Raw genomic sequence first — 225,154 nt, 5'->3', positions numbered from 1 at the left:
TGGAGCTCGCCTCGGCGGTGGTCGTCATGAACGGCAGCTCGAACACCTCGGCCTTGTTGAAGCGGCCGGGGGTGTAGCCCAGCACCGTCCAGGTCAGGTCCACCACGCCGTCCTTGGCCTGGTCAAACAGCTGGGGGGGCGTGCCACCGAGCTGCATGGCGTGAAACAGCTGCACCTTGATCTTGCCGCCCGACTCTTTTTCGACCTTCTGGGCCCAGGGGATCAGCGCACGGGCCGGGATGGTGGCTTGCGGCGGCAGCATCTGGTGCAGTCGCAGCGTGACCTGCTGGGCCATGGTGTAGCCGGAGGCGCACAGGGCGGCGGCCGCGACGGCGGTCTTGACGAAGGCTCTTTTGTTCATTGCAGTCTCCAGTAAGGGCGAATCAAAAAGAAAGATGCGGAACCAGCTACGTTGGCCAGTGCCTGCCAGGGACGCTGTGATTGTCGCCCTCCCCGCCAGTGAACGGAATGGGGGAACACGCTCTATCAGTTATCTGTTTTTGCTATACCAAGTGACGAGCTATCTCATGCGACGACGGAGTCAATCCGCCCGCCAGGCCGAATCCAGCGTCACGCTGCCCACCACGCGCGAGACGCAGGCGCAGATGCGGCGGTTGGCCTGCTTTTCATGCTCGCTGAGGAACACATCGCGGTGGTCGATGGTGCCGTCCACGGCCACCACGTCGACGGCGCACAGGCCGCACTCGCCGCGCTTGCAATCCGACAGGGTCTGCACGCCGGCGCTTTCCAGCGCGTCGAGCAGGCTGCAGTCGGCCGGCACGGTGATGTCGAGCCGATGCCGCGGAATCTGCACCCGGAACGCCTGGGGCGCGAGGTGGCCGCTGCTGCCAAAGGTCTCAAAGCGCAGGTCGGCCTGCGGCCGGCCCGCGTCGGCCCAGGCCTGGCGCGCCGCATCGAGCATGGGCGCGGGGCCACAGACGTACATTTGCGCGCCCGGTGCCAGGGCGGCCACCTCGGCCGCGAAGTCAATGCGTCGGCCGGTCACGGTTTGCAGGGCGTCGCCCAGGCAGGCGCCCAGTTCGTGGGCATACGCCAGCTCCGCCGCGTCACGGGCTGCGTAGCGCATGCGCACGCCGGCGCCACGCGCGGCCAGGGCTTGCGCCATGCCCACCAGCGGCGTGATGCCGATGCCGCCCGCCACCAGCAGGTAGGCCGGCGCATCCCAGGCCAGCGCAAAGTGGTTTTGCGGTTCGCTGATGCGCAGCCGGTCGCCCTGCGCGAGCTGCCACATGGCGCGCGAGCCGCCACGGCCTGCGTCCAGCCGCTTGACGGCAATGCGGTAGGCCTCGCCATCGGCGGGCCCGACCAGCGAGTACGAGCGCACCTGGGGCTGCCCGCCCACCAGCACCTCCAGCTGCAGGTGACTGCCCGGGGCATGCGGCACGGCGCCCTGCGTGGGGCGGATGGTGAATTCGCGCACCGTGGGCGTGAGGTCGCGGATCGACTGGATGTGGGCATCGGCCCAGGTCTGGCTGCTTTTCATGGGAATCGGGTTTCAGCTTCGTTTGCGGATCAGGCGCACACCGGGCATCTGGTCCAGGTCATGGCTTTTCACGGCCTCGCGCAGGTTGCGCTGGGCCATGCGGGAGTGCTCGCGCATCAGGGCGTCGGCGCGCGCGCCCTCGCGCCGCTCGATGGCGTCCAGCACCTGCCAGTGCTGGTCCTGCGCGACGATGAGCATGTCGCGCGCCTGCGGCGAATTGGCCTGCACCACCACAAAGCCCGAGGGCGACGCAAACGGCAGGCTGGCCACGCGCTCGAGCTCGCGCGCCATGAAGGCACTGCCCGACAGCTCGCCGAGCAGCCCATGGAAGCGGCCGTTCAGCCGCACGTAGGCTGAAAAATCCTCGTCGCTGAGCGCGGGCTGTTTCAGCACCTCGTCAATCGCACTCAGGCACTCGCGCGCCTCGTTCATCACCACGGGCGCCACACCGCGCTCGGCCGCCAGCCGCGCGGCCAGGCCTTCGATGGTGCCGCGCAGCTCGATGGCTTCGGACACGTCGCGCTCCGAAAAGGTCCGCACGGCATAGCCGCCGTTGGGCAGGGACTCGATCAGGCCTTCCTGCTCCAGCCGCATCAGCGCCGCGCGGATCGGCGTGCGCGACACGCCCAGCCGCTCGACGATGCTGAGCTCGGCAATCCGGGTGCCGCCGGGCAGTTCGCCGGCCAGGATCATCTCGCGCAGGCGCAATTGCGCCCGCACCTGGGCGCTTTCAGTGCCCAATGAGGCTGGAGTCCAGGCCCCTTGGGCACTGTCCGCTATCAAATCAGGAGCGTTCTTCATGCCGCGGGTCTCTCAGGCGGCGCGCCGGATCGGGATCACCGGGGCGCCGCCGCCCTGCCCGCGCTCCCGCGCCACCATGCCGTCGATCAGGCGGCGCGCCCACATGGAGCCGGCGTCAATGTTCAGGTTGTAGAACTGGTGGTCGGGGTGCTCGTCCATGGCTTTCTGCTGCGCCTCCAGCACCAGCTCGTCTTCACGGAAGATGCTGGCCACGCCCTCGCGCAGTTGGTGCGTGAGGCGCTGCTCATTCAGGCAGTAATTGCGCGCAAACGCCCAGAAGTAATGGCAGGTGCCGTCGGTCTCGGGCGTGATGGTGTTGAGCACATAGCCATTGACGCCGCGGCGGCGGTCGCTGTGCGCCGGGTCGCCCTGGTTGCCCCCGGGCGGGATGGCGCCCGTGCCCGCCTCGGCCACGCCCACGTCAATCACCACGGTGCACGGCGCCTCGAAGCGGATGATCTGCCAGCGGTCCACCTTGCCTTCATAGCCCAGGCCCTGCCTGATCTGGCTGGCCCAGAACGGCGGCGCGTCGATGTTCTCCATCCAGCGCGTCACCGTGGCCGTGCGGTCGCCATGGGTGGCTACAAACGGCGCCTCGGCCACCGCGCGCTGGCCAATGCTGGAGCCGTGCACGAAGGTCTCGTGCGTGAGGTCCATGAGGTTGTCCACCACCAGCCGGTAGTCGCACTTCACGGTGATCAGCTTGCCATCGCCCGCCCATTCGGGGTCGTGGTTCCAGTGCATGTCGGGCACCAGGGCCGGGTCGGCCTTGGCGGGGTCGCCGGGCCAGACCCAGACAAAGCGGTGCTTCTCCACCACCGGGTAGCTGCGCACACAGGCCGAGGGGTTGAGCGTCTCCTGGCTGGGCATGTGGGTGCAGCGGCCCTGGGCGTTGTAGACCAGGCCGTGGTAGCCACAGGTCAACTCGTCGCCGTCCAGCCGCCCCATGGACAGCGGCAGCAGCCGGTGCCAGCAGGCGTCTTCGAGCACGGCCACGGCGCCATCGGTCTTGCGGAACATCACCAGCTTCTGCTTGCACACGGTGCGGGCCATGAGCTGGCGGCCGACCTCCACGTCGTAGGCGGCGGCGTACCAGGCGTTCAAGGGAAAGGAAGGTTGAGCGGCTTTCATGGATACTCAATGTATACAGAAAATCGAAAAAATCAAGCATTTTTGCCAAAAATTGGGTTCTATCAGCTATTCATGTATTCAATAGCTGGTCAGAAGCATGATCTAACATCCCATGAAATTCATCCCCTCAGGAGACATCCATGACCCAGCTCCCCGCCCGCTATGACCATGTGGGCAGTTTTCTGCGCCCGCAATACCTACTGGAGGCGCGCGCCCAGAAGGCCGCCGGTGACATCAGCCCCGAACAGCTGCGGGACGTGGAAGACAAGGCCATCAGCGAGATCGTCAGGTTCCAGGAAGACATCGGCCTGAAGAGCATCACCGACGGCGAGTTCCGCCGCACCTATTTCCACATCGACTTCCTCGAGCAGATGGGTGGCGTCAAGACCGACATCCCGGTCACCATCCGCAAGCCCGACGGCACCGAAGAACTCGCCCCGCCGGTGATGCGCGTGATCGACAAGGTGCGCCACGTCAAGGACATCCAGCTGGCCGACTTCAACTACCTCAAAACGCAGGTCAGCGCCGGCCACACTCCCAAGGTGACCATCCCCTCGCCCACCATGCTGCACTTTCGCGGTGGCCGCGCCGGCATCAGCAAGGACGCCTACCCCGAGCTCGACCCGGTGTTCTACGACGACGTGGCCAGGGCCTATGGCGACGAGCTTCGTTCACTGGCCGCCGCCGGCTGCACCTATGTGCAGATGGACGACACCAACCTGGCCTACCTGTGCGACCCCAAGATGCGTGAGGCGGCCCGCCAGCGCGGCGACGACCCCGACGAGCTGCCGCACCGCTATGCCGGCTTCATCAACAAGGTGGTGGCGCAAAAGCCCGAGGGCATGCTGCTGGCCATGCACCTGTGCCGGGGCAACTTCAAGAGCACGCACGCCGCCGCCGGCAACTACGAACCCGTGGCCGAGGCGCTGCTCAAGGAAATGAACCTGGACGCCTACTTCATGGAGTACGACGACGACCGCAGCGGCGACTTCAAGCCCCTGCGCTACCTGCCCAAGGGCAAGACCGTGGTGCTGGGCCTGGTCACCACCAAGTTCGGCGCCATGGAAAGCAAGGACGCGCTGAAGCGCCGCATTGAGGAAGCCGCGAAATACGCGCCCATGGAACAACTGGCGCTGAGCCCGCAATGCGGCTTCTCCAGCACCGTGCACGGCAACAACATTGCCGTGGAAGACCAGCGCAACAAGCTGCGGCTGGTGGTGGAAACGGCGCAGGAGATGTGGGGCTGAATCAGCAGACGTTCGAGGGCGCGCCCACGCAACTGCCCGACGCCGGGTTGTACGCCTGGCAGCTGAACGGGCACTTGGGCAGGTTGGCCGGGTCCCAGGGGTTCTTGGGCAATGGCGTGATCGCCGTGGGGGCCGGCGCGGGCGACGGCGGCAGCACGGCCGTGATGTCCACCACCTTGGGCTGCCAGCGCGTGCCAATGTTCACGGCCTGGCAGGCTTCACCTGGAGGCGTGTTCAAGTTGGTCAGGCCGCCGACGCGCACGATCGGAAACTTGTAGATTTCGCCGAGCAGACAATTGGTGTTCCTGGCCGGGTGGGCCCGTCCGCCCACCGTGCCGCCGCTGCCGGGTGTGCAGCCGGCGCCATAGCAGTCACCACCACTGTTCCAGGCGCTGCCAGCCTTGCAGCCATTGCCGTAGCAATTGCCCCCCACGGTGTTGCCGTTGCCAGCCTGGCAGCCATCGCCGACACAGTCACCGCCGGTGTTGCCGGCATAGCCGGCGCCGCAATAGTGCCCAAAGCAGGATCCGCCCAGCGTGCCGGCGTCCTGAGCGCGGCACGAGACCGCATAGCAACTGGCCCCCACGGTCTGCGCCACGGCCGCCACCGCGACAAACATCGAAACGAAAAGCAGCAGTGCCGAAAGCAGCCTGCCGATTGAATACCTGGCCATACCATCCTCCTGAAACGGCCCGTTGGCGGGCCTGTTGACGTTGCGGGGATGGCAAGCAGCGGCGCCACGCGTTGCGCGTGAAGCCTTGTTTTCCTCCCCGTTTCCTGCCGCTGTGGCAGCGGTACCGGCAGTAGAGTGCAAGCCCTCCGGGAAGTCAAGGCCCGGGAAGAGCGCCTCGATGAAACCCGGCCTCAACGGGGCGGCTTGAACTTCCTGCGCGCGGCCAGCGCCGCCTCGCGCGTGGCGCAGCCCTCGTAGTGGTCGTTGACCAGGCCCATGGCCTGCATGAACGCATAGACCGTGGTGGGACCGACAAAACTCCAGCCGCGCTTTTTCAGGTCCTTGGAAATGGCCACGGATTCGGCCGAGGTGGTGATGGCGCGCAGGGCCTCGCGCGTGACACGCGCGGGCCGGGTCGCCGGGTCGGGCTCGTGCCGCCAGAAGTACGCCGCCAGCGAGCCGAATTCGTCGCGCAGCGCGATGGCCCGCCTGGCGTTGTTGATGGCCGAGACGATCTTGCCGCGATGGCGCACGATGGCGGCATCGGCCACCAGCCGCTGCACATCGCCATCGTCAAACCGGGCCATGGCCTCCACGTCAAAGTTGGCAAAGCCGGCGCGAAACCCCTCACGCTTGTTCAGGATGGTGAGCCAGCTCAGCCCGCTCTGAAAGCCCTCCAGGCAGATCTTTTCAAACAGGCGCCGGTCGTCCGCCACGGGGAAGCCCCATTCGCGGTCGTGGTACTGCTGGTAGAACGGCGTGGCCTGGCACCAGGTGCAGCGGCACACGCCGCTGTCATCGGCAAACAGGCCCTCGGCCAGCACGGGTGGGGATGCGACCTTTTTAACCACGCTGCGCCCTGTCCTTGGCGTTCTGCGCCTCGATGCGCTCGCGCGCGGCCAGCCAGTCCGGGTCGCTCCAGCTGCGCAGCTCATAGAAGTTGCCGCCCGTGGCCAGCGCGTTGCCGCCGTCCATCATGATGCTCTGGCCCGTGAGCCAGTCGCACTGGCCCGGTGCCATCAGGAAGGTGGACAGGTTCTGCAGCTCGCTCATGCGGCCCTCGCGCGCCATGGGGTTGGTGGCGCGGCTGCGCGCGCCGGGCTCCTCGCCCGGGTTCAGCCGCTTGCTCATGCCCTCGGTGGGGATCTCGCCGGGCCCCACGGCATTGAGGCGCACGCCAAACTTCGCCCACTCCACGGCCAGCGACTTGGTCATCACGTCGATGCCCGCCTTGCTCATGGCCGAGGGCACCACATAGGGGCTGCCGTTGTCCACCCAGGTGGTGATGATGCTCATCACGCTGCGGTAGGGTTGCGCCGGCGTCCACTCCCCGGCCTTGGCCTGCGCCACCCAGCGCTTGCCCACGGCCTGGGTCACATAGAAGGTGCCATGGAAGACGATGTTGGCCACCGCGTCAAAGCCGCGCGGTGAAAGGTGCTCGGTCGGCGAAATGAAATTGCCCGCGGCATTGTTGACCAGCCCACTCAGGCCGCCCGAGGCGAACAGCTCGCCCACCATGTCGTCCACGGCCTGCGCGACGCGGATGTCCACGCCAAAGGTGTCAATGCGCCGCTGCGGGAATTGCGCGCGCCAGGCCTGGGCCGTCTCGTCGCACACCGCCTTGCGGCGCCCGCAGATCGCCACGTCGGCGCCCAGCGCGAGAAACTGGGTGGCCATGGCCCGGCCCAGGCCGGTGCCGCCGCCGGTCACCAGAATGCGCTGGCCGGCCATGAGTTGGTTCTGGAACATGCGTGTCTCCTTGGGTGGGATGATGAGGCCGCCATCAGGCAATGCCTGCTGACAACCTCAGACCATCCCAATGCTAAGGTGTTTGGCATGAGCACGCAGACCGCCCCCAACCTCCCCCGCCCCGTCCTTTACTCGGGCCCGCTGAGCATGTTCGGCGCCAAGGTCCAGATCGCCGCGCTCGAAAAGGGCCTGGACTTTGAACTCGTCATGGTGGACTACGAATCCACGCGCGGCTACGAGCCCAGGCACCCCGAGGTGCTGCGCGTGAACCCCAAGCGCCAGGTGCCGGTGCTGGTGCATGGCACGCTGGACCTGTTTGATTCCACCCAGATCTTCGAGTACCTCGAAGACCTGCAGCCCAAGCCTGCCCTGTGGCCGCGCGAGCCGCAGGTCCGGGCCCGGGCGCGGCTGCTGGAGCACCAGTCCGACGAGGTGTATTTCCCGCACGTGATCCGCCTCATGGGCTTGCAAGACCAACTGCGGGGCGAGGCCGCCCTGGCCGCGATTGAGGCCGCCACCCGCTACTACGAAGCCATGGACAGGCAACTGGCGGGGCGCGACTGGCTGGCCGGCGACTATGGCTTTGCCGATATCGCGTTCTACATGGCCGCGTTGTTTGGCGAGCGTCAGGGCGCGCCCGTCACGGCCACCACGCCGCGTCTGCTGGACTGGCGCGAACGCATGGGCCAGCGGCCGCCGGTGCGCAGCGTGGCCGGCGCCATGGGCCGCTGGCTGGCCTCGGTGGGCCGGCCGGTGCCCGCCTTCATGCAAAGGCTGTAGGCCGGCCCGCGCTCAGCGGTTGCGCATGGTGCCGGGCAGCCACAGCGCAATCTGCGGCCAGATCATCACCAGCGCCATCACCACGATCATCAGCGCCACATAGGGCGCGGCGCCGCGCACGATGGGCCCCATCGGTGACCTGGTGATGGCCTTGATGGTGAACAGGTTCATGCCCACGGGCGGCGTGATCTGCGCCAGCTCCAGGTTGATGACCAGCAGCACGCCGTACCAGATCGGGTTGATGTGCAGCTGGGCCATGGCCGGCATGATCACAGGCGTGGTGATCAGGATGATGGAGATGGACTCCAGGAACATCCCCAGCACAAAGATCAGCGCCATCATCACGATCAGGAAGCCCGCAACGCCGATATCCGCGGCAATCACCGCCTGCACCACCTGCTGCGGAATGCGCAGCTTGGTCAGCACGTGGCCAAACACCGCGGCACCGGCCAGGATCATGAACAGCATGGCCGACACCTTGCACGCGTCCAGCGCCGAGCCCCAGATGGCGCGCACCCCCACCGTACGGTAGATCACCACCGACACGAACAGCGCCAGCCAGGCACCGGCGGCGGCCGCCTCGGTGGCCGTGAACAGGCCCGCGTACATGCCGCCCAGCACGAACACCGGCAGCGAGAATGCCCACAGCGACTTGCGGATGGCCACCAGCGCCTCGCGCAGCGTGGCGCGGGTCTCGCGCTCGATGTGGCGGTGCGCCACGGCGGTGCTGACCATGCTCCAGCCCACAAACACGCCGGCCATCAGCAGCCCGGGCAGGATGCCGGCCATGAACAGCCCGCCGATCGAGGTGTCGGTGGTCACGCCGTACAGCACCATGGGCCCCGAAGGCGGAATCAGGATGCCCAGCGTGCCGCCGGCCGCCACCAGGCCATAGGCGGCCTTGGGGTCGTAGCCGTAGCGGATCATCTGCGGAATGGCCACGGCGCCAATGGTCAGCGCGGTGGCCACGCTGGAGCCCGAAATGGCGGCAAAAATCGTGCAGGCCAGGATGGTCGCGATGCCCAGGCCACCGGGCAGGTGGCGTGTGAGCGTGTAGGCCGTGTTGTACAGGTCGTCAACGATCTTGCCGCGGATCATGATCTGCGCCATGAACGCAAACAGCGGGATCGCCACCAGCAGGTAGCGGTTGATCTCGCCAAAGATCACCTCGGTGACCGAGCCCAGCTCGCCCTGCGTGGCCAGCAGCAGGCCGCCGCCAAACAGCGCCAGGCCCGCAAAGATCGGCAGGCCCGTGAACAGCAGCAGCAACAGGCCCAGAAAAACCAGCGCAATGGTGGTCATCGGGCCTCCCGGTCCAGCGCATGCCCGCCGCCCAGCGGGGGCAACTCGGCCAGCGCGCGCCACAGCCCCTCGGCCGCCGCGAGCAGCAGCAGCGTGCCGCCCACGGGCATCAGCAGCATCAGCATCCAGGTGGGCCACTCGAGCGCGCCCTCGGTCAAGAGCCCGAGCCGGCGCGCCAGCATGGCCGTGCCCCAGCCGTTGGCCACCAGCACGCCGGCAATGGCCACCGTGGCCAGCGTGGCCCAGACCTGGGCCCAGCGCCGCGCGGGCGGCGACAGCCGCTCCACCAGCAGGTCCACGCCAATGTGCTCGCCGCTGCGCAGCGTCTGGGCCGCGGCCAGCATCACGATGGCCACCAGGCAAAAGCCCACAATGTCGTCGACCCACACCGGCGCTGCGTTGAAGACATAGCGCATCACCACGGCCCAGCCAATCAGGGCCAGCGAGGCCAGCAGCGCCAGCGCGGCCAGCGCCATGGCGGTGGCGCACAGCAGCGACACCACGCGGCTCAGGCCACGCAGCGCCGCCCCGCCCCCCGCGGCGGAAGAATCACGGTCCATGCTTTGCACCGGGCCGGGTTCAGAGCCGGTCAATCAGTTCAAGCAGCTTGACGCCGTCGGGCGCGGTGGCGCTGAGGAACTCCTTCTTGACGGCGGGCTGCATCGCATCGGCCACGGCCTTTTCCTGGGCCTTGGTCAGCGCGATGGTCTTCATGCCGTTGTCATTGAGCACCTTGACGTCCTCGGCCGGCACGCCATCCTTGGTCAGGATGGAGCGCTTGACGGCGGCGTCCGCGGCCTTCTGGATGGCGGCGCGCACGTCCGGCGGCAAGCCGTTCCACCAGGCCGGGTTCACAACGAGGTTGTCATAGGCCAGGATGATGTTGGAGGCCACGCCGAACTTCTGCACTTCATAGAACTTGCGGCTGTGCGCGGCCTTGACGCCGGTGAAGCCCGCGTCGAGCACGCCGGTCTGCAGCGCCTGGTAGACCTCGGAGCCCGGCATGGCCGAGGGCGCCGCGCCCATGGCCGACAGGCCCGCGTCGAACAGCTTGTTCAGGCCGCGGATCTTCAGGCCGGCAAAGTCCGCCGGGGTGACCAGCGGCTTGCTGTTGGAAGTGAAGATGCCGTCATTCGTGTCCACGATCCAGGCGATGTTCTTCACACCCTTGGCCTCCATCTTGGCGTCCAGCAGCTTGGACGCTTCGGACCCGATGAAGGCCTTCTGCTTGGCCACCGAGGTCATGAGGTAGGGAATGATGGTGACGCTCATCTCGGGGATGCTGCCGCCCCACTGGAAGCTCAGCATGGCCGCGGCCTCGATCTTGCCGCTGGCCACGGCCGGGTGGTTCTGGTTGGGCTTGAACAGCTGGGCGGCGCCAAAGTTCTGCACCTCGACGCGGCCCTTGGTGGCGGCCTTGACGTCCTTGGCGAACTGGTCAAGGTTCAGCGCCGTGTGGTGGGTCGGCGGGAACTGGTGGCTGATGCGCATGGTGAACTCGGCCGCCAGCGCGGGGCCGGTCAGGCCGAACGCGCCCAGGGCCGCCAGCAGCCAGCGGCGCGAGAGCTTGAAAGGCAAGGGAGTGGAATGGTTCATGGTCTTGTCTCCTGTGGTTATCAAAAAAATTCAGGCCACGGTGTGCGCGGCACGCAATCGCCCGATCTCGCCGGGACTGTAGCCCAGACCGGCCAGCAGTTCGTCGGTGTGCTCGCCGAGTGCCGGCGGATGCAGGCGCACGCCCAGGCGTTCGCCGCCCATGGTGATGGGGAACAGCGTGGTCTTGACGGTCTCGCCAGCCTTGGGGCCGTCGGGCAGGCGAACGTCGGCCAGGCCACCGGTGGCCAGCAGGTGTTCGTCGTCGTACAGGTCTTCGGGCCGGCGGATCGGGGCAAACGGCAGGCCGGCCTTTTCCATCAGGGCGGACAGCTGCGAAGCTGATCGGTGAACGATGCGCTCGCCAATGGTTTGCAGCAGCCGCGGGCGCTGGGCGACACGCAGGTTGTTGGTGGCCAGGCCGGGCTCGGCCTTGAGGTCGGCAAAGCCCAGCACATCGCAAAAGGTCATCCACTGCGCGTCGCTCACCGCGGCCAGGAATATCTGCTCGCCGTCCTTGACCGTGAACACGTCGTACACCGCCCAGGGGTTGTCGCGCGCGGGCATGGGCGCGGGGTGCTTGCCCGTCATGGCGAACTGCAGCATGTGCTGGCCCATGAGGAACACATTGTTCTCGTACAGCGCCGATTGCACCTCCATGCCCTTGCCGGTGATGCCGCGCTGGATCAGCGCGCCCAGCGCACCAATGGCGCCAAACAGGCCGCCCATGATGTCGTTGACGCTGGTGCCGGCGCGCAGCGGATCGCCGGGACGCCCCGTCATGTAGGCCAGCCCGCCCATCATCTGCACCACCTCGTCCAGCGCCGTGCGGTGGTCATAGGGCCCGGGCAGGAAGCCCTTGTGGCTCACGTGGATCAGGCGCGGGTTGGCGGCCGACAAGGCGGCGTAGTCCAGCCCGTACTTGCCCATGGTGCCGGGCTTGAAGTTCTCGGCCACCACGTCGGCGCTGGCGCACAGCTTGCGCGCGATGGCCGCACCCTCGGGGCTGTGCAGGTCGATGCCGATGCTCTTCTTGTTGCGGTTGAACATGGGGAAGAAGCCCGCGCCCGCGCCTAGCAGGCGGCGCGTGCGGTCGCCATCGACCGGTTCGACCTTGATGACCTCGGCCCCCATGTCGGCCAGCACCATGCCGCAGGTCGGCCCCATCACCATGTGGGTGAATTCGACCACGCGCAGGCCGGTCAGTGGCTGGGGAACGGGGGTGTCTTGCATCGTGTTGTCCGGGTTCGACGGCGTCATGCGCAGGAGGCTCCGGCTGTGGCACCCGTGGCCTGCAGGGTGCGCGGCAAGCCGGCGCGCCACAGCGTGCCATGCAGGGTTTCGCCGTCGAGCCACGATGCTACCCGCTGGCGCAGCGCCAGCAGCGCAGGAATGTCCTGCCCAGTGGCGATGCCCATGCTCGCCATCAGATACGCCAGGTCTTCGGTGGTCACGTTGCCGCTGGCCCCGGGCGCATGCGGGCAGCCGCCAATGCCGGCCAGACAGGCGTCAAACCGGGTCACGCCCAGCTGCAGCGCGGCAAACACATTGGCCAGGCCCAGGCCACGGGTGTCGTGGAAATGGCCGCAATTGAGCTTGTCGCCGGCCTCGGGCAGCAGCAGTGCAAACAGGTCCTGCACCATGGCCGGGTCGGCATAGCCCACGGTGTCGGCCAGGCTCACCCGGTCCGCCCCCGCGTCCAATACGGCGCGCACCAGGCGCTGCACCTCGGCGGGCTCCACCCGGCCCTGCAGCGTGCAGCCAAAGGCGGTGCTGATGCCCACCTCAATCAAGGTGCGCGACCCCGAGGCCTCGCGCGCTTCAACGATGCGCTCGATGTCGGCCACCACGTCGTCTGGCGTCTTGCGCAGGTTGGCCAGGCTGTGCGCATGGCTGGCCGACAGCGGCAGCAGCATGAGCTCGGCCTCGCATTCCATGGCCCGCTGCGCGCCCTTGAGGTTGGGCACCAGCACCGAGGCCACCAGGCCGGGCAGCGTCCGGGCAAAGGCCAGCACCTGTGCGGTGTCCGCCAGTTGCGGCAGCAGCCGGGCCGGCACAAAGGAGCCGACTTCGATCTCGCGCTGGCCGGCGTCGTAGGCGCCCTGGATCCAGGCCAGCTTCTGCTCGGTGGGCATGACGCGGGCGATGCTTTGCAGGCCATCGCGCAGGCCCGTTTCGCGGATCTGGACGTGGCGGGGCAGGCCCGCCGTGGCAGAGGGGGTGGGGATCAAGGCTTGTCTCCTTTTGAATGCCGGTTGGCGCGAGTCTAGATTTTCCAGATCAAGCCAGCAAATCACATTTGGAACGCTTAAAATTCCAAACCGGAATATCTAACCATGCGCGACCTGGACCTCACTACCCTGCGGCTGTTCGTCACGGTCTGCGAGACCGGCAATATCGCGCGCGCGGGCGAGCAGGCCCACATTGCCGGCTCCGCCATCAGCAAACGCCTGGCCCAGCTGGAAGACACCGTGGGCACACCGCTGCTGCTGCGCAAGCGCCATGGCGTGGCGCCCACCGCCGCCGGCGACACCTTGCTGGAGCACGCGCGCGCCATGTTGGCCAGTGCCGGGCGCATCGAGCGCGACATGGCCGCCTATGCGGCCGGCGTGCGCGGGCAGGTGCGCATCCTGGCCTCGGCGTCGGCCCTGGCCGAATCGCTGGCCGACGACGTGGCGGCCTTTTTGCAGGCCCCCGACCACCGCAACATCCAGGTCGACATGGAAGAGCGCGTGAGCCCAGAGATCGTCCGCGGCGTGAGCGATGGCACGGCCTCGGTCGGGGTCTGCTGGGACGCGGTGAACGCCGGCGCGCTCACCACGCGGCCCTATCGCAACGACCACCTCGCGGTGGTGGTGCCCGCGGACCACGCGCTGGCCAGGCGCAGGCGGGTGCGCTTTGCCGACACGCTGGACTACGAGCATGTGAGCCTGCCCGTGGCCAGCGCCGTGCATGTGATGATGCAGCGCGCCGCTGCCGCGCAGGGCCGCAGCCTGGGTCACCGCGTGGTGGTGGCCAACTTCGAGGCCGCCATGCGCGTGGTGCGCGCGCGGCTGGCCATCAGCGTGGTGCCGCGCGAAGTGGCGGAGATCTACGCCCAGGCCTACGGCGTGCGCATCCTCACGCTGGACGAGCCCTGGGCCCAGCGGCGCTTCATCATCTGCCACAGGGCCAATGTGTCACCCGCCGCGCAGCTGCTGGTGGACCATCTGGCCGCCCAGGCGGCTCCCGCCTGAGGTTTTCAAGCCAAACAGGGCTGGAGTCCATGACTGGCGGCCATCGTGCGCTACCAAATAGATAGCAAACGGAGCCGCCGGGCAGCGCAGTGTTCAGGCGTCCTGCGCCTGTGCCACGGGGTGATTGGCCATGAGTTCCAGCGCGCGCACCAGCGCTGAATGGTCCAGGTCCTGCAGGCCGTTGGCCGCGCACACCTGCATCAGCTGCGCCGCGCCCGCGGTCTGCGGCAGCGCCACGCCCAGCGTGCGCGCGCCCTGCAGCGCCAGGCCCAGGTCCTTCTGGTGCAGGCCAATGCGAAAGCCGGGGTTGAAGGTGCGCTTGATCATGCGTTCACCGTGGACCTCGAGGATGCGGCTGGCCGCAAAGCCGCCCATCAGCGCCTGGCGCACCTTGGCCGGGTCAGCGCCGGCCTTGCTGGCAAACAGCAGGGCCTCGCCCACGGCCGCGATGTTCAGCGCCACGATGATCTGGTTGGCCACCTTGCAGGTCTGGCCGTCGCCATTGCCGCCCACCAGCGTGATGTTCTTGCCCATGAGCCCGAACAGCGGCTTGACGCGCTCGAACGCGGCGTCGGGCCCGCCCACCATGATGGTCAGGCTGGCCGCCCTGGCGCCCACCTCGCCGCCGGACACGGGCGCGTCCAGGTAGTCGGCGCCCAGCGCGTTGATCTGGCGGGCAAATGCCTTGGTGTCCATGGGCGAGATGGAGCTCATGTCCACCACAGTCTTGCCCTTGCTGAGGCCGGCCGCCACGCCCTGCTCGCCAAACAGCACCTGTTGCACATCCGGTGTGTCGGGCAGCATCAGAAAGACGATGTCGGCGTTCTGCGCCACCTCCTGCGCAGTCTTGCAGACCACGGTCTTGCCTGTCTGCAGTGACTCAGGCACCTTGCTGCGCGTGGCCAGGAACACCTCGTGCCCCGCAGCGACCAGATGCCCGGCCATGGGCGCGCCCATGATGCCCAGGCCGATGAATCCGAGTTTGCTCATTGCTCTTTCCTTTTCGCTTGTGAAACTTCTCTTTTCGTTCCGCGGGCTGGCGGCGACGGTGCCCGCCTCCGCTCATGTCTCGGGTCCGAGGATTGCCGGCAGCGGGTGCCCGCCTCCGCTCGTGTCCCCCGGTCCGTGCTGCGCACGGCCCTCCTCCTTAACCTCGCTGCGGCAGGCACCCGCTGCCGGCAATCCTCTACACCTGTGCGGGGGTTGCGTCAAAACTCCTCACGCGCAACCAGGTTGGCAGGATCAGGTGGGCAGGGCGCTCTGCGCAGCGAGGTCAAGGAGGAGGATGGGCGCAGCCCATCCGGGGGACACGAGCGGAGCAGAGTACCCTGCCCGCCTGATCCCGAAGAAGCGCAGCCGCGACAGGGAGACACGAATGCCCAACCCCTTCGCAACAGGATTAGCCACGGTATTTGTCCAACAGCGCCTGGGAGGCAGAGCGAAACACGCCAAGATCGCTACCCACCCCCACAAAGGTGGCCCCCATGGCGATGTAGCGGCGCGCATCGGCTTCCACCGGCGCCAGGATGCCGGTGGGCTTGCCGCAGGCCTTGGCGTCGGCAAATACGGCGGCAATGGCTGCCTGCACGTCGGGGTGGCCGGCATTGCCCAGGTGGCCCAGGCCCGCGGCCAGGTCTGAGGGGCCGACAAAGATGCAGTCCACGCCGTCGAGCGCCGCAATGTCTCGCGCGGCCGCCACACCGGCGCGGCTTTCAATCTGCACCATCACGCAGATGTGGTCGTTGATCGACTTCAGGTAGTCAGGCACCGTGCCGTAGCGGTTGCCGCGCTGCGACACCGAGACGCCGCGAATGCCCTGGGGCGGGTAGCGCGTGGCCTGCACCGCGCTGCGGGCTTCTTCGGCGCTTTCCACAAACGGCACCAGGAAGTTGTAGAAGCCCGCGTCCAGCAGGCGCTTGATCTCGACCGCGTTGTTGCTGGATGGTCGGACCACGGGCGCGCTCGCGCTGTCCTTGAGCGCCATGAGCTGCGGGATGAAGGTGGTCACGTCGTTGGGCGAGTGCTCGCCGTCCAGCAGGATCCAGTCAAAGCCGGCCAGGCCCAGCACCTCGGTGGTGATGGCGTTGGACAACGACGACCAGCAGCCGATCAGCAGCTTGCCCGCGCGCAGGTCGCGCTTGAAACCGTTGGGAAAAGCCTGGTAGGGAATGGTGGAGGTCATGCGGTTCTCGGGGGAAATTCAGGTCACGGGCGCGGGGTTGAACAGCACCAGCGCGTTGTGCAGCTTCCAGTGCTCGGCCCAGGTTTTCTTGCGGCCACTGGCCACCTCCAGCATGAGGCGAAACAGCTCCCAGCCCAAGTCCTCGATGCTGGCCTCGCCATCGGCAATGCGCCCGGCGTTCACGTCCATCAAATCGTGCCAGCGGCGCGCCAGGTCGGTGCGCGTGGCCACCTTGATCACCGGCACGGCTGCCAGGCCATAGGGCGTGCCGCGGCCGGTGGTGAACACATGCAGGTTCATGCCCGCGGCCAGCTGCAGGGTGCCGCAGATGAAGTCGCTGGCCGGCGTGGCCGCGTAGATCAAGCCCTTTTGCCTGAGCTTCTCGCCCGGCGACAGCACGCCGCTGATCGGCGCGCTGCCCGACTTGACGATGGAGCCCATGGCCTTCTCGACAATGTTGGACAGCCCCCCCGCCTTGTTGCCCGGGGTGGTGTTGGCACTGCGGTCCACCATGCCCTTGTGCAGGTAGGCGTCGTACCAGGCCATCTCGCGGATCATGGCCTGCGCCACCTCGGGCGAGCTGGCGCGCGAGGTGAGCTGGTCGATGCCGTCGCGCACCTCGGTGGTCTCCGAGAACATCACCGTGGCGCCCGCGCGCACCAGCAAGTCGGTGCAAAAACCCACGGCCGGGTTGGCCGTGACGCCGCTGAACGCATCGCTGCCGCCGCACTGCACGCCCACCACCAGTTCGCTGGCGGGCACGGTCTCGCGCCGGCGCGCATTCAGCCGCGCGAGGTGCACGCGCGCCTGGGTGACGATGGAGTCGATCATGGACATGAAGCCCACGTGGCCGGCGTCCTGCAGGCACACCACGTCGAGCGCAGGCTGCTGCGCGTTGCGTTCATCGACAATCGCAAAGCTTCCCGGCGGCATCAGCCGCTCAGGCTGCAGCTTCTCGCAGCCCAGGCTGACCACCATGACCTCGCCGCCAAAGTTGGGGTTGAGGCTGATGTTGCGCAGCGTGCGAATCGGGATGTCGGCCCCCGGCGCGTCAATGGCCACGCCGCAGCCATAGGTGTGCTCCAGGCCCACCACGTCGTCCACGTGGGGGAACAGCGGCAGCAGCTCGGCCTTGATGCGCTGCACCGCAAAGTCCACCACCCCTGCCACGCATTGCACCGTGGTGGTGATGGCCAGGATGTTGCGCGTACCCACCGAGCCATCGGCATTGCGGTAGCCCTCGAAGGTGTAGCCGTCCAGCGCTGCAAACGGTGGCGGCTTGACGGTGGCGATGGGCAGCCCATCCAGCGAACGGGCGGCGGGCATGTCCAGCAGGCGCTCATGGACCCAGCTGCCGGCCGCAATGGGTTTGGCCGCGCGGCCGATCACCACGTTGTAGCGCCGCACGGCTTCGCCCTGGGCGATGTCGGTCAGCGCCACCTTGTGGCCTTGCGGCACCTTGTCGCGCAGCACCAGGCCATCGGCCATCACGGTGCCCGCGGGCAGGCCGCCGTCATTGGCCACGATGGCCACGTTGTCGGCCGCATGCATGCGGATGCTCAGGGGGGATCGGGGGCTTGGACTCATGTTGTATCGGCCGGGCAATTGACTTTCACAGACCCATGCTGCGCGGCAGCCACATGGACAGCGCGGGCACATAGGTCACGATGCCCAGCACGATCACCAGCAGGCCAAAGAAAGGCAGCAGCGCCTTCACCACCTGCTCGATCGGCAGCTTGCCCACCGCGCTGCCCACAAACAGCACCGAGCCCACGGGCGGCGTGATCAGCCCGATGCCCAGGTTGACGATCATGATCATGCCGAAATGCACGGGATCCACGCCCACGGCCTTGACCACGGGCAGCAGGATGGGCGTGAGGATGAGCAGCAGCGCCGCCATGTCCATCAGCGTGCCAAGCATCAGCAGCAGCGCGTTGATGGCCAGCAGGATCATGTAGCGGTTGTCGGTGAGCGAGGTCAGCGCCGTGGTGATCTTCAGCGGGATCTGCATCAGCGTCATGATGTAGCCAAAGCTCGCGGCAAAGCCGATCAGGATCATGACGATGGACACCGTCTTGACCGTGCGGTGCATGAGCTTGGGCATGTCGCGCCACTTGTAGTCCCGGTAGATGAACATCGTGACGAAAAAGGCCCACAGCACCGCGATCGACGCCGACTCGGTGGCGGTGAACACGCCACTGAGGATGCCGCCCAGGATGATGCCCATGGTGGCCAGGCCCCACAGCGCATCGCCAGCAATGCGCAGCGCCTGCCCGATCGGCATGGCCTGTCCCTTGGGAAAGTTGCGCTTGCGCGCGATGTACAGGCAATAGGTGGCCAGGGTCAGCCCCAGCAGCAGGCCCGGGAGCACGCCAGCCATGAACAGCGCCGCGATGGAGATCGAACCGCCCGCCGCCATGGAGTAGATCACCGCGTTGTGGCTGGGCGGGATCAGGGTGGCCTGAATGGACCCGCTCACGGTCAGCGCCGTGGCGAAGTCGCGCGGATAGCCCTTGCGCACCATCTCGGGCACCATCACCGAGCCGATGGAGGCCGTGTCGGCCACCGACGAGCCCGAAATCGCGCCAAAGAAAGTGGACGCCAGGATGTTCACCAATGACAGACCGCCGCGCACAAAGCCCACCAGCACGCTGGCGAACGCGACCAGCCGGCGCGACATGCCGCCCTCGGCCATGATGGCCCCGGCCAGCACGAAGAAGGGAATCGCCAGCAGCGAGAACTTGTTGACCCCGCTGGCGATCTGGATCATGACGGCGTCGACCGGCAACTCGATCCACAGCGCCCCCACCAGGGCGGCCAGGCCCAGCGAATAAGCCACCGGCATGCCGATCAGCACCAGCAAGGCAAAGCTGCCCAACAGCACAAAAGCGTCCATGCTCAGGCCCCCGCCTCTTCGACCTGGTGGTCGATGCACACCACCGCGCGATGGACCTGGGTGCCAAAGAGCATGGTTTCAACCACGAAGATCAGGGTGAACAGTCCACCCAGCGGCACGGGCGAGTAAGTCACCCCCACGGGCAGCCAGGGCAGGTCCGCCAGTGTCTGGCCCATGGTTTCCAGGCTCAGCTTGCCGCCGTAATAGATCATGAACAGGCTGATCACCACCATCAGCAGGCTGACCGCCAGCCGGCACACGCCTTGCAGCGCCGGCGGCATGCGGTCGGTCAGCATGGCCACGGCGATGTGCGCCCCCGCACGGTAGGCGGCGGCCGCGCCAAAAAAGGTGAAGCACACCATCAGCAGGATGGCGATGGGCTCGGGCCATTGCGCGCCAAAGCCCAGCACGTAGCGTGCAAAGACCCCCACCGGAATGATCAGGCTCATCAGCAGGATGGACAGGCCCGCGATCCAGATGCAGGCGAGGTACAGCTGGTCCAGGGCGCGGTGCAATGTGTTCGCCATGGCTCACTTGACGGCGGCGATGCGGGCCATCAGGTCGGTGAAGGCGGCGCCGTACTTGGCGCGCACGGGCGCGGTCGCGTCATAGAAGGGCTTCTGGTCCACGGCGATGAACTCCACGCCGGCGGCCTTGAGCTTGGCGGTGAACTCCACCACGCTCTTGTCCCACAGGACGCGCTGCTCCATCTGCGCTTCGCGCCCGAACTTCTTGACCAGGCCCTGCTCCGCCGGCGTGAGCTTGTCCCAGGTGACTCTGGACATGACCAGCAGTTCGGGAATGATCAGGTGGTGGGTCTGGGCGTAGTACTTGGCCCCCGTGGTGTAGTGGTTGGAGGTGAACATGCTGGGCGGGTTGTTCTCGGCCCCGTCGATCACGCCGGTCTGCAGCGCACTGTAGACCTCGCCGTAGCCCATCGCAATGCCATTGCCGCCCAGCGCGTTCATGGTGTCGACGAACAGCGGGTTGCCCATCATGCGGACCTTCTGGCCCTTGAGGTCAGCGGGGGTGTGCACCGGCTTCTTGGTGTAGATGCTGCGTGAGCCGCCGTCCATCCAGGCCAGTGCCACCAGGCGTGCGGGGCTGGCGCTGATCTTGTCCAGGATTTCCTGGCCGATCGGGCCATCAATCACCGCGCGCATGTGGGCCTCGTTGCGGAACACAAACGGCATGTTGAACACGTTCACGTCCGGCACCACGGCGCCGACCGGGCCCAGCGATGTGCGCAGGATCTGGATGGCCCCGATCTGCGTCTGTTCGATCATGGTCTTTTCGTCACCCAGCACGCTGCCGGGAAACATCTGCATCTTGTACTTGCCGTTGGTGGCGGCCTCGAGCTTCTTGCCCAAGCTCTCGGTGGCCACCACGGTGGGGTAGCCCGGTGGATGGACGTCGGCGGCCTTGAGCACGGTCTGCGCCAGCGTGCTCAATGGCACGCCCACGGCGAGCAAGCAGGCGGCCGCGGCCATCAGGTGTCTGCGAAAGTTCATGGATGTCTCCTCTGGATCTGCGTTGGTAAGGGAAATGGCACTGAAAAATCACACGGGGAAGGCGAACCCGGGCTCGGGCAAGCCGCGCACGCCGGGGCGCAGCGCAAACAGCCCGCCGGCCAGCGGCTGATCTGACAAGTCCACGCCGGCCGGGCGGATGGACGTCACGAAAAGCGTGTCCAGCCCCGCGCCGCCAAAGGCGCACATCGCGGGCTTCTTCACGGGCACGGCCAGCGAGCGGTCCAGTTGGCCCCGGGGCGTGAAGCGGTGCACCAGCCCGGCGTCGTTGGCGCAGATCCAGTAGCCGCCGTCCTCGTCCACGGCGGCGCCGTCGGGCCGGCCGGGGTGGGCGGTCATGTCCACCAACACGCGGCGGTTGGTGGGCGTGCCGGTGGCGGTGTCGTAGTCAAAGGCCCAGACCTTCTGCACCGAGGGGTGCGAGTCCGACAGGTACATGGTGCGGCCGTCAGGACTGAAGGCCAGGCCGTTGGGCGTGACCAGGCCGCCGAGCACCGGCACCAGGCCCTGTGCGTCGTGGCGGTACAGCGCGCCGGCGGACGACGCCAGCCCCATGTCCATCACCATGGTGCCGGCCCAGAAACGCCCCTGCCGGTCGCAGCGCCCATCGTTGAAGCGCATGCCTGGTTGCGCATGCCGCACGCCCGCCAGCCGCCGACTGGTCAACCGGCCATCGGCCAGGGGCTGCAGGGCAAACACCCCGGTTTCCAGCGCGGCCAGCCACTGCCCGGCCTGGCCGGTGCGCGCGATGCAGCCCAGCATCTCGGGCGCGAGCCAGGTGGTGACGGCGTCGGTGGCGGCCTGCCAGCGGCACAGCGCCCGCGCCGGGATGTCCACCCAGTACAGCGCCTGCTCGGCCTCCAGCCACACCGGGCTCTCGCCCACGGCGTTGCGCGCGTCCACCACCAGTTCAACGGCCAGCGTCATGGCATCAAAAGCCAAAAGGCCCGGCCTTGACGAAGCCGCCGCCCTGGTAGATGGCGGCGGGGTCGTTCAGGTCGGGAGCGCCCGTGCGCGCATGCACGGCATCGCGAAACGCGTCGGAGCTGTCTTGCGGCACATAGCCAATGTGGCGGGCGCAGCGGTTGTCCCACCAGGTCACGGCGTTGTCCGACATGCCAAAGATGATGCTGTGGCCCAGCACCGGCGTGGTGAGGCAAGCGGTGATCAGGCGATGCAGGTCGTCAAAGCTCAGCCAGGTGGCGAGCATGCGGCGGTCCTTGGGTTCGGGGAAGGAAGAGCCGATGCGCACGCAGGCGGTCTCGATGCCATGGCGGTCAAAGTAAAGGCGCGACAGGTCTTCGCCAAAGGCCTTGCTCAGGCCGTACATGCCGTCCGGGCGCGCTGGCGCGCTGGCGTCAATGGTTTCGTCCTGACGGTAGTAGCCGGTGACGTGGTTGGAACTGGCAAACACGATGCGCTTGACGCCATGCACACGCGCCGCCTCATACAGGTGGTACAGCCCCAGGATGTTGGCCTGAAGGATGGGGCCAAACGGCCCTTCCACCGACACGCCGCCCAAGTGAACGATGGCATCCACGCCCTGCACCATGGCGTTCACCGCGGCGGCGTCGGCCAGATCGGCCAGCACGATTTCCTCGTTGGCGCCGGCCTCGCCCAGCGGCGCGCGGTCCGACAGGCGCAGCACCGCGCAATTGGCCTTGAGCCGCCCGCGCAGCGCCTGGCCCAGGCCACCGGCGGCACCGGTCATCAGCAATGTGTTGTGGGAGGGAAGGCTCATGGGTGCTTGCAACATTCAAGGGCATCAATTAACATACAAGTCATACGTTGTCTGACAACTAGAAATTCTAGTAAGCTGGATTGCGTTGTCAAGCCTTTCCCGTGCCCTTGCCCCTGAGGTAAACCCTGAGCCGACCCCATGGACCCGCAACTGACCGCCCCACCCCCGCGTGAATCGCCCCGCACGCGGCGCCCGCGCGGGCTGGTGGGCGAGATCGTCGAGGCCCTGGCTGGCAGCATCCGCGACGGCCAGCTCACCCCTGGCGACAAGCTGCCAACCGAGGCCGAAATCATGGCCCGCTTTGATGTGAGCCGCACCGTGGTGCGCGAGTCGCTGTCCAAGCTGCAGGCCTCGGGCCTGGTGGAAACGCGTCACGGCATTGGCACCTTTGTGATCGCCAATGCCAACGCCGGCAACTTCCGCATTGCGCCGGCCGACTTTGCCACCGTGGCCGACGTGATCTCGGTGCTGGAGCTGCGCATCAGCCTGGAAACCGAGGCGGCAGGCCTGGCCGCCCAGCGGCGCAGCGCCGAGAACCTGGCCGCCATGGCGACCGCGCTGAGCACCTTTCAGGACTCCATCCAGGCCGACTCCGATGCCGTGCCGTCGGACTTCCAGTTCCACGTGGAAGTGGCCCGCGCCACCGGCAACCGGCACTTCGCCGACCTCATGACCTACCTGGGGACCATGATCATCCCGCGCACCCGGGTGAACACGCCGCAGAATGCACCTGAAGGCCGGCTGAACTACCTGCAGCGCGTGCATGGCGAGCACGAAAGCATCTACAACGCCATCCGTAACCAGGATGCCGAGGCCGCGCGGGCCGCCATGCGCACCCATCTGTCCAACAGCCGCGAACGGCTTCGCAAGAACCTCTGAGCGGCAGCATCAGGGAATTTCCTGAATCCTGGATTGCCCGTCATGTTGTACGATGACTGATCAATTTGCCAATTGTCAGACTCTACTCCGGACAACCGAGGTCGAAACATGGGCCCCAGTGATCAAGGCCAACGGCATCAAACCGCCACAACGCCCCTCGTGACCCGACCGCTCATGCGCGTGGCCGTGGTGGGTGCGGGCCAGGCCAGCGCACCCCATTTGCTGGCCCTGCACGAGCTGCGCGACCAGGTGGCCCTGGCCTGGGTCGTGGCCCGCACGCCGCAACGCCTGGCCGCGCTGGCGCTGCCACCCGGCACACGCCCCACCACCGAGCTGCAGGACGTGCTGCAAGACCGCTCGGTGGAAGCCGCGCTGGTGCTCACACCGCCCAACACCCACCTGGACATCGCGCAGCAGCTCGCGCAGGCCGGCAAGCATGTGCTGGTGGAAAAGCCGCTGGACACCACCCTGGCCCGGGCACAGGCGCTGGTGCAGGCCTGCGAGCACCACGGCGTGAAGCTGGCAGTGATGCTGCAGCACCGCATGCGCGAGGCCTCGCAGGCGCTGGCGCGCCTGGTGGCTGGCGGCACGCTGGGCAGCCTGACCGGCGCATCGGCCAGCATCCGCTGGTGGCGCCCGCAAAGCTATTACGACGAGCCGGGCCGCGGCACGCTGGCGCGCGACGGCGGCGGTGTGCTCATGACCCAGGCCATCCACACGCTGGACCTGCTGATGAGCCTGACCGGCCTGCCCGCGCAGGTCACGGCCCTGACCACCACCAGCCCGGTGCACCAGATGGCATGCGAAGACACCGTGACAGCCATGCTGCGCTACCCCAACGGCGCCCTGGGCAGCATTGACGCCACCACCGCCGCCTGGCCCGGCTTCAACGAGCGCATCGCGCTGAACTGCACCCTGGGCAGCGCCACGCTGGAGGCCGGTGAGCTCACTGTCCACATGCGCGACGGCAGCACCACGCGCGTGGGCGAAAAACAGGCCACCGGTTCGGGCGCCAACCTGATGGCGTTCGACCATGGCCCGCACCGCGCGGTGATTGAAGACTTTGTGTCGGCCATCCGCGCAGGCCGCGGGCCCGCGGTGTCGGGCCGCTCGGCGCTGGCGGTGCACCGGCTGATCGATGCCATGGTGGCGTCACAGGGGCGACCCGTCTCATTGGCGTGAGTGCGCGAGCCGGTTGGCCTGAATGCACGGCGTCGGCTACGCTAGGCGCCATGACCCCGCTGCATTTTTACTTTGACTTCATTTCCCCCTTTGGCTACTTTGCGTCCCTGCGCATCGAAGACATTGCCCGCCGCCATGGCCGCACGGTGCAGTGGCACGCCATGCTGCTGGGCGTGTCGGTTCTCAAGGTGATGGGCCTGAAGCCGCTGCTGGAGACACCGCTCAAGGGCGACTACATCCGCCGCGATGCACAGCGCTACATGCGCCGCCACGGCATCGTGCTCAAGCGCGACCTGGACGACCCGGTGATGGACCCGCGCGCCGCTGGCCGCGCCTTTCACTACGTCAAACACCACCGCCCTGCCCTGGCGGCGCCCTTGGCGCATGCGCTGTACAAGGCCTATTGGGCGGAAGGCCAGGACCTGTCCACGGCCGATGCGATTTCGGCGCTGCCACTGCCCGAAGGGCTGGATGCCGGCTGGCTGCGCGCCGGCATTGCCAGCGACGAAGCCGGCAGCCTGCTGCGCAGTGCCGTGGATGCATCGCTGAAGGCCGGTGTTTTTGGTTCACCCACCGTGGTGGTGGACGGGGAGCCGTTCTGGGGAGTGCAGACCTTCGAGCTTCTGGAGGAATGGCTGGAGCGCGGCGGGTGGTGAGTCAGAGATGATCAGGCCGGCCCTGCGGCGCAGGCGGTTTACCCCCGGTCTACCCGGCACTGGAAACAGTTGAACCTGGAACGGATGTGCACATAGGCCACCTCCGGATGGGCCAGGATCTTCTGGCACTCGGCGGTCAGGTTCTTGCCCGGGACGACGGCTCCGGTTTCGTACCTGATCCAGTCGTCGTGCCCGTAGCCGCGAATAATGGCGGGCTCCAGGTAGGCGAACCAATTGGGCAGTTGGTCAGAGACATAGCGCTCGCAGTTGTGGGTGTGCAGAAAGACGGGGCCGGTCTCGGCGTAGGGCTGCGCCGCGGCAAAGGGGCGGTACGAGAGGACCAGCTTCTCGTCTCCCTGCGCGATCAATTGCAGGCAATGCCGGCACGGATTGGCCGGGCCTTCGGCCGTGCGCCGCAAGGGCGGTTGCCCGTTGGCATCGATGCCGCCGGCCTGCAGCTGGCGCGCTGCTTCGCTGGGTATGCCTTGAACAGCAAGTTTCATGGACTCTCCTGGCAGGTTGTTGTGTTGGAACAGCCGCCATTGGACCGCTTGCCCGCGCCCGGCGCGCGCCAGAATCGGACACGCGGTTGGCTTCCCGCCGTCTCCTCGTCGGCGCGGTAACCTTGCGCCATGGAAGATTCCAACCAGATTGAAGTGCCGCCATCGTTCTGCGCACTGTTCAGCTCACCCGCGGGCCGTTTGACCGAGCCCATCGCCCTGGTGCGCGAGCGCTACGAGCTGTGCGAAGACCTGGCGCAGATGCTGGTGGAACAGGCCAGCGCCCTCCAGTTCAAGACTGGCAGGCCCCGGGGCGAGGTGCTTCAAACCATGGAAACCGGGCTGACCAGCGCGGACGCCGCGGTGAGTGGCGCTGAAGCATCCTGGGTGGTGACACGACTGGCGGAATTGCTCGGTCCCGGATAGCGACGGGCTTGCCGGCGCGCATCTGCGGACAGCAGGGCCCGGCCATGGGCAGACTCAAGCAAACACAAACGCCACCGGCACCGCAATCGCCGCCAGCCGTTCCCGTAATTGCTTCTGCAGCGCGGCATCGGGCGCACAAGCCAGCTGCACCACCGCCGACAGCGTGCCGCCGCGCTCCTCCCCCCGGACGGCCGTGCCCGGCACATCGGCCAGCATCTCGGCCAGCTTGGCCTCGATGGCGCGCAGGCGCAGCGTGGGTTTGTAGATCTTGCCGATGGCGGTAACGGGCATGGATTCAATGACCGTCACCCGCTTGGGCGTGGCGGGGCGCTCATACACATGGGGTGCCACCTCGGCCAGCAGCGTGGCGGCGTCACACACCGCGCCAGGCTTGAGCGTCACAAAGGCCACGGGTAACTCGCCCGCATAGGCATCGGGCTCGCCCACCACGGCGCACAGGGCCACGGCGGGATGGGCCAGGAAGGCCTCTTCCACCAGGCCCGGGTCGATGTTGTGCGAGCCGCGGATGATCACGTCCTTGGCCCGGCCTGTGATGTGCAGGTAGCCCTGCGCGTCCAGGTGGCCCAGGTCGCCCGAGACCAGCCAGCCGCCCTCGAACATGCCGGCGTTGCGGGCCGCGTCGGTGTAGCCCGGGCTCACATGCGGGCCACGCAGAATCACCACGCCGGTGGTGCCGGGCGCGCAGTCCTCAGCCAGTTGCGCTTTGCCGTCGCGCCAGGGCACCACGCGCACCTCGGTGTAAGGCAATCGCAGCCCCACCGAGCCTGGCACGCGCGGCGCGCCCGCGGGCTCAATGGACACCAGCCCCGCGCATTCCGTCATGCCCAGAATGTTGCGCACCGCAATGCCCAGGCGCGCCTCAAACTGCGCGGCCAGTTCGGTGGGCAGCGGCGAGCCGCCGGTGTAGGCCACCTTGATGCTGCTGATGTCGGCATCCACCGGCTGGTTGATCAGCGTGGCCATGATGGTGGGTACGCAGGCCAGCGCGCTCACCCGCTCACGCTCGCAGAACTTCCAGTAGTTCCTGACGAAGGCCGGGTTGCGCATGCCGGCCAGGGTGGGCAGCACCTGCATGGCGCCAATGGCCAGGAGTGACAGGCCATAGACAAACGCGCCCGCCACATGGAACAGCGGAAAGCCGTTGACCTCCACCGTGTTCTCGTCAAAGCCGTAATAGCGGTGGGCAAACCAGCTGGTGTGCGCCTCGTTGCCATGGGTGTGCTGGGCCAGCTTGGGGGCCCCCGTGGTGCCGCCAGTGTGAAAGCACGCGGCCACGCGGTCGGGCGTGAGCTGGGGGTCGAAGTTCAGCGTGCCGGGCTGCTGCGCCAATGCCTCCTGCAGCACCGGCACATGGGGTGCGGCGTGGTCGCCCACGGTGATCTGCAGCACCGGCAGCGGGTGCAGCGCCAGCACCTTCTGCACCGTGGGCCAAAGGTCCAGCTCGGGGTTGGGGCCCAGCGCCACCACCACCTTGGCGCCCGATGCCGCCAGCAGCGCCGCGATGTGGTCCGGCTGCAGCAGGTAGTTGATGGGGCAGGCCTTGCCCGCCAGCTGTGCGCCCCACAGCGCAAACTGGGTCTCGGGGATGTTGGGCGCGAGGATGGCCACCGCATCGTCGGGCCCCACGCCCATGGCGCGGAACACATTGGCCGCGCGCTGGATCTGGGCGGCCAGCTCGGCATAGCGCACATCGCGCGCGGCGCGCCGCAGGTCCGCATCGGGCAGGTAGCGCAGCGCAACGCGCTCCGGGTGGCGCTGCGCGGCCGCGGCAATCAGGCCCCAGGTGGTGGCCGCTGGCATGGCCTGCTCGCGCGGCAGGCGTTCCAGCGCCTGGATGTCGGCCAGGCTGCGCAGGGTCGCCCCGCTCACGCCGTCTCCGCGTCCAGCCCCAGAAGGCGCACCGCATTGCCCTTGAGGATGCCGGGCATCACCTCGGGCTTGAAGCCCGCGTCCTCAAAGTCCTTCATCCAGCGATCGGGCGTGATCAGCGGGTAATCGGAGCCGAACAGGATGCGGTCTTTCAGCAGGGTGTTGGCGTATTGCACGAGCTGCTTGGGAAAGTACTTGGGGCTCCAGCCACTCAGGTCGATCCACACATTGGGCTTGTGCGTGGCCACGCTCAGCGCCTCGTCCTGCCACGGGAAGCTGGGGTGGGCCATGACGATCTGCATGTCGGGGAAATCGATCGCCACGTCGTCCAGGTGCATGGGGTTGCTGTACTCCAGCCGCAGGCCGCCGCCGCAGCGCATGCCCGAGCCAATGCCGCTGTGGCCGGTATGGAAGATGGCCGGCAGCTTGTGCGCGTTGATCACTTCGTAGATGGGCCAGGCCATCTTGTCGTAGGGGTGGTAGCCCTGCACCGTGGGGTGGAACTTGAAGCCCTTGACGTTGTGCTCCCTGATCAGCCGCTCCGCCTCGCGCGCGCCCATCTTGCCCTTGTGCGGGTCGATACTGGCAAAGCACATCATCATGTCGCTGTTCTTGCTGGCGGCTTCGGCAATCTCCTCGTTGGGGATGCGGCGGCGGCCCAGCTTGGACTCGCTGTCCACCGTGAACATCACCAGCCCGATCTTGCGCTCGCGGTAATAAGCAATGGTTTCCTCGATGGTGGGGCGGCGGCTGTTGCGGAAATACTTGTCGGCGGCGCGGTCGTATTCCTCGCCGTAGTTGTCAAACGGGTTCCAGCAGCTGACCTCGGCGTGGGTGTGGATGTCGATGGCGACCAGGTTTTTGTAGTCCAAGAGGGTCTCCGGTAATCAGGGTAAACACCAAGCAATGAGTCGCTTGGACGGATTGAATTGATTATGATTCATAACAATAATCCATCCTGGACAGAAAGGCAATCATGAGTTCACCCCACATCAGCCTGGAGATCACCGGCGAGAACGGCAACATTGCCGTCGTCCGGCTGACCCGTGGCAGCAAGCGCAACGCCCTGAACGACGCGCTGATCCTGTCCCTGCGGGACATTTTCGAGCAAATGCCCGCCACCGTGCGCGCCGCGGTGATAGACGGCGAGGGCGAGCATTTCTGCGCCGGCCTGGACCTGTCGGAACTGCAGGAACGCGACGCGGGCCAGGGCATGCACCACTCACGCATGTGGCACGCCGCGCTGGAGCGCGTGCAGTACGGCCCGGTGCCTGTGATCGCGGCGCTGCATGGCGCGGTGGTGGGTGGCGGCCTGGAGCTGGCCAGCGCCTGCCACATCCGCGTGGCCGACGAATCCACGTTCTATGCGCTGCCCGAAGGCTCGCGCGGCATTTTTGTGGGTGGCGGCGGCTCGGTGCGCATCCCCAGGCTGATTGGTGTGGCCCGCATGACCGACATGATGCTCACCGGCCGCGTCTACAACGCCCAGGACGGCGAGCGCATCGGCATCGCGCAGTACTTGGTGCCCACCGGAACGGCCTTCGACAAGGCCTATGAGATCGCCAGCCGCGTGGCGCAGAACGCCCCGCTGACCAACTACGCGCTGATGCACGCCCTGCCCCGCATTGCCGAGCAGCCGGCCGACCAGGGCTTCTTCACCGAAGCCATGATGGCCGCCATCGTGCAAAGCGCGCCTGAAGCCAAGGACCGCGTGCGGGCCTTCCTCGACGGCCGCGCGGCCAAGGTGCAAAAGGCATGAGCAGCCCCAAATTCCGCCCCCTGACCTTTGGCGTAACCCGCGTGGCCCTGCGCGACGGCGCGCCCGGCGTGCGCTACCTGCGCGCCGACCAGGCGCTGGCCGCGCACCCCGCGCGCATGACCGACCGCCTCAAGCACTGGGCGCAGGCCGTGCCCGACCAGACCTTCATGGCGCGCCGCGCCCGGCTGGCCGACGGCAGCACCGGCGACTGGCAGCACCTGAGCTGGGCCGACGCCTGGCGCCAGGCCCGCAGCATCGCCCAGGGGCTGATCGACCGCGGCCTGAGCGCCGAGCGGCCCGTGGCCATCCTGTCCGAGAATGACCTGGAACACGCCCTGCTGGCCCTGGGCTGCCTGGTGGCCGGCGTGCCGTATGTGCCCGTGTCGCCGCCCTACTCGCTGGTGAGCCAGGACTTTGACAAGCTGCGCCATGTGCTCAAGACCACCACGCCGGGCCTGGTTTTCGCCGCCGATGGCGCGCGCTACGCCCGCGCCATCGCCGCCACCGTGGGTGCGGACACCGAAGTGGTGCTGACCCAGGGCAGCATTGATGGCCGGGCCAGCACGCGTTTCAGCGACCTCGCCGCCACGCCCGCCACCAGTGCGGTGGACACGGCCATGGCGGCCACGGGCCCCGACACCATCGTCAAATTCCTGTTCACCAGCGGCTCCACCAAGCTGCCCAAGGCCGTCATCAACACCCAGGGCATGTGGTGCGCCAACCAGCAGCAGATGGCCCAGTCCATGCCGGTGCTGGCCGAGGCGCCGCCCGTGCTGGTGGACTGGCTGCCCTGGAACCACACCTTTGGCGGCAACCACAACTTCGGCATGGTGGTGTTCCACGGCGGCACGCTGTACATCGACGACGGCAAGCCCACGCCGGCGCTGATGGCCGAGACCCTGCGCAACCTGCGCGAGATCGCCCCAACGGTGTATTTCAATGTGCCCACGGGCTTCGAGGCCATTGCCCTGGCCATGAAGACCGACGACGCGCTGCGCCGCAACCTGCTGTCGCGCGTGCGCATGTTTTTCTATGCCGGCGCGGCGCTGGCCCAGCCGGTGTGGGACAGCCTGTACGAGTCGCAGGAGCGCGAGATCGGCGAGCGCATCGTCATGGGCACCGGGCTGGGCATGACCGAGTCGTCGCCGTTTGCCATCTTCATCACCAACCCCAACGTGAACGCCGGCGACCTGGGCGTGCCCACGCCGGGTCTGGAGCTCAAGCTGGTGGACACCGACGGCAAGACCGAGGTCCGCTACAAGGGCCCCAACATCACCCCCGGCTACTGGCGCGCGCCCGAGGCCACGGCCGAAGCCTTTGACGAAGAAGGCTTCTTCTGCACTGGCGACGCGGTGAAGTGGATCGACGAGACCGACGTGCACCTGGGCCTGAAGTTTGACGGCCGCATTGCCGAGGACTTCAAGCTCGCCACCGGCACCTTCGTGAGCGTGGGCCCGATGCGCGCCAGGATCATCGCCGCCGGCGCGCCCTATGTGCAGGACGTGGTGCTCACCGGCATCAACATGAAGGAAGTCGGCGCCATGGTGTTCCCCAGCGCCGCGGTGCGCGCGCTCAGCGGGCTAGACGCCAGCGCGCCCATGGCCGACGTGCTGAACAGCCCGGCCGTGCTGGCGCGCTTCCAGCAGCTGGTGGACGACCTGGCCAAGACGGCCACCGGCAGCGCCAACCGCATCGCGCGGCTGTGCCTGCTGTCGGAGCCGCCCACCATCGACCGCGGCGAAGTCACCGACAAGGGCTCGATCAACCAGCGCGCGGTGCTCACGCACCGGGCCGACACGGTGGCCGCCCTGCACGACGGCACGCTGCACACCATCCTGAAGCCCTCGGCATGACGGTTTCAAGCCAAAAAGGCCTGGAGTCCAGGACCGGCGGCCACTTCATGCTCTACTTTTCATAGCAAAAAGGACCTCTCACCATGAACATCCAGGGACAAGCGGCACTCGTCACCGGCGGTGGCTCGGGCCTTGGCGAGGCCACCGCGCGCGAGCTGGCCCGGCTGGGCGCCAAAGTGGCCGTTCTCGACGTCAACCTTGCCAACGCCCAGAAGGTGGCGGCCGAGATCGGCGGCGCGGCCTTTGCGTGTGACATCACCAACACCGAGAGCCTGCAGGCCGCCATGGGCGCCGCCGCCGCGGCCCACGGCCCGGCCCGCATTCTCATGAACATCGCGGGCATCGGGACCGCCAGGCGCGTGGTCGCCAAGGACGGCAGCCCGGCGCCGCTGGAAGACTTCGCCAAGGTCATCAACGTCAACCTGGTCGGCACCTACAACGCCAGCCGCCTGTTTGCCGCCGAGTGCGCCAAACTGGCGCCCCTGGAGGACGGCGAGCGCGGCGTGATGATGTTCACGGCTTCGGTGGCCGCGTATGACGGCCAGGTGGGCCAGCAGGCCTACAGCGCCTCCAAGGGCGGGCTGGTCGGCATGACGCTGCCCATGGCGCGCGACCTGGCGCAGCACGGCATCCGCGTCTGCACCATCGCTCCCGGCCTGTTTGCCACGCCGCTGATGAAGCAGTTGCCCGAGCCGGTGCAGGCCTCCCTGGCCGCCAGCATCCCGTTCCCGCCGCGCCTGGGCAAGCCTGAGGAATTTGCCCAGCTGGCCGCCCACATCGTGACCAACACCCACCTCAATGGCGAGGTGATCCGGCTCGATGGCGCCCTGCGCATGGCGCCGCGCTGACCCCTTTTTCCCGCCGTTAGACCCCCCAAGACCCTAGGAGACATTCATGAAATTCAAGAAAACCCTGGTCGCCATGACCATCCTGCTGGCCGGCTCGGCCATGGCCGACGTCAACGTCGGCGTCAGCATCGCCCTCACCGGCCCCGGCTCGGGCCTGGGCATCCCGATGCAGAACCAGTTCAAGCTGTTCCCCAAGACCATCGCCGGCGAAAAAATCAACCTCATCATCCTGGACGATGCCACCGACCCGGGCAAGGGCGTGACCAATGCCCGCCGCTTCCTGACCGAAGACAAGGTGGACATCATCATCGGCTCGTGCATCACGGCCACCTCGGCCGCCATGGCCCCGGTGATCGCCGAAGGCAAGACGGTGCAGCTGTCGGCCGCGCCCGTGGGCGTGCCGCCCGGCCAGGACCACTGGCTGTTCCGCCTGCCCCAGGGCTTTGGCGTGATGGCGCACCCCATCATCGAGCACATGGTGAAGAGCGGCGTCAAGACCGTGGGCTTCCTGGGCTACACCGACGCCTACGGCGAACTCTGGCTCAAGGAACTTGAAGCCCGCGCCGCCAAGGCCGGCATCAAGGTGGTGGCCGTGGAGCGCTTCGCCCGCACCGACACCAGCGCCACGCCGCAGGCGCTCAAGCTGGTCTCGGCCAACCCCGACGCGATGCTGGTGGTGGCCTCGGGTTCCGGCGCCGCCATGCCGCACAAGGCGCTGATCGAGCGCGGCTACAAGGGCAAGGTCTACCAGACGCACGCCGCCGCCACGCCCGACCTGGTGCGCATCGGTGGCAAGGACGTGGAAGGCGCCTATGTGGTCTCCGGCCCGGCCGTGGTGGCCGAGCAGCTGCCCGACAGCCACCCGTCCAAGAAAGCCTCGATCGACTTCGTGACCAAGTACGAAGCGCTGATGGGTGCCGGCCAGCGCAACCAGTTTGCCGGCCACGCCTATGACGCCGCCATCGTGCTCGAGAAAGTGCTGCCCGGCGCGCTCAAGAAGGCCAAGCCCGGCACGCCCGAGTTCCGCGCCGCGCTGCGTGACGGCATCGAGACCATGGGCCGCACCATCTTCTCGCATGGCGTGATGAACTGGACCAAGGACGACCACTGGGGCTACACCGACGAAACCGGCGTGCTCATGAAGGTCGTGGGCGGCAAGTTCGTCGTCGAGAAGTAAAGCGCGGAGCCTCACGCAATGGACTTTTCGATTGCCAGCATCCTGGCGCTGGACGGCCTGACCAACGGCGCGATCTACGCGCTGCTGGCCCTGGCCACGGTGCTGGTGTTCGCCGTGACGCGGGTGATCTTCATCCCGCAAGGCGAGTTCGTTGCGTTTGGCGCGCTCACGCTGGCGCTGCTGCAGGCCGGCAAGGTGCCGGGCACCGTGTGGTTCCTGCTGGTGCTGGCGGGCGCGGTGGCTGTTTCCGATGTGTGGAACGGCGTTCGCCTGCAGCATGGCGCGGGGCGCATCGCGCGCACCGTGCTGCGCACGCTGGCCTACCCCGTGGCCATCTCCCTGGTGGCCTTCTGGGCCGCGCCGCGCGGCCTGCCCCTTGTGGCGCAGGCGCTGCTCACGCTGGCCCTGGTCACGCCGTTTGGCACGCTGATCTACCGGCTGGCCTATGAGTCGCTGGCCGACGCCACCGTGCTGGTGCTGCTGATCGTGTCGGTCGGTGTCCACTTTGCGCTGGTGGGCCTGGGCCTTTATTTTTTTGGCGCCGAGGGTTTCCGCAACCCGAGCTTCTGGGACGCGCGCTTTTCGATCGGCCCGGTCACGCTGAGCGGGCAGACGGTGATCATCTTCTTTGCGTCCATCGCGCTCATCATTGCGCTGTGGCTGTTCTTCGAGCGCTCGCTGTATGGCAAGGCCTTGCGCGCCACGGCGGTCAACCGCCTGGGCGCGCGGCTCATGGGCATCTCCACCATTGGCGCGGGGCGCCTGTCGTTCACCATGGCGGCCTTCATTGGCGCGCTGTCGGGCCTGCTGATCGGGCCCACCACCACGGTGTTCTATGACACCGGTTTCCTGATCGGGCTCAAGGGCTTTGTGGCGGCGGTGTTTGCCGGCCTGTCCAGCTACCCGCTGGCGCTGGTGGGCGCGCTGGGCGTGGGCCTGCTGGAGAGCTTTGGCTCGTTCTGGGCCAGCGCCTTCAAGGAAGTGATCGTGTTCAGCGCCATCCTGCCGGTGCTGCTGTGGCGCTCCCTGCGCGACCCGCACAGCGAGGAACACTGACATGGTGGTGCGCCGTTTTACCTTTCCCCTTTTCGCCCTGTTCATGCTGGTGCTGCCGGCATTGCCGGTGCCCGATTTCTGGATCACGCAGAGCAACTACATCGGCCTGTACGCCATGGTGGCGCTGGGCCTGGTGCTGCTCACGGGCGTGGGCGGGCTCACCTCGTTCGGTCAGGCGGCCTTTGTGGGCATTGGCGCCTACACCGCGGCCTTTCTGGCCACCAAGATGGGCGTGTCGCCATGGCTCACGCTGTTTGCCGGCGTGGGCATTGCGGTGGTCACGGCCCTGCTGCTGGGCCTGGTCACGCTGCGCATGTCGGGCCACTACCTGCCGCTGGCCACCATTGCCTGGGGCCTGGCACTGAACTACACCATGGCCAACATGGAGTGGCTGGGCAAATACGACGGCCTGCTGGGCATCCCGTCGCTGCACCTGTTCGGCCACGACCTGGGCACCGGCCGCGGCCTGCACGGCGTGATCTGGGTGCTGGCGCTGCTGGCCGCCCTGGCCGTGACGCACCTGCTCGATTCGCGGCCGGGCCGCGCCATCCGCTCGCTCAAGAGCGGCTCCACCATGGCCGAGGCCATGGGCATCTCCACGCTGCGCTACAAGCTCGTGGCCTTCATCACCGCGGCCGTGCTGGCGGCGGTGTCGGGCTGGCTGTTTGCGCATTTCCAGCGTACGGTCAACCCCACGCCGTTTTCCATCAGCAAGGGCATTGAGTACCTGTTCATCGCGGTGCTCGGCGGCATTGGCAATGTGTGGGGCGCGTTCCTGGGTTCGGCGGTGGTCCGCATCGTGGAAGACCAGCTGCAGGTGCTGCTGCCGCAGCTGATCGGCACCAGCGGCAACTTTGAAACCATCGTGTTTGGCATCGTGCTGGTGGTGGTGCTCAAGTACGCGCCCGATGGCCTGTGGACTTTCGTGGGCCGCTGGCTGCCCGCCGGCCCGCGCGTGCGCGACTGGGCCCATGCAGCGCCCCTGCCGCTGCGCGGCAAGCCGGCCCGCGGTGAAGCCCTGCTCGAGGTCGACCAGGTGCGCAAGGAGTTTGGGGGCCTGGTGGCCGTGAACGACGTGAGCTTTGGCATCAACGCGGGCGACATCGTGGGCCTGATCGGCCCCAATGGCGCGGGCAAGTCCACCACCTTCAACCTGATCACCGGCGTGCTCGGCCTCACCAGCGGGTCGGTGAAGTTTCGCGGCGCCCCCATCACGGGCCTGCCCTCGCGCGGCATTGCGCGCCGGGGCATCTCGCGCACCTTCCAGCACGTGAAGATGATCCCCGAGATGACGGTGCTCGAGAACGTGGCCCTGGGCGGGTACCTGCGCACGCGCTCGGGCACGCTGCGCGCCATGCTGCGGCTGGACCGCGCCGAGGAACGCCAGCTGTTCGCCGAGGCCGAGCGCCAGCTTGCGCGCATCGGCATGGCCGACCACATGCATGAACTGGCGGGCAACCTCGCGCTCGGCCCGCAGCGGCTCATGGAAATCGCGCGCGCCCTGTGCACCGACCCGGCCCTGCTGCTGCTCGACGAGCCGGCCGCCGGCCTGCGGCACAAGGAGAAGCAGGCGCTGGCCGACATCCTGCGCCAGCTCAAGGGCGAGGGCATGAGCATCCTGCTGGTGGAGCACGACATTGATTTCGTGATGGGCCTGACCGACCGCATCGTGGTCATGGAGTTCGGCACCCGCCTGATGGAAGGCACCCCGGCCGAAGTGCAGGCCAGCCCGGCCGTGCGCGCCGCCTACCTTGGCACGGAGCACTGAAACCATGATCAGCCCCCTCCTTGAAGTCAAAAGCCTGCACGCGGGCTATGGCAAGGCCGAAGTGCTCACCGGCCTGGACCTGTCGCTGCCACGCGGCAACGTCGTCACCGTCATCGGCCCCAATGGCGCGGGCAAGAGCACCCTGCTCAATGCGCTGATGGGCGTGCTGCCGGCGCGCGGCGAGATCCGCTTTGACGGCCAGCCCATCGCGCTGACCACCCTTGAGGAACGCGTGATGATGGGCCTGGCGCTGGTGCCCGAGAAGCGCGAGCTGTTCAGCACCATGCCCGTCGAGGACAACCTGGTGCTGGGCGGCTACCGCCGGATGCGGCTGGGCCAGCGCCAGTGGCGCCGCGGCCTGGAGAAGGTCTACGAGATTTTTCCCCGGCTCAAGGAACGCCGCGCGCAGCTGGCGGGCACCCTGTCGGGCGGCGAGCGGCAGATGCTGGCCGTGGGCCGCGCGCTCATGGGCGACCCCAAGGTGCTGATGCTCGACGAGCCCAGCCTGGGCCTGGCGCCGCTGGTGGTTCGCGAGATCTTCCACACCATCAGCCAGCTGCGCGAGACCGGCGTGAGCATCCTGCTGGTGGAGCAGAACGCGCGCGCCGCGCTCGAGGTGGCCGATCACGGCTATGTGCTGGAGACCGGCGAAATTGCCCTGCAGGGCCCGGCCCAGGAACTGGCCGGGGACCCGCGCGTGATCGAGACTTACCTGGGCGCCACCAAGGCCCCCCAGAAGGAGACCCCATGAACCGGCCCCTGAAATTCACCGCCTGCGCCGTTGCCGCGCTGCTGGCCAGCGCCTGCGGGACGCTGCCCTCTCCGACCGCAGCACCACCCGTTCTGCAGGCCGCCGTGCCCGGTCCATTGCGCGAATGCGCCACCCTGGCAGCCAGCTTCCGCTTTGATCAAACCCATCTTGATTCCGCCGTGCCGGTCGCCGCGGGCGCGCTCAAGCAGGGGGCAAGGCCCGTGCCCGGCCACTGCCTGGTCAAGGGCCGCATGCACGAGCGCAAGGGCTCCGACGGGCAGACCTATGCCATTGCCTTTGAGATGCGGTTGCCCGACGCCTGGAACGGCCGCTTCTACTACCAGGGCAACGGCGGACTGGACGGCAGCGTGCGCGAGGCGCTGGGCGCGCTGGGCGGCGGCCCGCTCGGTGGCGCGCTGATGCAGGGCTTTGCCGTGATCAGTTCCGATGCCGGCCACACGGGTCGGCAGACGACGGTCTTCGGCCTGGAGCCTGAAGCCCGCCTCGACTATGGCTACAAGGCCGTGGGCAAGCTCACCCCCATGGCCAAGAGCCTGATCCAGGCCGCCTATGGCAAGGGCCCTGACCGGTCCTACATCGGGGGATGTTCCAACGGCGGCCGGCATGCCATGGTGGCCGCCGCCCGCTACGGCGACCAGTACGACGGTTACCTCGTGGGCGCCCCCGGCTATCGCCTGCCCAATGCCGCGGTCGCCCAGCTGTGGGGAGCCCAGCAGTGGCACGCCGTGGCCACCGCGGGCGCGACCGTCAGGCACCCGATGAACCCCAATGCCACGCTGCCCGACCTGGGCAGCGGCTTCACGCCCGACGAGCGTCACCTGATGGCCAAGGCCATCGCCGACAAGTGCGACGCGCTGGACGGCCTGCGCGACGGCATGGTGCAGGCCACCCAGGCCTGCCAGGCGCGATTCAGCGTCGCGGCCGACGTGCCCACCTGCACGGGGAACCGCAACGGCAGCTGCCTGAGCGCTGCCCAGAAGCAGGTGATTGCCCGCGTGTTCGCTGGCGGCGCCACCTCGTCGGGTCAGCCGCTTTACGCGGCTTTTGCCTACGACACCGGTGTGGCCGGTGACAACTGGGCCACCTGGAAATTCATCAACTCGCTCGCGCTGGACCCGCTGTCAACGGGCACCGTGTTCAGCGTTCCGCCGGGCCCGGTCGATCCCTTGACCGACGATGTCAGCGCGCGGCTGCAACGGTTCTCGGCCACCAACAACACCTACACGGAATCCGGCCTGGCGCTGATGACCCCACCCGGCCAGGAGAACCCGGTCAATCTCGCGGGCCTGCGGGCTCGCGGCGGCAAGATGGTGATCTTTCACGGCGTGAGCGACCCGATTTTTTCCGCGGAAGACACCCGCCAATGGATGGAACGGCTCGACAAGGCGCAGGGCGGCCAGGCCGCCGGCTTCGCGCGTTACTTTCCGGTGCCCGGCATGAACCATTGCAGCGGCGGACCCGCCGCCGACCAGTTTGACCTGCTCACACCGCTGGTTGAATGGGTGGAGCACGGTGTGGCGCCCCAGGCCGTCACGGCCGCCGTGCGCGGCGCCGGTAACGCGGGCGGCGCGAACGCCGAGTTGCCCCGCGAATGGCCGGCCACCCGCACCAGGCCGCTGTGCGCCTACCCCACCGTCGCCACCTACCAGGGCCACGGCAATCCGGAAGACGCGGCCAGCTTTGCATGCCGCTGAAATCCATGGCTGATGACACGGCGCGTGCGGCTATGCTCACGCCCCTGACCGCCTGAACCCCGCAATGCCCGCCCCAACCATGACCCCACGCAAAGCCGCCCCCTGCGTCGAGCAAGTTGACGCGAGCTACCTCGAAAGCCTGATCGGCTACAACGCACGCCGCGCCGCGCTGTCGGTGATCGAGGTGTTTCTTGACCGCATGGCGGTGTATGGCCTGCGGCCGGTGGACTTCTCGGTGCTGTCGCTGATCACGCACAACGCCGGCATCACCTCGCGCCAGCTGTGCAACACGCTGGGCATGCTGCCGCCCAACCTGGTGGGCATGATCAACAACTTCGAGAAGCGCGATCTCGTGATGCGCCGCCCGCACCCGCACGACGGCCGGGCCATGGGCCTGCACCTGACCGCCGCCGGCCAGAAGCTCATGCGCGACGCTGAAATCACGGCGGCCGAACTCGAGCGCGAAGTGGGCGGGCGGCTGACCGCCGCCGAAAGCAAAACGCTGATCCGCCTGTTGCAAAAAATCTACCTGACAGGCCGCTGAACCGGGCATTTTTTCGCGCAATTTGCCCCGGAGCCCATGGCTGGCGGGCCTTGTCAGCTATGAAACCTGTAGCATCGGACAAACTGCGCTATAGTCGCGCCGCTATTGTTTGTGTAGCAAATCCTGCGTACACTGCCCTTCCCGCCCGAAGAAGAAGCCCCAGCGCTTAGAGGAGATCCCTGAATGAGTTCCAAGGAAAACGTTGCCGTCGGCCAGTTGCTGAGCCTGCTGGAGTCCCGCTACGCGATGCGCGTGCTGTGGGCCTTGAAAGACGGCCACGCGCAAACCTTCCGGCTGCTGCAGGACAGCGTGGGCAGCATCACCCCCAACACATTGAACACCCGCCTCAAGGAGCTGCGCGAAGCCGGCCTCGTGGGCCATGGCAGCGAAGGCTACAGCGTGACCGCCAGTGGCGTCGACCTGCTCAAGCGCCTGAGCGACCTGCAGGCCTTTGCCATCAAATGGACCGCCAGCCAGGGCAAGAAGAAATAAGCCGGCGGCGCCGGCCGTCACCCCCAAGGACAGGCGACCCTGTCCTTTTTTCTTGCCTGAGACCACCCCATGCACGAACATCTTGAACTGAACTCCGCCTTGCCCGATGACGCCGCACAGGCCCTGCTGGTCGGGCGGGTCTGGGTGGAGGGCCAGGGCCCGGTGCTGGTCCGCGCCACGCCCGAAGGGCTGCACGACCTGTCGCACATCGCGCCCACGGCCAGCGCCCTGCTGGAGCGGCCCGACGCGGCCGACGCGGTGCGTGAGGCGCACGGCCCCGTGCTGGCCTCCACGCGCGAGGTGCTGGCCAACTCCGCCCATGACCGGCGCGACCCGGCCCTGCCCTGGCTGCTGGCCCCCTGCGACCTGCAGGCCGTCAAGGCCGCGGGCGTGACCTTTGTGGCCTCGATGCTCGAGCGCGTGATCGAAGAGCAGGCGCGCGGCGACGCGAGCCACGCCGAGACCGTGCGGCGCGCGGTGGTCGAGGTGATTGGCGACAACCTCGCCAGCGTGCGGCCTGGCTCGCCCGAGGCCCTCAAGCTCAAGGAAGTGCTGATCGCGCAGGGCGTGTGGTCGCAGTACCTGGAGGTGGGCATCGGGCCCGACGCCGAGATCTTCACCAAGTCGCAGCCGCTGAGCGCTGTGGGCACGGGCGCCCAGGTGGGCATCCACCCGCGCAGTGAATGGAACAACCCCGAGCCCGAGATCGTGCTGGCCGTCAACAGCCGCGGCGAGGTGCGCGGCGCCACGCTTGGCAACGACGTCAACCTGCGCGACTTCGAAGGCCGCAGCGCGCTGCTGCTGGGCAAGGCCAAGGACAACAACGCGAGCTGCGCGATCGGCCCGTTCATCCGGTTGTTCGACGGGCACTTCGGCATTGACGATGTGCGCCGCTGCGACCTGGCCATGCAGGTCACGGGAGCCGACGGCTTTGTGATGCGCGGCGCCAGTTCGCTGGGTCAGATCAGCCGCGACCCGCTGGACCTGGCCACGCAGGCCATGGGCCGCTACCACCAGTACCCCGACGGCTTCATGCTGTTCCTGGGCACCATGTTCGCGCCCACGCAGGACCGCTTCGGGCCAGACCAGGGCTTCACGCACGCCGTGGGCGACGTGGTCACCGTGGCCACGCCGCGGCTGGGTACACTCGTCAACCGTGTCCACCACTGCGACGAAGTCGCCCCGTGGACCTATGGCGTCAGCGCCCTCATGCGCGACCTTGCGCGGCGCGGCCTGCTGACCTGACCCTCACCCCTGAACCCAAGGAATCCCCATGATCACCACCCCCTCCGGCCTGCAGTACGAAGACACCACCGTGGGCAGCGGCGCGCAAGCCACCGCTGGCCAGCATGTGCATGTGCACTACACGGGCTGGCTCTACAACGACGGCACGCAAGGCGCCAAGTTCGACTCCAGCCTGGACCGCAATGACCCGTTCGCTTTCTCGCTGGGCGCCGGCATGGTCATCAAGGGCTGGGACGAAGGCGTGGCCGGCATGAAGATCGGCGGCAAGCGCACGCTGATCATCCCGGCGGCGCTGGGCTATGGCGCGCGTGGCGCCGGTGGGGTGATCCCGCCCAACGCCACGCTCAAGTTCGACGTCGAACTGCTCGACGCGCACTGACGTGGCAGTGGTCACGGCTTGCGGGCCGTGACCTCGATCTCGATGCGCATGCGCTCGTCGGCCAGCCCGGCAGAGATCATCATGGCCGCGGGCCGCACCTCGCCCAGGTACTTGCGCATCACCGGCCAGCACTGCGGAAAGTCCTTGGCGTTGGGCAGCACGTAGGTCACGCGCACCACGTCACGCAGGCCCGAGCCCGCCTGCTCAAGCGCCGCCTCGATGTTCTTGAAGCACTGCTCGGTCTGGGCCACCACGTCGTCGGCGATGGTCATGGTGCTGTAGTCAAAGCCCGTGGTGCCGGACACAAACACCCATTCGCCATCCACCACCGCGCGTGAGTAGCCCATGTCCTGCTCGAAGGTGGAGCCCGAGCTGATCAGTTGTCTTGCCATTTGCTTTCTCCTTGGGTTCGGGAGAATACCGGGTTGCGGGCTCCTGCGTTTTTTTGCACGCGGGTTTGCGCGCGGCAAAGGCGTGTGCGCCCGGGCCGGGGCGCTTCACTGGCGCGGTCACCGCGTTGCGGTGACTGCCCTGCGTTGCTCGGGCTGGCGGCCCGTCGTGGAACTCGCTACGCGCGCCTTGCGCGCTGCGCTCAAACAACCACGACGAGTCAGAGGACGAAGCGCGCTGCGCGCGCGGCCACCAGCCCTGCGCTACTCGGCGCGCCAGAGGCGCACCCCAGCCCGGGCGCACACGCCTTTGCTGAGACGATGCAGGCACGCCCACAGCTGGCACGCCACTTCCCCGCTTCGCGGCAGGGGCTGGGCGGCGGAGGCGATCTCTGGGGCGGCGAGAAGCGCAGGCGCGGGGTCGGCGGGCAAAGCCCGCTTCGTCATCTGACTCACCGCAGCTGTCTGAGCGGAGTGCGCAAAGCGCACGCAGCGAGTTCTGCGGTGCGACCCTGCGGTGAGCATCGCAGCGAAGTGGGCGCACAGCGCCCACCGCCCCAGTGTGAGCCCCCGCCGCCCAGCCCCTGCCGCGAAGCGCGAGCGCCAGACGACAACCCCCTCACCACCGCGCCCCCCAGTCCTCCCGCGGCACCCGCAGCGCATTGCAGACGTAGCTGATCGCGTGGTACCAGCCCGCCAGCATCAGCAGTTCGATCAGCTGCGGTGGCGTCCAGAGCTCAGCCAGCGCCGACCACAGGGCATCGCCCACCGTGCCGCTGTCGTGCAACTCGTCCACCATCTGCACCAGCAGGCGGTCGCGCGGCGTGAGCGCGCTGTCGTCGGCGCCCGGGTCGGCAATGGCGCGGTTCTGCGCATCGTCAAAACCGGCGGCCTTGCCAAAGGCCGCCACATGCACGCCCCACTCGTACTCGGCGCCGCAGCGCGCACAGACGCGGTTGATCACCACCTCGCGGTCGCGCAACGCGAGCGCGGCCCGCTTGCCCAGCAGAAAGCCGCCCCAGCCAGCCATGCGCTCGGCCAGGTCAGGGTGGTGGGCCAGCGTGCGGAACAGCGCCAGGATGTTGGGCGCGGCCGGTGGGGTGATTTTGGTCAGCAGCGCCTGCATCTCGGGGGTGAACGGCGGCTCCAGCGGGGCCACGCGAGGGCCTTGCGCGGAATTTTTCGTATTTAACATGATGGTAGTCCTTGATGGATGGTCACTATGCGCTACGGAATCCGTAGCGACTCAACTCTAGCGCTACGCATTCCGTAGCACATGTCGCCCACTGGACATGGACTCCAACTACAATAAATTGATGAATTCGCCCCTTCCCCTGCCCGGCCGCCCGGTGCGCGGCTCCACCACCGGCCGCCCCGTGATGGCGCTGCTGGACCTGCTGGGCCGGCGCGGCGCGCTGCGCGTGCTCTGGGAGCTGCGTGACGGCCACCCCCAGAGCTTCCGGCTGCTGCGCGCCAGCTGCAGCGACATGTCGCCGTCGGTGCTGAACGGGCGTTTGCGCGAGCTGCGCGAGGCGCAGCTGCTGGCGCCCGGTGAGGACGGCTACACTCTGACCCCGCTGGGCGCCGACCTGCTGCGCCACCTCAAGCCCCTGAACCACTGGGCCACGGGGTGGGCCGCCAGCGCCGGCCACGCCGAAATCTGAAGCCCTTGTCTTGAAAAGGGCTTCTGGGCCCCAAGCTGCCCTGCAGCCTTACCAGACAAAAGTTATCCCGGAATGAGCGAGAACCAACCCCAAGACCCCCAACAGCCCGGCCAGATGGACCCGGGCACGCCCATGAGCCCCGAAGAACTCGAGGCCGCCGCTGCCGCCAACGAGGCCGAGGCCCTGAGCGCGGCCCAGGCCGAGCTGGCCCTGCTGCAGGCCAAGAACGCCGACCTCGCCGACCAGTTCCTGCGCGCCAAGGCCGAGGCCGAAAACGCCCGCCGCCGCGCCGAGGAAGAAATCACCAAGGCGCGCAAGTTTGCCGTGGAGTCGTTCGCCGACAGCCTGCTGCCGGTCACCGACAGCCTCGAGGCCGGCCTGGCCATCCAGGACGCCACGCTCGAGCAGATCCGCGAAGGGGCCGAGGCCACGCTGCGCCAGCTCAAGAGCGCGCTGGAGCGCAACAAGGTGCTGGAGATCAACCCCACCGCGGGCAGCAGGTTCGACCCGCACCAGCACCAGGCGATTTCCATGGTGCCGGCCGATCAGGAAGCCAACACCGTGGTCAGCGTGCTGCAAAAAGGCTACTCGATTGCCGAGCGCATCCTGCGGCCCGCGCTGGTCACCGTGGCCGCGCCCAAATGACGCGCCCCGGGCTTGAAACGATCTGACTTATCCACAAGTAACCCACATCTGAATCTGATACTGCAGGAGCAACCAAAATGGCAAGAATCATCGGCATTGACCTGGGCACCACCAACTCGTGCGTGTCCGTCATGGAAGGCAACACCCCCCGGGTGATCGAGAACTCCGAGGGCGCGCGCACCACCCCCTCCATCGTCGCCTACCAGGAAGATGGCGAGGTGCTGGTCGGTGCCTCGGCCAAGCGCCAGGCCGTGACCAACCCCAAGAACACCCTGTACGCGGTCAAGCGCCTGATCGGCCGCAAGTTTTCCGAGAAGGAAGTGCAGAAGGACATCGACCTGATGCCCTACAAGATCGTGGCCGCCGACAACGGTGACGCCTGGGTCGAAGTGCGCGGCAAGCAGATCTCGGCCCAGCAGGTGTCGGCCGACATCCTGCGCAAGATGAAGAAGACCGCGGAAGACTACCTGGGCGAGCCGGTCACCGAAGCCGTGATCACCGTGCCCGCGTACTTCAACGACGCCCAGCGCCAGGCCACCAAGGATGCTGGCCGCATCGCGGGCCTGGACGTCAAGCGCATCATCAACGAGCCGACCGCGGCAGCCCTGGCCTTTGGCCTGGACAAGCAGGAAAAGGGCGACCGCAAGATCGCCGTCTATGACCTGGGTGGCGGCACGTTCGACGTGTCCATCATCGAGATCGCTGATGTCGATGGCGAGAAGCAGTTCGAAGTGCTCTCCACCAACGGCGACACCTTCCTGGGCGGCGAAGACTTCGACCAGCGCATCATCGACTACATCATTGCCGAGTTCAAGAAGGAACAGGGCGTGGACCTGGGCAAGGACGTGCTGGCCCTGCAGCGCCTCAAGGAGGCCGCTGAAAAGGCCAAGATCGAGCTGTCCAACAGCGCCGCCACCGACATCAACCTGCCCTACGTAACCGCCGATGCCTCGGGCCCCAAGCACCTGAACATCAAGCTCAGCCGTGCCAAGCTCGAAGCCCTGGTCGAGGAACTGATCGAGCGCACCATCGCGCCCTGCCGCACCGCCATCAAGGATGCCGGCGTGAGCGTGAGCGACATCCATGACGTGATCCTGGTCGGTGGCATGACCCGCATGCCCAAGGTGCAGGACAAGGTCAAGGAATTCTTCGGCAAGGAACCGCGCAAGGACGTGAACCCCGACGAAGCCGTGGCCGTGGGCGCCGCCATCCAGGGCCAGGTGCTCAGCGGTGACCGCAAGGACGTGCTGCTGCTGGACGTGACGCCTCTGAGCCTGGGCATCGAAACCCTGGGCGGCGTGATGACCAAGATGATCACCAAGAACACGACCATCCCGACCAAGTTCGCGCAGACCTTCTCGACCGCCGACGACAACCAGCCGGCCGTGACCATCAAGGTGTTCCAGGGCGAGCGCGAGCTGGCCAACGCCAACAAGCTGCTGGGCGAGTTCAACCTCGAGGGCATTCCGCCGGCCGCGCGCGGCACGCCGCAGATCGAGGTGTCGTTCGACATCGACGCCAACGGCATCCTGCACGTGGGCGCCAAGGACAAGGGCACCGGCAAGGAAAACAAGATCACCATCAAGGCCAACTCGGGCCTGTCGGAAGAAGAAATCCAGAAGATGGTGAAAGACGCCGAGCTCAACGCGGCCGACGACAAGAAGAAGCTCGAGCTCGTGCAGGCCCGCAACCAGGGCGAGGCGCTGGTGCACAGCGTGAACAAGAGCCTGGGCGAGCATGGCGACAAGCTGGACGCCGGCGAGAAGGAAAAGATCGAGGCCTCGATCAAGGCCCTTGAGGAAGCACTCAAGGGCGAGGACAAGGCCGCGATCGACGAGAAAAGCAACGAGCTGATGACGGCAAGCCAGAAACTGGGCGAGAAGATGTACGCCGACATGCAGGCCGCCCAGGCTGCGGCCGGTCCGGACGGCGCGCAAGCCGCGTCTGCCGCGCCCGCGGACGACAACGTCGTCGACGCCGAAGTCAAGGAAGTCAAGAAGGGCTGATGACCGGCGCCAGGCGCCTCATTGCCCCGCCGCGCCGGTCCAGTCTCCCACACTGGCCCGCGCGGCTTTTTTGCACGATTGGCTGACGGAACAACATGGCTACCAAACGCGACTTTTACGAAATCCTCGGCGTCCCCAAGAACGCCAGCGAGGAAGAGATCAAGAAGGCCTATCGCAAGCTCGCGATGAAGCATCACCCTGACCGCAACCAGGGCGATGCGGGCAAGGATGCCGAGGTCCGGTTCAAGGAGGCCAAGGAAGCCTACGAGATGCTGTCCGACCCGGCCAAGCGCGCCGCGTACGACCAGTACGGCCACGCGGGCGTGGACCCGAACATGCGCGGCGGCCCAGGGGCCGAAGGCTTTGGCGGCTTTGCCGAGGCGTTTGGCGACATCTTTGGCGACGTGTTTGGTGGCGGCCGCGGGCGCGGCCAGGGTGGCCGACAGGTCTACCGGGGCAGCGACCTGAGCTACGCGATGGAAGTCACGCTCGAGGAAGCCGCCCACGGCAAGGAGGCGCAGATCCGCATCCCGAGCTGGGACGACTGCGACACCTGCCACGGCAGCGGCGCCAAGCCCGGCACCAAGGCCATCGTCTGCACCACCTGCCACGGCCAGGGCGCCGTCCAGATGCGCCAGGGCTTTTTCAGCGTGCAGCAGACCTGCCCGCAATGCCGCGGCACGGGCAAGATCATTCCCGAGCCCTGCACCACCTGCCACGGCCAGGGCAAGATCAAGAAGCAGAAGACGCTGGAAGTGAAAATCCCCGCCGGCATTGACGACGGCATGCGCATCCGCAGCGCCGGCAATGGCGAGCCGGGCACCAACGGCGGGCCCCCGGGCGACCTGTACATCGAGATCCGGCTCAAGAAGCACGACATCTTCGAGCGCGACGGCGACGACCTGCACTGCGCCGTGCCCATCAGCTTCACCACGGCCGCGCTGGGTGGCGAGATCGACGTGCCCACGCTGGCGGGCAAGGCCGCCATCGACATCCCCGAAGGCACGCAGGCCGGCAAGCAGTTCCGGCTGCGCGGGAAGGGCATCAAGGGCGTGCGCGCCAGCTACCCCGGCGACCTGTACTGCCACATCACGGTGGAGACACCGGTCAAGCTCACCGAGCACCAGCGCAAGCTGCTCAAGGAACTCGACGAGTCCATCCGCAAGGGGGGCGCCAAGCACTCGCCGGGCGGCGACAGCTGGACCGACAAGCTGAAGAATTTCTTCAACGCCTGAACGCCACAAACCCGCCCAAAGGGGTAGGAACGCACACAAAATCGGCGCACAATATTGCGCCATGGCGCTCAAACTGTTCCGCTCCACTGGCTACGCCTCGTTGTTCGAACCGGGCGAATCGCGGGTCTCCTTTCACCCGGGCTGGGTCATCCTGTTGACCAGCCTGTGGATCGGTCTGGCCTGCAACGCCCCGTTGTGGCTGGCCATTGCCGGGCGCGCCGGCATGTCGCACCTGATGGACAGCGCCGCGCTGGCCATCCTCGCGGGCGGGCTGGCCGCCTTGCTGCTGGGCCTGCTGGCCTGGGGCAACACGCTCAAGGCCATGGTGTTCCTGCTGCTGGTGGCCGCCGCCTGGGCCGCCGCCCAGGCCTGGTCGCGCGGGCTGATGCCCGACCCTTCGCTGGCCGACCGGGGGCTGACCCACCTCTGGCAGGGGCCCTGGCTGCCCTGGCAATTGATGGTGGCCCTGCCGGTGCTGGCGCTGCTGCCGCTGCTGTGGCTGCGCCAGGTGCCGGTCAAGCGCATGTCGGTGGTGCGGCAGTTGCGGGTCAATCTGGTCGCGCTGGTGCTGGGCGGCGCCGCCTGCCTGGCGGCCGCAAGCTGGCTGTTTCCCTCGCTGCTCAAGACCTGGCTCTGACTCGCCGACCGCGGGTCACCGTCAGAACAGGGCGGCCTGACCTTCGGGCGCCGGCCGCCGGAACGCCGTGGTGTCGAGCACGATGCGTTCGCGGTTGAAGCCCAGGCGGCGGCAGGCCCTGTCAAAGCGCTGTCGGATCAGGTCGGCCCAGAGCCCGCCGCCCCTCATGCGCGTGGCGAAGTCGGCGTCATAGTCCTTGCCGCCCCGCATCTCGTGGATGCGCGCCATCACCCGGGCCGCGCGCTGGGGGAAATGCAGGCCCAGCCATTCCCTGAACAGCGGCGCCACCTCCCAGGGCAGGCGCAGCACCGTGTAGAAGGCGCTGCGCGCCCCGGCCTCCCAGGCCGCTTCCAGCACCTGTTCCATGTCATCGTTGATGAACGGGATCTGCGGACCCACGCTCACGCCCACCGGCACCCCCTGCTGCGCCAGCGTGCGCACGGTGCGCAGCCGCCGGTGCGGCGCGGCGGCGCGCGGCTCCAGCGTGCGCGCCAGCTCACCGTCAAGCGTGGTGATGGTCACATAGACCGCCGCGAGGCCCCGCGCCGCCATGGGTGCGATCAGGTCCAGGTCGCGCTCAACGCCGCTGGACTTGGTGACCAGCCCGAACGGGTGATGGGTTTCGTTGAACAGCTCGATCACCGAGCGCGTCAGCCGCAGCTCCCGCTCGACGGGCTGGTAGCAGTCGGTGACCGTGCCAATGGCCAGGCTGGTGGGCCGGTAAGCCGGACGTCCCAGTTCGCGGCGCAGCACCGCCGCGATGTTGCGCTTGGCCACCAGCCGGGTTTCGAAGTCGAGCCCGGGCGACAGGCCCAGGTAGCTGTGCGTGGGCCGGGCGTAGCAATACACGCAGCCATGCTCACAGCCCCGGTAGGGGTTGATCGAATGATCGAAATAGATGTCGGGCGAGTCGTTGCCCGTGATGATGCTGCGGGCATCCTCAAAGCGGACCTGCGTGAGCGGCACCGGCACGCCGTCGGCATGGGCCTGCGCCAGCGTGTCCCAGCCATCGTCGAAGGCACCGCGGTCCAGGGGCTCGAAGCGGTGCGCCATGCGCGAGGCCGCGCCGCGCCCCTTGAGCGCGGACAGCGGAATGAGGGTATCGCCCATGGCTGGTCCTGCGGAACCGGAAACCGGAATACTGTTATTTTATACAGTCTTCCGGTTCAGCCAACCCCGGTTCAGGAAGCGACGGGCAACTCCCGTGGCGCGCTGGCTTGCGCCCCTGCCGCCGCGGGCAGCCAGGCCCGCAGCGGCCCGATGAGCGCCGCCAGCGATTCCTCGAACACCCTCAGACGGGTGATCACCTCGTCCAGTGCCAGGGACTGGCCCAGAGCCTGCTCCAGCGCGCCGGCGTCCTGCGCCACGCGCAGCGCCCCGATGTTGCCCGACACGCCCCGGTTGGTGTGGGCCAGCCGCAGCGCCAGCGGCATGTCGCTGGCGGCCAGGGCCTGGCGGATTTCGTGGGCGCAGTCTTTCTGCCCTTCGGTGTAGCGCCGCAGCATGTTGATGTACAGCGCGCGCTTGCCCATCATGCGGCGCAGCCCGTCGTCCACATCCAGCCCTGCCACATGGCGCGGCAGGTCGTCGGCGGCCGTTTCGCCCGCCACCGGATCGCGCGGCGCAACGGGGCCGCTCACGAGCGACATGTCCACAGCACGGGGCCGGACCCAGGCCAGCAACCGGGCCCAGAGTTCGTCGGGATCGATGGGTTTGGACAGGTAATCGTTCATGCCCGCCGCCAGGCAGCGCTCGCGGTCGGTCTGCATGGCATTGGCCGTCATGGCCACGATGGGCAGGTCGGCCAGGCCCTCGATCCGGCGGATCGCCTGCGTCGCGGCAAGGCCGTCCATCACCGGCATCTGCATGTCCATGAGCACCAGGTCGTAGCGGTCGCTCTGCACCCGTCCGAGCGCCACCAGGCCGTTCCCGGCCACGTCCACGATCAGGCCCGCCTCCTGCAGCAGTTCGCGGGCCACCTGCTGGTTGATGTCGTTGTCCTCCACCAGCAGGACGCGGGCGTTGCGCAGGGCCGCGAGGCTGCCTGGCACCTGGGGCAGCAGCGCCTCGGTGCGGACCGGATCGGCCTGCCGCAGGCCCAGCGCTCCCATGGTGGTGTCAAACAGCACCGAGGCCGTCACCGGCTTGATCAGGACATCGCGGATACCGGTGGCAGCGCTTTCGGCCAGCACTTCCTCGCGCCCGTGCGCGGTCACCAGGATGATCAATGGCGGGCGCGCAAGGCCCAGCGCACGGATGCGCCGGGCCGTGGCGGGCCCGTCAAGACCGGGCATCCGCCAGTCCAGGTAGACCACCTCGAAAGGCCGGTCCTCTTCCTGGGCCGCCTGCAGTTGCTGCAGGGCCAATTCGCCCGATGGCACCTGGCTCACGGAAAAGGCCATGGTGTCCAGCAGGTCGGCCAGCACCATGCGGGCCGGTGCGTTGTCATCCACCACCAGCACCCGGCGACCGCGCAAGTCCGGGCTGGGGCGCAGGGCCGGAGCCGACGCAGGAGCCAGCGCCACCCGCGCGGTGAACCAGAAGGTGCTGCCCTCGCCCTGGACGCTGTCGACCCCGACCTCGCCGCCCATGAGATGGGCCAGCTTCTTGGAGATCGCCAGGCCCAGTCCGGTGCCGCCAAACCTGCGGGTGGTGGAGCTGTCGGCCTGCTCGAAACTCTGGAACAAGCGACCCGATTGCTCGGGCGTGAGGCCAATGCCCGTGTCGCGCACGCCAAACCTCAGCAGCAACCCACCCGGGGAACGCTCCTGCACGCGGGCCGAAATCACGACCTCGCCGCGCTCGGTGAACTTGACCGCGTTGTTGGCGAAGTTCACCAACACCTGCCCCAGGCGCAGCGAATCGCCGACCACCCGGCGCGGCACGTCGGGGGCCATGTCAAACACGAGCTCCAGACCCTTGGCATGGCATTTCTCGGCGATCAGCGTGGCCACGTTGTCCAGCACTTTCTCGACGTCGAACGCCTCCTGCTCGATCTCCAGTTTCCCGGCCTCCACCTTGGAGAAGTCCAGCACGTCGTTGAGGATGCCCAGCAGGTGCTGGCCCGACTTCTGCACCTTGGTCAGGTAGTCCCGCTGTCGCGGGGTCAGTTCGGTCCTGAGCGCCAGGTGGGACATGCCCAGAATGGCATTCATGGGGGTACGGATCTCGTGGCTCATGTTGGCCAGGAATTCGGACTTGATGCGGGCCGCGTCCTCGGCCAGGGCCCGGCCGCGCTGGGCATCCTCTTCCTGCTGCTTGCGCAGCGTGATGTTGTGGCTCACCGCCAGCGTGCCCAGCAGTTCGCCCTGCAGTCCCCGCAGCGGCGACACCACGACCTCGAACAGCACGCGCTCGCCGTCCGGCAGCGTCATGGGCATCTCGCACACATGCTTTTGCAAGGTCGTCAGCACCGACTGGTCGGCTGCCTCGCGGATCCGCGCGATGTCGGGGCCCACCAGTTGCGCCGCGGTGAGGCCGGGCACCGACGCCTGGTCGCGCCCCACCACCCGGGCAAAGGCCTCGTTGCAGCCAAGGTAGCGGCCCTGGGTGTCCTTGTAGAACACCGGCTCGGGAATCGAGTTGACCAGCGACACCATCATCGCCTGCTGGCGCCCGGCGGCCTCGGCGGCAAGCTTTTCGTCGGTGCGGTCCTTGATGCTGGTGACAAACATCGACTGTTCGTTGTCCTCGGCCAGCAGCACCGTGACCTCGACGAAGCGGATGGCGCCGTCCTTGCGGCGCTGGCGCCGCTCCATCGTGACCGGCACACGGGTCTCCAGCAGCGTGCTGCGCAGCTGGCGGCTGGCCTCGGGGCTGAAATCCGGGTCGAACAGGTCCACCCCCTGGCCCAGCAGTTCCTCCAGCGGGTAGCCCAGCTGGCGGCAGGCGGCGGGGTTGGCGTAGACGATGGTGGCGCGGTCGCGCTCCAGCCAGAGCATGGGACCGCCGTTCTCGATCACCACCTTGTGAAACTGCAGCTTCTTCTCCGCGCGCTCTCGTTCGGTGACGTCGCGGTAGGTCAGCACCACACCCACAATGTCAGGGCCGGCGTACTGATGAACCAGGTGGCGCTCGATCAGCCGCCCGTTCTTCAGTTCGATCAGGTCAATGGCATCGCTGCCGGGGGCGTCCTGCATTTCCCTGGCGCGGGCATGGAACTGCGCCGGGTCACGGGTCTGCGCGGCGTGGTGGGCCAACAGCTCCTGATCGGACGCAGCATCCACGAAAGCAGCCGTGGCGTCCCACAGCTCCAGGAACTTCGCGTTATAGAAGCGGTACGTGCGTTGCTGCGAAAAGCGGATCGTCAGGATCCCGTCCACGCAGGAATCCAGCGTGGTCCGCAGCAAGCGAACCGACTGCTCCAGCTCGGCAATCCTGGCTTCACAGGACCTGGCCGGCACCCCTGCCTTCATGCCGCGGCCCCGGCCAGCGCGGGCTCCATGGCCCTGATTTCGAACACATCGATGGGCTCGGCGAAGCCCTTGGCCACCACCGCCTCGCAGGCCGCGGCCTCGATGTCACCCTGCACCAGGCCCCAGGTTTTTGCCGAGATCAGGATGGACCCCGGCCGGGCGGCCTGCTCCAGCCGCGCCGCAAGATTCACTTCTGGGCCGATGATGGTGTAGTCCATGCGCAGCTCGCTGCCAAAGTTGCCCACATCGCAGTAGCCGGTGTTGATGCCGATGCGGATGCGAAAGGGCTTGTTGCAGCCCACGTCCTGCCACAGGCGCTGCAACCCCACCATGCGCCGCTGCATCGCCATGGCCATCTTCACGCATTGCAGGGCATCTTCGCGCGCACCCCGTGTCTCGGGGTCACCGAAGAAAATGACCATGCCATCGCCGATGAACTTGTCCACCGTGCCGCCGTATTCGGCAGCGATCTGCGACATCTCGGAAAAATAGTGGTTGAGCACATCGGTGATGTCCTCGGGCTGCCAGGTCGAGGTGGCGCTGGTGAAGCCCACGATATCCGAGAAGAACACGGTGAGCTTCTTGCGCTGGGTCCGGATCTCGGCCTCGCGGGTGCCATCAAACAGCGACTTGCAGACCTGGGGCGCGAGATAGCGCGAGAGTTTCCTGGACAGCGCCTGCAGGCGCCCGGCGTTGGCGCTGCGTTCAAGGTGGTTCTGCACGCGCGCCAGCAGCACGGGGGGACTGATGGGCTTGGCGATGTAGTCTGCCGCGCCCAGGTCCAGGCCCTGCTGCTCTTCCTCGGAGCTGGTCAGCGCCGTGAGGAAGATCACCGGCAGGTTGGCAAGTTCAGGCCTGCGCTGGAGCCGGCGCATGACTTCGTAGCCGTCCATGTCCGGCATCATGATGTCCAGCAGCACCAGGTCGGGCAGGTCGGCGGACGCCAGCACCTGCAGGGCCTCGGCTCCCGAGCCCACCAGCTGGACGCGGTAGCGGTCCTCCAGCAAGGCGCCCATGAGGTACAGGTTGTCCGGCGTGTCGTCAACCACCAGGATCCTGGGCGGAAGTCTGAATTGTCTGGTTTCGTCCATCATGGGGAGGCCTCTGGGGTGTTCTGTGGGCAGGTAACCAATGGTTATCCCGCAGCCGCGCCGCGCCCTAGGCATGTGGCGCATCCCGCCTAGGAAAATTGCCTAGGGTTGGGGTGAAAATCAGGGGTCACCGCAACCCCGCCTCGCACCATGACCATCGAACTTTCCAGGGACGCGCGCACCCAGGCCGTTGCCTCCATCGAACGTTACTTTCTGGAGGAACTGGACCAGAAGATTGGCAACATCCAGGCCGGCGCCTTGCTGGGCTTCTTCCTTGATGAAATCGGGCCGAGTGTCTTCAACCAGGCCGTGGCCCAGGTCCAGGAGCGCCTGCAGATGCGCGTCATGGAGGTGGACCTGGAAGTCCATGAGGACGAGTTCCGCTACTGGCGGCAACGGGGCAAGCGGTGAGCCGCGCCGCCACGGTGGCGCGGCTCACTCCCGCGCACGCGGCCACGTACCGCGATCTGATGCTGCGCGCCTATGAGGACCATCCCGAGGCCTTCACCACCAGCGCCCCGGAGCGGGCCGGCCTGCCGCTGGACTGGTGGGAACGCCGGCTGGCCCCTTCCCCTGACCCGGTGGAGGTTGTCTTCGGTGCCTGGCACAACGGCCAGCTGGTGGGCCTGGCGGGCCTGTCACGCGAGGCGCGCCTGAAAGCGCGGCACAAGACCACGTTGTTTGGCATGTATGTCTTGCCCGATTGCCGGAAGCTCGGACTCGGGCACGCCCTGGTCGAGGCCGTGCTCGCGCAGGCCCGGAGCTGCGCGGGCGTGCGCCTGGTGCAGTTGACCGTGACCCACGGCAACCATTCCGCGCAGGCCCTGTACGAGCGCTGCGGCTTCGTGGCCTTTGGCCTGGAGCCGATGGCGGTGGCCGTGGGCGATGGCTTCGTGTCCAAGGTGCACATGTGGTGCGACCTGGCCCAGGCGGTGCGCATCAGCCCCGCGGATGGTGCTGCGCGTGCAGCGCCTTGAGGCGTTCGCGGGCCACGTGGGTGTAGATGGTGGTGGTGGAGATGTCGGCGTGGCCCAGCAGCATCTGCACGGCGCGCAGGTCGGCCCCATGGTTGAGCAGGTGGGTGGCAAAGGCATGGCGCAGCGTGTGGGGTGACAGCGGCGCCGTGATGCCCGCGGCCAGCGCATGCTTCTTCACGATCATCCAGAACATCACGCGGCTCATGCCCCGGCCATGGCGCGTGACAAACAGGTCGTCGGTCTGCTGGCCGTCCAGAATGGCCGGCCGCGCCTGCGCCAGGTACTGCGTGACCCAGTCACGCGCCACCTGGCCAAACGGCACCAGCCGCTCCTTGGCGCCCTTGCCCAGCACGCGCAGCACGCCCTCGCCCATGCTCACGTTGAAGGTCTTGAGCGTGACCAGTTCGCTCACGCGCAGGCCGCTGGCGTACATCAGTTCCAGCATGGTGCGGTCGCGCAGGCCCAGCGGCGTGTCCACATCGGGGGCGCCGAGCAGCAGTTCCACCTGGGCCTCGGACAGTGTCTTGGGCACCCGCAGCGGCTGCTTCGCCGACTGCAGCTTGAGCGTGGGATCGGCGCTGATCAGCCGCTCGCGCAGGGCCCAGCGAAAGTAGCGCTTGAACACCGTGAGGCGGCGGTTGGCCGAGGTGGCCCGGGTCTGGGCATGCCGGGCCGCGAAATAGCCCAGCAGGTCGGCCTCCTGGCTGGCATCGAGCAGCCGGCCCCGGCCGTCGAGCCAGCGCGCGTACAGGCCCAGGTCGCGCCGGTAGGCCGCCAGCGTGTTTTTTGAAAGGCCCTCTTCCAGCCACAACGCGTCGATGAAGGCGTCAATGCTGGATTCGCTGGCGGTGCTCATGGGCGCGACGATAACAAAAAGGCCGTCCGGTGCACCGGACGGCCCGTGGGGCCCGCGCCGTGGCTGGCGCTCAGTCGAGCTTCAGCCCGGCCTTGTCCACCACCTGCTTGTAGACCGCGTACTCCGCCTTGATCTGCTCGGCGAACTGCGCCGGCGTGTTGCCAATGACGATCGAGCCGGTGTCTTCAATCCGCTTGCGCACAGCCGGGTCCGACAGGGCCTTCATCACGCCGGCGTGGATCTTGTCCACCACGTCCCTGGGCATGCCCTTGGGGCCCAGAATGCCGTAATACGCCATGCGGTTCACCGGCTCCAGGCCCACCTCCTTGAAGGTCGGCACGTTGGGCAGCACGGCCAGGCGCTGCGGCGCGGCCACCACGATGGGCACGAGGCGGTTGTCCTTGATGAAGGGCAGTGCCGAGGGAATGTTGTCAAAGATCATCGGCACCTGGCCCGCCACCGTGTCGTTCAGGGCCGGGCCCGCCCCACGGTAGGGAATGTGCGTCACAAAGGTGCCACTCAGGCTCTTGTACAGCTCCATCTGCAGATGGCCGATGCCCCCCGTGCCCGAGGGCGAATAGGAATAGCGGCCGGGCGACTTCTTGAGTTCGGCCACGAAACCCTTGTAGTCCTTTCCGGGAAAGCTCGGGTGCACCGCGATCACGTTGGGCGTGGCCGCGATGTTCACGATGGGCGTGAAGTCGGTGATGGGGTTGTACGGAATCTTGGGGTTGATGGCGGGGTTGGCCGCCGTGGTCGACACCGTGGCCATGCCCAGCGAGTAGCCGTCCGGCGCGGCGCGCACGGTTTCAGAAGCGCCCACCACACCGCCACCACCGGCCTTGTTTTCCACGATCACGCTCTGGCCCAGTGCCTTGCCCAGCGGCTCGGCGATCACGCGCGCAATGATGTCGGTGGTGCCGCCCGGCGCGAACGGCACCTGCAGACGGATGACCTTGTTGGGGTAGCCCTGCGCAAACGCGCTGCCGGCGGTTGCGGCCAGCAGGGTGAGCGCGAACCAGTGACGACGTTGCATGAATCTTCTCCTTGGAAAACAGCCAAACGATGAATCGGGAGACGGGATCGTAGACGCAAGACCCGGGCCCTTCGCTGTGGATTACACATAAGGGCTTACCCTAGGCGTTCAGTTATCCTCACCGAGTGAATTACGCGCAACTGCTCATCCCTGATTTCTCTCTGATCCTGTGCGGCTACCTGGTCTGCCGCTACACGGCGCTCAACCGCACGGTGTGGGAACAGGTGGAGAGCCTGGTGTACTACTTCCTGTTCCCGGTGCTGCTGTTTCACTCCATCGTGAAAAGCCCGCTCGACCTGGGGGCGGCATCGAGCCTGATCGGCGCCGGCCTGCTCATGGGCGTGACCGGCATCGCGCTGGCCTACAGCCTGCCGCACCTGCCGCTGATCGGTGCCCACATCGACCGGCGCGACCATGCGGCCAGCGCCCAGGTGGCCTTCCGCTTCAACTCCTTCATTGCGCTGGCCATGGCCGAGCGGCTGGCGGGCGCGCGGGGCCTGCTGTTGATCGCCGTGCTGATTGGCGTGTGCGTGCCGCTGTTCAATGTGGGCGCTGTCTGGCCCATGGCCCGCCATGCGCAGCGCGGCTTCCTGCGCGAATTGGTGCGCAACCCCCTGATCGTGGCCACGGCCACCGGACTGGTGGCCAATCTGCTGGGCTTTCGCATTCCGGTCTGGATGGAACCGTCGGTCTCGCGCATCGGTGCCGCGTCGCTGGCGCTGGGCTTGATGGCGGCCGGCGCGGGCATGCAGTTCGGCACCCTTGCGCGCGCCAAGACCCTGGCGGTTTCGGTGCTGGCCATCCGCCACTTCATCACGCCGCTGGTGGCTTTTGCCTACGCGCGGCTGTTCCGGCTGGACCCGGTGCAGACCACCATGCTCCTGACCTTTGCGGCCATGCCCACGGCCTCAAGCTGCTATGTGCTGGCCGCGCGCATGGGCTACAACGGGGCTTACGTGGCCGGCCTGGTCACGCTGTCCACCCTGCTGGGCATGCTGAGCCTGCCGTTCGCGCTGGGCATCCTGGGCTGAGCCGCGCCGTGCTTCACGGCAGGTTTACAACGCCGCGCTACCATCGCGGAACAAGTTGTAACCAAGTGTAATCAAGAAGTTATCATGCACTTTGATGCCTTGCGCGCCCTGCGTGGCCTGATCGGCTGCGCGGCACTGTTGGCCGCCACCACCCTGCAAGCCCAGACCTGCTCCATTCCCGGCCAGTCCGGCGCCGCCACCATCACCGCGCAACCCAACACCTTCTTCGCGGGCACCGGCAGCCCCGCGGCCAGCGCCACCAGCATCAGCGTGGGCGCCGGCAGCGGCGTCAACCGGGGCATCGAGGCCGGCGATCTGCTGCTCATCATCCAGATGCAGGGCGCCGACATCGACACCACCAATGACCGCGGCTACGGCAACAACGTCGGCCCCACGTCCACCGGCAACACCGTGCCCTACAACAACAACACCAACAACTACGCCGGCGGCTACCTGAACGACGCCAACTTCATCGCCGGGCGCTACGAGTGGGCCGTGGCGGCCGGCGGCGGCGCCACCTTCGGCGCCGGCGGCACCATCAACCTGAGTGCCCCGCTGGTCAATGCCTATGCCACGCGCAACAACAGCACCACGGTCACCAGGCGGTCCTGGCAGGTGGTGCGCGTGCCCCAGTACGCCAACCTCGTGCTCGGCGCGAACCTCACCCTGCAGCCCTGGGACGGCAGCAAGGGCGGCATGCTGGTCCTGGAGGCCACTGGCGACATCGACCTGAACGGGCGGACCATCAACGGCACGGGCGCCGGCTTCAGGGGCGGCGGCGCCGTTGAAGTGGCGGCCAACACCACCTGCACCGGGGCCTACACCAACACCAGCGGCCCCTGCCGCCACTATGTGGCCACCATCGCCGCCTCGCTGGGCGGCTCCAAGGGCGAAGGCCTGTCGGGCACGCCAGCCCGCCTCTACACCAACGACCCGGCCGGCGCAGGCACGGGCACGGTCATCAACGGCACCACCGATGGCTATCCCGGCGGCGAGGCGGCGCGCGGGGCGCCGGGCAACGCGGGCGGCGGCGGCAACCAGCACAACGGCGGCGGCGGCGGTGGCGGCAACGGCGGTGCCGGTGGCCAGGGCGGGAACACCTGGAACAGCAGCAACGCCAACTTCGTGGGGCTGGTGCTGGGTGGTTTCGGTGGCGCGCCTTCGGGCAACGCGCCCAACCGCTGGATCATGGGCGGCGGCGGCGGCGCGGGCGATGTGGGTGGCAACGCCGTGACCTCGCCGGATGGCTCCGGCGGTGCGGGCGGCGGCATCGTGGTGCTGCGCGCCAGCCGCATCGACGGCGGCGGCGCCGTCATCACGGTGGACGGTGCCCCGGGCATTGCCGCGCGCGCCACCGACGCCGCGGGCGGCGGCGGCGCGGGGGGGACCGTGATCATCACCGCGAGCACGGCTGCCGTGGTCGGTGGCCTCACGGTCAACGCGCGCGGCGGCGCGGGCGGAGCCTATTTGTCGAACGTGTCCGAGCAGGACGGCGCTGGCGGCGGCGGTGGCGGCGGCTACATCATCGACAACGTCACGGGCATCACCACCAATGTGACCGCCGGCGCAGCGGGCGCGACGGCAAGCACCGCCTGCGACAACGGCGCGGACTGCGGCCAGGACGCCGGCTACGCCGGCACGGGCAATGCGGGCTACACCGGCACGGCTGACGGCGTCCTGGTCGGCTACGAGTGCCTGCCCGACATCACCGTGTCCGTCGCGACCACAACGCCCCTGGTGACGGCCTCCACCGGGGGCACCGCGGCCTATGTGGTGACGGTGTCCAACAACGGCGGCGGCGCGCGTTTCGTGACCCTTGAAAACCAGTTGCCACCGGGGTGGACCTGGGCCTCGAACAGCGCACCCAGCTACGCCCCGGTGCAGCCGCTGGCCGCGGGCCGCCTGTCCAGTGGCGCCGAGACCGTGGGCATCACCAACAGCAGCATCTGGTCGGTCGGCACCAACCCGCTGTCGGTCAGCGCCACCCCCACGGTCAGCTCCTTCGCCCTGGCGCCGCGCCGGCTCACGGCGCCCTCGCAGCTGACCTTCAGTTTCGTGGCGAGCATTCCGGACACGGCCACCGTGGGCACGTACCACATGCCCGTGGGCATCGAGTTTCTCGATCCCACGCGCCTGGCAGCGCAACCCACACGCCTGGTGTCGCCGGCCACGCTGGCCAGCGCCAACCGCACGGGCACCGCCTACGCCGCGACCACCTACGCCAACTACAACGGCGCCGGCACGACCAATGTGGCCGGCAGCAACTACAACGGCCTGGTGGCAGGCCCCACGACGGAAGATGTCCGGCTGATAGCGGACTTCAGCGTCACCAAGACTGCTCCGGCGAGCGTGACGCCGCTGGTGACCTTCAGCTACGTCATCACCGCGCGCAACAACGGCAGGCCCATTGGCAGCCAGAGCTACAGCGTGAGCCAGGCCAGCGACGTGTCCACCGCGAACGTGCCCGCCACGTTCGGTTCATCGCCCCTGACTGTCACGGACAGCTTCACCGGCAGCGGCGTGACGCTCACCACGGCCTTTGCCGGCACCGGCTGGAGCTGCAGCGGCAGTGCCCCCATCGTCTGCACTTTGCCCAACGCCAGCGCCTACCCGATTGCCAACGGCACGGACTTCCCCGCGCTGTCGGCCACGGCCATGTTCACCCCGACCTGCATCGTCTCGATGGCCTCGGTGACCAACAGCGTGCAAGTGTCAGCACCCGCCGGGGAGTCGGTCACCACCAACAACACCGACACGGCGGTGGTCAGCCCCACCTGCGTGAGCGCCAACCTCACGCTGAGCAAGACCAATGGCACCGCCACGGTGGCGGCGGGCAGCACCTTCACCTACACGCTGACCGTGGCCAACCTCGGCCCCGGCGACGCGCCGAACACGGTGATCCAGGACCCTGCAGCCACCGGCCTGAGCTGCAGCACAGTGAGCTGCGCGGTCAGCGCGGGCACGGCGTCCTGCCCGGCCAGTTCCACCGTCGCCGGCCTGCAGGGGTCTGGCCTTGCCTTGCCGGCCTTCAACGCGAGCTCCACCGTTACCTTCGCGCTGCGTTGCCAGGTCACGGCAACCGGTTCGTAGCCAGGGGTCCTGCGTTAGTATTCCCCTCCAAGGGATTGAAGGGGAACCCGACATGAATGCCGTGACATCACGCGCCCTCGCGCTGTGCCTGACGCTGAGCGTGCTGCCTGCCCATGCGCTTTACCGCTGCGGCAATGTGTTCCAGGATCGTCCCTGCGACGCCAGCGGCGCAGTGCGCGCTGCCCCGGCCACCGCGCCCAGCGCCCCCGCGCCCGCGGCCACCAAAAGGCCGCTCTCGGCCTTCACCGCCGTGTGCGCCCGCATCGGCCTGGATGCCCAGCGTTTTGTCTGGAAGCGCGAAGGTGGCGCCACGCTCGATCAGCAAATGGCCGACCTGCCCAACACCCACAACCGCAACGAGCTGGCCAGGACCCTCGAGTGGGTCTACCAGCACCGGGGCAGCGCGCCCGAAACCCGGGCCGCGATCGAGGCGGATTGCCTGGTCGAAAAGCAGAAAGCCGCTGACGCGGCCGCCACGCTCAAGAACCTGCAGGAGGCTGCCGCCCCGGCGCCCGCCGCGCCCGTGCCCCCCACGGGCACCGCGCCCGGCGCAACCGCGGTGCGGCCTCCGGCGGTGGTTGACGGCAAGGCGCGCTGCGCCGACCTGAAACGCGAGCGCGATGCCCTGCTCGAGCGGGGTCGGGCCGGCGGCAGCGCCGCCACCATGGACAGCCTGAATGACCAGAAGCGCCGCGTCGATGCGGCCATGGGCGAGGCACGCTGCTGAGCGCCGCCGGGCCGCCCCAAGTCGCGAAGGCCCCCTCGGGGGCAGCGACCCACGCGCGGCGGGGGAGCGTGGGAGCTCTAGCTAGCGGCCCGCCAGCGCCCAGTCGATGTGCTCGGCCAGCAAGGCGCTGGCTTCGCGCCGCCGCGCTGCGAGCGCGCCCGCCATCGCCCCCGGTTCCGACTGCGCACTGCGAAGCGCGTTGCCCATGGCGACCGCGATGTTGCGCAGCCAGCGTTCATGGCCAATGCGCCGGATCGGGCTGCCCTCGGTGTGCCGCAGGAAGTCCTGCTCGCTCCAGTTGAACAGTGTCACCAGCTGCTGGCCGCTCAGCCCGGCGCGCTCATCAAAATCCGGCAGGGCATTGCGCTGCGCATACTTGTTCCACGGGCAGGCCAGCTGGCAGTCGTCGCAGCCGTAGATGCGGTTGCCCATGAGGGGCCGCAGTTCCAGGGGGATCGGCCCGGCGTGCTCGATGGTGAGGTACGAAATGCAGCGGCGCGCGTCCAGCTGGTGTGGCGCCACGATGGCGCGGGTCGGGCACACGTCGATACAGGCGCTGCAACTGCCGCAATGGCCCGTCACCGGTTCACTCACCGGCAGCGCCAGGTCCACGTAGATCTCGCCCAGGAAAAACATCGAGCCCGCCTCGCGGCTGAGCACCAGCGTGTGCTTGCCGCGCCAGCCCTGGCCGCTGCGCGCGGCCAGTTCGGCCTCGAGCACCGGCGCCGAGTCGGTGAACACGCGGTGTCCAAACGGCCCCAGCTCCTGCGCCATGCGCGACTGCAGCTTCTGCAGCCGCGCGCGCAGCACCTTGTGGTAGTCCCGGCCCCGCGCGTAGACCGAGACGATGCCCTCGCCCGGTCGCTTCAGGCGGTCGAACTCCACGGCCTGCCAGTCCGCGGGCGTTGCGGCCGGCAGGTAGTCCATGCGTGCGGTGATCACGCTCACCGTGCCCGGCACCAGTTCGGCGGGCCGCGCGCGCTTGAGGCCATGGGCCGCCATGTAGGCCATGTCGCCATGGAAACCACGCGCCAGCCAGGCGCTCAATCCGGCCTCGGCTTCCGCCAGATTCACACCGGACACGCCAATTTGGGAAAATCCCAGCTCACGGGCCCACACCCGGATGCTTTCCACCAAACGAGGACCGTCGATCTGACTGCTGCTGAACGTCACCCACCGATTGTAGAAACCACCTCGCTGCGCTGGCAGTGCGAGGACGACACCCGCGCTTTCGCGCAGCGCCTGGCCGCCGCGCCCGCGCTGCGCAACGCCTTCATCGAGCTGCATGGGGACCTCGGTGCGGGCAAGACCACGCTGGTGCGCCACCTGCTGCAGGCGCTTGGCGTGCAGGGCCGCATCAAGAGCCCGACCTACGCCGTGGTGGAGCCGCACGAGGCGCCCGCGGTCGCGCCGGGCCGCGAGCCGCTGGCCATCTGGCATTTCGACTTTTACCGCTTTGGCGACCCGCGCGAATGGGAAGACGCGGGCTTTCGGGACCTGTTCGCCAGCCCCGGCCTCAAGCTGGCCGAGTGGCCCGACAAGGCCGCCGCCGTTTTGCCGCAGGCCGACCTGAGCCTGCACATTGACGCCCTGGCCGACGAAACGCGCACGGTCACGCTGGACGCGCACACGGCCACGGGGCGCGCCCTGCTGGAGGCCATCGCATGACGCGCCAGCTCGACCGCCGCCACCTGCTGCAGGCCGGCACGCTGGTCCTGCTGCTGGGCCGCCAGCAGATCGCGCGCGGCGCCACCATTCTGGCCGTGCGCATCTGGCCGGCCCCGGACTATTCACGCGTCACCATCGAATCCGATGGCCTGCTCAGCACCAAGCAGCTGTTTGTCGCCAGCCCGCCCCGGCTGGCGGTGGACATCGAGGGCATCGACCTGAACCCCGCGCTGCGCGAGCTCGTGGCCAAGGTCAAGGCCGACGACCCCTACATCACCGGCATCCGCGCCGGCCAGAACGCCCCCAACGTGGTGCGGCTGGTGCTGGACCTCAAACAGCCCGTGCTGCCCCAGGTGTTCAACCTGCCGCCCATTGCCGCCTACCAGCACCGGCTGGTGTTTGACCTGTACCCGACCCAGCCCGTGGACCCGCTGGAAGCCCTGATCGCCGAGCGCCTGCGCGACACACGAACGGCCGCGGCGCCATCGGCCCCTTCGCCCTCGCCCGCGCCGGCCGCGGACCCGCTGGGCGAACTGATGGCCCGGCAGGCCCAGCGGCCAACCACGATCACGCCCTCGGCACCACCCCCATCCGCTCCTGTTTTGATAGCACCCAGTGGCCGCGGGCCGGGGACTACAGCCTCAAATGACCCACAAGCCGCGCCCGCCGCGCGCACCGACCGCCTGATCATCGTGGCGCTGGACCCGGGCCATGGCGGCGAAGACCCGGGCGCCATTGGCCCCGGCGGCACGCGCGAGAAGGACGTGGTGCTGCAGATCGCCCACCGCATCCGCGAGCGCATCAACGCCACCACGATCAACGGCAACCCGATGCGGGCTTTCCTCACGCGCGACGCCGACTTCTTCGTGCCCCTGCACGTGCGGGTGCAGAAGGCGCGGCGCGTGCAGGCCGACCTGTTCGTCAGCATCCACGCCGACGCCTTCCTCACGCCCAGTGCCCGTGGCGCCAGCGTGTTTGCGCTCAGCCAGAACGGCGCCTCCAGCGCGGCGGCGCGCTGGATGGCCAACAAGGAGAACCAGGCCGACCTGATCGGTGGCGTGAACGTGAAGACGCAGGACCTGCACCTCAAGCGGGCCTTGCTCGACATGAGCACCACCGCCCAGATCAACGACAGCCTGCGCCTGGGCAGCGCCATGATCGGCGAGATCGGCCATGTCGGGCGCCTGCACAAGCGCCATGTGGAGCAGGCGGGCTTTGCGGTGCTCAAGGCCCCCGACATCCCGAGCGTGCTGGTCGAGACCGCCTTCATCAGCAACCCCGAGGAAGAAGCCAAGCTGCGCAGCGAGGAGTACCAGGACCAGCTGGCCGACGCGCTGCTGCGCGGCATCCAGCGCTACTTCGCGGCCAACCCGCCGCTGGCGCGCAACCGGCCGATGTAGGCCTGATGGCGGGGCTTGTCGGGGCCTCTCAGGGTTTTCACAGGTGAAATGTGCGGCGAACTGTCGCACCCTTGGCAGACCCGCCCGGCCCTGGCGCCGACACCGGGCCTTTGCCCTGCACACCTGGAGCCCCCCCATGAAACACCTCAGCGGCCTGGACGCCATGTTCCTGCACATCGAGTCTCCCGAGATGCCCATGCACATCGGCTCGCTCAATGTGCTGGACCTGCCCGAGGGCCACGCGGGCGACTTCTTCGAAGACGCCAAACAGGGCATTGCCGCGCGCCTGCATCTGGCGCCGGTGTTCACGCGCAAGCTCGCGCTGATGCCGTTCGACCTGTCCGACCCGGTCTGGGTCGAGGACGAGGACATCGACATCGACTACCACGTGCGCCACATCTCGCTGCCCAAGCCCGGCTCCAACCGGCAACTGCAGCAGTACGTGGCGCGGCTGCACTCCACGCTGCTGGACCGCAGCCGCCCGCTGTGGGAGATCTTCATCATCGACGGCCTCAAGAGCGGCCAGGTGGCGCTGTACGCCAAGGTGCATCACGCAGGCATTGACGGCCAGGGCGGTGTGGCCGTGGCCAAGGCCCTGTTCGACCTGGAACCGGCGGGCCGCGTCATCAAGCCGCCACGCCCGCGCCCCCGCCGCAACGAATACCAGCTGGGCATGGCCGAGCTGGCCGGCGCTGCGGTGCGCAACGCCGTGCAGCAATACGCCAAGCTGTTCCGCATGGCGCCGTCCATGCTGCGCGCGGTGCGCGACGTGGTGGTCCCTGAAAAAGGCCCCGACGGCAAGCGCGCCTGGGGCCTGCCCAAGAACTTCAAGCTGTTCGGCCCGCGCACCCTGCTCAATGTGGCCATCACCAACCAGCGCACCTTTGCCGGGCGGACCATCCCGCTGGCCGAGACCAAGGGCATTGCCAAGGCGTTTGGCGTCTCGCTCAACGATGTGGTCATGGCCACCACCGCGGGCGCGCTGCGCCGCTACCTGCAGGAATACGACAACCTGCCCGCCAAGCCCCTGATCGCGGCGGTGCCGGTGAGCCTGCGCGCCGCGGGTGATGAATCGGCCAACAACCAGGTCAGCATGCTGGCCATGACCCTGGCCACCGATGTGGCCGACCCCGTGGACCGGCTCAAGGCCATTCACACCGCGTCGCATGCCAACAAGCAGATGATGGGCCGCGTCAAGGCCGCGATTCCCAATGACTTCCCGATGCTGGGCGCGCCCTGGCTGGTGTCGGGCCTGGCCTCGCTGTGGGGCCGCTCGCGCGTGATGAATGTGATCCCGCCGGTTGCCAACCTGGTGATCTCCAACGTGGCGGGCATACCGGTGCCCCTGTACTTCGCCGGCGCGCGCATGGTCTGCTACTACCCGGTGTCGATCCCGGCCCATGGCATGGCGCTGAATGTCACGGTGCAAAGCTACAACGGCCGCATGGACTACGGGCTCATTGCCTGCCGCCGCGTGGTGCCCGACATCAACGACCTGGGTGACTACCTGCTGGCCGAGCACCAGGAGCTGCTCGCGCGTGCCCAGGCCCATGCTGCTGAACCGGCCGCTCAACCATCCGCCGCACCAGCCCCGGCCCCCAGGGCCGCAGCGGCCGCCAAACCGGCACGCGCCGCCCCGCGCAAACGCGCAGCGGCGCGCAGCAAGCTTGCGCTGGTGGCGCCCACGCACGCGCCGCGCAAGCGCCGCACGGCCTGAACACCTGCCCACCGCCGACAATGCGCGGCGGCCGCCTCCTACAGGCCGCAAGCGGCCCGCAACCTACAGTTCCCTCACAGGCTGAGCAAAGCGCATCGCGCCCCGCCAGGGCCTGCAACTTTGACGAGGTGAACACAATGAAGAACCGACTGATGATCGCGGCCGTTGCCGCTTCGCTGATGGCCCTCACGGGCTGTGCGTCCAACCCCAGCAGTGCCCAGATCGGCACGGGCGTGGGTGCCGTGGCCGGCGGTGTGCTGGGCAGCGCCGTGGGCGGCACCGCAGCCACCGTGGGTGGGGCCGCCGCCGGCGCCCTGATCGGCAACGAACTGGGCAAGCGCCAGGACCGCAAGTAAGGCGGCGCAGGCAGGCCGCGCTAGACCGGGTAGATCAGCGAGTTGAGGATCATCTCGCTGTCATACACGCAGCGCCGGCTTGCCAGGCGCAGGCCCTCTGGCGTGCGCACCAGGGCGTCGATGTAGCGACCCACGTTGTAGACCTCGCTCACGCTGCCCGGCTTGGTCCTGAACACCGCATAGTTGGCCTGCGCGCGGATCTCGCCGCCCTCCCCGGCTACCACCTGGGCCGCCCCCACCACGTGGCGCATGTAGTAGGGCCCGTGGTAGATGGTCTGGGTGATGCCATAGACCCGGTCTTTCATCATGCCCCGGCTTTCCAGAGCCATCAGCGCCAGCGGCAGGCCCCGGTCAAAATTCTCACGGGCCTGCACGGTGTAGTGCGCGTCTTCGGTGAAGAACGCCGGCCAGTCCTCAAAACGCTTTTCGTCCAGCGCCGCCGCATAGGCCGCATTGAGCTGGTCAACCTGGTGCTGCAGCAGCAAGGTGTCGAGGTCCATCACACCGCCATCACTTTCTTCCAGTAGGCATACATCGACCGGATGAGTGTCTCGGTCACCATGTGCTCGGTCATCTCGGTGCCCGTGCCGCCCAGTTCACACAGGGTGCTGCCGGTCTCGTTGCCATCACTGCCCCACTGGCGGAAACCATCCTGGCTGAACTCGATCACCTCGCCGTCGTCGGCACTCACAAAGCCTGCCGGGCCGAACAGGTTGGCCTGCCGCAGCCTGCGCTGCGTCATCTCGGGCGTGTCGTCGGCAAAGCCGAAGTGGGTCCAGACAAAGTCGAACTCGCCTTCGCCGCGCGGCACGATATGGCGGGTGCTCAGCGAATTGACCTGCTGCTGGATGATCAGGCTGGGGAACAGCGTGATCATGGTCACCGTGGGCGTGATCTGCAGGCCCGGGCGTGACGGGTCGGCAATCGTCCACCAGGGCTCGGGCACCACGTCGAGCAGGCGGTCGTCATGGAGGGCCATGTTGGCCTTGAAACTGGTCACGCCCTCGGTCACGGCCGCGTTCTGGCCGCCTTCGTTGCGGCGCGAGATCATGACCGCGTGCCGGCCGTGGGCGTCCATCACCATGCGGCTTTTCTGGTCGGCGCGCCACAGGCCAAAGGTCACGAACCAGGTGTGCAGCAGGCCCGGGTGGTACGGGTCCTTGATGTTTTCCATCATCAGCTTCCAGTTCCCCGGAATGCGCTGGCGGTTGTAGCCCAGCAGCGTGAGCTGGCGCCCCTTGAAAATGCGGTCCAGCCAGGGCATGACGTTGGGGCCCAGGTAGTCCTCCAGCGGCTCGGTCTCATGGCTGAAGGTCGCGAACACCAGGCCATGCAGCACCGCCACGCGCAACTGGACCAGGCCGTTGGCCTTGAGGTCAAAGCCTTCGGGCATGCCGCCATTCACGCAGTCGCCGTCCTTCACGCCGTCCTTGAACGGCAGGCCGGCCAGCTCGCCATTGAGCTTGTAGGTCCACTGGTGGTAGGGGCAGACAAAGCTGCGGGCATTGCCATGGGGCTGCTGGCAAAAGCGCACGCCGCGGTGGGCACAGCGGTTTTCCACCACGCGGATGCCGTGGTCGGTGGCGCGGTCCCGGGGCGCCACCCGGTCGCGCACCAGGATCACCTGGCGCCCGCCCACATGGCTGAGCCGGTAGTCGCCCACGTTGGGAATCTCCACCTCCAGGCCCACGTAGCACCAGTGCGGCCCATAAAAGATCCGCTCCAGTTCGCGCTGGTGCAGCTGGGCGTCGGTGTAGGCCCAGAAGGGCACGCGGCTGGAGCCGGGCGGGGTCCAGCGCGACAGGGGTTCAGGTGCATTCATGGCAGTGTCTCCTGCCCCATATGATACGCATACTTATTAATTTCCCCAAACAGCCAGCTCGGCTATTCCACAGGAATGTGCGCGGCTTTCAGCGTCCGGTTGCTGGCCCGCTCGTCGGCAATGCGGCGAGCAAACGCCGCGCGGCTGCCCGTGGCCGGCAAGTTGTCGGCGGCCAGCAGGCGCTCACGCAGCACGCCCGATTCCAGTGCCGCGTTCACGGCCCCATTGAGCGCATCGGCCACAGCGGGCGGCGTCCCGCCGGGCGCAAACACGCCGAAGAGCGAGCTGATGTTGGCCCGCGGCAGGCCCAGCTCGGTGAACGTGGGCACCTGGGGCAGAACCTCGAGCCGGCGCGGCGCGCCCACCGCCAGCGGCTGCAGCCGGCCGGCGGCAATCAGTTCCAGCTGCATTGCCGCGACGTTGGTCGACAGCAGTTCAAACTGTCCCCCCAAGGCATCCGTGAGCTGGCGCCCTCCCCCCTTGTAAGGGACATGCGTGACATGGATGCCCGCCCCCAGCTGCACCTGCTCGAGCACCAGATGCCCGGCCGTCGCCTGGCCGGAGGTGGCCCAGCGCAATTGCTCGGGCCGCGCCCGCGCCTGGGCCAGCAGGTCGGCAAAGCCGTGCCCCTGGAACGCCGGGGTGCCCACCAGCAGCACAGGTGTGTACATGACCCCCGCCACCGGCAGGATGCCGGCCAGCGGGTCATCCCCGCCGGGCGCGGGTTGCGGCCGCAGGGTGAGCGGACTCACGGCCGAAAACGCGAGCGTGTGCCCGTCGGCCGGCGCGCGCGCCAGGGCCTGCAGGCCCACGCTGCCGCCGCCGCCCGCGCGGTTTTCGACACGCACGGGCCATCCCAAACGTGTGGCGAGCGCGTCGGCCAGGGTCCGCGCGATGCCATCGCTCAATCCGCCCGGTGGGTACACCACGATGATGCGTAGCGGTCTTGACGGCCAGCCCCGCACGTCTTCGCCGGCTCGGGCACAGAGAGTCAGGGCGCCAGCCGCCAGCGCAGCCGCGCGACGCAGGAAGCCGCGCCGCTTCATGCCCCGCCCTGACGGGCCAGCCGCGTCGCCGTTTTGCGGGCGATGACCAGAAAGCCCGCCACCGCGCCGGCGCAGTCGGCCTCACGGTATACCAGCGTCAAGGGCGCATCCAGCCGCGCGCTCTCCAGCAAAGGCAGGTAGACCACGGCATGCGGGTGCTGCCCCTGCATGGAGGCCGGCACCACCGCGACACCGGCTCCGGCGGCCACCAGGTTCAGGCTCGTGCCCATGCGCCCCACCTCGCCCAGCACCTGCGCCTGAAAGCCCTGCTCCTCGCACAACGCCAGCAGGTTGGCATACAGGCCGGGCGCGCCGGGCCGGCGCACCAGGATGAAAGGGTCCTGCCGCAACTCGGACAGTGCCACCGGCTTGCGCGCGCCAGGCCGCCGGGCCAGCGCGTGGTCACGCGGCACGGCCACCACCACCGGCTCGCGCAGCAGCGTTTCGAACACCAATCCCGCCGGGCGGGACACGGGGACGCGAATCAATCCGCAATGCAGGCGCGCCGACGCCACGGCCTCGGTGATGTCGGCCGCGTTGTCCTCGCTCAGGCTCAGCACCACGCCGGGATGGCTGCGGCGGCAGGCCCGCAGGGCCTCGGGCGTGAAACGGTGCGCGGCCGCCGAACTCGTGAAGCCCACGCTCAGCTGGCCCACCTCGCCACGCGCCACGCGGGCCATGCGCCGCGTCATGGCGGCCACGTCGTCAATGAGCCGCTGGGCTTCGGTGCGAAACAGCCGGCCCGCTTCGGTCAATGCCACGCCCTTGGGGTGCCGCTGGAACAACGTCACCCCGAGTTCCTTTTCCAGCGCCTTGATCTGAAGGCTCAACGGCGGTTGCTGGATGCCCAGGGTTTCGGCCGCGCGCGTCATGTGCCCCGTCTCGGCCACCGCCAGGAAATAACGCAGGTGCCGTAATTCCATATTTTTAAAATATCAAGATAACCATTTCAGTATATTTGACGCCAAGCAGTGGCGCAACTATCGTCACGCCATCCCCTCAAAACAACGGAGACAACGTGAACAAGATACGCCTTTGGGCCCTCGGGCCTGTCCTGGCCTGCGCAGCCCTTTTGCCCGCCAGCGCCTCGGCCCAGCCTGCCGCGCCCCAGAGCCACGCCTGCCCCAAGGAGGTCCCGTCCACGGCGCGCTGCTTCACCGGGGCCATGGGGGACGGCAGCTACTACTGGATCGCCTTGCCCGCCAACTGGAACAAGGACACGGGGGTGCTCGTGATGCATGCCCACGGCGGCCCTGCCGACACTGGTGCGTCCAAGCCGGAGCGCTCTGAAGCCGATCTCAAGCGCTGGGCCGTCACCGTCAAGGCCGGCTACGCGTGGGCAGGCGCCACCTACCGGCGCGGCGGCTACGGCGTGACCATGGCCGCTGAGGACACCGAGCAGCTGCGCCGCTTCTTCGTGCAGCAGTTCGGCCAGCCGCGGCGCACCCTGCTGCACGGCCAGAGCTACGGCGGCGCCGTGGCGTCCAAAGCGGCCGAAATCTATGCCATGGTCGATGGCCCCGGCGGCAAGGTCCGCGGCCCCTACGACGGCGTCCTGCTGACCAGCGGCGTGCTCGGCGGCGGGACCCGTGCCTACGACTTCCGGCTCGATCTGCGCGCGGTCTATCAGTACGTGTGCAAGAACCACCCTCGCGCCGACGAGCCGCAGTACCCCCTGTGGCAGGGCCTGCCGATGGACAGCAAGCTCACCCGGCCCGAACTTGCGGCCCGCGTGGATGAATGCACCGGGGTGCGCAAGCCCGCAGCGCAGCGCAGCGCCCAGCAACAGGCCAATCTCGACACCCTGACCCGGGTGATCCACATCCCCGAGCGTTCGCTCATCGGCCACCTGAACTGGGCCACCTGGCTGTTCCGCGACCTGACGCAGCTGCGCCTTGGCAACCGCAACCCGTTCAGCAATGCCGGCGTGACCTACCGCGGCTCGGCGGACGACGCCGCGCTCAACGCGGGCGTTCTGCGCTACCAGGCGGACCCGCAGGCCGTGACCCAGCTGGCTGCGGACAGCGAGCCCCAGGGCCGCATCAACATGCCGGTGCTGACCCTGCATGCCATCGACGACCCCACGGCTTTCGTGGAACTGGAATCGGCCTACCGCACCATCATCGACCAGGCGGGCACCAGCGCCAACCTCGTGCAGACCTTCAGCGACGAGCACGAGCACAGCTTCCTCAGCGACCCGCAATACCCGGCCCTTTTCACTGCCCTGCTGGACTGGATAGACAACGGCAACAAGCCGACGCCGCAAAAGGTACTGGAGCTGTGCAAGGGCTATGAAGCTGCCTACGGCGACACCTGCAAGCTGCAGCCTTCGTACCAGCCGCCGCCGCTGGCCACGCGCGTGCCCGCGCGCTGATCCCCCGCCGGCCCGTCACGGGGCCGGCATTTCCCGACCGAGCTTGCGCGGCAGGGCGAACGCCCCGCCTGGGAAGGCGCTCGCGTCCGCGTTTCGCCCCAAGACCATCCAAGGAGACCCATGAAACCCCATCCCCGTACCCTCGCCCTCGCCGCGCTGTGCGCCACCGCGGGAGGCGCCAGCGCCCAGTCCAGCGTCACGGTGTTCGGCGTGATTGACAGCGCCTGGTCACACCTGACCTCCGGCGATGTCCGCCGCACCCAGCTCGCTCCCGACGCCAACACCTCCAACCGGCTGGGCTTTCGCGGCACCGAAGACCTGGGCAGCGGCCTGCGCGCAGGCTTCTGGCTGGAGGCCGGCTTCGCGCCTGACGATGGCACCGGCGGCGGCACCAACACCAACAACCAGACCTCCGGCGCCGCAGCGACCGTCTCCGGCTCGCAGGGCCTGACCTTCGGACGCAAATCGGTGGCCAGCCTGGGCGGCCCCTGGGGCGAATTGCGCCTGGGCCGTGACTACGTTCCAAGCTTCCTCAACCTCACCACGGCCATGCATCCTTTCGGCACCAACGGCGTGGGGAGTGCGGGCGCGCTCTACTACCCCAAAGCCTCAGGAGGCACCACCGCAAGGACGCAGGTGCGCGCCTCCAACTCGGTGGGCTACATCCTGCCCGCCGGCCTGGGCGGCTTCTACGGCCAGGCGATGATTGCGCTCGGCGAGAACGCCAGCACGGCCGGCGCCACGCGCCGCGACGGCCACTACCAGGGCGCGCGCCTGGGCTACAAGGCCGGCCCCGTCAACATTGCCGTCGCCAGCGGCAAAACCGCCTACGCCACCGGCGACTACCGCCAGACCAATGCCGGCATCAACTACCAGGCCGGCCCGGTGCTGCTGATGTATCTGTGGGGCAGCAACAAGGTCGGCGCCAGCCGCACCGCGGCCCAGATGGTGGGCACGCGCTGGCGCGCGGGTCCGGGCGAATGGCGATTCGCCTACACGCGACTGAAGGCGACCGGCGTGGCCAACGACGCCACGCATGTCGCGCTAGGCTATGTGCATGCGCTGTCCAGGCGCACGGCGCTGTATGCCAACTATGCGCAGATCCACAACAAGGGCGCGGGCACCGCGTTCAATGTGGGCCTGGGCGTGACCACTCCGGGCGGAACCAGCAAGGGCTACCAGGTCGGCGTGCGACACACCTTCTGAAGCCGCGCCGCCTCAGGGCCAGACCAGCGCAGCGGCCTGGCCCGAGCGGATGACCCGCAGGACGCGGTTGCGCGTGTTCGATATGGCTTCCACGCGGGTCGCCGGCAGGCCCTCCTGCCAGTGGTCGAACAGGCCCTGGCCGCAGCGGGCCTGCCAGGTGCAGCGGCGCAGCGACTCGAAGGCCCCGGCCGAGCAGTCGCGGCCCAGTTCGCAGGATGCCAGCAGCATGGCAGTTTCAAGGTCCTCCCATGCCGGCGACTCCTGCGCCACCCCCGCCTGCCGCGCGAGCGCGGCCACCAGCGCGGGCCGCGCCTGCTCAAAGGCGGTCGCGGTTCCCGCCCCCAAAAGGCGTGCCACCTCGGCGGGCTCCTGAAGCGACGAGGCCTGCCGGGGACCGTCGGCCAGACGCGAGCCGAGGGCGTGCAGGCGTGCCTGCAGATCGGCCTGCATGGCCGCCAGCACGGCAGGCGCCATCTGTCCAAAACCCCGGCAGCGTCTGTCCAGCTCGGCGCTGGCGAGCTGGCGGCCCGGGGTCAGAGGCCCCAGCAGCGGTCCGGGGTCACCGCCCGCAAAGGCCATCTTCAGCGCATCTGCCTGGCGCGCATGGTCGGTGCAATTGGCCAGCGCCAGGCGGGCCTCCTCCAGTGCCCGCGGGTCGGCACTGCGCGAATGGCGCATGAACAGCGCATGGAGATCGTGGGCCGATTCGGAATGGCTCTCAGGCCCGGCAGGCTCCACAGGCCCCACGGGCCCATCAGGCCGCATCGCCCCGGGCACCCGGGCCACGCCGGCCAAGTCCGGCGCTGGGGATGCCACAGGCCGGGCGTGCGCCGCCTGCACCCCGGGCGCCAGGCGGACCTGCCCGCGCACCGCCTCGGACGGCAAGCCTGCACGCCAGCCCAGCACGAGCGCGCCGGCCACCGACAGCGGCGCCGCAATCTGGGCCAGGCGTCGCCGGGTCATCACCATGGCGGAGCGTCCCCTTCAGTTGAGATCGGAGCAACTGGCGCCGGTGGTGTTGAGCATCTGCGCCGTGCCATACAGCGCGGTCATCACGCAGGACGCATTCCACATGCCGCTGGCGCTGTGCCCCACACCCTCCACGCGGCGGAACAGCCGGTCAAGCGATACCCCGAGCTGACCCGCCAGGTAGCGCTGGTAGCGCGCGTTGGTCACGCCACGAGCCAATCGTGTGCTGCCGCTGAGCACGGCAGCGCAGTTGTCGTCAGGGCCGTTGGAGGCGGTATAGGGCACGGTGTCGGCCGTGCCCTGGTAGTAGTAGGCCTTGCGCCCGGCGAAACGGATGAAGCGGGCCTGCGGCGTCAGCGTATGGGGGTAGTTGAAGGGGCCATCGGCCGAATAGTTGGTGTTGCCGTATTTGTAGGTGTCGTAGCCCGGACAGGCAGCGGCACCGGTAAACGTGCCGAAGGCCGTGGCACCGCTGGCCGCGTTGCCCACGGGCCGGTCGGTGCTGAAGTACAGGTGGGTACCCGCGTTGGCCAGCACATACTTGACCAGTACCCCGGATCGCACGCCGCCATGCACGGTGTTGAAGGCCGCATAGCGGGAATACATCTGCGCCCCCGCGGAATGCCCGGCCACCACGATCTGCGTGACATTGGGATAGGCCGTGGCATCGGCAAACTTGCGGATCAGGTCATCGATGACCGTGAACGAACTCAGGTGCCGGCTGTCCATCGAGTCGTAGCCCAGGCTCCACTGCTCGTCGAACCAGTACGGCGCGCCAGCCGGTACCTTGCCGGCACTGCTGTCCGCATCGTTCCAGAACTGCGGCGCGATCAGCAGGATCTCGGGGATATTGGCGCCGCTGTTGTGCAGCGCGTCGTTGGCAGCCGTGAAGGCGGGATCACCGTCGCGGTTGATGCCGTGCTGCACGATCACGACCCGTGTGATCGCCGGCATGGTCGCCTGCAGGGTCTTGTTGCTGTAGTACGAGAAGTTGTAGCTGCCCAGCTGCATCTGGCGCAAGCTCGCTGCCTCGGCGCACAGGGTGGCCAGCAGCATGGCAAAGCCCACCACGAGGCGTGTGATGTGTGACGAACGCATTTCTTGTCTCCTGTTGTACCGCCGGGAACCGACGGGCAACGGGACCATACAAGTGCGTCAACACAAAATCAAATATATGAAACCCCCGATTTCAATATCTTTCAGGTATTGAAACGCCGTGCTTTCGGCGCACGCTGCGGCGCCTGCATTTCAGGCGGTGCCGGAGGCCTTGCGGCGGGCTTTCCAGGCGCCAAACAGCACCAGCAGGCCGGGCAGCAGGATCATGGCCCAGATGATCTTGTCCAGGTGCTCCTTGACCCAGGGCACGCTGCCAAAGAAGTAGCCCGCGGTGATGACGCCCACCACCCACAGCGCGCCGCCGGTGACGTCATACAGCGTGAACTTGCTGCGCGTCATCTGCGCCACGCCCGCCACGAACGGCGCGAAGGTGCGCAGGAACGGCATGAAGCGCGCCGCCACGATGGTGATGCCGCCGTACTTCTCGTAGAACGCGTGGGCCTGGTCAAAGGCGCGCTTGTTGAAATAACGCGAGTTCTCCCACTGGAACACCCGTGGCCCGAAGAAGCGGCCAATGGTGTAGTTGCTCTGGTTGCCGGCCACCGCGGCGGCCAGCAGCAGCGCCACCGAGGTGCCATAGTCCATCAGCCCCACGCCGCACAGCGCGCCCACCACGAACAGCAGCGAATCCCCCGGCAGGAAGGGCATGACCACCACGCCGGTTTCCACGAACACGATCAGGAACAGCAGCGCATAGACCCAGGCGCCATAGGTCCGGACAAACACCTCGAGGTGCCGGTCCACGTGCAGGATGAAGTCCATCAGAAAGGCGGCAAGTTCCATGGCGAAGGATTATGCTTGGCGGCTCATGAAGGTCGCCCTGAACCACCGCCTGGCCCGGCTGCTGCCCGCCCTGACCGTGCTTGCGCTGGGCCTGTCGCTGGCAGTGGCCACCTGGCTGGCGGTGGCGCGAAGCGACGAGCAGGCGCAGGCGCGCGAGCAGGAGCGCCAGTTCACCCAGATCTCCTACGAAGTCTCCAGCCGGACCACGCAGGCGCTCAATGTGCTCAGCGGCCTGCAGGGTCTGTTCATCGCGAGCGACGAGGTCACCCGCGTGGACTTCCACGCCTATGCACAGGCACTCGAAATTGAACGGGGCATGCTGGGCCTGCAGGCCGTGCAGTTCGCGCGCCTGGTGACCCGGGCCGAGCTGCCCGCGTTTGAGGCGCGGATCCGCCAGGACAGCTCGCTGGTGCCCGGCGGCTACCCGGACTTTCGCGTGGCCCCGCCTGGCCAGCGGCCCTTTTACGTGGCGACGGAATACAACGAGCCCATGCAGGGCAACGAAAGGGCTTTCGGCTTTGACACCGCCGCCGGCCCGGTCCGCCTGGCCGTGCTGGAAGCCGCGCGCGACAGCGGCCAGGCCCGGGCCTCGGCGCCTTTCAGCCTGGTGCAGTCGGCTGGCGCCGTCGGGGTGGCCATGCGCGCGCCGATCTACCGGCACCACAGGCCGGTGGGCACCGTGGAGCAACGCCGCGACGCCTACCTCGGCCAGGTCTCGGTGGTTTTCGTGGTGGACCGGCTGTTGGGGCCGGGCCTGGGCAACCACCTGGGCCCCGGCACCGAAGTCCAGTTGCGTGACCTGGGCCCGGTCACCGAAGCCCGTGCCCCCGCCGGAGACGAGGCCCTGCTGGGGCGCTACGGGAACCTGCCACAGCCGTCGTTCTGGCGCACGCCTTTCGACACCGCTCAGACGCTGCCCGTGGCGGGCCGGTTCTGGGAGATCCGGATGCGGGCATTGCCCCTGAGCCCCTACCTTCAGCCCAAGGCGCTGACCGCGGGCGGGCTGGTCCTGGCGCTCACCCTGCTGACCCTGGCCGTGGTCGGCCGCATGCAGGCCCAGCGCGACCACGCGCGGGCCCTGGCGCGGGCGCTGCGTGAAAACCTCACCCAGTCCGAGGCCCGTGCCGAGGCCCTGATCGACGCCACGCTGACCGGCATCGTCACGCTGGACACGCGCGGCGTGGTGCGCACCGCCAACCGCGCGGCCAGCGAGCTGTTTGGCCATGGCGGGGTGGATCTCGAGGGCCTGCCGTTTTCGGTGCTGGTGCCCGAGGTGTCCGTGCAGGCGCTCAAGGTGGGCACCACGCACTCCATCGCGGGCGTCACCGCCAGCGGGCAGCCGCTGCCGCTGGCCATGTCGGTGGGCGAAGTCATGAGCGGAAACGAGCGCTTGCTGCTGGCGTCGTTTCACGACATGTCGGCGCAAAAACGCACCGAAGAACAGCAACGCCTCTTTGCCGAGGCCATGGACGCCACCGTGCGCCAGCGCACGGCCGAGCTCACGCGCGCCAATGCCGAGCTGGAGGCGTTTGCCTACACCGTGGCCCATGACCTGCGCGCGCCGGCGCGCCATGTCGAGGGTTTTGCCCGCGTGATCGAGGAGCGGCATGGCAGCCAGCTCGATGCCAGCGGCCACAAGTACCTGCAGCGCATCCTGCGCGCCGCGGCCGGCATGGGCCAGCTGATTGACGACCTGCTGGCGTTCTCGCAGCTGGGGCATGGCGCGCTGCCCAAGCAGGAGGTGGAGCTGGGGCCGCTGGTGCAGCGCTGCCGCGACGCCCTGGAGCCCGAGATGGAAGGCCGCCGCGTCGAGTGGCGGGTGGAGCCGCTGCCGGTGGTCCACGCGGACCCGGACCTGTTGAGGCAGGCCGTGTTCAACCTGCTGGACAACGCGCTCAAGTACACGGCGGGCAGCGACCCCGCGGTGATCGGGGTCCGCGCCGACACCACCACCCCGGGCGAGGTGCGCATCTGCATCAGCGACAACGGTGTGGGCTTCGACATGCGCTACGCCCACCGGCTGTTCAAGGTGTTTTCACGCCTGCACCATGCGGACGAGTTCGGGGGCACGGGCGTGGGCCTGGCCAGCGTGCAGCGCATTCTGGAACGCCATGGCGGACGGGTCTGGGCCCATGGCACGCCGGGGCAAGGCGCGGAATTCTGGTTTGCCTTGCCCGCCTGATTCCGCTACCCTTGCCCCTTTATGTCCGACCTCGCCCCCATCCTCATCGTTGACGACAGCGCAGACGACGTCGAGCTTTTCCAGCTGGGCCTGGCCTCGTTGAACCTGGCCAATCCCATCGACATCTGCCGCGACGGTGTCCAGGCGCTTGACTACCTGCTGCGCCGCGGCCCTTTCGCCGACCGCACCGGGCCCCTGCCCCTGTTCGTGCTGCTGGACATCAAGATGCCGCGCATGGACGGCATCGAGACGCTCACCGAACTGCGCCGCCAGCCCGGGCTGGAAATCCTGCCCGTGATCATGATGACCTCGTCCAACCAGCCGCGCGACATCCAGGCCGGCTACGCGGCCGGCGCCAATGGCTTCGTGGTCAAGCCCGTGGGCTTTGAAAAGCTGGTGGAAAGCGCCAAGGCCATCGGCATGTTCTGGGGCGTCTTCAATCAGCCCCCGCTGTCCGGCGACGGCCACTGAGCCCCCGGCGCGGCGCCGGCAGACTGCCTAGAATGGCACGGTGTCCGCCGTACTCGCCCCTTCCCCCCGCCGCCCCATCCGTGAACTGCCCGACGAGCTGATCAGCCAGATCGCCGCCGGCGAGGTGGTGGAGCGCCCCGCCTCGGTGGTGCGCGAGCTGGTCGACAACGCGCTGGACGCGGGCGCGCGCCAGGTCACCGTGCGGCTGCTGGCCGGCGGCGTGCGGCTGATCTCGGTCGAGGACGACGGCGCCGGCATCGCGCGTGAAGAGCTCCCGATGGCGCTGCGGCGCCACGCCACCAGCAAGATCGCCTCGCTGGCCGACCTGGAGTCGGTCGGCACCATGGGCTTTCGCGGCGAGGCGCTGGCCGCCATTGGTTCCGTGGCCGAGCTGTCGCTGCTGTCGCGCCCGCAGGGTCAGGCCAGCGGCTTCTTCCTGGACGGGCGCAGCGGCGAGCTGCGGCCCGCGGCCCGCGCCACCGGCACCACGGTGGAAGTCAAGGAGCTGTTCTTCAGCACCCCGGCGCGCCGCAAGTTCCTCAAGACCGACGCCACCGAGCTGGCCCACTGCATCGAGGCCGTGCGCCGCCATGCGCTGGCGCGGCCCGAGGTGGGCTTTGCGATCTGGCACGAAGGCAAGCTCGCCGAGCAGTGGCGCCCCGCCACGCGCGAGCAGCGGCTGGCCGATGTGCTGGGCAGCGAGCTGCTGGAGCACAGCGTGAGCGTCAACTACAGCGCCGGCGCCGTGCGGGTCACGGGACGCGCCGGCGTACCCGACATCGCGCGCTCGCGCGGCGACCAGCAGTTTGCCTATGTGAACGGCCGCTACGTGCGCGACAAGGTGCTCAGCCACGCGGCCCGCAGCGCCTACGAGGACGTGCTGCACGGCCACCGCCAGCCGGTCTATGCGCTGTACATCGAGATCGACCCGGCGCGGGTCGACGTCAACGTGCACCCCACCAAGATCGAGGTGCGCTTTCGCGACAGCCGCGAGGTGCACCAGGCGGTGCGCCATGCCGTGGAAAACGCCCTGGCCGCGCCGCGCGCGGGCACCGCCGTGGCGCCCAGCCTCGGCCTGGGCCCGCCGGCCAGCCCCGAGGGACCCGATGGGGCCGATTCAGTGCCAAACAGGCCTGGAGTCCAGAGCCCGCGGCCACAGTTTGCTATGAATTTTGAAGCAAACGCGGGCCACCGCGTGTCGGACCTGCAGGCGCTGTGGGGCACGGGGCACGCGCCATCGTTTCCCGTTCGGGCTGAGCCCGTCGAAACCTCCCCCGGCCCTTCGACCGGCTCAGGGCGAACGGATGTCCTCCCCGCTGGCGACTGGCCGCTGGGCCGGGCCCTGGCGCAGCTGCAGGGCATCTACATCCTGGCCGAGAACAGCCAGGGCCTGGTGATCGTGGACATGCACGCCGCGCACGAGCGCATCGTCTACGAGCGCCTGAAGGCCCAGCTCGATGCCGCCAGCGCGCAAGGCGGCGGCACCGGGCTGGCCAGCCAGCCCCTGCTGATCCCGGCGACCTTTGCCGCCACGCCGCAGGAGGCCGCCACGGCCGAAAGCTGCCAGGCCGCGCTGCTGACCCTGGGCCTGGAGATCACGCCGTTCTCGCCCAAGACCCTGGCCGTGCGCGCCGTGCCCACCTCGCTGGCGCAAGGCGACGCGGTCGAGCTCGCGCGCAGCGTGCTGGCCGAACTGGCGCAGCACGACGCCTCCACCGTGGTGCAGCGCGCGCAGAACGAGCTGCTGGGGACCATGGCCTGCCATGGCGCGGTGCGCGCCAACCGCAAGCTCACGATCGAGGAAATGAACGCCCTGCTGCGCCAGATGGAAGCCACCGAGCGCTCCGACCAGTGCAACCATGGCCGCCCCACCTGGCGCCAGCTCAGCATCCGCGAGCTCGACGGGCTGTTCCTGCGCGGGCGCTAGAACTTTCCGGCGCGGGCCAGGTCAGTCCAAGTCATGAAACGCTGGCACCTTTTTGCAAGCCTGGCCACGGCGCTGGCCGTTCTGGCCGGCTGCGCCACGCTGGACGAAAAGCAGCGCGCCTGGATCTTCCAGCCCAGCGACCGGGCCTGGGGCGGCACGGCCAGCCTGGCCGAGGGCATGGACGATGTCTGGATCAGCTTCACCTCCAAAGTCACGGGCGAGCCCGTGAAGCTGCACGGCCTGTGGCTGCCCGCCGATGGCCCGGCCTCGCCGCAAACGCCGGTGCTGCTGTACCTGCACGGCGCGCGCTGGAACGTGACCGGTTCGGCCCCGCGCATCCGCCGCATGCAGGCGCTGGGTTTCTCGGTGCTGGCCATTGACTACCGCGGCTTTGGCAAGAGCAGCCCCGCCCTGCCGTCGGAAGACATGGCCAGCGAGGACGCCCGCGCCGCCTGGGACTGGCTGGCCCGGCAGCACGCCGGCTCGCCGCGCTACATCTTCGGCCACTCGCTGGGCGGTGCCATGGCGATCACGCTGGCCTCGCAGGTGGACGACGAGCGCGGCACCATCGTGGAAGGCACCTTCACCTCCATCCCTGACGTGGCCCGCACCATGAAATGGGGCTGGCTGCCACTGGGGCCGCTGATCACCCAGCGCTTTGAATCGGTGCGCAAGGTCAGCCAGATCGGCTCGCCACTGTTGGTGGTGCATGGCGACCACGACCGCCTGATCCAGCCTGAACTCGGCCGCCAGCTGTTTGAAGCGGCGCGCGAACCCAAGGCCTTTGTGCTGGTTCAGGGCGGCTCGCACTTCAGCACCAACTCGGTGGGGCAGCCGCAGTACCGCGAGGCCCTGGCCAGCCTCTTCAAGCTCAAGCCCTGAGCCGGCCCCGTGAAGTACCTGCAGGCCTACCCCGAGACCCTGCGTGCCCAGGCCCGGCAGCTGCTGGACGCGGGCCGCCTGGGCAGCATGCTGCAGGGCAAGTACCGCAGCACGCACGCCGTGCGCACCGACCGCGCGCTGTACGACTACGTGATGGCGCTCAAGAACGAGCACCTGCGCAGCTCCGAGCCGCTGAGCAAGGTGTGCTTTGACGGCAAGCTGCACGTGGTGGCGCATGCGCTGGGCACCCACACCATTGCCTCGCGCGTACAGCGCGGCAGGCTCAAGGCCAAGCGCGAGATCCGCATTGCCGCGCTGTTCAAGCAGGGCCCGCCCGAGTTCCTGCAGATGATCACCGTGCACGAGCTGGCCCACCTCAAGGAAAAAGAGCACGACAAGGCCTTCTACAAGCTGTGCACCCACATGGCGCCCGACTACCACCAGCTGGAATTGGACCTGCGGCTGTACCTGACCCACCTGGAGGCCACGGGCCAGCCCCTGTGGGAGGCCTGAGCCCGCGGGCCTCGCGCATGCGGCCCTCTGCTACGCTCGGCGCATGTCCCTGCCTCCCCCCAAGCCGATGTCGCCGGCGCTGGTCGTGCTCGTACTGGCCCTGCTGCTGGGCATCCAGCCCATCACCACCGACCTGTACCTGCCCGCGCTGCCCGCGCTGACCACCGAACTGGGCGCCAGCGTGAGCCAGGGGCAGCTCACGCTCACGGCGCTGCTGCTGTGCTTTGGCGTGTCGCAGCTTTTCTTCGGCCCGCTGTCGGACCGCTTTGGCCGCCGCCCGGTGCTGCTGGGCGGCCTGGCGGTGTACACGCTGGCGGGCATCGGCAACACGCTGGCGCCCGGCATCGGCTGGCTGATCTTCACGCGCGCGCTGCAGGGCGCGGCCATGGGCGCGGCCGTGATGTGCGCGCGCGCCATCATCCGCGACCTGTACCCGCCCGACCAGGGTGCGCGCGTCATGGCCCGGGCGCTGGGCGGGCTGGGCGTGATCGCCTGCCTGAGCCCGCTGACCGGCGGCCTGCTGACCCCGGTGGTGGGCTGGCGCTGGGCGCTGGCGGTGGTGGCCGTGTTTGGCGGCGTGCTGTGGCTGCTGCTGTTTCGCCGCTTCCAGGAAACCGTGGCCCAGCGCACCCCGCTGCACCCGCGCGTGCTGGTGCGCAACTGGGCCACCATCGTGCGGCACCCGGGCTTTCTGGCCTGGTCGGGCCTGCTGGCGGCCAGCTACGGCGGGCTGTTCACCTTTCTGGCGGCGTCGTCATTTGTGTTTTTGCGCGTCTACCAGGTGTCCAAGCCGCTGTACGGGCTGGCCATGGCCAGCGCCTCGCTGGCCTACATCGGCGGCACTTTCATCTGCCGGCGCCTGCTGCCGCGGGTGGGCCTGCAGGGCGCGGTGCGCATTGCGGCCTTCCTGAGCCTGGGCGGCGGCACGCTCATGGGCCTGCTGGCCCTGGCCGGCGTGCACACCTGGTGGGCCTTCTTGCTGCCGCATTACCTGTTCATGATCGGCCACGGCATCCACCAGCCCTGCACCCAGGTGGGCGCGGTCGCGCCGTTCGCGCGCATGGCGGGCGCGGCCTCGGCGCTGTCGGGCTGCTTCCTGACCTTCGTGGCCTTTGGCGTGGGCGCCTGGCTGGGCTGGCGCATTGACGGCACGGTGTTCCCGCTGGTCAATGGCGTGTGGTTCTGGAGCGCGGTGATCGCCTTCTTTGCCTGGGTGCTGGTGCAGCGCCATGGCGATGTGTCCCTGCCCGCCCCCGTGCGTTGACGCGACGATGAACACCACCCCGCTCTGTCTGGCCGGGCCCACCGCATCGGGCAAGACCGCGGCCGCCCTGGCGCTGGCGCAGCGCTGGCCCATGGAGATCATCAGCGTCGACTCGGCCCTGGTCTACCACGGCATGGACATTGGCACGGCCAAGCCGACGGCGGCCGAGCGCGCCGCCGTGCCGCACCACCTGATCGACATCCGCGACCCGCTGCAGGCCTACAGCGCGGCCGAGTTCGTGGCCGATGCCACGCGGCTGATCGCCGACATCCAGGCCCGTGGCAAGCGCCCTCTGCTGGTGGGCGGCACCATGCTGTACTTCAAGGCCCTGTTCGAGGGCCTGGACGACATGCCCGCGGCCGACCCGCAGGTGCGCGCCCAGATCGAAGCCGAAAGCCGCGAGCGCGGCTGGCCCGCGCTGCATGCGCTGCTGGCCCAGGTGGACCCTGTGACGGCCGCCCGGCTGGCGCCCAACGACGCCCAGCGCATCCAGCGCGCGCTGGAGGTGTGGCGCGTTTCGGGCCAGCCGCTGTCGGCCCTGCATGCTACAAAAAAAGAAGCACAAGAAGGTCGCCCCGCCTGGACTGGCAGCCTGATCAGCCTTGAACCCGGCGACCGGACCTGGCTGCACGAGCGCATTGCCCAGCGCTTTGACGCCATGCTGGCGGCGGGCCTGGTGAACGAGGTGCAGGCCCTGCGCGCGCGCGGCGACCTCACACCTGAACTGCCCAGCATGCGCTGCGTGGGTTACCGGCAGACCTGGGAGGCGCTGGACGAAGCGGCCGCGCGGGCCGAGCCACCTGGCCTGAACCCTGACCAGCCTGTCGAGGCCCTGCTGCCCGCCCTGCGCGACCGCGGCATCTTTGCCACCCGGCAACTGGCCAAGCGCCAGCTCACCTGGCTGCGCAGCATGCCGCAGCGCCAGGTGGTGGCCTGCGACGCGCCCGACGCCACCGAGCGCGTGCTGGCACTGGCGGGCGCTGCGCCATGAGCGTGGTCGTCACCGGCCTGGCCAAGCGCTATGGCGACACCACGGTGTTTGCCAATGTGTCGCTCAGCGTGGCGCCGGGCGAGTTCGTGGCCATCGTGGGCGAGTCGGGCGTGGGCAAGTCCACCCTGCTCAACTGCCTGGCGGGCCTGGACAGCTGGAGCGCGGGCAGCGTGGTGCTGGACGGCACCGACCTGGGCCGCCTGAGCGACGAGCAGACCGCCCTGCTGCGGCGAAGCAAGGTGGGCTTTGTGTTCCAGGCCTTTCATGTGCTGCCGCACCTGAACGTGGCGCAGAACGTGGCCCTGCCCCTGCTGCTGCTGGGCCGGCCCGATGCGGCGCGCGTGGCGCAGATGCTGGACGCCGTGGGCCTGGCCGGGCTGGGTGACCGCCTGCCCCAGACCCTGAGCGGCGGCCAACTGCAGCGCGTGGCCATTGCGCGGGCCCTGGTGCACCGCCCCCGCCTGCTGCTGGCCGACGAACCCACGGGCAACCTCGACCCCGCCACGGCCGCGCGCGTGATGGACGCCTTGATCGGCCAGACCCGGCTGGAAGGCGCAGCGCTGGTGCTGGTCACCCACTCCGAGGCGGCGGCGGCCCGGGCCGACCGGGTGCTGCATCTGACGGCGGGCGGGATCCGTGATTGAAAAAGTCACCCAAACCACCCCATGAATGAAAAAGGAGCCTGTCAAGGCCCCTTAAATACGAATACGCCGCGAGCCCCGGGGCCAGCCCCGAGTCTCAGCGCATCTATTGCTGCGATAAAAGGAGCTTAGTTGGCATTGGTGAAATAGGAGACTGGCAGATTCCAGGTCGTGGCTGTAAAGAACTGTTGGTTGCTGCTATTGGTACTCGACGGCGTCACCACGTTGTCTATCGTGCAGTTCTTGTTGGTGACGCCCTTGAGGCGATAGCCTCGGAATTCATAGCAAAGGTTCAAGTCGGTGACGCGGTCATATTGGAGCTGCTTGCGGTCGGCGCCTAGCGCAATGGTTGCGACGACCACCTTGGTGCTGCTGGTGCTTTCGAAGTAGTTTGTGGGAATCTCCATGCTCGTCGAGAGCGTAGGATTCCAGCCGACGTAGGATACCCGGCCGCGAGGCGACCCATCACCCAGCGGCTTTTGCGTACCCGTGCCCCAACAATCTTTAGACAACGTTTCAGGGTCGGTCTTGACATTGTTGCAATAGGCACCATTGACAAACATATTGAACATGCTCAACCGCTGGGTCTCGTCGTTATTGCTCTTCCAAAGAGTCTGGTTGGTGTCAATTGCCCCGCGGACCTTCATATTGACTGATTGAATCCCGCTCGACACTCTGCCCTCAGTCTGGTTGTTCACCGTAGTATGCAAGTTAGTCTCGTAGCCATTCCAAACATACGTCTTCTTCTTGACGGTAGTTGACTTGGAGTAACTCGCCGACGGGCCTATCGAAAATGAACCTGCAGTACTGAAACCCGCAGAACCCCCTACCGACCAGCCCGTACTCGTGGTCGTTTCATAGGAGTCATCGTTATATGTGGATGCCGATGTCCAGGTGGAGGCTCTCGGTGCCCAGGTGAGGGTCTGAAGCCATGGCCTGATTCGGGCCTCGGCGTAATACAAGTGCGGCACGGTTTTGATCGTAACTGTCCCCGTCCCAGTGGAACTGGTTGACTTGATTGGTTGCCATTTGTCCGTGGGATAGACACCGCATTCTGTACCGTTAACCATACAACCTGTATCGTTTGAACCCGAGTCAACGAGAATGTTCACGAATTTCCTGGCGGCCAAGAAAGCGGGGCCTGTTTCACGAGTGGCCCATATGTAGCCGCGGCCAACAAGTCTGTACCCATCCTGGGTGGTGATGATGTCAACGACCTTGTCTGTGTTCGCCGCCACGTCAAGGCTCTTGGCCGTCTCAACGTCAGGATTCTTCGTTGAACTGGGCACCGATGCTTTGGAGGCTTTTCCGTTTACCACGTCCTTGGCGGTCATCGCGTACACCTGAGGTTCGACGAAGGCCAAGTCAGGGGCCTCGAAGCCGTTGACGCGGCCACTTGCATCGACATCGAGTGGAACAATGGTGTTGATCACGGCGGATGTCATGAATGCGGTTGTATTCGGCGTGGGTATTGACATATCCCCCATCAGCGTTCGATACAACTTGCCGGCAGGACTTTCTCCTTCATTGGGCTGCCCGGCTGCCGACGCCGGGTCCACGCCGGTAGCGCCCGCGGCGGCACCGGCCTTGGTGATCTGGTTGCTGTCAACGACAACCACACCTTTGAATGAACGTAGCGGCGACGCATCCAGACCCAACGGAAGTCCAGCGGCATCGCCGGCGACGTACAAAATCGTGTAGGCGTTCGCCGGCACCTCCTGCAGACTACTCACTTGCACAAAGGAATAACCATCCTTGCGCAGAATTTCACCGAATGCACCAACACTGGAACTCAGCGTGTAGACCTTTTTGTCGATCTCCGCCTTTGCTCGCTCGATCTGGGGATTCGACTGGCTTGCTGAAGCAGCAACTTCGACACTCCCAGTAGGAGAGGTACCATCGCCACCGCCACAGGCGACAAGCAGGGTTGCTGAGAGGCCCAACGATGCCGACAGCCCTACTACCGTCGGCTTCAGAGAGAATTTTTTGTGTTTCATCGTATTACTCCAATTAGGTAAATAGATCGCGTGGACTTTCACAACTCATCGTGCAACGTCCACGCTGGAATACTCGCAATTCCAGTGTGGCTAGCAGCCCCGGGGTTGCGCTTAGGCAGCATGCAAAGATCACATCGAAATCATTCAACAAGCTATGACCATTCATGCCTCCCGTGCCGCACAAATTGACTTTTCCCAGATTGATTCGGGATAGATTGGGTCCAGCCCGGTGATCAAAGTCTTCCCTCATTGGCATATGCTTTCCACGCATGCGCCGCGAGGGTTCTCCCGATGCGAAGCCGCAGATAGGATGAAAAACTAACTGTTCATAGAAAAAGGCGCGCCAGTTCCGCTCGATTTGTCCCATGGCATCTAGCAATCGACAATCCAATCCAGAAACTTCGCCCGCCGTCGCAGAGGGGCAGGAAGAAAGCCTTCAGGACGAAATCAGCTTCAGGCAGATTCACGCGTTTCTGACAGTCGCGGACATCCGCAACATCACCCAGGCTGCAAAGCAACTACACATCTCGCAGCCGGGCCTGTCACGGGTGATCGCAACCCTTGAATCAGCCGTGGGGCAAGAGTTGTTCAGCCGCACGGGCGGGAAACTTTCGCTCACCCCGTTCGGCATGGCTTTCATGCCTCATGCTCGCAGACTCCACAGCAGCTACACCGACACGCTCACAGCCGCTCTGGATGCGCATGCCAAGCCGCTGGTGCTCGCGGGATGTGACTTGGTGTTGACAGAGATCGTCCCGTGGCTGATGGCCAGGCTCACAGCGCCAGGGCACCCAGCCCCCAGATTGGAGATCCATTCGATGGCGAGCCACGACGTGCTGGAAAGAGTTGCAGACTGCAAAGCCGATGTAGGCCTGTGCATGTATGGAGGTGACAAGACTGATTTGGCATGTACACCGGTGCTCAATGCACCAGTCGGCCTCTTGGCACCAGACGGCCTGGCTCTTCCTGAAGCTATCAATACGTTGAGTGATCTGGCCCGTTGCCCTATGGTCCGGCTAGCCGACGAGATGGTGTTACCCCGAATGCTGCGGGTTCGCGGCATCCAGGCAGATGCCTATTTCAACGCGCCAGTGGTTGCCAATAGCATGTCCACTGCATTCGCCGCGGTCCGCGGCGGCAGGCTAGCAACCTTGGTTTCGGCCGTGGCGGCAGCTTCTTCCCAAGCTCATGGTCTGCGCTTCGTCCCCCTCCCCCATCTGCTTCCCAGCATGCAATTGTGCGTGGCGACACGTGCGGAGACGGAAAGTAACAATGCGGATATCTCACTTGCCGTGCGTCGGAGTGTGCTCGCCTTGGCGTGGCCACCTACGGTGGAGCCTTTTCATCCACCGGCATCTTCGTCAAAAAACCCGTGAGTGAGGCGATTGAGGCGACGGACACTGGGATGCCACGGGCTTTCGTGAACTCCGTGTCTGACGAGATCGCGTAGTCGCTCGGAATGACCATCGGGTTCGACGCTGCGTGAACTGACCAGATACACATTCAGCGACGGCAACAAACCAGGCAAAGGCACAAACCGCATTCCCCGCGCCTGGGGCAACGAAGCACCTATGCCAGTCGCGACCGCAATGATGTTTTTTTCCCGCATCGAATCAAAAGCCGCGGAGAGGCAGGTGTAAACGATAGGCGAATCGAAATAAGCCGCAAAAGGGACCTTGCTCCTTCTGAGAGTCCGTGTAACAGGGGTGCAATCCGCCAGTCTGATGAACGATGCATCTGCAACCTCGTCCAACGACTGCAGGTTTTCGGGGACTGCACAGCCCTGAGGAACAATCAAGCCCAGTTGAGCGGCAAGTACTGGGGTGTACCGTAGGGATGGATTGCCTTCCATGTCTCCGCACAAAGCCAAGTCAGCACTGTAATCCAGCACCTGATTAACTGCTTCTTCACTGCCCATCGCAGCCAATTGAAGTTTGATCGCTGGAGAATGCTTCGCCAAGGTGGCGGACAGCTTGTCATGTATCACCGGTGCGATCGAGGCATCCGCTGCCAGCCGCAGCGACAAACGGCGGCTTGCTCGCCGTTCTGCCACAAAAGCAAGGGTGCTGGCGTAGGTGGCCACTAGATTCCTTGCTTTTGGCAATATGGCCTGCCCCGCTCTAGACAGCCCCACGCCGGAGCGCGACCTCTGAAACAATCCGTACCCCAGCGCAATTTCCATGTCCCGGATACTTCTGGAAAGAGTCGGCTGACTCAAGCCCAGTCTTTCTGCCGCCTTGCTGATGCTCCCGCTTTCTGCCGCGGCAACGAACGCCTTCAATTGAGCCACAGAAAACTTCTGACTGGCTTTTACTTCACTCATCTCGATCAAGCCGTCAGCAGGTGGCGCGGAAACTGAACGTTCGTCGGCAAAGAACGGTTCCGAACTCTCGGTCGTGGCAAGCATACTTTGGCTCCTGGCAGGGCTAGAAATGAGTGGTTTTCCCATGCCGCTGTCGATTATCCGAGCGGATTCGGCAAGCGCCTAGAGGGTTTTGATGCCTTGTCGTCATGCCGACATGCACAATTCGCCGGCCGCTGTCGAAATGCGGCGTGCTGGCGCGACATGGGGTGAGCGCTGTTGCTCGCCAACCTTTGTTCAGGAGTTTTCCATGCAATACATGCTGATGTTCTACATTTCGCCCGAAGACGTGGCCAGCCGCACCGACGAGCGGGCCGAGGCCTACATGGCCGGCTGGAACGCCTACGTGGGCGCCATGTACCAGTCGGGCGTGGTGCTCAGCGGCGAGGGGCTGGACCCGCCCTCCACCGCCACCAGCCTGCGCATCCGCGGCGACAAGCGCAGCGTGCAGGACGGCCCGTTTGCCGACACCAAGGAGCAGCTGGGCGGCTTCTTCATCATCGACGTGGCCACGCTGGACGCCGCGCTCGAGTGGGCCGCGCGCGCGCCCTGCGCCTCCACCGGCGGGGTGGAAGTGCGCCCGGTCATGGTCCGCGCGGCTTCGTGACCGGCCCGGCGCCCGGCGCATCCGCCGCCGCGGCGCGGGCGGCCGAGCGCGCGGCGCGCGAGTCTTACGGCCGCCTGGTGGCCATCCTGTCGTCGCGCACGCGCGACATTGCGCTGGCCGAGGACGCACTGGCCGAAGCCTTTGCCAGCGCGCTGGAGCGCTGGCCGCACGATGGCGTGCCCACCAACCCGCCGGCCTGGCTGCTGACCGTGGCGCGCCGCAAGACGCTGGACCAGTGGCGCCATAGCCAGGTGGCGGCCGACGCCGCCCAGACCCTGCTGGCCGTGGCCGATGAACTGGGCTGGGACGACGGGGCCGGCGCTGTGCCCGATGAGCGGCTGCGCCTGCTGTTTGTGTGCGCGCACCCGGCCGTGCAGGCCGCCGCGCGGGCGCCGCTGATGCTGCAGGCCGTGCTGGGGCTGGACGTGTCGCGCATGGCCGGCGCCTTTCTGGTGGCGCCCGCCACGCTGGGCCAGCGCCTGGTGCGCGCCAAGGCCCGCATCCGCGAGGCCGGCATTCCGTTTGAACACCCCCAGGCGCGCGACTTGCCGCAACGCCTGCAGGATGTGCTGGACGGCATCTACGCGGCCTATGGCACGGGCTGGGACGATGTGGAAGGCGCCGACGCCGCGCGGCGCGGCCTGACCACCGAGGCGATCGATCTGTGCCGCATCCTCTGCGCGCTGATGCCCACCGAGCCCGAGCCTGCGGGCCTGCTGGCCCTCATGCTGTTTTGCGAGGCGCGGGCCGCTGCGCGGCGCAGCACGGAAGGCGCCTATGTGCCACTGGACCAGCAGGACACTGGCCGCTGGAACCACGCGCAGCGTGAGGAGGCCGAGGCCCTGCTGCTGGCGGCCGCGCGGCGCGGCACGCCCGGCCCGTTTCAGCTCGAGGCGGCCATCCAGTCGGCCCACACACAGCGCCGACTGGGCGCAGCCGTGCCGCCCCAGGCACTGGTGGTGCTGTATGACGGCCTGCTGGCGCTGCGCCCCAGCCTGGGCGCCCAGGTGAGCCGCGCCTGCGCCGTGGCCGCGGCGTCAGGTCCCGCCACCGCATTGCAGGTGCTGGATGCGCTGCCAGCAGAAGACGTGGCGCATTACCAGCCCTACTGGGCGGCGCGTGCGCACCTGCTGGCGCAGGCCGGCCAGGCCGACGCCGCGCGGCAAGCCAATGCCCAGGCCATGGGCCTCACGGAAAACGCGGCGGTGCGCGCCTGGCTGGCTGGGCGGCTTTTTTCAGGCGAGTAGTTCCAACTCATCGAGTCTGCGGTTTGCGGGTGGGGACACCTTACTTGAAAGATGGGGAAGCCTCGTAGTTTGAGATGAGAGACTTGGCCAGGTTTGCCGGGGCAAGCCCTCTCGATTCAAGGGTTGGGCATCAACTTAGTACGCACCAATGACCCGCAACTTTTCGGCGGAAGCAGAAATCTTTGACTCAAGCGGCTCTAACCGCTGAAACCAAGCAGGCTCAGTGAAACCTCCGCCGGACTTGGTGAGCTCTAGCGGTGGCATCCACTCCTTATGAAGCCAAAACAAGCGAGGAACGCTTCTGCTCAGAGCGCTAAGGTCTTCTTGAGTGAAGCCGTCGGAGAGAAGTCGCTTAGCTACTAGGCAAACGCGCTCGTAGTCAGGTTGCTTTCCTAGGTATTGACCACTTCGCTCAAGCTCCGGCAGGAAAGACTCAATGGCAACTATGAGCTCGCGGAGGTGCTTTGTCCGCTCTGATTGGGAGTAATAGTGCATGGCCAAGTATGCCGTTGTGACGCCTAAGGAGTACAGCTCGGGCAACAGCCGCTACCTGGGGCGTATCTGTGCTGCGCGCCTCCAAGGCGGCCGAGAACGCCGGCGTGAGGTCTGTGGGGTGCGGCGCTGGGCGCTGGCCAACACGCTGGCGCGGACTTGCTATGCCACGCTCAGGGACAAGGAGCCGTTTGGTGAACCCACAGTGCGGCTTGGCAAAAGATCAACAGGGAGAGCTTTTTGATGCCAGCTTGACTGCCAGCACTCAAAGCAGCCGATATCCAGAAGAAGTAGTGAACACTCCTCACGCGTTGCGACGAGATTGATCGACCATCATGGCCAACCGGGTTCACACCCCACACTGACAGACGCCGATAACTCTTACGGCAGCTTGCCTGCCGTTCGTAGCGACTGGCGCATTGGTGACGCAGATTTCATGGCCTGTCCTGAGCTTGCCGAAGGGCGGCAGGGACCAAAATAGAGTCCACCTCAGATGCCGGAAATACGACTACACGCGTTTCCCAACAGCCAAATCTGTCGGTCAGTTTCTTGCCGTTGCGGGGGAGTCCATATGAGGGGTTAGGCCACATGGGTGGAGCGAATGACAATAGTTCCTGCCATGAAGTCATGAATCGCACGTCGCTTCTTGTTGAACAACATGGATACGAACTCTCCCCAGACCCAAACTTGAACAAATATTGCGACTGCCGAGTACCAAGCAGGCGCAAGCTCGACAGTGCGCTGCGCTCGTGCCAGGTAGCTAAGAGAAAAATAATGTTCGTCTGACATTGCAAGTGTCCCAAGCACAATGCCTAAGGTCTGCAGTGCGGACAAAACGAAGAGGACGGAGTAGCGCACAGTGGCTGCCCTTGCGGTTACTGGCGCACCGTCCACCATTGCAATACGCGTCTTCATGATGAGCTTTCCTGGCGTGCCACCATATGCCTGAACCAAATAGACGTGAAAGAAGAGACCAAGGGCTAAACCCGGAGCAAACCAGTAGAGATTGAATAGTTTTGACTTTTCCCCTGCGTAGTATGCAAGGAGCATGACTGGAATGAAGAAGGCGAAATCAATCCAATAGGCGAGGAACCTTCGCCAGAACCCGGCGTACTCAAGAGTGGCGCGGCCTTGCTCCGCGGGGACTTGCTCGCTCGGCTCAGTCAGCGAGGCTGCAGTTGGAGCGTAGGGATTAGTTTGCTGCATAGCGATGAGTGGAACAGTCAATTGTGTGGCCTAACGTCGGAGTTCAGGCGCGGCCGAAGGCCGTCACCTGCAATGACGGGTTAGCCGCACACGTTGTACGCACTAACACGCTTTTCCTTAAGCGAGCATTCAAACACGATGGTGACGCCTTCTGCGTCGCCGCCGCGGCCCCACATGGAGAAGCCGAGAGTAGAGGGCGGTGGCACCAGCACCACGACCTCAGATGGCTGCTCTTCAGGTAGGTTGGGCGCCCGCCGTGAAAACTGTTCCCATTCCTCAGACTGGACCGTGCCTGCTTCGAGCGGAACGTATGGCAGGAGAACTGGGAAATTGGCGTATGGCCAACTTTCGGTTGGTTCTTTCGGCTCGACTGACTGAATAGAAATAGCGCTTCTCTCGAATGTGTACTCAAGCGTGCATCCACTATAGAAAAGCCCATACACGAGAGGTAGCTCCCACACGTACAAAGGTGCTCCGAGTATTTGGAGTTGGTTGTGGTTGATGGTGGCGACATGGTGCAGGGGCTTCGCAAACCTGCTGCCGCCGATCTCCGCTTCCAGCGGACCGCCAAAGACGCTGAACGAATGCTCCTCGCTTCGCACGAGAGGCGTTACTGTGCCGTTCTGGTAAATGACGACGAGTTCTTCGCGCATGGGTGATTTGTGGGCGGCTAACGTCGGCGGTGGGTGGACCGCAACAACTGAGGCGAAGCCGCGCTCTGCTGTTGTGGGCCCGTGTTGGCCGAAACGTTAGGTCGCATCGTCACCTACTTGCCGCGATTGTCCCCAAATACGCCCGTCTGACGTTGGCGGCCATGGGAGGTCGCACGCCGGCGCCACTGGCGCCGACCAGTGGGAGAGCGATCCAGCAGCACTGCGAGTTTCTGAAAGCCGCCTCATGGTAATTTCTTTCTATCGCCATCTTTCTGCACCTCCCACCAGCTGGCGCAAATGATTGCAACAGCTATTAGGACGGAGAGCCAAATGCCCGAGCCCCGCCATCTAACACGAAGACCCGATGGAATTTCGAAGGCCGTCCCCCGCAGTACCTCCCAGGCAATAAGGTAGAGAAACGGGGCAGCCATGCAGATACCTGCCGCAATAGAAGTCACTGAGCGAGTGCGAGGTGACTTCGCCGCGATAGCCATAAAAAGCAAATACACACCCAGCGGCATCGCACCAAAGAGTACCAGCAGCTCATGGACCATTAGCGACTTAGGCATGCGATCTAACGTGGAGCTACCCGGCGACCCGCAGGGGCGTCCGCGTTGGGCGGCAGGTTAAGTTGCGGGGTGAACACCTTTTTGTGCCAGTACATGATTGGCGCGGCAAACCACGCCTCATTGGCAGTGTTTCTAAACTGCGCCAGCTGTTTCATTGGGATGTTGTAGCGCCAGAAAAGTGCAAGCAAGTCGCGCAATGATTCCTCGGAAATTCGGCGCGATTTCACGACAAGTGTGTCTTGCTCCCAGCGAACAAAGCATGCGATCTCCGCTGCCCATTGAAATAGATGCTTCTCGTCAAGTTGTGACCCAAAGCGAACACCTGAACAGTCGAGAAAAACCATGAAGCAATTTAACGTGACTTAAAAGTCAAACTCGCTGTGTATCACGGGTTCGAAGCGAGGTTTGATTGAGCATCTGGCATCTCATACCGTTGATTTATATCGTGTTTTCCGACTTGACCGTTGGTCAATTTTTCGCCGCGGCTGTGATCCACAGCAAGCCTGCCAATTCTGAGCCCGGGCGCCCCACTCAGACAGCCGGTTGCGACCAGTACTCATAGACCCACGCCGATGCAAAGCCGATGCGCCGGTACAGCGCCACGGCCCGCGTATTGCCGGCCTCCACCTGAAGAAACATCCGCGCCAGCCCGCGCTGGCGGGCTTCTTGCCGCAGGGCCGCCAGAATGGCGCTGGCCAGGCCCAGGCCCCGGTGCGCGGGCAGCGTGCGCATGCCGTGCACGCTGGCCCAGCCCCGGCTGAAGCTGCCCATGCCCACGGCCACCGTCTGGCCCTGGGCTTGCACGCCCGCAAACACCGCATGGCGCGCGCGCGCCAGAATGCCCACGCGGCAGGCGCCGTCCACCGGGTCAAACCCTTCACCAAGAAACACCGCATTCCAGGCGGCCGAAGGCACCTGGGCCAGGCTCACCGGCGCGGCGGGCGGGGGCAAGGCCAGCGCCTCCACCCGGCCCGTCATCACGCGCGTGGGCTGCTTCATGGCGTAGCCGCGTGCCCGAAGCGCCGCGCGCAAGTCATCAAAGGCCGGCAGCACCGGCAGCCGGAAAGCCGCACGCAGGCCCTGTTCTGCATAGCGTGCCTCGATCAGGTCCAGCACCGCAAGGTCGGGCGCCTCGTGCCGCAAGGGCACGGCGCTGCGCGCGCGGTTGACGGTGCCGCTGTCCAGCCCCAGCGTCCAGCCGTCGATGGTCTGCAGATGCTCGGGCGGGACCGCATCACGCGTGGCGTGTTCGATGGCTTCGATATCCGGTGCCGACAGCGCAGGCAGCACCGCGTCGCCGCTCATGCGCCCAGCAGCCCGGCGTAGCGCGTCAGGTCCACATTGCCCCCGCTCACGATCACGCCCACCCGTTGCCCCTGCAGGCTCAGCCCCGCGTGGAAGGCCGCGGCCAGGCTCAGGCACCCGGTGGGCTCCACCACCAGCTTCATGCGCTGCGCATAGAAGCGCATGGCCTCGACCAGCTGCGCATCGGTCACGGTCACGATGTCGTCCACCAGACGGCGGATCACCCCAAAGGTGTACTGCCCCAGATGCTGGGTCTGCGCGCCGTCGGCCAGGGTCCGGGGGGTGTCGATGTGCACGATGGTGCCGCTGCGAAACGACTGCTGGCCATCGTTGCCGGCTTCGGGTTCCACGCCAATCACCTTGCAGCGAGGTGACAGGGCCCGCGCGGCCAGTGCGCAGCCACTGAGCAAGCCACCGCCGCCCAGGCAGACCAGCAGGGTGTCGAGTTCGCCCACCTCTTCGATCAGCTCCTTGGCCGCCGTGCCCTGGCCGGCAATCACGTCGGGGTGGTCGTAGGGCGGGATGATGGTCATGCCGCGCTCGGCCGCCAGATGCGCGGTCAGGGCTTCGCGGTCCTGGGTGTAACGGTCAAACAGGATGACCTCGCCACCGTCGCCCAGGTAGCCGCGCGTGGCGTCCACCTTGGCCTGGGGCGCATCCAGCGGCATCAGGATGGCGGCCGGTATTCCCAGCAGGCGCGACGACAGCGCCACCGCCTGCGCATGGTTGCCCGACGAGAAGGCAATGACGCCGGCGCGCTTCTGTGGGTCAGTGAAGCGCGACAGCGCATTGAACGCACCGCGGAACTTGAACGCCCCCATGCGCTGCAGGTTCTCGCACTTGAAGAAAAGCTGCGCGCCCAGCAGCCGGTCGGCCGTGGTGCTGCGCAGCACAGGGGTGCGGTGGGCGTGGCCCTGGATGCGCGCGGCGGCGGCCTGCACATCGGCGTAGGTGGGGGTGTCCATCAAGGTGGCCACGACGACCCGGGGTCAGACGCAGGTCACCGTCACCAGCGCCGTGTGGCCCGCGACCACGGTGCCCGGGCTGTTGGCCACGCTGCAGGTCTGCCCCGTGGGCTGGGCGGCCACCACCACAAAGTAGCTGGTGCCGGCCGCCTGCGTGCCGGCAAAGACAAACGAGCCATTGGCCGACAGCGGCAACAGCACGGTGCCATTGCTCAGCGTGACCGTGGCGCCCGAGGCCAGGCCCGTGAGCGTGCCCCCGACCGACGCGGTGGTGGTACAGGTGACGGCCACATTGGTCACCGAGGTGCCCACGCTGTTGACCGTGCCGCTGCCATTGGTCACGGCGCACGACTGGCCGCTGGGCTGGGTCAACACCGTCACGTTGTAGTCGGCGTTGTTTGACAGGTAGATCGGGAAGGTGAACGTGCCGTTGGCCTTGAGCGTGAGGTTGTCGGCCTTGTTGTTCTGCAGGGTCACCGTGAGGTTCTGGCCCAGCCCGCTCAGCGTGCCGCCGATGCTCGCGCCGCCACCGCCGCAGCCGGTCAGTGACAGGCTCAGCAGGCCGGCGGCCAGCAGCCCAAGGGATTTGACGCGGGGCATGGTAGTTTCCTTACTGTGAAATGGGGCGCGAGAACAACGGGGGGCGCGAGAGGTTCAACGCCCCAGAAAGTATGGCATGGCCGAGAGCGCGCCGCCCGCCAGCACCACGAAACGGTCATGCGCCCTGGGGTTGCGCCGCGCGCTCCAGATAGCTCTGGAACACGCCCACATGGACCAGCGCCGCATCGCTGGAGCCCGGCCACAGGTCTTCGCTGCGAAAGCGCACGTCATAGGTGGGTTCGTCCTGCGCGTTTACCGAATGGGCATGCGCGTCGGGAAAAGGATAGGCCGGCGACTCGCCCACCACCACGCCCGTCTTGCCGCGGATGTAGCCCGGCAGGCGCATATGCCCAGGCACGGCGTCCATCCGCACGCGCACCCGGTCGCCCACCGCAAAGCGCTCGCGCCCGGGCAGGTTGGCACGCCCCGGTGCGCTGGGTGACGCGAGCGGCACTGCACCCTGGGCTCGTTGCTCCAGCTCCTCGCGGGTGAGCACGCCTTTTTCAACGCACAGGGTCAGCAGCGAGGTGAGCGAGCGTTCGTAGTAGCTGGCCGCCAGGTAGTGCAGCGGCGTCATACGCTCGATGGCGTGGCGGTACTCGTCCATGTTGAACAGGCCCAGCCGCACGGCGCTCGCGTAAAGCGCGTTGGCGCGCACCTCCCAGGGCGCGTGGAAGGCCTTGGCGTCCACCGTGTAGTGCACCGGCCCAAAGCCCTGCTTGCCGCCCAGATCATGAATGCCGTCCATGCGTCCTCCGGTTACAGGCGGGCCACGCCAATCAGCGAGTCGCGCGTGACGAGGGCGGCCAGCTGCGCCTCGGGCCAGCCCAGCGTGTGGGCCGGCTGCTCGGGCAGCACCATGTAGCGCGTGTCGGCCGTGGTGTCCCACACGCGCAGCTCCACCTCGGGCGGCAGGTCCAGGCCCATTTCGCGCAGCACCGTGCGCGATTCGCGCACCACCCGCGAGCGGTAGGGCAAGTCCTTGTACCAGTCGGGCGGCAGGCCGATCAGCGTGAACGCCGTGCACGAGCACAGCGTGCAGCAGATCACGTTGTGCACCAGGGGCGCGTTCTCCAGCACCACCAGATGCCGGTGGTGCTTGGGCATGGACAGCCCCAGCTCGGCCACCGCGTCGCGGCCGTTGGCCAGCAACCGGGCCCGAAAGTCCGCATCCACCCAGGCCCGGGCCACCACGCGCGCGCCGTTTCGCGGCAGCCATTCTTCCAGCGCCAGATGGCTCAGCTCGTCCACCGAAGCGGAGATGTTCAAGCCCCGTTCATCGAGCGCGGACTGGATGGCGTCCAGGCGCCGCTGCACGGACGCGGTGGGCAGGGTCTCGGGAGCTGGGTGCGTCATGGGTTCAGGTCAGGTTGGGTCGCCAAGGGCCATTTTGTCCATGGCCACCGCATTGGTCAATTTGGAAGCTCTCGCTGCCCGCCGCGCACAATCCCCCCATGCGCGCCCTTCTCACCACCTTCTCATGGCAGGAACTGCGCCACCACCCGTGGCGCAACGCGGCGGCGGTGCTGGCGGTGATGCTGGGGGTGGCGCTGGCGTTTTCGGTTCACCTGATCAACGCGTCGGCGCTCAGCGAGTTTTCCAGCGCAGTGCGCTCGGTGAGCGGGCAGCCCGATCTGGAGCTGCGCGCGGTGCGCGGCAGCTTTGACGAAGCCATCTTTGCGCGCGTGGCCACCCAGCCCGGCGTGGCCCTGGCCAGCCCGGTGCTGGAAGCGCAGACGCTGATGCTCACGCCCCAGGGCCAGCGCAAGCCGCTGCGCGTGGTGGGCGTGGACGCGCTGGTGGTGGCCGGCGTGGCGCCGGCCCTGATGCCGGTGCCGGCCGCTGGCGCGGACCGGTTCGCGCTGTTTGCGCCGGGGGTGGTGTTTCTGAACCCGGCGGCGCAGGCTTTGTTGGCTGGGGCTTCGACAAGCTCAGCCCGAACGGATACGGGCTCCCCCCGAACGGATGCTGGCTCACCCCGAACGGACACCGGCCCAGCCCGAACGGATGCTGGCTCCCCCCGAACGGGCATGGGCTCAACTCGGGCGGAGTCGATTCAGCTGCAGGTCGGCCAGCAGCTGCGCACGGTGCATGTGGGCGGCACGGTGAGCGCCGGCGGGGCGCCACTGGCCGTGATGGACATTGGCGCGGCGCAAGACCTGCTGGGCCGTGGCGGCGAACTTACGCGCATCGACCTGCGGCTGCGCCCCGGCACCAGCCGGGCCGCGCTGCTGCAGGCCCTGGAGCTGCCGGTCGACATCACGGCCAGCGCGCCGGGTGACGCGGCGCAGCGGGTCAGCAACCTGTCGCGGGCCTACCGCGTCAACCTCACGGTGCTGGCGCTGGTGGCGCTGTTCACCGGGGCGTTTCTGGTGTTCTCGGTGCTGTCGCTGAGCGTGGCGCGGCGTGCGCAGCAGTTCGCGCTGCTGGGCGTGCTGGGGCTCACGGCGCGCCAGCGGCTGCGCCTGGTGCTGGTGGAGTCGGGCCTGCTGGGCCTGCTGGGCAGTGCGGCCGGCATCGCGCTCGGCTCGGGGTTGGCGGCGCTGGCCCTGCGCCTGCTCGGCGGCGACCTGGGCGGCGGCTACTTTGCCGGCGCAACGCCCGCGCTGCAATGGGACGGTGCCGCGGCCGCCATCTATGGCGCGCTGGGCGTGCTCGCCGCGCTGGTGGGCGGCTGGTGGCCCGCGCGCGCCGCGGCGCAACTGCCGCTGGCGCAGACCCTCAAGGGCCTGGGCATGTCGGCACCGCTCGCGCGCAGCGGCTGGCTCAGCGTGGCGCTGCTCGCGGCAGGGGGGCTGATGGCCCTGCTGCCGCCCGTGGCCGGTTTGCCGCTGGCGGCCTACCTGTCGGTGGGCCTGCTGCTGGTGGGCGGCATCACCGCGCTGCCGGGTGCCGTGGCGCTGCTGTATGACCGGCTGGCCCCGCGGGTGGCACACCGGCTGCTGCCGCTGCTGGCGGTGGAGCGGGCACGCCGCGTGCGCCAGAGCGCGGCCGTGGCCGTGAGCGGCGTGGTGGCGGCGCTGAGCCTGGCCGTGGCCCTCACGGTGATGGTGGCCAGCTTTCGCCACAGCATGGTGCAGTGGCTCGACACCATGCTGCCGGCCGAGCTGTATGTGCGCAGCAGCAGCGCGCCGGGCACCACCGACACGGTCTACCTCGACCCGGCGCTGGTGCAGGGCGTGGCGCGGCTGCCCGGCGTGGCGCGCCTGGGCACGCTGCGCATCGTGCCGCTGCAGCTGGACCCGGCCCGCCCGAGCGTGGCGCTGATCGCGCGCGCGCTGGGCCGCGCGCTGGAGGCCCTGCCGCTGGTGGGCGAGCCGCTGCCCGTGCCGGCCGGGCAAATCGGCATTTATGTGAGCGAAGCCATGGTCGATGTGTATGGCGCGCGGCCGGGGCAGGCTTTTTCCCCGCTTTCAGAGGCTTTTGGGCCTGTAGTCCAGACGGGGCGGCCACAGTCAGCTACATTTTTTGTAGCAGGCGTGTGGCGCGACTATGCCCGCCAGGGCGGCTCCATCGTGATGGCGCAGGCCGATTTCGAGCGGCTCACGGGCGACACGCGCAGCAACGACCTGGCCCTGTGGCTGCAGCCGGGCGCCGATGCGGCCCAGGTGCAGGCCCAGGTGCGCCAGCTGGCGCGCGAGGCCAGCGGCGGCGACGGGCTGCTGGAGTTCTCGTCGGCCGCGCAGATCCGCGCCACCTCGCTGCGCATCTTTGACCGCAGCTTTGCCGTGACCTACTGGCTGCAGGCCGTGGCCATTGCCATCGGCCTGTTCGGCGTGGCCGCCAACTTCAGCGCCCAGGTGCTGGCGCGGCGCAAGGAGTTTGGCCTGCTGGCCCACCTGGGCCTGACGCGCCGGCAGATTCTGGCCGTGGTGGCCGGCGAAGGCGCGGCGTGGACGCTGATCGGCTCGCTGGCCGGGCTGGTGCTGGGCCTGGCGGTGAGCGTGGTGCTGGTGCATGTGGTCAACCCACAGAGCTTTCACTGGACCATGGAGCTGGCCCTGCCCTGGTTGCGGCTGCTGGCGCTGTGCGCCGCCGTGGTGGTGGCGGGCACCGTTACCGCCTGGCTCGCGGGGCGCGCCGCTGCCGGCAAGGATGCGGTGCTGGCCGTCAAGGAAGACTGGTAGCCCTGCGACAATGCCGCGATGCCCACCACCCCTGCCCTTCGCGCCTGGGCGCACGACGCCATTGCCCGCATCGAGGCCGACTTCCAGCGCAGCGCCGACACGCACCTGATCCCCTTGCCGCTGCCGTCGTTCGGCGCGCACGGCATCGACCTGTACCTGAAAGACGAATCGACCCACCCCACGGGCAGCCTCAAGCACCGGCTGGCGCGCTCGCTGTTCCTGTACGCGCTGTGCAACGGCTGGGTGCATGAGGGCTCGACCATCGTGGAGTCGTCCAGCGGCTCAACGGCTGTGAGCGAGGCCTACTTTGCACGGCTGCTGGGCCTGCCCTTCATTGCCGTGATGCCGCGCAGCACCTCGCCCGAGAAGATCGCGCAGATCGAGTTTTACGGCGGCCGCTGCCACCTGGTGGACAGCGCCGCGCAGGTGTATGAACAGGCGCGCGCGCTGGCGAGCCAGAGCGGCGGCCATTACATGGACCAGTTCACCTACGCCGAGCGCGCGACCGACTGGCGCGGCAACAACAACATTGCCGAGAGCATGTTCAGCCAGATGGCGCGCGAGCGCCACCCTGTACCGCGCTGGATCGTGGTGGGCGCGGGCACGGGCGGCACCAGCGCCACCATCGGGCGCTTTGTGCGCTACCAGCGCCACGCCACGCAGCTGTGCGTGGCCGAGCCGCAGGGCTCGGTGTTCAGCGCCTACCATGCCAGTGGCGACGCCACGCTGACCGGCCCCGGCTCGCGCATCGAGGGCATTGGCCGGCCGCGGGTGGAACCCAGCTTCATCCGCGAGTTGGTGGACCGCATGATCGACGTGCCCGATGCCGAGTCGATTGCCGCCATGCGTGCGCTGTCGGCCCTGCTGGGGCGGCGCGTGGGGCCGTCCACCGGCACCAACCTGGTGGGCATGCTGACGCTGGCCACGCAGATGCGCGACGCTGGCGAGAGCGGTTCCATCCTGTCGTTGTTGTGCGATTCGGGGGAGCGCTATCTGCCCACGTACCACAGTGGCGAATGGGTCGATCAGGCGTTTGGTGACTGCACTTCTGCGGCTCGTCGTGTCGCTGATTGGCTGGAATAGCCTTTTTATGCACGCCTCGCTTGCCTGCCTCTTTGCGCTCGCGCTTCGCGGCAGGGGCCGGGCGGCGGGGGCTCACACTGGGGCGGTGGGCGCTGTGCGCCCACTTCGCTGCGATGCTCACCGCAGGGTCGCACCGCAGAACTCGCTGCGTGCGCTTTGCGCACTCCGCTCAAACAGCTGCGGTGAGTCAGATGACGAAGCGGGCTGCGCCCGCCGACCCCGCGCCTGCGCTTCTCGCCGCCCCAGAGATCGCCTCCGCCGCCCGGCCCCTGCCGCGAAGCGAGGCGTTGGTGCGCCGACGATTGGAGCGCCAACCTTGTTTCAGCAAAGGCGTGTGCGCCCGGGCTGGGGTGCGCCTCTGGCGCGCCGAGTAGCGCAGGGCTGGCGGCCGCGCGCGCAGCGCGCTTCGTTAACTGACTCGTCGTGGTTGTTTGAGCGCAGCGCGCAAGGCGCGCGTAGCGAGTTCCACGACGGGCCGCCAGCCCGAGCAACGCAGGGGAGTCACCGCAACGCGGTGACCGCGCCAGTGAAGCATCCCAGCCCGGGCGCACACGCCTTTGCCGCGCGCACATGCCTCTGAATACCATGAACCGCTTGAACAACCTCCTGCGCCGCCACCTGCTTGCCGCCGGCCTGGGCGGCCTTGCGGGCCTGGGCGCGACAGAACCAGCCAACGCCCTGCCCAAGAAGAGGCTGCAGTTCCCGCGCGACCACGGCGCGCACCCCGGCTTTCGCACCGAGTGGTGGTACGTCACGGGCCATGCGAGTGACGGCCAGCGGGAGTTTGGGTTTCAGGTCACGTTTTTTCGCACCCGGGTCGAGGGCACGCAGGGCATGCAGTCGGCGTTTGCGGCCAGGCAGCTGCTGTTTGCGCATGCCGCCATCACCGACGTGCAGGGCCGCAAGCTCTGGCACGACCAGCGCATTGCGCGCCAGGGCTTTGACGTGGCGCAGGCCAGCGAAGCCGACACCGCGGTGCAACTGCGCGACTGGTCTTTGCGCCGCGGTGCCCAGGGCAAAGATGCTTACGAAGCGCGCGTGACGGCGGCCGACTTTGCGATGGACCTGCGCTTTGCGCCCACGCAGCCGGTGCTGCTGCAGGGCGACCAGGGCCTGTCGCGCAAGGGGCCCGAGGCCGCGCAGGCCAGCTACTACTACAGCCAGCCCCAACTGGCCACCACCGGCACGCTCACGCTGCGCGGCCAGCCGTTCAAGGTGCAGGGCAAGGCCTGGCTGGACCACGAGTGGAGCGAGTCGCTGCTGCACCCCGAGGCCGTGGGCTGGGACTGGATCGGCATGAACTACTTTGACGGCAGCGCCATCACCGCCTTCCGGCTGCGCCGCCAGGACGGCAGCACGCTGTGGGACGGCGGCTCGTTCCGCACCGCCAACGGCGGCACGCTGTACATCGCGAGCAAGGGCGAGAACGAGTTCAGCCCCCAGCGCTTCTGGAAAAGCCCGCTCTCGCAGGCCAGCTACCCGGTGGAGTGGATCGTGCGCACGCCGGCCGATTTCTACACCGTCAAGGCCGTCATCGACAACCAGGAACTGGACAGCCGCACCTCCACCGGCGCGATCTACTGGGAAGGCCTGAGCGACCTGCTGGACAGCAACGGCAGGAAGGTGGCTCGCGGCTACCTCGAGATGACGGGTTACGCCAAGCCGCTGCGGCTGTAGCGCTCCGGGCGCGCCATGCGGCTCCTCTAGAATGGCGCCCTTTGGCCCCTTGCCTCGTTGTCTTCGTCGCCGGCACACCCGCCCGGCCTGACTGTCCTGCCCCCTCCCCGATGTTCAAATCCTCCGCGTTCTTCCGCCTTGCTCCTGAATTTGTCTTGCCCGATCTGCCAGCGCTCGAAGAGGCGCTGCAGGCCACCCACTTCCTGCCCTGCGGGGCCACGCAGCCCGACTCGCATGGCTGGGTGCCACCACGCGGCAACAAGAGCACGGTACTGGCCGAGAGCGTGGGCGGCCAGCTGATCCTCAAGTTCTGCGTGGAGCGCCGGCCGGTGCCGGCCTCGGCCGTCAAGGCCGCGCTGGAGGAGCGCATCGAAAAATACAAGCAGGAAACCGGCAACGAGCGCGTGGGCGCCAGGCTCAAGAAGGAGTTCAAGGAAGAGATCGTCTTTGAACTGCTGCCGCGCGCCTTCACCAAGCGCAGCACCACGCTGCTGTGGCTGGACCCGGTCAACCGCCTGCTGGTGGTGGACAGCGGCAGCCTCACCGGCGCCGACAAGATCGTCACCTGCCTGATCGAGGCGCTGACCAGCGTGCCTGGCGCCGCGCCCACCGTGGGCCTGAAGCCCATCCAGACCCAGATGACGGCCAGCGCCAGCATGGCGCACTGGCTGTCCACGCGCGAGGCGCCGTGGCACTTCAGCATCGACCGCGACTGCGAGCTCAAGACGCCCGACGACCAGAAGTCCACCGTGCGCTACTCGCGCCACACGCTGGAGATCGACGAAGTGGCCCAGCACCTGGCCGCGGGCAAGCTGCCCACGCAGCTGGCGCTGACCTGGAACGAGCGCGTGTCATTCGTGCTGACCGACACGGCGCAGATCCGCAAGCTCAAGCTGCTCGATGTGGTGATGGACGGCGTGCAGGCCGGCGGCAAGGACGACGACGGCTTTGACACCGATGCCGCCATCCTGACCGGCGAGCTGTCTCAGCTGATTCCCGACCTGCTCGAGGCCCTGGGCGGCGAAGCCGGCACCGAGGCACCGGCCGCCTGACCCCGCCTCAGTGCGCGCCGGCCGCGGCGTCTGAACTGCCGGCCGCCGGCTGCGGATGCGACAGCCACACCAGCGGGATCAGCGCCAGGAACAGCAGCGCCGACATGTAGAAGATGTCGTTGGCCGCGAGCATGAACGACTGCTGGTCGATCAGGCGGTTGATCTGGGCCAGCGCCTGCGGGTGCGTGAGCCCCGAGGCCTCCAGGCCCCGCAGCGTGGCCACCGCCGTCTGGCTGCCGGCATTGATGGCCTCGGACAACTGGCTGTGGTGCACCGCGGCGCGGTTCTCCCAGAGCGTGGTGACGATGGAGGTGCCAAAGGCACCCGCCGTGATGCGCATGAAGTTGGACAGCCCCGATGCCGCCGGGATGCGCTCGGGCGGGATGCCCGACAGCGTGATGGTCACCAGCGGAATGAAGAAGAACGCCATGGCAATGCCCTGGATGATGGTGGGCACCATGATCGTGAACAGGTCGGCCTGGGTGCTGAAGCGCGAGCGCATGTACAGCACCAGCCCAAACACCAGGAACGAGAAAGTGACGTAGCGACGCGGGTCGATGCGCCCCACAGTCTTGCCCACCACGGGGGACAGCACAATGGCCAGCAAGCCCACAGGCGCCATCACCATGCCGGCCTGCGTGGCCGTGTAGCCCATGAACTGCTGCAGCCACAGCGGCAGCAGCACCACGTTGCCAAAGAACAGCCCGTAGCCAATGGCGGTGGCCAGCGAGCCGGCCCAGAAGTTGCGCCGCCTGAACAGCGACAGGTCCACCACGGGGTGCCGGTCGGTCAGCTCCCAGATCAGGAAGAAGCTGAAGCCCACGGCCGCCACCACACTCAGCGCCACCACCAGCGGCGAGTGGAACCAGTCGTTTTCCTTGCCGATGTCCAGCACGATCTGCATGGCGGCAATCCACAGCACCAGCAGCGCCAGGCCCACGGAGTCAATGGGCAGCTTGAGCGTCTTGCTCTCGCGCCTGAGGTACAGGCGGGCCACCAGCATCACCGTGGCAATGCCCACCGGGATGTTGATGAAGAAGATCCAGGGCCAGGAGATGTTGTCGGTGAGCCAGCCGCCCAGCAGCGGCCCCATGACGGGCGCGACCAGCGTGGTCATACCCCACATGGCCATGGCCGTGCCGGCCAGCGCCTTGGGGTAGCTGGACAGCAGCAGCGTTTGCGACAGCGGGATCAGCGGCCCGGCCACGAAGCCCTGCAACGCACGAAACACGATGAGCGTGGTCATGTTGGGCGCCAGACCGCAGGCCAGCGAGGCCAGCACAAACAGCATCAGGCTGCCCAGGAACAGCCGCACCTGGCCAAAGCGCTGCGACAGCCAGCCCGTGAGCGGCACCGCGATGGCATTGGCCACGGCAAAGCTGGTGATGACCCAGGTGCCCTGGTTGGGGCTGACGCTGAGGTCGCCCGCGATGGCGGGCAGCGACACGTTGGCGATCGACGTGTCGAGCACGATCATGAAGGTCGCGGCCGACAGGCCCAGCGTCCCCCAGCCGCGCGCTGCGCCCTGCAGCGGCGCGGGCGGCATGTATTGGTCGGCGTTGGCCATGGCCGTCCTTAGCGGGTCACTGTCCCGGCGGGCAGGCCGCCCGAGCCCAGCGGCGCCACCTGCGAGACGGCCACGGCGGCCCGCCGGGCCGCCACGCTGACCTGGCCGCGCCCGGCATTGGCCAGGATCACGCGGCGCACTTCGGCGTCGGCGCCGCGGTCCAGCGCGCTGTAGACCTGGGTCTGTGTGCTGGTGGCGGCGGCCGAGCCATCGGCCAGCATCTTGCCGTCGCGGTTGGACACGTCAATCTCGGCGTCCATCGACAGGCCCACGCGCAGCGGGCTGGCGGCGATCTGCTTGGGGTCCAGCGCAATGCGCACGGGCACGCGCTGCACCACCTTGATCCAGTTGCCCGTGGCGTTCTGGGCCGGCAGCAAGGCAAAGGCGGCGCCCGTGCCCACACCCAGGCCCACGACCGAGCCGTTGTACTCGACCTTCTTGCCGTACAGGTCGGCGGTGAGCTTCACGGGCTGGCCGATGCGGATGTTGCGCAGCTGGCTTTCCTTGAAGTTGGCATCCACCCAGACCTGCTGCAGCGGGATCACCGACATCAGCGGCGAGCCCGCGGCCACGCGCTGGCCCAGCTGCACGGTGCGCTTGGCCACGTAGCCGTCCACGGGCGCGGGCAGCGTGGCGCGCTGCAGGGCCAGGTAGGCCTCGCGCACGCGGGCGCCGGCCGCCAGCACGCTGGGGTGCTGGTCGACGCTGGTGCCTTCGGTCATGGCCTGGTTGCTGGCAAGCTGTTCCTTGGCGGCCACCACGCCGGCCTGGGCCGCGGCCAGCGCGCTCCTGGCATTGGCCAGCTGGGTCTGCGCATGGTTGAGTTCCTCGCGCGACACCGCGCCGTTGCCGGCCAGCGACTGGCGGCGGTTGAGGTCGTCGTTGGCGCGCGCGATCTCGCTCTGGGCCCGCGCCACATCGGTCTCGCGCAGCGTGATCTGGGCCTGCAAAGAGCCGTTGTTGGCGTACAGCGTGCGCACCTGGCGCACCGCTTGGGCCAGGTTGGCCTCGGCCTGGTCCAGCGCCACGCGGGCGTCGGCGGGGTCCAGCTTGACCAGCGGCTGACCGGCCTTCACGAAGTCGGTGTCGTCGGCCAGGATGGCCATGACGGTGCCACCGATCTGCGGCGTGATCTGGACCACGTCGCCCTGCACATAGGCGTTGTCGGTGGACTCATAGTGGCTGGCGACCAGCCATTCCCAGGTGCCCCAGCCCAGGCCGGCCACGACCACCACCGCGGCCAGCGCGGTGAGCGCTTTCTTGCGCGGGTTGGGAGCGTCGGCGGGGGAAGTGGCTTGTGTTTGCGGTGCGTTCATGGTGTTCTTTCGCAAGGGATTCGGGTGATGTCTGTTTATTTCGCGGCGACCACGGCGTCTGCCTGGTAGCCGCCGCCCAGGGCGCGCAGCAGGCCCACGCGGGTGTCCAGCGCGCGCGCGGCCAGATCCACGGCCAGGCGGCGCTGGTTGAGCACGCCGCTCTCGGCGGTGAGCACGTTCAGGTAGTTGCCCAGGCCGGCCTTGTAGCGCTGCACGGCGATGTCGTAGGCGCCTTCGGCCGCCTCCTGGGCGGCGCGCTGCTCGGTCTGCTGGCGCGTGATGGAACTGGCCGAGGCCAGCTGGTCGGCCACCTCATGCACGGCCTCGACCACGGCGCCGTTGTAGCTCTCGATGGCGGCGTCCAGGTCGGCGGTCTTGCCGCGCAGATTGGCGCGCAGGCGGCCGCCATCAAAAATCGGCAGGCGCAGCGCCGGGCCCACGCCCCACTGCTGGCTGCCGGCCTCGAGCAGGCGGCCCAGGCCAATGCTGCTGAAGCCCGCGAACGCCGTGAGGTTGATGTTGGGGTAGAACTGGGCGCGCGCGCTGCCCACGTCCTGGGTGGCGGCTTCGACGCGCCAGCGCGCGGCGCTGATGTCGGCCCGCCGGCCCAGCAGGTTGGCCGGGATCACGGCCGCGTTTGCTTCAATTTTGATAGCGCTCAATGGCCGCGGGCTCTGGACTACAGCCTGATTGGGCTGCCCAACCAGGGCGGCGAGGGCATTTTGCGCGAGCGTGGCCTGCTCGCGCAGGGCCTCGATCTGCTGGCGTGCCTCGGGCAGGCCGCCCTCGGCCTGGCGCAGTTCCAGCCGGGTGTCCAGGCCCGCGTTGACGCGGTCACGCACCAGGCCCAGGGTCTGTTCGCGCTGGTCCAGCGTGCGCTGCGCCACGGCCAGCTGGTCATTCAGGCGCGCCAGCTGGAACCAGGTGCGCGCCACGTTGCTGGCCAGCAGCACGCGCGCGGCCTGCGCATCGGCTTCAGCGGCCCTGGCCACGCCCAGTGCGGCGTCCAGCGCCGCGCGGTTCTTGCCGAAGAAGTCCAGCTCCCAGCTCGCGCTGAGCTGCGTGGTGCCGCTGTCACGGACGGAGCCGGCCAGCGGCGGCGGCACGGGGCCGTTTTCGGTGTAGCGCTGGTGGGTCAGGTCCACGCCCGCGCCCAGCTGCGGCCGCGTGGCGGCGTTGGCCACTTCGGTCACGGCCTGGGCCCGCGCGAGGCGGGCCTGCGCCAGTTTGAGGCTGGGGCTGTCCTGCAGCGCCTGGGCCACCAGCGCGTCCAGCTGGGGGTCGCCAAATTCGCGCCACCATTCGGCGCCCACGGCGGGCGCCGTGGCGCCCGATGCCAGCCCCACGGAGGCGGCGTCACGCAGTTGGGCCTGCGACTGGATGCCGGAGAAATTGGCGCAGGCCGTCAGGCCCAGCGCCAGCACCAGCGCACTGGCCTGAAAGACGCGCCGCGGCGCGTCGGAGAAAAAGGCGCGCTGCGGCGCGCCATGTGCAAAGGATGTTTTCATGATTTGGGCTCGGCAGGTGGCAGCGTGAGTGCGTTGTCCAGCACCCGGCGCAACAGGGATTTGAGGGTGTGCCATTCTTCCGTGGTGAAACCGGCAAGGCATTCGTTCTGCAACTGGCTGAGCACGGCGGGGATCACCTTGGCGGCGTCGGCGCCTTCGGGCGTGAGCTCCAGGTGGACCACGCGGCGGTCTTCCGACGAGCGTTCGCGGCGGCACAGGCCCTTGGCCTCCAGCCGGTCCAGCAGGCGCGTCATGGCGCCGGCGTCCATCTCGCAGACGCGGGCCAGCTCGGCGACGGTGTTGGCGGCGCCCGAGCTCAGCTTCATCAGCGGCATCCATTGCGCGTTGGTCAGCCCCGAGTCTTCCATGCGGCGGTCGATCTCCTGCGACAGGCTGCTCACGATGCGGCGCATCAGGTAGCCCACGCTCTCTTGCGCCTGGTAGCCCTTGGGTCGATAGAAGTCAGCCGGGGTGCGGGCTTCGGGGATGGACGGCTTCGAATCATTCATGGGCCTGAATATTAATTGCTCAGGCAATTATTGTCAAGGCTGTGTTTGTTGTGTCAATTTTTATTACACTTGAGGCCATGAGCAATATTTCCCCCGCGGCCGCCAAAGGCTCGCCCCGCTCCCTGAGCGGCCTGGTCCCCTTTCTGTCCCCCTACCGGCGGCGCATCGCGCTGGCCGGGCTGTTCCTGGTGCTGGCGGCCATGGCCACGCTGGTGTTCCCGCTGGCGCTGCGCGGGCTGATCGACGGCGGCCTCTCGGCAGCCGACAAGGGCACGCAGTTGCTGGCCATGCGCGAGCACTTTCTCGAGCTGTTTGGCGTGGCCGCCGCGCTGGGCCTGTTCAGCGCCTCGCGCTTTTACCTGGTGAGCTGGCTGGGCGAGCGCATCACAGCCGACCTGCGCAATGCGGTGTACGCCCACGTGCTGCGCCAGAGCCCCGAGTTTTTCGAGACCACGCAGACCGGCGAGGTGCTGTCGCGCCTGACCACCGACACCACCCTGGTCCAGACGGTGGTGGGCTCGTCGCTGAGCATCGGCCTGCGCAACACGGTGATGGGCATTGGCGCCCTGGGCATGCTGGTGTGGACCAACCCGTATGTGATGACGCAGGTGCTGGGCATCCTGGTGGTGATCGTGCTGCCCAGCGTGTGGTTTGGCCGGCGCGTGCGCAAGCTCTCGCGCGCCAGCCAGGACCGCGTGGCCGACTCCAGCGCGATCGCGGCCGAGGTGCTCAACGCCATTCCGGTGGTGCAAAGCTACACGGCCGAGGACCGCGAGGCCGCGCGCTTCGATGCCTCGACCACCAGCGCCTTCGACACCGCGGTGCGGCGCACGCGCGCGCGCTCGGTGCTGATCGCCTTCATCATCATCGCCACCAGCGCGGCGCTGCTGTGGGGCCTGTACCAGGGCACGCAGGCGGTGCTGGCCGGCAAGATTTCGGCCGGGCACCTGGGGCAGACCGTGGTCTACGTGATCATGCTGGCCGGCTCGGTGGGCGTGCTCAGCGAGGTCTATGGCGACCTGCTGCGGGCCGCCGGCGCCACCGAACGCCTGATGGAGCTGCTGGACAGCCGCTCACCGATCTTTTCACCGCCGAATCCGGCGGTAGTCCAGGCCCCGCGGGCAGGGAGCGCTATCAATTTTGAAGCGGTGACGTTCCATTACCCGTCGCGCCCGGCGCAGGCCGCGCTCAGCGACTTCAGCCTGGCGATCGCGCCCGGCGAGACGGTGGCGCTGGTCGGCCCCAGCGGCGCGGGCAAGAGCACGGTGTTCCAGCTGCTGCTGCGGTTTTACGACCCGGCCTCGGGCGCGATCACGCTCGATGGCGTGGCCACGCGCGAGCTGTCGCTGCATGACCTGCGCGAACGCATTGGCATCGTGCCGCAGGACGCGGTGATTTTTTCCACCAGCGCGCTGGAGAACATCCGCTACGGCCGCCCCGGCGCCAGCGACGACGAGGTGCGCGCCGCGGCCCATGCCGCGTTCGCCGACGGCTTCATCCGCGCGCTGCCCGAGGGCTATGACACCTTTCTGGGCGAGCGCGGCGTGCGCCTGTCGGGCGGGCAACGCCAGCGCGTGGCCATTGCACGGGCCATGCTCAAGAACCCGCCCCTGCTGCTGCTGGACGAGGCCACCAGCGCGCTCGACGCCGAGAGCGAGCGCATGGTGCAGGCGGCGCTGGAATCGGCCATGCGCGACCGCACGACGCTGGTGATTGCGCACCGGCTGGCCACCGTGCAGCAGGCCGACCGCATCGTGGTGCTTGACCACGGGCGCATCGTTGAACAGGGCACCCACACGGCGCTGATGGCCGCCAACGGTGTCTATGCGCGCCTGGCGGCGCTGCAGTTCATGGACTGAGGCTAGTGCAGCGGGTCCTTGAGCGCCTTGGGCAGCGGCAGCGGCATGACGCCAATGCCTTCGTCGATCAGCGCCTCGGCTTCCTCGCGTGAGGCCTGGCCGCGGATGCCGCGTTCATCGGTCTCGCCGTAGTGCATGCGGCGGGCTTCCTCGGCAAACCGGTCACCCACGTCCTCGGTGCGGGCCAGCACCTCGCGCACGGTCTTGAGCCAGGCCGCCTGGAGGTCGCGCTGCACGGGAGCCGAGAGCAGCTCCCGGTGGGCCGGCACAGCAGGCGCCTCGGGTGCTGGCGCGCCCAGGTTCAGCCGCGGCGCGCTGAGCATCTTGGCGATGCCGGCATCGCCGCACACCGGGCATTCGACCAGACCGCGCGCCAGCTGGGCCTGGAATTCGTCCTCGGACGCGAACCAGCCTTCAAACTGGTGGCGGTGGGCGCATTGCAGGTTCAGGACTTTCATGGGCCGATTATCCCGCCGCGCCAGGCGCTGCCGCCGGCTGCCAGTCGAGTGTCCATGCGCCGGACACCACGTTCTGCAACCAGACCAGGCAGGTCAGGGACTTGGCATCGGTCAGCTCGCCGCTGCGGCTCCAGTCCAGCAGCTCCTGGGGCGTGGCGGTGAAGACGTCGAGGAACTCACCGTCGTCAAGCTGGCGCTCGCCCAGGCTCAGGCCGCGGGCAAAGTAGATGTGGATGATCTCGGTGGAGTACGCAATGGCCAGGTGCATGGCCCCTGCCCTCGCCCACTCGCGCGCGGTGTAGCCGGTTTCCTCGAGCAACTCGCGCTGGCCGCACACCAGCGGGTCTTCACCAGGGTCGAGCTTGCCGGCCGGGAACTCGGTCATGACCTGCCCCACCGGGTAGCGGAACTGGCGCTCCACGACCACGCGCCCGTCGTCCAGCAAGGGCACCACCACCACCGCGCCCGGGTGCCGCACGTACTCGCGCGTGGCCTCGCGGCCATCGGGCAGGCGCACGGTGTCGCGGAAGGCTTGAAGAAAACTGCCCCTGAACAGGGTTTCGCTGCCGGTGCGGTGCTCCACCAGGTCGCGGTCCTGCGGGGAACGGTCAGCGCCCGTCGGGTCCATGGGCTCAGCCGCCGCCGGGCCGCCCCAAGGCGGCTGAAGCCCCCTCGGGGGGCAGCGCAGCACACGAAGTGGCAAGCGTGGGGGCCATGTCAGCGGTGCTTGACGAGGTAGCGCCAGACAAAGCCGGGAAAGGCCAGTGTGATGAACAGCGCGCCCGTCACGGCATAGAACTCCCAGCCCTGGGGCGCGATCTGGCCGGCGTGCTTTTCGAGCAGCAGGCCCAGGCCGCCAACCACGAAGTACAGCACCACCAGTTCACCCAGACGCATGGCCAGGTTCTTGGGCTGGGCCAGGGGCACCACCAGCAGCAGGCGTTGCGTGAGAAACGGCAGGTTGGCGGCGCACAGCGCCACCAGGATCACAAGCCAGACCGAGGCAGTTTGGGACACGTCAGCAGCGGGCCAACGCCTCAGTGAACGACCATCTTGAGGATGGGCAAACGCACGATGGCATCGGCGCACAGCGTCATGAGCCCGCCCGGCAGGATGCCGAGCACCAGGATCAGCAGGCCGTTGATGGACAGCACGGCGCGCACATCGGCCGGCGCCGACACGGTGGTGGCCGTGATGGGCGCGTCAAAGTACATGACCTTGACCACGCGCAGGTAGTAGAACGCGCCGATCAGCGACATCACCACGGCGAACACCGCCAGCCCGACATACCCGCCCTGGCCCGATGCCACCAGCGACTGCAGCACCGACAGCTTGGCATAGAAGCCGACCAGCGGCGGCACACCGGCCAGCGAGAACATGCAGATCGCCATGACGCCGGCAAACAGCGGGCTGCGCTGGTTGAGGCCGGCGAGGTCGGTGATCTCCTCGCTTTCAAAGCCCTCGCGCGCCAGCAGCAGGATGATGCCGAAGCTCGCCAGCGTGGTCAGCACATAGGTGATGACGTAGAACATCGACGAGCTGTAGGCATTGGCGGCCGAATTCACGTTGCCATTGACCACGCCTGACAGCAGGCCCAGCAGCACGAAGCCCATTTGCGAAATAGTCGAATAGGCCAGCATGCGCTTGAGGTTGGTCTGCGCAATGGCCGCGAGGTTACCCACCAGCAGCGAGCCCACCGAGAGCACCATCAGCATCTGCTGCCAGTCCGGCGCGAGCGTGAGCATGCCCTCGACCAGCAGGCGGATGCAGATGGCAAATGCCGCGAGCTTGGGCGCGCCACCGATCATCAGCGTGACGGCGGTCGGGGCGCCCTGGTAGACGTCGGGAATCCACATGTGGAACGGCACCACGCCGAGCTTGAACGCCAGGCCCGAGACGATGAACACCAGGCCGAACAGCAGCACCTGGTGCTTGATCTGGCCCGAGTTGATGGCCTTGAAGACCGCGGTGATGTCCAGCGAGCCGGTGGCGCCGTAGAGCATGGACAGGCCGTACAGCAGGAAGCCGCTGGCCATCGCGCCGAGCACGAAGTATTTCATGGCGGCTTCTGTCGACGTGGCGTGGTCGCGGCGCAGCGCCACCAGCGCGTAGCTCGACAGCGTCAGCAGTTCCAGGCCCAGGTAGATCACCAGGAAGTGGTTGCCCGAGATCATCACGAAGATGCCGAGCAGCGAGAACATGGCGAGCGTAAACATCTCGCCGCCGCGCAGCATGTCGCGGTCAGCCGCGTAGGGGCGGCCGTACACCAGCGTCACCATCATGGCCAGCGCGGCAAAGCACTTGAGCCAGTTGCCCATGGGGTCGCTCAGCACCATGTTGCCAAAGCCGCGCAGCGTTTCGCCGCCCAGGGCATACAGGGCCTGCAGCGCCGCCACCACGCCCAGCGTGATGAGCGTGAGCACATAGGTGGTGTTGCGCCGCGGGCTGGTGACGCGCAGGTCCAGCAGCGCGATCACGCAGGCCATGACCAGCAGCAGCGCCTCGGGGTAAACGGTGATCCAACTGATCTTGTCAATCATTGCCAGGCTCTCAATTCAGTTTGGACTGCGCGACGTGCTTGAGGAAATCGGCCACCGACGCGTCCATGATCTGGGTGAACGGGAAGGGGTAGATGCCCATGTACAGCACGGCCACCGCCAGCAGCGACAGCATCAGGAACTCGCGCGCATTGATGTCGGTGAGGCCACGCACCTCGTCATTGACCACGGGGCCGAGGTAGACGCGCTTGTACATCCACAGCGTGTAGGCCGCGCCAAAAATCAGGGCGGTGGCCGCTGCCAGGCCCAGCCAGAAGTTGGCCTTGACGGCGCCGAGGATCACCATCCACTCGCCCACAAAGCCCGCCGTGGCCGGCAAGCCGCAGTTGGCCATGGCAAACAGCAAGGCAAACGCCGCAAACTTGGGCATGGTGTTGACCACGCCGCCATAGCTGGCGATCTGCCGCGAATGCACGCGGTCGTAGAGCACGCCAATGCACAGGAACATGGCGCCCGAGACAAAGCCGTGCGCAATCATCTGCACCAGGCCGCCGGCCACGCCGAGGTCATTGAAGATGAAGAAACCCAGCGTGACAAAACCCATGTGCGCCACCGACGAGTAGGCCACCAGCTTCTTCATGTCCTGCTGGACCATGGCCACCAGGCCCACATAGATCACCGCAATCAGCGACAGCGCGATCATGAGCCAGGCCCATTCGCGCGCGGCGTCGGGCGCGATCGGCATGGAAAAGCGCAGGAAGCCATAGGCCCCGAGCTTGAGCATGATGGCCGCCAGCACGGCAGAACCGCCCGTGGGGGCTTCGACGTGCACGTCGGGCAGCCAGGTGTGCACCGGCCACATCGGCACCTTGACGGCAAAGGCCGCGAAGAACGCAAAGAACAACAGCGTCTGCGCCGTGCCCGACAGCGGCAGCTTGTGCCAGGTCAGGATGTCGAAACTGCCACCCGACTTGGTGTACAGGAAGATCAGCGCGATCAGCATCAGCAGCGAGCCCAGCAGCGTGTACAGGAAGAACTTGAACGCCGCGTAGATCTTGTTCGGGCCGCCCCAGATGCCGATGATCAGGTACATCGGGATCAGCGTGGCCTCGAAGAACACATAGAACAGGATGCCGTCCAGCGCGCAGAACACGCCGATCATGAGCCCGCTGAGGATCAGGAAGGCGCCCATGTACTGGTTGACGCGCTCGGTGATGACCTCCCAGCCCGCGATGATCACCACCACGTTGATGAACGCCGTGAGCAGCACGAACCAGAACGAAATGCCGTCCACGCCCAGGTGGTAGTTGACATTGAAACGCTCGATCCACGGCCCCAGTTCGACAAACTGCATGGCCGAGGTGCCAAGCTTGAACGCGTCGTACAGCGGCAGCGTGACCAGCAGGCTGACAACCGCGCCGACCAGCGCGAACCAGCGCACGGCCTTCGCGTGTTCGTCACGGCCCAGCGCCAGCAGCACCACGCCGAAAAAGATCGGCGTCCAGATGGCAAGGCTCAACAATCCCATTTTTCTTGTTCTCCTACTTGTTGAGCCACTCGATCAGCATCGGCCCGCTGATGAAGTACGACATGAGGCCCACCACGCCCAGCAGCATGACCAGCGCATAGTGGTACAGGTAACCCGTCTGGAACCAGCGAACCATGCCGGACACCCAGCGCACCACTTTCCAGGAGCCGTTGACCAGGGCGCCGTCGATGAAGTTCTGGTCGCCGCCCTTCCACAACCCGGTGCCCAGGGCACGGGCGCCACGCGCCAGCACGTTCTCGTTGAACCAGTCCATGTAGTACTTGTTCTCAAGCAGCGTGTACAGCGGCTGCACGCGCGCCTGGATCGCAGCGGGCAGCGCCGGATTGACCATGTACAGGTAATACGACGACGCGACGCCGGCCAGTGCCAGCCAGAACGGTGCCGACGTGAGCGCATGCAGGGCCATCTGCACCGGGCCATGGAACATCGTGGCCAGTTCCTCCATGGCATGGTGCTTCTCGGCGTTCACGAAGATCGCGTCCTTGAAGAAGTCACCAAACAGCATGGGCTGGATGGTCATGAAGCCAATCACCACGGAAGGGATGGCCAGCAGCAGCAGCGGCGCGGTCACCACCCAGGGCGACTCATGAGGCTCGTGGTGCTCTTCGTGGCCGTGACCATGGTCGTCATGGCCATGGTGGGCATCGGGGTTCTGGTCGAACCGCTCCTTGCCGTGGAACACCAGGAAATACAGGCGGAACGAATAGAAGGCCGTGATGAACACACCGGCCAGCACGGCAAAGTGGGCGAAACCGGCACCGGGCAGGTGGCTTTCCGCCACGGCCTCGATGATGCTGTCCTTGGAATAGAAGCCCGCGAACAGCGGCGTGCCGATCAGGGCCAGCGAGCCCAGCAGCGAGGTGATCCAGGTGATGGGCATGTACTTGCGCACGCCGCCCATCCAGCGGATGTCCTGGTTGTGGTGCATGCCGATGATGACCGAGCCCGCCGCCAGGAACAGCAGCGCCTTGAAGAACGCGTGCGTCATCAGGTGGAACACCGCCACGGAATAGGCCGAGGCGCCCAGCGCCACCGTCATGTAGCCGAGTTGCGACAAGGTGGAATAAGCGACCACGCGCTTGATGTCGTTCTGGATGATGCCCAGGAAGCCCATGAACAGCGCGGTGATGGCGCCAATGACCAGGATGAAGCTCAACGCGGTGTCGCTGAGTTCAAACAGTGGCGACATGCGCGCCACCATGAAAATGCCCGCGGTCACCATGGTCGCGGCGTGAATCAGCGCGGAGATGGGCGTGGGGCCTTCCATGGAGTCAGGCAGCCACACATGCAGCGGGAACTGCGCGCTCTTGCCCATGGCGCCGATGAACAGGCAGATGCAGATCACGGTGATCAGCATCCAGCCCGTGCCGGGCATGGTGAGTTGGGCCAGTTCACCTGACTTGGCAAACGCCTCGCTGTAGCTCAGCGTGCCCGCGTAGGCGGCGATCAGGCCAATGCCCAGGATGAAGCCGAAGTCCCCCACGCGGTTGACCAGGAACGCCTTCATGTTGGCGAAGATCGCCGTGGGCTTGTTGAACCAGAAGCCGATCAGCAGGTACGACACCAGGCCCACTGCTTCCCAGCCGAAGAACAGCTGCAGGAAGTTGTTGCTCATGACGAGCATCAGCATGGAGAAGGTGAACAGCGAGATGTAGGCAAAGAAGCGGTTGTAGCCCTCGTCTTCTTCCATGTAGCCGATGGTGTAGATGTGCACCATCAGCGACACGAAGGTCACCACGCACATCATCATGGCGGTCAGCCCGTCGATGAGGAAGCCCACTTCCATCTTCAGGCCGCCCACCACCATCCAGGTGTAGAGCGTTTCATTGAGGCGGGCTCCGTCAATGGCCACGCTCCTGAGCGTCATCGCCGAGATGATGAAGGCCACCAGCACGCCGAGGATCGTGAGCGTGTGCGAGAGGCGGCGGCCAATGCGGTTGCCGCCGAACGTGGTTCCAAAGATGCCGGCCAGCACGGCACCCACCAGGGGTGCCAGCGGCACCGCCAGCAGGGTTGATGCGTTGAGGGTTTGGCTCATTTGTAGTTTTAACCCTTGAGCGTGTTGAGTTCGTCCACGTTGATGCTGGACTTGTTGCGGAACAGCAGCACCAGGATCGCCAGGCCAATGGCCGATTCGGCGGCCGCCACCGTGAGGATGAAGAAAACGAACACCTGGCCGTGCATGTCACCCATGTAATGGGAGAAGGCCACGAAGTTCATGTTGACGGCCAGCAGCATCAGCTCGATGGCCATCAGCAGGACGATCAGGTTCTTGCGATTCAGGAAGATCCCGATCACCGACAGCGCGAACAGGATCGCACCCACCGAAAGAAAATGTCCCAGGGTCAGCGTCATGCCTTCTTCTCCATCGCAGGCGCCTCGGGCGCCGCAGGGCTGGCGGCCGCGCGGGTGGGCGCCACCTTGATCAGTTCCATGCGGTCGCGGGCCTTGACGCGCACCTGCTCGGACGGGTCCATGTGCTTGCTGTCCTTGCGCTGGCGCAGCGTCAGTGCGATCGCGGCAATCATGGCCACCAGCAGGATCACGGCGGCGATCTCCAGCGGATACAGGTACTGCGAATACAGCAGCTTGCCCAGTTCACGGGTGTTGGACACCTGGGCCACGGCCTGCCCCGCCGCCTGCGCGACGGCCGCGGGCGCCTTGGGCTCGTCCGCCACGCGGAAGCCCCCCATCAGGACGGCGGCCATCTCCAGGGCGATCAATGCCCCCACGGTCGCCGCCAGCGGGAAATGCTTCCAGAAGTTCTGGCGCAGGCTGTCAACGTTGATGTCCAGCATCATCACGACGAACAGGAACAGCACCATCACCGCGCCCACATAGACCAGAACCAGCGAAATCGCCAGGAACTCGGCCTTGAGCAGGATCCACATCGCGGCCGCCTGGAAGAAGGCCAGCACAAGGTAGAGCGCGGCATACACGGGGTTGCGCGCGGTGATCACGCGGAAAGCCGCGAACAGCAGCACTGCCGCGAACAGGTAAAAGAGACCGGTCTTGACGTCCATGGGGCGTTTCTTTTCGTTGGGTCTGGGCCGTGTCTGTGAAAACAGGGTCAGCGGACCATTTCAGCGGTACTTGGCGTCGGCCGCCTTGGCCGCGGCAATTTCGTTTTCGTAGCGGTCGCCCACGGCGAGCAGCATGTCCTTGGTGAAGTACAGGTCGCCCCGCTTCTCACCGTGGTACTCGAGGATGTGGGTCTCGACAATGGAATCCACCGGGCAGCTCTCCTCGCAGAAGCCGCAGAAGATGCATTTGGTCAGGTCGATGTCGTAGCGCGTGGTGCGGCGCGAGCCGTCGTCGCGCACATCGGACTCAATGGTGATGGCCATGGCCGGGCAGACCGCCTCGCACAGCTTGCAGGCAATGCAACGCTCCTCGCCGTTCTCATAGCGGCGCAGCGCGTGCAGTCCGCGAAAGCGCGGCGACATCGGCGTTTTTTCTTCCGGAAACTGCACCGTGATCTTGCGGCTGAAGGCGTACTTGCCCGTGATGGCCAGGCCCTTGAAGAGCTCGATCAGCATGAAGCTGGACAGGAAGTCCTTGAGCGAGAAAGCCGAAGGCTGGACGGCAGCGGTTTGGGTAGACATGGTGAGTTTTCCGATCTACTTCCAGATATTGAACGGGGTCTGCATCCAGGCGCCCACCACCACCAGCCACACCAGCGTGACCGGGATGAAGATCTTCCAGCCCAGACGCATGATCTGGTCATAGCGGTAGCGCGGAAAGGTCGAACGGACCCACAGGAACATCGTGACCACGCAGAAGGTCTTGATGCCGAGCCAGATCCAGCCCGGGATGAAGTCGAGGAAGGCGAAAGGAGGCAGCCAGCCGCCCAGGAACATGATCACGGCGAGGATGGAGACCAGCCACATGTTGGCGTATTCAGCCAGGAAGAACATGGCGAAGCTCATGCCCGAGTACTCGATCATGTGGCCCGCCACGATCTCGGACTCGCCCTCGACCACGTCGAACGGATGGCGGTTGGTCTCGGCCAGGCCGGAGACGAAATACACGACGAAGATCGGCAGCAAGGGCAACCAGTTCCACGACAGGAAGCCGACGCCCTTTTCGGCGAACAGCCCCTTGCCCTGCCCCATCACGATGTCGGTCATGTTGAGGCTGGCCGAGACCATGAGCACCACCACCAGGCAGAAGCCCATGGCGATTTCATAGCTCACCATCTGGGCCGAAGCCCGCAGCGCGCCCAGGAACGCATATTTGGAGTTGGAGGCCCAGCCCGCGATGATCACGCCATAGACCTCGAGCGAAGTGATGGCCATCAGGAACAGCAGGCCGGCATTGATGTTGGCCAGCGCCACATCGGGGCCGAACGGGATCACCACCCAGGCCGCGAGCGCCGGCATGATGGTCATGATGGGGCCCAGGAAGAACAGCCCCTTGTTGGCCACCGTGGGCGCAATGATTTCCTTGGTCAGCAGCTTGAGCGCGTCGGCAATGGGCTGCAGCAGGCCCAGCGGCCCGATGCGGTTGGGCCCCAGGCGGATCTGCGTGAAGCCAATGGCCTTGCGTTCCCACAGCGTGAGGTAGGCCACGGCGCCCATGAGCGGCAGCACCACCACCACGATCTTGATCAGGTTCCAGATGACCGGCCAGGCCAGGCCCGACCACCAGCCGCCGCCAAACAGGCCCAGGCCCGTGTTGTAGATCGCGTCGATCATGCCGCTGCCTCCTCGGCCGCGCGGGCATTGCGCGCGTCGGCGGTGCGTTGCAGCGATTCCGCGCGGCGCACGATGCCGTCCAGCTGGTAGATGGATGCCGTTGCCGGGACACCGGCCACAGGCAGCACGTCGATGGCCGCTGTGGTGAGATTGCTGAGCTTGCCCGCGGGAACATGGGTCTCGCCGGCGTTCTGGGCGCCGCGCGCATGGGCCAGCACCTCCTGGGACGACTCAAACTCAAAGCCCTGGACGCCCAGCAGGTTGGCGAGCACGCGCAGCACTTTCCAGGCAGGCCGGGTTTCGGCGAGTGGTTTGACGACGGCATGGAACCCCTGCACGCGGCCTTCGGCATTGACGAAGGTGCCGGAGGTTTCCGTGAATGGTGCGACCGGTAGCAGCACGTCGCTGAATGCCAGATTGGCCTTGAACGGGCTCAGCGTTACGACCATCCCGGCCTGGCCCAGCGCCGCAGCGGCCTGGGCACCGGCTGCCGAGTCAAATTCGGGTTCGGTGTTGAGCAGCAGCACGGCCTTGAGCGCGCCACCGAGCATCTGGCCGGCGTTCAATCCGCCGGCGCCGGGCATGGCGCCCACCACCTGCGCGCCAACCGTGTTGGCGGCTTCGGTCAGATAGCCCACCGTGGCGCCGGTCTGGCCGCCAATCCACTGGGCCAGCGCCAGCAGGCTGGACGCCCGGGCATGGTGCGCCGCCGCGTTGCCCAGCAGCACCGCCTTGCGCTCACCGCCCAGCAATGACCTGGCGATCTCGCGGGCGGTGTCCGTTACCGTGCCGGCGGCCGGGGCCTCAACGCCCTTCTCTGCGGCCACGGCGGCGGCGACATCGGCCAGCGCCTGCGCCCAGTCGGTCGCAGCTGCCACCAGCGTATGGGCCACGGGCATGGCCCAGTCCTGAACCGCCGCGTTCACCGCGGAGACCTTGCAGCCCTTCTTGACCGCCTGGCGAATGCGCTGGGCGAACAGCGGATGGTCCTTGCGCAGGCTGGAGCCGACGACCAGCACCCGCTGCAACCCCGAAAGTGCCGCCACCGGCATGCCGAGCCAGCGCGCGCCATCCGCAGGCGCGAATTCGGCATGGCGCAGGCGGTGGTCGATGTTCTGGCTGCCCAGGCCACGCATCAGCGAACCGGCCAGGTGGAGCTCTTCCAGCGTGCTGTGGGGGCTTGCGAGCACACCAATGCTCGCGGCGCCATGGTCGGCCTTGATCTGCTTGAGCCCGTTGGCCACGTATTCGAGCGCGGTCTGCCAGTCGACGGTCTTCCACTCGCCGCCCTGCTTGAGCATGGGCGCGGTGAGGCGTTCGGTGCTGTTCAGTGCTTCGTAAGAGAAGCGGTCGCGGTCGGCAATCCAGCATTCATTGACGTCTTCGTTCTCGAGCGGAACGACGCGCATGACCTTGTTGTTCTTGACCTGCACCACCAGGTTGGCGCCCGTGGAGTCGTGCGGGCTGACCGACTTGCGCCGGCTCAGTTCCCATGTGCGCGCGCTGTAGCGGAACGGCTTGCTCGTGAGCGCGCCCACCGGGCAGATGTCAATCATGTTGCCCGAGAGCTCGGAGTCCACCGTGTCGCTGACGATGGTGGTGATCTCGGAGTGCTCGCCGCGATGGATCATGCCCAGCTCCATCACGCCGGCCACTTCCTGGCCAAAGCGCACGCAACGGGTGCAGTGAATGCAGCGGCTCATCTCTTCCATCGAGACCAGCGGGCCCACGTCCTTGTGGAACACCACGCGCTTTTCTTCTTCGTAGCGCGAGGAAGAGCCGCCATATCCCACGGCCAGATCCTGCAGCTGGCACTCACCGCCCTGGTCACAGATGGGGCAGTCCAGCGGGTGGTTGATCAGCAGGAACTCCATGACCGACTGCTGGGCCTTGATGGCCTTGTCGCTCTTGGTGCGCACGATCATGCCCTGCGTGACGGGCGTCGCGCAGGCCGGCATCGGCTTGGGCGCCTTCTCCACGTCCACCAGGCACATGCGGCAGTTGGCGGCAATGGACAGCTTCTTGTGATAGCAGAAGTGCGGGATATAGGTGCCCGCCTTGTCGGCCGCATGCATGATCATGCTGCCCTCGGTGATTTCCACCTTCTGGCCGTCGAGTTCGATTTCAACCATAGTTCCTGTTCCGCCTCAGGCCTGGACAGCCGCGGGCTGAGCCTTGTTGATCAGTGCCTCGAATTCGGGGCGGAAATGCTTGATCATCGCGCGCACCGGCATGGCCGCGGCGTCACCCAGTGCGCAGATCGTGCGGCCCTGGATGTTGTCGGCCACCGAATTGAGCAGGTCCATGTCAGCCGGCCGGCCCTGGCCCTTGTGGATGCGGTCGACCACGCGCCACAGCCAGCCCGTGCCTTCGCGGCAGGGTGTGCACTGGCCACAGGACTCGTGCATGTAGAAGTAAGACAGGCGCTTGAGCGACTCCACCATGCAGCGCGAGTCGTCCATCACGATGACGGCGCCCGAGCCCAGCATGGAGCCGGCCTTGGCGATGGAGTCGTAGTCCATCGTGCACTCCATCATGATGTGCGCGGGCAGCACCGGGGCCGACGAACCGCCCGGGATCACGGCCTTGAGCGTGCGCCCCTTGCGAACACCCCCGGCAAGCTCCAGCAGCTTGCTGAAGGGGGTGCCCAGCGGGATTTCATAGTTGCCCGGCAACTCCACATCACCCGACACCGAGTAGATCTTGGTGCCGCCATTGTTGGGCTTGCCGATCTCGAGGTAGGCCTGGCCGCCGTTGCGGATGATCCAGGGCACGGCCGCGAAGGTCTCGGTGTTGTTGATGGTGGTTGGCTTGCCATAGAGGCCAAAGCTCGCGGGAAACGGCGGCTTGAAGCGCGGCTGGCCCTTCTTGCCTTCAAGCGACTCGAGCAGCGCGGTTTCCTCGCCGCAGATGTAGGCGCCAAAGCCATGGAAGGCGTGCAGCTGGAAGCTGAAGTTGCTGCCCAGGATGTTGTTGCCCAGCAGGCCGGCTGCACGGGCCTCCTCCAGCGCCTCTTCAAACCGTTCGTAGGTCTGGAAGATCTCGCCGTGGATGTAGTTGTAGCCCACCGAGATGCCCATGGCAAAGGCCGCGATGGCCATGCCCTCGATCACGATGTGCGGGTTGAATTCAAGAATGTCCCGGTCCTTGCAGGTGCCGGGCTCGCCTTCATCGGAGTTGCAGACCAGGTACTTCTGCCCCGGGAACTGGCGCGGCATGAAGCTCCATTTGAGGCCGGTGGGAAAACCTGCGCCGCCGCGGCCGCGCAGGGCCGATTCCTTCACCGTGGCAATCACCTGGTCCTGCGTCATGGGCTCGGCGCCATCGGCGCCCAGCAGGATCTTGCGCAGCGCCTGGTAGCCGCCGCGTGCCTCGTAGTCCTTCAGGCGCCAGTTGGAGCCGTTCAGGTCCGCGTAGATCTGCGGATTGATGTGGCGGTTGTGAAAGCAGGTCTGGACCCCGGTGGCCTGGAACTGCGCGAGCACCTGATCGGCATTCATGCGGTGGCCCCCTTGAGTCCGTCGATCAACTGGTCGAGCTTGTCGTCGCTCATGAAGCTGCACATGGTGCGGTCATTGACCAGCATCACGGGCGCGTCGGCGCAGGCGCCCAGGCACTCGCTCTGCTGCACGGTGAACAGGCCATCGGCCGTGGTGCCGCCCATCTCGACGCCGAGCTTGTGGCACAGATGGTTGAGGGCCTTCTGGCCGTCGCGCAGCTGGCAAGGCAGGTTGGTGCAGACGTTGAGCTTGTACTTGCCCACCGGCTGCTGGTTGTACATGTTGTAGAAGGTCGTGACCTCATGCACGGCGATCGCGGGCATGCCCAGGTACTCGGCCACGAGGCGTTCGCTCTCGATGCTGACGTGGCCCTGCTCCTGCTGGATGATGGCCAGGCAGGCCATCACGGCCGACTGCTTCTGGTCGCCGGGGTACTTGGCGACCTCCTTGTCAAAACGCGCACGCGTTACGTCAGAAATCATCGGTCAATCTCTCCGAACACAATGTCCATGGTGCCGATGATGGCCACGGCATCGGCAATCATGTGGCCGCGGCCCATTTCATCCAGCGCTGCCAGATGCGGGAACCCGGGCGCGCGGATCTTGAGGCGGTAAGGCTTGTTGGCGCCGTCGCTCACGATGTAGATGCCGAACTCGCCCTTGGGGTGCTCCACGGCCGCGTAGGCCTCGCCTTCGGGCACGTGGAAGCCTTCGGTGAAGAGCTTGAAATGGTGGATCAGCTCTTCCATGTTGGACTTCATCGACTCGCGCGAGGGCGCCGCCACCTTGTGGTTGTCGGTGATCACGGGGCCCGGGTTCACGCGCAACCAGTCCACGCACTGCTGGATGATGCGGTTGGACTGGCGCAGCTCTTCGACGCGCACCAGGTAGCGGTCGTAGCAGTCGCCGGTCTTGCCCACGGGAATGTCGAAGTCCATGCGGTCGTAGACGTCGTAGGGCTGCTTCTTGCGCAGGTCCCAGGCCACGCCCGAGCCCCGCAGCATCGCGCCGGTGAAGCCCAGGTTCAGCGCGCGCTCCGGCGTGACCACACCAATGCCGACCGTGCGCTGCTTCCAGATGCGGTTGTCGGTGAGCAGTGTTTCGTACTCGTCCACGTAGTGGGGGAAGCGCCTGGTGAAGTCCTCGATGAAATCAAGCAGCGAGCCCTGGCGGTTCTCGTTGAGCTGGTTGATCGCGCGCTGGTTCTTGACCTTGCTGACCTTGTATTGCGGCATGCTGTCCGGCAGGTCTCGGTAGACACCGCCCGGCCGGAAATAGGCCGCGTGCATGCGCGCGCCGGAAACCGCTTCGTACATGTCGAACAGGTCTTCCCGCTCGCGGAAGCAGTAGATCAGCATGTTCATGGCGCCGCAGTCCAGCCCGTGCGCACCCAGCCACAGCAGGTGGTTCAGCAGGCGGGTGATCTCGGCGAACATCACACGGATGTACTGCGCGCGCTCGGGCACCTCGATGCCCATGAGCTTTTCGATGGCCAGGCAATAGGCGTGCTCGTTGGCCATCATGGACACGTAGTCGAGCCGGTCCATGTAGGGCAGCGACTGGATGTAGGTCTTGCTTTCGGCCAGCTTCTCGGTGGCTCGGTGCAGCAGCCCGATGTGCGGATCGGCGCGCTGGATGACCTCGCCGTCAAGCTCCAGCACCAGGCGCAGAACGCCGTGGGCGGCCGGATGCTGGGGGCCGAAATTCAGCGTGTAATTTTTAATCTCAGCCATGTTGGTTCACCGGACTGTTCAAGCGAACACCGTGGAACCGGCTTTGCCGGGCCACTGGTGTTGCCCCCTTGAGAGGGTGGCGGCCACAGGCCGCTTCGGGGGTGTTCATTTGATACCCCCGTAGTTGTCTTCGCGGATGATGCGCGGCGTGATCTCGCGCGGCTCGATCGTCACGGGCTGGTAGATCACCCGCTTCTGCTCGGGGTCGTAGCGCATCTCCACGTGGCCCGAGGTCGGGAAGTCCTTGCGGAAGGGATGGCCGATGAAACCGTAATCGGTCAGCAGGCGGCGCAGATCCTCGTGGCCTTCGAACACGATGCCAAACAGGTCGAACGCCTCGCGTTCGAACCAGTTGGCGGCACTCCAGATGCCGTTGACCGAGGCGATGACGGGCAGGTCATCATCGGCCGCGAACACCTTGAGCCGCACGCGCTGGTTCAGGCTCACGGACAGCAGGTGGCATACCACGGCGTAGCGGGCCCCTTCCCAGGCGCCCTCGGCGTAGTCGGAGTAGTCGGAGTAGTCCACGCCACACAGGTCGATCAACTGCTCGAACTGGCAGCCACGCGCATCGCGCAGCAGGAGCGCGACCTCAAGGTAGTCGGCGGCGGCCACCGCCACGGTCACCTCGCCCAGACGGACGCTCACGTCGCGGGCCTTGTCGCCGAGCACGTCGGCCAGGGTCTGGCGGAGCGTGTCGGGGCTGATCGCAATATCGGTCATCAACTCTGTCCCTCAGGCGCGCGCAATGGTCTGGGTGCGGCGGATCTTCTGCTGCAGCTGGATGATCCCGTACAGCAGGGCCTCGGCCGTGGGCGGGCAACCGGGCACGTACACATCCACGGGGACGATGCGGTCGCAGCCGCGCACCACGGAGTAGCTGTAGTGGTAGTAGCCGCCACCGTTGGCGCAGGAGCCCATGGACAGCACCCAGCGCGGCTCGGGCATCTGGTCGTAGACCTTGCGCAGCGCCGGCGCCATCTTGTTGCACAGCGTGCCCGCCACGATCATCAGGTCGGACTGGCGCGGGCTGGGGCGAAACAGCATGCCGAAGCGGTCGATGTCGTAGCGGGCCGCGCCCGCGTGCATCATCTCCACCGCACAGCAGGCCAGACCGAACGTCATGGGCCACAGGGAGCCGGTCTTGGCCCAGTTGAGCACCGAATCCACCGTGGTGGTGACGACGCCTTCCTTGAGAATACCTTCGATTGCCATGGCACTACTTCCTTGCTATTCCCAGTCCAGGGCACCCTTTTTCCACTCGTAGGCGAAGCCCACGACGAGGATGCCCAGAAAAACCATCATGGCCCAGAAACCGGTGGCGCCAATGTCCTTGAGGGCCACAGCCCAGGGAAAGAGGAACGCAATCTCGAGGTCGAACAGGATGAACAGGATGGCCACGAGGTAGTAGCGCACATCGAACTTCATGCGCGCGTCTTCAAAGGCCTCGAAGCCGCATTCGTAAGGGGAGTTCTTCTGCGCGTCGGGGCGGTTCGGGCCGAGCACATAGCCCAGCACCTGCGGAACCACGCCAACACCAACACCAACCAGGATGAACAAAAGGACAGGGAGGTACTGATCGAGGTTCATCTTGAGGTTCTGGCCACCGCTTGAACCTGCCGGGGGAATGCCCGGCAGGCTTGACTGTATGGTGCCGTCGGCGAGACTCGAACTCGCACAGCTTTCGCCACTACCCCCTCAAGATAGCGTGTCTACCAATTTCACCACGACGGCGGTTTCCTGCTTGCCCGGATGGCATGAGGCATCTTGCGATTTTGGCTTTCCGGGCAGCCTAGGAGTTTACCCTGAAATCCCCGGTTCTCCCGGGGAGAGCGGGCAATTTTCAGAGCGCTTTACTTGGTCGGAATCTGCGCCGCGCCCGAGGCCGGCGCCGCGGGCACCGGTGCCACGGCGGGTGCCGCCGGCGCGGTGGTTCCGGGGATCAGCGCGGCGCCCGAAGCAGCCGGTGCCGGCATCGGCGCAGTGACCGGTGCGCGTTCGAGCACGCTGCCCGAAGAGGAGGGACGCAGGTTGCCGAAGTAAGCCAGCAGCAGCGTGCAGGCAAAGAACAGGGCCGCCAGCACGGCCGTGGTGCGCGAGAGGAAGTTCGCGCTGCCACTGGCGCCAAACAGGCTGCCCGAACCGCCACTGCCAAAGGCCGCGCCCATGTCGGCGCCCTTGCCGTGCTGGACCAGGATCAGGCCGATCATGCCCAGCGCCGTCAGCATCTGCACAGCGAGGATGATGGTGAGGAAAACGTTCATTCAAATACTCCTGAATTCTTGGCACCCTGCGCTCACGCGGCGCGGGCTGCTCCCACAATGGTCAAAAAGTCCGCGGCCTTGAGCGACGCGCCGCCGATCAGGCCGCCGTCGATGTCGGGCTGGGCCAGCAGCTGCGCGGCGTTGGCCGCGTTCATGCTGCCGCCATAGAGAATCCGCACCCGGCCAGCCTGCGCCGTGGCGGCCAGCAACTGGGCCCGCAACACCGCATGCACGGCCTGCGCCTGTTCGGGCGTGGCGGTGCGGCCCGTGCCAATGGCCCACACCGGTTCGTAGGCCACCACGATCTCGCTGATGCAATGGCCATTGAGGTGGATCACGGCGGCCAGCTGGCGCCGCACCACCTCCTGGGTGTGCCCTGCCTCGCGCTCGGCCAGGGTTTCGCCCACGCAGACGATGGGCGTGATGCCCGCGGCCAGCGCGGCGCGGGCCTTTTCAGCGACCAGGGCATCGGTCTCGCCATGGTACTGGCGACGCTCGGAATGACCGACGATGGCATAGCGCACACCAAACTCGCGCAGCATGGGCGCCGAGACCTCGCCGGTGAAGGCCCCCTTCTCATGGGCCGACACATCCTGGGCACCCAGCGCCAGCGCCGAACCCGCACAGAGGGTCTGCACCTGCGCCAGGTACGGCGCGGGCACGCAGACAGCGGCTTCGCAGGCCGCGCCCTGCAGCCCCGCGATCACGGCGCGCACCAGGGCGTCGTTGGCCTCGATGCCACCGTTCATCTTCCAGTTGCCGGCAATCAGTTGGCTCTTCATGGTTGCCCTCTCACCAGGTCAGCACGATCTTGCCGACGTGCTGGTTGGACTCCATCAGCGCATGCGCGGCGGCGGCATCGGCCGCGGCGAAGGTGCTGTGGATCACGGGCTTGATGGCGCCGCTGTCGATCAGCGGCCAGACGTTCTTGCGCAGCGCCTGGGCAATGGCGGCCTTGAAGGCCACCGGCCGTGGCCGAAGCGTGGAGCCCGTGACGGTCAGCCGCTTGCGCAGCACGAGGCCGGCGTTGATCTCGCTCTTGATGCCGCCCTGCACCGCAATGATGACGATGCGGCCGTCCTCGGCCATGCAATCGATCTCGCGCGCCACATAGCTGCCGGCCACCATGTCGAGCACCACGTTGACGCCGGCGCCGCCGGTCAGGCGCCTGGCCTCTTCGACAAAGTCATGCGTCTTGTAGTTGATGGCGTGATCGGCACCCAACGCCACGCAGGCAGCGCACTTGTCGTCGCTGCCGGCCGTGACGATGACCCGCGCGCCCAGCGCCTTGGCCATCTGGATCGCCGTGACGCCAATGCCACTGGAGCCGCCCTGGACCAGCAGCGTCTCGCCGGCCTGCAGTCGGGCGCGATCGAACACATTGCTCCAGACGGTGAAAAACGTCTCGGGCAGGGACGCCGCCTCGACATCGCTCAGGCCCGCCGGCGAAGGCAGGCACTGGTCGACCGGAGCCACGCAGAGTTCGGCGTACCCGCCGCCAGCCACGAGCGCGCACACGCGGTCACCCACGCGCAGCCCCGCGGCCGCCATGGCCTTTTCGTCACCGGCCACCACCACGCCAGCCACCTCGAGCCCCGGGATGTCCGAAGCCCCCGGCGGCACCGGGTAGTTGCCCGTGCGCTGCAGCACGTCGGGGCGGTTCACGCCCGAGGCGGCCACACGGATGAGCAGTTCGCCCGCACCGGGCGTTGGCTCGGGGCGTTCGCCCAGGCGCAACACCTCGGGCGCGCCGAAGGAGCTGATTTCAATGGCTTTCATGGTCATTTCGGGCTGGAGTCCATGCCCCACGGGCACAGACTGCTACCAAAACAATAGCAATTACTCTTGCGGCTCGGCCGGGGCCGGGGCTTGGGCCTGCGGCTCACGCGGCTGGCGCTCCTCGCGCGGACGGTCCTCGCGGGGACGGTCTTCACGCGGGCGGTCCTCGCGCGGGGCCATGGCCGGGCGGTCCAGCAAAGCCTTCATGGACAGCTTGACGCGGCCCTTCTCGTCCGTCTCGAGCACCTTGACCTTGACGATCTGGCCTTCGGACAGGTAGTCGGTGACCTTCTCGACACGCTCGTGCGCGATCTGGCTGATGTGCAGCAGGCCGTCCTTGCCGGGCAGCAGGTTGATGAGGGCGCCGAAGTCCAGGATCTTGGTGACCGGGCCTTCGTAGACCTTGCCGATTTCCACTTCAGCGGTGATCTGCTCGATGCGCTGCTTGGCCACCTCGGCCTTCCCGGCGTCGGTCGCGGCGATGGTGATGGTGCCGTCTTCCTCGATGTTGATCTGGCAGCCGGTCTCTTCGGTCAGCGCGCGAATCACGGCGCCGCCCTTGCCGATCACGTCACGGATCTTCTCGGGGTTGATCTTCATGGTGTACAACTTGGGCGCGAAGCTGGAGACCTCGGCCTTGGCCTCGCCCATGGCTTCCTGCATCTTGCCCAGGATGTGCATGCGCGCTTCCTTGGCCTGGGCCAGGGCGACCTGCATGATTTCCTTGGTGATGCCCTGGATCTTGATGTCCATCTGCAGCGCGGTGATGCCGTTGGTCGTGCCGGCCACCTTGAAGTCCATGTCACCCAGGTGATCTTCGTCGCCCAGGATGTCGGTCAGCACGGCGAAGCGGTTGTCTTCCTTGATCAGGCCCATCGCGATGCCGGCCACGTGGGCTTTCATGGGCACGCCGGCGTCCATCAGCGACAGGCAGCCGCCGCAGACCGAAGCCATGGACGAGGAGCCGTTGGACTCGGTGATCTCGGACACCACGCGCATGGTGTAGGGGAACTCTTCCTTGCTCGGCAGGCAGGCCACCAGGGCGCGCTTGGCCAGGCGGCCGTGGCCGATCTCGCGGCGCTTGGTGCTGCCCATGCGGCCCACTTCGCCGGTGGCAAAGGGAGGCATGTTGTAGTGGAACATGAAGCGGTCTTCGTACTCGCCCATCAGCGCGTCGATGCGCTGCGCATCGCGCTCGGTGCCCAGCGTGGACACCACCAGCGCCTGGGTTTCACCGCGGGTGAACAGGGCCGAGCCGTGGGTGCGGGGCAGCACGCTGTTGCGGATCTCGATGGGGCGCACGGTGCGGGTGTCGCGGCCGTCGATGCGGGGCTCGCCCGACAGGATCTGGCTGCGCACGATCTTGGCTTCAATGTCGAACAGCAGGGCGTCCACCTTGACGGCGTCGAACTCCACGCCTTCAGCCTTGAGCGCGGCCAGCACCGAAGCCGCGGCTTCACGCAGAGCCTGCGTGCGGGCCTGCTTGCTGCGGATCTGGTAGGCGGCGCGCAGCTTTTCCTCGGCCAGGCCATTGACCTTGGCGATGAAGGGCTCGTCCTTGGCCGGCGGCTGCCAGTCCCACACGGGTTTGCCAGCGTCACGAACGAGTTCATGGATGGCGTTGATGGCGATGCGGCTCTGGTCGTGGCCGAACACCACGCCGCCCAGCATGATTTCCTCGGACAGCTGCAGGGCTTCGGATTCAACCATCAGCACGGCGGCTTCGGTGCCTGCGACCACGAGGTCCATCTGGCTGTCCTTGCGCTGGGTCTGGCCCGGGTTCAGGACGTACTCGCCATTGATGTAGCCCACGCGGGCAGCGCCGATGGGGCCGTTGAAGGGCAGGCCCGACACCGACAGCGCGGCGCTCACGCCGATCATGGCGGCAATGTCGGCGTCGACTTCAGGGTTCAGCGACAGCGTGTGGATGACCACGTGCACTTCGTTGAAGAAGCCTTCGGGGAACAGCGGGCGGATCGGGCGGTCGATCAGGCGGCTGGTCAGGGTTTCGTGTTCGCTGGGCTTGGCTTCGCGCTTGAAGAAGCTGCCGGGGATCTTGCCGGCGGCATAGGTCTTCTCGATGTAGTCGACGGTCAGCGGGAAGAAGTCCTGGCCTGGCTTGGAGGACTTGGAGCCAACCACGGTGGCCAGCACCACGGTGCCCTCGATGTCAACGATGACGGCGCCTGACGCCTGGCGCGCGATCTCGCCGGTTTCCAGCTTGACCGTGTGCTGGCCCCATTGGAAGGTCTTGGTGACTTTGTTGAAAATGCTCATGTTCATCTCCTGTGTGCCGCCACGCGGTGGCGGACTGTCTTGGGCGCATGGGCTGCGCCGGGGGCCCGGAGGCGGGCGGTTTGAACACGATGCCATTCCACAAAGCACCGGCTTCCAGCCGGAAAACCATCAAGTGGTTTGTGGAATGACACAGCGCGTATCCGTCTGGCCTGTCTCCGAAGAACGCCGTTCTGGCAAGCGCCAGGCCGGCTTTTCAAACTCTCAAAGTGCAAAACGCCTGAGCTAGCGGGCTAACTCAGGCGTTCCTGCATTCAAACCGGCTTACTTGCGCAGACCCAGCTTGGCGATCAGCGCGGTGTAACGCTCGGCGTCCTTGTCCTTCAGGTACGCCAGCAGGCTCTTGCGGCGGTTCACCATGCGCAGCAGGCCGCGGCGGCCATGGTGATCCTTGGCGTGCGTCTTGAAGTGCGGGGTGAGTTCGTTGATGCGGGCGGTCAGCAGCGCGACCTGGACTTCGGGGCTGCCCGTGTCGCTGGCGCTGCGCGCATTGGCCTTGACAACTTCGGCCTTGATGGAGGATGCAATCATTGGTTTTCCTGTGAATGTTTGACTTGCGTTGGGCACTGGAAATGCACCCAACGTGCGCCTTGCAGCATGCAAAGCCTTGGAATTATAGCCCGAAACGCCTATGCAGGCGGGCTCAGGCCTTCCGGGCCGCCAGCCAGCCCTGCAGGCGCTGCACGCCCTGCGCCAGCCGGCCCAGGTCGCGCGAGGCGAAACACCAGCGCAGCCAGCCCTGGGCCTCGGGCGCAAAGGCCTCACCCGGGGCCAGCCCCAGGCCGGCTTCGGCCACCAGGCGGCGCGCCGTGTGCAGCGAGTCGTCATGGCCGGCCAGGCGGAAAAAGGCGTACATGCCCCCCTTGGCAGACGCCAGTTCCACACCCGGCACGGCCTGCAGCGCCGGCACCAGCGCATCCCGGCAGGCCCGCAGGTGGGCCACCACGCGCGGCGTGACCTCGGCGGTGCGCTCCAGCGCCACCTGGCCCGCGCGCTGCGTGAACACGCTGGCGCACGAGGTGTTGAACTCCACCAGCTTGCCCATGGCCGGCGTCATGGACGGCGGCATGACCAACCAGCCCAGTCGCCAGCCCGTCATGAGGAAGCTCTTGGAAAAGCTGTGCACCACCACCAGCCGGTCCTCGGGCGTGGCCAGGTCCAGAAAGCTCGGCGCGCAGCCGTTGCCGGTGTCGTCCGCGTAATACAGGCGCTCATAGACTTCGTCGGCCAGGATCCAGGTGCCGGTACGGCGGCAGTGGTCCAGCAGTTGTTGCTGCTCGGCGCGCGTGATGGTCCAGCCCGTGGGGTTGTTGGGCGCGTTGAGCACCAGCAGCCGCGTGGCCGGGGTCACGGCCGCGCACAGGGCCTGCACATCCAGCGTCCAGGCGCCGGCCACGGGCGTGAGCGGCACGCAGCGCAGCTTTGCGCCCAGGATCAGCGGTTGGGCCGTCAGGTTGGGCCAGACCGGCGTGACCGCCACCACCTCGTCACCGGCGTCGATCAGCGCCTGCATCGCCAGCATCAGGGCATTGACGCCGCCTGAGGTGACTGCGATGCGGTCGGCCCCGACCGGGCCATGCAAGGCGCTCATGTAGGTCGCAATGGCTTCGCGCAGTTCCGGCAGACCCAGGTTGTGGGCGTAGAAGGTTTCGCCCTTGTGCAGCGAATCGATCGCCGCCTGGCGGATGAAGTCGGGCGTGACCTCGTCGCTTTCGCCAAACCAGAAGGCCAGCACGTCGCTGCGGCCCATGCCCGCGTTGGCGACCTGGCGGATTTTGGATTCTTCGAGGTCAAGGATGGTCTGGCGCATGGCGGCGATGTTACCGGGGCCGCCACATCCTGCAGGTGGAGGGTTGTTCGGCCTGCGCGGCACTGATGCGGCGGATCACCCGGAAGCCATAGCCCGAGCCTTCGACATCAAACTTGACGCCGGGCGTGCCCTGGCGCTCCATCACGCCCACCGCCAGCGGCTGCTGGAACTGGTGGTCGGCCTCGCGCATGGCGCCCGTCTGCCCGCCCAGCGTGACCTGGGCCTGCTCAAGCGCGGCCGCCACGGCCGTGGCGTCGGTGGTGCCGGCCTTTTCAAGGGCCTGGGCCAGTGCCTCGACCAGCAGGTGCATGCGCATGTGCACATAGTCATCGGCCGGTTTGGGGTAGCGCGCGCGGAACGACTGGTAGAAGGCCTCGCTTTGCGGGGTGGGAACGTTGGGCAGCCAGTCGGCCACCGCGAGGACCTTGCCCAGCCCGGCATCGCCAATGGCCGCTGGCGCCCCCAGCGCATTGCCATAGAAGGTGTAGAACTTGCCCTCGAAGCCGGACTCCCTGGCGGCCTTGACCATCAGCGTCAGGTCGTTGCTGAAGTTGCCGGTGATCACGGCGTCGGCACCGCTGGCCTTGATCTTGGCGGCATAGGGCGCGAAGTCCTTGATGCGCAGCAGCGGATGGAACTCGTCGCCCACGATACGGATGTCGGGCCGCTGCGCCGCCAGTTGCCGGCGCGCCTCCCGCAGCACGGCGTGGCCAAAACTGTAGTCCTGCCCGATCAGGTAGACCGACTTCACCGCCAGATCGTCCTTGAGCACGGCCATCAGGGCCGCCATGCGCATGTCGCCATGTGCGTCAAACCGGAAATGCCAGTAGCTGCACTTCTCGTTGGTCAACGCCGGGTCCACCGCCGAATAGTTGAGGAACACCACGCGGCGCGCGGGCTCGCGCTCGTTGTGCTTGTTGACGGCTTCGATCAGCGCCGCGGCCACGGCCGACGAATTGCCCTGGGCGATGATGCGGGCCCCGTCGTCAATGGCCGCGCGCAGCAGGGACAGCGCCTCCTCGATCTGGCCCTTGCTGTCATAGCGCTCCAGTTGCAGGCGGTGTGCGCCATCGGCCAGCGTGACGCCGCCGCGCGCATTGACGCGCTCCACCGCCCACACCAGGTTGCGGAACACCGCCTCGCCACCATTGGCATTGCCGCCGCTCAGGCCTTCGATCATCGCGATCTTCACGGGCGCGGCAGACGCCTGGGCCCAGGCGAGGGAGGGCACAAATAGCGCTGCCAGCAACGATTTCAAGACCCAACGCCACAGATTATTCATTCCTTGTTTCCCTTGAAAAGAACCGTGGCGCTGCCAAGTGAAGTCCAGGCGGCGATCACGGTTGAAAGCCGCGCAGTGTACGGGGCGGCCAGGGCACAAAACCTGCCAACTGCTCCGCTTTATCCGACAAGGAGTCCGCATGTTTTTCGCACCTATCGTCCGTTCCCGCAGCGCCGCGCCCGCATTCCGGTCTTTTGACCGCAGTTTCGAGCGCTTTATCAACGAGGCCTTCGTCGCGCCGCAGCGCCAGGTCCATGTGGAACAGGACGACAAGGCCTGGACCGTCACGCTGGACGCGCCCGGCTTCGCCCGCGAGGACCTGAGCATTGGCATCGAGGGCGCCGTGGTGCGCATCGAGAGCAAGCCCGAGGCCAAGCGGCAACTGAAGGCCGCCTACGAGCTGCCGCAGGACATTGATGTGGCCGCGAGCAGCGCCAAGCTCGAAAACGGCGTGCTCACGCTCACGCTGGCCAAGCTGGCGCCGGTGAGCAAGGTCACCCCGCTGGCGATCAACTGAGCGACAGCGCGTCCAGCGGCCAGCGCGGCTTCACGTCAAAGGCGTAGGCGCGGCTGGCCGTCTGCATGCCCGCCTGCAGGCGCATGGCCGCCGCCATGGCAATCATGGCGCCGTTGTCGGTGCACAGGTGCAGCTCGGGGTAGTGCACCCGCACGCCCCGCGCGGCGCAGGCCGCGTTGAGCTCCGCGCGCAGGCGGCGGTTGGCGCCCACGCCGCCGGCCACCACCAGGCGCTTCAGGCCCGTCTGTTTCAGCGCGGCCAGGGACTTCTTCAGCAGCACCTCGACGATCGCCGCCTCGGTCGAGGCCGAGAGGTCCGCCTTGCGGGCCTGCAGCTCGTCGCCCAGCTTGCGCGCCTGGGTCAGCACCGCCGTCTTGAGGCCGGCAAACGAAAAATCGAGGTTGCCGCTGTGCAGCAGCGGCCGCGGCAGCTTGAAAGCGGCCGCATCGCCCTGCTCGGCCAGCCGGCTCAGCGCCGGTCCTCCGGGGTAGCCCAGCCCCATGAGCTTGGCGGATTTGTCGAAGGCCTCGCCCGCGGCATCGTCAATGGTTTCGCCCAGCAGCGTGTACCGCCCCACCCCCTGCACCTCCATCAGCTGGGTGTGGCCCCCGGACACCAGCAGGGCCACAAAGGGAAACTCCGGCGGATCGGCGCTGAGAAAAGGCGACAGCAGGTGGCCCTCGAGGTGATGCACCCCGAGCACTGGCCGGTCCAGCGCGGCGCCCAGTGCGCAGGCCACGCCCGCGCCCACCAGCAGCGCCCCCGCCAGCCCCGGGCCGCGCGTGTACGCCACCACATCCACCTGCGCCAGCGCCTGCCCGGCCTGCGTGAAGACATGGTCGGCCAGCGGCAGGACGCGGCGGATATGATCGCGGCTCGCCAGTTCGGGCACCACGCCACCGTAGGCCTGGTGCATCTCGATCTGGCTGTGCAGGGCATGCGCCAGCAGCACCGGCACCCCGGCGCCGGCGCTTTGCACCAGTGCCACGCCCGTCTCGTCGCAAGACGATTCGATTCCCAAAATAAGCATCGGGGAAGTGTAAGACCCCCTGTGGGCGCGGCACGGCATGTTTGTTGCTGTCACCCACTATCCTTGTCCATGAACCGCGCCCCAGCTACTGAAACACCTTCCGGGACCATGAAATCGGGCCTGAACTTCCTGATCGCTGCCAAGCGCTGCGAAATCGCCGAACTGCAGCAGTTGGCGCTCACCAGCGCGCTGGTGAACGTGACCGGGCGCCTGATCCACGGCCTGCAGCGCGAGCGCGGGCTGTCCAACCTGTTCCTGGCCTCCCAGGGCGAGCAGTTCGACGGCCCGCGCAGCCAGCAGATCGCGGAATGCCAGCAGCTGGACGCCGAACTGCGCCATTGCTTTGACACCCTGGACACCGAACCCGCCCGCGTGGGCAACGGCGCGCGCCTGTTCAGCCGGATCGCCTACGTGCTCCAGGGGCTGGACGCCCTGCCCGGGCTGCGCGAGTGCGTGAACACCCGTGCCTGGCCGCCCCGCCGCACCACCGACGCCTATGTGCGCCTGATTGCCGGCTTGCTGGGCGTGGTCTTCGAGGCCGCCGACAGCGCCAGCGACCCCGAGGTCTCCCGCCTGCTCGTGGCCATGTTCAACTTCATGCAGGCCAAGGAGTTCGCGGGCCAGGAGCGGGCGGCCGGTGCCAGCCTGTTCGCCGCGGGACGGGCTCATCTGGCCGAACAGCAGCGGCTGCTGCACCTGATCGAATCCCAGGAGCGCTGCCTGCAGGTGTTCCATGAATTCGCCAGCGCCGACGTGGCCGCGCTGGACGCAGACCGCCAGGCCGCGCCCAACATCGCCGAACTCGAGCGGCTGCGGCGGATCCTGTGCACCGCCCCCGACGCGGGAACGCTGGACACCCACCTGAGCCAGACCTGGTTTGACTGCTGCAGCCGCCGCATGGACCGCATGAAGGCCGTGGAGGACGGCCTGGCCCGGGAGCTGGTCCAGGTCTGCCAGCACAAGATCACGGCCGCCACGGCCGACCTGCGCAACTACGAAGCCCTTGGGGCGACCGCCGCCCGCGAAGGCGACGCCCTCTCCTTCTTCCATGACACCGCCCCCACGCCGCTGGCCACCACGGTGGGGGCGGGCATGCCCGGCCTGCCCGCGCCGGCGCAGGGCTACGGCCTGCACCTGGAGCGGTCCATCCTTGAACTGGTCCAGGAGCAGGCCCGGCGCCTGCAGGCCATGGGCGACGAGCTGGAAACCGTGCGTGCCAGCCTGAATGAGCGCAAGGTCATCGAGCGCGCCAAGGGCCTGCTGATGGCGCACCGCCACCTCAGCGAGGAAGAAGCCCACAAGACCATGCGCCAGATGGCCATGAACCAGAACCGGCGGCTGATTGAAGTGGCCGAGGGCGTGCTGGCCATGGCCGAAGTGCTGCCCGCGCGCCGGTCTTGACGGGGTTTGTGCTGCGATGCACAAAATAGTGCTTTATGCCCCGTTCATGCACCACGATGACGCCGGGCTGAACATGCCCATCGGTCGTCTGCCAAGGCGCTGAGCGACCACGCGGCTCACCAAGCTGATTGATATTTTCCTTTTGATTCAACCACTTGCAGCGGCCGCCCGGCCACCAGCGCAGTTCGAATTCACCCTGGCACGCAACCTGCTTAATCCTCGGCGAGGGGATTGAGCCAAAGGCGGCCCAAATCCCGACTGTCATCCCCTGACAAAGGACAACGGCGTCCATTTCCAGCTTGCTGAACGCAAGCGACGAAATGGGCGCCGTTTTGCTTTTTGGGTTCCGTTTCTTTGGGTTCTGTTTTCTTCAGCCAGGAGTTGAAATGACCGCTAAAACCACCCCCGCCGCCGCGCAGCATGACGCGGCCCAACCCGCCTGCGGATCCGCCATCGGTCGGCGCCGCTTCGTCGCGGGCGCCACGGCCCTCGTGGGCGCGTCGGGCCTTGCGCTGCCCTCGTTCGCCCAGAAGCCGGGCCAGCCTGAAAAGGAATCGCTCAAGTTTGGTTTCATCAAGCTGACCGACTGCGCCCCGCTGGTGGTGGCCTATGAGAAGCACTTCTTCGAGGACGAGGGCCTGAACGTCACGCTCGAAGCCCAGGCCAACTGGAAGGTGCTGCTGGACCGCGTGATCGACGGCCAGCTCGACGGCGCCCACATGCTCGCCGGCCAGCCGCTGGGGGCCACCATCGGCTTCGGCACCAAGGCCGACATCGTCACGGCCTTCAGCATGGACCTGAACGGCAATGCCATCACCGTCTCCAACGCGGTCTGGGCCCAGATGAAGCCCCACCTCCCGATGGAGGGCGGCAAGGTCAAGCACCCGATCAAGGCCGATGCGCTCAAGAAGGTGGTCGATAAATGGAAGGGTGAAGGCAAGCCTTTCAAGATGGGCATGGTCTTCCCGGTATCGACCCACAACTACGAACTGCGCTACTGGCTCGCGGCCGGTGGCCTGAACCCCGGCTACTACACCACCGGCGACATCTCGGGCACCAAGGGCGCCGACGTGCTGCTGTCCGTCACCCCGCCGCCGCAGATGCCCTCGACCATGGAAGCCGGCACCATCCACGGCTACTGCGTGGGCGAACCCTGGAACCAGCAGGCCGTGTTCAAGGGCATTGGCGTGCCCGTGGTGACCGACCTGGAAATCTGGAAGAACAACCCCGAGAAGGTCTTTGGCGTGACCAAGGGCTGGGCCGACAAGAACCCCAATACCCACGTGGCCGTGATCAAGGCGCTGATTCGCGCCTGCATGTGGCTGGACGCCAGCATGGCCAACCGCATCGAGGCCGTGAAGATGCTGGCCAAGCCCAACTACGTGGGTGCCGACGAGGCCGTGATCGGCAACAGCATGACCGGCACCTTTGAATACGAAAAGGGCGACAAGCGCCCGCTGCCGGACTTCAACGTCTTCTTCCGCCACTTTGCCACCTACCCGTTCTACAGCGACGCCATCTGGTACCTGACCCAGATGCGCCGCTGGGGCCAGATCACGGAGACCAAGCCCGACAGCTGGTACATGGACATGGCCAAAAAGGTCTACCGCCCCGACGTCTACATGGCCGCCGCCAAGGCGCTGATGGCCGAGGGCAAGGCCAAGGACAGCGACTTCCCCATGAAGACCGACGGATTCAAGGGCGTGCAGGACGGCTTCATCGACGGCATCACCTACGACGGCCGCAAGCCCAACGACTACCTCTCCAAACTCAAGATCGGCCTGAAGGCCGCGGACAAGGTCTGACATGGAACTCGTCGGCAAACTCATGGGCGGGCTGAGCGCGGCCCGGCGCGATCCGCGCGAACTGGTGCGCAGCCTGATGCTGTCGCTGGGCGTGCCGGTGCTGGCGTTTGGCCTGTTCCTGGTGCTGTGGTCGGTCACGGCCTCGCAGATCCAGACCAGCCTGGGCGCGGTGCCCGGCCCCTCGCAGGTGGCGGCGCAGGCCGTGGCGCTGGTGCAGGACCACTTTGCCGAGCGCGAGAAGGAAGCCGCCTTCTATGCGCGCCAGGAAGCGCGCAACAAGGAGCGCCTGGCCGAGGACCCCAGCTACCAGCCGCGCCACTTCAACTGGACCGGCAAGCGCACCTACCTGGACCAGATCCTGACCAGCCTGAAGACCGTGTTCGTGGGCTTTCTGCTGGCCACGCTGGTGGCGGTGCCGCTGGGCATCCTGGCGGGCTCGTCGCGCATCGTGCAGGCGGCCATCAACCCCATGGTGCAGCTGTTCCGGCCGGTCTCGCCGCTGGCCTGGCTGCCCATCGTGACGCTGATCGTCAGCGCGGTGTACGTCACCAAGGGCCAGCCGATGTTCGAGAAGTCGTTCCTGATCTCGGCGATCACCGTCACGCTGTGCTCGCTGTGGACTACGCTGATCAACACCGCGATCGGCGTGACCTCGGTCGACAAGGACCTGGTCAACGTGGCGCGCGTGCTGCAGCTGCCGCTGGGCACCCGGGTGCGCAAGATCATGCTGCCCTCGGCCCTGCCCTTCATCTTCACGGGCATGCGCCTGTCGCTGGGCGTGGGCTGGATGGTGCTGATTGCCGCCGAGATGCTGGCGCAGAACCCGGGCCTGGGCAAGTTCGTCTGGGATGAGTTCCAGAACGGCAGCTCCGACTCGCTCAGCCGCATCCTGGTGGCCGTGTTCACCATCGGCCTGATCGGCTTTGGCCTGGACCGCCTGATGCAGGTGCTGCAAAACCTCGCTGCGCGCCGCTGATGGACCACGGAGACGCCCCCATGAACCTCGCGCTCAAAACCCACCCCACCCCCACGGCCGGCGAACGCCACCCGCCGGCCCTGGTGGCCGTGCCCGCCACGGCGGCCCTGGAGTTGCGCAACGTCAGCAAGAGCTACGGCCGCGGCGGCGCGCGCTCCGAAGTGCTGCAGAACCTGAACCTGCGCGTGGAGCCCGGTGAATTCGTGGCCATCGTCGGCTTTTCGGGCAGTGGCAAGACCACGCTGATCAGCCTGCTGGCGGGCCTGATCCAGGCCGACAGCGGCGACGTGCTCAAGAACGGCCAGCCCATTACCGGCCCCGGCCCGGACCGCGGCGTGGTGTTCCAGAGCTATTCGCTCATGCCCTGGCTCAGCGTGCGCGAGAACATCGCGCTGGCCGTGGACCGGGTGTTTGCCGCTGAAAGCGCAAGCCAGCGCACCGAGCGCGTCACGCGCTACATCGCCATGGTGGGCCTGAGCGCCGCCGCCGACAAGAAGCCCGCCCAGCTCTCGGGGGGCATGCGCCAGCGCGTGGCCGTGGCCCGCGCCCTGGCGACCAACCCCGATGTGCTGCTGCTGGACGAGCCGCTGTCGGCGCTGGACGCGCTGACCCGCGCCAACCTGCAGGACGAAATCGTCCGCATCTGGGATGAAGACCGCAAGACGGTGCTGCTGATCACCAATGACGTGGACGAAGCCCTGATGGTGGCCGACCGCATCATTCCACTGCAGATGGGCCCGCGCGCCACGCTTGGCCCCTCGTTCACCGTGGACATCGCCCGCCCGCGCGACCGCCGCGCGATGAACCACGACGCGCGCTTCCAGCAACTGCGCGGCGAGATCACCGAGCACCTGATCGGCATCGCCCACCAGCACAGTGCCCGGCAGACGGCGCAGATCATCCAGCTGCCGGTGCTCACGCCCAAGAATGTGCAGCCCGGCCAGGGCCTGCCGACCGCGGCGCGCCTGTTCGGCCTGCGCCACGCCGCGCTCACCGAAACCATCGAGGCCGAGATCCCCGTGCCCGCCATGCCCAAGCCCGAGAGCGGGCTGGCGCTGCGGGTTGCGGACGACCGCTTCGTGGACTTCTCGCAGGTGATCAAGGTCTATCCCACGCCCAAGGGCCCGCAGGTGGTGGTGGACGGCTTCGACCTGAAGGTCCGCAAGGGCGAATTCATCTCGGTCATCGGCCATTCGGGCTGCGGCAAATCCACCGTGCTCTCGATGATGGCCGGCCTGACCGACATCACCGACGGCGTGATCGTGCTGGACGGCCGCGAGGTCGCGAGCGCCGGGCCCGACCGCGGCCTGGTGTTCCAGGCGCCCAGCCTGGTGCCCTGGCTCAGCGCCCATGCCAACGTGATGCTGGGCGTGGCGCGGGTCTTCCCGCACGCCAGCGAGTCCGAGCGCAAGGACACGGTGGACTACTACCTCAACCGGGTCGGCCTGGGCTCGGCCATGCACAAGCTGGCCAGCGACCTGTCCAACGGCATGAAGCAGCGCGTGGGCATTGCCCGGGCCTTTGCGCTGAACCCCAAGATGCTGCTGCTGGACGAGCCCTTCGGCATGCTGGACTCGCTGACCCGCTGGGACCTGCAGGAAGTGCTGATGGAGGTCTGGGCCCGCAACCAGGTCACCGCCATGATGGTCACGCACGACGTCGACGAGGCCATCCTGCTGGCCGACCGCGTGGTGATGATGACCAACGGGCCGCGCGCGAAGATCGGCAAGGTCATGGACGTGCCCCTGCCCCGGCCGCGCAGCCGTGAAGCCCTGCTCAGGCACCCGCGCTACTACGAGCTGCGCGAGGAGCTGATCGGCTTCCTCGAAGACTGCGGCAGCCAGCACTAGCCCACAGGAAGGAGCCCGCCATGAGCGCCGTGATGACCCCCCCGATTGCTACCAAATCAATAGCTGATCATGCCCGTCCGGCAAGGACTACAGGCCGATTCAGCTTCGGAAAGTATCGCGAGATCATCATCGCGGTGGGTTTCTTCCTGCTGTTCGACCTGGGCGTGCTGATTCTCAATTTCTACACCTCGTTCCAGATCTCGGAAGACGCCCTGGGCATCAACCTCGCGGGGCGCCAGCGCATGCTGTCGCAGCGCACGGCCAAGGCGCTGCTGTCGGTGGACACGGCGCGGGCCAAGGGCACGGCCGCCGACGCCGAACTGGCCGAGCTGGCCTCGGCGGTGCGGCTGTTTGACGTGTCGCTCAAGGGCTTCCAGCACGGCGCCACGGTCCCTGGCGGCGATGGCAAGCCGGTGTTCCTGCAGGCGGCCGACAGCGAACGGGCCGCGGACATCCTGCGCAAGGCGCAGGCCCTGTGGACACCCTACCAGCAGCACCTGGCCCCGGTGCTGGCGGGCAACGCCACCGACGCCGATCTCCAGGCCGCGGTGGACTATGCGCGCGCCAACAACCTCAAGCTGCTGGGGCTGATGAACGACCTGACGACCTCGCTGGAGGCCGTGGCCTCCGACCGGGCCAACACGCTGCGCCGGGTCCAGACCGGCGGCATCGTGCTGGCGTTGCTGAACTTCGCATTCATCCTGTTCAAGTTCCTGCGCCGCCTGCGCACCTCGGACGCGGCGATCGAAGCCGCCAACGAGGAAAACCGCGAAATCCTGGTCAGCGTGCGCGAGGGCCTGTTCCTCATGACGCCCGACCACCGGCTTGGCTCCCAGCTGTCGCGCTCGGCGCATGAACTGTTCGGCCGGCCGCTGCAGCCCGGCGACAGCTTCTTTGCCCTGCTCGCGCCCCTGGTGTCGGCCAAGGCCCTGGCCGACGCGCGCGACTATGTGGAGCTGTTGTTCTCGCCTCACGTCAAGGAAGCCCTGGTCCAGGGCATCAACCCGCTGTCGGAGGTCGAGGTCTCGGTCAAGAACCGGCTCGGCCAGGACCATCGGCGCTACCTGTCGTTCCACTTCAACCGCGTGCAGGAAGGCGCGGGCGTGCGGCACCTGCTGGTCACGGTGCAGGACATCACGGCCCGCATGGAACTCGAAGCCCGCCTGCTGGACGAGCGCCAGCGCTCGCAAAAAGAGTTTGCGATGCTGCTCAAGGCCTTTGACGCCGACCCGGCCATGCTGCGCCAGTTTGTCGCGCGCGCCGAGACCGGGCTGCTCGAAATCAACGACCTGCTGCGCAGCACCTCGTCGGCCCAGGGCGAGATGGCCGTGCTCAGGGCCATCAACGAGGCCTGCCGCCGCATCCACGCGCTCAAGGGCGACGCCGCCACGCTCGGCCTGGAAACCCTGGCCTCGCAGGCCCATGGCTTCGAGTCCGAGCTGCAGCGCATCCGTGACTCGGGTGGCGGCAGCGGCAACCTGGGCGACACGCTGCTGACCCTGCCCATGCCGCTGGAAGACCTGCTCAACAAGGTGGCGGCGCTCAAGAGCCTGACCGGTGTGCAGCGCCCCGTGTCCGACGACGCGCCGGCCGGCGAGGCCATCAACGATGCGCTGACCCGGCTCGCCACCGAGGCCGCCAGCGCCGATGGCAAGCAGGTCCGCGCCACCGTGCGCATGGGCAGCCAGGGCGACCTGGAACCCGCGGCCCGTGACCTGGTGCGCGAGATCGCGGTGCAGCTGCTGCGCAACGCGGTGATCCACGGCATCGAGACGCCCGAGCAGCGCCTGGCCGCCGGCAAGACCGCGCAGGGCCAGCTGGATCTGCACCTGGTGCGCGGCGAGGCCGACTGGACGCTGTCGATGCGCGACGACGGCCGCGGCCTGTCGGCCCAGCGCGTGCGCGAGCGCCTGCTGGCGCTGGGCTGGTACACCGAAGCCCAGCTGGACAGCTTCAACGACCGGCAGATCGTGGCCCACATCTTCCGCCCCGGCTTCTCGACCGCGGGCCAGCTGACGATGCATGCGGGCCGGGGCGTGGGCCTGGATGTGGTGCAGGCCAATGTGCAGCGGCTGGCCGCGCGCATGACGCTGGCCTCCACGCCGGGCCAGTTCACCGAATTCAGGATCAAGTTCTCGTGAGCCCGCCATGCGCCTGCTGATCGTCGACGACTCCAACATGATCCGCTCGCGCATCTCGCGCGTGGTGCAGACCGGCGCGCTCTCGGGCGTTGCCATCGTGGGCCTGGCGCGCAACGGCGCCGAGGCGGTGCGGCTGGCCCGCGCGACCCAGCCCGAGGTGGTGACCATGGACCTGACCATGCCCGAGATGGACGGGATCGAGTGCATCACCGAGCTGATGCGCCTGTTCCCGCGGATCAACATCCTGGTGGTCAGCGCCCTGAGCGACAAATCGACCGCCATCGCCGCCTTGCGGCTGGGCGCCCGCGGCTTCGTGGCCAAGCCCTTCACCGACGATGAACTGCGGCTGGCGCTGCTGGACGTCGCCGACGCGCGCTGAAGGACCGCCATGAACACCCTCAACGAAGAAGAACTCAAGCTGTTTGTGGACTCGGTGCGCCACTACTTCAGGACCACCACGGCGCAGGAGCCCCAGATCACCTCGGCCTTTCTGGGCACCGGCGATGTGGAGGGCTTCGAGTTCAACGGCATCGTGAGTTTCTCGGGCTCGTACAACGGCCAGGTCATCGTCTCGATGCCACCGCGCCTGCTGCGCGAACTGCTGCTGATGCAGCACGAGACCGACCTGTCGGACGGCAACCTGCTGGACGCCGTGGGCGAGATCGCCAACACCCTGGGCGGCAACGCCCGCAAGTCGCTGGGGCCGGAACTGCTGATCTCGGTGCCGGTGAAGCTGCAGGGCGCCACCGGCACGCGGGCCCGCGTGCGGCGCCACCCCTACGTGATCACGCTGCGCTGGAACCACCAGCCGGCCGTGGTCTGCATCGACATGGAACGAAAGCATTGAAGTACGCCTTACAGGAGCAAACCATGAAAAAAATGAAACTCGTGATGATCGGCAATGGCATGGCCGGTGTCCGCACTCTCGAGGAGCTGCTCAAGATCAGCCCGGACCTGTACGACATCACGGTCTTCGGCGCCGAGCCGCACCCCAACTACAACCGCATCCTGCTGTCGCCGGTGCTCGCGGGCGAGCAGACGCTGGACGAGATCGTGCTCAATTCCTGGGACTGGTACAAGGACAACCACATCACCCTGCACGCCGGCAAGAAGGTGGTGGAGGTGGACCGCATCAAGCGCATCGTGCGCGCCGAGGACGGCACCGAGGCCGGCTACGACCGGCTGCTGCTGTGCACCGGCTCCAACCCGTTCATCCTGCCGATCCCGGGCAAGGACCTGCCCGGCGTGATCGCCTACCGCGACATTGCCGACACCAACGCCATGATCGACGCCGCGGCCAAATACAAGAATGCCGTGGTCATCGGCGGGGGCCTGCTGGGCCTGGAAGCCGCCAACGGCCTGATGCTGCGCGGCATGAATGTGAGCGTGGTCCATGTGATGCCCACGCTGATGGAACGCCAGCTCGACAGCGTGGCCGGCAAGCTGCTGCAGAAGTCACTGGAAGACCGGGGCCTGAAGTTCCTGATGGGCGCGCAGACGCAGGAACTGGTGGCCGGCGACGATGGCCGGGTCAAGGCCATCCGGTTCAAGGACGGCACCGAGGCGCCGGCCGACCTGGTGGTCATGGCCGTGGGCATCCGCCCCAACACCGCGCTGGCCGAGAGCATGCGCCTGCACTGCAACAAGGGCATCGTGGTCAACGACACCCTGCAGACCGTGACCGACGCGCGCATCTACAGCGTGGGCGAATGCGCGGCGCACCGCGGCATTGCCTACGGCCTGGTGGCGCCGCTGTTCGAGCAGGCGCGGGTCGCGGCCAACCACCTGGCGCAGTTCGGCATCGGCCGCTACCAGGGGTCCCTCACCTCCACCAAGCTCAAGGTCACGGGCATCGACCTGTTCAGCGCGGGCGAGTTCATGGGCGGTGAAGGCACCGAGGAGATCGTGATGAGCGACCCCTTTGGCGGGGTCTACAAGAAGCTGGTGCTCAAGGACGACAAGCTGGTGGGCGCCTGCCTGTATGGCGACACCGTGGACGGCAGCTGGTACTTCAAGCTGCTGCGCGATGGCCGCAGCATCAGCGACATCCGCGACAAGCTGATGTTTGGCGAGTCCAACATCGGCGACGCCGGCCATGAAGGCCACAGCAAGGCCGCCAGCATGCCCGACGACGCCGAGGTCTGCGGCTGCAATGGCGTGAACAAGGGCACCATCTGCAAGGCCATCAAGGAAAAGGGCCTGTTCACGCTGGACGAAGTGCGCAAGCACACCAAGGCCAGCGCGAGCTGCGGCTCCTGCACCGGCCTGGTCGAGCAGATCCTGATGTTCACCGCGGGCGGCGACTACTCCGCCACGCCCAAGCTCAAGGCCATGTGCGGCTGCACCGACCACGGCCACCAGGCCGTGCGCGACGCGATCCGCGACAACAAGCTCATGAAGATCGCCGACGTGTTCAGCTTCATGGAATGGAAGACGCCCAATGGCTGCTCAAGCTGCCGCCCGGCCGTCAACTACTACCTGATCAGCACCTGGCCCAAGGAGGCCAGGGACGACCCGCAAAGCCGCTTCATCAACGAGCGCAGCCACGCCAACATCCAGAAGGACGGCACCTACTCGGTGATCCCGCGCATGTGGGGCGGCGAGACCACGGCCGACGAGCTGCGCCGCATTGCCGATGCCGTGGACAAGTACAAGATCCCCACCGTCAAGGTCACGGGCGGCCAGCGCATCGACCTCTTGGGCGTCAAGAAGGAAGACCTGCAGAACGTCTGGAAGGACATCGGCATGCCCAGCGGCCACGCCTACGCCAAGGCCCTGCGCACCGTGAAGACCTGCGTGGGCAGCGAATGGTGCCGCATGGGCACCCAGGACAGCACCCAGATGGGCAAGGACCTGGAGCGCGCCATGTGGCGCATGTATGCCCCGCACAAGGTCAAGTTTGCGGTGAGCGGCTGCCCGCGCAACTGCGCCGAGGCCGGCATCAAGGACGTGGGCATCATCGGCGTGGACAGTGGCTGGGAGATGTACATCGCCGGCAACGGCGGCATCAAGACCGAGGTGGCGCACTTCTTCGTCAAGCTCAAGACCGCGGCCGAGGTGCTCGAATACACCGGCGCGTTCTGCGAGCTGTACCGCCAGGAAGGCTGGTACCTGGAGCGCACGGTGCACTACGTGAACCGCGTGGGCCTGGACTATGTGAAGAAACGCATCCTGGACGACCACGAAGGCCGCAAGGCGCTGTGGGAGCGGCTGCAGTTTGCCCTGGACGGCGAGCCCGATCCCTGGTTCGAGATGGACAAGGCCGCGGTGGACGTGCGCCAGTTCGAGGCCATCGCGCCCCGCCTCCCCCAGCCGGTCCTGCCCTGAGGAGCACCAGGCATGCAACGCCGCACCCTTCTGTCAACGCTGCTTGCAGGCAGCGCCGCGCTGACCCTGCCCGCGAGCGGACACGCCCAGGTGATCAGCATCAACGACGCCATCAACAAGGCCGGCCGCCAGCGCATGCTGAGCCAGCGCGCGGCCAAAAGCTACATGGCCCTGGGTCAGGAAGTCATGGCGGATTCGGCTGCCAAGGTGCTCGCCGCCTCGCTGGCACTGTTCGACCGCCAGCTGGTCGAGCTCAAGGCATATTCGCCCACCCCGGAGATCCGGGCCACCTACAGCGCCCTGGAAGCCGCCTGGAGCGACTACAAGGCCGCACTGGTCGGCAAGTCTCCAGACCGGGCCGGGGCTGAATCGGTGGTCGCGCTGTCCGGCAAGGTGCTGCAGCTGGCCAACCAGGGCACGGTCCAGCTTGAAGGCACCTCCGGCAAATCGGTGGCGCGGCTGGTCAACACCTCGGGCCGCCAGCGCATGCTCAGCCAGCGCATGGCGGCCTACTACCTGACGGCCAGCTGGGGCGTGCAAAGCGCCAGTGCGGCCGCTGAAGTGAACAAGGCCCGCGACGAGTTCATCAGCGCGCACGCACTGCTCAAAAGCGCGCCCGAAGCCACGCCGGCCATCAAGGCCGAACTTGAACTGGCCGAGACACAGTTCGCGTTCTTCGAGGTTGCCCTGAAGAACCTGAGGCCCGGCGTGGCCAACAACAGCGCCCAGACCCATGTTTTCACCACCAGCGAACGCATCCTGCAGGTGATGAACAACGTGACGGGCATGTACGAAAAACTGAGCTGAAGGACACTGGACATGACTGACTGGATCACCATCTGCGCGGTAGACGACATCCCGGTACTGGGATCGCGCCGCGTCGCACGCCCCCTAGGCCTGGACGTGGCCGTGTTCCGCAACGCCGAAGACAAGGTGTTCGCCCTGCTTGACCGCTGCCCGCACAAGGGTGGGCCCTTGAGCCAGGGGATCGTTCACGGCGAAAGCGTGGCCTGCCCCCTGCACAACTGGAATATCGGGCTGGCCAATGGCTGCGCCCGGGCGCCCGATGAAGGCTGCACGCCCAGGTTCAGCGTCAAGGTCGAGGCCGGCACCGTCCATCTGGACGCCACCGAACTGGCCACGCTGGCCATCGACCTGACCCGTCCCGTGGCTGGCCCTGCGCGCCGGGAGCCGGCCGACGCATGATGCCACTTGAGACCCGCTCCACCTGCCCCTATTGCGGTGTGGGCTGTGGCGTCATCATCGAGTCGCAGGGCGCCCAGGTCACCGGCGTGCGCGGCGACCCGGACCACCCCGCCAACCGGGGCCGGCTGTGCAGCAAGGGCTCAAGCCTGCACCTCACAGCGGCCGCCACCGTCACGCGCCAGACCCGCTTGCTGCAGCCGCTGCAACGCGCGCAGCGCGGCGGTACCGCCACCCCGGTGAGCTGGGATGCGGCGCTGGGCCATGCGGGCAGCACGCTGGCAAGCATCATCCGCGACCACGGGCCGGATGCCGTGGGCTTCTACATCTCGGGCCAGTTGCTCACCGAAGACTATTACGTCTTCAACAAGCTGGCCAAGGGCCTGATCGGCACCAACAACGTCGACACCAACTCGCGCCTGTGCATGAGCAGCGCGGTGGCCGGCTACAAGCAGACTCTGGGCGCCGATGCGCCACCCGCCTGCTACGAGGATATTGACCACGCCCAGTGCCTGTTCATCACCGGCAGCAACACCGCCTACGCGCACCCCATCCTGTTCCGGCGGATCGAGGATGCGCGCGCCGCCAACCCGGCCATGAAGATCATCGTGGCCGACCCGCGCCGCACCGACACGGCGGGCATCGCCGACCTGTTCCTGCCGCTGCAGCCGGGCAGCGACGTGATGCTGTACAACGGGCTGCTGCACATCATGCTGTGGGAGGGCTGGACCGACGCGGCCTACATCGCCGCCCACACCGCGGGCTTTGACGCGCTCAAGGCCGCCGTGCGCGACTGCACCCCCGACCTCGTGGCGCAGACCTGCGGCCTGCGCAAGGAAGACCTGCTCACGGCGGCGCGCTGGTTTGCCGGCGCGTCGGGCACGGGCCCGCGCAGCCCCACGCTGAGCCTGTATTGCCAGGGCCTGAACCAGTCCAGCAGCGGCACGGCCAAGAACGCGGCGCTGGTCAACCTGCACCTGGCCACGGGGCAGATCGGCCGGCCGGGCGCGGGCCCGTTCTCGCTCACCGGCCAGCCCAATGCCATGGGCGGGCGCGAGGTGGGAGGCATGGCCAACCTGCTCAGCGCCCACCGTGACCTGGCCAACCCCGCGCACCGCGCCGAAGTGGCTGCGCTGTGGGGCGTGCCCGGCGTGCCCGAGCGGCCCGGCAAGACCGCCGTGGACATGTTCCAGGCGGCCGCCGATGGCGAGATCAAGGCGCTGTGGATTGCCTGCACCAACCCGGCGCAGTCCATGCCCGACCAGGCCACGGTGCGCCGCGCCCTGCAGCGCGCCGAGCTGGTGGTGGTGCAGGAGGCGTTTGCCACCACCGCGACCTGCGACTTCGCCGACCTGCTGCTGCCCGCCACCACCTGGGCCGAAAAGACCGGCACGGTCACCAACAGCGAACGCCGCATCACGCGCGTGCGCACCGCCGTGGCCGCGCCCGGCCAGGCGCGCCACGACTGGGCCATCGTGGTCGATCTGGCCCGGCGGCTGGAGGCCGTGATGCGCCCGGGCCAGCCCACGCTGTTCCCCTACCCGTTGACGCCGGCCGACGCCGGTGCCGAAGCCATCTGGAACGAGCACCGCGAATCCACGCGCGGCCGCGACCTGGACATCACGGGCATGAGCTACGCGCTGCTGGAGCAAGGCGCCCTGCAATGGCCCATGAAGACCGGCGAGGCCGCGGGCCGCGCCCGCCTCTATGAAGACGGCATCTTCCCCACCCCCGACGGCCGGGCCCGCTTTGTCCCCGTGGCCTGGCAGCCGGTGACTGAGGCGCGCGAGGCCCGCTACCCGTTCAGTCTCAACACCGGCCGGCTGCGCGACCAGTGGCATGGCATGAGCCGCACCGGCACGCTGGGCCGGCTGTTTGGCCATGTGACCGAACCCACCGTGCAGATGAACCCGCAGGACATGGCGCGGCGCCTGCTGGCGGAAGGCGATCTGGTCTACCTCACGAGCCGGCGCGGCTCGCTGGTGGTGCCGGTGCAGGCCAGCCCCGACGTGGGGCTGAGCCAGGTCTTCATGGCCATGCACTGGGGCCCGGAGTTCCTGAGCGGCTGCTCCAGCACCGGCGAGCCACTGGCCGGCGTCAACGCCCTGACCAGCCCCGTGTACTGCCCGAGCTCGAAGCAACCCGAACTCAAGCACGCCGCGGTCAAGGTGCTCAAGGCCGAACTGCCCTGGTCGGTGCTGGGCGTGGCCTGGCTGCCCGGTGGCGAGGCCCTGGCCGCGCGCGAATCGCTCAAGGCCCTGATGCGGCTGTTCCCTTACGCGAGCTGTGTGCCGTTTTCCAGCCAGGCCCCGCTGGCCGGCGCCGATGGCGCCGCACGCACCGGCGTGCTGTTTCGCGCCGCCGCGCACGAGGCCCCGCCCGATGCGCTGCTGGAGCGCCTGGAAGCCCAGTTGGGCCTGTCGGGCACCGATGTGCTGCGCTACGCCGACCGCAAGAAGGGCCAGCGCCGCGCCATGCGCCTGGTGCGCAGCGGCAGCGACACCCGGCTCGAAGGCTTTGTGCTGGCCGGCGACACGCGGGCCGAAAGCTGGGTCAAGACCCTGCTGCAGGAAGAACTGCCGACCCAGGCCTACGGCCGGCTGCTGCTGGCGCCGGGTGCCCAGGCACCGGTGGCCGTGCAGTCGCGCGGCCGCCAGGTCTGCACCTGCTTCAATGTGACCGAGCCCGCCATCCTGGCCGAGCTGGGCACCGGCACAGGCTCCGGGGAGGAACGCCTGGCACGGCTGCAGGAGCGCCTCAAATGCGGCACCAACTGCGGCAGCTGCGTGCCCGAGCTCAAGCGCATGGTGCACGCCGTGATGCCGCTGCGGCAGGCGGCCTGACAGGTGGCATGAGCGCCGCTGCGTCATTCGCCATATAGCCGCAAGTCATCAGACCTGGTCAACAATCCGGCATGGGCATCAGCCAGTACATCAAGGAAATCGGCCGCGGCAAGCAGGGCGCGCGGTCGCTCACGCGCGAGCAGGCCGCCGACCTGTTTGGCCAGGTCCTGGACGGCAGCGTCACCGACCTGGAGATCGGCGGCTTCTGCCTGGCGATGCGCATCAAGGGCGAGACCGCCGAGGAAATGGGCGGCTTTCTGGACGCCACCCACGCGCGGCTGGCCCGGCTCCCGGCCAGCGACCGCCCCCTGGTGGTGCTGCCCAGCTACAACGGTGCGCGCAAGCTGCCGGTGCTGACCCCGCTGCTGGCCCTGCTGCTCACGCGCCGCGGCCTGCCCGTGCTGATCCATGGCACGGCCACCGAAGCGGCCCGGGTTTTTGTGCCAGATGTGCTGGAAGTCCTTGGCACACGGCCACAGAGCGCTATTAAAAAAGTAGCAAATGGGGAGCTGGTCTACCTCCCCACCGAGGTGCTGAGCGCGCCACTCAAGCGCCTGCTCGATGTGCGGCGCGTGGTGGGCCTGCGCAACCCGGCCCACAGCCTGGTCAAGCTCATGAACCCCTGCGACGGCCCTGCGGTGATCGTGGGCAGCTACACCCACCCGGAATACGCCGTGTCGATGGCCGCCGTGTACGAGCTCATGGGCAGCACCGCCCTGCTGCTGCGCGGCACCGAGGGCGAGGTGGTGGCCGACCCGCGCCGGCTCCCTCAGATGGACGGCCTCATCCGCGGGCGCCGCTTCACGCTCGAGGAAGGCCGCAAGGGCACGCTGACCGACCTCCCCGATCTGCCCCGGCAGATCGATGCGCAAAACACAGCTGCTTACATCCGCGCCGTGATCGACGGGCACCAACCGATTCCCGCATCCATCTCACAGCAGGTGGAACACATCTTGCATTTGGCAGAGGCATCATGAACAACGGAAAAGTCACCCTGGTGGGCGCCGGTCCTGGCGATCCGGAACTGCTCACCCTCAAGGCGCTCAAGGCCATCCAGGCCGCGACCGTCGTGCTGGTGGACGACCTGGTCAGCGAGGCCATCGTGGCCCATGCGTCGCCGGGCGCGCGCGTGGTGCACGTGGGCAAGCGCGGGGGCTGCAAGAGCACGCCGCAGGCCTTCATCGAGAAGCTCATGATCATGGCCGCGCGCGAGGGCGAGAACGTGGTGCGCCTGAAGGGCGGCGACCCGTTCATCTTCGGCCGCGGCGGCGAGGAAACCGAGCACCTGCGCGCCGCGGGCGTCGAAGTGCATGTCATCAACGGCATCACCTCGGGCCTGGCGGCGGTCACCTCGCTCGGCTTTCCCCTGACCCACCGCGAACACGCGCACGGCGTGGTGTTCGTCACGGGCCACACCAAGCCCGGCGACGACGGCACCGACTGGCGCGCCCTGGCCGCCACGGCCCGCGACGCCCGGCTCACCCTGGTGATCTACATGGGCGTGAGCAGTGCGCAGCGCATCCAGGACGAGCTGCTCACCGGCCTGCCCGCGGCGACGCCGGTTGCCATCATCCAGCGGGCCACCCTGGCGGACCAGCGGCATGCCGTCACCACCCTCGGGCAACTGCGCGCCACCATCGAACGCGAAGGGCTCGCCAGCCCGTCCGTGATGGTGGTGGGGGATGTGGTCCAGGGCGTTGCGGCAGCCAGCATGGCGCCGGCTTTCACGCGCGCCGCCTGACGCCCGGGCCCCGGCCCACGGACCCACGCGATCATGTGGGCGGCGGCTACACTGCATCCCATTTCAGATGGACGGGAGCAGCACGGTGCTGGAAAAACTCAACGAATTCACCGAGAGCCATGGCGCGCTCAAGCCGGGCAGCGGACTCATCACGGGCGTCATCGCGCTGAGCCTGGGCATCCTCTGCTTTCTGGGGGTGCTGGCGTTCCACTTTCCCGAGTACCTGACCACGCCACAGCTGCGCAAGAGCTATGACGTGGCGATGATCCGCCAGCTGATGTTCTGGGCCATGGTGGTCGCGGGCGGCCTGAGCCTGGTCAACGTGGTGTTCAACCGCTCGCGCTGGCTGTCGGGCTTTGCGTTTCTGCTGGTCGCGCTGTCGGCGCTGCTGGGCGGCCACAAGGTCGAGGTCAACCCCAACTTCCCGGACGACACGCTGTACATCGGCATGGACTGGTTCATCCTGGACCTGCTGGGCTCGTCGCTGATCTTCATCTTCATCGAGAAGCTGTTCGCGCTGCGCCGTGACCAGCCGGTGTTCCGGCCCGAGTGGCAGACGGACTTTCACCACTTCATCGTCAATCACATGATCGTGGGCTTTGTGCTGCTGGCCACCAACCTCATGGTGCACCGGTTCTTCGGTTGGGCCGGCAATGACGGCCTGCGCGGCTGGGTCCAGGGTCTGCCGTTCTGGGTGGGGGTGCTGCTGATCGTGCTGGTGGCCGACCTGGTGCAGTACTGGACCCACCGCGCCTACCACGAGGTGCCGCTGCTGTGGCGCCTGCACGCGGTGCACCACAGCGCCAAGAGCATGGACTGGCTGGCGGGCTCGCGCCAGCACATCCTTGAACTGCTGATCACGCGCACGCTGATCCTGGCGCCCATCTATGTGCTGGGCTTCTCCAAGGAAGTGATTGACGCCTACATCGTGATCGTCGGCTTCCAGGCGGTGTTCAACCACGCCAATGTGAGCGTGCGCCTGGGCCCGCTGCGCTACGTGATCGTCACGCCCAACTTCCACCACTGGCACCACAGCCAGGACCAGGAGGCGCTGGACAGGAACTACGCGGCCCACTTCGCCTTTCTGGACTACCTGTTCGGCACCGCCGTCAAATCCACCCAGCTGTGGCCGCAGCGCTATGGCGTGCTGGGCGACTACGTGCCCAATGGCTTCCTGAAGCAGTTCAAGTTCCCGTTCACCTGGAAGGGCTGAGCTTGAGGTTTGACGCGATCATCGTCGGGGCCGGTGCCGCCGGCCTGTTCTGCGCTGGCGTGGCAGGCCAGCGCGGGCTCAAGGTGCTGCTGCTGGACCACAGCGAGAAAGTGGCCGAGAAGATCCGCATCTCGGGCGGCGGGCGCGCCAACTTCACCAACCGCGACCTCGACCCGCGCTCGCCGCACAAGCACTTCATTGGCGCCAACCCGCATTTCTGCCGATCGGCCCTGAGCCGCTACACGCCGCAGGATTTCGTCGCGCTGCTGCAGCGGCACGCCATTGCATTTCACGAAAAACACAAAGGCCAGCTGTTCTGCGACCGTTCGGCCGACGACCTGATCCAGATGCTGCTGCGCGAATGCGCGGCCGGCGGCGTGACGCACTGGCAGCCTTGCGGCGTGAAGGCGGTGCGCCACGGGGCACAGGGCTACGAGCTGGACACGCCGCGCGGCACGGTGCGGGCCGCCAGCCTCGTCGTGGCCACGGGCGGGCTGTCCATTCCCAAGATCGGCGCCACCGACTTCGGCTACCGCATCGCCAGCCAGTTCGGGCTGCGCCTGGTCGAGCCCCGGCCGGCCCTGGTGCCGCTCACCTTCGACGGCGAGGGCTGGGCGCCGTACGCCCAGTTGGCGGGCCTGGCGCTGCCGGTGCAGATCGAAACCGCGGCCCCTTCGGCAAGCTCGAAACGATCGGCCAGCATGGCCTTCGACGAAGACCTGCTGTTCACCCACCGCGGCCTGAGCGGCCCGGCCGTGCTGCAAATTTCAAGCTACTGGCAGCCCGGCAGCCCGATCCGGCTCAACCTGGCCCCGCAGGCCGACCTGCCCGCGGCACTGGCCCGCGCCAAGGCCACCTCGCGCAAGCTGATCGCCAACGAACTGTCCAACCTGGTGCCCTCGCGGCTGGCCGACGCCTGGGTGCAGCAGGACGCTGCCTGGCAGCGGCCGGTGGGTGAAGCCACCGACAAGGCGCTGAACCTGCTGGCGCAGCGCCTGAGCCGCTGGGAACTGACCCCCACCGGCACCGAGGGCTACAAAAAGGCCGAAGTGACCGCCGGCGGCGTCGACACCCGCGACCTGTCGTCGCAAACCCTCGAATCCAGCCACCCGGGCCTGTATTTCATCGGCGAAGTGGTGGACGTGACCGGCTGGCTGGGCGGCTACAACTTCCAGTGGGCCTGGGCCAGCGCCCACGCCTGCGCCATGGCGCTGCCGGCGGTCACCACGGCAACGGCTTGATGCGCGCCGGAAAAGCGTTATAATTCAAGGCTTTTGCTGGCAAACCCCCACGGCCTGATCACCTACAAGTGGGGGACATTCAGCGTCTACGGAGCAAGGGCCCGATCTCCCTTGACCCCTCTGGGCGCACAAATCTGGAATTCATTCGCTAATGACCACCGTCCGCGTTAAAGAAAACGAGCCGTTTGACGTCGCCCTGCGCCGCTTCAAGCGCACCATTGAAAAGCTGGGTCTGCTGACCGAACTGCGCGCCCGCGAGTTCTACGAAAAGCCCACCGCCGAGCGCAAGCGCAAGAAGGCTGCCGCCGTCAAGCGCCACTACAAGCGCGTTCGCAGCATGCAGTTGCCCAAGAAGCTCTACTGAGCGCCGGCTGCCCTCGCGGCAACCCGAAAAGCCTGCCTGGGGACGCTCACGCAGGCTTTTTTGTCGCCCGCCTTTTTTCGCCTTTCTCCCGGAGAACCCCATGAGCCTCAAGGAACAGATCACCGAAGACATGAAAGCCGCCATGCGCGCCAAGGACAGCGTGCGCCTGGGCACCATCCGCCTGCTGACCGCCGCCATGAAGCAGAAGGAAGTGGACGAGCGCGTCGAGCTGGACGACGCGGCCGTGATCGCCATCGTCGACAAGATGCTCAAGCAGCGCAAGGACAGCATCGAAGCCTTTGAGAAGGCCGGCCGGCAGGACCTCGCCGACGTGGAAATCGCCGAGACCCAGGTGCTCAAGGTCTACCTGCCCGCGCGCCTGAGCGCCGAAGAGGTCGCCGCCGAAGTCAAGGCCATCGTGGCCGAACTGGGTGCCAAAGGCCCCGGCGACATGGGCAAGGTCATGGGCGCCGTCAAGGCCAAACTCGCCGGCAAGGCCGATATGGGCCAGGTGAGTGCCGCTGTCAAGGCAGCGCTGGCAAGCTAATTCAAGTGCCACCGCGGAACCGGCTCCGCCGGGCCGCCGGTGGTGCCCCCTGGGGGGAGGCGGCCGCAGGCCGCTTCGGGGGGAGCTAGCTCCCCGCGACCTTCATCCGGTTGACCAGCACCGAGCCCACCGTCTTGGCGCCATAGTTGTAGGCATCGGCGCCCACGGCGTCAATGCCCTGGAGCATGTCCTTGAGGTTGCCGGCAATGGTGATCTCCTGCACCGGGAAGGCGATCTGGCCGTTCTCGACCCAGAAGCCGCTGGCGCCACGTGAGTAGTCACCGGTCACGTAGTTCACGCCCTGCCCCATGAGCTCGATCACGAACAGCCCGGTGCCCAGCTTGCGCAGCATGGCGTCCAGGTCGTCATCGGGGCGGGTCAGGCGCGACGTCATGGTGAGGTTGTGCGAGCCCCCCGCATTGCCGGTGGTCTTCATCCCCAGCTTGCGCGCCGAATAGCTGCTCAGGAAATAGCCTTCCACCCGGCCTGCGTCCACCACCTTGCGGGCACGGGTGCGCACACCCTCCTCGTCAAACGGCGAACTGCCCTTGCCGCGCGGCACGTGCGGGTCTTCGGCAATGTCGATGTGCCTGGGCAGCACGCGCTTGCCCAGCGAATCGAGCAGGAAACTGCTCTTGCGGTACAGCGCGCCGCCGCTCACGGCCTGCACAAAGCCGCCCAGCAGGCCCGCGGCCAGCGGCGACTCGAACAGCACCGGGCATTGCGTGGTGGCGATCTTGCGCGACTTGAGCCGGCTCAGCGCGCGCTCGGCCGCGTAGCGGCCCACGGCCTGCGGGCTGGCCAGCTCCTCGGCGCTGCGCATGGAGCTGTACCAGGCGTCGCGCTGCATGCCATTGCCCTTGCCGGCAATTGGCGCCACCGACAGGCTGTGGCGCGAGCTGGCGTAGCCGCCCCGAAAGCCCCGCGTGTGGGCACTGAAGAAATGGCTTTGCTGGGCCGAGACACCGGCGCCCTCGCTGTTGGTGATGCGCCGGTCGGTGGACAGGGCCGCGGCCTCGCATTCCAGCGCGAGGCGGGCCGCCTCCTCGCTGGTGATGGCCCAGGGGTGGAACAGGTCCAGCTCGGGCTGCTCGTGGGCCTGGGCCACATCGGCCGCGTCGGGCAGGCCGGCCACCGGGTCCTCGGCGGTGAAGCGCGCAATGTCAAAGGCGGCCTGCACGGTCTGCTCGATGGCGGCGGGGGAAAAATCAGAGGTGCTGGCGTTGCCGCGGCGGTGGCCCATGTAGACGGTCACGCCCAGCGACTTGTCGCGGTTGCGCTCCACGGTTTCAAGCTCGCCCTTGCGCACCGACACGCTCAGCCCGCAGCCTTCGGAGGCTTCGGCGCCGGCATCGGTGGCGCCGAGTTTCTTCGCATGGGCCAGGGCCCGGTCAACCAGTTCTTCGAAGGTGGCGCGGCTGTAGGCAAAGCCGCTGTCGGCTCGTGAGGAGGGTGTGGTCATATCGGGAGCTATGATACTTGCCGCTTTGCGACTGGCAGGCCACACTCCTGCAACACCCCCCAAAACACATGTCCCGCAAACCCAAAAAAGGCTATTTCGTCCGCGGCCAGTTCGTGGCCGAAGGCAGCGAACTGGACCTTGAACTCAAGGCCGAGCTCAAAGGCACGACCGAAGCCAGCAAGACCGACCTCAAGCGCGAAAGCACCGAGCTGCAAAAGCTCGGCGAGGACCTGCTCACGCTGCGCGCCGACCTGATGGCCCGCCTGCCCCTGCCCGACAAGCTGGTCGAGGGCCTGGCCGAGGCCAAGCGCATCACCAACTTCGAGGGCAAGCGCCGGCAGATGCAGTTCATCGGCAAGCAGATGCGCCTGCTCGAACCCGAGGTGGTCGAGGCCGTGCGCGCCGCGCTGGACGAGCAGCAGCGCGGCTCGGCCCAGCACACGCTGGCCCTGCACGAGGCCGAGCAGTGGCGCGACCGCCTGATCGACGACGACGAAGCGCTGCCGCTGTGGTTGCAGCTGAGCCCGGACACCGACACGCAGCAGCTGCGCGCGCTGATCCGCCAGGCCCGCAAGGACGCGCAGCCTGACAAGACCTCTATCTCGCAGGGGCTGGCGCCGCGGCGCGGCCGCGCCTACCGCGAAATCTTCCACCTGGTGCGGGAGCAGCTGGGCCATGAGTGAGGCGGGCATGGACGGCGGGTTCGATCCCGTGCGCATCGGCATCGTCTCGGTCAGCGACCGGGCCTCCACCGGCGTCTACGAAGACAAGGGCCTGCCCGCGCTGCAGGACTGGCTGGGCAGCGCACTGCGCAACCCCATTGAATTTGTGCCCCGGCTGATCCCTGATGAGCAGGCCACCATCAGCGCCACGCTGATCGAGCTGGTGGACGCCGGCTGCGCCCTGGTGCTGACCACCGGCGGCACCGGCCCCGCGCCGCGCGACGTCACGCCCGAGGCCACGCTGGCCGTGGCCCACAAGGTCATGCCCGGCTTTGGCGAGCAGATGCGCCAGATCAGCCTGCACTTTGTGCCCACGGCCATCCTGTCGCGCCAATGCGCCGTCATCCGTGACAAAAGTCTCATCATCAACCTGCCAGGCCAGCCCCGGGCGATCCAGGAAACACTGGAAGGGCTCCAATCTGCGGAGGGCCGGCCCGGCGTGCCCGGCATCTTTGCCGCCGTGCCGTATGGCGTGGACCTGATCGGCGGGCCCTATCTTGAAACCCGCGACGAGGTCTGCAAGGCTTTCCGGCCCAAGTCGGCCATCCGGCCCGCGCGGCCTCAGGAGTCTTCATGAATGCCCTGTTTTCGCTGCAATTCAGACAAAAAATGGCTGGAGTCCAGGCCCCGTGGGCACTGTGCGCTATTCTTTTGGTAGCAAACAGCGCCTGGGCCCAGACCGCGGCCCCAGCCGCTGCCGAACCCACCGAGCCCAGCCTGCCCTACGTCGTCAAGCCGTCGGACAAGCTGATCGTCATGGCGCGCGAGCTGCTGGTGCGGCCCGACGCCTGGGCCGAGGTGGCCAGGTTCAACCGCATGAAGGACCCGAACTTCATCAAGCCTGGCCAGCGGGTCAACATCCCGCTGCGCCTGCTCAAGTTCGAGCCCGCCAACGCGCGCATCATCAGCACGGCCGGCGACGTGCGGCTGGGCGGAACGGCTGCCACCGTGGGCATGGCCGTGCCCGAGGGCGGCCGGCTGCAGACCGCCGCCAACAGCTCGGCCATCGTCGAGCTGGGTGACGGCAGCCAGGTCAAGCTGCTGCCCAACACGCTCGCCGAGGTGGTGTCCAACCGCGGCTACGCCATGCGTGACGCCAGCGCCAGCGGCTCGACCACCTGGTTCTCGGGTTTCATGCGGCTGAGTCTGGGCGCGCTGGAGACGGCGGCCGCGCGCATCCAGAACCGCGCCACCCCGTTGCAGATCGAAACCCCCACCTCGCTGGTGGGCGTGCGCGGCACCCAGTTCCGCGTGGCCTATGACGACCCGGTGTCCCGCAACGCGCGCACCGAAGTGGTCGAAGGCCTGGTGCGGGCCGACAACCCGGCCCAGCAAAGCGGCGCCGACCTGCCCGGCGGCACCGGCGCCATCATCAACCCGGCCGTGCGCGAGGTGCGCGTGGTCAAGCTGCTGCCCGCGCCCGACCTCACGGCCCAGCCCGGTGAGCTCACCCGGCCCGTGACCGTGCTGCCCATGCCGGTGCTGGCGGGTGCCACGGCCTTCCGGGTGCAGGTGGCCAGCGACGACCGGTTCTCGCGCATCGTGCGCGACCTCAAGGTCACCGCGCCCGGTGTGGATCTGGCCAGCCTGGACAACGCGAACTGGTACACCCGGGTGCGCGGCATCGACGCGCAGGGCCTGGAGGGCCTGGACGCCGTCAAGCTGATCGCCATCAAGGCACCCACGCGCTGGCGCGTCACCAGTTCGTCACTGAGCATCCGCAACGGGCAGAACGTGCTGGCCTGGACCGCCGAGCAGGCCAACGGCCAGCCGCTGAGCGCCCCGCGCTACAGCGCCGAACTCGCCAGCGACGAGGCCTTTGGCAACGTGCTGGGGCGGTTTGAATCGACCGGGCCGCAGCTCACGCTGGGTGACCTCAAGGCCGGCGTGTACTACCTGCGGCTGCACGCCACGCTGGCCGACGGCCACACGCTGGACACCGGTGTCTACCGGCTCGACATCTCGGCCAACTGGGGGGTGACCGTGTTCGACAACGGCTTCCCGCTGGTGCCGCTCGCCACCAGGTAACAGGGAACAGGGCCAACATCATGGAAAGCATCATCACCGACAAGCGCACCTGGTCCCGCTCCGACGTGGCCGAGCTGCTGATCTCCAAGACCGCGCTGACCGAGCTCACCCTGGCCCATGCGCTGCAGATCGTGCGCCTGCTCACGCCGCAGCGCATCAAGGCCGGCGCGGTCCTGATCCAGGAAGGCGTCACCAGCACCGGCTACATGGCGCTGGTGCTGCAGGGCGAGGCCGTGGTGGCCAACGAAATGCGCGGCAGCCTGCACGACTCCATGGTGCTCAGCATGCTGGGCAGCGGCAGCCTGTTTGGCGAGCTGGGCGTGCTGGACGGCAAGCCACGCTCGGCCACCGTGACCGCCGTCACCGACATGGACATCGCCGTGCTCGACCGCCCCGCGCTGGCCCGCCTGATCGAGACCGTGCCCGACGTGGCCTGCGCGCTCATGGGCGCGATCATGGCGCGCGTGGCCGAGCGGCTGCGCGCCACCAACATCAAGGTCAAGACCCTCACGGCCCAGAACCTGTCGCTGCTGGACGAGGTCGCGGCGCTGCGCGCCCGCGGTGGCCGCCCCGCGGTGGACCTGAACCTGGACAGCGCCGGCTGAGCCACGCGCGGCAGCGCCGTCATGCGTTGCGCCTACACTGGTGGCACGCATTTCGCTTCACCAGCCACACCGGCCCGCACACGGCCCTGGAGACCCTGATGGAACCCTTTGTCACCGAGAAACGCGTCTGGGCCCGCCATGAAGTGGCCCAGTTGCTGGCGTCCAAATCGGCCCTGGTGGAGCTGGATGCCGACACGGCGCTGGCCGTCGTCAAGCTCATGAGCCTGCAGCGGTTCAAGGCCGGTGATGTGCTGATCCAGGAGGGCACCACCAACACCCACTTCCTCGCGCTGATCCTGCGCGGCGAGGTGGTGGTGGAAAACGAAGGCCTGTCGCGCGCGGACTCCCTGGTGCTGGGCGTGGTCGGGGCCGGCAGCGTGCTGGGCGAAATGGGCCTGTTCGACGGGGAGCCCCGCTCGGCCACCTGCAAGGCCTCCAGCGACGTGGATGCCGCGCTGCTCACGCGCGACGCGCTGACCGAGCTGTCGCGCACCAGCCCGCAGCAGGCCAACAAGCTGCTGGCCACGCTGCTCGCGCGCCTGACCAACCGCCTGCGCACCATGACCAAAAAGCTGCGCCAGGCCGACCGGTCCAACCATGCGCTGGCGCACGAACTCGCCCAGCTCAAGGAGGCCAGGACCGGCAAGCCCCAGCCGCTGCCGCCGCCCTCGGACAGCGGGATGATCCTGCTGTAAGCGGGGTGGCGGGCCGCCGCAGGCGGCCTACTTGCCAACCAGCTGGTTCAGCTTCTCGGCCTCGAAGCATTCCTCGCGCGCCGCGCCCGCAGGCACGCAATCGCCCTGCGGCGCGCCGGCCGACAGCTTTTCGATGGCCTGCCACAGCAGCGCGATCTGGTGCTCCTGGCCCGACGCGCTGTCGATCAGCCCCTTCATGGCCTGGCTCAGCGGGTCGTCCTCCAGCGTGATGCCGTAGGCGCTGAACTTCTTCTGCTGCGGCGTCACGTCGGCGCTTTCGCCGGCCTTTGAAGGAATGATGCGCGCCGGAATGCCCACGGCCGTGGCGCCCGCCGGCACCGGCTTGATCACCACCGCGTTGCTGCCGATCTTGGCGCCATCGCCCACCACAAAGCCGCCCAGCACCTTGGCGCCCGCGCTCACCACCACGTCGCGGCCCAGCGTGGGGTGGCGCTTCTCGCCCTTGTAGAGCGAGGTGCCGCCCAGCGTCACGCCCTGGTAGATGGTGCAGCCATCGCCGATCTCGGCGGTCTCGCCCACCACCACGCCCATGGCATGGTCGAAGAACACCCGCTCGCCGATCTTCGCGCCGGGGTGGATCTCGATACCCGTGGCCCAGCGCGCGATGTGCGAGATGAACCGCCCCAGCCACTTGAAGCCGTTGTGCCAGCACCAGTGCGCCGGGCGGTGCAGCCAGATCGCGTGCAGCCCGGGGTAACACGTGACCACCTCCCACGTGCTGCGCGCGGCAGGATCGCGGTCGAGGATGCACTGGATGTCGGAGCGGAGGCGGGCAAACATGCGGCCAGTCTATCGCCTTGTTCCGCCGGCCGCTTCGGCCATGGCCTTGGCGACACCACGCAGGATGTGGACTTCCTCGGGGGTCACCTGCGCGCGGTTGAAAAGCTGGTTAAGGCGCGGCATCAGCTTCTTGGGCGCGGCCGGGTCCAGGAAGCCGATCTCCACCAGCGAACGCTCCCAGTGCGCCAGCAGCCCGGCCACGGCCTGGGCATCGGCGGCGGCGCCGCCCTGCGCCGCCTCGGTCGAGGGGCTGGCCGGCGCGCCAAAGCCGCCCAGCGCCAGGCGCCATTCGTAGGCGATGACCTGGATCGCCGCGCCCAGGTTCAGCGAGCCAAACCCGGGGTTGGTCGGGATGCTCAGCGCCACGTGGCAGCGGTAGACATCGTCATTGCTCATGCCAAAGCGCTCCGAGCCGAACAGGAAGGCCACGCCCTGCCCCTGCGGCGCCAGCTGCTCGAAATGTTCGCGCGGCGCGCGCGTGGGCGGGCCAAAGTCGCGCGGCGTCATGGCCGTGGCGCACAGGTGGGTGATGCCCTCCAGCGCCTCGTCCAGCGTGGCCACGATGCGCGCCTTCTCCAGCACATCGAGCGCGCCGCTGGCGCGCTGGATAGTCTCTTCCCGGCGCAGCACATTGGCCCAGCGCGGCGCCACCAGCACCAGGTCGTCAAAGCCCATGACCTTCATGGCCCGCGCCGCCGCGCCCACATTGCCGGCGTGGCTGGTGTTGATGAGGATGAATCGGGTCTGCATGGGGCAGGATTGTCTCAGCGAACCGGCTTGAGGATTGTCTCAGCGAACCGGCTTGAGCAGCGCCAGCAGGCCCGCGACCTTGGGTGACTGGGCGCCGCGGCGCCAGACCAGGTCGATGGCCATGCGGTCCAGGCCGCGGGGCAAGGCATGCTCGCTCAGGCTGCTGCGCCCCGGGAAGGTGTCGAGCACGGCGCGTGGCACCAGCGCAATGCCCATGCCGGCGGCCACGCAGCCCAGCATGGCGTGGTAGGAGGTGATCTCCACCGGACGGGCCGGCATGCCGCCACGCCGCGCGTACCAGGCCTCCAGCCGCGCCCGGTGGGGGCAGCCCTGCTCGAAGGACACGATCGAAGCGGGCAACGCTGCCCCGGCCCGGGCCAACGGCGGCTGGCCCGCCGGCCCGACGATGACCAGACTTTCGCTGAACACCGTGACTTTCTCGAACAGCTCTGGCGCGACCGGGCCGGTCACCAGCGCCGCGTCCAGCCGGCCGGCCAGCACGGCGGCGGCCAGCTGCTGCGGGTTACCGGTCTTGAGCGCGAGCTGGACCTTGGGGTACAGCCGCACAAACTCGCTCAGCGGCGCCGGCAGGCGCACGGCGGCCGTGCTTTCCATGGCCCCCAGCACAAAGGGGCCGCGCGGCTGGTTGTCGCGCACCGCCTCTCGCGCCTCGTCGGCCAGTGCCAGCAGCCGCCGCGCGTAGTCCAGCAGCACCTGGCCCGGCGGCGACAGGTACAGGCGCCTGCCCTGGCGGATGAACAGGGCCACGCCCAGCTTGTCTTCGAGCAGGCGGATGCGGGTGGTGATGTTGGACTGCACGCGGTGCAGCCGGACAGCGGCACGTGTCACGCCACCTTCCTCCACCACGGCCAGAAAAATCTGCAGGTCAGCCAGTTCCATGGAGCATCTTTTTTAGTATCTCTCATTGAGATAAAAATCATTTTAATAATTCATTTTTCAAAATGAAATGGTTTCGATATCGTCCGTGCTTCCAAAGGAGAAATCACATGCCCAAGGGTTACTGGATCGTCCGGGTATCGGTGCGCAACGCGCAGGGATATCCCGCCTACCTCGCCGCGGCCAAGCCGGCCTTCGAGAAGTTCGGTGCGAAGTTCATCGTGCGCGGTGGTCACTACGAGTGCATGGAAGGCGACGCGCGCGAACGCAACGTCGTAGTCGAATTTGCCGACTTCGCGACCGCCCAGGCCTGCTACCAGAGCCCGGAATACACCGCCGCCAGGCTCATCCGCCTGCAGCACGCGGACGCTGACTTCATCATCATTCAGGGGGCCTGACGGTGCCTTGGGCCGGCGCCGGCGGGCGCACACGGCAGGTTTCATGGGAAAATAGGGTCCATTCGCGCCCCCGCATCGCCGGAGCTGGCCCCTTCGTTCTTCCAAACAACTCATGTCGTCCGCCAACCTGCACCCCATGCTCAATGTGGCCATCAAGGCCGCACGCGCCGCCGGCGCCATCATCAACCGCGCCGCGCTGGACGTCGAAGCCGTGCGCATCTCGCAAAAGCAGGTCAATGATTTCGTCACCGAAGTCGACCATGCCAGCGAAGCCGCCATCATCGAAACCCTGCTCACCGCCTACCCCGACCACGGCATCCTGGCCGAGGAGTCCGGCACCCAGCACGGCGCGCAGAACGCCGAATCGGTCTGGATCATCGACCCGCTGGACGGCACCACCAACTTCATTCACGGCTTTCCGGTCTACTGCGTGAGCATTGCGCTGTCGGTGCGGGGCAAGATCGAGCAGGCCGTGATCTATGACCCCACGCGCAACGACCTGTTCACGGCCACCAAGGGCCGCGGCGCCTACATGAACGAGCGCCGCATCCGCGTGAGCAAGCGCACCGAGCTCAAGCAGTGCCTGATCTCCACCGGCTTCCCGTTCCGACCGGGCGACAACTTCCAGAACTACCTGGCCATGATGGCCGACGTGATGCAGCGCACCGCCGGCCTGCGCCGCCCCGGGGCCGCCGCGCTCGACCTGGCCTATGTGGCCGCGGGCTTCACCGATGGCTTCTTTGAAACCGGCCTGTCCCCCTGGGACGCCGCCGCGGGCTCGCTGCTGGTCACCGAGGCCGGCGGCCTGATCGGCAACTTCACGGGCGAGTCGGAGTTTCTGGACCAGAAGGAGTGCGTGGCAGCCAACCCGCGGGTCTATGGCCAACTGGTGCCGCTGCTGCACAAGTACAGCAAGTTCGCCAGTGCCGGCGAAAAGGCCCAGGTGCGCCAGGCCCGCAAGCCGCTGGGCATGCCTGACGCGGCCCCGGCCGAAGGCGACGCACCGCTGTAACCGCGCCCGGGCACTGCCCCACCCCCGTCCCCCGCGCCTGGCGGGGCCTGCCCTGATCACTGCAGGAGGTCGTTCCCATGGAATTCTTGGCATCCACACCCTGGCTCGGCACGGGCCTGGCGGCCGGCGTGGCCGCGCTGGCGGCGCTGATCGCCCACCGGGTGGCCGGCCTCGTGCTGCTGCGCGCCTCGCGGTCGGCGCCCCTGGTGCACGCCATCGTCACGCGCTGCCAGCGCGCCGCGCGTTTCGTGCTGCCGGTGATCGCGCTGCAGCTGGTCTGGCAGGCCGCGCCCGATGAGCTGCGCTTCATTGCGAGCGTGCGCCATTTCAATGGCCTGCTGCTGATCGCCGGCTTCACCTGGCTGGCCATCAGCGCCATCGGCGGGCTGGCCCAGGGCGTGATCGACGAGCACCCCTTCAACGTGGCCGACAACCTGCAGGCCCGCCGCATCCACACCCAGGCCCGCGTGCTCGCGCGCACCGGCATGTTCATTGCGCTGCTGGCCGGCGTGGCGCTGATGCTCATGACCTTCCCCGGCGCGCGCCAGGTGGGCGCCAGCCTGCTGGCCTCGGCCGGCGTGGTGGGCATCGTCGCGGGCATCGCGGCGCGGCCGGTGTTCAGCAACCTGATCGCAGGCCTGCAGATCGCCCTGGCGCAGCCGATCCGCATTGATGACGTGCTGATCGTGCAAGGCGAATGGGGCAAGGTCGAGGAGATCACCGGCACCTACGTGGTGCTGCACATCTGGGACGACCGCCGCCTCATCATCCCGCTGCAGTGGTTCATCGAGAACCCGTTCCAGAACTGGACGCGCAGCAGTTCGCAGCTGCTGGGCTCGGTGTTCTTCCACGTGGACTTTGGCATGCCGCTGGCGCCGCTGCGCGCCGAGCTCGAGCGCGTGGTCCAGGACATGCCCGAGTGGGACCGCCGGGTGGTGCTGCTGCAGGTGACCGACACCACCGAGCGCACCATGCAGCTGCGCGTGCTGGTGACCGCGCCGTCGGCCGGCGCCGCGTTCGACCTGCGCTGCAAGGTGCGCGAGGCGCTGATCGACTTCATGCAGCGCGAATACCCGCAGCACCTGCCGCGGCTGCGCCTGATGGAGCGCGACGCGCCACCCGGTGCCGCGCGGCCCGAAGAGGTGCCCGCGCCGCACCGACCCACCCCCTAGAATTCCGGCAACCCCATCGCACCTGAATGAGCAAGCCCGACGCCCCGCCGCACACCCCCATGATGACCCAGTACCTGGGCCTCAAGGCGGACTTTCCGGACACGCTGCTGTTCTACCGCATGGGCGACTTCTACGAGCTGTTCTGGGCCGACGCCGAGAAGGCCGCGCGCCTGCTCGACATCACGCTCACCCGGCGCGGCATGTCGGCCGGCGAGCCCGTGGTCATGGCCGGCGTGCCGTTTCACTCGGTCGAGAACTACCTGGCGCGGCTGATCCGCCTGGGCGAGTCGGTGGCCATCTGCGAGCAGGTGGGCGATGTGGCCACCAGCAAGGGGCCGGTGGAGCGCAAGGTGGTGCGGGTGGTCACGCCCGGCACCTTGACCGACACGGAACTGCTCAACGACAAGGCCGAGGCCATCCTGCTGGCCGTGCACCAGGGCCCGCGCCACCGCCTGGGCCTGGCCTGGCTCAGCCTCACGCAGGGCGAGCTGCACCTGGCCGAATGCGCCGCCGATGAACTCGAAACCTGGGTCGCGCGCACCGCGCCCAGCGAGCTGCTGTACAGCGCCGACGTGACCACCCCCTTCCTGCAGCGCATCAAGGCGCTGCGCATGGGCGCCACGCTGTCGCTCACGCAGCGGCCCGAGTGGCAGTTTGACGCGGCGCTGGGCCAGCGCAAGCTGCTGGAACAGCTGCAGGCCGCCAGCCTGTCGGCCTGGCAGGCCGACGACGTGCCGCTGGCCCATGCGGCCGCGGCCGCCCTGCTGGGCTTTGCCGAGCACACCCAGGGCCGGGCGCTGAGCCACCTGCACAGCCTGCGCGTGCAGCGCAGCGACGAACTGATCGACCTGCCCCAGACCACCCGGCGCAACCTGGAGCTCACCCAGACCCTGCGCGGCGAGGACGCGCCCACGCTGTTGTCGCTGCTGGACACCTGCCTGACCGGCATGGGCAGCCGCATGCTGCGCAGCTGGCTGCTCGAGCCGCGGCGCGACCGCGGCCAGGCCCAGCAGCGGCTGCAGGCGATTGCCGCCCTGCGCGACGGCCCGGGCCAGGCGCTGCGCGCCGCGCTCAAGGGCACCAGCGATGTGGAGCGCATCACCGCACGCACCGCGCTGCGCCAGGTGCGCCCGCGCGAACTCGTGGCGCTGCAGTTTTCGCTACAAAAATCAGAGCAGCTGGCGGCCGCCCTGTCTGGACTGGAGCCTTATTTGACCCAGATCGCGGGCCATTTGCAGCCGCCGCCGGGCTGCGCGCCGCTGCTGGCCCGCGCCCTGCTTGACGAGCCCGCCGCGCTGGTGCGCGACGGCGGCGTGATCGCCCACGGCTTTGACGCCGAGCTGGACGAGCTGCGCGCCATCCAGACCAACTGCGACGGCTTTCTGCTCGACCTCGAAACCCGCGAAAAGGCCCGCACCGGCATCGCCAACCTGCGGGTGCAGTTCAACAAGGTGCACGGCTTCTACATCGAGGTCACGCAGGGCCAGATCGACAAGGTGCCTGACGACTACCGGCGCCGCCAGACCCTGAAAAACGCCGAGCGCTTCATCACGCCCGAGCTCAAGGCCTTTGAAGACAAGGCCCTGAGCGCGCAGGAGCGCGCGCTGGCGCGCGAGAAGTGGCTGTACGAGCAGCTGCTGGACCAGCTCCAGGCCTTTGTGCCCGCGCTGACCCGGCTGGCCGGTGCGCTGGCCGCGCTGGACACGCTGTGCGCGCTGGCCGAGCGCTCGCTCACGCTCAACTGGTGCCAGCCCCGGTTCAGCCGCGAGCCCGGCATCGACATCACCCAGGGCCGCCACCCGGTGGTCGAGGCGCGGCTGGCCGAAACCTCGGGCGGCAGCTTCATTGCCAACGACACCCGCCTGGGCCCGAAGCAGCGCATGCAGGTCATCACCGGCCCCAACATGGGCGGCAAGAGCACCTACATGCGCCAGGTGGCCATCATCAGCCTGCTCGCCAGCATGGGCAGCTATGTGCCCGCCAGCGCCTGCCGGCTGGGGCCGCTGGACGCCATCCACACCCGCATCGGCGCGGCCGACGACCTGGCCAACGCACAGTCCACCTTCATGCTGGAAATGACCGAGGCCGCGCAGATCCTGCACAGCGCCACGCCGCAGTCGCTGGTGCTCATGGACGAGATCGGCCGGGGCACCAGCACCTTTGATGGCCTGGCCCTTGCTTCAGGCATTGCCGCGCACCTGCACGACAAGACCCAGGCCTATACCTTGTTCGCCACCCACTACTTCGAGCTCACCGAGTTTCCGGCCCGCCACCATGCGGCCGTGAACGTGCACGTGAGCGCCGCCGAGTCGGGCGCCGACATCGTGTTTTTGCACGAGATCCAGGCCGGCCCGGCCAGCCGCAGCTACGGCATCCAGGTGGCGCGGCTGGCGGGCATGCCGGCCGGCGTGGTCAACCATGCGCGCCACGCGCTGGCCGCGCTCGAAAGCCAGCAGGCCGAAAGCCGTGAGCAGGTAGACTTGTTTGCCGCCCCGCCCGAGGCCGAAGCAGCCGGGCCATCCGCCGCCGAAGCGGCGCTGGCCGCCCTGAATCCCGACGCATTGAGTCCGCGCGAAGCCCTCGATGTGCTGTACCAACTGAAAAAACTCGCCCAACCATGACCTACTGCGTCGGCCTCAAACTCAATGCCGGGCTGGTGTTCCTGTCCGACTCGCGCACCAACGCGGGCCTGGACAACATCAGCACCTTCCGCAAGATGATCGTCTATGAACGGCCCGGCGACCGCTTCATGGTGCTGCTGTCGGCCGGCAACCTCAGCGTGGCCCAGTCGGTGCGCGAGATCCTGCAGGTCGAGCAGCTGCAGGAAACGCCCGAGAGCGAGCCCATCACCATCTGGAACGCCAAGAGCATGTTCGACGCCACCCGGGTGCTGGGCGCGGCCGTGCGCCATGTGTACGACCGCGACGCCGCCTCGCTCAAGCTGGCCGGCGTCGAGTTCAACGTCACGCTGATCTTTGGCGGCCAGATCCAGGGCGAGGGCATGCGCCTGTTCCAGGTCTATTCGGCCGGCAACTTCATTGAGGCCACGTCCGAGACGCCGTACTTCCAGATCGGCGAGTCCAAATACGGCAAGCCGGTGCTGGACCGCGTGATCACGCCGGCCACGCCGCTCAACGAAGCCGCCAAGTGCGCGCTGGTGTCGATGGACTCCACGCTCAAGTCCAACCTGTCGGTCGGCCTGCCGCTGGACCTGGTGGTGTACGAGGCCAACAGCTTCCAGACCGACAAGGTGGTCTGCATCGACGAGCAGAACCCGTACTTCCGCATGCTGCACGGCAGCTGGGGGCAGAAGCTGCGCGAGGTGTTCGACAGCATCGAGGACCCGCTGTGGAACGGTGGCCAGACCGAAGTGCCGCTGATGGTGGCGCCCGAGCGCAGCAAGCCGCTGCGCAAGATCTCGCGTCCCGAGGAAAAGCTGATCTAGCCCGGGCCCGGCCCGCTCAGGCCTCGGCCGTGGCGGGCGCGAGGTCGGTCAGCGAGGCCAGCAGGTCGCCAAAGCGCTCGCCCTGCACCATCACATGGTCGCGCATGGCCTGGGCCGCAGCCTGCGCGTCGCCCTCCACAATGGCCCGCACGATCTCCGAATGCTCTGAAAACGACGCCGACATGCGGTTGGGCACGCGCAGCTGCAGGCGCCGGTAGGGCCGCAGCCGCCGCTGCATCTGCAGCGCCTGTTCGCTCAGGAAACTGTTGTGGCTGCCGGCGTAAATGGCGGCGTGGAAACGCTCGTTGCAATAGAAGTAGTCGTTGCGCTCGCCCAGCGCGGCCTCGCAGGCCGCATGCGCGGCCGCCAGGTCCAGCCGTTCGCGCTCGGTCATGCGCCGCGCGGCCAGCCGGCCGCACATGGCCTCCAGCTCGGCCATGACCTCGAACATCTCGATCAGCCGCATCGGGCTGATGCTGGTCACCACCGCGCCGCGGCGCGGCCGCATCTCGATCAGGCCTTCGGTGGCGAGCTGGATCAGCGCCTCGCGCACGGGGGTGCGCGAGACGCCATAGCGCTCGGCCAGCGCCGCCTCTTCCAGCGAACTTCCTGGCGGCAACTCGCCGGTAGCGATCAGCTCTTCGATTTTTTCCCGAAGCTGTTCGGACATTTTCATGCGCGGATTCTCCCGTTTCGCGTCCATGGACCATGGCACAGCCCGGTTTTGCCCGCATCATGGTATTCACTAATCGTCTTGGCGTATTAATTAAATATGCTCGTGCATACAAAAACGGGAGCCTCCTGTTTTTTCCACCCAACCCAACTGGAGACCACACCATGAATCGTCGACCCCTGATCAACGCCCTGGCGGGCCTGTTGTCCGCTGTGGTCGTCAGCGCCCCCGCGCTGGCCGACAACATCACCTTCAAGGCCTCGCACCAGTTCCCCGGCGGCAAGGGCGACGTGCGCGACGAGATGGTGCAGATGATTGCGCGCGAGGTGAACGCCGCCAATGTAGGCCTGGAAATCAAGGTGTTCCCCGGCTCCAGCCTGGTCAAGGCCCAGGAACAGTGGAAGGCCATGCTCACCGGCCAGATCGACATGACCTCGTTCCCGCTGGACTACGCCTCGGGCTTTCACCCGCAGTTCGGCGCGACGCTGATGCCGGGCCTGGTCAAGAGCCACGAGCATGCCGAGCGCATCAATGGCTCGCCGTTCATGAAGGACATCAAGGGCATCATCGACCAGGGCGGCGCCCATGTGCTGGCCGACGCCTGGCTGGCCGGCGCCTTTGGCGGCAAGGACAAATGCATCCGCAAGCCCGACGATGCTTCGGGGCTGAAGGTCCGCTCGGCCGGCGCCACCTTTGCGCAGATGTGGGCCGGCGCGGGCGCGTCCATCGTCTCGATCCCGTCCAACGAGGTCTACAACGCGCTGCAACAGGGCGTGGCCCAGGGCACCGACACCTCGTCGGGCAGCTTTGTCTCGTTCCGCCTTTACGAGCAGCTCAAGTGCCTGACCGCCCCGGGCGACAACGCCCTGTGGTTCATGTATGAGCCCGTGCTGGTGTCCAAGCGCAGCTGGGACAAGCTCAACGACGCGCAGAAGAAGGCCCTGACCGCCGCTTCCAAGAAGGCCGAGGCCTACTTCACCGCCGAGTCCAAGAAGATGGACGACAAGATGGTCGAGACCTTCAAGAAGAACAATGTGCAGGTCGTGACCCTGACCGACGCCGAAGCCGACGCCTGGCGCGCCGTGGCCCAGAAGACCTCGTACAAGGTCTTCGCCGAGAAGGTTCCCGGCGGCAAGGAGCTCATCGAGAAGGCGCTGAGTGTCAAGTAACGCCAGCCCCCTGCCGGTCTGGGTGGCGGCGGTCAACGCCGTCTCCCGGTTCTTTGGCGTCATCGCCGCCGCGATGATTCTGGTGTCGGTGGGGGTGGTCTGCCAGATGGTGTTCGTGCGGGCCGTGCTCGGCCAGTCGTCGATCTGGCAGACCGAGTTCGTCACCTTCTCGCTGGTGGCGGCCACCTTCATCGGCGCGCCCTTCATCCTGCTCACGCGCGGCCACGTGAGCGTGGACGTGGTGCCGCTGATGGTGGGCGTGCCCACCCGGCGCGCGCTGCATCTGGTGGGCTGCGTGGTGGCGCTCGCCTTCTGCGGCTTCTTCCTGTATGCGGCCGTGCCCTGGTGGTACGAGACCTGGAAGTCCGGCCAGACCACGCCCTCGATCTGGCGCGCCCGGCTGTGGATTCCCTACCTGGCCGTGCCGGTGGGCCTGGGCCTGCTGTGCCTGCAGTTCGTGGCCGAGGCCTACATGGTCCTGTCGCGGCGCGAACTCCCCTTCGGCCTGGCCGCCGAAGACCGCCTGTAACCCATCGCACCGTGCGAAGGAATTTTTCATGAGCCCGCTGGTCATTGGACTGCTGATTTTCGTGGTGACCTGCGGCGTGCTCGCCACCGGTCTGCCCATCGCCTTCGGACTGGGCGCGGTGGCGCTGTTCTTCATGGTCGTGTTCGACGGCTGGAACAGCATCCACTTCGTGCCCGAAACCGTCTTTGCGGGCCTGAGCGACTTCACCCTGGTCTCGCTGCCCATGTTCGTCATCATGGGCGCCGCCGTGGCCTCCTCGCGCGCCGGCAGCGACCTGTATGAAGCCCTGGCGCGCTGGCTGCACCGGGTGCCGGGCTCGCTGGTGATCTCCAACATCGGCGCCTGCGCGCTGTTCTCGGCGCTCACGGGCTCGTCGCCCGCCACCTGCGCGGCCATCGGCAAGATGGGCATTCCCGAGATGCGCCGGCGCGGCTACGACGCCGACCTCGCCACGGGCGCCATCGCGGCCGGCGGCACGCTGGGCATCCTGATCCCGCCCAGCGTCACCATGATCCTGTACGGCATTGCGTCGGAGACCTCGATTGGCCGGCTGTTCATTGCCGGCATCATCCCGGGCCTGCTGCTGACCGGCCTGTTCATGGCCTGGGCCCTGTTCATCAGCTGGAAGCGCGGCACCAAGCTGGTGGACGAGGACCGCATCTACTCCATCAAGGAAAAGTTCGAGCTGCTGCCCAAGCTGCTGCCCTTCATCGCGGTGATCGTCGGCGTGGTGTATGCGCTGTATGGCGGCATTGCCACGCCATCGGAGGCCGCGGGCGTGGGCGCCATGCTGTGCCTGGTGATGGTCGTGGTGATCTACCGCGTGTGGCGGCCGGCGGACCTGTGGCACATCATGCGCGACGGCCTGCGCGAGTCGGGCATGCTGCTGATGATCATCGGCACCTCGATTTTGTTCGGCTACATGATGTCGTCGCTGCAGGTCACGCAGGCGGTGGCCACCACCATTGGCGAGCTGCAGGTCAACCGCTGGGTGATCCTGGCGGCCATCAACCTGCTGCTGCTGGTGGCCGGCTGCTTCCTGCCGCCCGCGGCCATCATCCTGATGACCACGCCCATCCTGATGCCGGTGATCACGGCCTGCGGCTTTGACCCGATCTGGTTCGGCGTGATCCTGACCATCAACATGGAGCTGGGCCTGATCACCCCGCCCGTGGGCCTGAACCTGTTCGTGATCAACGGCATCACGCCCGACGTGAAGCTGCCCACCATCCTCAAGGGCGCGTTCCCGTTCATGCTGTGCATGGTGCTCGCCATCCTGATCCTGTGCGTGTTTCCTGAACTGGCGACGTGGTTGCCTTCGAAGGTGATGGGCTGATTTTTTGCGTCCGGCTGGACGCCTGCCGGGACGGCGCTGTGTCCGCGCCACCAGAGCCCCGGCCCCTTCGGGGGGGGCCGGGGCTTGGTGGCCCAAGCGCTGCCCCGTCGCCTCAGGCGCATCACGCAACAACAACGAAACCATTGACGGCAGAATCGGGAGCCTGATTCCACCGCCAACCCATGCCCCTCATCGTCTTCTCCCACGCCAACAGCTTCCCCGCATCCACCTATGGCGTGCTGTTCAAGAGCCTGCGTTCACGCGGTTTCACCGTCAAGGCCGTGGACAAGTTCGGCCATGACCCGAAGTACCCCGTCACCAACAACTGGCCGCACCTGGTGCAGCAGCTGCATGACTTCACCGCGCGCGAAACCGACAAGGCCGGCGAGCCGGCCTGGCTGGTGGGCCACTCGCTGGGCGGGTTCCTGAGCCTGATGTGCGCGGCGCGCCACCCTGGGCTGGCGCGCGGCGTGCTGCTGATCGACTCGCCCATTCTGGGCGGCTGGCGCGCCACCACGCTGGGGGTGATCAAGCGCACGCAGCTGGTGGGCTCGGTGTCGCCCGGCAAGGTCAGCCGGCGGCGCAAGCACACCTGGCCGAGCACCGAGGCCGCGCTGGACTACTTCAAGCCCAAGAAGGCCTTTGCCCAGTGGGACCCGCAGGCGCTGGCCGACTATGTGCAGCATGGCACGCGCGAGGCCGACGGCGAGCGCACGCTGGTGTTTGACCGCGACATCGAAACCGCGATCTACAACACCCTGCCCGACAACCTGGACCGCCTGCTGGCGCGCCACCCGCTCAAGTGCCCGGTGGCCTTCATCGGCGGCACGCGCTCCGAGGAAATGAAGCAGGTGGGCATGGCCATGACCGAGCAGATCGTCCAGGGCCGGCTCATGATGCTGGACGGCAGCCACCTGTTTCCCATGGAAAAGCCGCTGGCCACGGCCGCGGCCATCGAGGCCGCGCTGCGCGGGCTGGGCGCCTGAAGCCTGAGCCTCTCAGCGGCTGACCAGCTCGCCGCTCTTGGGGTCGAACTTCACCACCTGAACCTTGCCGTTGCGGCCCGGGAACCCGTGGAAGACCGCGCGCGCAAGGTAGGGCACCATGTCGGGCAGGTCTTCGTTGTCGCCTTCGTAGACCGCCGAGGCATTGAACACCGGCCGCGGCCCGCTGGCGCCCGGGATCTGCGAGTCCAGAATCCGCACGTCAAGCCGGTTGACCTGCACGGTGCGCGTGACCTCGCGGTCACCGATGTAGCGCGAGCCAAAGCGGTCGGGCTGCCAGTAACCGGGGTACACATTGCCGTAGCGGTCGCGCGTGGGCGCCACGAAGATCACCGGGTTGTCATAGACCGGCTCCAGCACCGTGCGCTGGCGCGTGCTGTCATGGGCCCGCACCTCAACGATGAAGCGGCCCGTGGCGCCGGCCGGCGCCTGGCGCAAGCCGTGTTTCTCGAGCTCGGCGCCCACGTAGCCCGCGTAGGTGGCCTGCTCCAGCTCGCCGCGCTCCGGGTCGCCCGGCCCATAGCTGTAGGTGCTGCCGGCCGCATCGGCGGGCCAGGCATTGAAGTTGGTCACCTTGGCGCGGATCGGGCTGGCGCACGCGCCCAGCAGGGCCAGCGCCGACGCAGCCATGGCCAGCCGGGCCAGCAGCCAGGCCCAGGCGGCCACGCCGCCCCGGGATTGCTCAAAAGAATGGGACATGGGCGTATTGTCCGGGCCGCCCTGAAACCCTGTTCACCGCAGGCGCAAAGTTATGCGCGCCGATGTATCCGAATGCAACCCGTGTGCAATCTTCCGTATTCAGGGGGCCCAGGTCACCAGCCCGCTCCAGGCCGTGCCCAGCACCACCAGCCCGAACGCAATGCGGTACCAGGCAAAGGGCACGAAGCTGTGCGTGGAGATGTAGCGCAGCAGCCAGCGCACGCACAGCCAGGCGCTGATGAACGAGAACACCAGGCCCACGGCAAACAGCGGCACGTCGGCTGCCGACAGCAGCGCGCGTTCCTTGTAGAGGCTGTAGACCCCGGCGCCGATCAGCGTCGGAATGGCAAGGTAGAACGAGAAGTCGGTGGCCGCCTTGCGGCTCAGCCCCAGCAGCATGCCGCCAATGATGGTGGCACCGCTGCGGCTGGTGCCCGGCACCATGGCCAGGCACTGCACCAGCCCGACCTTGAGCGCGTCCAGAGGGCTCATCTGGTCCACCGACTCCACCCGCACCGCCACCTGCTGGCGCTTCTCGGCCCACAGGATGATGAAGCCGCCCACGATGAAGGTGCTGGCCACCACCACGGGCGTGAACAGATGCGCCTTGATGGCCTTGCCAAACAGCAGGCCCAGCACCACGGCCGGAATGAAGGCGATCAGCACATTGAGCGAGAAGCGCTGCGCCTGCCGCTGCGTGGGCAGGGCCGCCACGGTGTCGCGGATCTTCTGCCAGTAAACAATGATCACAGCCAGGATGGCGCCGGTCTGGATCGCAATGTCAAAGACCTTGGCCTTCTCGTCGTCAAAGCCCAGCAGCGCGCCCGCCAGGATCAGGTGGCCGGTGCTGGACACCGGCAGGAATTCGGTCAGGCCCTCGACCACGCCCATGACGGCGGCCTTGACCAGCAATGCAATGTCCACACGCGCTCCTTGAAAGACGCGTGATTATCGCCGTGCCCCTGCCGGGGAAGTTTCGCACTTGATCGATGTCACTTTCGCACAGGTCGATCGGCCGGGCCCCGATAGATTCAAACGTACCCGGCTCTTTCACTTTCGACCCCATCCCCCTCAAAAAAAGGACACCCACATGCTCACCGTCGAACTCGTCAACGACAGCGACCGCACGGACGACCAGGTCTTCCTGCTGCTCACAGGCACCGCCGTGAGCGCCACCGGCGGCATCACCACGCTGCAGCTGCCGCAAGCCACGGGCGCCAGCGTGACGGCCGGCGCCATGAGCACGCTCACCGCCAGCGGAACCCTGGCCTCCACCCAGACCGGCCAGACCTGCAACATCTACCCCATTGAGGTCAGCACGCTCACCTCGGGCCGGCTGCTGGTCTCGCTGGACAGCGCGCTGGTCTATGCCGACAACGCCGCCCCCACCGCCACCAGCCAGACCATGCGCTGGGACAAGCTGGAGTTTGGCTACCCGGGCAGCGGCGCCGACCTGACCTCGATCGACTTCTTCGGCGTTCCGCTGCAGTTCGAGTACCTGGACGCGTCGGGCCATGTGCTCACCACCATGACGTACTACACCTCCACGCCCACGCTGCTCAATGCGGTGTACCAGCTCAACACGGCCACCCTGCCCGCGGCCTTCCAGCAGGCCAGCGGCAACACCCTGAGCTACAACTGGACGCCAGGCACCGACCCGCTGTCCAGCTTTGTGCGCCTGGTGGGCCCGCAGACCCTCACCGCGCTGAACGGTGCGCCCGCGCCCTACCCCAGCTTTGGCGCCTACCTGGCCCAACTGGCCGCCAGCGGCACCAGCTTCACGCTCAACGGCATTGGCGGCGTGGGCTCGCCCGCGCCGGCCAACAACAGCGTGAGCTACAGCTACACCGGCACCGTGGCGTCGGACGGCGCGGGCGGCTACCTGGTGGCCTTCACCGGCACCACCACGGGCGTGGCACCCAACACAGCCAACACACCCTATGGCCTGTCCACCAGTGCGAGCGGGGTCACCACCTTCGAGGCCCTGCCGGCCAACCTGCCGGTCACCCTCACCCTGCCCGCGGGCAGTTTCGACAACGACATCTACGGCGCCGAAGCCTCCGCCTACACGGTGGGCCAGTCCAGCGACGCCAGCGCGCCCGACTACCTTGCACCCGATCTGGTGGTCTATTCGCAGAACAGCGCCTACGCCAACATCGCCGGCGACTTCATCGCGGCGCTGCACTTCGGCTACCCCGGTGGCAATGCCGGCGCCAACAGCAGCGCCTGGTACAGCAACCCGCCCATGGCCTACCCGTTTGGCGGCGCCCGCACCACCAACGACGGCTTCTACAACCCCTTTGCCGCGGTGCTCTACAACCTGTCGGATGCCTATGGCTTTCCGTTCAGCGACCGCGGCGGGCGCCCCAGCCCCTATGTGCCGCTGCCGGCCAACGCCACCACCATGCGCGTGACCATCCTCAACGACCACCGGCTCGATGCACCACAGGTCACGCAGATCACCCCCACCGACACCACCCTGGCCCTGAGCTGGGACGCCGTGACCGCGCCCACGGGCTTCACGCTCACCGGCTACAGCGTGGCCATCAGCCCGCCCGCGCCCGGGGGCAACCAGACCGTGGCCGCCGGCACCACCTCGGCCAGCTTCACCGGGCTGGACCCCTGCACCCGCTACACCCTGAGCGTGAGCGCCACGGGCACCGGCGCCGGGGGCAACGCCGTGCAGTCGTACACCATCCCCGTGGCCGGCACCACCACGGGCAGCGTGACGCCGCTGGCCGGGGACATCAACTTCCTGATGTCGCTGAACTGGGGCTCCACGGGCAGCGCGCCCGCCGGCACGCAGTTCAGCATCAACGGCACGGTGTTCACGCCATCGGCCACGGCCGCGCCGGTGACGGTGCTGGGCAGCGCCGGGCTCAACACGGTGCCACTGCAGATGCTCAACAGCGCGGGCGATGTGGTCTACAGCGGCAACTACGCCATCACCCTGGCCGGCACCAACGCCAGCTACACGGTGGGCAGCCCGTTCGAGCTGGCCGGCAACAGCCAGCCCCTGTCGGTGGCCGGGCCGCCCGGCACGCCGCCCTACAACGGCACCGCCGCGGCCGGCCAGTACCTGAGCGTGGGCACGCCGTTCGCGCCGGTGCCGGACAAGCAGGTCAACCCGGTCACCCTGCCGGCCCCCTGACCCGGAAAATAAGTCAAACAGGCCTGGAGTCCAATACCGGCGGCCACATAGCGCTATTTATTTGGTAGCAAATCAGAGGGCCGGCCGGCGCATGCAGGTCGCGCCGCCATGGGGTGCGGGGCTGCCGTCGGGGCAGGTCATGTTGCAAGGCTGGCTGCGCTCGCAGTTGGCCTTGAGCCAGGCCTCGGAGAAACCGCCGGCCGTGCAGCCGGCCAGCCCCAGCAAACCCACCAGACCTGCCAGGGCCCCGGCGCGGGCGAGGCGCGCGCCCCTCGCCTTGCAGTGAATCCGCCCATTCGCCAATGTCATTCCGCAGCCTCGCCTTCTTCAAAAGCCAGCAGGTCGCCCGGCTGGCACTGCAGGTAGTCGCAGATCTTCTGCAGCGTGTCAAAGCGCACGCCCTTGACCTTGCCCTGCTTGAGCAGCGACAGGTTGGCCTCGGTGATGCCCACGTGGGCCGCCAGGTCCTTGGACCGCACATGGCGCTGGGCCATGACCACGCCGAGCTTGACAACAATGGGCATGGCTCAGACAAACTGCGCGTTTTCCTCGGCCACCGCCTGCGCCCGCACCAGCAGGTGGGCAAACACCCAGACCAGCCCCGCCACCAGCAAGGCCTGAAAGTGCGCTGACGACAAGGCCACGGCCAGTTGCCGCTGGCCCGGCGGGTAGTGCCAGGTCAGCAGCACGCTGGCCAGCGTGCCGGCCAGCACCGAGCCCGCCGTGGCCACCACGGTCCAGCCGGCAAAGCGGCGCAGCGCGGCCTGGGCCTGGCGCAGGTCCGCCGCCGGGCCGGCCAGCGCATGAAAGCCGCGCGCCAGGCACAGCAGCGCCCAGCCCGACAACCCCACCGGCAGCGTGAGCAGGGCCAGCACCGCCGCCTGTTGCTCGCGGGTGTAGGCCGCGTCGCCCCATTCGGCCATGAAGGGGCCGGCCAGCCCCGCGCGTTCGAGCAGGTCGGCGGGCGACAGGCCCGCCAGCGCCCACAAGGTCAGCGCAGGCCAGGCCAGCGCGGCGGCCACGCACAGCCCGGCCAGCAGCCGGGCGGCCCGGACCACGCGGGGTGGCAATTCAAAAACAGGGGGTGCAGAAGGTTTTGGCGTCATAATATTTATCGTTTTACGATAATTAATTGCCTCAAAACAGCAATTATAGACCCGCCCTTTTGGAGAACACCATGCCCCTGCCCGCCTTTTTTCGCGCTTTCCTCGCCGCGCTGCTGCTGGCCACCTTGACCGCCTGCGGCGGCACCGGCCCCAACACCGCGCCGCTGGCGTCGGCCACGCCCGACGACGCCTTGCCCGCGGCCAGTTTTGCCCAGGCCGGGCTGGACCCCGCCGTCTGGACCGCCGTGCTGCGCGACCTTGAAGAGCGCCACATGCTGGTCGACCAGATCGGCCTCATGGTGGACGGCAAGCTGCTGGCCACCAGGCACTACGGCGAGCACAGCGAAACCACGCTGCACGACCTGCGCTCCGCCACCAAGTCGGTCACCAGCCTGCTGGTGGGCATTGCCGTGGACCGCGGCCTGATCAGCAGCATCGACGCCCCCGTGGACGGCTGGTTCCCCGAACTCGCGCCGCATCCCAGCCGCGCGGCCTGGCGGCCCCTGACGCTGCGCGACCTGCTCACCATGCGAAGCGGGCTGGACTGCGATGACTGGCAGGACTCGGCCGGCAACGAGGAACGCATGTACCTCACGCGCGACTGGATCCGCTTCTTCTACGGCATCCCGGCGCGCCAGGCGCCGGGTGGTGACTTCAGCTATTGCACGGCCGGTGTGGTGGTGCTGGGCGAGATCGTGGCGCGGGCCGCGCGCCAGAGCCTGCCCGACTTTGCGCGCCATGCCCTGTTCGAGCCGCTGGGCATCCGCAACGCCGTCTGGGCCGATGCCGGCAGCGGCATCACCGACGCGGGGGGCCACCTGCGCCTGAGCCTGTCGGCCCTGCTCAAGCTGGGCGAACTCACGCGCAGCGGCGGCCTCTGGCAGGGCCGGCGCATCGTCAGCGACGCCTGGGTGGCGCAAAGCATCCACAGCGCCGGCGCCATGACGCCCGGCGGCCCGCTGAAGTCGCACATGGGCTGGCTGTGGTGGCTGGAGCCGGTGCGCGATGGCCAGGCCCGCTCCTGGCAGGCCCGCGGCAACGGCGGCCAGCTGATCATCGTCGCGCCCGAATTCAGGCTGGTCATGGCCGTGACCGGGCGGGCCTGGAACGAGCCGCCGCAGATGCAATGGGCGCCTTTCGGGCTGCTGGAGCGCTGGCTGTTCCCGGCGCTGCGCGGCGCCAGCCCCTCCGGCACACCGCCCACCGCGCTGCCAAACGCGCCGCCGTTCACGCCCGGCTGATTGCATTTCACGCCGCGTTTTCCGCATTTCGTCGCAGGCCGCTGGCTGGCCCGGGCCGGGCCCGGCAAAGTCCGCTCCATCGAACCGCCACACCGGAGAACGCCATGGAACTCACCCCGATCGTCGCCGTGCACATGACCGCCGCCATTGCCGCCATCGTGACCGGCCCCGTCGCCCTGTGGGCCCGCAAGGGCCGCACCCAGCGCCCGCGCCTGCACCGCGCCTTTGGCTACGCCTGGGTCACGCTGATGGTCATGACCGCCGTCACCGCGATCTTCATCAGCGGCAAGCAGTTGCCCCACATCGCCGGCTTCGGCCCCATCCACATCCTGATTCCCGTCACGCTGGGCGCGCTGGTGATGGCCTTCTGGTTCCTGTTCAAGGGCAACATCGAAGGCCACCGCAAGACCATGCAGCGCCTGTACATCGGCGCCTGCGTGGTGGCCGGCGGCTTCACCCTGCTGCCCAGCCGCTACCTCGGCCACCTGCTCTGGTCCTCAGTCGGCCTGGCCTGAACCCGGCAGCCCCCTTTTTCCTGATTCCTTCTGACCTGACCCTTTCAAGGAGAACCCCATGTTGATCCAGCTCATCACCCAACACCCGCAAGCCATCGAACAAATCCTCGGCAACACCCCCAGGTGGGTCTGGGGCCTGCTGGCCGCCCTGCTCTGGCTGGGCTTGAGCCAGGCGCTGCCGCGCACCGTGGGCCTGCGCCGCGTCACCGTCATGCCACTGGCCATGACCGCGTTTTCGATCTATGGCCTCTTCACCGCGTTTGGCACGTCGGGCTGGCTGGTCCAGACGGTGGCCGTCTGGCTGCTGGCCGCCGCTGTGGTGCTGGCCCTGGCCTGGGGCATTGGCGCCCCCGCGGGCAGCCGCTACGACCCGGCCACGCGCCGCTTTGACCTGCCCGGCAGCTGGGTGCCGCTGCTGCTGATCGTCGGCATCTTCATGACCAAGTACATCGTGGGCGTGGAACTGGCCCTGCAGCCCGCCCTGGTGCGCGACACCACCTTCACCCTCAGCGTGGCCGCCCTTTACGGCGTGTTCAGCGGCCTGTTCGTGGCCCGCGCCTCCCGCCTGTGGCGCCTGGCGCTGCGGGCCCACAACCCCGGCGATGCGCTGCACGCCGCCGCCTGAGCCATCCCCCCTTCATTCGCTTGACCCTGAAAGGAACCACCATGAACGCCACCACCCCCCTGAACGACCAGCAGATCGAACGCATGGCCCGCAAGCGCGCTGGCATGCGCATGGGCTGGCTGATCCACGCCATCGTGTTCGTCGCCGTCAACCTGCTGCTGGCCGGCTTGTCGGCCGCCAGTGGCCGCGCCTGGGCGATCTACCCGTTCCTGGGCTGGGGCCTGGGCCTGGCCATCCACGGCGCCGTGGTGCTGCTGGCCATGCCCGGTGCCGGCCTGTATGAACGCCTGCTCCAGCAGGAACGCGACCGCCTGTCCTCGCGCGACGCCTGGTAAGACAGGGAGCACGCCATGGCATTGATTGTTTTCGGGCGCCGCGTCCCCACCCGCCTGCTGCTGGCCAGCGCCCTCATCAAACTGGCCGCCACGGCTGCCACCCTTGCCTTCATGGCATTGCCCGCCAGGCAGGCACAGGCACAGTCCGTGGCACCTCAGTCTGCCCTTGCCATGGGCATGACCGAGATGCCAGGGCAGGACGGCAAGGGCGTGGTGACGGTGTTCTATCCCACGTCCGGCGCCCAGGCGCCTGTCCAGCGTTTTCGCTTCACCTTCAACGCGGCGCTGGACGCCGCGCCGCAACGCGGCAACGGCCGCCTGGTGGTGGTCTCGCACGGCACGGGCGGCGCGCCCTGGGTCCACACCGATCTGGCGCGCGCGCTGGTGCAAGCCGGCTACGTGGTGGCCATGCCCGAGCACAGGGGCGACAACAACAAGGACGACAGCGACACGGGGCCCGAGAGCTACAAGCGCCGCCCCGGCGAGGTGTCGCGCGCCATTGACGTCGTGGCGGCCGACGCGCGCTTTGCGCCCTTGCTGGCGCTGGACAAGGTCGGCATGTATGGCTTTTCCGCGGGCGGCCACACGGCACTCAGCCTGGCCGGCGGGCGCTGGTCGCCGGCCCGCTTTCTGGCGCACTGCGAGGCGCACCTGGGTGAGGACTTTGCGTCCTGCGTTGGCATCGCCCTGCGCCTGACCGGCGGCCCGCTGGACGGCCTGAAGAAGTCCATGGCGCTCGGCGTGCTGCGCCAGCGCTTTTCAGATGCCACCTGGTACACCCACGAAGACCCGCGCATCAAGGCCATCGTGGCCGCCGCGCCGGCCGCCATGGACTTTGACGCCAGTTCGCTGGCCACGCCGCATGTGCCGCTGGGCCTGATCACCCTGGGGCAGGACAAATGGCTGACGCCGCAGTTTCACAGCGGCGCCATCCTTGCGGCCTGCAAGACCTGCACCGTGGTGGCCGACCTGCCCACCGCAGGCCACGGCGCCATGCTCTCGCCCCCGCCGCCCATGAACCTCCTGCCGTCCAACCTGGTTGAACTGCTGCAGGACCCGCCCGGCTTTGACCGCGCCCAGTTGCCCGAGGTCAACCGCAAGGTGGTCGGGTTTCTCAGCAGCCAGCTTCTGCCATGACAACAACGCCCACCATGAAACACCTCCTTCCAACCACCGCAGCACTGCTGCTGGCCCTGGCCACCAGCGTCGCCCAGGCCGGCATGGGCCTCACCCAGCTGCCCGGCCTGGACCACGATGGCCCGGTCACCGTGTACTACCCCTCCAGCGCGCCCGACCAGCCCGTCAAGCGGGGCCCCTTCACGCTGAACGTGGCCCCCGATGGCGACGCGGTGCGCGGCAACGGCCGGTTGGTGGTCATCACCCATGGCTCGGGCGGCGCGCCCTGGGTCCATGCCGACCTGGCCCGCGCGCTGGTGGGTGCGGGCTTTGTGGTGGCCCTGCCCGAGCACCGCGGCGACAACTACAAGGACCATTCCACGCCCGGCCCCGAGAGCTGGAAGCAGCGCCCCGCCGAGGTCTCGCGCGCGATTGACGCCATGGGCCAAAGCCGCCAGTTCGGCCCGCTGCTCGCGCTGGACAAGGTGGGCGTGTTTGGTGGCTCGGCCGGCGGCCACACGGCGCTGAGCCTGGCCGGCGGGCGCTGGTCGCCCGCGCTGTTCAAGCAGCACTGCGACGCCCACATTGCCGAGGACTTTTCGTCCTGCGTGGGCTTCATCACGCGGCTGCGCGGCAACTTTCTGGACGGCATCAAGAAGAGCGTGGCGCTGGGCGTGATCCGCCAGCGTTTTGACGACCCCACCTGGTACACCCACAACGACCCGCGCATCCAGGCCGCTGTGGCCAGCGTGCCCTTTGCGGCCGACTTTGACATGGCCTCGCTGGCCACACCGCGCATTCCGCTGGGCCTGGTGATCGCCGACCAGGACCTCAACCAGGTGCCGCGCTTTCACATCGGCGCGGTGCGCGCCGCCTGCACCACCTGCGAGGTGATCGCCGAATTTGCCAACGGCGGCCACGGTGTGATGCTGTCCCCGCTGCCGCCGTTCAAGCCCGGTAGCATCGAAGACGAGCTGATGGGCGACCCGCCCGGCTTTGACCGTGGCCAGCTCCCTGCGGTGGACCGCAAGCTGGCTGACTTTTTCCGCAAACACCTGTTGCCATGAAGGAGCCCCCCATGAACCTGCCACAACCCAGAACCCTGCTCATGGTTGCATCGGGTGCTGTGGCCCTGGTGGCCCTGGCTTTTGCCGCCGCCATCACCTTTGGCGGCCCGGCGCCCATTGCCCCGCTGGCCAGCATCAACGCGCCGTTTGCCAAGGTGGACTTTTCCAACGTGCCGGCCCCCAGCCACTACACCGCGCGCGACGGCACCGCCATGGCCTGGCTGCACTACCCCGCCACTGGCGTGGCAACGGGCGCGGCCAGTGCGCGCCGCGTGGTGCTGGTGCACGGCTCGTCGTCGCGCGCCCGCTCGCTGCATGTGCTGGCCCAGGCCCTGGCCGCCGCGGGGCTGGACGTGGCCGCGCTGGACATGCGCGGCCATGGCGACTCCGGCCCGCGCGGGCAGGCCGCCTACATCGGGCAACTGGAAGACGACGTGGAAGACTTCATGCGCGCCGTGCCGCACACCGGGCCCAGCACCCTGCTGGGCTTTTCATCGGGCGGCGGCTTCGTGCTGCGCTTTGCGGGCGGCGCCCGGCAAGACCTGTTTGACCGCTACGTGCTGCTCTCGCCCTTCCTGCATTACAGCGCGCCCACCAACCGGCCCGCGAGCGGCTGGGCGTCGGTGGGCCTGCCGCGGCTGGTCGCGCTGATGCTGCTCAACCGCGCCGGCGTCACCACCTGGAACGACCTGCCCGTGCTGCGCTTTGGCCTGAACGACGTGGCCCGCGCATCGCTCACCCCGAGCTACAGCTTCACCCTGATGGCCAACTTTGGCCCGCACCAGGACTACCTGGGCGACATCCGCAACGCCCGCCGGCCCATGCAACTGGTGGCGGGCCGCGCCGACGAGCTGTTTGACGCCACCCGGTTCGCCGCCGTGTTTGAAGACGCCGGCCGCCCGGTGCCCGTCACGCTGGTGGACGGCGTGAACCACATGGGCCTCACGCTGGACGCCGCCGCGGTGCAGGCCGTGGCCCGGATCTGCACCGGCCCCGCCGCCCCCTGACCTGGCCCCCTGACCTAGAATTGTTGGCACATGACCGCTCCGCTCTCCCCTGAAGAAATCGACAAGATCGCCCGCCGCCGCGCGGGCGCCAAGATGGGCTGGTACCTGCACGCCACCGTGTATGTGCTGGTCAACCTGGTGATTTTTGCCATGTCGCGCTACGCCTTTGGCAACCGGCCGTGGTCGGTGTTTCCGCTGCTGGGCTGGGGCCTGGGCCTGGTGCTTCACGGGGTGTCGGTGTTTGTGCTGGGCAAGGGCAGCGGGCTGCGTGAGCGCATGGTGCAGAAGGAGCGCGAGCGCCTGCTGCGCGAGCAAAACCGGCGCTAAGCGGCCACCATGCCCATCGACTGGATCGCCAAGCTGCGCCACTTCCTGCAGGTGCTGGCGTTTTCGCTGGCCATTGCCACGCTGCAGTACGCCTTTTCGCCCGACCGGCCCTATGCGCCGCCCGTGGTGTATTCGCTGCTGATTGGCAGCATCACCTGGGCCGTGATTGACCTGGGGCGCGACTTTTTCCCCTCGGCGGCAGAAACCGGCTGGCCGCACGGCGTTGCGGGGCTGCTGCTGGTGGCGGCCGGCATCTTGGCGGGCTACCTGGGCGGCACCACGCTGGCTGACGCGCTGTGCCAGTACTTTCACTTCTACCCCCCCGGCAGCACCCCGCCGCCCGACAACCTGCGCACCTCCATCCTCATCACCGTGCTGGCCGGCATTGCGGGCAGCTACTACTTCTACAACCTGAACAAGGGCGCCTACCTGGAGCGCAAGATGGCCGAGGCGCGCCAGCATGCCAACGAGGCGCGGCTGAAGGTGCTGGAGACCCAGCTGGAGCCGCACATGCTGTTCAACACGCTGGCCAACCTGCGCGTGCTGATCGGCACCGACACGCAGCGCGCCCAGCAGATGCTGGACCACATGATTGCCTACCTGCGCGCCACGCTCAGCGCCTCGCGCGCCAGCACGCACCCGCTGCAGGCCGAGTTTGACCGGCTGCGCGACTACCTGGAGCTCATGAGCATCCGCATGGGCCCGCGCCTGAGCTACCAGCTGGATCTGCCCGACGCGCTGGCCGCCCAGCCCGTGCCGCCGCTGCTGCTGCAGCCGCTGGTGGAAAACGCCATCAAGCACGGCCTGGAACCCAAGGTGGAAGGCGGGCGCGTGAGCGTCAGTGCCCGGCTGGAGGGCGCCGAGCTGGTGCTCGAGGTGGCCGACACCGGCGTGGGCCTGGAAGCCGCCGCGCCTGGCGACACCGAGCGCGCCAGCCCCGGCTTTGGCGTGGCCCAGGTGCGCGAACGCCTGGCCACCAGCTACGGCGCTGAATCCGCTATTGAATTGGTAGCAGCCAATGGCGGCGGATCAACGGCTACCGTGCGTTTTCCCTCCAAACCATGAACGCCAGCGCGCTGATTGCCGAAGACGAACCCCTGCTGGCCCAGGCGCTGGCCGCCGAGCTGGCGCGCGCCTGGCCGCAGCTTCACATCGCGGCCACCGTGGGCGACGGCGCCGCCGCCGTGCGCGAGGCGCTGGCGCTCACGCCCGATGTGCTGTTCTTTGACATCCGCATGCCCGGCATGAGCGGCATTGACGCCGCCGTGGAGCTGGCCGACGAGTGGGACTCGGCGGCCAAGCCCTTTCCGGCGCTGGTGTTTGTGACCGCCTACGACCAGTACGCGGTGCAGGCCTTTGAAGCCCAGGCCGTGGACTATGTGCTCAAGCCCGTGCAGGCCGCGCGCCTGCAGAAAACCGTGGCCAAGCTGCAGCAGGCACTGGCCCAGCGCCAGCAGCAGGCGCCCGACTTTGAGGCCACGCTGGGCCAGCTGCGCCACCTGCTGGGCGCGGCCGCCGTGCCGGGCGGCAGCCCCTCGGCGGCAGCGGCCAGCGGCCCGCTCAAGGTCATCCAGGCCAGCGTGGGCAGCAGCATCCGCATGGTGCCGGTGGACGAGGTGCTCTACTTCGAGGCCGCCGACAAATACGTGCGCGTGCTCACCGAGGCGCACGAGTATTTGATCCGCACGCCGCTCAAGGAGCTGCTGCCCCAGCTGGACGCCCAGGCCTTCTGGCAGGTGCACCGCGGCACCGTGGTGCGGGCAGGCGCCATTGACACCGTCACGCGCGACGAAGCCGGCAAGCTGCATCTGGCCCTGCGCGGGCGGCCCGAGAAGCTGCCGGTGAGCCGCCTGTACGCGCACCAGTTCCGGGCCATGTAACGCAGCGCCAGGGGTCGGCATCGGCGTGCAACAGCGCCGGCACCTCGCTGCGGCCAATGCCCAGGTCGGCCAGCTCGCGGTCCGACATGCCGCGCAGTTCGGCATCGCCCAGCCGCTGGTGCGCCCGCGCGCCGCCCAGCCAGTTCCATATCCAGTTCATCAGCGCCATCTGCTTGCTCCTTTGAAGACAGGCGTTGATGGTGGCCGCTACACTCACATTTGAAAAGTTGAGATTTCTGATCTTATTTATCAGAATAGCTGATGCGTGAACTGAACCTGGACCAGCTGCGCACGCTGGTCGCCATCACCGACCTGGGCACCTTCTCGGCCGCCGCGCAGGCCCTGCACCTGGCCCAGCCCACGGTGAGCCTGCACGTGAGCGAGCTGGAGTCGCGCCTGGGCACGCCGCTGCTGGTGCGCGGCAACCGGCGCGTGGTGCCCACCTCGGCCGGCGCGGTGCTGGTGGAGCGGGCGCGGCGCCTGCTGCGCGACGCCGACGACGCCATCGACACCGTGGCCCGCCACGTGCAGGGCGGCGTGGGCCGCGTGCGCCTGGGCACCACCACGGGCCTGCTGGTGCACCTGCTGCCCCAGGTGCTGGAGGCCATGGCGCAAGACCACCCGGGCATTGACGTTGAGGTGAACATCATCGGCACCAGCGACGGCATTGCGCGGCTGGGCCAGGGCACGCTCGACGTGGGCCTGGTGGCCGCCACCGGGCCGCTGGCCGACATGGTGGTCACGCCCTGGCGGCGCGACCCCATCGTGGCCTACCTGCCCGCCAGCTGGCGCGCGCCCAAGCGCATCACGCCCCAGTGGCTGGCGGCCAAGCCGCTGATCTTCAGCGACGCCAGCACCCAGCTGTACCGCCAGGCCATGGAATGGTTTGCGCGGGCCGGCCTGTCGCCGCGCGCGCGCATCGAGCTCAACTACACCGAGGCCATCAAGAGCCTGGTGGGCGCGGGCTATGGCGCGGCCGTGCTGCCACGGGAGCACCCGGACCAGCCCCTGCCGCCCGCCCTGCAGACCGTGCCGCTGAGCCCGGCGCTGGTGCGCCACACCGCCGTGGTGCACCGCCCGCTGCCCGCGCTGGACGGGGCCACGCGCAACCTGCTGGCCACGCTGGCCCGCTTCCGCCAGAGCTGAACCGGGCTGCCCTGAAACGGGTTTTGAATCTGTCGCGGCGCGGCGTGCGTAAAGGGGGTGGCGCCGCCCGGTGCCAACAACTCAAACCACGGAACGTATTCAGGAGTCACCACCATGATCATTCGCACCGCACTGGCTGTTGCAGCCGCAAGCCTGCTCGGCGCCTGCGCCAGCAGCCCCATGATGAAGCCGTTTGACCAGTCGGCCCTGCCGCCGGCCGTGCAGGTGCCGGCAGGCCACAAGGTGTTCTGGGAAACCGTGGGCGTGGGAGACATCACCTACGAATGCCGCGCCAAGGCCAACGCCGCCGGCCAGTTTGAATGGGTCTTTGCCGGCCCCGACGCCAGGCTCAACGCCCACAACGGCAAGCAAGTGGGCAAGTACTACGGCCCGCCGGCCACCTGGGAGGGCATGGACGGCGTCAAGGTCACGGGCAAGCAGCTGGCCGTGGCCCCCGGCGGCTCGGGCAACATCCCGATGCAGCTGGTGCAGGCCAACGCCGCTTCGGGCAACGGCACGCTCACCGGCACCACCTACATCCAGCGCGTGAACACCCAGGGCGGCGTGGCCCCGGCTGACACCTGCGGCGCGGGCAACACCGGCGCCAAACAGATCGTGAAGTACCAGGCCGGCTACATCTTCTGGCGCGCCGCCTGAGGCGCCCGCCGCCCTTCGACCCCCAACCCTCCAGGGTGAACCGCCGGCACCGGGGCCAGATGCCCCAAAACCGGATTCAAAAGGCCCGCAGGCCCTGCTTGCGGGCCTTTTTTTGCACCAGCATGGCGCATCAGTCTGGCTAATAAGTAATGAGTGCTCATTAATTTCAGTGAAACCCCGTAGACGCTTTGGCAAGTGAATGTTTACATTGCGTTACACCCAAACACCCCCTGGAGCACACCATGCACACCCCTACCCGTCGCCATGCCGTCACAAGCGTTCTGGCCCTTGGCGTTGTTGCCGCCGCCGGCCTGCTGGCCGGCTGTGACAACGTCCCCTCCACCATCAAGATCGGCGTGGCGCAGCCCATGTCGGGCAACCTGGCCGCGCTGGGCCAGGACATGTTCAACGGCGTGAAGCTTGCCGTGGACGAGCTCAACAAGGACGGCTTCAAGATCAAGGGCAAGCCCGTCAAGATCGAGATCGTGGCCGTGGACGACCGCGCCAGCTCCACCACCGGCAAGGAAGTGGCGCAGCAGCTGATCGACGCCGGCGTGGTTGCCGTGATCGGCCACCTGAACTCCGGCGTGAGCATCGACACCGCCCCCCTGTATGCCGGCAAGCACATTGCGCAGCTGGCCATCTCCACCAACCCCAAGTACACCGAGCTGGGCTTTGACACCACCTTCCGCCTGGTGGCCAACGACACCCTGCAGGCCAAGGCCATCGGCTCGTTTGCCGGCAGCCAGCTCAAGGGCAGCAAGTTTGCCGTGGTGGACGACGGCACGCCCTACGGCAAGGGCCTGGCTGACGGCGCCGCCGCCCAGCTCAAGAAAGCCAACAAGACCATTGCGCTGCGCCAGAGCTTTGACGACAAGACCACCGCCTTTGACGAGCTGGCCGGCAAGCTCAAGGAAGGCGGCGTGGAAGCCATCGTCTCCACCCTGAACGACTTCCAGGTGCTGGCCCTGATCGACGCGCTGAAAAAGGTTGACTACACCACCGTGAGCCTGCTGGGCGGCGACACCATCAAGACCACCGCCATGCTCAAGGGCGCCGGCGTGCTGCAAGGCGGCCTGTATGCCACCTCGCCCATCCTGGACGCCAGGGAATTCCCGTCGGGCGCCAAGTTCCTCGACTCGTACCGCGCCGCCTTCAAGGTGGACCCGGCCTACGGCGGCCACTACAGCTACGACGCCATGTATGTGCTGGCCGGCGCCATCAAGCGCGCCGAGTCGGCCAAGCCCGAAGCCATCACCAGCGCGCTGCACACCATTGACGGCTACGCACCCGTGACCGGCTCCATGAAGTTCGACGCCAAGGGCGAGCAGCGCTACGGCGTGATCAGCGTCTACGCCACCCGCAACGGGGGCTGGGAGTCGCAGCTGAGGTCTGACGCCTGGTAAAGGCAGCGTCCTACAGGGCCGGGAGCGGGCCGGGGTTCTACTAGCCCCATGTTGACGAGCAGATTTCAGGTTTTGCGCACGCTGGGCTATTCGGCGTTGTACACGGTGGCGATGGTCACCGGTACGGCCGCGCTGATGGCAGCCTTGATGGGCACTGGCGAGGCACCCGGGGCGCGGGTGGAGCAGGTGGCGGCACGAGCGGCCAACTGCACACCCGCCCCCGGTGCCGCGCGCAATTACGACGAAGCTGGCTACGTTTACCTGTGCCCTCCCGCGTGAGGGCCAGGTCACCAGGCATCACCCCGACTCCTCTCTGAGTCCCCTCCCTCCATCGGGGTGAGTCAGTCCGGTCCTCCGTCCCGAGACTGACATATTGACCCGCAGGCTTCAAAACCTGCGGGTCTTTTTTTGGCTGCGCCGGTTGGATCAGCGCCGGTGGCCGTGGCCGCCGCCATGGCCGTTGCCGTGCCCGCCATGGCCATGACCGTGCCCGGGCCGCCACGCGGGGCCGTACACCGGGCCGTAATACGGGCCGGGGTAGCCCACGTTGAACACCGGCGCCGGGCGCAGGTAGATGGGTGGCGGCCGCACATACACCGGAGCCGGCTGCACGTAATAGCTCTGCGGGTAGGTCACCACCGAGGGCGGCACATAAATGGGCTGGGCCGGCACGTACACCGGCGCGGGCTGCACATACACCGGGCGCGCATTGGTGGCGCCAATCGTCACGCCCGGCGCGGCATGCACGCCCACCGACCAGTACACATCCCCCGCGCGGGCCGGCGCGGCCGCCAGCGTTGCCAGGGCAGCCACCGCAGCCGCGGCCCCCAGAAAGACAGAACGCTTGAGCATCATCAGATCTCCTTGTGGCGGGGCAAACAGCACCCCATGCCCTCATTAAACGCAGGCGTGGCGGTGACGACTACCACCTGCACAGTCAAACCCGTAGCCGGAAGTAACGCCCGCGGCGCGCCCAAACAGGGCCGCCCCTAAAATGAGCCTATATGAACGCCCCCGCCGATAAAGAAGCCCTAAAACCCAGCAATTTCCTGCGCCAGGTCATTGAACGCGACCTGGAGCAACAGACCTACGCGCACCGACAGTGGGGCGGCAGCCCCGGCGACGCCGCCCACCACCAGCAGGGCCAGCCCGACCCGGCCAGGATCCGCACCCGCTTCCCGCCCGAGCCCAACGGCTACCTGCACGTGGGCCACGCCAAGAGCATCTGCCTGAACTTTGGGCTGGCGCGCGACTACGGCGGCGTGTGCCACCTGCGCTTTGACGACACCAACCCTGAGAAGGAAGACACCGAGTACGTCAACAGCATCATCGACTCGGTGCGCTGGCTGGGCTACGACTGGGCCCAGCCCGGCAACGACCAGCCCTACCAGGCCAGCGACTACTTTGACTTCATGTACCGCGCCGCGGAATACCTGATTGAAGCCGGCCTGGCCTATGTGGACGAGCAGACGCCCGAGCAGATGCGCGCCAACCGCGGCGACTTTGGCAAGCCCGGCGTGGACAGCCCCTTCCGCAGCCGCAGCATTGACGAGAACCTGCAGCGGTTTAGAGAAATGCGCGACGGCAAGCTGCCCGACGGCGCCGCCGTGCTGCGCGCCAAAATCAACATGGCCAGCCCCAACATCAACATGCGGGACCCGGCCATCTACCGCATCCGCCGCGCCACGCACCACAACACCGGCGACAAGTGGTGCATCTACCCCATGTACACCTACGCGCACCCCATTGAGGACGCGCTGGAAAACATCACCCACAGCATCTGCACCCTGGAGTTTGAAGACCAGCGCCCGTTTTATGACTGGCTGCTGGACCGCCTGGCCGAAGGCGGCCTGGTCAACAAGCCCCACCCGCGCCAGTATGAATTTGCGCGGCTCAACCTCACCTATGTGATCACCAGCAAGCGCAAGCTCAAGCAGCTGGTGGACGAAGGCCATGTGAGCGGCTGGGACGACCCGCGCATGCCCACCATCGTGGGCCTGCGCCGGCGCGGCTACACGCCTGAAAGCCTGCAACTGTTTGCCGAGCGCATTGGCGTGACCAAGAGCGACAGCTGGATCGACTACAGCACGCTCGAAGGCTGCCTGCGTGAAGACCTGGACGCCAAGGCCCCGCGCGCCATGGCCGTGCTGGACCCGCTCAAGCTCGTCATCACCAACTGGGACGAACTGCATGGCGCCGGCACACTGGATGCCTGCAGCGCCCCCGTGCACCCCCACCAGCCCGAGCTGGGCCGCCGCGAGTTCAAGTTTGGCAAAGAGCTGTGGATTGAAAAGACCGACTACGAAGAAGTGCCGCCCAAGGGCTACAACCGCTTGTACCCCGGCAACAAGGTGCGCCTGAAGTACGGCCACGTCATCACCTGCACCGGCGCAACGAAAGATGCGAACGGCCACGTGACCGAAGTGCAGGCCGAGCTGGTGCCCGACACCAAGAGCGGCACGCCGGGCAGCGACGCCATCAAGGTCAAGGGCGTCATCACCTGGGTGGCCGCCGCCGACGCCGTGCCCGCCGAAGTGCGCCTGTATGACCGCCTGTTTGCCGTGCCCCAGCCCGACACTGGCGACAAGGATTTTCTGGAAGAGCTGAACCCCGACAGCCTCAAGACCGTGACGGCGTATGTGGAGCCGTCACTGGCCAAGGCCAAGGCCGATGAGAAGTTTCAGTTTGAGCGGCATGGGTATTTTGTGGCGGACAGCAAAGACCATGGTTCTCATCAGATTGGAGGAGAGGGTAAGCCCGTGTTCAACCGGGTGGCGGGGATGAAGGATAGTTGGGGGAAGTAAGCCCGAAAATGGCAATTTTGGAGAATTTTCTTCAGAAATTGGCGCATTCACATCGAATTCCGTATGATTTGATCAAATCTTCGAGAATTTTCCGATGCTAATCTCATTTTCTGTAGAGAACTTCAAATGTTTTCAGGGTGCTTCAACGCTATCGCTTGAGGCTGCTTCTTTCGATCAGCATTCGAACCACATCTTCTCAACTGGAGTTGAGAAATACAAACTGAATTTGTTGCGATTCGCCGCAATTTATGGAGCAAATGCATCAGGCAAAACAAAGTTCATTGACGCTCTTACTTCATTACGTCGAATCGTCGTCGCTTCACGCGGACCCAACTTACATTTGCCGCTCACTCCTTTTCTCCTTGGCAAGGAAAAAGGCAAGTCCACTCGATTTCAAATTCAGTTTGTCTCCAATGAAATCGCATATGAGTATGGGCTTGTGGCCAACAGTGAGGAGATCCTTGAGGAATGGCTCACACAGCTAAGAGGCAAAAACAAGGTACTCTGCTTCGAACGTGCATCGGGAAAAGAAGATGTCCGAGTCAGCATCGGAAGTGGTTTCGCAAATAAGGGCTCAAAAGAGTACAAGAAACTTGAACTGATATCGGAACTTGTTTCGCCCAATCAAACGTTTCTCCGAAAAGCTTGGGAGAACAAATCCCGCCCCGCCGCTGCTGCCTATCATTGGTTTAGTAATGTTCTGACAATCATCGGTGCAGATTCCAGTTTCCATTCGCTGGAAATAATGGCAGGAAGCGATGAGGATTTCTCCCAATTTTTGAGTGAAGCACTGAGTGCGGCGGGTACCGGGATCTCATCTGTTCGATCTCAAGGCATTCCCATCGACTTAGAGTCACGCTTAAGCGGGTTTGCAGAGGCCCGTCGCCAGCGGATGATGGACGATCTTGAAAACAACAAATCTATAGTCTTGATCAGCGCGAGAGGAGCCATAACTAAACTAAGAAAAGACGAAAGTGGGAACGTAGTTCAATATGCGCTCAAAGCAAAGCATACGAGTGCAGAAGATACAGAGGCCGAGTTTGACTTCGAAGATGAATCGCATGGCACACAAAGGCTCATGCATTTACTCCCGATGGTGTATCAGGCGTCATTCAAGCAACGTGTTTTCTGTGTGGATGAATTAGATCGAAAGCTGCACCCACTATTGACCAGGAAGTTTCTGTGCGACTTCGACCTAGCCGCTAAAAATTCCAACTCTCAGTTAGTGTTTACCACACACGATACTAATGTGCTTGACCAAGATATGCTGCGGCGTGACGAAATATGGTTCGTAGAGAAAAACCTGCGTCTTGGATCTTCGGAACTTTATCCACTTACTGATTTTGATGTTCGCTCCGACCTAAAGCTCGAAAAGGGATACTTACAGGGGCGATTCGGAGCAATTCCATTTTTTGGTGATTTCAATTGCGCTCAACCCGCACGCAAAAATGAAGATGCCGCTGACTAGTCGTACCCAAACGATTCAAACAGGTCGGCGTGCACCGTTTCGAGACGCGCGCTTGTTCGTTGTCGCTACTGAAGGCAGTGTGACCGAACCTCATTACTTCACGCTCTTCTCCAAAAGAGACTCCGAATTTTTCAATCCTCGCGTCAAGCGTATTGACGTGCTTCCATCAATCAATGGAAATAGCGCTCCCAAGCATGTACTCAACAATTTAAAAAATTACCGCGACCAGCACGAGCTAGCCCCAGACGATCAGCTTTGGCTAGTCGTCGACGTTGACAGATGGGGCAGTTCGCTCTCAAGCATTGTTCGACAAGTTCAGCAATGCGGTTTCCATTCCGCAATAAGCAACCCAAGCTTTGAGGTATGGTTACTGTGCCATCACGGACCGGTAACCGCGACAACGAAACTCCAAATCAAGGAGCAAGTCGCTCAAAATTGTGGGAACACAAAAAAGCCATTTGACCTCTTGCCATATACGTTGAATGTCAACGACGCCATCGGTCATGCGAAGGCGAGGTGCAAGGTTGATGATCCAACTCAGATTCGCAGGTGGCCGAAAATTGGCGGGACGCACGTTTATCGGTTAATTGAGATGCTAATTCCTAAATGAGCATCCGCCCGTGTGTGACTCAACCATCTTAGAAGGCAAAGGCAGCTTTGACAAGATGACGACCGCATTCGCAGTGAGCTTGAGGATGAATCCAAGTCAAGCGCCTCATGAGCAGAGGCGCATCCGTCGAGCAGGCTTTGGGCTGCAAGTTGCGGATCTGCCACTCGCCTCACTGTAGCAACAGATCGCGCGATGGCTGATGGATCACGCCCAAGCATTCATTTAGATCTTGATCGATTGCGCCTAATTGCGCGCCGCGGCAGAAAGCGAGCTGCTTGGTTCTTGGCCTTAGCCGTCAATGGCATGAACGGCCCCCAGCCTCCGAGCCATCTCCTTGACCATTCGATGGTGACAGACGAGTCACTTTCATGGCCCATTCAGCTTGTGCCGTCAGACCCGAGCCCAGAACAGGAAGAGCTATGGCGACAGGCCTATGTAGCCTAGACTGGGGGGAATTGCCTCAGAGATTTGCTCGAGCACTACTGCCTCATGTTGGACGAGGCGCATGACATAGCTTGCATTGTCGCGATGAAGATGGAAGACGTGACTGATGATGAGGCACAGAGGCGCCGGAGGATGGTGCAATCGGCCACCGGCGTCAGGCCAAAACTACGATTTATGTCTGAGTGGTACGGAATCTCAAGTGATCAGGGCTTTAGGGCCGATGACTTGTACAAAGTAAGAAACATCTTGAGCCACAACTTCGGCGTCGTCCAAGAAAAACATGCAGTTGATGGGAAGCTGCAGCTTCGATGGCTCGGGATCGAAGGTTGGGCCAGAGGAGTGCAGAATAACGAGTCTCTTCCGTTGAAAAAGCTGCTGGGCACTGCGACGAAGGAAGACATGATGATCGAGATGCGGCAAGTCGAGCGAGCGAGATCTTTCAACGTCGGAGAGCAATTGGACTTGAGACCTTTGGATTTTTCGGAAATCTTCTACTCAGCCGCTGTTGTTAGTGCGCGTAGTTTTCTTGAAGCCGTCGCAGACTACATACGTGGCCACGGAATTCCGGTTACGGAGATCAGGAATGCCGAAGAGTCTTAGGCATGGCCAAGCATTTTCGCTCGCCTGTTGACCCGCAAGCACATCCCGCGCGCCTCCCCAGCCCTTTTCGGCCCGCAACCCGCATGGAAACTGCTTGAGCGCCCCGGCGCCGTGGTACCCTCGCGCCCCCATGAAACTGCCCAAGCCACCTCTCGCCCACACACTCTACATGCCGTCGGATGAGGAAGTGCACTCCGGCGTGCTGGGGCGCAATCTTCGCGAGTTCAACTACCGCTTTGCCGGCGAGTACCCGCAGGTGCAGATGGTGCGGTTCAACGCGCGCGACGCACAGGGCGAGCTGTTGGGCGGCATCCGCGGCTTCGTCAGCATGTTCTGGCTGCGGGTGGAACTGCTCTGGGTGGCCGAAGCCGCGCGCGGCCAGGGCGTGGGCTCAGCGCTACTGACGCGGGCCGAACAGCAAGGCCGCGATATGGGCGCCGTGGGCGTGGTGCTTGAGACCTTCGACTGGCAGGCTCCGGGCTTCTACCGCAAGCTGGGCTATGCCAAGTCAGGGCGCATCGAGCGCTGGGTGGGTGAACACACCCTGTGGACGATGACGAAGCGTTTCTCCGCCTGAGCAGCGCTAAGCCCGCGATACGATGCGGCCATGAGCCCCACGCCCCTCGCCGTGTCCGCCCGCGAATTCAAAACCCCGCAGGCCTTCGACCGCTGGCTGGCAACCCACCACGCCAGCGAGGCCGAGGTCTGGATCAAGCTGCACAAGGTGGGCTCGGGTCTCCCGTCCATCACGCCCAAGGAGGCGATCGACGTGGTGCTGTGCTGGGGCTGGATCGACGCGGTGCGCCGGGCCTTTGACGACAAGAGCTATCTGCAGCGCTACACGCCGCGCGGCAAACGCAGCATCTGGAGCAAGATCAACGTGGCCAATGTGGCGCGGCTCGAGGCCGAAGGCCGCATGAAGCCGCCCGGCCTGGCGCAGGTTGAGCTGGCCAGGGCCGACGGCCGCTGGGACCAGGCCTATGGCGGCAGCAAGGAGATGGAAATCCCCGCCGACCTGGTGGCCGCGCTCAAGGGCCACCGCAAGGCCTTGCAGACGCTGGCCGGGCTCAGCGCGCAGAACCGCTTCGCCATCGCCTTCCGCCTGCACAACATGAAGACCGAGGCGGGGCGCGCGCGCAAGCTGGCCGCGTTTGTGCAGATGCTCAAGAGCGGCGAAACGATTTATCCGCAGAAGCCGAAGGCCTGATCGCGCTATCGCGTGCCCCGACAAGCCGGGTACGTCGAATAACCCCAGAACTGCCCGCCCGCCACTCGAAGAAGGGGAACCGCGAATTGGAGACTCCAAACCGCACCGTTATAGTGGCGTTTATTCGTTTCCAACCTCTGGAGTGCCCATGTCCCAAGCCGCTGAAGCATTGACCGCCCAAGCCGCCAAGCTCCCCCCCGAAGAGCGCATGGAAGTGGTTGAGCGCATTTTGGACAGCCTCGACCAACCCGACGCCGCGCTGGACGCGCTGTGGGCCAAGGAGGCCGACGACAGGCTGGCCGCCTATCGGCGCGGTGAAATCAAGGCCGTGGCCTTGTCCGACGTGATTGCCAAATACCAGGTCAACACCAAGCCCGCATGAGCATCCGCTTGCTGGAGCCGGCACAGGCCGAGCTTGACGAAGCAATTTCCTGGTACGCAGAGCAGGCACCTGGCTTGGGTGATGCCTTCCTGATCGAGACGCTCAAAACCATCCAGCTCATAGAACAGTTTCCCAAGGCTTGGCATCCGTTGACGCCACAAATTCGCCGCTGCCGCTTGCGGCGCTTCCCTTACAGCGTGATCTACGCACAAGACGGCTCCGATCTATTGGTTCTGGCCGTTGCCCACCAGCACCGCAAACCCGACTATTGGCGCAACAGGCTGAACTGACCACCAGGCGTCGTGCTACCCCAATGCTTGCCCAGTCAGGATTAGCCGACCAGGCGCCTCAACGCAAGCGCCGTCTACTCACTTTTTGATAGCGCAGAGTGGCCGCCGGTATTGGACTCCAGGCACTTTTGGCTCTGAATTGACCGCTGAGCGGCTCACCGCGTGCCCCGGCAAGCCGGGTACGTCGAGCAACCCCAGAACTGCTTGCCCGCATTCGCGCCCTTTTTTGCCGTGCGCAGCACCATCGCTGCTCCGCACGAGGGGCAGGCGGGTGACGCCGCAGCCTGGGGCCGCATCGACAGCGGTGCGGGCGCGGTCTCGGCCTCGTGCTCGGCCTTCACGTCCCTGATCAAGGCCAGCAGCTTGGGGCCATCGAAGAGCTTGACATTGCGCCCGCTGGCAAAGGCCTGGGCGTCGGCGGTGAAGCGGCCCGAGGTGATGACGTAGCCGCCCGTGGCGCCGCGCGCCGCCATCACGCCATACAGCTCGCGCACCACGTCCACGCCCACCTTGAAGGCCTTCCACTGCTTGCATTGCACAAGAAAGGTTTCGCCGCCCTTGGTCAGCACCAGGTCCACGCCGCCATCGGCGCCGTTGCCGCCGAGTTCGGTCACGCGGTAGCCCTGCCGGCTGAATGCCTCGCCCACCAGCATCTCGAACTCGCGCCAGCTCATGCCGTCCAGGGCTTGCGCACTGTTGGACTGGGTTACATCGCTGAGGAGGCCTTGGCGCTTCTTGCGGCGCAGGAAGGAGACGAGGGCGGCCAGCAGGCATAAGAACGGCACAAAGAACTGGCCGTAAAAAGCCAGCACGGCGATGAGCGCGAAGCCGGCGTTCGCAGGTTTTGCCAGGCCTGCCACCGTGGGAACAATCGCGAACCGGTGCAAAACCAGATAGCTGGCCACCGCGAGCGCCACGCCGGCCCACCACGGCAGCATGGCCACCAGATTCACCAGGCTCTCGCCGGCGCTTTCCCTCTTTTTCCTGGCCATAAGCCACCCCCTTTTCTTCTCTGGCGCATCGTAAGAGCGCCGGGGAAAGCCTGCAAGCCCATTGCGCGCGGGGGGCCGGCCGGTCAGACTTTGCTAGGTATAAGCCGAGATCAGCGCCGACAACCCGGCCGGTAGCGCCCCCTCCGGCAGCGCGGCGGCGACCTGCTCGGGAGCAATGCCTTCGCGCTGGATCACGACGTCGTAAATCTTGCAGTCAGACTTGATTGCGGTCGGTGCAATGCTGGCACCCGCCAACCGGAAAGTGACGACATCACCCTGAAAGCCATCGACGATGAGTTTGCAGCCCTTGGGGTGGGTGAAGGTTCCGGTGGCTCCGGGGCGATGCGAAATGACGATCTGCAAGTCCACCGCGGGCACGGCTTGGGGCGCGGCAAATGAATCCGCGCAGATCTGCAAGCGGCACATCAACTCACGGAAGTCAAAGTCGAAATAACCGCGCGGCCCGTTGACAAACGGCAGGTTCAGGCCCCGCTCCGGGCTGGTGTCCCTCTTGTCGTACCAACCGCGTTGGTCATTGGAGCAGACGGCGTCACCGCCCAGGTAAACGTAAGCGCGGTTGTAGGCCCTTGTTTTGTCTCGCGACAAGAACATGAGCGTGCCGGGGATGATCAGCATGGCGGGGAACTTGGCGCTGAGCGCCATCATCCGTTGCCCTATGAGCATTGCAAGGTCGAAGTCGGCAGCCACGGCGTCCACAGAAGGGCCACTCGCAACCATCGCGCTCGCACTGGGGTTGGGGCCCGCCGCTGCGGCAGCTGCGGGGGAGGCCTCCCAGCGGCACAGATAGTCTTCGGGTGCAATGAAAACGTTGGCATCGGCGACGGCGGCCACCGCCGCTTCCAGCTTTGCCAGCCGGTGCTCGGTGTCTGCCAGAAGCCCCTCGTTCTTGATGCAAAAGGCCGCAATGCGCAGCGGCGTGAGGCGCAAGGGGTCAGCCTGCGCTGCACCGCTGGGGGCCCCACCCATGGCCGCCGCGCTTGCACCGCCCGCAGCCACAGCGGCCTTTGGAACGACGAAGAACGTGGTGCCTCCCGTCGGGGCGGAAAACACCTGCACCTGTACCGGACGCAACCGAAGGCCGCCATGGTCGATGGTGCCGGCCGCATCGTCCTGCACGCACACATGGGCGTCGTTGAAAAGCTTGTGGAGTGCACCGGAGGCCGGCATCCGCCGGATAAACCAGGCCATGCCCGTGGCGCCGTTCAACGAGGGCAGCGTGCTGGGGTCCTTGAGCTCCGCTTCAGTGGGAAGCCGGTATTCCTTCATCGGCATGATGAGGTCTCCCGCTACAGCCCCGCCTGCGCCAAGTTCCTCAGCGCTCTCTGGTCCGGTGTCAGGTCATGGTCGTACAGGCGCATGGCGTTGTACGCGGCGCCGTCCCCGGGCTTGAAATGCGACGGCGACGCAAAGGCCGCGCCAACGCCAGCCGCCTGCGCGCCCGGGTGCTTGTGAACCACAAAGTCCGTGTCGGGCACATCGACGCCGTTGCGCCGCAGCTGGAGCGTTCTGGCCTTGACGTTGCCGTGCGGCAAAGTACGCGCTGCGCCCAGGTGCCAGGTGATATGCGGGGTGTGCGCGGCCACCAGCCCAATGGCCATGGTCAGCCAGGCCTTGAAATTGGCCGCCGAGTCGCGCGCGCACACCGGGATCACGGCCGCGGTGGCCGCCGCCAGAGCTGCGGCAGCGGCCGCGGCGGCTGCTGCTGCGGCGGCCGCGGCAGCAGCGGCGGCCGCCTGGGCTGCCGCAATTTCCGCTGGCGTCGGCCCCGCCAGTGCCTGAATGGCCGCAATGGTGGTCACGGCCGCCGCAGTCAGCGCCGTCTGGAAGGCTGTTTTCTGGTACGGCGTCAGCGCGGTGTAGACGGCGCGATGCCCGGCGTTGGCCTGAACCGTGTAGATGCTGTTGACCACCACCGCTGCGGCACCCCCCGGCACGGCCGGAACCATCTCGACTGGCATGAATGTTCCCCTTGTTAGGCGATGCCGATCATCGGTCCACGCACGATGAAGTTGCAACGGAATTACCGCACACGAAACCGAGCTTCGCGCATCGAAGGTTACGCGGGCAACTTCTACCTGATGACCCTGACCAAGCCGCTCACGGCGCCAGCCCCTTAGACTCGCCGCATGAGCGACATGATCAACCCCCAACGCCGCGCCTTGCTGGGCACGCTGGGCGCCCTGGCGGTGCCCGCGCTGGCCCTGCCCGCCTGCGCGCAGCGCACCCCGGCCGCCAGCGCCACGCTGTCAGCGGGCGAGATTGCCGCCGCCGTGGACGCCGCCTACCGCCCGCTGCTGCAGGCGCATGCGATCGACGGCATGGTGGTGGGCATTGTGGAAGGCGGCCGCAGCCACTTTTTCAGCTACGGCGTGGCCTCGCGCGCCAGCCCCGCGCCCGCCACGCCCGACACGCTGTTTGAGCTGGGCTCGCTCAGCAAGACCTTCACGGCCACGCTGGCCTGCCACGCGCAGGCCACGGGCCGGCTGGCGCTGACCGACACGCCCGGCAAGCACCTGCCCGCGCTGCGCGGCAGCGCGATAGACCAGGCCACGCTGCTGCACTTTGGCACCTACACCGCTGCCGGCCTGCCGCTGCAGTTTCCAGACGCGGTGCAGACCGATGCGGCCGCCATCGCCTGGCTGCGCAGCTTTCAGCCCACGGTGGCGCCGGGCACGGTGCGCCAGTATTCCAACCCCAGCATCGGCCTGATGGGCCATGCCGCGGCGGCGGCGCTGGGCAAGCCGTATGCCACGCTGTGCGACGAAGAGCTCTTCCCCGCGCTGGGGCTGCAGCGCACCTTTGTGCAGGTGCCGGCGCGTTTCATGGCCGGCTACGCCTGGGGCGTCAACCGCGCCGGCCAGCCGGTGCGCGTGAACCCCGGGGCTTTTGCGGCTGAGGCGTATGGCGTCAAGTCCACCGCGCGCGACATGCTGCGCTTTGTGCAGGCCCAGATGCAGCCCGGTGCGCTGCCCGCGCCGCTGCGCAGCGCGATTGAGCAAACGCAGGTGCCGCGCTATGACGTGGGCGCCATGGTGCAGGGCCTGGGCTGGGAGCAATACCCCTGGCCCAGCTCCGACGAGCGCATGCTCGACGGCAACTCCAGCGCCATGGCCCTGCAGCCGCAGAGCGTGAGCCCCCTCATCGCCCCACCGTGGGACGCACACGCCACCGTGTTCAACAAGACCGGCTCCACCAACGGCTTTGGCGCCTACGCCGCGTTCATCCCCGGCCACCACACCGGGCTGGTGATGCTGGCCAACCGCAACTTCCCCAACACCGCCCGCGTGAGCGCCGCCCATGCGGTGCTGACGGCGCTGGCGCCGGGGTGATGGCGCAAGGCCGGTTACTCACTTTTTGATAGCGCACAGTGGCCGCCGGTATTGGACTCCAGGCACTTTTGGCTCTTAAATGCTTCCTAAGCGCGGCGGTCCCATGCACAATACCCCGATGCGCCCTTCCGAAGCCCTCTCTACCCACCTTGCCCGCGTCCGTCAGATCGCGCTGTCGCATCGCGTGACGGGCGTGCAGGTGTTTGGATCGGCGGCCCGCGGGGACGACGCTGAGGGCAGCGACCTGGACCTGTTGGTCGAGCCCACGGCCGAGACAACGCTCTTCGATATAGGCGCCATCCGCTTCGAGCTGAAGCAGTTGCTGGGCGTGGAAGTGGATGTGCTGACGCCAGACGCCTTGCCCGAGAAGTTTCGCGCGCAGGTCTTGCGGGACGCCCGCCCTCTATGAGCCGCAATGACCCATTGCGGCTGCGCGACTATCTCGAGCACATTGTCCAGGCCGTTACCCGGATAGAAACGTATACCGCTGGCATGGACCAGCAGGCCTATCTCGCCGACGCCAAGACCCAGGACGCGGTGATCCGCAACCTCGAGGTCATCGGTGAAGCTTGCAACAACGTGGCCAGGCATCACCCCGCCTTCGCAGCGAGCAATGCCTCGGTGCCGTGGAGCTTTGCATACGAAATGCGCAACGCGCTGGCGCACGGGTACTTCAAGGTCGACCATGGCATCGTGTGGCGCACCATCCAGTCGGATCTGCCACCCCTGTCATCATCGATCCGGATCATTCTGGAAACCTCGCCCGGCGTCTGAACCATGACGATCCGTTTAGTTGTCGCCGTAACGGACATTGAATGGTTTACGCTTTTACGCCAGCAACCACTGCTGAAAGAAGTCAATTTCTGGGCGCCCTCAGGAAACAACTTCCGAGCGCTACAGCCAGGGGAGCTGTTCCTTTTCAAGCTCCACGCGCCTATCAACAAAATAGTCGGCGGTGGCGTCTTCGCATACTCCACGCCCTTGCCTGTCAGTCTGGCGTGGGAGTCATTTGGCATCTCCAACGGCGTTCGCTCCCTGGCGGAGATGCGCAAGCGAATTCTCATGTACCGCCCAGCCATTGCGGACGACCGGAGCGACTTCCAGATCGGCTGCCGAATTCTGACCCAACCATTCTTCTTTGAAGAACGTGATTGGTTGCCTGTGCCAAGTAGCTGGTCCCCCAACATCGTGGTGCTGAAAACCTACGACACCGCCGCCGAAGACGGATTGAGTTTGTGGCGCGCAGTGTCTTCCCGAATTGCAACCGCACCCGCAATGGCCGCGGAAGCCATGGAGATGCCGCAGCGCTACGGAACGCCCCACCTGGTCCACCCTCGCCTTGGCCAAGGCGCTTTCCGGGTGGTGGTGACGGATGGGTACCGCCGTCGGTGCGCTATCACTGGCGAAAAGACTTTGCCGGCGCTGGACGCCGCGCACATACGCCCGTACAGCGAAGGCGGCGCACATATGGCATCCAACGGCATCCTGTTTCGCCGCGACATTCACAGCCTGTTCGATGCCGGGTATGTCACCGTCGGCCCTGACCTCAGGTTCGAAGTCAGCGCCCGAATCCGTCAGGAGTTTGAGAACGGACGCCACTATTACGAATTGCATGGCAAGGAGCTCGCGCTTCCCGCCTTGCTGCACCAGCGTCCTGATTTGACGGCGCTGGAGTGGCACAACAGCGTGGTCTACAAAGGGTAGGCTTTTCACACCCGCCCGCTGGCGCCGGGGTGATGGCGCAAGGCCGGTTACTCACTTTTTGATAGCGCACAGTGGCCGCCGGTATTGGACTAGACGCCCAGCGCTCCACTGTCCACCGCCGCGGCGTTCTGCGCCTCGGTAGCCGCGCCGTCGCCCTCCAGATAGGCAATGCAGGTGGAGCGGTGCACGACCACGCCGGTGCTGTCCTGCCATCTGAGGTTGTAGACCAATGCGCCGTTGTAGAACCACTTGTCGCAAAAATCCTTGATCTTTTTCATGCGCTCGATGCCGATGGCGTTGTCCTTGTGGACGATCATCACGGTCATCTTGCGGTCCCAGTGCTTGAACTGCACGGCCAGCTTGCCAGTGGTGTCCACATGCACCAGGTAGGTCCGGGTGGGGCTCGCGCCGATCACGGCCACACAGACCTGGAAGCCATCCGACACCAAATAGCCACCGGTCAGACAGCTCGTGCTGGCGCCGGTGCGCACAAACACGGCCGGCTTGCCCAGCGCGGTGCCGTCGTCCAGTCGCACGTCCTCCAGTTCAAGCTTGTCGTCTTCATCCCGATTGGGCAGGGGTGCAGGCCGCGCGTAGGGCACGGGGTGCTTGCCCCGGTCGAGCGTCCACAGCGTGGGCGCGGTCCGCAGCGGCGTGCGGGCCAGCTCGCCTATTGTCTGGGGCAGGCTTTTACGGTGCAGGAATCGGTGGTGCATGGCGTGGTCCTCGCTGTGGCGCGATTAAGCCAACGGCGCGCGGTGCGTTCAAGGCAACAAAGTCACTGCGGCCCGATGCTTTTTTTGGCACAGTCACAATCGGCCCAGCTGTGCACGGCCTGAGCCTGGCGCTCAGGACTTGGTGTACCCGCCGTCAATCAAGAACTGCTCGCCCGTCGCGTAGCCCGACGCATCGCTGGCCAGGTACACGGCCAGAATGGCCAGCGGCGGGGCCTTCGCGCCGTCAGGATCACATGGCATCATCGCGCCCATCAGCTCGGGGGCGGCGCTGCTGCAGGGCGGCGCGATGGTGCTGGCCGATCCGTCGGCGTATTCGTCTTACGCTGCCTACACCTCGGGCTCAGGCGCCGCGCAGCCGGGCTCCAACTATGCGGCCAGCAACTACACACCCCTCTCGCCGGAGCTGGAGGCCCTGGCCGCAACGCTGCGGGCGGTGATGCATCCGCGGCCCCCCACGGTGGCCAGGACCGAGGGCGCGGTGGTCATGTGCGCGGGCCACGCCGACGAAGACACCGACGCCAGCGACCTGATCTCGGTGCACCTGCGCATGGGGCAGCACATTCCGCCCGCCTGCCGCCCCGACCCGGCCATGCCGCAGCGGGTGCGCTACCTGCGCAGCGAGGCCGAGCGCGCGCCCTACAAAGTGCACATCACGGGCGGCAACTTGATGTACCGCAATCGGGCCATGGACACCACGGGCGCGCGCAAGGTCATCAAGCAGGACTTCAGCACGGCGGGCCGGGCCATGGGGCCGCTGGGCGAGATCACCAACCGCTTCCTCTACGCGATGTCGGTCGACGGCACCCTCTACGCGGCCGACATGTCCACCGAATACAAGGACGGCGGGGTGTTCGACCTGTACACCTTTGGCGGCATCTCGGTCAACAACACGCACAAGCTGGCGCAGAACTATGGCGGCAGCGTGCGCGGCCCCCGCACCGAGCTGGTGGGGTTCCACCACTCGTCGTTCCTGGCAGGCGACGAGGTGGCCTGCGCGGGGGAGCTTGAGGTGTCGCACGGCAAGCTGGTGAGCATCAACAACAACAGCGGCCACTACACGCCGGCGCCCGAATGCCTGCTGGCGGTGATGGACAGCCTCAGCCGCGTGGGCGTTGACTGCGAGTCGTATTCCATCGGCGCCAACGTGTCCGACGGCATGGTCCACGGCAACATCCTGTACAGCAAGGGCCGCAAGAAGTTCATCGCCTGGCTGCTGTCGCAGCGCCCGCCGCTCAAGCGGCGGTGAGCGCAGGCCTGACTTGGCCGCCCGGGGCGCGCAGCCGGATGAACGGCGCCAGCCCGGTGGGCCACACGTCAATGGGCGGCTCGGTCCGCGCGTCGCGGTGCACACCAAAGAAGCTGAGCAGCCGGTCGGACTGGGTGACGGGGACGTAGTTGGAGCACAAGAGGGAAATGATATGGGCAGGGGCGCCGCGGGCATCGGCCACGCATTTGTCCAAGCCCCGTCCCCGTCCCCGTCCCGCGGCGCTATAACATCCCGCCTACAAAATCAACGAGGGAGAAATTGATGGATCTGATCGTGAACGGGCTGATGGCGCTGGTTTTCGGCGTGCCTGCCGTCCTGGCCATGGCGATACTGGTGGCTACCGTGCGCCTGGCCCGAATTGCGCTGCGCTCGCCCACCCTGCGCATCGTTCCGCGCGACGCGATCCCGCCCGAAATCCGCGCCGCTCTCGATGCTGCACGGCCAGAACTGGAGGCATTGGGCTTCCGGTACCGGTTGAGCACGGCGCAGGAGTCGTTCGCGGTCGCCCAGGGCGACACCCTGGAGTTCACGGATGCGTACCAGCACGCGGACGGCCGCACGCATGCGCACGTGAGCAGGCCGAGCCTGCCGAGCGACCCCGACTTGTACCGCGTCGCCTTCACTTCGCTGGTGCAGGGGTGTCCTGCCCTCATGACCACCAACTGCAGGGCGCACGAGTCCATCATCCCGCCCCCAAACGCAGACCTGCAGGACCGGTATCTGCCTAACTGGCAGGAGTCATGGGCATTTCACCAGGCCCGGCTGGCCCAGTTGAAGGGCACCATCCTGACCGATGGCGACACGTTCCTCCGCGCCGACCAGGAAATGACCGAGACCTTGCTGCCGCACGGCCAGCGCCTGGGCCTCGTGCACCGCGACGGTGAGCACTGGTACATGAACCTGCGCGCGGCCGTTCGCTATGCCATCCGGTGGAACCTCGGGCAGCGGCGCGTGGCGCGGGCCCATGCAATGCGGCCCCCCAGCCCTCCCGCCGTTGAACTACCCGCTGGCGCCGGTTTGACGGCCGTTGCCAGGCTGGAGACAGACGTCGCGCAATACGAGAAGCACCTTGCGCTACAGCGCTCGCTGCGCTGGTCGGGGAGGCGCAAGTGGCAGATTTTTTCGCTGAGCGCCCTGCTCTTCCTGGGGATCGGGAGCCTGTGGATCAGCTGGACATTCCTGCCCATCCTGTTGGCGGTGATCGCCTTGCACGAGGGCGGCCATTTCCTCGCGATGAAGCTCTCCGGGTATGGCAACCTCTCGGTATTTTTCGTCCCCGGGCTGGGCGGCCTGGCCAGTGGTGAAAAGCCGTCAGCAGGCCCGTGGGAAAAGTTGCTGGTCTACCTGGCCGGGCCGCTGCCTGGCATCGCACTCGCCGTGGCCGGCCTGTTGGGCATGATGGGCGGCTGGTTCGTTCCACCGCCATGGTTCCTCGAGCTCCTGGTGGCCTGCCTGGTGATCAACTATCTCAATCTGCTGCCCATCACCCCGCTGGACGGCGGGCGGGTGGTGGAAACTTTCCTGTTCGCCAGGCTGCCAACGGCGCGCTTCGTCTTTGCTGTGCTGGGTGTGCTGGCGTTGCTGGCCATGGGCATTTCCACCAGCGACCCGGTTCTGCAGATCGTCGGCGCACTGGTGGGGCTGAGCCTGCCGCACCAATGGCGCGTGATGAGGGTGGACCGCGCGATCGTGCGCCAGCCCGGCGAAACGCTGGGCCAGCGCGAAGCGATGGAGCATGTCTTTGCGGCACTGCAGCGGCCCGCCTTTGCGCGATGGAACGGGGCGCAGCGCATCAACGTGGTGGCAGCGCTTTTGCCTGAGTTGCAGGGCCGGCGGCCCCGTGCGCTGGAGGCCATTACCGGAATGGCCATCTACCTGCTGGTGCTGGCGGCGCCCATCGGGCTGGCCGTGCAGGCATTCCCCGGCGGTTGGACGTCCGTGGCCCTGACCGCCGGGCTGCACCCATCCTATGTGCCCGACGATGTAGACCCCACACCCGGGCGCGCCCAACCCGCGGCCCCCGAGCCCGACTGGATCGTGCAGGCTGACCGCATTGAAACCGTGCCCCCACCGCAGCGCCTGCAGGTGCTCTTGCAGGCCGCTGAGCAGGCCGAGTCGCGCGACGACGGGGAGCGGCGCAGCCGGTACGCGCGCTCGGCATGGGCCCTGGCGCAGGAACGCGAGCCCGGAGACATTGACCGTGCGCAGGCCTTGCTGCTCACCGCAGACTCCGAAAGCGGGCCGCAGGGCGACCTGCGCCTGCGGCAGTTGGTGCAGGAACTTCAGGGCAGCTCAGCCAGCCGTGCCCAGCTGCTGCTGGCGCGAGCCAAGGAACGGCTGGCCTACCTGCATGAGCTGCCGGCCCACGAACGGGTCACCCTGAGGGAACAAGTGCTTGTGCACTACGACGCCGCGCGCGTAGAGCCCCACATGGTCGACAGTGCCCGGCTCTCGCTGGCCCGGGCTTACCACGAGAGCAACCAGTTTCCGCAAGCCGAGGCGGAGCTGCGCCGCAGAATCGACGCGCAAGCGCTGCCACCGCAGGCCGACCGCAGCATGCAGGCCCTGAACGCACGGGTCTCGCGGACCAGCGCGGAGACCGATCTGGCGTGGTTTCTGATCGACCGGGGGCGCGTCAGCGAGGCTTCGCAGTTGCTCCAGACGGCCGCGGCCCGGGTTCCCAGGCGGGTGTCCAACAGTTGGCAGTATCCCAACCGGCAGGTTCACGAGGCCTGGGTGTGGGCCCAACTTCAGCAAAGCGACGCAGCGTCGCTGGAGCGGGCCTGGCGCCGCTACGAAGACAGCCGCACCACCAACGGCAGGGGGCCCAATCTTTTGCACGAGGTGGACCGATTGATCGTTGCCCGCGCGGTGCGCGATGCATCGATGGAAAGTGAAGCGCGTGCGGCAATCGCTCAGGTTCGCGCGGGCCCTCAGGGCAGGGGCTTCCAGGCTCGGTATTGCAGAGCGCCAGACTCCGAGACCTGGCGGCGGCTGCAACACGCCGCGCGAGCGGATGCGGCACGCTCCGCAGGGCTGTGCCCGCGCACCTAGAGCGCGCCCGGCAAGGGTGAAATGCTGCGCGACCAGGTCGCCGGCAAGGTGTCGCCCGACACGTGTTTGAAACGCAAGAGCAGATGCTGGCGCGCTATCGGCAGACGTTGTAGGCGACCAGTGCCGCGCGGCGGGCGTCAGGCTGCGCGTCAAAAGCTCCCGATTTGGCCGCCCGGATAAACTCCTTTGCGCGCCGTGCCGATGCGTCGGCCCGGGCCCAAAGCATCAACAGCAATTCAGGGAAAACGCATGCCAGCCTTTTTGAGAATCCGGTTTGCCATGGCCGCCATTTGCATGGTTGCCATGGGGTCTGTGGCCTTCGTCCATGCCCAGACCCCGCCAGAAGGGCTGAAGGAAGTGGGCCTGACCACCAGCCAGTTCGAGCGGGCCGCGCCGCTGCCCGCCTGGGTGGAGCCCCAGACCCAGCTTCCCGCCACGCAGGACAAGGGCCCGGCGGTCTTGTTGCTGGCAGACACCCAGTTCAATGCCGCAGTGCCAGCCTTCCATGTGCACCGCGCCTGGCTGGCCAACGCGGCTGACGTGCTGAATGAACTGGGGCGCTATTCCATTGAGTTCGACCCCGCTTATCAGCGCTTGAAGCTGCACACCCTTCGCCTGGTGCGCGCTGGCACGGTCATCGACAAGCTGGCCACCGCCAGGATTTCCTTTCTGCAGCGCGAACTGGGCCTGGAGCGCGGTGTCTACAGCGGACAGATCAGTGCCTCGCTGCTCATTGATGACGTGCGGGTCGGTGATGTGTTCGAGGTGGCCTACACCATCGAAGGGCAAAACCCGGTGCTGAACGGCAAGTATGTCCAGTCCGCAAGCTGGGACCAGAGCCTGCGCACCGAGTACCGGCGCGTGTCGATGCTGTACCCGATGAGCCGGAACATCGCCTGGAAAATGTTTGGCGACCTGAACAAGCAACAGGACCAGCCCAGGGAGTCTGTCCGCGGCGACATGCGCCACCTGCTCTGGGAGACCCGCGCCCTCGCGGCCACGGAGATTGAAACACGGGTCCCTTCCGAGTTCATCCCGTTCAGATACATCCAGTTTTCGGAGTTCCAGAGCTGGAACGAGGTGGGCACCTGGGCCAGTGACCTGTTCAAGGCCGAGGGCAAGCTCACGCCCGCCGCAGCCGAGCTGGTCGCGGAGTTCTCCCGCAAGCCCACGTCCGACGAGCGCGCGTCCGCGGCGCTGAGCTGGGTTCAGAACGAAATCCGCTACGTGTCGTTGGTGCTGGGTGAAAGCTCTCACAGGCCAGCCCCCGCCAATGTGACGCTGGAGCGCCGCTATGGCGACTGCAAGGACAAGTCGGCGCTGCTGATCCAGTTGCTGCAGGCCATGGGCATCGAAGCCCGGCCGGTGCTGGTGTCGGCGCGGAGTTTTCGCGGTGTCAGCCGCAGCCTGCCCTCGCCCCATGTTTTTGACCACGCCATCGTGCGCGCCGTGGTCGATGGCCAGGTGTATTTTCTCGACCCCACCCGCCGGGGTCAGTGGGGTCCGCTGGCCACCATGGGCCAAGTCTGGGAAGACGCTGAAGTATTGCCCGTCGATCCGAAGGCGTCTGCGTTTGAGATCGTCAGTTTGCCCAGCCCCGCAGCCCGCAGGCGCAATGAGCTGGCCGAAAAGATCACCTTGCCCAAGTTCGGCGGTGACGCCGAGGTATTCGTCCAGCACAAATACTCGGGATACGAGGCAGAAACCCGCCGGGAACTCTTTGCTTCGATTCCGGCCAGCACACTGGAAAAAGGATCTCTCGAAAACTATGAGCGGCGCTACCCGGGTATCCAGCACGTGGCCTCCCCCGTGGTCAAGGATGACCGGATCAACAACACGCTGACGCTTGAGCTGCGCATGAAGGCGCCCAAGATGGCGCCCAGCGTGGGCCCGGGCTGGTTTCTCAAGTACGCCGCCTCCAATTTCCAGGGACTGATCGCCTTGCCCCCTTCAGCCAACCGCAGCCAGCCCTACGACATGCCTTCAGCCGGCGTCAACAAGTACTCGGTGGAAGTCGAGTTCCCCCCGGAAGTGGCCAAGGTCACCGACCCGGAAACCCGCTCCGTACGCGACGACGCCTTCGAGTTCACCATGACCCGCAGCTTCAGGGGCAACCGCGCAGCCACGTCATTTGAGCTGGTCCTGCCGGGCAGGCCGGTGGAAGCCAGCCGTACCAGTGCCTTCATGGCGGCGGTGCGCAAGGTCTACGACCTGGACAGGGGCGTTTACGTGGTCGAGCGCGACGAAGTCAAAGCCAGCGGTTTCCTGGGCCTGGGTGCCAAAACACTGCAGCAAATGATGGAGTCACAGCTGACAGACCGGATCGAGAAAGTCAGCAAGGGCATCGACAGTGGCCGCCTGAGCGGTGAGGACCTGGCTGAAGCCTATTGCAACCGGGCCGAAGCCTTGTCCGATCTCGGCAAGCCTGCCGAAGGCCTGAAGGACGCAGAGAAAGCCGTCAAGACATCGCCCAACTTTGCGCGGGCCTACGCCTGCCGGGGCACGATCAACTTTGCGGGCGGCGATTTCGTCAAGTCGATCGGCGATCTGAGCCAGGCCATCTCTCTGGCGCCCGAGGAGGCGCGCACCTACTACCTGCGCGGCCATTCCCGCTTTTACGCCGGGCAGTTTGCCTCGGCCGCCGAGGATTTCCGCAAGGCCGGAGCAGACGCCGGCGGCGATCAGGACCTGCGGCTCTACGCCGAAATGTGGCGGGTGTGGGCCCAGAGCCGGGCGGGCATCACGCCCACCCCGGAACAACGACAATTCGCGGCCCTCAATCCCCAAGGCGAATGGCCTCGCCCCGCCCTGGCCATGCTGCACGGGCTGCTGACACCGGCCGAGGCGCTGGCCGCCGTCGAGAAAAAGAACGGGGACGACCGTGTCATGGGTCTGGCCGAGGGCTACTTCTACGCGGGTCAGTGGTACCGGATGCAGGGCGACAACGCCAGGGCAGCCGAGTACTTCAGGAAGACGCGGGGCCAGGGCATCCTGCTCTACACCGAACACGTTGCGGCAGCGTTCGAGTTGCGCCAACTCGAAGCCACGAAATGATCGTCATGCCGGGCCCGGCACATGAGTTCTCCGGGCGGCGCGCCGATTTGCTCTCTATTTGATAGCGCGACATGGCCGCCCCGCCTGGACTCCAGCCACTTTTGACTCTGAAAATCCAAAAATCAGCGCAAATGGGGCGCTACGCGCTTCTCTAGCAGCGTCACCAGTTCCGGCTGCATGAAAACGTAGTCATCCAGGATGTCGAGGCACACCACGCGCTTGCCTGCCAGCGCCTTGTGAAAGCGCTGGTTCAGCCGCGCCCGGTGGGCTTTTTCCATGACGAAGATCACGTGGGCCCAATGTACCTGCCCGGCGTCCAGCACCGTGTCGGCATCGGGCGCGAGCTCGGCTGAATCGGTGGCCACGCCCGGGTAGTTCGCAAACACCTGCTCCGCCGTCGGGCTGCGCAGGCGGTTGCGGCTACAGACAAACAGGAGGTTGAGCATGGGAGGGATTGTGACTCCCTGTCTCATGGGGCCTCGACAGCCGTGCCCCGCCAAACTCTCGTCCATGCACCCCGCCATCGCCCAACATCGCGCAGGCATATCCGCCATTTGCAAGCGCTACCGCATTCGCCGCCTGGAGGTGTTTGGCTCGGCTGCACGGTCTGATGACTTTGACCCCGAACGTAGCGACGCGGACTTTCTGGTCGAGTTTGCGCCCGGCGTGCAGCCAGGGCTCGACACATTCTTCGGCGCCAAGGCAGCGCTGGAGGCCTTGCTGGGGCGGGGTGTGGACCTTGTGGAGCCTGGTGCGGTTCGCAACCCGTACGTGCTGGCCAATATCAACCGCCACCGCGAAGCCGTCTATGCAGTGTGACCCGCGCCATTGCCAACCATGCCCTGCCTTCCTTGCTAGCCGCCGTGCAAACGCTGCAGGATGAATTGAAGTAAGTTGCTCCATTTTTGATAGCGCACAGTGGCCGCCGCCATTGGACTCCAGCCACTTTTGATTCAAAACCCGGCTATCGCACTCCAGCGAAGGGGCTGAGCGCCAACCCGGCCCCTTTCGCGCCCCTCACCTCACGTCATACCGGTCCAGGTCCATCACCTTGGTCCAGGCCGCCACAAAGTCCTTCACGAACACCGGCTGCGCGTCGCTGCTGGCATAGACCTCGGCCAGCGCCCGCAGTTGCGAGTTGGAGCCAAAGACCAGGTCGGCCACGGTGCCCGTCCAGCGGGGCGCGCCGGTGCTGCGGTCGCGGCCTTCGAGCACGCCTTCGGCCGTGGCGGACTTTTGCCACTGCGTGTTCATGTCCAGCAGGTTGACGAAGAAGTCGTTGCTCAGCGTGCCGGGCCGCGTGGTGAACACGCCGTGCGGCGTCTGGCCCACATTGGCGTCGAGCACGCGCAGGCCGCCCACCAGCACCGTCATCTCGGGCGCGGTCAGCGTGAGCAGGTTGGCCTTGTCGATCAGCAGCTCGGCGGTCTGGGCTTCGCAGCCCTGGCGCACGTAATTGCGAAAGCCGTCGGCCACGGGCTCGAGCACGGCAAAGGCTTCCACATCGGTCTCTTCCTGCCGCGCGTCCATGCGCCCGGGTGTGAAGGGCACCGTGACCGCGTGACCCGCCTTCTGCGCGGCGGCTTCCACGGCGGCGCTGCCGCCCAGCACGATCAGGTCGGCCAGCGAGATCTTCTTCCTGCCACCGGCCTGGGCCGCGTTGAATTCCTTCTGCACGGCCTCGAGCACGGGCAGCACCTTGGCCAGTTCGGCAGGCTGGTTGGCCTCCCAGTCTTTTTGCGGCGCCAGGCGGATGCGCGCACCGTTGGCGCCACCGCGCTTGTCGCTGCCGCGGAAGGTCGAGGCCGAGGCCCAGGCCGTGCTCACCAGCTGCGCCGTGCTCAGGCCCGAGGCCAGCAATCGGGCCTTGAGCGCGGCCACGTCCTGGTCGTTGACCAGTTCATGGTCCAGCGCGGGGATGGGGTCTTGCCACAGCTGCGGCTCGGCGGGCACCAGCGGGCCCAGGCAGCGCGAGAGCGGGCCCATGTCGCGGTGGGTGAGCTTGTACCAGGCCTTGGCAAAGGCGTCGGCAAATTCCTGCGGGTTGGCGTGGAAGCGGCGCGAGATTTTTTCGTAAGCCGGGTCCATGCGCAGCGCCAGGTCGGCGGTGGACATCATGGGCGCGTGGCGGATGGCGGGGTCGTGCGCATCGGGCACGGTGGTTTTGGCGGCGGGGTCGGTGGGGGTCCACTGGTGGGCGCCGGCGGGGCTCTGGGTCAGCACCCATTCGTACTTGAAGAGGATGTCGAAGTAGTCGTTGTCCCAGCGGATGGGGTTGGTGGTCCAGGCGCCTTCCAGGCCGCTGGTGATGGTGTGCACGCCCTTGCCGCTGCCAAAGCTGTTCTTCCAGCCCAGGCCCTGCTCGGCGATGTCGGCGCCCTCGGGTTCGGCGCCCACGTACTGGCCAGGGTTGGCCGCGCCGTGGGTCTTGCCAAAGGTGTGGCCGCCGGCCACCAGGGCCACGGTTTCCTCGTCGTTCATGGCCATGCGCGCAAAGGTCTCGCGGATGTCGCGCGCCGAGGCCAGCGGGTCGGGTTGGCCATTGGGGCCTTCGGGGTTGACGTAGATCAGGCCCATCTGCACGGCGCCCAGCGGGTTCTGCAGCTCGCGGTCGCCGGTGTAGCGCTTGTCGCCCAGCCACTCGGCTTCCGGGCCCCAGTAGATGGCTTCATCGGGCTCCCACACGTCCTGGCGGCCGCCGGCAAAGCCAAAGGTCTTGAAGCCCATGGACTCCAGCGCAACGTTGCCGGTGAGGATCATCAGGTCGGCCCAGGAGATCTTGCGGCCGTATTTCTGCTTGATGGGCCACAGCAGGCGGCGGGCCTTGTCCAGGTTGCCGTTGTCGGGCCAGCTGTTCAGCGGCGCAAAGCGCTGGGTGCCCGAGCCCGAGCCGCCGCGGCCGTCGGCCGTGCGGTAGGTGCCGGCGCTGTGCCAGGCCATGCGGATGAAGAACGGGCCGTAGTGGCCATAGTCGGCGGGCCACCAGTCCTGCGAGTCGGTCATGAGCGCGTGCAGGTCCCGGATGACGGCATCCAGGTCCAGGCTGTTGAACTCCGTTGCGTAGTCAAAGCCCTCGTCCATGGGGTTGGACAGGGCCGACTGCTGGTGCAGGATTTTCAGGTTGAGCTGGTTGGGCCACCAGCTGGCGTTGGTGCCGGCGCCGGCCAGGGCGTGGGGGCGGGCGGCGCCAGAAAAGGGGCACTTGGCTTCGTTGGACATGGGGTCTCCTTCAGAGTCAGACGGGTTGCGGTTCACGGTGCGTCCAGTCTAGGCGCTGGTTAGCTATCAATCAACATTGATTTATTAATAAAAGCTATAGTGAAAGCCAAAGACGGCCCCTGAAACACCGCTCGGAACCCGCACACCTTGTCACAAGACTTTGCGCAACGAGTGCATGACTTTGCGCTGCGCCAGCAGCCCAGGCCCCACCATGAAGACTCATCCACCATGGAAGGTCTCTCATGAAATCCAGAATTCTTGTTTGCGTCGTTGCGGCTGCTTCACTGGGCGCAAGCTCGCTGAGTTTTGCCCAGGCCTCGGGCTACGACGCCCACCTGGACACCGGCCGCCCCGGCGAGCTCTACCCCCAGAACGGCCGCCAGTTCGCCCAGCATGACCGCGGCCGTGGCCCGCAGCAAGGGCGCGGGCACGACAACCGGCGCGACGACAACCGCCATGACAACCGGCCCGGCAACCGCGACCACCATGTCTACTACGGCAACCAGGGCCAGCGCTACTACTACGACGCCCGGGGCCCCGAATGGCACCGCGGCGGCTACATCCCGCGCGAGTACCGCAGCCGGCAGTACGTGGTCAATGACTGGCGCGGCCACCACCTCCATGCGCCGCCGCGCGGCCATGAGTGGGTGCAGGTGGGCAGCGACTACGTGCTCATCGCCATCGCCACGGGTGTGATCGCGCAGCTGCTGCTGAGCCATTGAGCCCCTGACACCCTCACCGCCCGGCCGTTGCGCCGGTGCGACTTCGGCGCGGTTGATCCGCGCCGTTGTCGTTGTGCGTCGCTTAGCATTGGCGTTCACTCTTCAGGCAACCGGGCACCGACCTTGCTGCAGGGGGTGAACAAGAGGAGTGACGGCAATGAAGAGTACTTTTTATGCACCCGCCTTCCGGGTGATGGGCCCACTGGGCCTGGGCGGCTGCTTCGTGGTCACGGGCGCGCTGTTCTGCAGCGCCACGCTGGTGGCGCTCGCGGCGCCGCTGCCGCGCCCGGCCGCCGGCACGCTCGCGGTGGCATTGGTGCTGCTGGCCTGCTATGCGCTGGCCGCGCTGCGGGCCTTCATGGCACAGGGCACCGAGCGCACCATCCAGCTGGTGCAGCGCATTGCCAGCGGCGAGCTGGTCACCGAGCAGGCCCATGCCGCGCGGGTGCGCCAGGGCGGCGATGCCGACCGCCTGCACGACACCATCATGCAGATGAACCGCAGCCTGGCGCTGATCGTCAAGCAGGTCTGGTCCAGCGCCGAGGCCATCGCCAGCGGCGCGCGCGGCATGGCCGCGGGCAATGGCCAGCTGGCCGAGCGCTCGCAGGAGCAGGCCGCCTCGCTGGAGGAAACCTCCTCGGGCATGGAGCAGCTGGCCGCGCTGGCGCGCCAGAACGCCGAGCACTGCGCGCGCGCCAATGAACTCGCCGCCCGCTCGGGCGAGGTGGCCGTGAAGGCCGCCACCAGCATGCAGGACGTGACCGCCACCATGCAGCGCATCGAGGACAGCGCCGGCCGCGTGCGCGACATCCTGGGCACGGTGGAGGGCATTGCCTTCCAGACCAACATCCTCGCGCTCAACGCCGCGGTCGAGGCCGCGCGCGCGGGCGAGCATGGGCGCGGCTTTGCCGTGGTGGCCAACGAGGTGCGCACGCTGGCGCAGCGCAGCGCCCAGGCCGCGCGCGAGATCAAGGAGATCATTGGCCAGACCACGGGCAGCGTGGAGAAGGGCCGGGGCCTGGTCAGCGCCACCGGGCGCACCATGACCGAGGTGGTGGACAGCGTGCGCGAGGTCACGCAGGTGCTGGGCGCCATCGCCCACAGCTCGCGCCAGCAAAGCGGCAGCGTGGAAGAGATCAACCGCGCCATTGCCGCCATCGACTCCGCCACCCAGCAGAACGCCGCGCTGGTCGAGGAGGCCACCAGCGCCGTGGAAGACTTTGGCCGCGAGTCGGCCCAGCTGGTGCGCGCCGTGGGCCGCTTCAAGACCGACCGCGCCGACGACCGCGCGCGCGCCATGGCGCTGGTCAAGGCCGGCGTGCGGCACATGCGCAAGGTGGGCGTGCGCCAGGCCTGCCAGGACTTCATGAACCCCGGCGCCGGCTTCATCCACGGCGAGGACTACCTGTTTGTGGTGGACATGAAGTGCACGCGCCTGTCCTTTGCGCCCGACCCGTCCACCGTGGGCCAGGACGACAGCGGCCTGCGCGACGCCGACGGCAACCTGCTGTCGCAGCAGAACGTGGAGATCGCGCGCACCGCGGGCTCGGGCTGGAACGACTTCCGCGTGCCGCACCCGCTCACCGGCGAAGTGCTGCCCAAGTCCGCCTATGTGGAGCGCTGCGACGACGTGGTGATTGGCTGCGGCATTTACTGGCGCCAGGCCGATGCACCGGCCGCGGCGCCGGCGGATGCGCACCGTTCGCCCGCCCGGCTCGCCCCGGCCGGCCGGGCCCGCCGTGCGCTGCCAGCCACCTGAACCTGCAGCCCGGCTGCCCCGGGCTTGTCCGCTGCGTTTTTGATAGCTGAAAGTGGCCGCCGGCCCTGGACTACAGGCCTTTTTGGCCTTTTTTTCCGCGCGCTTCCTTTTTGGCGAGCCTTTCAGCATCCAGCGCCTGGCCGGCGGCCAGCCACTGCGCGAATTCTTCCGGGGTTTCCAGCGTGATGCGGCCCAGCGTGGCGCTGCGGAATTCGGTGATCACGATCTCGGCGGCCTTCTGCGTGTTGACGCGGCCCTTGCCCAGCAGCGCGCCGCGCTGGCGGCCAATGGCTTCGAGCACCTCCTCGTCCTTCATGGCCTCGGCGCCGCTGACCTTGTAGCGCGCCGCCAGCAGGCCCGGGTAGTGCTGGCGCAGGTAGTCCAGCAGCTCCAGCGCCACCAGCTCCTCGTCATAGGCATTGCGCCCGATCGCGCCGCTGGCCGCCAGGTTGTAGCCGCTTTGCGTGACGATGATGCGCGGCCACAGCAGGCCCGGCGTGTCGTACAGGTAGAAGTCGTCGGCCAGCGTGATGCGCTGCTCCAGCTTGGTGATGCCGGCCTCGTCACCGGTCTTGGCCTGGCGCTTGTTGGACAGCGCGTTGATCAGCGTGGACTTGCCCACGTTGGGCACGCCGCAGATCAGCACGCGCATGGGCTTGGCCATGCCGCCGCGCCCGGGCGCCAGCGCCTGGCAGGCCGGCGCCAGCATCTGCACCGCGGCGCCGTCGTTGGCATTGAGCGCAATGGCGCGCGTGCCGGGCTGGGCGTTGTAGTGGTCCAGCCAGAGCGCGGTGCGCGCGGCATCGGCCACGTCCTGCTTGTTGAGGATCTTCAGGGCCGGCTTGTGGCCCGTGAGCTCGGCCAGCAAGGGGTTGGCGCTGGAGCCCGGCAGCCGGGCGTCCAGCACTTCAATCACAACGTCAATCTCCTTGACGCGCTCGGCAATGGCTTTGCGCGTGAGGTGCATGTGCCCCGGGAACCACTGGATGGCCATGGTGCGCTTTCAGGTCTTGTTCAGTTCTTGGGTGGGCCCCGACGATACCTGAGTGGCGGCGCGGCGGGGCCGCAGCAACCCCTCAAGCTCCACAGGGTGGTACAACCATCCGCATGTTCAACCTCCCCTTCAGCCCCGCCGCCGACCGCAACAAGGATGCCATCCTCGACCTGCTGCGGGCCTTGTTGCCGCCGCAAGGCACGCTGCTGGAGGTGGCCTCGGGCACCGGCCAGCACGTGGTGTGGTTTGCGGCCGCGCTGGCGCAGTGGCAGTGGCAGCCCACCGATGCCACGGCCGACACGCTGCCGGCGCTGGCCGCGCGCGTGGCCGAGGCCGGGCTGGCCAATGTGCGGGCGCCGCTGCGCCTGGACGTGCTCATGCCTGACTGGAACGTCGGCAGCTTTGATGCCATCTACTGCGCCAACATGCTGCACATTGCGCCCTGGGCCACTTGCGCGGCCCTGATGCGCGGCAGCGCCCGCCACCTCGCGCCCGGCGGCCAGCTCATCACCTACGGCCCCTACCTCGAAGAGGGTGTGCCCACCTCACCCGGCAACCTGGCCTTTGACCAGAGCCTGCGCGAGCGCGATGCGGCCTGGGGCATCCGCCGCCTGGAAGACGTGAAGGCCCAGGCCGCGCAAGCCGGCCTGCAGCTCAAGGCCCGCCACGAGATGCCGGCGAACAACCTGTTGCTGGTGTTTGGGCGCGGCTGAGATGGCGGCTGACATGGCGCCCGGGCATGCCGGCCATGCCCAAACACGCTGAGTCCCGCGCGGGCTTTTGCGTATAACCGGGGCCATGCCCGCCCTGCCCCCGGAACCTGCCCCGTTGCTGGCCTATGCCTGGGTGCCCATCGTGCTGTGGGCGGCGCTGGCGCAGACGGCGCGCAACGCGGCCCAGCGCTCGCTGGTGGCGCAGGCGGGCACGCTGGGCGCCACGCTGGCGCGCTTTGCCTATGGCCTGCCGTTTGCCGCGGCCTGGGTGGCCGTGCTGCACGCGCTGCCGGCCACGGCAGCGGCCGTGCCCACCTTCCACGCGGGCTACTTCGCCTGGCTGCTGCTGGGCGCGGTGAGCCAGCTGGGCGCCACGGCGTTTTTGCTGCTGGCCATGAAGCAGCGCAACTTTGTGGTGGGTGTGGCCTATTCCAAAACCGACGCGCTGCAGGTGGCGGTGTTTGCCACGCTGTTCCTGCACGAGCTGCCGGGCTGGGTCACGCTGCTGGCCATGGGCCTGGCCACGGCGGGCGTGGTGCTGCTGTCGCTGCCGCGCAAGGCCGCCGTGGTGCCTGAAGGCGGCGTGCGCGCCTGGGCCGGGCTGGCCGCGCTGTATGGCCTGGCCTCGGGCGCGGGCTTTGCGCTGTCGGCCGTGGGCTACCGCGGCGCGGCGCTGCAGTTGCCCGGCGTGTCGCCCTGGCTGTCGGGCGGCTGGGGCGTGCTGTGGGCCCAGGCGATCCAGACCCTGCTGCTGGGCGGCTGGCTGGCCTGGCGCGCGCCGGCGGCATTGCGCGCCATTGGCACGGCCTGGCGCGTCTCGGTGCTGGCGGGCTCGGCAGGGGCGCTGGCCTCGATCGGCTGGTTCACCGCGTTTGCGCTGACCTCGGCCGCCAACGTGCGCACGCTGGGCATGGTGGAGGTGGTGTTCAGCTACGCGGTGTCGCACCGCCTGCTGCGCGAGAAGCTCTCGGTGGCCGAGCAGGCCGGCTTGCTGCTGGTGCTGGCGGGCGTGGTGGCGCTCCTGTTTTCATAGCGCACAGTGGCCGCCCCGCCTGGACTCCAGGCACTTTTCATCTGCGGCGCGGGCCGCCGGCTTCCTTGCGGCGCACATGGGTGTGGACCTGGGCCGAGCCATCGCCCAGCGGCACTTCGCGCAGCTCCAGGTAATTCTGCTTGCGCATCAGCTCGCCGAGCTTGGACACGCCGTAGTTGCGCGGGTCAAACGAGGGGTGGTTGCGCGACAGCTGGCTGCCCAGCGCCGAGAGTGACGACCAGCCGTCGTCGCGCGCCGTGGCGTCCAGCGCGGTCAGCACCATGGGCTTGAGCTTGGGCAGCTCGGCCACGTTCACGACGGCGTCGCCGGCCTCCTCGGCCTTGGGTTCTTCCGGCTTGGCCCGCAGGATCTCGGTGTAGATGAACTTGTCGCAGGCCGCCACAAAGGGCTCGGGTGTCTTGCGCTGGCCAAAGCCATAGACCACGCGGCCCGATTCGCGGATGCGGGTGGCCAGGCGCGTGAAGTCGCTGTCGGACGAGACCAGGCAGAAGCCGTCCACGCTGCCGGTGTGCAGCACGTCCATGGCGTCGATGATCAGCGACGAGTCGGTGGAGTTCTTGCCGCTGGTGTAGGCAAACTGCTGGACCGGCTGGATCGCCAGCGTGTGCAGCACCTCCTTCCAGCTCTTGAGCTGGGTGGTGGTCCAGTCGCCATAGGCGCGCTTGATGGTGGCGGTGCCGTAGCGCGACACCTCGGCCAGCAGTTCCTGGATGACCGAGGCCTGGGCGTTGTCCGCGTCGATCAGTACCGCCAGCCGGGCGTTGTCTCGTGTGGCCATGGTGTGCTCCTTGCGGACCATTATTGATCCGCGGTCGCCGCGCTGGCTAAACTGCCCCATGCCCGGCGGATTCTCCAGCCTCAACCCCGACCCGCCTTTCGTGGTTGAAGACGGCCACAAGCGCTCGCTGCACTTCAGCTACGGCGAAATCCAGAGTGGCATGCGCACCGACCGGCCCGACCAGCTGCAGGTGGACTACACGCGCACGATGATGGGCTTCCTGCTGCTGCAGCCCCGGCCCGCCACCATCGGCATGGTGGGCCTGGGCGGCGGCTCGCTGGCCAAGTTCTGCCACCGCCACCTGGCGCCCGCGCGCATCCTGGTGGCCGAAAACAACCCCGGTGTGCTGGCGCTGCGCCGCCGGTTCCTGATCCCCGATGATGACGAGCGCCTGTCGGTGGCCCTGGCCGACGGCGCAGCCTGGGTGCGCTTGCAGCGTGGGCGCCTTGACGCGCTGCTGGTCGACGGGTTTGACCGCTCAGGCCAGCCCGAGGCCCTGTGCTCGCAGGCCTTTTACGACGACTGCTGGCAGGCGCTGGCGCCCGGCGGTGTGCTGGTGGTCAACCTGCACACCGACCACGGCGCGCACCCGGCGTTCTGCGCGCGCCTGCTGCGCAGCTTTGGCGGCAACGCCATGCAGGTGGTCACGCGCGACCACAGCAACTGCCTGGTGTTTGCCGCGCGCGGCCGCGACGTGACCTTGCAGGCCCTGCGCAGCACGGGCTGGGCCGACGCGCTGGCGCCCGAGGCGCAGCGGCAATTGCGCGGCGAGTTCGCGCACATCGGCTGGAACGCGGCGGCGGTCCGCGCCGCGAGCGACGGCCTGTCAGGCGGCTGAGGCGCGGGCCCCCGGCCGCCCGGCCCTCGACATCGCCGGCCCCAGGCGGCATGATGGAGCGCACCACACACCGTTCACCGCCGGAGGGACCATGTCACCTGAGCGCGTTGCTGAAATCATGGCGGCCCACCCCTGGCTGCCGGCGGACTGCCAGCGTTTGCTGCCAGGTGTGGAACCGGGCCTGACACGCTATGGCCTGCAGTGGCTCGACGGCCCGCAGGACCCGGGCGAGCTGTATGGCGCGGCCATGGCGGCGCAGTTTCCCTCGGCCCGCTGGATCGGCCGGCGCGACGGCAACGCGGTGGGCTACAGCGGCATCGGCAACGGCGCGCCCCAGCTGTGCGAATGGGCCGGCTCGCAGCAGCAGGTGGTGCGGCGCTTTGCCGGCACCGATGCGCTGATCCTGTCGCTACTCCACCCGGGCGCCGACATGCGCCCCACGGTGACGCACCGGCTGGAGGTGCCCGGCATGGCCTTCGGGCCGTGGCGCCAGGCGGGTGCCGCCATCGAGGCCCCGTGCATCTTTTCGCCCGGGCTGGTGGCAACAGCCCTGCCCAGCCTGCTGGACCGCTTCGCCCCGGGATGGTGCCTGACGGTCACGCAGGAAGACCATGAAAGCTGGCTTTCGGTGCGCGCCGCACCAAATGGACTGGAAAGCAAGCCCACGCGCCACGGCACGGCCGGTGAATGGGTGGCCGTGACCCGGGAACAGGCCCTGGCCGGGCTGCGAACGGCTGCGCCCTACAACGACGGCTCCAGCGCA

At 67.1% G+C, this 225,154-nt stretch carries 218 protein-coding genes and 1 tRNA gene (2 of these 219 only partly in view); 120 read left to right on the top strand and 99 right to left on the bottom strand.

Features of this window, described 5'->3' with window-relative positions:
• The 4 genes from KF796_09755 to KF796_09740 form a co-directional block, all read right to left on the bottom strand.
• Positions 1-361, bottom strand: the start of a protein-coding gene (locus KF796_09755; protein MBX3586922.1) for a TRAP transporter substrate-binding protein. It extends 668 nt beyond the left edge of the window; 361 of the gene's 1,029 nt are visible here — the first part of the coding sequence; it begins with the start codon at positions 359-361; its stop codon lies beyond the left edge, outside the window.
• Positions 362-541: 180 nt separating this feature from the next.
• Positions 542-1,504, bottom strand: coding sequence for an oxidoreductase (locus KF796_09750; protein ID MBX3586921.1), 963 nt, complete (start codon positions 1,502-1,504; stop codon positions 542-544).
• 12 nt (positions 1,505-1,516) lie between these two features.
• The gene (locus tag KF796_09745; GenBank protein ID MBX3586920.1) at positions 1,517-2,305 is read right to left on the bottom strand and encodes a GntR family transcriptional regulator; all 789 of its coding nucleotides are present in this window, start codon (positions 2,303-2,305) and stop codon (positions 1,517-1,519) included.
• A 12-nt stretch (positions 2,306-2,317) separates the two neighbouring features.
• Complete coding sequence (locus tag KF796_09740) at positions 2,318-3,436, bottom strand: aromatic ring-hydroxylating dioxygenase subunit alpha (GenBank protein ID MBX3586919.1); 1,119 nt, start codon at positions 3,434-3,436, stop codon at positions 2,318-2,320.
• A 140-nt stretch (positions 3,437-3,576) separates the two neighbouring features.
• Here KF796_09740 and KF796_09735 point away from each other — a divergent pair, with 140 nt between their 5' ends.
• Entirely contained in the window at positions 3,577-4,683 is a 1,107-nt protein-coding gene (locus tag KF796_09735) for a 5-methyltetrahydropteroyltriglutamate--homocysteine S-methyltransferase (GenBank protein MBX3586918.1), read from the top strand.
• A 1-nt stretch (position 4,684) separates the two neighbouring features.
• Here KF796_09735 and KF796_09730 read toward each other — a convergent pair whose 3' ends face one another.
• The 3 genes from KF796_09730 to KF796_09720 all read right to left on the bottom strand — a co-directional run bounded on the left by KF796_09730 (position 4,685) and on the right by KF796_09720 (position 7,105).
• Positions 4,685-5,356 (bottom strand): hypothetical protein, encoded by a 672-nt coding sequence (locus KF796_09730; protein ID MBX3586917.1) that lies wholly within the window; start codon positions 5,354-5,356, stop codon positions 4,685-4,687.
• Between the two features lie 191 nt (positions 5,357-5,547).
• Positions 5,548-6,291 carry a DNA-3-methyladenine glycosylase I gene (locus KF796_09725; GenBank protein ID MBX3586916.1) on the bottom strand — a complete coding sequence of 248 codons (744 nt, stop codon included), beginning with the start codon at positions 6,289-6,291 and terminating at the stop codon, positions 5,548-5,550.
• Entirely contained in the window at positions 6,200-7,105 is a 906-nt protein-coding gene (locus KF796_09720; protein ID MBX3586915.1) for an SDR family oxidoreductase, read from the bottom strand. The genes KF796_09725 and KF796_09720 overlap by 92 nt, the downstream gene beginning before the upstream one ends.
• Before the next feature lie 87 nt (positions 7,106-7,192).
• Between KF796_09720 and KF796_09715 the strand changes: the two genes are divergently transcribed.
• A complete protein-coding gene (locus KF796_09715; protein MBX3586914.1) occupies positions 7,193-7,885 on the top strand; it encodes a glutathione S-transferase family protein in 693 nt (230 codons plus the stop codon).
• Positions 7,886-7,897: 12 nt separating this feature from the next.
• Here KF796_09715 and KF796_09710 read toward each other — a convergent pair whose 3' ends face one another.
• The 5 genes from KF796_09710 to KF796_09690 are packed head-to-tail and all read right to left on the bottom strand — an operon-like array spanning position 7,898 to position 13,011.
• The gene (locus tag KF796_09710; GenBank protein ID MBX3586913.1) at positions 7,898-9,187 is read right to left on the bottom strand and encodes a TRAP transporter large permease; all 1,290 of its coding nucleotides are present in this window, start codon (positions 9,185-9,187) and stop codon (positions 7,898-7,900) included.
• Positions 9,184-9,747 (bottom strand): TRAP transporter small permease, encoded by a 564-nt coding sequence (locus KF796_09705; GenBank protein ID MBX3586912.1) that lies wholly within the window; start codon positions 9,745-9,747, stop codon positions 9,184-9,186. The genes KF796_09710 and KF796_09705 overlap by 4 nt, the downstream gene beginning before the upstream one ends.
• A 19-nt stretch (positions 9,748-9,766) precedes the next feature.
• Positions 9,767-10,783: a TRAP transporter substrate-binding protein DctP gene (gene dctP / locus KF796_09700; GenBank protein ID MBX3586911.1), complete on the bottom strand. Its 1,017-nt coding sequence runs from the start codon at positions 10,781-10,783 to the stop codon at positions 9,767-9,769.
• Positions 10,784-10,813: 30 nt separating this feature from the next.
• Complete coding sequence (locus tag KF796_09695; GenBank protein ID MBX3586910.1) at positions 10,814-12,013, bottom strand: CoA transferase; 1,200 nt, start codon at positions 12,011-12,013, stop codon at positions 10,814-10,816.
• 23 nt (positions 12,014-12,036) lie between these two features.
• Positions 12,037-13,011: a hydroxymethylglutaryl-CoA lyase gene (locus tag KF796_09690; protein MBX3586909.1), complete on the bottom strand. Its 975-nt coding sequence runs from the start codon at positions 13,009-13,011 to the stop codon at positions 12,037-12,039.
• A 105-nt stretch (positions 13,012-13,116) separates the two neighbouring features.
• Here KF796_09690 and KF796_09685 point away from each other — a divergent pair, with 105 nt between their 5' ends.
• A complete protein-coding gene (locus KF796_09685) occupies positions 13,117-14,016 on the top strand; it encodes a LysR family transcriptional regulator (GenBank protein ID MBX3586908.1) in 900 nt (299 codons plus the stop codon).
• 93 nt (positions 14,017-14,109) lie between these two features.
• Here the strand turns inward: KF796_09685 and glxR are convergent, their stop codons facing one another.
• The 8 genes from glxR to KF796_09645 all read right to left on the bottom strand — a co-directional run bounded on the left by glxR (position 14,110) and on the right by KF796_09645 (position 22,364).
• Positions 14,110-15,006 (bottom strand): 2-hydroxy-3-oxopropionate reductase, encoded by an 897-nt coding sequence (gene glxR, locus KF796_09680; protein ID MBX3586907.1) that lies wholly within the window; start codon positions 15,004-15,006, stop codon positions 14,110-14,112.
• 409 nt (positions 15,007-15,415) lie between these two features.
• Positions 15,416-16,198 carry a 2-dehydro-3-deoxyglucarate aldolase gene (garL, locus tag KF796_09675; protein MBX3586906.1) on the bottom strand — a complete coding sequence of 261 codons (783 nt, stop codon included), beginning with the start codon at positions 16,196-16,198 and terminating at the stop codon, positions 15,416-15,418.
• A gap of 18 nt (positions 16,199-16,216) precedes the next feature.
• On the bottom strand, positions 16,217-17,785 hold the full coding sequence (gene garD / locus KF796_09670; protein MBX3586905.1) for a galactarate dehydratase: 1,569 nt from the start codon (positions 17,783-17,785) through the stop codon (positions 16,217-16,219).
• A gap of 25 nt (positions 17,786-17,810) precedes the next feature.
• On the bottom strand, positions 17,811-19,094 hold the full coding sequence (locus KF796_09665; GenBank protein MBX3586904.1) for a TRAP transporter large permease: 1,284 nt from the start codon (positions 19,092-19,094) through the stop codon (positions 17,811-17,813).
• Positions 19,095-19,096: 2 nt separating this feature from the next.
• Positions 19,097-19,621 (bottom strand): TRAP transporter small permease, encoded by a 525-nt coding sequence (locus tag KF796_09660; protein MBX3586903.1) that lies wholly within the window; start codon positions 19,619-19,621, stop codon positions 19,097-19,099.
• 3 nt (positions 19,622-19,624) lie between these two features.
• Positions 19,625-20,605, bottom strand: a complete 981-nt coding sequence (locus KF796_09655; protein MBX3586902.1) for a TRAP transporter substrate-binding protein — start codon at positions 20,603-20,605, stop codon at positions 19,625-19,627.
• A gap of 48 nt (positions 20,606-20,653) precedes the next feature.
• Positions 20,654-21,550, bottom strand: coding sequence for an SMP-30/gluconolactonase/LRE family protein (locus KF796_09650; protein MBX3586901.1), 897 nt, complete (start codon positions 21,548-21,550; stop codon positions 20,654-20,656).
• 4 nt (positions 21,551-21,554) lie between these two features.
• On the bottom strand, positions 21,555-22,364 hold the full coding sequence (locus tag KF796_09645) for an NAD(P)-dependent oxidoreductase (protein MBX3586900.1): 810 nt from the start codon (positions 22,362-22,364) through the stop codon (positions 21,555-21,557).
• Positions 22,365-22,502: 138 nt separating this feature from the next.
• Between KF796_09645 and KF796_09640 the strand changes: the two genes are divergently transcribed.
• The 3 genes from KF796_09640 (at position 22,503) to KF796_09630 (ending at position 25,081) form a co-directional block, all read left to right on the top strand.
• Positions 22,503-23,243, top strand: a complete 741-nt coding sequence (locus tag KF796_09640; GenBank protein ID MBX3586899.1) for a FadR family transcriptional regulator — start codon at positions 22,503-22,505, stop codon at positions 23,241-23,243.
• 174 nt (positions 23,244-23,417) lie between these two features.
• A complete protein-coding gene (locus KF796_09635) occupies positions 23,418-24,425 on the top strand; it encodes a Gfo/Idh/MocA family oxidoreductase (GenBank protein MBX3586898.1) in 1,008 nt (335 codons plus the stop codon).
• Between the two features lie 50 nt (positions 24,426-24,475).
• Positions 24,476-25,081 carry a 2-hydroxychromene-2-carboxylate isomerase gene (locus KF796_09630; protein MBX3586897.1) on the top strand — a complete coding sequence of 202 codons (606 nt, stop codon included), beginning with the start codon at positions 24,476-24,478 and terminating at the stop codon, positions 25,079-25,081.
• Positions 25,082-25,119: 38 nt separating this feature from the next.
• On the opposite strand, the gene KF796_09625 is transcribed toward KF796_09630, so the two are convergent.
• Positions 25,120-25,584 (bottom strand): DUF1203 domain-containing protein, encoded by a 465-nt coding sequence (locus tag KF796_09625; protein ID MBX3586896.1) that lies wholly within the window; start codon positions 25,582-25,584, stop codon positions 25,120-25,122.
• A 129-nt stretch (positions 25,585-25,713) separates the two neighbouring features.
• Here KF796_09625 and KF796_09620 point away from each other — a divergent pair, with 129 nt between their 5' ends.
• Complete coding sequence (locus KF796_09620) at positions 25,714-26,007, top strand: hypothetical protein (protein MBX3586895.1); 294 nt, start codon at positions 25,714-25,716, stop codon at positions 26,005-26,007.
• Between the two features lie 54 nt (positions 26,008-26,061).
• Here KF796_09620 and KF796_09615 read toward each other — a convergent pair whose 3' ends face one another.
• Positions 26,062-27,897, bottom strand: a complete 1,836-nt coding sequence (locus KF796_09615) for an acyl-CoA synthetase (GenBank protein MBX3586894.1) — start codon at positions 27,895-27,897, stop codon at positions 26,062-26,064.
• On the bottom strand, positions 27,894-28,769 hold the full coding sequence (locus tag KF796_09610) for an amidohydrolase (GenBank protein MBX3586893.1): 876 nt from the start codon (positions 28,767-28,769) through the stop codon (positions 27,894-27,896). The genes KF796_09615 and KF796_09610 overlap by 4 nt, the downstream gene beginning before the upstream one ends.
• Before the next feature lie 104 nt (positions 28,770-28,873).
• Here KF796_09610 and KF796_09605 point away from each other — a divergent pair, with 104 nt between their 5' ends.
• The 12 genes from KF796_09605 to KF796_09550 all read left to right on the top strand — a co-directional run bounded on the left by KF796_09605 (position 28,874) and on the right by KF796_09550 (position 41,484).
• Entirely contained in the window at positions 28,874-29,656 is a 783-nt protein-coding gene (locus KF796_09605; GenBank protein MBX3586892.1) for a crotonase/enoyl-CoA hydratase family protein, read from the top strand.
• On the top strand, positions 29,653-31,509 hold the full coding sequence (locus KF796_09600) for a feruloyl-CoA synthase (GenBank protein ID MBX3586891.1): 1,857 nt from the start codon (positions 29,653-29,655) through the stop codon (positions 31,507-31,509). Before KF796_09605 ends, KF796_09600 begins: the two co-directional genes overlap by 4 nt.
• Positions 31,510-31,592: 83 nt before the next feature.
• Positions 31,593-32,357, top strand: a complete 765-nt coding sequence (locus KF796_09595; GenBank protein ID MBX3586890.1) for an SDR family NAD(P)-dependent oxidoreductase — start codon at positions 31,593-31,595, stop codon at positions 32,355-32,357.
• A gap of 46 nt (positions 32,358-32,403) precedes the next feature.
• The gene (locus KF796_09590) at positions 32,404-33,534 is read left to right on the top strand and encodes an ABC transporter substrate-binding protein (protein MBX3586889.1); all 1,131 of its coding nucleotides are present in this window, start codon (positions 32,404-32,406) and stop codon (positions 33,532-33,534) included.
• Positions 33,535-33,552: 18 nt separating this feature from the next.
• On the top strand, positions 33,553-34,590 hold the full coding sequence (locus tag KF796_09585; protein ID MBX3586888.1) for a branched-chain amino acid ABC transporter permease: 1,038 nt from the start codon (positions 33,553-33,555) through the stop codon (positions 34,588-34,590).
• 1 nt (position 34,591) lies between these two features.
• Positions 34,592-36,358 carry a branched-chain amino acid ABC transporter ATP-binding protein/permease gene (locus tag KF796_09580; protein MBX3586887.1) on the top strand — a complete coding sequence of 589 codons (1,767 nt, stop codon included), beginning with the start codon at positions 34,592-34,594 and terminating at the stop codon, positions 36,356-36,358.
• Positions 36,359-36,362: 4 nt separating this feature from the next.
• Positions 36,363-37,109 (top strand): ABC transporter ATP-binding protein, encoded by a 747-nt coding sequence (locus KF796_09575; protein MBX3586886.1) that lies wholly within the window; start codon positions 36,363-36,365, stop codon positions 37,107-37,109.
• Complete coding sequence (locus tag KF796_09570; protein ID MBX3586885.1) at positions 37,106-38,824, top strand: tannase/feruloyl esterase family alpha/beta hydrolase; 1,719 nt, start codon at positions 37,106-37,108, stop codon at positions 38,822-38,824. Before KF796_09575 ends, KF796_09570 begins: the two co-directional genes overlap by 4 nt.
• 64 nt (positions 38,825-38,888) lie before the next feature.
• Positions 38,889-39,368, top strand: coding sequence for a winged helix-turn-helix transcriptional regulator (locus tag KF796_09565; protein MBX3586884.1), 480 nt, complete (start codon positions 38,889-38,891; stop codon positions 39,366-39,368).
• A gap of 183 nt (positions 39,369-39,551) precedes the next feature.
• On the top strand, positions 39,552-39,860 hold the full coding sequence (locus KF796_09560) for a helix-turn-helix transcriptional regulator (protein MBX3586883.1): 309 nt from the start codon (positions 39,552-39,554) through the stop codon (positions 39,858-39,860).
• 69 nt (positions 39,861-39,929) lie between these two features.
• A complete protein-coding gene (locus KF796_09555; GenBank protein MBX3586882.1) occupies positions 39,930-41,105 on the top strand; it encodes a fumarylacetoacetate hydrolase family protein in 1,176 nt (391 codons plus the stop codon).
• 22 nt (positions 41,106-41,127) lie between these two features.
• The gene (locus tag KF796_09550) at positions 41,128-41,484 is read left to right on the top strand and encodes an FKBP-type peptidyl-prolyl cis-trans isomerase (protein MBX3586881.1); all 357 of its coding nucleotides are present in this window, start codon (positions 41,128-41,130) and stop codon (positions 41,482-41,484) included.
• A gap of 11 nt (positions 41,485-41,495) precedes the next feature.
• Here KF796_09550 and KF796_09545 read toward each other — a convergent pair whose 3' ends face one another.
• Both KF796_09545 and KF796_09540 read right to left on the bottom strand, forming a co-directional pair.
• A complete protein-coding gene (locus KF796_09545) occupies positions 41,496-41,876 on the bottom strand; it encodes a RidA family protein (protein ID MBX3586880.1) in 381 nt (126 codons plus the stop codon).
• 616 nt (positions 41,877-42,492) lie between these two features.
• The gene (locus tag KF796_09540) at positions 42,493-43,068 is read right to left on the bottom strand and encodes a carboxymuconolactone decarboxylase (GenBank protein MBX3586879.1); all 576 of its coding nucleotides are present in this window, start codon (positions 43,066-43,068) and stop codon (positions 42,493-42,495) included.
• A 121-nt stretch (positions 43,069-43,189) separates the two neighbouring features.
• Between KF796_09540 and KF796_09535 the strand changes: the two genes are divergently transcribed.
• The 5 genes from KF796_09535 (at position 43,190) to KF796_09515 (ending at position 48,060) form a co-directional block, all read left to right on the top strand.
• Positions 43,190-43,537: a helix-turn-helix transcriptional regulator gene (locus KF796_09535; GenBank protein MBX3586878.1), complete on the top strand. Its 348-nt coding sequence runs from the start codon at positions 43,190-43,192 to the stop codon at positions 43,535-43,537.
• 72 nt (positions 43,538-43,609) lie between these two features.
• Positions 43,610-44,182: a nucleotide exchange factor GrpE gene (gene grpE / locus KF796_09530; protein ID MBX3586877.1), complete on the top strand. Its 573-nt coding sequence runs from the start codon at positions 43,610-43,612 to the stop codon at positions 44,180-44,182.
• Between the two features lie 77 nt (positions 44,183-44,259).
• Positions 44,260-46,188, top strand: coding sequence for a molecular chaperone DnaK (gene dnaK / locus KF796_09525; GenBank protein MBX3586876.1), 1,929 nt, complete (start codon positions 44,260-44,262; stop codon positions 46,186-46,188).
• Between the two features lie 95 nt (positions 46,189-46,283).
• Positions 46,284-47,423 (top strand): molecular chaperone DnaJ, encoded by a 1,140-nt coding sequence (dnaJ, locus tag KF796_09520; GenBank protein MBX3586875.1) that lies wholly within the window; start codon positions 46,284-46,286, stop codon positions 47,421-47,423.
• 61 nt (positions 47,424-47,484) lie between these two features.
• Complete coding sequence (locus tag KF796_09515) at positions 47,485-48,060, top strand: hypothetical protein (protein ID MBX3586874.1); 576 nt, start codon at positions 47,485-47,487, stop codon at positions 48,058-48,060.
• 21 nt (positions 48,061-48,081) lie between these two features.
• On the opposite strand, the gene KF796_09510 is transcribed toward KF796_09515, so the two are convergent.
• The 3 genes from KF796_09510 to KF796_09500 form a co-directional block, all read right to left on the bottom strand.
• Entirely contained in the window at positions 48,082-49,170 is a 1,089-nt protein-coding gene (locus KF796_09510; protein MBX3586873.1) for a PA0069 family radical SAM protein, read from the bottom strand.
• 71 nt (positions 49,171-49,241) lie between these two features.
• Positions 49,242-52,475: a response regulator gene (locus tag KF796_09505; protein ID MBX3586872.1), complete on the bottom strand. Its 3,234-nt coding sequence runs from the start codon at positions 52,473-52,475 to the stop codon at positions 49,242-49,244.
• Entirely contained in the window at positions 52,472-53,566 is a 1,095-nt protein-coding gene (locus tag KF796_09500; protein ID MBX3586871.1) for a response regulator, read from the bottom strand. Before KF796_09500 ends, KF796_09505 begins: the two co-directional genes overlap by 4 nt.
• A gap of 150 nt (positions 53,567-53,716) precedes the next feature.
• On the opposite strand from KF796_09500, the gene KF796_09495 reads away from it, so the two are divergent.
• Together KF796_09495 and KF796_09490 are read left to right on the top strand one after the other, a co-directional pair.
• Entirely contained in the window at positions 53,717-53,977 is a 261-nt protein-coding gene (locus KF796_09495; GenBank protein ID MBX3586870.1) for a DUF2164 domain-containing protein, read from the top strand.
• A gap of 59 nt (positions 53,978-54,036) precedes the next feature.
• Positions 54,037-54,543: a GNAT family N-acetyltransferase gene (locus tag KF796_09490; protein MBX3586869.1), complete on the top strand. Its 507-nt coding sequence runs from the start codon at positions 54,037-54,039 to the stop codon at positions 54,541-54,543.
• On the opposite strand, the gene xerD is transcribed toward KF796_09490, so the two are convergent.
• Together xerD and KF796_09480 are read right to left on the bottom strand one after the other, a co-directional pair.
• Complete coding sequence (gene xerD / locus KF796_09485; protein ID MBX3586868.1) at positions 54,506-55,399, bottom strand: site-specific tyrosine recombinase XerD; 894 nt, start codon at positions 55,397-55,399, stop codon at positions 54,506-54,508. The genes KF796_09490 and xerD overlap by 38 nt on opposite strands.
• 70 nt (positions 55,400-55,469) lie before the next feature.
• Positions 55,470-56,435, bottom strand: a complete 966-nt coding sequence (locus KF796_09480; GenBank protein ID MBX3586867.1) for a tripartite tricarboxylate transporter substrate binding protein BugE — start codon at positions 56,433-56,435, stop codon at positions 55,470-55,472.
• Positions 56,436-56,560: 125 nt separating this feature from the next.
• Between KF796_09480 and KF796_09475 the strand changes: the two genes are divergently transcribed.
• The 3 genes from KF796_09475 (at position 56,561) to KF796_09465 (ending at position 61,283) form a co-directional block, all read left to right on the top strand.
• Positions 56,561-57,466 carry an AEC family transporter gene (locus tag KF796_09475; protein ID MBX3586866.1) on the top strand — a complete coding sequence of 302 codons (906 nt, stop codon included), beginning with the start codon at positions 56,561-56,563 and terminating at the stop codon, positions 57,464-57,466.
• A gap of 84 nt (positions 57,467-57,550) precedes the next feature.
• Positions 57,551-60,556, top strand: coding sequence for a DUF11 domain-containing protein (locus tag KF796_09470; GenBank protein ID MBX3586865.1), 3,006 nt, complete (start codon positions 57,551-57,553; stop codon positions 60,554-60,556).
• A gap of 52 nt (positions 60,557-60,608) precedes the next feature.
• A complete protein-coding gene (locus tag KF796_09465) occupies positions 60,609-61,283 on the top strand; it encodes a hypothetical protein (protein ID MBX3586864.1) in 675 nt (224 codons plus the stop codon).
• An 81-nt stretch (positions 61,284-61,364) separates the two neighbouring features.
• On the opposite strand, the gene queG is transcribed toward KF796_09465, so the two are convergent.
• Positions 61,365-62,408, bottom strand: coding sequence for a tRNA epoxyqueuosine(34) reductase QueG (queG, locus tag KF796_09460; GenBank protein MBX3586863.1), 1,044 nt, complete (start codon positions 62,406-62,408; stop codon positions 61,365-61,367).
• Between queG and tsaE the strand changes: the two genes are divergently transcribed.
• The 4 genes from tsaE (at position 62,301) to KF796_09440 (ending at position 66,424) form a co-directional block, all read left to right on the top strand.
• On the top strand, positions 62,301-62,951 hold the full coding sequence (tsaE, locus tag KF796_09455) for a tRNA (adenosine(37)-N6)-threonylcarbamoyltransferase complex ATPase subunit type 1 TsaE (protein MBX3586862.1): 651 nt from the start codon (positions 62,301-62,303) through the stop codon (positions 62,949-62,951). The genes queG and tsaE overlap by 108 nt on opposite strands.
• Positions 62,948-64,351 (top strand): N-acetylmuramoyl-L-alanine amidase, encoded by a 1,404-nt coding sequence (locus KF796_09450; protein ID MBX3586861.1) that lies wholly within the window; start codon positions 62,948-62,950, stop codon positions 64,349-64,351. Before tsaE ends, KF796_09450 begins: the two co-directional genes overlap by 4 nt.
• A 136-nt stretch (positions 64,352-64,487) precedes the next feature.
• Entirely contained in the window at positions 64,488-66,068 is a 1,581-nt protein-coding gene (locus KF796_09445; GenBank protein MBX3586860.1) for a wax ester/triacylglycerol synthase family O-acyltransferase, read from the top strand.
• 137 nt (positions 66,069-66,205) lie between these two features.
• Complete coding sequence (locus tag KF796_09440) at positions 66,206-66,424, top strand: glycine zipper 2TM domain-containing protein (protein ID MBX3586859.1); 219 nt, start codon at positions 66,206-66,208, stop codon at positions 66,422-66,424.
• A gap of 20 nt (positions 66,425-66,444) precedes the next feature.
• Here the strand turns inward: KF796_09440 and KF796_09435 are convergent, their stop codons facing one another.
• From KF796_09435 to KF796_09420, 4 genes are all read right to left on the bottom strand, one after another.
• Positions 66,445-66,924, bottom strand: a complete 480-nt coding sequence (locus tag KF796_09435; GenBank protein ID MBX3586858.1) for an aromatic-ring-hydroxylating dioxygenase subunit beta — start codon at positions 66,922-66,924, stop codon at positions 66,445-66,447.
• On the bottom strand, positions 66,924-68,246 hold the full coding sequence (locus tag KF796_09430) for an aromatic ring-hydroxylating dioxygenase subunit alpha (protein ID MBX3586857.1): 1,323 nt from the start codon (positions 68,244-68,246) through the stop codon (positions 66,924-66,926). Before KF796_09430 ends, KF796_09435 begins: the two co-directional genes overlap by 1 nt.
• 62 nt (positions 68,247-68,308) lie before the next feature.
• Positions 68,309-69,292, bottom strand: a complete 984-nt coding sequence (locus KF796_09425) for a tripartite tricarboxylate transporter substrate binding protein (GenBank protein MBX3586856.1) — start codon at positions 69,290-69,292, stop codon at positions 68,309-68,311.
• Entirely contained in the window at positions 69,289-70,215 is a 927-nt protein-coding gene (locus KF796_09420; protein MBX3586855.1) for a LysR family transcriptional regulator, read from the bottom strand. Before KF796_09420 ends, KF796_09425 begins: the two co-directional genes overlap by 4 nt.
• Before the next feature lie 95 nt (positions 70,216-70,310).
• Between KF796_09420 and KF796_09415 the strand changes: the two genes are divergently transcribed.
• Both KF796_09415 and KF796_09410 read left to right on the top strand, forming a co-directional pair.
• Positions 70,311-71,666, top strand: a complete 1,356-nt coding sequence (locus KF796_09415; GenBank protein ID MBX3586854.1) for a hypothetical protein — start codon at positions 70,311-70,313, stop codon at positions 71,664-71,666.
• 120 nt (positions 71,667-71,786) lie between these two features.
• A complete protein-coding gene (locus KF796_09410) occupies positions 71,787-72,872 on the top strand; it encodes a porin (GenBank protein ID MBX3586853.1) in 1,086 nt (361 codons plus the stop codon).
• Positions 72,873-72,884: 12 nt separating this feature from the next.
• On the opposite strand, the gene KF796_09405 is transcribed toward KF796_09410, so the two are convergent.
• The 3 genes from KF796_09405 to KF796_09395 form a co-directional block, all read right to left on the bottom strand.
• Positions 72,885-73,835: a hypothetical protein gene (locus KF796_09405; protein MBX3586852.1), complete on the bottom strand. Its 951-nt coding sequence runs from the start codon at positions 73,833-73,835 to the stop codon at positions 72,885-72,887.
• 21 nt (positions 73,836-73,856) lie between these two features.
• On the bottom strand, positions 73,857-74,939 hold the full coding sequence (locus tag KF796_09400; protein ID MBX3586851.1) for a hypothetical protein: 1,083 nt from the start codon (positions 74,937-74,939) through the stop codon (positions 73,857-73,859).
• A 150-nt stretch (positions 74,940-75,089) separates the two neighbouring features.
• A complete protein-coding gene (locus KF796_09395; GenBank protein MBX3586850.1) occupies positions 75,090-75,740 on the bottom strand; it encodes a DedA family protein in 651 nt (216 codons plus the stop codon).
• A gap of 25 nt (positions 75,741-75,765) precedes the next feature.
• On the opposite strand from KF796_09395, the gene KF796_09390 reads away from it, so the two are divergent.
• From KF796_09390 to KF796_09355, 8 genes are all read left to right on the top strand, one after another.
• Positions 75,766-77,922 (top strand): CHASE domain-containing protein, encoded by a 2,157-nt coding sequence (locus KF796_09390; protein MBX3586849.1) that lies wholly within the window; start codon positions 75,766-75,768, stop codon positions 77,920-77,922.
• Positions 77,923-77,943: 21 nt separating this feature from the next.
• Positions 77,944-78,393, top strand: a complete 450-nt coding sequence (locus KF796_09385; GenBank protein MBX3586848.1) for a response regulator — start codon at positions 77,944-77,946, stop codon at positions 78,391-78,393.
• Between the two features lie 40 nt (positions 78,394-78,433).
• Positions 78,434-80,320 (top strand): DNA mismatch repair endonuclease MutL, encoded by a 1,887-nt coding sequence (mutL, locus tag KF796_09380; GenBank protein ID MBX3586847.1) that lies wholly within the window; start codon positions 78,434-78,436, stop codon positions 80,318-80,320.
• A 33-nt stretch (positions 80,321-80,353) separates the two neighbouring features.
• Positions 80,354-81,202: an alpha/beta fold hydrolase gene (locus tag KF796_09375; protein MBX3586846.1), complete on the top strand. Its 849-nt coding sequence runs from the start codon at positions 80,354-80,356 to the stop codon at positions 81,200-81,202.
• Between the two features lie 87 nt (positions 81,203-81,289).
• Entirely contained in the window at positions 81,290-81,715 is a 426-nt protein-coding gene (locus tag KF796_09370; protein MBX3586845.1) for a M48 family metallopeptidase, read from the top strand.
• 43 nt (positions 81,716-81,758) lie between these two features.
• Positions 81,759-82,979, top strand: a complete 1,221-nt coding sequence (locus tag KF796_09365; GenBank protein ID MBX3586844.1) for a multidrug effflux MFS transporter — start codon at positions 81,759-81,761, stop codon at positions 82,977-82,979.
• Positions 82,951-83,970 (top strand): tRNA (adenosine(37)-N6)-dimethylallyltransferase MiaA, encoded by a 1,020-nt coding sequence (gene miaA / locus KF796_09360; protein ID MBX3586843.1) that lies wholly within the window; start codon positions 82,951-82,953, stop codon positions 83,968-83,970. The genes KF796_09365 and miaA overlap by 29 nt, the downstream gene beginning before the upstream one ends.
• Positions 83,967-84,614, top strand: coding sequence for an ABC transporter ATP-binding protein (locus KF796_09355; protein ID MBX3586842.1), 648 nt, complete (start codon positions 83,967-83,969; stop codon positions 84,612-84,614). Before miaA ends, KF796_09355 begins: the two co-directional genes overlap by 4 nt.
• A 125-nt stretch (positions 84,615-84,739) precedes the next feature.
• On the opposite strand, the gene KF796_09350 is transcribed toward KF796_09355, so the two are convergent.
• A complete protein-coding gene (locus KF796_09350) occupies positions 84,740-86,608 on the bottom strand; it encodes a hypothetical protein (GenBank protein ID MBX3586841.1) in 1,869 nt (622 codons plus the stop codon).
• A gap of 365 nt (positions 86,609-86,973) precedes the next feature.
• Here KF796_09350 and KF796_09345 point away from each other — a divergent pair, with 365 nt between their 5' ends.
• On the top strand, positions 86,974-87,984 hold the full coding sequence (locus tag KF796_09345) for a LysR family transcriptional regulator (GenBank protein ID MBX3586840.1): 1,011 nt from the start codon (positions 86,974-86,976) through the stop codon (positions 87,982-87,984).
• Here the strand turns inward: KF796_09345 and KF796_09340 are convergent.
• Positions 87,951-89,015: a LysR family transcriptional regulator gene (locus KF796_09340; protein ID MBX3586839.1), complete on the bottom strand. Its 1,065-nt coding sequence runs from the start codon at positions 89,013-89,015 to the stop codon at positions 87,951-87,953. The two genes, KF796_09345 and KF796_09340, sit on opposite strands and share 34 nt — an antisense overlap.
• A gap of 205 nt (positions 89,016-89,220) precedes the next feature.
• Here KF796_09340 and KF796_09335 point away from each other — a divergent pair, with 205 nt between their 5' ends.
• Together KF796_09335 and KF796_09330 are read left to right on the top strand one after the other, a co-directional pair.
• Positions 89,221-89,577, top strand: a complete 357-nt coding sequence (locus tag KF796_09335; GenBank protein ID MBX3586838.1) for a YciI family protein — start codon at positions 89,221-89,223, stop codon at positions 89,575-89,577.
• On the top strand, positions 89,574-90,824 hold the full coding sequence (locus KF796_09330) for an RNA polymerase subunit sigma-70 (protein ID MBX3586837.1): 1,251 nt from the start codon (positions 89,574-89,576) through the stop codon (positions 90,822-90,824). The genes KF796_09335 and KF796_09330 overlap by 4 nt, the downstream gene beginning before the upstream one ends.
• 1,071 nt (positions 90,825-91,895) lie before the next feature.
• On the opposite strand, the gene KF796_09325 is transcribed toward KF796_09330, so the two are convergent.
• The 8 genes from KF796_09325 to KF796_09290 all read right to left on the bottom strand — a co-directional run bounded on the left by KF796_09325 (position 91,896) and on the right by KF796_09290 (position 97,970).
• Entirely contained in the window at positions 91,896-92,543 is a 648-nt protein-coding gene (locus tag KF796_09325; GenBank protein MBX3586836.1) for an RDD family protein, read from the bottom strand.
• A gap of 59 nt (positions 92,544-92,602) precedes the next feature.
• On the bottom strand, positions 92,603-93,175 hold the full coding sequence (locus KF796_09320) for a hypothetical protein (protein ID MBX3586835.1): 573 nt from the start codon (positions 93,173-93,175) through the stop codon (positions 92,603-92,605).
• Between the two features lie 574 nt (positions 93,176-93,749).
• Positions 93,750-94,088 (bottom strand): hypothetical protein, encoded by a 339-nt coding sequence (locus tag KF796_09315; protein ID MBX3586834.1) that lies wholly within the window; start codon positions 94,086-94,088, stop codon positions 93,750-93,752.
• A 187-nt stretch (positions 94,089-94,275) separates the two neighbouring features.
• Positions 94,276-95,049 (bottom strand): GNAT family N-acetyltransferase, encoded by a 774-nt coding sequence (locus KF796_09310; protein MBX3586833.1) that lies wholly within the window; start codon positions 95,047-95,049, stop codon positions 94,276-94,278.
• Complete coding sequence (locus tag KF796_09305; protein MBX3586832.1) at positions 95,046-96,014, bottom strand: threo-3-hydroxy-L-aspartate ammonia-lyase; 969 nt, start codon at positions 96,012-96,014, stop codon at positions 95,046-95,048. Before KF796_09305 ends, KF796_09310 begins: the two co-directional genes overlap by 4 nt.
• Before the next feature lie 24 nt (positions 96,015-96,038).
• Positions 96,039-96,560 carry a hypothetical protein gene (locus tag KF796_09300; GenBank protein ID MBX3586831.1) on the bottom strand — a complete coding sequence of 174 codons (522 nt, stop codon included), beginning with the start codon at positions 96,558-96,560 and terminating at the stop codon, positions 96,039-96,041.
• Positions 96,561-96,729: 169 nt separating this feature from the next.
• A complete protein-coding gene (nthB, locus tag KF796_09295; GenBank protein MBX3586830.1) occupies positions 96,730-97,362 on the bottom strand; it encodes a nitrile hydratase subunit beta in 633 nt (210 codons plus the stop codon).
• 11 nt (positions 97,363-97,373) lie between these two features.
• Entirely contained in the window at positions 97,374-97,970 is a 597-nt protein-coding gene (locus KF796_09290) for a nitrile hydratase subunit alpha (protein ID MBX3586829.1), read from the bottom strand.
• 98 nt (positions 97,971-98,068) lie between these two features.
• Between KF796_09290 and KF796_09285 the strand changes: the two genes are divergently transcribed.
• From KF796_09285 to KF796_09270, 4 genes are all read left to right on the top strand, one after another.
• Positions 98,069-100,741, top strand: a complete 2,673-nt coding sequence (locus KF796_09285) for an FtsX-like permease family protein (protein MBX3586828.1) — start codon at positions 98,069-98,071, stop codon at positions 100,739-100,741.
• 18 nt (positions 100,742-100,759) lie between these two features.
• A complete protein-coding gene (locus KF796_09280) occupies positions 100,760-101,824 on the top strand; it encodes a PLP-dependent cysteine synthase family protein (protein ID MBX3586827.1) in 1,065 nt (354 codons plus the stop codon).
• A 570-nt stretch (positions 101,825-102,394) separates the two neighbouring features.
• Positions 102,395-103,501: a carotenoid 1,2-hydratase gene (locus KF796_09275; GenBank protein ID MBX3586826.1), complete on the top strand. Its 1,107-nt coding sequence runs from the start codon at positions 102,395-102,397 to the stop codon at positions 103,499-103,501.
• Between the two features lie 110 nt (positions 103,502-103,611).
• Positions 103,612-104,553: a recombination-associated protein RdgC gene (locus KF796_09270; protein ID MBX3586825.1), complete on the top strand. Its 942-nt coding sequence runs from the start codon at positions 103,612-103,614 to the stop codon at positions 104,551-104,553.
• Between the two features lie 7 nt (positions 104,554-104,560).
• Here the strand turns inward: KF796_09270 and KF796_09265 are convergent, their stop codons facing one another.
• From KF796_09265 to KF796_09250, 4 genes are read right to left on the bottom strand one after another with little or no spacing between them, the layout of a single operon-like run.
• Complete coding sequence (locus KF796_09265) at positions 104,561-106,099, bottom strand: DHA2 family efflux MFS transporter permease subunit (protein MBX3586824.1); 1,539 nt, start codon at positions 106,097-106,099, stop codon at positions 104,561-104,563.
• A gap of 29 nt (positions 106,100-106,128) precedes the next feature.
• On the bottom strand, positions 106,129-107,436 hold the full coding sequence (locus KF796_09260; GenBank protein MBX3586823.1) for an efflux RND transporter periplasmic adaptor subunit: 1,308 nt from the start codon (positions 107,434-107,436) through the stop codon (positions 106,129-106,131).
• A 35-nt stretch (positions 107,437-107,471) separates the two neighbouring features.
• On the bottom strand, positions 107,472-108,944 hold the full coding sequence (locus tag KF796_09255; GenBank protein MBX3586822.1) for an efflux transporter outer membrane subunit: 1,473 nt from the start codon (positions 108,942-108,944) through the stop codon (positions 107,472-107,474).
• On the bottom strand, positions 108,941-109,453 hold the full coding sequence (locus tag KF796_09250; GenBank protein MBX3586821.1) for a winged helix-turn-helix transcriptional regulator: 513 nt from the start codon (positions 109,451-109,453) through the stop codon (positions 108,941-108,943). Before KF796_09250 ends, KF796_09255 begins: the two co-directional genes overlap by 4 nt.
• A 77-nt stretch (positions 109,454-109,530) precedes the next feature.
• Between KF796_09250 and KF796_09245 the strand changes: the two genes are divergently transcribed.
• Positions 109,531-111,312, top strand: a complete 1,782-nt coding sequence (locus KF796_09245) for an ATP-binding cassette domain-containing protein (GenBank protein MBX3586820.1) — start codon at positions 109,531-109,533, stop codon at positions 111,310-111,312.
• A 2-nt stretch (positions 111,313-111,314) separates the two neighbouring features.
• Here the strand turns inward: KF796_09245 and KF796_09240 are convergent, their stop codons facing one another.
• The 25 genes from KF796_09240 to KF796_09120 form a co-directional block, all read right to left on the bottom strand.
• Positions 111,315-111,770 carry a DUF1178 family protein gene (locus KF796_09240; GenBank protein MBX3586819.1) on the bottom strand — a complete coding sequence of 152 codons (456 nt, stop codon included), beginning with the start codon at positions 111,768-111,770 and terminating at the stop codon, positions 111,315-111,317.
• Between the two features lie 7 nt (positions 111,771-111,777).
• Positions 111,778-112,398, bottom strand: a complete 621-nt coding sequence (locus KF796_09235) for an NUDIX hydrolase (protein MBX3586818.1) — start codon at positions 112,396-112,398, stop codon at positions 111,778-111,780.
• Positions 112,399-112,487: 89 nt separating this feature from the next.
• Positions 112,488-112,787, bottom strand: a complete 300-nt coding sequence (locus tag KF796_09230; GenBank protein ID MBX3586817.1) for a DUF2818 family protein — start codon at positions 112,785-112,787, stop codon at positions 112,488-112,490.
• Between the two features lie 20 nt (positions 112,788-112,807).
• Positions 112,808-114,310 carry an NADH-quinone oxidoreductase subunit NuoN gene (gene nuoN, locus KF796_09225; GenBank protein ID MBX3586816.1) on the bottom strand — a complete coding sequence of 501 codons (1,503 nt, stop codon included), beginning with the start codon at positions 114,308-114,310 and terminating at the stop codon, positions 112,808-112,810.
• 10 nt (positions 114,311-114,320) lie between these two features.
• Positions 114,321-115,796 (bottom strand): NADH-quinone oxidoreductase subunit M, encoded by a 1,476-nt coding sequence (locus tag KF796_09220; protein ID MBX3586815.1) that lies wholly within the window; start codon positions 115,794-115,796, stop codon positions 114,321-114,323.
• Between the two features lie 13 nt (positions 115,797-115,809).
• Positions 115,810-117,855: an NADH-quinone oxidoreductase subunit L gene (gene nuoL, locus KF796_09215; protein MBX3586814.1), complete on the bottom strand. Its 2,046-nt coding sequence runs from the start codon at positions 117,853-117,855 to the stop codon at positions 115,810-115,812.
• A gap of 8 nt (positions 117,856-117,863) precedes the next feature.
• Positions 117,864-118,172, bottom strand: a complete 309-nt coding sequence (gene nuoK, locus KF796_09210) for an NADH-quinone oxidoreductase subunit NuoK (protein MBX3586813.1) — start codon at positions 118,170-118,172, stop codon at positions 117,864-117,866.
• Positions 118,169-118,840 (bottom strand): NADH-quinone oxidoreductase subunit J, encoded by a 672-nt coding sequence (locus KF796_09205; GenBank protein ID MBX3586812.1) that lies wholly within the window; start codon positions 118,838-118,840, stop codon positions 118,169-118,171. Before KF796_09205 ends, nuoK begins: the two co-directional genes overlap by 4 nt.
• A gap of 60 nt (positions 118,841-118,900) precedes the next feature.
• A complete protein-coding gene (gene nuoI, locus KF796_09200) occupies positions 118,901-119,422 on the bottom strand; it encodes an NADH-quinone oxidoreductase subunit NuoI (GenBank protein MBX3586811.1) in 522 nt (173 codons plus the stop codon).
• 15 nt (positions 119,423-119,437) lie between these two features.
• Positions 119,438-120,514 (bottom strand): NADH-quinone oxidoreductase subunit NuoH, encoded by a 1,077-nt coding sequence (nuoH, locus tag KF796_09195; protein ID MBX3586810.1) that lies wholly within the window; start codon positions 120,512-120,514, stop codon positions 119,438-119,440.
• Entirely contained in the window at positions 120,511-122,646 is a 2,136-nt protein-coding gene (gene nuoG / locus KF796_09190; GenBank protein MBX3586809.1) for an NADH-quinone oxidoreductase subunit NuoG, read from the bottom strand. Before nuoG ends, nuoH begins: the two co-directional genes overlap by 4 nt.
• 15 nt (positions 122,647-122,661) lie before the next feature.
• Positions 122,662-124,014, bottom strand: a complete 1,353-nt coding sequence (nuoF, locus tag KF796_09185; protein ID MBX3586808.1) for an NADH-quinone oxidoreductase subunit NuoF — start codon at positions 124,012-124,014, stop codon at positions 122,662-122,664.
• Entirely contained in the window at positions 124,011-124,496 is a 486-nt protein-coding gene (gene nuoE, locus KF796_09180; GenBank protein MBX3586807.1) for an NADH-quinone oxidoreductase subunit NuoE, read from the bottom strand. Before nuoE ends, nuoF begins: the two co-directional genes overlap by 4 nt.
• Positions 124,493-125,746, bottom strand: a complete 1,254-nt coding sequence (locus KF796_09175) for an NADH-quinone oxidoreductase subunit D (GenBank protein MBX3586806.1) — start codon at positions 125,744-125,746, stop codon at positions 124,493-124,495. The genes nuoE and KF796_09175 overlap by 4 nt, the downstream gene beginning before the upstream one ends.
• 105 nt (positions 125,747-125,851) lie before the next feature.
• Positions 125,852-126,469: an NADH-quinone oxidoreductase subunit C gene (locus KF796_09170; GenBank protein MBX3586805.1), complete on the bottom strand. Its 618-nt coding sequence runs from the start codon at positions 126,467-126,469 to the stop codon at positions 125,852-125,854.
• 12 nt (positions 126,470-126,481) lie between these two features.
• Positions 126,482-126,961 (bottom strand): NADH-quinone oxidoreductase subunit B, encoded by a 480-nt coding sequence (locus KF796_09165; protein ID MBX3586804.1) that lies wholly within the window; start codon positions 126,959-126,961, stop codon positions 126,482-126,484.
• Positions 126,962-126,976: 15 nt separating this feature from the next.
• On the bottom strand, positions 126,977-127,336 hold the full coding sequence (locus KF796_09160; protein ID MBX3586803.1) for an NADH-quinone oxidoreductase subunit A: 360 nt from the start codon (positions 127,334-127,336) through the stop codon (positions 126,977-126,979).
• Positions 127,337-127,395: 59 nt separating this feature from the next.
• Positions 127,396-127,480: transfer RNA gene (locus tag KF796_09155), tRNA-Leu, on the bottom strand.
• Positions 127,481-127,599: 119 nt separating this feature from the next.
• The gene (gene secG / locus KF796_09150) at positions 127,600-128,010 is read right to left on the bottom strand and encodes a preprotein translocase subunit SecG (protein MBX3586802.1); all 411 of its coding nucleotides are present in this window, start codon (positions 128,008-128,010) and stop codon (positions 127,600-127,602) included.
• A gap of 32 nt (positions 128,011-128,042) precedes the next feature.
• On the bottom strand, positions 128,043-128,792 hold the full coding sequence (gene tpiA, locus KF796_09145) for a triose-phosphate isomerase (GenBank protein ID MBX3586801.1): 750 nt from the start codon (positions 128,790-128,792) through the stop codon (positions 128,043-128,045).
• A 10-nt stretch (positions 128,793-128,802) separates the two neighbouring features.
• Positions 128,803-129,789: an NAD(P)H-quinone oxidoreductase gene (locus tag KF796_09140; GenBank protein ID MBX3586800.1), complete on the bottom strand. Its 987-nt coding sequence runs from the start codon at positions 129,787-129,789 to the stop codon at positions 128,803-128,805.
• A 60-nt stretch (positions 129,790-129,849) separates the two neighbouring features.
• The gene (gene pnp, locus KF796_09135) at positions 129,850-132,066 is read right to left on the bottom strand and encodes a polyribonucleotide nucleotidyltransferase (protein MBX3586799.1); all 2,217 of its coding nucleotides are present in this window, start codon (positions 132,064-132,066) and stop codon (positions 129,850-129,852) included.
• Between the two features lie 282 nt (positions 132,067-132,348).
• Entirely contained in the window at positions 132,349-132,615 is a 267-nt protein-coding gene (gene rpsO / locus KF796_09130) for a 30S ribosomal protein S15 (GenBank protein ID MBX3586798.1), read from the bottom strand.
• Positions 132,616-132,727: 112 nt separating this feature from the next.
• The gene (locus tag KF796_09125) at positions 132,728-133,894 is read right to left on the bottom strand and encodes a pyridoxal phosphate-dependent aminotransferase (GenBank protein MBX3586797.1); all 1,167 of its coding nucleotides are present in this window, start codon (positions 133,892-133,894) and stop codon (positions 132,728-132,730) included.
• A 10-nt stretch (positions 133,895-133,904) separates the two neighbouring features.
• On the bottom strand, positions 133,905-135,176 hold the full coding sequence (locus tag KF796_09120) for a branched-chain amino acid ABC transporter substrate-binding protein (protein ID MBX3586796.1): 1,272 nt from the start codon (positions 135,174-135,176) through the stop codon (positions 133,905-133,907).
• Positions 135,177-135,315: 139 nt separating this feature from the next.
• On the opposite strand from KF796_09120, the gene KF796_09115 reads away from it, so the two are divergent.
• A complete protein-coding gene (locus tag KF796_09115; protein MBX3586795.1) occupies positions 135,316-135,693 on the top strand; it encodes an Hsp20/alpha crystallin family protein in 378 nt (125 codons plus the stop codon).
• Here KF796_09115 and tsaD read toward each other — a convergent pair.
• Positions 135,686-136,723 (bottom strand): tRNA (adenosine(37)-N6)-threonylcarbamoyltransferase complex transferase subunit TsaD, encoded by a 1,038-nt coding sequence (gene tsaD / locus KF796_09110; protein MBX3586794.1) that lies wholly within the window; start codon positions 136,721-136,723, stop codon positions 135,686-135,688. The genes KF796_09115 and tsaD overlap by 8 nt on opposite strands.
• Before the next feature lie 108 nt (positions 136,724-136,831).
• Between tsaD and KF796_09105 the strand changes: the two genes are divergently transcribed.
• From KF796_09105 to KF796_09025, 17 genes are all read left to right on the top strand, one after another.
• Positions 136,832-138,124 (top strand): nitrate- and nitrite sensing domain-containing protein, encoded by a 1,293-nt coding sequence (locus tag KF796_09105; protein ID MBX3586793.1) that lies wholly within the window; start codon positions 136,832-136,834, stop codon positions 138,122-138,124.
• Between the two features lie 386 nt (positions 138,125-138,510).
• On the top strand, positions 138,511-139,929 hold the full coding sequence (locus KF796_09100; protein MBX3586792.1) for an ABC transporter substrate-binding protein: 1,419 nt from the start codon (positions 138,511-138,513) through the stop codon (positions 139,927-139,929).
• A 1-nt stretch (position 139,930) separates the two neighbouring features.
• A complete protein-coding gene (locus KF796_09095) occupies positions 139,931-140,905 on the top strand; it encodes an ABC transporter permease (GenBank protein MBX3586791.1) in 975 nt (324 codons plus the stop codon).
• A gap of 20 nt (positions 140,906-140,925) precedes the next feature.
• A complete protein-coding gene (locus KF796_09090; GenBank protein ID MBX3586790.1) occupies positions 140,926-142,755 on the top strand; it encodes a nitrate ABC transporter ATP-binding protein in 1,830 nt (609 codons plus the stop codon).
• Between the two features lie 20 nt (positions 142,756-142,775).
• Entirely contained in the window at positions 142,776-144,896 is a 2,121-nt protein-coding gene (locus tag KF796_09085) for a type IV pili methyl-accepting chemotaxis transducer N-terminal domain-containing protein (GenBank protein MBX3586789.1), read from the top strand.
• A 7-nt stretch (positions 144,897-144,903) separates the two neighbouring features.
• Positions 144,904-145,275: a response regulator gene (locus KF796_09080; GenBank protein ID MBX3586788.1), complete on the top strand. Its 372-nt coding sequence runs from the start codon at positions 144,904-144,906 to the stop codon at positions 145,273-145,275.
• 9 nt (positions 145,276-145,284) lie between these two features.
• Positions 145,285-145,743 carry a chemotaxis protein CheX gene (locus tag KF796_09075; GenBank protein ID MBX3586787.1) on the top strand — a complete coding sequence of 153 codons (459 nt, stop codon included), beginning with the start codon at positions 145,285-145,287 and terminating at the stop codon, positions 145,741-145,743.
• A gap of 23 nt (positions 145,744-145,766) precedes the next feature.
• Positions 145,767-148,223, top strand: coding sequence for a nitrite reductase large subunit NirB (gene nirB / locus KF796_09070; GenBank protein MBX3586786.1), 2,457 nt, complete (start codon positions 145,767-145,769; stop codon positions 148,221-148,223).
• A gap of 12 nt (positions 148,224-148,235) precedes the next feature.
• Positions 148,236-149,030, top strand: a complete 795-nt coding sequence (locus KF796_09065; GenBank protein MBX3586785.1) for a type IV pili methyl-accepting chemotaxis transducer N-terminal domain-containing protein — start codon at positions 148,236-148,238, stop codon at positions 149,028-149,030.
• A 12-nt stretch (positions 149,031-149,042) separates the two neighbouring features.
• Complete coding sequence (nirD, locus tag KF796_09060) at positions 149,043-149,429, top strand: nitrite reductase small subunit NirD (GenBank protein ID MBX3586784.1); 387 nt, start codon at positions 149,043-149,045, stop codon at positions 149,427-149,429.
• Positions 149,429-152,269, top strand: a complete 2,841-nt coding sequence (locus KF796_09055; protein ID MBX3586783.1) for a molybdopterin-dependent oxidoreductase — start codon at positions 149,429-149,431, stop codon at positions 152,267-152,269. Before nirD ends, KF796_09055 begins: the two co-directional genes overlap by 1 nt.
• Before the next feature lie 71 nt (positions 152,270-152,340).
• Positions 152,341-153,246, top strand: a complete 906-nt coding sequence (ybiB, locus tag KF796_09050) for a DNA-binding protein YbiB (GenBank protein MBX3586782.1) — start codon at positions 152,341-152,343, stop codon at positions 153,244-153,246.
• On the top strand, positions 153,243-154,010 hold the full coding sequence (gene cobA, locus KF796_09045; GenBank protein ID MBX3586781.1) for a uroporphyrinogen-III C-methyltransferase: 768 nt from the start codon (positions 153,243-153,245) through the stop codon (positions 154,008-154,010). The genes ybiB and cobA overlap by 4 nt, the downstream gene beginning before the upstream one ends.
• A 67-nt stretch (positions 154,011-154,077) precedes the next feature.
• Positions 154,078-155,223: a sterol desaturase family protein gene (locus KF796_09040; protein ID MBX3586780.1), complete on the top strand. Its 1,146-nt coding sequence runs from the start codon at positions 154,078-154,080 to the stop codon at positions 155,221-155,223.
• Complete coding sequence (locus KF796_09035; protein MBX3586779.1) at positions 155,220-156,464, top strand: NAD(P)/FAD-dependent oxidoreductase; 1,245 nt, start codon at positions 155,220-155,222, stop codon at positions 156,462-156,464. The genes KF796_09040 and KF796_09035 overlap by 4 nt, the downstream gene beginning before the upstream one ends.
• Positions 156,465-156,615: 151 nt before the next feature.
• Positions 156,616-156,828 carry a 30S ribosomal protein S21 gene (gene rpsU / locus KF796_09030; GenBank protein ID MBX3586778.1) on the top strand — a complete coding sequence of 71 codons (213 nt, stop codon included), beginning with the start codon at positions 156,616-156,618 and terminating at the stop codon, positions 156,826-156,828.
• 100 nt (positions 156,829-156,928) lie between these two features.
• Entirely contained in the window at positions 156,929-157,375 is a 447-nt protein-coding gene (locus KF796_09025) for a GatB/YqeY domain-containing protein (protein MBX3586777.1), read from the top strand.
• Between the two features lie 85 nt (positions 157,376-157,460).
• On the opposite strand, the gene pmbA is transcribed toward KF796_09025, so the two are convergent.
• Positions 157,461-158,837: a metalloprotease PmbA gene (gene pmbA / locus KF796_09020; protein ID MBX3586776.1), complete on the bottom strand. Its 1,377-nt coding sequence runs from the start codon at positions 158,835-158,837 to the stop codon at positions 157,461-157,463.
• A gap of 68 nt (positions 158,838-158,905) precedes the next feature.
• Between pmbA and KF796_09015 the strand changes: the two genes are divergently transcribed.
• The 5 genes from KF796_09015 (at position 158,906) to KF796_08995 (ending at position 162,887) form a co-directional block, all read left to right on the top strand.
• Positions 158,906-159,520, top strand: a complete 615-nt coding sequence (locus KF796_09015) for a DUF615 domain-containing protein (GenBank protein ID MBX3586775.1) — start codon at positions 158,906-158,908, stop codon at positions 159,518-159,520.
• Positions 159,513-160,136, top strand: coding sequence for a molybdopterin adenylyltransferase (gene mog / locus KF796_09010; GenBank protein ID MBX3586774.1), 624 nt, complete (start codon positions 159,513-159,515; stop codon positions 160,134-160,136). The genes KF796_09015 and mog overlap by 8 nt, the downstream gene beginning before the upstream one ends.
• Positions 160,133-161,587, top strand: coding sequence for a FecR domain-containing protein (locus KF796_09005; protein ID MBX3586773.1), 1,455 nt, complete (start codon positions 160,133-160,135; stop codon positions 161,585-161,587). Before mog ends, KF796_09005 begins: the two co-directional genes overlap by 4 nt.
• Positions 161,588-161,607: 20 nt before the next feature.
• Positions 161,608-162,192, top strand: coding sequence for a cyclic nucleotide-binding domain-containing protein (locus KF796_09000; GenBank protein ID MBX3586772.1), 585 nt, complete (start codon positions 161,608-161,610; stop codon positions 162,190-162,192).
• Between the two features lie 98 nt (positions 162,193-162,290).
• Positions 162,291-162,887, top strand: a complete 597-nt coding sequence (locus KF796_08995; protein MBX3586771.1) for a cyclic nucleotide-binding domain-containing protein — start codon at positions 162,291-162,293, stop codon at positions 162,885-162,887.
• Positions 162,888-162,914: 27 nt separating this feature from the next.
• Here KF796_08995 and cysE read toward each other — a convergent pair whose 3' ends face one another.
• The 3 genes from cysE to KF796_08980 are packed head-to-tail and all read right to left on the bottom strand — an operon-like array spanning position 162,915 to position 165,338.
• Entirely contained in the window at positions 162,915-163,688 is a 774-nt protein-coding gene (cysE, locus tag KF796_08990; protein MBX3586770.1) for a serine O-acetyltransferase, read from the bottom strand.
• 9 nt (positions 163,689-163,697) lie between these two features.
• Complete coding sequence (locus KF796_08985; GenBank protein MBX3586769.1) at positions 163,698-164,438, bottom strand: RNA methyltransferase; 741 nt, start codon at positions 164,436-164,438, stop codon at positions 163,698-163,700.
• A gap of 39 nt (positions 164,439-164,477) precedes the next feature.
• The gene (locus tag KF796_08980; protein ID MBX3586768.1) at positions 164,478-165,338 is read right to left on the bottom strand and encodes a LysR family transcriptional regulator; all 861 of its coding nucleotides are present in this window, start codon (positions 165,336-165,338) and stop codon (positions 164,478-164,480) included.
• 107 nt (positions 165,339-165,445) lie between these two features.
• On the opposite strand from KF796_08980, the gene KF796_08975 reads away from it, so the two are divergent.
• The 5 genes from KF796_08975 (at position 165,446) to KF796_08955 (ending at position 171,362) form a co-directional block, all read left to right on the top strand.
• Complete coding sequence (locus KF796_08975) at positions 165,446-165,733, top strand: DUF1330 domain-containing protein (protein MBX3586767.1); 288 nt, start codon at positions 165,446-165,448, stop codon at positions 165,731-165,733.
• Positions 165,734-165,845: 112 nt separating this feature from the next.
• Positions 165,846-166,745, top strand: coding sequence for an inositol monophosphatase (locus tag KF796_08970; protein ID MBX3586766.1), 900 nt, complete (start codon positions 165,846-165,848; stop codon positions 166,743-166,745).
• 77 nt (positions 166,746-166,822) lie between these two features.
• Positions 166,823-167,917 (top strand): mechanosensitive ion channel, encoded by a 1,095-nt coding sequence (locus KF796_08965; protein MBX3586765.1) that lies wholly within the window; start codon positions 166,823-166,825, stop codon positions 167,915-167,917.
• A gap of 26 nt (positions 167,918-167,943) precedes the next feature.
• Positions 167,944-170,538 (top strand): DNA mismatch repair protein MutS, encoded by a 2,595-nt coding sequence (mutS, locus tag KF796_08960; protein MBX3586764.1) that lies wholly within the window; start codon positions 167,944-167,946, stop codon positions 170,536-170,538.
• Entirely contained in the window at positions 170,535-171,362 is an 828-nt protein-coding gene (locus KF796_08955; GenBank protein ID MBX3586763.1) for a proteasome-type protease, read from the top strand. The genes mutS and KF796_08955 overlap by 4 nt, the downstream gene beginning before the upstream one ends.
• Before the next feature lie 16 nt (positions 171,363-171,378).
• On the opposite strand, the gene KF796_08950 is transcribed toward KF796_08955, so the two are convergent.
• Entirely contained in the window at positions 171,379-172,038 is a 660-nt protein-coding gene (locus KF796_08950) for a GntR family transcriptional regulator (protein MBX3586762.1), read from the bottom strand.
• Positions 172,039-172,214: 176 nt separating this feature from the next.
• On the opposite strand from KF796_08950, the gene dctP (KF796_08945) reads away from it, so the two are divergent.
• From dctP (KF796_08945) to KF796_08930, 4 genes are all read left to right on the top strand, one after another.
• Complete coding sequence (gene dctP, locus KF796_08945) at positions 172,215-173,204, top strand: TRAP transporter substrate-binding protein DctP (GenBank protein MBX3586761.1); 990 nt, start codon at positions 172,215-172,217, stop codon at positions 173,202-173,204.
• Positions 173,194-173,733, top strand: a complete 540-nt coding sequence (locus KF796_08940) for a TRAP transporter small permease (GenBank protein ID MBX3586760.1) — start codon at positions 173,194-173,196, stop codon at positions 173,731-173,733. Before dctP (KF796_08945) ends, KF796_08940 begins: the two co-directional genes overlap by 11 nt.
• 28 nt (positions 173,734-173,761) lie before the next feature.
• The gene (locus tag KF796_08935; GenBank protein ID MBX3586759.1) at positions 173,762-175,069 is read left to right on the top strand and encodes a TRAP transporter large permease; all 1,308 of its coding nucleotides are present in this window, start codon (positions 173,762-173,764) and stop codon (positions 175,067-175,069) included.
• Positions 175,070-175,251: 182 nt separating this feature from the next.
• Positions 175,252-176,055 (top strand): alpha/beta hydrolase, encoded by an 804-nt coding sequence (locus tag KF796_08930; protein ID MBX3586758.1) that lies wholly within the window; start codon positions 175,252-175,254, stop codon positions 176,053-176,055.
• Positions 176,056-176,067: 12 nt separating this feature from the next.
• On the opposite strand, the gene KF796_08925 is transcribed toward KF796_08930, so the two are convergent.
• Positions 176,068-176,772 (bottom strand): DUF4136 domain-containing protein, encoded by a 705-nt coding sequence (locus KF796_08925; protein ID MBX3586757.1) that lies wholly within the window; start codon positions 176,770-176,772, stop codon positions 176,068-176,070.
• 99 nt (positions 176,773-176,871) lie between these two features.
• The gene (locus KF796_08920; GenBank protein MBX3586756.1) at positions 176,872-177,696 is read right to left on the bottom strand and encodes an undecaprenyl-diphosphate phosphatase; all 825 of its coding nucleotides are present in this window, start codon (positions 177,694-177,696) and stop codon (positions 176,872-176,874) included.
• A gap of 166 nt (positions 177,697-177,862) precedes the next feature.
• Between KF796_08920 and KF796_08915 the strand changes: the two genes are divergently transcribed.
• On the top strand, positions 177,863-179,923 hold the full coding sequence (locus tag KF796_08915; protein MBX3586755.1) for a fibronectin type III domain-containing protein: 2,061 nt from the start codon (positions 177,863-177,865) through the stop codon (positions 179,921-179,923).
• A 72-nt stretch (positions 179,924-179,995) separates the two neighbouring features.
• Here the strand turns inward: KF796_08915 and KF796_08910 are convergent, their stop codons facing one another.
• The 3 genes from KF796_08910 to KF796_08900 are packed head-to-tail and all read right to left on the bottom strand — an operon-like array spanning position 179,996 to position 180,981.
• A complete protein-coding gene (locus KF796_08910) occupies positions 179,996-180,232 on the bottom strand; it encodes a hypothetical protein (protein MBX3586754.1) in 237 nt (78 codons plus the stop codon).
• A complete protein-coding gene (locus KF796_08905; GenBank protein MBX3586753.1) occupies positions 180,229-180,447 on the bottom strand; it encodes a helix-turn-helix transcriptional regulator in 219 nt (72 codons plus the stop codon). Before KF796_08905 ends, KF796_08910 begins: the two co-directional genes overlap by 4 nt.
• A 3-nt stretch (positions 180,448-180,450) precedes the next feature.
• A complete protein-coding gene (locus KF796_08900; protein MBX3586752.1) occupies positions 180,451-180,981 on the bottom strand; it encodes a hypothetical protein in 531 nt (176 codons plus the stop codon).
• A gap of 119 nt (positions 180,982-181,100) precedes the next feature.
• Here KF796_08900 and KF796_08895 point away from each other — a divergent pair, with 119 nt between their 5' ends.
• From KF796_08895 to KF796_08850, 10 genes are all read left to right on the top strand, one after another.
• Positions 181,101-182,270: a serine hydrolase gene (locus KF796_08895; GenBank protein MBX3586751.1), complete on the top strand. Its 1,170-nt coding sequence runs from the start codon at positions 181,101-181,103 to the stop codon at positions 182,268-182,270.
• 104 nt (positions 182,271-182,374) lie between these two features.
• Positions 182,375-182,785, top strand: a complete 411-nt coding sequence (locus tag KF796_08890) for a DUF2306 domain-containing protein (protein ID MBX3586750.1) — start codon at positions 182,375-182,377, stop codon at positions 182,783-182,785.
• A 58-nt stretch (positions 182,786-182,843) separates the two neighbouring features.
• Entirely contained in the window at positions 182,844-183,410 is a 567-nt protein-coding gene (locus tag KF796_08885) for a hypothetical protein (protein ID MBX3586749.1), read from the top strand.
• Between the two features lie 41 nt (positions 183,411-183,451).
• Positions 183,452-183,745 (top strand): 2TM domain-containing protein, encoded by a 294-nt coding sequence (locus KF796_08880; protein MBX3586748.1) that lies wholly within the window; start codon positions 183,452-183,454, stop codon positions 183,743-183,745.
• A gap of 111 nt (positions 183,746-183,856) precedes the next feature.
• Positions 183,857-184,882 (top strand): dienelactone hydrolase family protein, encoded by a 1,026-nt coding sequence (locus tag KF796_08875; GenBank protein ID MBX3586747.1) that lies wholly within the window; start codon positions 183,857-183,859, stop codon positions 184,880-184,882.
• A 14-nt stretch (positions 184,883-184,896) separates the two neighbouring features.
• The gene (locus KF796_08870; protein MBX3586746.1) at positions 184,897-185,928 is read left to right on the top strand and encodes a dienelactone hydrolase; all 1,032 of its coding nucleotides are present in this window, start codon (positions 184,897-184,899) and stop codon (positions 185,926-185,928) included.
• Between the two features lie 11 nt (positions 185,929-185,939).
• Entirely contained in the window at positions 185,940-186,935 is a 996-nt protein-coding gene (locus tag KF796_08865; GenBank protein ID MBX3586745.1) for an alpha/beta hydrolase, read from the top strand.
• Positions 186,936-186,965: 30 nt separating this feature from the next.
• Positions 186,966-187,262: a 2TM domain-containing protein gene (locus KF796_08860; protein MBX3586744.1), complete on the top strand. Its 297-nt coding sequence runs from the start codon at positions 186,966-186,968 to the stop codon at positions 187,260-187,262.
• 9 nt (positions 187,263-187,271) lie between these two features.
• The gene (locus tag KF796_08855) at positions 187,272-188,327 is read left to right on the top strand and encodes a histidine kinase (protein ID MBX3586743.1); all 1,056 of its coding nucleotides are present in this window, start codon (positions 187,272-187,274) and stop codon (positions 188,325-188,327) included.
• Entirely contained in the window at positions 188,324-189,142 is an 819-nt protein-coding gene (locus tag KF796_08850; GenBank protein ID MBX3586742.1) for a response regulator transcription factor, read from the top strand. Before KF796_08855 ends, KF796_08850 begins: the two co-directional genes overlap by 4 nt.
• Here KF796_08850 and KF796_08845 read toward each other — a convergent pair.
• Positions 189,042-189,311 carry a DUF1127 domain-containing protein gene (locus KF796_08845; GenBank protein MBX3586741.1) on the bottom strand — a complete coding sequence of 90 codons (270 nt, stop codon included), beginning with the start codon at positions 189,309-189,311 and terminating at the stop codon, positions 189,042-189,044. The two genes, KF796_08850 and KF796_08845, sit on opposite strands and share 101 nt — an antisense overlap.
• Before the next feature lie 92 nt (positions 189,312-189,403).
• Between KF796_08845 and KF796_08840 the strand changes: the two genes are divergently transcribed.
• The 4 genes from KF796_08840 (at position 189,404) to KF796_08825 (ending at position 192,630) form a co-directional block, all read left to right on the top strand.
• A complete protein-coding gene (locus tag KF796_08840; protein MBX3586740.1) occupies positions 189,404-190,288 on the top strand; it encodes a LysR family transcriptional regulator in 885 nt (294 codons plus the stop codon).
• 114 nt (positions 190,289-190,402) lie between these two features.
• Positions 190,403-190,945 carry a DUF3455 domain-containing protein gene (locus tag KF796_08835; GenBank protein ID MBX3586739.1) on the top strand — a complete coding sequence of 181 codons (543 nt, stop codon included), beginning with the start codon at positions 190,403-190,405 and terminating at the stop codon, positions 190,943-190,945.
• Between the two features lie 242 nt (positions 190,946-191,187).
• Positions 191,188-192,351: a branched-chain amino acid ABC transporter substrate-binding protein gene (locus KF796_08830; protein ID MBX3586738.1), complete on the top strand. Its 1,164-nt coding sequence runs from the start codon at positions 191,188-191,190 to the stop codon at positions 192,349-192,351.
• 48 nt (positions 192,352-192,399) lie between these two features.
• Positions 192,400-192,630, top strand: coding sequence for a hypothetical protein (locus KF796_08825; GenBank protein ID MBX3586737.1), 231 nt, complete (start codon positions 192,400-192,402; stop codon positions 192,628-192,630).
• 147 nt (positions 192,631-192,777) lie between these two features.
• Here the strand turns inward: KF796_08825 and KF796_08820 are convergent, their stop codons facing one another.
• Entirely contained in the window at positions 192,778-193,206 is a 429-nt protein-coding gene (locus KF796_08820) for a hypothetical protein (GenBank protein MBX3586736.1), read from the bottom strand.
• Positions 193,207-193,355: 149 nt separating this feature from the next.
• On the opposite strand from KF796_08820, the gene KF796_08815 reads away from it, so the two are divergent.
• The 8 genes from KF796_08815 to KF796_08780 all read left to right on the top strand — a co-directional run bounded on the left by KF796_08815 (position 193,356) and on the right by KF796_08780 (position 200,156).
• Positions 193,356-195,155, top strand: coding sequence for a glutamine--tRNA ligase/YqeY domain fusion protein (locus tag KF796_08815; GenBank protein ID MBX3586735.1), 1,800 nt, complete (start codon positions 193,356-193,358; stop codon positions 195,153-195,155).
• A gap of 94 nt (positions 195,156-195,249) precedes the next feature.
• Complete coding sequence (locus tag KF796_08810; protein MBX3586734.1) at positions 195,250-196,623, top strand: ATP-binding protein; 1,374 nt, start codon at positions 195,250-195,252, stop codon at positions 196,621-196,623.
• Positions 196,604-197,233: an RloB domain-containing protein gene (locus KF796_08805; protein MBX3586733.1), complete on the top strand. Its 630-nt coding sequence runs from the start codon at positions 196,604-196,606 to the stop codon at positions 197,231-197,233. The genes KF796_08810 and KF796_08805 overlap by 20 nt, the downstream gene beginning before the upstream one ends.
• Before the next feature lie 528 nt (positions 197,234-197,761).
• Positions 197,762-198,277 carry a hypothetical protein gene (locus tag KF796_08800; GenBank protein ID MBX3586732.1) on the top strand — a complete coding sequence of 172 codons (516 nt, stop codon included), beginning with the start codon at positions 197,762-197,764 and terminating at the stop codon, positions 198,275-198,277.
• 130 nt (positions 198,278-198,407) lie between these two features.
• Positions 198,408-198,854, top strand: coding sequence for a GNAT family N-acetyltransferase (locus KF796_08795; GenBank protein MBX3586731.1), 447 nt, complete (start codon positions 198,408-198,410; stop codon positions 198,852-198,854).
• 30 nt (positions 198,855-198,884) lie between these two features.
• Positions 198,885-199,484 (top strand): YdeI/OmpD-associated family protein, encoded by a 600-nt coding sequence (locus KF796_08790; GenBank protein ID MBX3586730.1) that lies wholly within the window; start codon positions 198,885-198,887, stop codon positions 199,482-199,484.
• A gap of 148 nt (positions 199,485-199,632) precedes the next feature.
• Positions 199,633-199,866 (top strand): addiction module protein, encoded by a 234-nt coding sequence (locus tag KF796_08785; protein ID MBX3586729.1) that lies wholly within the window; start codon positions 199,633-199,635, stop codon positions 199,864-199,866.
• Positions 199,863-200,156 carry a type II toxin-antitoxin system RelE/ParE family toxin gene (locus KF796_08780; protein ID MBX3586728.1) on the top strand — a complete coding sequence of 98 codons (294 nt, stop codon included), beginning with the start codon at positions 199,863-199,865 and terminating at the stop codon, positions 200,154-200,156. The genes KF796_08785 and KF796_08780 overlap by 4 nt, the downstream gene beginning before the upstream one ends.
• Positions 200,157-200,311: 155 nt before the next feature.
• On the opposite strand, the gene KF796_08775 is transcribed toward KF796_08780, so the two are convergent.
• The 3 genes from KF796_08775 to KF796_08765 all read right to left on the bottom strand — a co-directional run bounded on the left by KF796_08775 (position 200,312) and on the right by KF796_08765 (position 203,127).
• Positions 200,312-201,148 (bottom strand): restriction endonuclease, encoded by an 837-nt coding sequence (locus KF796_08775; protein ID MBX3586727.1) that lies wholly within the window; start codon positions 201,146-201,148, stop codon positions 200,312-200,314.
• A gap of 93 nt (positions 201,149-201,241) precedes the next feature.
• A complete protein-coding gene (locus KF796_08770) occupies positions 201,242-202,441 on the bottom strand; it encodes a hypothetical protein (GenBank protein MBX3586726.1) in 1,200 nt (399 codons plus the stop codon).
• Between the two features lie 14 nt (positions 202,442-202,455).
• Entirely contained in the window at positions 202,456-203,127 is a 672-nt protein-coding gene (locus KF796_08765; protein ID MBX3586725.1) for a hypothetical protein, read from the bottom strand.
• Positions 203,128-203,304: 177 nt separating this feature from the next.
• On the opposite strand from KF796_08765, the gene KF796_08760 reads away from it, so the two are divergent.
• The 4 genes from KF796_08760 to KF796_08745 all read left to right on the top strand — a co-directional run bounded on the left by KF796_08760 (position 203,305) and on the right by KF796_08745 (position 206,202).
• On the top strand, positions 203,305-204,498 hold the full coding sequence (locus KF796_08760; protein ID MBX3586724.1) for a beta-lactamase: 1,194 nt from the start codon (positions 203,305-203,307) through the stop codon (positions 204,496-204,498).
• 118 nt (positions 204,499-204,616) lie between these two features.
• Positions 204,617-204,907 carry a nucleotidyltransferase family protein gene (locus KF796_08755; GenBank protein ID MBX3586723.1) on the top strand — a complete coding sequence of 97 codons (291 nt, stop codon included), beginning with the start codon at positions 204,617-204,619 and terminating at the stop codon, positions 204,905-204,907.
• Positions 204,904-205,272 (top strand): DUF86 domain-containing protein, encoded by a 369-nt coding sequence (locus KF796_08750; GenBank protein ID MBX3586722.1) that lies wholly within the window; start codon positions 204,904-204,906, stop codon positions 205,270-205,272. Before KF796_08755 ends, KF796_08750 begins: the two co-directional genes overlap by 4 nt.
• A 3-nt stretch (positions 205,273-205,275) precedes the next feature.
• Positions 205,276-206,202, top strand: a complete 927-nt coding sequence (locus tag KF796_08745; protein MBX3586721.1) for an HNH endonuclease — start codon at positions 205,276-205,278, stop codon at positions 206,200-206,202.
• 89 nt (positions 206,203-206,291) lie between these two features.
• Here the strand turns inward: KF796_08745 and KF796_08740 are convergent, their stop codons facing one another.
• A complete protein-coding gene (locus tag KF796_08740) occupies positions 206,292-206,918 on the bottom strand; it encodes a hypothetical protein (protein ID MBX3586720.1) in 627 nt (208 codons plus the stop codon).
• A gap of 217 nt (positions 206,919-207,135) precedes the next feature.
• Here KF796_08740 and KF796_08735 point away from each other — a divergent pair, with 217 nt between their 5' ends.
• Positions 207,136-208,185 carry a hypothetical protein gene (locus KF796_08735; protein ID MBX3586719.1) on the top strand — a complete coding sequence of 350 codons (1,050 nt, stop codon included), beginning with the start codon at positions 207,136-207,138 and terminating at the stop codon, positions 208,183-208,185.
• Here KF796_08735 and KF796_08730 read toward each other — a convergent pair.
• Entirely contained in the window at positions 208,172-208,345 is a 174-nt protein-coding gene (locus KF796_08730) for a hypothetical protein (protein ID MBX3586718.1), read from the bottom strand. The two genes, KF796_08735 and KF796_08730, sit on opposite strands and share 14 nt — an antisense overlap.
• Before the next feature lie 122 nt (positions 208,346-208,467).
• On the opposite strand from KF796_08730, the gene KF796_08725 reads away from it, so the two are divergent.
• Both KF796_08725 and KF796_08720 read left to right on the top strand, forming a co-directional pair.
• Positions 208,468-211,260 carry a hypothetical protein gene (locus KF796_08725; GenBank protein MBX3586717.1) on the top strand — a complete coding sequence of 931 codons (2,793 nt, stop codon included), beginning with the start codon at positions 208,468-208,470 and terminating at the stop codon, positions 211,258-211,260.
• 279 nt (positions 211,261-211,539) lie between these two features.
• Positions 211,540-214,314 (top strand): DUF3857 domain-containing protein, encoded by a 2,775-nt coding sequence (locus KF796_08720; protein MBX3586716.1) that lies wholly within the window; start codon positions 211,540-211,542, stop codon positions 214,312-214,314.
• A 122-nt stretch (positions 214,315-214,436) separates the two neighbouring features.
• Here the strand turns inward: KF796_08720 and KF796_08715 are convergent, their stop codons facing one another.
• Entirely contained in the window at positions 214,437-214,760 is a 324-nt protein-coding gene (locus KF796_08715; protein MBX3586715.1) for a low molecular weight protein tyrosine phosphatase family protein, read from the bottom strand.
• Positions 214,761-214,824: 64 nt separating this feature from the next.
• Here KF796_08715 and KF796_08710 point away from each other — a divergent pair, with 64 nt between their 5' ends.
• Positions 214,825-215,133: a nucleotidyltransferase domain-containing protein gene (locus KF796_08710; protein MBX3586714.1), complete on the top strand. Its 309-nt coding sequence runs from the start codon at positions 214,825-214,827 to the stop codon at positions 215,131-215,133.
• 198 nt (positions 215,134-215,331) lie between these two features.
• Here KF796_08710 and katG read toward each other — a convergent pair whose 3' ends face one another.
• A complete protein-coding gene (gene katG, locus KF796_08705) occupies positions 215,332-217,533 on the bottom strand; it encodes a catalase/peroxidase HPI (GenBank protein ID MBX3586713.1) in 2,202 nt (733 codons plus the stop codon).
• Between the two features lie 242 nt (positions 217,534-217,775).
• Between katG and KF796_08700 the strand changes: the two genes are divergently transcribed.
• Both KF796_08700 and KF796_08695 read left to right on the top strand, forming a co-directional pair.
• The gene (locus KF796_08700) at positions 217,776-218,255 is read left to right on the top strand and encodes an RcnB family protein (GenBank protein ID MBX3586712.1); all 480 of its coding nucleotides are present in this window, start codon (positions 217,776-217,778) and stop codon (positions 218,253-218,255) included.
• 157 nt (positions 218,256-218,412) lie between these two features.
• The gene (locus tag KF796_08695) at positions 218,413-220,014 is read left to right on the top strand and encodes a cache domain-containing protein (protein ID MBX3586711.1); all 1,602 of its coding nucleotides are present in this window, start codon (positions 218,413-218,415) and stop codon (positions 220,012-220,014) included.
• 70 nt (positions 220,015-220,084) lie between these two features.
• On the opposite strand, the gene ylqF is transcribed toward KF796_08695, so the two are convergent.
• The gene (gene ylqF, locus KF796_08690) at positions 220,085-221,008 is read right to left on the bottom strand and encodes a ribosome biogenesis GTPase YlqF (GenBank protein ID MBX3586710.1); all 924 of its coding nucleotides are present in this window, start codon (positions 221,006-221,008) and stop codon (positions 220,085-220,087) included.
• A 113-nt stretch (positions 221,009-221,121) separates the two neighbouring features.
• Between ylqF and KF796_08685 the strand changes: the two genes are divergently transcribed.
• Entirely contained in the window at positions 221,122-221,721 is a 600-nt protein-coding gene (locus KF796_08685; protein MBX3586709.1) for a DUF938 domain-containing protein, read from the top strand.
• A gap of 85 nt (positions 221,722-221,806) precedes the next feature.
• Positions 221,807-222,754, top strand: coding sequence for a DMT family transporter (locus tag KF796_08680; protein ID MBX3586708.1), 948 nt, complete (start codon positions 221,807-221,809; stop codon positions 222,752-222,754).
• 37 nt (positions 222,755-222,791) lie between these two features.
• Here the strand turns inward: KF796_08680 and KF796_08675 are convergent, their stop codons facing one another.
• The gene (locus KF796_08675; GenBank protein ID MBX3586707.1) at positions 222,792-223,553 is read right to left on the bottom strand and encodes an NYN domain-containing protein; all 762 of its coding nucleotides are present in this window, start codon (positions 223,551-223,553) and stop codon (positions 222,792-222,794) included.
• Positions 223,554-223,611: 58 nt separating this feature from the next.
• Here KF796_08675 and KF796_08670 point away from each other — a divergent pair, with 58 nt between their 5' ends.
• Both KF796_08670 and KF796_08665 read left to right on the top strand, forming a co-directional pair.
• Positions 223,612-224,391 (top strand): hypothetical protein, encoded by a 780-nt coding sequence (locus KF796_08670; GenBank protein MBX3586706.1) that lies wholly within the window; start codon positions 223,612-223,614, stop codon positions 224,389-224,391.
• 91 nt (positions 224,392-224,482) lie between these two features.
• Positions 224,483-225,154: the 5' portion of a hypothetical protein gene (locus KF796_08665; protein ID MBX3586705.1), read on the top strand. It continues 39 nt past the right edge of the window; the window shows 672 of its 711 coding nt (coding positions 1-672); it begins with the start codon at positions 224,483-224,485; its stop codon lies beyond the right edge, outside the window.

Source organism: Ramlibacter sp. (assembly GCA_019635435.1).
In the GTDB taxonomy this organism is placed as follows: domain Bacteria; phylum Pseudomonadota; class Gammaproteobacteria; order Burkholderiales; family Burkholderiaceae_C; genus JAHBZM01.
This window is presented reverse-complemented; position numbering and strand designations above follow the sequence as displayed.

What these genes read in the sequence shown, in the direction of transcription:
- KF796_09285 (MBX3586828.1), top strand. Translation starts at nt 98,069, where the DNA reads ATGCGCGCCCTTCTCACCACCTTCTCATGGCAGGAACTGCGCCACCAC.
- KF796_09730 (MBX3586917.1), bottom strand. Translation starts at nt 5,356, where the DNA reads ATGGCCAGGTATTCAATCGGCAGGCTGCTTTCGGCACTGCTGCTTTTC.
- KF796_09350 (MBX3586841.1), bottom strand. Translation starts at nt 86,608, where the DNA reads ATGAAACACAAAAAATTCTCTCTGAAGCCGACGGTAGTAGGGCTGTCG.
- KF796_08855 (MBX3586743.1), top strand. Translation starts at nt 187,272, where the DNA reads ATGCCCATCGACTGGATCGCCAAGCTGCGCCACTTCCTGCAGGTGCTG.
- KF796_09505 (MBX3586872.1), bottom strand. Translation starts at nt 52,475, where the DNA reads ATGAAGGCAGGGGTGCCGGCCAGGTCCTGTGAAGCCAGGATTGCCGAG.
- tpiA (MBX3586801.1), bottom strand. Translation starts at nt 128,792, where the DNA reads ATGAAGAGCCAACTGATTGCCGGCAACTGGAAGATGAACGGTGGCATC.
- KF796_08930 (MBX3586758.1), top strand. Translation starts at nt 175,252, where the DNA reads ATGCCCCTCATCGTCTTCTCCCACGCCAACAGCTTCCCCGCATCCACC.
- KF796_09065 (MBX3586785.1), top strand. Translation starts at nt 148,236, where the DNA reads ATGCAACGCCGCACCCTTCTGTCAACGCTGCTTGCAGGCAGCGCCGCG.
- KF796_09370 (MBX3586845.1), top strand. Translation starts at nt 81,290, where the DNA reads ATGCTGCAGGGCAAGTACCGCAGCACGCACGCCGTGCGCACCGACCGC.
- KF796_09355 (MBX3586842.1), top strand. Translation starts at nt 83,967, where the DNA reads ATGAGCGTGGTCGTCACCGGCCTGGCCAAGCGCTATGGCGACACCACG.
- KF796_08830 (MBX3586738.1), top strand. Translation starts at nt 191,188, where the DNA reads ATGCACACCCCTACCCGTCGCCATGCCGTCACAAGCGTTCTGGCCCTT.
- pmbA (MBX3586776.1), bottom strand. Translation starts at nt 158,837, where the DNA reads ATGACCACACCCTCCTCACGAGCCGACAGCGGCTTTGCCTACAGCCGC.
- KF796_08700 (MBX3586712.1), top strand. Translation starts at nt 217,776, where the DNA reads ATGAAATCCAGAATTCTTGTTTGCGTCGTTGCGGCTGCTTCACTGGGC.
- KF796_09280 (MBX3586827.1), top strand. Translation starts at nt 100,760, where the DNA reads ATGCCCACCACCCCTGCCCTTCGCGCCTGGGCGCACGACGCCATTGCC.
- KF796_09555 (MBX3586882.1), top strand. Translation starts at nt 39,930, where the DNA reads ATGCACGAACATCTTGAACTGAACTCCGCCTTGCCCGATGACGCCGCA.
- KF796_09645 (MBX3586900.1), bottom strand. Translation starts at nt 22,364, where the DNA reads ATGAGCCTTCCCTCCCACAACACATTGCTGATGACCGGTGCCGCCGGT.
- KF796_08860 (MBX3586744.1), top strand. Translation starts at nt 186,966, where the DNA reads ATGACCGCTCCGCTCTCCCCTGAAGAAATCGACAAGATCGCCCGCCGC.
- KF796_08800 (MBX3586732.1), top strand. Translation starts at nt 197,762, where the DNA reads ATGAAGATGGAAGACGTGACTGATGATGAGGCACAGAGGCGCCGGAGG.
- KF796_09635 (MBX3586898.1), top strand. Translation starts at nt 23,418, where the DNA reads ATGCGCGTGGCCGTGGTGGGTGCGGGCCAGGCCAGCGCACCCCATTTG.
- mutS (MBX3586764.1), top strand. Translation starts at nt 167,944, where the DNA reads ATGAGCAAGCCCGACGCCCCGCCGCACACCCCCATGATGACCCAGTAC.
- KF796_09750 (MBX3586921.1), bottom strand. Translation starts at nt 1,504, where the DNA reads ATGAAAAGCAGCCAGACCTGGGCCGATGCCCACATCCAGTCGATCCGC.
- KF796_09015 (MBX3586775.1), top strand. Translation starts at nt 158,906, where the DNA reads ATGTCCCGCAAACCCAAAAAAGGCTATTTCGTCCGCGGCCAGTTCGTG.
- tsaE (MBX3586862.1), top strand. Translation starts at nt 62,301, where the DNA reads ATGGAAACCACGCGCCAGCCAGGCGCTCAATCCGGCCTCGGCTTCCGC.
- KF796_09625 (MBX3586896.1), bottom strand. Translation starts at nt 25,584, where the DNA reads ATGAAACTTGCTGTTCAAGGCATACCCAGCGAAGCAGCGCGCCAGCTG.
- KF796_09430 (MBX3586857.1), bottom strand. Translation starts at nt 68,246, where the DNA reads ATGAATGCACCTGAACCCCTGTCGCGCTGGACCCCGCCCGGCTCCAGC.
- KF796_09000 (MBX3586772.1), top strand. Translation starts at nt 161,608, where the DNA reads ATGGAAAGCATCATCACCGACAAGCGCACCTGGTCCCGCTCCGACGTG.
- KF796_08985 (MBX3586769.1), bottom strand. Translation starts at nt 164,438, where the DNA reads ATGCAGACCCGATTCATCCTCATCAACACCAGCCACGCCGGCAATGTG.
- KF796_08845 (MBX3586741.1), bottom strand. Translation starts at nt 189,311, where the DNA reads ATGGCGCTGATGAACTGGATATGGAACTGGCTGGGCGGCGCGCGGGCG.
- KF796_09250 (MBX3586821.1), bottom strand. Translation starts at nt 109,453, where the DNA reads ATGAATGATTCGAAGCCGTCCATCCCCGAAGCCCGCACCCCGGCTGAC.
- KF796_08865 (MBX3586745.1), top strand. Translation starts at nt 185,940, where the DNA reads ATGAACCTGCCACAACCCAGAACCCTGCTCATGGTTGCATCGGGTGCT.
- KF796_09265 (MBX3586824.1), bottom strand. Translation starts at nt 106,099, where the DNA reads ATGCCGCCCGCGCCGCTGCAGGGCGCAGCGCGCGGCTGGGGGACGCTG.
- KF796_08685 (MBX3586709.1), top strand. Translation starts at nt 221,122, where the DNA reads ATGTTCAACCTCCCCTTCAGCCCCGCCGCCGACCGCAACAAGGATGCC.
- KF796_09540 (MBX3586879.1), bottom strand. Translation starts at nt 43,068, where the DNA reads ATGTTAAATACGAAAAATTCCGCGCAAGGCCCTCGCGTGGCCCCGCTG.
- KF796_09440 (MBX3586859.1), top strand. Translation starts at nt 66,206, where the DNA reads ATGAAGAACCGACTGATGATCGCGGCCGTTGCCGCTTCGCTGATGGCC.
- KF796_08880 (MBX3586748.1), top strand. Translation starts at nt 183,452, where the DNA reads ATGAACGCCACCACCCCCCTGAACGACCAGCAGATCGAACGCATGGCC.
- KF796_09600 (MBX3586891.1), top strand. Translation starts at nt 29,653, where the DNA reads ATGAGCAGCCCCAAATTCCGCCCCCTGACCTTTGGCGTAACCCGCGTG.
- nirD (MBX3586784.1), top strand. Translation starts at nt 149,043, where the DNA reads ATGACTGACTGGATCACCATCTGCGCGGTAGACGACATCCCGGTACTG.
- KF796_08890 (MBX3586750.1), top strand. Translation starts at nt 182,375, where the DNA reads ATGGAACTCACCCCGATCGTCGCCGTGCACATGACCGCCGCCATTGCC.
- KF796_08970 (MBX3586766.1), top strand. Translation starts at nt 165,846, where the DNA reads ATGTCGTCCGCCAACCTGCACCCCATGCTCAATGTGGCCATCAAGGCC.
- dctP (MBX3586911.1), bottom strand. Translation starts at nt 10,783, where the DNA reads ATGAACCATTCCACTCCCTTGCCTTTCAAGCTCTCGCGCCGCTGGCTG.
- KF796_08775 (MBX3586727.1), bottom strand. Translation starts at nt 201,148, where the DNA reads ATGGCCAGGAAAAAGAGGGAAAGCGCCGGCGAGAGCCTGGTGAATCTG.
- KF796_09100 (MBX3586792.1), top strand. Translation starts at nt 138,511, where the DNA reads ATGACCGCTAAAACCACCCCCGCCGCCGCGCAGCATGACGCGGCCCAA.
- rpsU (MBX3586778.1), top strand. Translation starts at nt 156,616, where the DNA reads ATGACCACCGTCCGCGTTAAAGAAAACGAGCCGTTTGACGTCGCCCTG.
- KF796_08780 (MBX3586728.1), top strand. Translation starts at nt 199,863, where the DNA reads ATGAGCATCCGCTTGCTGGAGCCGGCACAGGCCGAGCTTGACGAAGCA.
- KF796_09560 (MBX3586883.1), top strand. Translation starts at nt 39,552, where the DNA reads ATGAGTTCCAAGGAAAACGTTGCCGTCGGCCAGTTGCTGAGCCTGCTG.
- KF796_08695 (MBX3586711.1), top strand. Translation starts at nt 218,413, where the DNA reads ATGAAGAGTACTTTTTATGCACCCGCCTTCCGGGTGATGGGCCCACTG.
- KF796_08710 (MBX3586714.1), top strand. Translation starts at nt 214,825, where the DNA reads ATGCACCCCGCCATCGCCCAACATCGCGCAGGCATATCCGCCATTTGC.
- KF796_09390 (MBX3586849.1), top strand. Translation starts at nt 75,766, where the DNA reads ATGAAGGTCGCCCTGAACCACCGCCTGGCCCGGCTGCTGCCCGCCCTG.
- KF796_09125 (MBX3586797.1), bottom strand. Translation starts at nt 133,894, where the DNA reads ATGCGCCAGACCATCCTTGACCTCGAAGAATCCAAAATCCGCCAGGTC.
- pnp (MBX3586799.1), bottom strand. Translation starts at nt 132,066, where the DNA reads ATGAGCATTTTCAACAAAGTCACCAAGACCTTCCAATGGGGCCAGCAC.
- nuoH (MBX3586810.1), bottom strand. Translation starts at nt 120,514, where the DNA reads ATGATCGACGCGATCTACAACACGGGCCTGGGCCTGTTTGGCGGCGGC.
- KF796_09245 (MBX3586820.1), top strand. Translation starts at nt 109,531, where the DNA reads ATGAGCAATATTTCCCCCGCGGCCGCCAAAGGCTCGCCCCGCTCCCTG.
- KF796_09235 (MBX3586818.1), bottom strand. Translation starts at nt 112,398, where the DNA reads ATGGACCCGACGGGCGCTGACCGTTCCCCGCAGGACCGCGACCTGGTG.
- KF796_08975 (MBX3586767.1), top strand. Translation starts at nt 165,446, where the DNA reads ATGCCCAAGGGTTACTGGATCGTCCGGGTATCGGTGCGCAACGCGCAG.
- KF796_09040 (MBX3586780.1), top strand. Translation starts at nt 154,078, where the DNA reads ATGGACGGGAGCAGCACGGTGCTGGAAAAACTCAACGAATTCACCGAG.
- KF796_09075 (MBX3586787.1), top strand. Translation starts at nt 145,285, where the DNA reads ATGAACACCCTCAACGAAGAAGAACTCAAGCTGTTTGTGGACTCGGTG.
- KF796_08670 (MBX3586706.1), top strand. Translation starts at nt 223,612, where the DNA reads ATGCCCGGCGGATTCTCCAGCCTCAACCCCGACCCGCCTTTCGTGGTT.
- garD (MBX3586905.1), bottom strand. Translation starts at nt 17,785, where the DNA reads ATGAGTCCAAGCCCCCGATCCCCCCTGAGCATCCGCATGCATGCGGCC.
- KF796_08720 (MBX3586716.1), top strand. Translation starts at nt 211,540, where the DNA reads ATGGCCGCCATTTGCATGGTTGCCATGGGGTCTGTGGCCTTCGTCCAT.
- KF796_09340 (MBX3586839.1), bottom strand. Translation starts at nt 89,015, where the DNA reads ATGCTTGCCACGACCGAGAGTTCGGAACCGTTCTTTGCCGACGAACGT.
- KF796_09055 (MBX3586783.1), top strand. Translation starts at nt 149,429, where the DNA reads ATGCCACTTGAGACCCGCTCCACCTGCCCCTATTGCGGTGTGGGCTGT.
- KF796_09395 (MBX3586850.1), bottom strand. Translation starts at nt 75,740, where the DNA reads ATGGAACTTGCCGCCTTTCTGATGGACTTCATCCTGCACGTGGACCGG.
- KF796_09290 (MBX3586829.1), bottom strand. Translation starts at nt 97,970, where the DNA reads ATGACGCACCCAGCTCCCGAGACCCTGCCCACCGCGTCCGTGCAGCGG.
- nuoG (MBX3586809.1), bottom strand. Translation starts at nt 122,646, where the DNA reads ATGGTTGAAATCGAACTCGACGGCCAGAAGGTGGAAATCACCGAGGGC.
- KF796_08770 (MBX3586726.1), bottom strand. Translation starts at nt 202,441, where the DNA reads ATGCCGATGAAGGAATACCGGCTTCCCACTGAAGCGGAGCTCAAGGAC.
- KF796_09660 (MBX3586903.1), bottom strand. Translation starts at nt 19,621, where the DNA reads ATGGCGAACACATTGCACCGCGCCCTGGACCAGCTGTACCTCGCCTGC.
- KF796_08745 (MBX3586721.1), top strand. Translation starts at nt 205,276, where the DNA reads ATGACGATCCGTTTAGTTGTCGCCGTAACGGACATTGAATGGTTTACG.
- KF796_08850 (MBX3586742.1), top strand. Translation starts at nt 188,324, where the DNA reads ATGAACGCCAGCGCGCTGATTGCCGAAGACGAACCCCTGCTGGCCCAG.
- KF796_09255 (MBX3586822.1), bottom strand. Translation starts at nt 108,944, where the DNA reads ATGAAAACATCCTTTGCACATGGCGCGCCGCAGCGCGCCTTTTTCTCC.
- KF796_08950 (MBX3586762.1), bottom strand. Translation starts at nt 172,038, where the DNA reads ATGAAAATGTCCGAACAGCTTCGGGAAAAAATCGAAGAGCTGATCGCT.
- KF796_08790 (MBX3586730.1), top strand. Translation starts at nt 198,885, where the DNA reads ATGAGCCCCACGCCCCTCGCCGTGTCCGCCCGCGAATTCAAAACCCCG.
- KF796_09705 (MBX3586912.1), bottom strand. Translation starts at nt 9,747, where the DNA reads ATGGACCGTGATTCTTCCGCCGCGGGGGGCGGGGCGGCGCTGCGTGGC.
- dnaK (MBX3586876.1), top strand. Translation starts at nt 44,260, where the DNA reads ATGGCAAGAATCATCGGCATTGACCTGGGCACCACCAACTCGTGCGTG.
- KF796_09365 (MBX3586844.1), top strand. Translation starts at nt 81,759, where the DNA reads ATGTCCCTGCCTCCCCCCAAGCCGATGTCGCCGGCGCTGGTCGTGCTC.
- KF796_09240 (MBX3586819.1), bottom strand. Translation starts at nt 111,770, where the DNA reads ATGAAAGTCCTGAACCTGCAATGCGCCCACCGCCACCAGTTTGAAGGC.
- KF796_09570 (MBX3586885.1), top strand. Translation starts at nt 37,106, where the DNA reads ATGAACCGGCCCCTGAAATTCACCGCCTGCGCCGTTGCCGCGCTGCTG.
- nuoE (MBX3586807.1), bottom strand. Translation starts at nt 124,496, where the DNA reads ATGATTTCTGACGTAACGCGTGCGCGTTTTGACAAGGAGGTCGCCAAG.
- KF796_09095 (MBX3586791.1), top strand. Translation starts at nt 139,931, where the DNA reads ATGGAACTCGTCGGCAAACTCATGGGCGGGCTGAGCGCGGCCCGGCGC.
- KF796_09335 (MBX3586838.1), top strand. Translation starts at nt 89,221, where the DNA reads ATGCAATACATGCTGATGTTCTACATTTCGCCCGAAGACGTGGCCAGC.
- KF796_09220 (MBX3586815.1), bottom strand. Translation starts at nt 115,796, where the DNA reads ATGGGATTGTTGAGCCTTGCCATCTGGACGCCGATCTTTTTCGGCGTG.
- KF796_08755 (MBX3586723.1), top strand. Translation starts at nt 204,617, where the DNA reads ATGCGCCCTTCCGAAGCCCTCTCTACCCACCTTGCCCGCGTCCGTCAG.
- KF796_08935 (MBX3586759.1), top strand. Translation starts at nt 173,762, where the DNA reads ATGAGCCCGCTGGTCATTGGACTGCTGATTTTCGTGGTGACCTGCGGC.
- KF796_08905 (MBX3586753.1), bottom strand. Translation starts at nt 180,447, where the DNA reads ATGCCCATTGTTGTCAAGCTCGGCGTGGTCATGGCCCAGCGCCATGTG.
- KF796_09260 (MBX3586823.1), bottom strand. Translation starts at nt 107,436, where the DNA reads ATGAACGCACCGCAAACACAAGCCACTTCCCCCGCCGACGCTCCCAAC.
- secG (MBX3586802.1), bottom strand. Translation starts at nt 128,010, where the DNA reads ATGAACGTTTTCCTCACCATCATCCTCGCTGTGCAGATGCTGACGGCG.
- xerD (MBX3586868.1), bottom strand. Translation starts at nt 55,399, where the DNA reads ATGAGCACCGCCAGCGAATCCAGCATTGACGCCTTCATCGACGCGTTG.
- KF796_09345 (MBX3586840.1), top strand. Translation starts at nt 86,974, where the DNA reads ATGGCATCTAGCAATCGACAATCCAATCCAGAAACTTCGCCCGCCGTC.
- KF796_08805 (MBX3586733.1), top strand. Translation starts at nt 196,604, where the DNA reads ATGAAGATGCCGCTGACTAGTCGTACCCAAACGATTCAAACAGGTCGG.
- KF796_08885 (MBX3586749.1), top strand. Translation starts at nt 182,844, where the DNA reads ATGTTGATCCAGCTCATCACCCAACACCCGCAAGCCATCGAACAAATC.
- KF796_08995 (MBX3586771.1), top strand. Translation starts at nt 162,291, where the DNA reads ATGGAACCCTTTGTCACCGAGAAACGCGTCTGGGCCCGCCATGAAGTG.
- KF796_08750 (MBX3586722.1), top strand. Translation starts at nt 204,904, where the DNA reads ATGAGCCGCAATGACCCATTGCGGCTGCGCGACTATCTCGAGCACATT.
- KF796_09175 (MBX3586806.1), bottom strand. Translation starts at nt 125,746, where the DNA reads ATGGCTGAGATTAAAAATTACACGCTGAATTTCGGCCCCCAGCATCCG.
- nuoK (MBX3586813.1), bottom strand. Translation starts at nt 118,172, where the DNA reads ATGACGCTGACCCTGGGACATTTTCTTTCGGTGGGTGCGATCCTGTTC.
- KF796_09435 (MBX3586858.1), bottom strand. Translation starts at nt 66,924, where the DNA reads ATGGACCTCGACACCTTGCTGCTGCAGCACCAGGTTGACCAGCTCAAT.
- KF796_09545 (MBX3586880.1), bottom strand. Translation starts at nt 41,876, where the DNA reads ATGGCAAGACAACTGATCAGCTCGGGCTCCACCTTCGAGCAGGACATG.
- KF796_09025 (MBX3586777.1), top strand. Translation starts at nt 156,929, where the DNA reads ATGAGCCTCAAGGAACAGATCACCGAAGACATGAAAGCCGCCATGCGC.
- KF796_09665 (MBX3586904.1), bottom strand. Translation starts at nt 19,094, where the DNA reads ATGGACGCTTTTGTGCTGTTGGGCAGCTTTGCCTTGCTGGTGCTGATC.
- nirB (MBX3586786.1), top strand. Translation starts at nt 145,767, where the DNA reads ATGAAAAAAATGAAACTCGTGATGATCGGCAATGGCATGGCCGGTGTC.
- KF796_09310 (MBX3586833.1), bottom strand. Translation starts at nt 95,049, where the DNA reads ATGAGCGGCGACGCGGTGCTGCCTGCGCTGTCGGCACCGGATATCGAA.
- dnaJ (MBX3586875.1), top strand. Translation starts at nt 46,284, where the DNA reads ATGGCTACCAAACGCGACTTTTACGAAATCCTCGGCGTCCCCAAGAAC.
- nuoL (MBX3586814.1), bottom strand. Translation starts at nt 117,855, where the DNA reads ATGAGCCAAACCCTCAACGCATCAACCCTGCTGGCGGTGCCGCTGGCA.
- KF796_08675 (MBX3586707.1), bottom strand. Translation starts at nt 223,553, where the DNA reads ATGGCCACACGAGACAACGCCCGGCTGGCGGTACTGATCGACGCGGAC.
- KF796_09650 (MBX3586901.1), bottom strand. Translation starts at nt 21,550, where the DNA reads ATGACGCTGGCCGTTGAACTGGTGGTGGACGCGCGCAACGCCGTGGGC.
- KF796_09315 (MBX3586834.1), bottom strand. Translation starts at nt 94,088, where the DNA reads ATGGTTTTTCTCGACTGTTCAGGTGTTCGCTTTGGGTCACAACTTGAC.
- KF796_09620 (MBX3586895.1), top strand. Translation starts at nt 25,714, where the DNA reads ATGGAAGATTCCAACCAGATTGAAGTGCCGCCATCGTTCTGCGCACTG.
- rpsO (MBX3586798.1), bottom strand. Translation starts at nt 132,615, where the DNA reads ATGATTGCATCCTCCATCAAGGCCGAAGTTGTCAAGGCCAATGCGCGC.
- katG (MBX3586713.1), bottom strand. Translation starts at nt 217,533, where the DNA reads ATGTCCAACGAAGCCAAGTGCCCCTTTTCTGGCGCCGCCCGCCCCCAC.
- KF796_09470 (MBX3586865.1), top strand. Translation starts at nt 57,551, where the DNA reads ATGCACTTTGATGCCTTGCGCGCCCTGCGTGGCCTGATCGGCTGCGCG.
- nuoF (MBX3586808.1), bottom strand. Translation starts at nt 124,014, where the DNA reads ATGAATGCCGATCAGGTGCTCGCGCAGTTCCAGGCCACCGGGGTCCAG.
- KF796_09420 (MBX3586855.1), bottom strand. Translation starts at nt 70,215, where the DNA reads ATGGAATTACGGCACCTGCGTTATTTCCTGGCGGTGGCCGAGACGGGG.
- KF796_09740 (MBX3586919.1), bottom strand. Translation starts at nt 3,436, where the DNA reads ATGAAAGCCGCTCAACCTTCCTTTCCCTTGAACGCCTGGTACGCCGCC.
- KF796_08965 (MBX3586765.1), top strand. Translation starts at nt 166,823, where the DNA reads ATGGAATTCTTGGCATCCACACCCTGGCTCGGCACGGGCCTGGCGGCC.
- KF796_09165 (MBX3586804.1), bottom strand. Translation starts at nt 126,961, where the DNA reads ATGGCAATCGAAGGTATTCTCAAGGAAGGCGTCGTCACCACCACGGTG.
- KF796_09735 (MBX3586918.1), top strand. Translation starts at nt 3,577, where the DNA reads ATGACCCAGCTCCCCGCCCGCTATGACCATGTGGGCAGTTTTCTGCGC.
- KF796_08820 (MBX3586736.1), bottom strand. Translation starts at nt 193,206, where the DNA reads ATGATGCTCAAGCGTTCTGTCTTTCTGGGGGCCGCGGCTGCGGTGGCT.
- KF796_09710 (MBX3586913.1), bottom strand. Translation starts at nt 9,187, where the DNA reads ATGACCACCATTGCGCTGGTTTTTCTGGGCCTGTTGCTGCTGCTGTTC.
- KF796_08795 (MBX3586731.1), top strand. Translation starts at nt 198,408, where the DNA reads ATGAAACTGCCCAAGCCACCTCTCGCCCACACACTCTACATGCCGTCG.
- KF796_09745 (MBX3586920.1), bottom strand. Translation starts at nt 2,305, where the DNA reads ATGAAGAACGCTCCTGATTTGATAGCGGACAGTGCCCAAGGGGCCTGG.
- KF796_08680 (MBX3586708.1), top strand. Translation starts at nt 221,807, where the DNA reads ATGCCCGCCCTGCCCCCGGAACCTGCCCCGTTGCTGGCCTATGCCTGG.
- KF796_08815 (MBX3586735.1), top strand. Translation starts at nt 193,356, where the DNA reads ATGAACGCCCCCGCCGATAAAGAAGCCCTAAAACCCAGCAATTTCCTG.
- KF796_09275 (MBX3586826.1), top strand. Translation starts at nt 102,395, where the DNA reads ATGCCTCTGAATACCATGAACCGCTTGAACAACCTCCTGCGCCGCCAC.
- KF796_09515 (MBX3586874.1), top strand. Translation starts at nt 47,485, where the DNA reads ATGGCGCTCAAACTGTTCCGCTCCACTGGCTACGCCTCGTTGTTCGAA.
- KF796_09085 (MBX3586789.1), top strand. Translation starts at nt 142,776, where the DNA reads ATGAGCGCCGTGATGACCCCCCCGATTGCTACCAAATCAATAGCTGAT.
- KF796_08765 (MBX3586725.1), bottom strand. Translation starts at nt 203,127, where the DNA reads ATGCCAGTCGAGATGGTTCCGGCCGTGCCGGGGGGTGCCGCAGCGGTG.
- KF796_09305 (MBX3586832.1), bottom strand. Translation starts at nt 96,014, where the DNA reads ATGGACACCCCCACCTACGCCGATGTGCAGGCCGCCGCCGCGCGCATC.
- KF796_08915 (MBX3586755.1), top strand. Translation starts at nt 177,863, where the DNA reads ATGCTCACCGTCGAACTCGTCAACGACAGCGACCGCACGGACGACCAG.
- KF796_09140 (MBX3586800.1), bottom strand. Translation starts at nt 129,789, where the DNA reads ATGAAAGCCATTGAAATCAGCTCCTTCGGCGCGCCCGAGGTGTTGCGC.
- KF796_09490 (MBX3586869.1), top strand. Translation starts at nt 54,037, where the DNA reads ATGCTGCGCGCCTATGAGGACCATCCCGAGGCCTTCACCACCAGCGCC.
- mog (MBX3586774.1), top strand. Translation starts at nt 159,513, where the DNA reads ATGAGTGAGGCGGGCATGGACGGCGGGTTCGATCCCGTGCGCATCGGC.
- KF796_09595 (MBX3586890.1), top strand. Translation starts at nt 31,593, where the DNA reads ATGAACATCCAGGGACAAGCGGCACTCGTCACCGGCGGTGGCTCGGGC.
- KF796_09160 (MBX3586803.1), bottom strand. Translation starts at nt 127,336, where the DNA reads ATGAACCTCGATCAGTACCTCCCTGTCCTTTTGTTCATCCTGGTTGGT.
- KF796_09425 (MBX3586856.1), bottom strand. Translation starts at nt 69,292, where the DNA reads ATGAAGCGGCGCGGCTTCCTGCGTCGCGCGGCTGCGCTGGCGGCTGGC.
- KF796_08910 (MBX3586754.1), bottom strand. Translation starts at nt 180,232, where the DNA reads ATGACATTGGCGAATGGGCGGATTCACTGCAAGGCGAGGGGCGCGCGC.
- KF796_09450 (MBX3586861.1), top strand. Translation starts at nt 62,948, where the DNA reads ATGACGCGCCAGCTCGACCGCCGCCACCTGCTGCAGGCCGGCACGCTG.
- grpE (MBX3586877.1), top strand. Translation starts at nt 43,610, where the DNA reads ATGAGCGAGAACCAACCCCAAGACCCCCAACAGCCCGGCCAGATGGAC.
- KF796_09580 (MBX3586887.1), top strand. Translation starts at nt 34,592, where the DNA reads ATGGTGGTGCGCCGTTTTACCTTTCCCCTTTTCGCCCTGTTCATGCTG.
- KF796_09205 (MBX3586812.1), bottom strand. Translation starts at nt 118,840, where the DNA reads ATGGACGTCAAGACCGGTCTCTTTTACCTGTTCGCGGCAGTGCTGCTG.
- KF796_09495 (MBX3586870.1), top strand. Translation starts at nt 53,717, where the DNA reads ATGACCATCGAACTTTCCAGGGACGCGCGCACCCAGGCCGTTGCCTCC.
- KF796_08870 (MBX3586746.1), top strand. Translation starts at nt 184,897, where the DNA reads ATGAAACACCTCCTTCCAACCACCGCAGCACTGCTGCTGGCCCTGGCC.
- KF796_08735 (MBX3586719.1), top strand. Translation starts at nt 207,136, where the DNA reads ATGGCCAGCGGCGGGGCCTTCGCGCCGTCAGGATCACATGGCATCATC.
- garL (MBX3586906.1), bottom strand. Translation starts at nt 16,198, where the DNA reads ATGACCTCCACCATTCCCTACCAGGCTTTTCCCAACGGTTTCAAGCGC.
- ybiB (MBX3586782.1), top strand. Translation starts at nt 152,341, where the DNA reads ATGGGCATCAGCCAGTACATCAAGGAAATCGGCCGCGGCAAGCAGGGC.
- KF796_09630 (MBX3586897.1), top strand. Translation starts at nt 24,476, where the DNA reads ATGACCCCGCTGCATTTTTACTTTGACTTCATTTCCCCCTTTGGCTAC.
- KF796_09405 (MBX3586852.1), bottom strand. Translation starts at nt 73,835, where the DNA reads ATGACCCGGCGACGCCTGGCCCAGATTGCGGCGCCGCTGTCGGTGGCC.
- KF796_09575 (MBX3586886.1), top strand. Translation starts at nt 36,363, where the DNA reads ATGATCAGCCCCCTCCTTGAAGTCAAAAGCCTGCACGCGGGCTATGGC.
- KF796_08760 (MBX3586724.1), top strand. Translation starts at nt 203,305, where the DNA reads ATGATCAACCCCCAACGCCGCGCCTTGCTGGGCACGCTGGGCGCCCTG.
- KF796_09655 (MBX3586902.1), bottom strand. Translation starts at nt 20,605, where the DNA reads ATGAACTTTCGCAGACACCTGATGGCCGCGGCCGCCTGCTTGCTCGCC.
- tsaD (MBX3586794.1), bottom strand. Translation starts at nt 136,723, where the DNA reads ATGCTTATTTTGGGAATCGAATCGTCTTGCGACGAGACGGGCGTGGCA.
- KF796_09720 (MBX3586915.1), bottom strand. Translation starts at nt 7,105, where the DNA reads ATGTTCCAGAACCAACTCATGGCCGGCCAGCGCATTCTGGTGACCGGC.
- KF796_08825 (MBX3586737.1), top strand. Translation starts at nt 192,400, where the DNA reads ATGTTGACGAGCAGATTTCAGGTTTTGCGCACGCTGGGCTATTCGGCG.
- KF796_09465 (MBX3586864.1), top strand. Translation starts at nt 60,609, where the DNA reads ATGAATGCCGTGACATCACGCGCCCTCGCGCTGTGCCTGACGCTGAGC.
- KF796_09410 (MBX3586853.1), top strand. Translation starts at nt 71,787, where the DNA reads ATGAAACCCCATCCCCGTACCCTCGCCCTCGCCGCGCTGTGCGCCACC.
- KF796_09565 (MBX3586884.1), top strand. Translation starts at nt 38,889, where the DNA reads ATGCCCGCCCCAACCATGACCCCACGCAAAGCCGCCCCCTGCGTCGAG.
- nthB (MBX3586830.1), bottom strand. Translation starts at nt 97,362, where the DNA reads ATGGACGGCATTCATGATCTGGGCGGCAAGCAGGGCTTTGGGCCGGTG.
- KF796_09120 (MBX3586796.1), bottom strand. Translation starts at nt 135,176, where the DNA reads ATGAATAATCTGTGGCGTTGGGTCTTGAAATCGTTGCTGGCAGCGCTA.
- KF796_08955 (MBX3586763.1), top strand. Translation starts at nt 170,535, where the DNA reads ATGACCTACTGCGTCGGCCTCAAACTCAATGCCGGGCTGGTGTTCCTG.
- KF796_08715 (MBX3586715.1), bottom strand. Translation starts at nt 214,760, where the DNA reads ATGCTCAACCTCCTGTTTGTCTGTAGCCGCAACCGCCTGCGCAGCCCG.
- KF796_09585 (MBX3586888.1), top strand. Translation starts at nt 33,553, where the DNA reads ATGGACTTTTCGATTGCCAGCATCCTGGCGCTGGACGGCCTGACCAAC.
- KF796_09715 (MBX3586914.1), top strand. Translation starts at nt 7,193, where the DNA reads ATGAGCACGCAGACCGCCCCCAACCTCCCCCGCCCCGTCCTTTACTCG.
- miaA (MBX3586843.1), top strand. Translation starts at nt 82,951, where the DNA reads ATGTGTCCCTGCCCGCCCCCGTGCGTTGACGCGACGATGAACACCACC.
- KF796_09385 (MBX3586848.1), top strand. Translation starts at nt 77,944, where the DNA reads ATGTCCGACCTCGCCCCCATCCTCATCGTTGACGACAGCGCAGACGAC.
- KF796_09640 (MBX3586899.1), top strand. Translation starts at nt 22,503, where the DNA reads ATGGACCCGCAACTGACCGCCCCACCCCCGCGTGAATCGCCCCGCACG.
- KF796_09080 (MBX3586788.1), top strand. Translation starts at nt 144,904, where the DNA reads ATGCGCCTGCTGATCGTCGACGACTCCAACATGATCCGCTCGCGCATC.
- glxR (MBX3586907.1), bottom strand. Translation starts at nt 15,006, where the DNA reads ATGAGCAAACTCGGATTCATCGGCCTGGGCATCATGGGCGCGCCCATG.
- KF796_09500 (MBX3586871.1), bottom strand. Translation starts at nt 53,566, where the DNA reads ATGGACGAAACCAGACAATTCAGACTTCCGCCCAGGATCCTGGTGGTT.
- KF796_08875 (MBX3586747.1), top strand. Translation starts at nt 183,857, where the DNA reads ATGGCATTGCCCGCCAGGCAGGCACAGGCACAGTCCGTGGCACCTCAG.
- KF796_09480 (MBX3586867.1), bottom strand. Translation starts at nt 56,435, where the DNA reads ATGCAACGTCGTCACTGGTTCGCGCTCACCCTGCTGGCCGCAACCGCC.
- KF796_09535 (MBX3586878.1), top strand. Translation starts at nt 43,190, where the DNA reads ATGAATTCGCCCCTTCCCCTGCCCGGCCGCCCGGTGCGCGGCTCCACC.
- KF796_08725 (MBX3586717.1), top strand. Translation starts at nt 208,468, where the DNA reads ATGGATCTGATCGTGAACGGGCTGATGGCGCTGGTTTTCGGCGTGCCT.
- KF796_09090 (MBX3586790.1), top strand. Translation starts at nt 140,926, where the DNA reads ATGAACCTCGCGCTCAAAACCCACCCCACCCCCACGGCCGGCGAACGC.
- KF796_09590 (MBX3586889.1), top strand. Translation starts at nt 32,404, where the DNA reads ATGAAATTCAAGAAAACCCTGGTCGCCATGACCATCCTGCTGGCCGGC.
- KF796_09005 (MBX3586773.1), top strand. Translation starts at nt 160,133, where the DNA reads ATGAATGCCCTGTTTTCGCTGCAATTCAGACAAAAAATGGCTGGAGTC.
- KF796_09105 (MBX3586793.1), top strand. Translation starts at nt 136,832, where the DNA reads ATGAAATCGGGCCTGAACTTCCTGATCGCTGCCAAGCGCTGCGAAATC.
- KF796_08785 (MBX3586729.1), top strand. Translation starts at nt 199,633, where the DNA reads ATGTCCCAAGCCGCTGAAGCATTGACCGCCCAAGCCGCCAAGCTCCCC.
- KF796_08810 (MBX3586734.1), top strand. Translation starts at nt 195,250, where the DNA reads ATGCTAATCTCATTTTCTGTAGAGAACTTCAAATGTTTTCAGGGTGCT.
- KF796_09170 (MBX3586805.1), bottom strand. Translation starts at nt 126,469, where the DNA reads ATGACCGATATTGCGATCAGCCCCGACACGCTCCGCCAGACCCTGGCC.
- KF796_08835 (MBX3586739.1), top strand. Translation starts at nt 190,403, where the DNA reads ATGATCATTCGCACCGCACTGGCTGTTGCAGCCGCAAGCCTGCTCGGC.
- KF796_08895 (MBX3586751.1), top strand. Translation starts at nt 181,101, where the DNA reads ATGCCCCTGCCCGCCTTTTTTCGCGCTTTCCTCGCCGCGCTGCTGCTG.
- KF796_08740 (MBX3586720.1), bottom strand. Translation starts at nt 206,918, where the DNA reads ATGCACCACCGATTCCTGCACCGTAAAAGCCTGCCCCAGACAATAGGC.
- KF796_09445 (MBX3586860.1), top strand. Translation starts at nt 64,488, where the DNA reads ATGAAACACCTCAGCGGCCTGGACGCCATGTTCCTGCACATCGAGTCT.
- nuoI (MBX3586811.1), bottom strand. Translation starts at nt 119,422, where the DNA reads ATGTCTACCCAAACCGCTGCCGTCCAGCCTTCGGCTTTCTCGCTCAAG.
- nuoN (MBX3586816.1), bottom strand. Translation starts at nt 114,310, where the DNA reads ATGATTGACAAGATCAGTTGGATCACCGTTTACCCCGAGGCGCTGCTG.
- KF796_09115 (MBX3586795.1), top strand. Translation starts at nt 135,316, where the DNA reads ATGTTTTTCGCACCTATCGTCCGTTCCCGCAGCGCCGCGCCCGCATTC.
- KF796_09510 (MBX3586873.1), bottom strand. Translation starts at nt 49,170, where the DNA reads ATGGGCGATACCCTCATTCCGCTGTCCGCGCTCAAGGGGCGCGGCGCG.
- KF796_09605 (MBX3586892.1), top strand. Translation starts at nt 28,874, where the DNA reads ATGAGTTCACCCCACATCAGCCTGGAGATCACCGGCGAGAACGGCAAC.
- ylqF (MBX3586710.1), bottom strand. Translation starts at nt 221,008, where the DNA reads ATGGCCATCCAGTGGTTCCCGGGGCACATGCACCTCACGCGCAAAGCC.
- KF796_09375 (MBX3586846.1), top strand. Translation starts at nt 80,354, where the DNA reads ATGAAACGCTGGCACCTTTTTGCAAGCCTGGCCACGGCGCTGGCCGTT.
- KF796_09320 (MBX3586835.1), bottom strand. Translation starts at nt 93,175, where the DNA reads ATGCGCGAAGAACTCGTCGTCATTTACCAGAACGGCACAGTAACGCCT.
- KF796_08925 (MBX3586757.1), bottom strand. Translation starts at nt 176,772, where the DNA reads ATGTCCCATTCTTTTGAGCAATCCCGGGGCGGCGTGGCCGCCTGGGCC.
- KF796_09685 (MBX3586908.1), top strand. Translation starts at nt 13,117, where the DNA reads ATGCGCGACCTGGACCTCACTACCCTGCGGCTGTTCGTCACGGTCTGC.
- KF796_09400 (MBX3586851.1), bottom strand. Translation starts at nt 74,939, where the DNA reads ATGCGTTCGTCACACATCACACGCCTCGTGGTGGGCTTTGCCATGCTG.
- cobA (MBX3586781.1), top strand. Translation starts at nt 153,243, where the DNA reads ATGAACAACGGAAAAGTCACCCTGGTGGGCGCCGGTCCTGGCGATCCG.
- KF796_08980 (MBX3586768.1), bottom strand. Translation starts at nt 165,338, where the DNA reads ATGGAACTGGCTGACCTGCAGATTTTTCTGGCCGTGGTGGAGGAAGGT.
- cysE (MBX3586770.1), bottom strand. Translation starts at nt 163,688, where the DNA reads ATGTTTGCCCGCCTCCGCTCCGACATCCAGTGCATCCTCGACCGCGAT.
- KF796_09270 (MBX3586825.1), top strand. Translation starts at nt 103,612, where the DNA reads ATGTTCAAATCCTCCGCGTTCTTCCGCCTTGCTCCTGAATTTGTCTTG.
- KF796_09725 (MBX3586916.1), bottom strand. Translation starts at nt 6,291, where the DNA reads ATGAGCTGCGCAGCTGGAGCGACCCGGACTGGCTGGCCGCGCGCGAGC.
- KF796_08840 (MBX3586740.1), top strand. Translation starts at nt 189,404, where the DNA reads ATGCGTGAACTGAACCTGGACCAGCTGCGCACGCTGGTCGCCATCACC.
- KF796_09695 (MBX3586910.1), bottom strand. Translation starts at nt 12,013, where the DNA reads ATGCAAGACACCCCCGTTCCCCAGCCACTGACCGGCCTGCGCGTGGTC.